The following is a 230686-nucleotide window of genomic DNA, read 5'->3' on the forward strand; positions in this document are numbered from 1 at the left end:
CCTCGATGCGGTCGTGGAACTGTGCGAGCACCTGGAGTGCGCCCAACGAACCGGCGACGGTGACTCGGACTTCTAGTACGCGGCCCACTGCCCCGGTTCACCCGCCTGGGCAGATAGAACGCTTACCGATTCCCCCACGAAGCCACTTTCCATCAATGCTTCTCGCGTTGATATATCGAAGTTGCCCTTCGTCGATTTTCCTCCATGGCAATCCAGGCAATGGTGGATGAGATCGGTTCTCACGTGCTGTCGAAATAGGGTCAGCCCCGCGTTATTTGCTTGAGGCGTCTCGTCGCTATTGGCAGTCGCCAAAAAGATGAACAGCGTCATCGAAGTCGTTACAAGACTCCCCAAACGCATCAACACTTCCGAGGGCAGTCGCTTTTTAGAATATCGAAACACTATGTTTTCCTGTCGGGTGCAGTGGATCGCCGTTTGGCTACAACAAAATGTCGCTGACCACGTTTCCGTGCACATCGGTCAGGCGAAAATCGCGTCCTTGAAAACGGTAAGTTAGTTTTTCGTGATCGATGCCCAAGCAGTGCAGCAAGGTTGCGTGGAAGTCGTGAACGTGAACGGGATTCTCCGTGATGTTGTAACAGTAATCATCTGTCTGGCCGTAACTGAGACCGGGCTTAATGCCCCCACCGGCCATCCAGATCGAAAAGCACCGTGGATGGTGGTCGCGACCGAACGTATCGGGGTTGCCCTGCGAATAGACGGTGCGACCAAATTCTCCCGCCCAAATCACCAATGTTTCATCGAGCATCCCGCGTTGCTTGAGATCCTGAATCAGCCCGGCCGAACCTTGGTCGGTTTCTTTGGCCAACGTCGGAAGGTATTTCTGCACATTGCTGTGATGATCCCAACCACGATGAAACACTTGAATGAACCGAACGCCGCGTTCGGCGAGTCGTCGGGCTAACAAACAGTTTGCCGCATGGGTACCAGGTTGCTTGGCATCTTCGCCATACAACTCAAACGTGCTGGCCGGTTCGTCGGACGTATCGGCCAGTTCGGGCACCGACGTCTGCATGCGGTAAGCCATCTCATATTGAGCAATGCGAGAAGCGATTTCTGGATCGCCAATGGAAGCTTCTTGGATCCGGTTGAGTTTCTCCAATCGATCCAGCATCGCGCGGCGATCATCTCTAGACCGACCCGTGGGATCATTCAAATACAATACCGGATCACCCTGGCTGCGAAACTTGACACCCTGGAATTTCGATGGCAAGAAGCCACTGCCCCACAAGCGATCATAAAGCGGCTGAGCCTGATGGAACGTGTTCTTGGTGAGCAGCACGACGAACGAAGGCAGGTCCTGGGTTTCACTGCCCAGACCATAGCTGAGCCAAGCACCGATGCTGGGGCGTCCGGGTTGCTGGTTTCCGGATTGAAAGAACGTAACCGCCGGATCGTGATTGATCGCTTCGGTGTGCATCGAACGAATGATACAGATATCATCGACCACGCTGGACATGTGCGGCAACAACTCACTGAGCCAAGTTCCCGATTCACCATGCTGTTCGAACTTCCACGGCGATTTGACCACGGTGAAGTTCTTCTGTCCCGCCGTCATGCCGGTCAGACGTTGCCCCTGCCGAATGCTGTCGGGTAATTCGGTGCGATCCAGCTTGTCCAGCGAAGGTTTGTAATCGAAAAGGTCCACCTGCGACGGAGCGCCTGATTGCAGCATGTAGATCACTCGCTTGGCTTTCGGTGCAATCTGCGAAAGCTGGTTCATTACATCCGATGCCGGATTCGCACCGGCACGTTCCGGCGTATTCAACAACGACGCTAATGCTGCGACACCAATGCCCGTGCTGGCACGACCGAAGAAGTGTCGCCGATTTTGCAGCAGCAATGATTCCTGGACTGGATTGTTCATGTTCTTCACTAACCCTTGGTAATCGCTTCGTTCAAATTCAAGTACAAACTAGCAATGCTGGCGAACGCGGCCAGTTGCGATTGATCAAGCGTTGAATCGAATTCGGATTCACCCACCTGCAGTATCTTCAACGCCATCTCTGGTGAACTGGCTAGTTTAAGTTGTTCGGACTCAAAGGCCTCGACGATGGTAGCCAGTTCGAGTTCGTTCGGTTCTCGAGCGGTTACAAGCCGAAAACCGTACGCTAGCTTGTCTTCGAGACTGGATGCCTTGTGTTTCATCATTCGTTCGCCCAGATGCCGAGCGGCTTCCACAAACTGCGGACTGTTCAATAACACCAAGGCTTGTGACGGTGTATTGGTGCGTGAACGACGAATCGTACAGAACTCGCGTTCGGGCGCATCGAGAATCTTCAGCATCGGCGACGGAACCGTTCGTTTCCAGAACGTGTAGAGGCTGCGCCGGTACAGATCGTCGCCGCTGCCTTGCGGATACTCTTTGGAATACCCGGGGCGATTGTTCAGTTCCATCCACAAACCGGCGGGCTGATACGGGTAGACGCTTTTGCCGCCCAGGCGATTTACCAAAAGGCCACTGGAAAGCAATGCGGCATCACGAATCTCTTCGCCATCAAGACGCATGCGAGGTCCGCGTGCAAGCCAACGGTTCTCCGGATCCGCTTGGTACGCGGCTGCCCCGACGTGCGAGGTTTGGCGATAGGTTGCCGACGTGATCATCAGCCGCTGGATATACTTCACGTCCCATCCGCTGTCGACGAATACGGTGGCTAGCCAGTCGAGCAATTCCGGATGACTCGGCAGCGATCCCTGGACTCCAAAGTCCTCCGATGTTTTCACCAGCCCGGTTCCGAACAGCCTTTGCCAATAACGATTGACGGCAACGCGAGCGGTCAGTGGATGCGATCGATCCACCAACCACTGGGCAAACCCTAACCGGTTGGCGGGGGCGTTCTTTGGCAGCGCCGGAAAGACGGCAGGAACGTTCGCCGTGACCTCGTCGGTAGGTTCGTTGTATTGGCCCCGGTTGAGCACACGTGTCGTGCGAGGTTGAGGCATTTCTTGCATGATCATCGTCGCCGGAAACGCGTTGGCCTGTTGCTGTTCAACTTCCGCAATACGTTTCTTCAGGTCTTCTCGAGGATCGTGGTGTGCCAGGAAGTAGTCTCGCAGTTGGTTGGCGTCCTCCACAGAACGATCCTGTTTCTTAGTGGCAGCGATACGGAGAATCTCGGCAGGGATTCCATGAAGACGGAGATTACTTTCCTGATCGGTGGTGACGGACAAGCGTGCCCTGCCGATCCCGTGGGTCGCGAACCCGGCCTCGTGCCGCAAACGAAATCGCAACTCCGTTCCGCCGGGAAAACCGAAAGGTGATTCTGCTACGAAGACCGCCGTTGCCGGCTTCTTCCGAGTGGGGCCATCGACCGCCCATCCGTCGTTGTTGGCAACGGTCCCGTTGATCGCTTTCGCTACTGCATAGTTCGCCTGTTCGTAATCCGAAATCGCTCGCACGAATTTCACGACCTGAGTCTTCGAATCATCCACCATCGAAACGGCGGTCAATTCAAATTCGCTGAGCACAAAGTTGGAATTGCTATGCCGTCCGGGACCACCACCGGGCAGTGATTCGTGAGTCAACGCCTCCAGTCGCACGGCCGTGATAGCGACCGCATCGGTATCGGTTCCGATGTCGTATATGTCTTGCTGAGGGTTGGTTTCGCCAGCGAGAATGGAATGGTCGTCAAGCTGCGTCAACGTCGAACCGCCCGACGACTTCAACGTTTTCGGAATAAGCACGCTCCAGCGGCCGACCGGCGATGCGGCAAGTTGATCGACCCATTCGTCCAAAGACGACTCAAGGTTGAGCGGTTCGTTCAACTCCGCACGCAGCTCCCCAAGCTTTGACTCAAAGGATTGCTGAAGCTCGATTGCGAGCGGTGACGGTATTTTCTCACTAGGCGCAAACCCATTCATGCCACGCTCGGGCACTTGATTGAAGAACGAGTACAGTTGGTAGAACTCACGCTGAGAAATGGGATCGTACTTATGGTCGTGACACCTCGCACAGCCGATCGTCATTCCCATCCAAACGGCACCCGTCGTGGTCACGCGATCCATGACATACTCAGTGCGGTATTCTTCATCAATGATTCCGCCTTCAATCGTAATGCCGTGATTGCGGTTGAAGCCTGTCGCAAGTCTCTGTTGAACGGTTGCGTCGGGAAGCAGGTCGCCGGCAAGCTGCTCAATCGTGAATTGATCAAACGGCATATTTTCATTGTAGGCGTTGATCACCCAGTCGCGCCAAACCCATTGTTCGCGTTCGGTATCGTACTGGTATCCATTGGTATCCGCGTAGCGAGCGAGATCGAGCCAGTGCCTCGCCATGTGCTCGCCGTATGCTGGTGATTTCAAAAATCGATCCACCATGTTTTCGTAAGCGCGATCCGATCGGTCCGCAAGAAACTCATCGATCTCATCAACGGTCGGTGGTAAGCCGGTCAGATCAAAGGCAACGCGTCGAATCAACGTTTCCCGAGTCGCTTCAGGGGCAGGCGTTGATTCTGTTTCAAGCAACTTGTCAAGGACAAAACGATCGATGTCATTGTGCGGCCAATCGCTGCCGACCGTTTCAGGCACCGTCGGTTGAGCCACGGTCACGAACGCCCAGTGAGATTGAAACGGAGCACCCTGGTCGATCCAGGTTTTCAAAGTGGAAATCTGCTGTGGACTGAGCGGCTCGGGACCGTCGACGGGAGGCATGCGAACATCGGGATCGGTCGACGTAACGCGTCGAATGATTTCACTTACACTCGAGCTACCGGGTACGATAGCCAGTTCGCCCGAATCACCCATGCCCGTCGCAGCGTCACGTTGATCAAGTCGCAGTCCACCTTCACGCGTCGCGGAATCTGGCCCATGGCAGGTGAAGCAATGATTCGAAAGAATCGGACGTACGTCACGGTTAAATTCAATATCGTCACCGAAGGCGAATCCGGCAAAAGAAACAAGAACAACGGTGAAACGGCTCAGCAATCCGGTAGAAATGGACATCGGCACCGGCGGATAAAAATGGGAGGGCGGGAATTGGCGGGCCCGTATTCTAGCCTCTCCGGGCCTTCATTTGCAGCACTAAAATCCAAGCGACGACTGCGGTTCGAAAAGGCGTCTCCTGAAACAGCTTAGCATCGCGTGAAAAACAAGTGGCATAGGCTTCCAGCTTTTTTATACCCCACAAGTCCTCGTGTATTGCTCCCCTGCCAGCTCGTCTGGCAGGAAGCCGAGGTTGGCAAGCTAGACACGAGCCGCAATTCCCCCAACCTTACGATCTTCACTTGTGCTCGCCGCTTGAAGCGGCGAGCACAAGTGAAGATCGCAAGGTTGGGAGGGCGTCGTTGTCTAGCTTGCGAACCGTATTCACCCACGAGACGAGCTCGTGGGGGTCAAAAAAGATGTGGGGTATAAAAAGGCTGGAGGCCTATGCGACTTTTATAATGCGATTTGACACACACCACTGGATCGACCAATGGATTAAGCTTTCAGATCTGACCTGCCAACTTCCCGCCGAGTGACCGTCGCATGTTCGAATCTACATCCTTCCGTTCGCTGCTTGCCGCTACGTCCGTTGCGATCTTTTTCCTCGTCCCCGATGCATCGCGCGGACTTGGTGAAGGCTCGTCGGCACCGCCGAACGCATCGAAGGTCGCGGCGTTTCCAGGACCCGCGACAGATTGGAACGGCTATTCTCGGTACCAATTCAATGTCGCCGGCCATCCGCTCAGTGTAGTTGCCCCCGAAACCGCTGCGGCCGGACGACCGTGGGTATGGCACGGCGAATTCTTCGGACACAAACCCGCACCCGATATCGAATTGCTGCGGCGTGGATTTCATATCGTCTACGCGAACATACCGAACCGTTTGGGAAGTCCCTCGGCGGTCGAACATTGGAATCGATGCTACGACGAATTGACGTCTCAATACCAACTTCATCACAAGGTTGCGCTCGTCGGTTTGAGTCGTGGTGGTTTGTATTGCTACAATTGGGCGATCGCAAATCCCGATCGCGTCGCATGCATCTACGGCGACGCGCCGGTTTGTGATTTTCGCAGTTGGCCCGGTGGTTTGGGAAGCGGTAAGGGCAGCCCGCGAGATTGGGCGATCGTGCTCCAGCAGTACGGTTTTGCAAACGACGCCGAGGCGGTTGCCTATTCCAAGAATCCAGTCGACTCACTTGCGCCCCTTGCTCGTGCCGGCGTGCCCTTGCTGCATGTCTTCGGGGACGCTGATGACGTGGTGCCTTGGGATGAAAACACAGGAAGGGTTGCCGAGACGTACCGTTCACTGGGCGGCAAGATCACTTTAATTCGAAAACCGGGGGTGGGTCATCATCCTCATGGACTCGAAGATCCCACGCCGATTGTTGATTTCATTGTCGATCACACTACCGCCGGTCCGCTATCAACTCAACGCAAGCCGCGTGATATCGTCGATAAGATGGCTCAGGAGTTGAGTCCCTCGCAATTGGTCGTCTACAAGTCCGTTACCAATCCCGATCGTGGGTCGCGTGAACTGTACTTGCATGTCTTCGAGCCCGAGGGGTTTGATCCGTCTGATCAACGGCCGTGTTGTGTGATCTACCACGGCGGCGGATGGACGGGCGGGCAACCGCAGCGAATGTATCCGTTCGCCGAACACTTTCGTCGTCTCGGGATGGTTAGCGTCAGCGTTGAGTATCGTTTGCATGATGCCGAACGCGGTGTGACGGTGTTTGATTGCGTCGCCGATGCCCGTTCGGCAATGCGTTTCTTGCGAGCGAACTCCGATCGTTTTGGAATCGACGCCGACAAAATGACAACCTGTGGAGGATCCGCCGGCGGGCACTTGGCGATCGCGACCGCGTTATGCGAGGGCGTGGACGATCCCAGCGACCCACGGGACGTGTCTCCCGTACCCCAGGCCTGTGTGCTGTTGTTCCCGGTCATCGATACATCGCCCGAGGGTTACGGTGCGGCGAAGATTGGCGAACGCTGGGAAGAACTATCACCCGTGGCTCAAGTCAGCGAATCAACACCACCCTCGATTTTATTTCACGGTTCGGCCGATACAGTCACACCGTTGGCGGGTGCGATCGCATTCGAATCGGCGATGAAGCAACGCAGCATCCGATGCGACCTGGTAGTTCATGAAGGCGGAAAGCACGGCTACCTGATGTCCGATCGCAAACTATTGAACGAAACTCTCGATCAGGCAACCGAGTTTTTGAAGGAAATGAACTTGGTCGGTTCACCTCCGGAAAAATAAAAAACGCTTCGGGAGAATTCTATTTGGTGCCGCTCACCAATCGATTGAAAAGGGCTTCGCCGGGATCAAGACAATTCAGCATCGACCAAACACCGTCCGGCGTCCCACCACGCTCGCCCTCAACCCTCAACCGACCGGGGGGGTGGTCGTCCAGTCCAACAGCAACGAGTAACTCGGAAAATTCCACTTTTATCCTCTGACTTGCCTCGGGTGAATGTTTGTTTACAGTTTCCGTGAGCTTACAATTCAGGAGTTCTAAACATCGCGTGAACAATAAGTGGCATAGGCTTTCAGCCTTTTTATACCCCACAAGTCCTCATGTATTGCTCCCCTGCCAGCTCGTCTGGCAGGAAGCCGAGGTTGGCAAGCTAGACACGAGCCGCAATTCGCCCAACCTTCCGATTTTCACTTGTGCTCGCCGCTTGAAGCGGCGAGCACAAGTGAAAATCGGAAGGTTGGGAGGGCGTCGTTGTCTAGCTTGCCAACCTTATTCACCCACGAGACGAGCTCGTGGGGGTCAAAAAAGATGTGGGGTATGAAAAGGCTTTCAGCCTATGCCACTTTTATAATGCGTCAGTTGATGATCCCGCGATGCTTAACTGGACGGCATGAACAACTTCCCCCGAACAGCGTTTGGGGGAAGTTAGAGCCGGTCCTTTTTGCTAGAAAGATTTTGTCCTGTTAAAAACTCATTCCCTTTGGAAGAGGGGCTTGAAAGCAGAGCATTTCGTTGGTCGTCGGATGTCGAAGCGATAAGCTAGAGGCGTGCAGGCACATGCGTCCGATTGGATTCGACGTGGCCCCGTACTTGGCATCACCGGCAACAGGATGCCCGATCGCGGACATCTGCGCGCGTATCTGGTTTTTCTTGCCGGTCTTTAACTTGATGCAAACAAGGGAATGAGCATCACGGGAACTCAACGTGTGGTATGACAGAGTTGCTTTGATCGCGTTGCGGCCCTCTGTTTTGTTGGCGTGGACGATCAGTCGATCATCTTCGTTGAGATAGTGTGTGAGCGTCGCCTGCAATGGTTCAGGAACGCCTTCGACGAGCGCGTGGTAAATTTTTTCTGACTCACCCCAGTTGTCTTTGATCCGCGTTTGAGCGAACTCAGTCTTGGCAAGCAGAAGAACGCCGGACGTATAGAGATCCAGACGCTGAACGATGTAACAGCGTTGTCGCTGCTCGGCGAGAGCCTGATTGACAATCGATTCGACGGTGCGTGTTTTCTCATGCCGGTTGCCGACCGTGAGTAGCCCGTTGGGTTTGTTGATCACGAGGATCGCTGCGTCTTCGAACAGAACTTCGAAGGGGAACGAGCGTTTGGCAGTCGCCCTTTCGGAACGAATCTCGATGGTGTCATCACCTCCGATCTGGGTATCGTGCTGGGTGATCGATGCTCCATTGACATGAACCAATCCGCTGCGCAAGATCGCCTTGACGCGAGTGCGTTTGGTGTCACTAAGTATTTCGAAAAGATAAACAAGCAAGCCGGTCGGCTGTCGGGGGCTTGGTAGTATGCGGTTGGCCATGAGGCTACTGATTAAGGGGGCTATTGGCGGGTACTAGATCCCCGTTTCGCTTGTGGAATCGGGCGCAAGTTGCGTGATGCACCACAGAGCCGCGTCGGTACGAATGATGACCTCATCGCCTGCCACGACTACCGAAGAGTTCGTCGATTCATTGAGTTCGTTTTCAGCGACTTCCTTCAAGCCATCGCGGTCGGGCCGAAAGACGGTCGTGGTTCCTGACTTGGTAAGCAGAAACATCAATCCGCTAGCGGTCTGAGTGATGCTGGACCAAGTGCCACCTCCGGCTCCGCGATCTTTCCACAGCTCATTGCCCGATTGGACGTCGAGGCAATGGATCACACCGCCGATGTCACAAATATAGATGGCCCCCTCGTCAACGACTCCCGTGCCCAGCCAGCCACCACCCTTGGACTTGTGCCACAATCGATGGGTTTCGGTAACGTCGCCTCGGCCGCCGGCCCGAACCGCGAGCGATCCGCCACTGTAACCTCCCAACGCTACGATCACACCGTCGGACTCCATCGGTGATGCGTACGCCAACGGACCACTGCCACCACAGGTCCAGAGCAGTTTGCCGGTCGCCGGATCGTAGCCGCTGACTCGGCGAGGCAACGTGGCGACCAATTCGGAATGTCCGTCGACTTCGACGATGATGGGTGTGCTCCACGATCCTCGAAGTCGTTCGTCGCGTGGTTTGTCGCTGTTAAAATCGTTCGCGTTGCCATCATTCTCAGGGCCGCTGAGTTCGCGTTCGGCGGAGTCATCGAGCGAGCTGACCTCCCACCGGGTTTCTCCAGTGGCCTTGTCAACGGCAAGTAGAAACTCGCGATTACCTGGACCGAAACTCAAGATGCAAAGATCTTCATGCAAGATCGGCGACGAGCCGTAACCCCACATATGCTCTTGTCGACCAAGGTCGCGTCGCCATAACTCCGTGCCATCGAGATCCCAACAAATCAAACCAGCTGAACCGAACCATGCGATCACTCGCTGCCCATCTGTCACCGGAGATGCCGAACAATATGGGTTCGTTTTATGACTTGCTTCGGTCTCGGAGTAGGAAACGGTTTTCCTCCATTGCTGCGTTCCGGTTTGCCGATCGATGCAGAGCAAAGCTCGCTGGTTCGATGTCGCCATCGGTTGGGTCAAGAATATCTGATTGCCCCAGACGACCGGCGTTGAATTGCCCGCCTCCGGCAACTCCGTTCGCCATTTCACATTCAGTTCCGGTCCCCACTGCGTCACGATGTCGTCGGCGGTCGTCTTGCCGGTTCCCGCCGGGCCGCGCCACTGTGGCCAGTTCGCGTCTTCACCGTAGCCTTGTAATGCGATCGAGCCTTGTAATGCGATCGCAAAGAAACACGGTATCAAGATAACTGCAGTTAGATTCTTCATCGCTAAACGATTCCACAATCGAAAAATGAGTACAACACCAACTCCAGCTTACCCGTTTCGTGTTGAGGCAACGACTGGTCGATCGAATGGCACTGGACCGAATGAACCCTCGTTCAGATGAGCTGGAGGGGAATCCCGAACGTGGCGGGGCGTCAGCAAAGTTCGCTTTATCTGCCAGGCTGTACCGCGACACGGACCGGTCGATGTTCGTCCGCGTATTCGAAGGCAAGTTGTGTTTCAGACAGCGGAAACGTTTTCGTGACCAAATCAGCGAAGGGGAATCGGTCGGCAGATCGTTCCAGGAATTGCAGAGCACTGATCAGGTCAACGGGAAGGTAATTGTGAAGGCCGCGAATGGTCAGCATTCGACGAACAATGGATTCTGGTGAGATCGATATATCAGAAACAGGAAATACGCTGCCCGCCAGAAGAACGCAGCCTCCGATTCGTACCGACGCGATGCAAGTATCGACAGCCGCACTCACGCCAGCAAAATCCATCGCGATATCTGCCCCACGTCCGTTCGTGATCGATTTCATTACCGACGTTATCTCCGACTGATCGCTTCGGTTCCGCAGGAGGAAATCGAGTATTGGGTTCCCGCCGGTGCCGAGAAGGCGGACGAATCCTCACCAGAATGGTTGAAGGGCTTGCCTCCAAAGGGTCAGACCCTTTTTCGGATAGGTTCTAAACAATGATTTATACAAAAACATCTAGATAAAGATCTTGAGTTTGGAAACCGTATCAGCGAACACTGGTCACGTCGAGCATCGGTAACAGAACGCTCAGCACGATCCCGGAGACCATCACCCCCATGGCGAGGATGATCACCGGTTCGACTGCGACGATGATGCGTTTGAGCAATCGACTGGCTTCCTCTTCGTAATACTTTCCCATGTCGTCGAGTACTTCGCCGATTCGTCCGGTACGCTGGCCGGTCGCCATCATTTGAGCCGCTTCGGCTGGTAACCACGTCGTGTGCCGGAGAACTTCACTGGGGTTTTTGCCTTCGATTAGGTTTTGCTCCATCTGGGCGAGCAATTCGTTCCAGTTCGGATCGACGGTGGCTCGGCGCGTCAGACGAACGGACTCGAGCAGCGGCACGCCACCCAAAATCATCGACGCAAGCGTTCGGTACGTCCGACCGGTGGTCAACGGACGATAGGCCGATCGGACGATGGGAAAGTGCATCAACATTCCAAAGAATGGCTCACGCAGGACGGAGTGGGATCGGAAATGCCAAACCAGTCCTACCGCTGCGACAATGCCGGACAAGATCAGCCACACATGTTCGCGGCAAAAGTCGCCGGTGCCCAACAGGTAGGCGGTCGAGGTGGGGATCGGTTTACCTAGCGAATCGAATACTTTTTGGAATTGAGGAAGCACACCTAGAATCAATGCCGCAAACACGAAAAACGAAGCACTGATCAAGATCACCGGATAGATCATCGCACCGATGACGGTGGCCCTCATCTGTAGTTGGGCTCTCATTTGCTCGACCACCCGACTGATCGCGGACGGGATGTCCCCGGTCGCTTCGGCGGCGGACAGGATCGCGGGCAACGACGCTGGAAAGAACTCTCGTTGCGACTCGATGGCGGCGGCGAACGTGCTACCACCGGAAACGGAGCGATGGATGCTTCGTAATGCTTCCGCCAAGCGAGGCTGCGTGCAATGCTCGGCGACCGATTCGAGTGCCTCGGCGATCTCGACGCCATTTTGGGTCATCACCGCAAGTTGGTTCAGCGTCAACAGGACCGCAGCGCCGGAAGGTTTGCGTGAACCGAACAGATCATTAACCGTGCGAGTCTTGCGGTTCGCCACAGCCGGCGGGTTGATGGCGGACGCATTCGTCGCAGAAAAGCCGTGATAGGTGTTTGCGTTGAACATGATTCAATCAGTTAGTGCGTTTCGCGACCGTGTGAGACTTCGCTCGTCGTTATCCACAATCGGCTACTCGGGCGACTTCTTCGATGCTGGTGATACCGTTGGCGGCCAACCGCATGCCTTCACTCAGTAAGCTCGGACCGCTGCGAGCTTGACGCAGGCTCGACAACGTGACCGAGTCGGTGATTTGCTCTCGCAACATCGCATCACACGGCATCAATTCGTAAATGCCGCTACGTCCTCGATAGCCATCAAAGCACTGTGAGCACCCACGACCGCGGACGAAGCGATCTCCCGTTGCGGATTCGTATTGCAGACTTTGTAAGACAGCGGACGGAGGGTAGTGAGCTTCGCTGCAGTTGGGACAAACGTTGCGCACGAGTCGTTGAGCGACGACACCGACCAAAGCGGCGGCGATCTTGAAAGGTTCGACGCCCATGTCCACCAGTCGCGTGATCGCGGACGCGGCGTCGTTGGTGTGTAACGTGCTCAGAACAAGGTGTCCCGTCAACGCGGCTTGAATGGCGGTTTCAGCGGTTTCGCGGTCTCGGATCTCACCGACCATGATCACGTCGGGGTCTTGCCGCAAGATGCTTCGCAAGGCTCCGGCAAACGACATCCCGGCCTCCGTGTTGACCTGCACTTGGTTGATCAGCTCGAGTTGATACTCGACCGGATCTTCGACCGTAACGACGTTTCGTTCGATTCCTTTGATCAATTCGATAGCGGAGTAAAGCGTGGTCGTTTTTCCGCTGCCGGTTGGGCCGGTGACGAGCACCAGTCCGTGCGGCCGGGCGAGCATTTGTTTCATGATCTGCAATGAATCGGGCGGCAGACCGAGCTTCCCCATGTCAAACGTGATATTGCCTCGATCGAGCACACGCATCACGACCTTTTCACCCAATACTGTCGGCAGCGTGCTGATCCGCAGATCGACGTCGCGTCGGGCGATCCGCACGTGCAATCGACCGTCTTGAGGTTGTCGGTGTTCGGCGATATCGAGTTTGGCCATCACCTTGATCCGTGATACCAAGGCGGCGTGCAGATCTTTCTTGGGTCGCATCGCTTCTCGCAGCGACCCGTCGATGCGAAAGCGAATGAACGTGAACTTTGGGCCCGGCTCGATATGAATGTCACTGGCACCTTGTCGAACCGCCTGAATGATCGCGTAGTTGACCAAGTTGATCACGGGACTGCCGTCGGCAAGTTGGTGTGCTCCTCCGCTGTCGAGATCAAGGGTTTGAGCATCCGATTCGACTTCGAGTTCATCAACATCGAGATCGGCGGTTACCGAGTCGACCGAGAAATCATCCTCGTAGCAACGCGGAAGCAATCGTTCGATGGCACTGGCCAAAGTCAGCACGGGACGGATTCGAAGACCTGTGAGATGACTGATTGCGTCGATCGTGGCGAGATCACGCGGATCCGCCATCGCGATCGTCAACTCATCGCGGACCTTCATCAACGGCAACACTCGCCATCGTTCGGCCTCGGACCGCGGGATCAAGCTAATCGCTTGCGGATCGATCAGACCTTCTCTTAGACGAACCCCCGGCACACCGAGTTGTTCACCTAAGAGCGGGATGAGATCGGTCTCGTCGACCAAACCGAGTTCGGTGACGACTTCGCCGAGCGGCTTCAGACGCCTAGGAGAATCAGGCTCCGCAGGATCGGAGCCTTGCGAATTCTTTCGAAACGCCAATCGTTGATGGTCTAACGCGTTCTCAAGTTGTTCGGCGGTCAGTAATCCAGCCGCAATCAAACGCTCGCCCAACGGTGCACCGCCTCCACGCCGAGCCGAAAACATACCGCCCGATGGTCTACTCGCTGACGTTTCCGCAGGCGGAACGATCAACAGCGGCGACGGCTTTGCGATTGCCGGGCCCGCAGAGCGAGGCTTCGTTTCCATACGACGGTTGGTGGGGATTTTCAGAAGAGACATTGCAAAGATCAGCGAACGAAACTCGCCATCGCGGCGGGCAAAGAGGGATAATGGTCCAACCGGTCACCGACGCCGGTCATTCGAAGAATGTCGATACACAGTTCGTTGGCGTTGCAAAGACGGACGCATCCACCCCGATCGGCGGCTTCCATGTCGAGATCGTCGAGCCATTGCAACCCCGCTCCGTCGATTAACGGCGTTTGCGATAGGTCCATTACCAAGTTGGGAATGCCATCTCGCATGGCATCGTCGATACGGGACGAGATTTCATCGACAGCTTCTTGCCTCAAGGGCTGATTCAGTGTGACAACGGTTACATGGCCTTGGCGGGTGATCAATGACATGGTCAGTGCCCCAAACCGCTACGAGCCACTCCAGTAGCGGGAAGTTCCAAAATGAAATGGCTTCCTTGGCCCGGCTGACTTTCAAGACGGATGTCACCGCCATGCAAGCGAGCGACTTCTTGGGCGAGCGACAACCCCAAGCCGTTACCACGTTGGCTCGCCGCAGAATCCTGACACCGATAAAACTTTTCGAAAATACGCGAGTGATCCTCCTCTGCAATTCCGGGCCCGTTGTCGATGATCTCGATGCAAACAAACGATCTTGAGGCCGATGTTTCACGCTCTGGTTTTGGGTCGGGATGATGACATCGAATGATAATGATGCCATGCTCAGGCGTGTACTTGACCGCGTTGCCGACCAAGTTATTGATCGCTGAACGAAGGTGATCGGCATCTCCAATGACGGTCGGCAATTTATCCGCGATCTCCATTTGAATCGTTTGGTGTTTTTCTTCGGCTTGCCCGAGAACCTGACTCTGCACATCACCCAATAGTTGATGCAGATCGACCTCCCGATTTTCGATCACCAACGATCCCGCTTCGATTTGTCCCATCGAGAGCAACTGATCAACTAATCGGCCCATGCGAACGGATTCCGACACAATGACGTTACAGAATTGCTTCTGGTCCTCGATCTCGACACCTTCTTCGGCCGCGAGTGCCTCGGCGTAGGCGCGCATGTTGGTAAGCGGCGTGCGAAGTTCATGAGTGGCCGCCATCAGGAAGTCATCACGGCTTCGGATCGCTTGGGTTTGTGCGGTTCGGTCTTCGATCAACCACGCCATACCTTCACAATCTCCGTCACGGCCTCGCAATCGAGAGCGAACCACATCGAGATGGGTCTCGCGTGTATTTAAGTTAATTTTCACCGAAATGCGGACGATACGCACCCGACTTAGGAGACGGTCGATCAGCTCCGGTTCATCGATTTGCAATAAATCAAACAAGGACGATTGAGTTTGTTCAACTAAGTTTAAGAGCCCTTTCGCCTTCGGGCTGTTGTATCGAATGACGCCACCTTCGTCGGTGATGACCCATGCCGTATCAAGTACTCGCATCGCACGTGCGTGAGTGATCGCGGCATCATCAAGTTGCGATACCGACCGATTGGCGACGGGATGACGTGATCGCTGAGTTGCTTGCAACAACGCGTTGTAGCCTCGAACGGCAGGATCGTTCCCGATAATGGGTGCCAGCACGATCTCTTCGCCGCCGACCGCGTCGACCTCGCCTGGATGCTGATTCGTCGTCGGTTTCGGTGAGACCGACGCTTGAATCAATTGCCGCTCAATGCAGGCAAGGCTGCTGAGCGAGTAGATCGACGCAATTCCGCCGATCGTAACGAGCCCAGACACCAACGCCCAAGGAATCATCGGAGATGAAAACGAGAACGATTGAGCCGGTCGAGGATCTTCGTCAATCGAATCAGGCGTCAACAAACTGGCCGCCCAAACCCCGACCGAAACGACGAGGAAGCAAAGCCCGACACGAAACGCAATCGATCCGTGATGACGCGTCGGATTAGTGGGTCGGACAGACATTCCAAACCGCCCTTGGGTTCGCGGTCAATGATGCACCGACAATCTTTGAATTGGCCGGAGCGGTTGGCGACTCCACTGGCATCGATTGGGTTGAGAAGAAATCCGTAATTGCCCGAGCGAGTTGCTTGGGACTGAACGGTTTCCCGATGACGTCCAACAACCCGAATTGATCCTTCAGTCGCTGACGATCAATCTCAAGTCCCTTGGCCGTGCAAAGAATCGCCGCTCGAACTAGTTCTCGTGAGGAAGTCGATTTGTCCGGCGAAGCGGCGATGCCTGCTCGATCATTCGCGATTCGCAGTAACAACTCGATACCGGTGCAATGGGGCATCTGCTGGTCAGTCACGAGCAAATCAATGTCACGTCCTTGGAGTCGTTGCCAAGCTTCCTCACCGTCGGCGGTAACGACGACGTTGTATCCGCATCGCTGGATCGTGAACTGAAGCAAACGACGAAACACAGGATCGTCTTCGGCAATCAGCACGACAGGCGAATTCGGCGAGGGAGGGTTGGTTGAAGACATGGCCGAGCAATGGGAAAGGATCGTTCTAACATGAGCTTGTCAACGTAACGCGCTCGACTACCAAGTCAGGTGCGTCGCGTCGTTGCTATTGAGCTTGAACGAACCGGTCGCGGGCTTATAAACCCAGCTTGCCGGATCTTCGTCATTGGGAACCGCTTCGAAGCCCGCGGAATCGTCTTCGACGACATCGGAGTTCGCATTAGGCAAACACGCCGGAGCAGGAATAGGAGCGTTCAGATAAGGACGCAAGGCATCCTTAAACTCAGCGCTGTTCGTGATCGGCGGATAGGTGGAATGCTTCACCCGATAAATTTCAATGGCGTTGCGGATGACGGCAAGCGTTTGTCGGGTGCTGTTGTCGGCGGCGTCATCCGCCGTGTCGAACATCCGTGGAGCGGCGACCGCAGCGATCACGCCCAAAATCAGGATCACGACGACCAACTCGATTAGCGAAAATCCGCGGCGACGTCGGTTGACGAATCGTCGTTTCAACGACGCTGGATTGGAAGATTCAGTGTTGGAAAACATGGTTTTACCCACAAGTCTCTTGTAACTAAGGTTGTTTCAGTACTGAGATCATGAAGATCTCGACTCGTTCAAACCTAGGGCGCGGTTCGTGTCACGATTGTCAAAAAAGAAAGACAATCGATACAAAAAAGCCGAGACTCACACGGCATCAACCGAATCAACCGTCATGTTCACCCCGGTTGTCACATCCCGCCAAACTCAACCAATCGTGGTTTTGCGCTAGCTTTTACTGCGTCCTTTCGTGTGCCTTGCTGATCTTTGCCATCCGAACAGGGAGTTAACCGAACCAAAACGATACTCTTGACCGAGTACGACGTCTGTCGTAAATTGATTTACGACAAGCGTAGCAAACGGGTGATCACCGCCATGGCCTGGTCCAATGCACCTTCGGGCAGACGATCGATTTTTCAGAAAAGCATGAATAAGCCGAGACGAACCAACCGATTCACCGCCGCAGAGATGGAGTTGTTTCGGTTGCTGTGGGACCATGACACCGTAACGCTCGCCGAAGCGCACCAAGCGATGCTCGCCTCGGGCGCAACGATCGGCTACACGACCGTGCAGACTCGTTTGGAGCGTTTGGTCGACAAAGGTGTGGTTGGCAAATCGGCGACGCGACCGGCTAGTTATCACGCGTTGGTCGGCCCTTCGGATGTCAGCGGTCCGCTGTTGGATTTGCTGAAAGAACGTGTCAGCGGCATTGTCCCATTAGTTGCCCATCTTTTGCAAAATTCGGTGCTGACCGAGCAAGAACTTCGGGAAATGAGACAACTGATCGCCGACGCGGAACAGCGATGTGGAAAAACCAAGAGTTCGAGTGATACCGATAAACCCGAAGCGATCCATAAAAGAAGACAAACGACTCCGCCGAAGGGATCGATATGATTCTGTTCAGCGAGAATCCATTGAGCATCAATGTCCTCGGCGCAAGTGGACTGGACGTGAAATGGTTCGGCTTGAATGAACACGGTTTCAACGGGGTCGTCGACTCGTGCGTGCCGATGCTCGTTCGCGGGTCGTTAGCAATGCTCATTGCGATGCTCGTGGTGCGTTTGCTTCGTCCCCGAAGTATGTTGTGTCGCCGGCTGACTTGTGTGGGTGTATTGATGCACGGTTGGTTACTCGCGCCGTGGACGATCGAGATTCCTTGGTATGATCCACCGGCTGATATTGCGGGATTGGAACCGATGCATGAATCACTCAGCGTGCCCGTCCCAACTATTTCCGTCGAAACGACTGTTGCGGCTGGCGACGAAAGGCTAACGCCGCATCGCCATGCAAACACTTCGTCCGAAGCTGGTTGCTCAAGAGGCGTTGCCGCCAATGTCGGTGGAGGGGGTCGAAGCCAAGGTGCGTGAGCTGGATCGGAAACTCGAGTCGCTCGCGGACATGGAAGAATCAATTAAAGAATACGCCGAGAAGCTCCGAGCATCCGTCGATGCAAAAGTCGCCCGTTTGAAAGATCTCCGCGATGCGCCGGAGAAACTATCCGCTGAGGCCCTTCGAAGGGGCGCGATGTTTCTAGGTGGAGATGAAGCCGCTCAGTTGAAATCGCTCGACGGAATCGTTAATCACCAGCCGAGTGATGAAGCAGTCTTGTTTTGCGGCCACGTTGCCCAACGCTCTGAGTATGAGAGCGTCCGACGCGAGGCACTTCGAGCGGCTTGTTCACTCGGCAAAACTGGCTACCCCGCGATCGCGATCGCATACCAAGACTTGAACACGACAGACAGATTTTTCTTGCTCGAACAGATTCGTTCATTGTCAAACGAAGATCGAGCCGTGTTGATGGCTTCTATGGCGAAAGACGCTAGCGAACCTCTCGTAGCCAAATTAATCGAAGAACCTTTCGACGATGACCGTCGATTTGTGTTACTGGGTAAATTGGCTGACGACTTCGGGGACCAAGCGATGACCAAGATCCTCGAGACGGCCCGTGAGACTCAAGGCTTGCAAGGTCTTGCCATGCTTTATGCAATCGCGAAATCTGGAGAGCCCAAGTACGTTTTACTAGCATTGAAGGCTGCTCGCGAACGCGGACCGTCGTCTTACGCGGTCATCGTTGCGGCGGGCAAATGCGACGACCCCGCCGTCCGCGCCGAACTCGTCCGCGCCGCCAAAGCTTGGGGCGGAGAGGCTGGCGAGCGAATCATCGACAAGGCGCTCGCCGATTCGAACGAATCACTTCGTCAAGCCGCTGCGGCAGTAATGGGCGAATAGCCATCATCCAAGACAGGTCATTCACCATGGAAACTCGCCATCGCTCAGAACGTGTTTTAAAAAGGGGTCTGACCCTCTCCGGCGAGGCCAAAAACCCAATGAAATCGACTCGCCTCCGAAGGGTCAGACCCCTTTTTAAAACACGTTCTCAGGAATGGAAACAGAGTACGCGGAAAAATTGATCTTCCGAAAAAGCGGCGTGTCCACAGCAAGGGAACGCAGAACGACTATTTCTCCGACAAAGACTCTTCCAATGCTTGAATTTGGAGCGTGATGGCCTCCAACCGTGGGTCGGTCGGATCGATCTCTCGGGCTTTTTCCAATTGATGACGGGCGTCGACTGGTCGTTGTTGCGAAACCAATGCCACGGCTAATCGGTATCGAGCCTCGAAGTTGACTGGTTCCGATTTGGTAAGGCGGGTGAGGGCTTCGATCGCGGCTTGCTGATCTCCTGCACCGGCGTAGGCTTCCGCTTTCAAAAACAACATGTCTGAATCATTCGCGTAAGCCGGGTCAAGTTGGTTGAAACATTCCAAGGCAAACTCGTATTCTTCGAGTGACAAATGTACGAGTGCCAACAGATACATCGCACGCTCCCGTCGTCGATGCCTCTCACGCAGTACCGCTGGAATCAAATACGACTTGGCTTCGTCGAGTCGTCCCGCCTCGAAGAGAAGTTCTGCATAGTTTACATACGCTCGCGGAAAGTCTCCGACATCAAACAGCTCGTCGTAAAGGCGCAGCGACTCTTCGTTGCGACCCTGACACAGTTCACAGTCGGCGAGTAGGAATCGGCTCTCCAGGTCATCCGGGATCAACTTCAATGCGTCGGCTGCGTGCTGGGCCGCTTCGGGGAACTTACCCGCCCAGTGCATGACCTTCGCAAGGTTTCGAAACGCGATCCCCCGCGTTTGATCGTCTACCAAGTCGAAGACTTTCTGTTGCACGTTCACTTTTTGCGTTTCGCTCGGCAACGATCCGCCGACGACTCGGGTGCGTTGGAGTTCTTCAAGAATCCACCACGCCAACTCTCCGTGAACCTCGATCGTGGGATGCACGTGATCGAGAAATAGCTCACGCCCGAAACAGGAGTGCCCGAACCGTTCTTGACTGTATTGTCGGAGCTTGGTCTCAAAATCGATCAACGGGATTTCATGGCGGCGTGCCACGCGTCGGACCGTCTCGGCGATGGCGGTTGTCGCTCGCAGCGGACAAACGTCTTCATCGATCGCACGGAGGAAGGCCACCTCCGCTTGATCAAACTCTTCCATTTGAAAGAGTGCTCGACCGTGAAAAAAATGAGCCTCGGCGCAACGTGGATCCGAATTGATGATCGCGTTTGTCTGGGTCACGAGAGCTGAATCGTCCGATTGCTCCCAAGATGCCTTTACCTTGTCAAGCTGACTAAGCCCACTGGGCGTCGTCGGTGACTGTGAATTTGATTCAGATTTGAAGGGCCAACAGTCTTTTAAATTGGAAGCGGGTGTGATGAAAGCAATCTGTGCACCGGATCGCTGAGCGATCGATACCATCCGTTCCAAGTTCCATTCGTAGTGCCGAATCACCTTCGTTTGCCACACATCATCGCGGTGATAGTCGCTCGGACCAACCGTATGGTTCAATCTCTCGTCAACCTCCTCGGATAAACGAGCTTTAGTGTTGGAGTTGATCGGTGAACTCGAAACGAATTGCTGAACGAGTGAGCCGACGCGAGTCTTCTGTAAGATCGCCGACGCGTTGCGGTTTAAAACCGAAGTTTCGAACAAGCCTTCATAGGTTCGTCGCTCCAAGAATTCGTTGTGGACGCTGTAGACTAGAAACAAGTCTGGTTCGTACTGGGACAGCTCTTGCATCACCTCCGCGACTCGGTAGCTGGCGTAGCTGACTCCGCCGGCATTGATGACTTCCCAGTTCGTATCAGGATCGGCAAGCGGCAATAGTTCTCGGAGCCACCCGCTGTAAGAAGTGCCATCGGCAAAGGGCCGACCGTAGGTAGTTGAACCGCCGACACAAAAAACGCGGCGGGTTCGGTCGGGTTTGATTGCAGGAAACGACTGATGATTGAACCATACCAACTTTCCGGCTGCGGTTTGGACTCTCTCGATTCCGTTTTCCGCCTGATACGATTCCAGGAGGGGAACTTGGCGTGAGAATCCGAGCAAAGGGTCCGTCGTCGTCGTGGTCGGCTCGAACCCGGCGATTGCCAACAGCGCTTCGGCGAGGAGCCAAAACCCCAACGTGGTAATCAGGCCGAACAGAAGCTTCTTGGGCCAAGACAATGGAGTATTCAATTTCGTAATGTGCCTTGCCGTCGGATCGGTACGATTACCTCATTCTTGATCGAAGTCAAACGATCAACAATGGGCGGGTTATCCGGTAGCCCGTTTCGGCAACCTTCATCCGCCATTGTGAATACACCTTTCGATATCGTCCGACGTTCACATGGCGACCACCAAATCGCTCTTTAAAGATTCCGGGACCATACTTTTCGCCCGCCCATCCGGCACCCGCGAAGTCGTAAACGCGATGTTGGTTTTGGATCGCCCATTGAATCGATTCCCAGACCAGCGAAGCCTGAGCCGCAATTCCGGGAATTCGATACGTACCGGCGTGTGACCAATACACCCGCCCGTTGAATATAAAATGACAGGCAGAAGCGATCGGCTGCCCGTTGAAGTCCGCCATCGTCAATCGAATATGATCTTTCGGAAAGCGAGCAAAGATCTGTTCGAAATAACCGATCTCAACCAAAGGGACTTTGGAACGAGCATGACTATGCAATAGATGCTCGTAGAAAATAGGCAAATCGCGTCCAGGATCCGCTTCGCGAACGGTCAACCCGCGACGTTGATTGGCGCGGATGTTGTTGCGTCGCTTGGGACTCATACGACGAAATATCTCGTCCGGTGAGACGGTTAAATCTAATTCATAGTTATTGTAATGGTATTGTTCGTAGCCGGCCTGAACGTATTCGTCCCCGCAAGGATCATCATTCGACAGAGGGCGAATTTCGCTGAAGACGACGTTTTCGGACATGTGGGCATCGTGTTCGGCCAACAGACACGCGATTGCTCGACGCCCCGCATCACCCTGGATCACGATCGGCTCGGCAAAAAAGATCGACCGCGACGTCATGGACTTGGGCCATATCCCGGCTAATGAAACCTTGACGGCGACTAACAGACCAACCATCTCGCCATCACGATTGATTGCCGCCAGAGCGAGCGGTTCATATCCGTCAGTGTCGCGAAACGCATGAATCATGGCGGTGGTGTGGTACAAGCTTCCGCCAGGATGGCGGGCGACAAACTCGTCCCATTGATGCGTCTCACAGGCGGTACGGACCGTGAAAGGTTTCGAAACGGTGATCATCAGGTTTCAAAAAAGTTGGCGGAAATCGATCCCCCCTACTTTATTTAATGATCGCTTGATCAGCACTGCTTCGTTTGAGCAACCCAACCTAACTTTGTTTGTCGATGCCGCGCAACCCGCACGACCTTCCATTCCGTTGTATTCCGGGTTTTCAGCAATATTCACTTCGAAAGAACGGAGCGATCGGTGGAGTTGGCGTCCTGATTTGGGTAGCATCGCAGGCAAATGGGCCTAGAATAGGGGCTTGCTGACGAACCAGCGAATTCCCACTTTCACTCCCTTGACCCTCGTCGCTGCCATGCTCCGATTGCTCGATTTTGCTTTCCGATCTCAATTCGCTATCACCGTCGGCTTGACGGTGGCCTGCTCGTTTTCATCCAATTCGGCTCTGGCAGACGCCACCGCGACGCTGCCCTTGGGGATCACCGCAAACCAGCCTGCCGAGGGGGCTTCGGTGGCGTTAGACAACGGAACGTTCATGGTTCCCTACACCCAGAAAATCCCCGGTACGGATATTGAGTTTGAGATGATTCCGGTACCCGGTGGGGAATTCACCATGGGAACTTCCGAGGATGCCGACGGATTTGTCGAGGACGAAGGCCCGACGGTGAAGGTCAAGGTCGCTCCGATGTGGGTCGCCAAGACGGAGACCCGCTGGGACATGTATAAGGAATACATGCGAATGTACAGCGTCTTCAAAGAGTTTGAGGCCCGCGGCATTCGTCCCGTCAGCGAAGACAATCAAGCCGACGCCGTGACCGCGCCGACGGAACTCTACGATCCCTCGTTCACGTTTGAATATGGTGAGGCAGCCGATCAGCCTGCGGTGACGATGACCCAGTACGCGGCTCAACAGTTCACGAAATGGTTGTCACGGATTTCGGACGTGCAGTATCGCTTGCCGACCGAGGCGGAATGGGAATACGCCGCCCGCGCTGGAACGACGACCGCCTACAGTTGGGGCGATGATGCCGGTGATATCGAAGAGTACGCGTGGTACTTCGATAATAGCCTCGAGGGTCCGGGAGTGGTCGGTACGAAGAAACCGAATCCGTTCGGACTTTATGACATGCACGGCAATGCGGCCGAATGGACCATCAATGAGTACACCGAGAACGGTTATCAGTGGATGGTCGACGAACAGCCCGTCGATGCCACCGCCGCTGCCCGGTTCCCGACCAATCCCTATCCTTGCGTCGCTCGTGGCGGAAGTTGGGAAATGGATCCCCCGGAACTTCGCAGCGCCGCTCGATTGGCATCTAATGATGAAGATTGGAAAGAAGAGGATCCGAACTTCCCTCGCAGTCCTTGGTGGTTCACCAGTGACCCGTCCCGCGGCGTTGGCTTTCGTCTGTTCCGGTCGTTGAAGGATCTTCCTCAAGAAACCATCGTTCAGTTTTGGGAGCCGCTTCCCGAGGAAACCAAGATGGACGTCGAAAGCCGTGTCACGGAAGGTCGTAGCGGCTACGGTTTGGTCGACGAAAACCTGCCCGGCGAAGCCGCCAAGTTGAAGGAATGATCGCCCCCGAACTGGCTTTTTTTTCGAGTTCGCGGTCGGGGCGTTTGGCGGTCCGGCGGTGGGCTCATGCGAATCCGAAAGCGGAGATCATTTTCCTGCACGGGATCATCAGCCACAGCGGCTGGTACGAGGCAAGCGGCTCGCACCTGAATGAAAACGGCTTTCAGGTGCATAGCCTGGACCGCCGCGGTTCGGGATTGAACTTCGCGCACCGCGGCGACGTCGATCAATGGACCACTTGGTTGTCCGACGTCGTGGAGTACGTCGAGAGCTTACCGACCGAGTTACCCAAGCTGCTCTTCGGAATCAGCTGGGGAGGCATCCTGGCGACATCATTGGTTCGCGTGCATCCGAAACTATTCCACGCGTACGGATTGATTTGTCCGGGGCTCTATTCGTCCAAATCGACAACAACGGTGCAGCAGTTCGGATTGAAGGTCGCTGAACTGGCCCGGTTGGATCGCGAGCGTGTCGAGGTGCCGTTGCGAGATCCAGCGTTGTTTACCAATTCACCGTCGCGTCGACGCTACATCGCTGAAGATCCCTTGACCTTACGAAAGATCACAATTCGGTTCGCCATTGAAAACTTGAAACTTTGGAACCACGCCGTCGATCAACCTGACCAGATCAAGATTCCCATGTTGTTGATGTTGGCCGACGCGGATCCGATCACGGACAACGAATCCACACGGGCGTTTGTTTCCAAGATGGGTAGCGAGGACAAATCCGTGATGGTCTATCACGATGCGTCTCACACACTTGAATTTGAACCCGATCCGTCAGGGTATTTGAACGATCTGACGCGGTGGTGCGTGCGTCAAAGCTCGGTCAAGAATTGATCGGATGTTCCCAAGAACGTGTGCTTGTATTGTTCCTGAGTGCCACCTCGCTCGGCGATCTTGCGTTCTCGCATTTTTTGCCACGAGCCGTTGGGAATGATCTTGGTTTCGATCGGTCGCAGACGATTGGTTTTGATCCGATCGTCGTATTCGCAGTTGACCGCCGCGAGCGAACGGTCGATCGATTTGGCGATGTTTTCGACGTCGTCGTTGAGGTGAGATTCGATCAACAAACGATAGCGGGGCGTGCTTCCCATGACGGGGACAAGCATCACGGTTTCGACACGCAAATTCAGTTGACCGAATCCCTCACGGACGGCTGTCGCGACTTGATACTCGGTCAGTTTTTCGCCCGTCATGCTGCTGCAATGAGCGCCTTTGTGTAGGAACGTCAGCATGGGGGTTTGGCCTCGAAATCCCACGCACTGAACCACGTCGTGGATGTTGTATCGGAACAAACCGCCGGAATTGGTTAAGAGGATGTAGTAGGATTGACCCTCGATCAATTCGTGTGCTTCGAGAACCGTGGGCGAGTCGCTTTCAAATTCCGATTCGGGGATGAACTCATAGAAATTCGATTCGTAGTCCAACAGACCGGCATTGGATTCGTCTTCGATCGGAATCGTCATCCGTCCTTCACTGGCCGACAAGCCGTGATCGCGAAACGCACATTCGCCGTAGAGCCGCCGTACCTCAGGAATGAAAGCGCTCACCGAACCTCCCATCCAAACGCCGATGACCGACAATTGCGGCCAAAAATCTTTCGGCAGCAACCGCCCGGTTTGCTCGATGATGTTTTCCAGTTCTTGAATGCGGCGTGATGAAACTCGCTTGATGCGCCGCTGTAACGTATTGCTCGTGGTGCTCGAACATCCCTCGGGCAAACGAAGCGTTCCGTCGCGCATGTCACGAATCAATGATTCCTTTTCGCGATCGGCTAGCTCGGCCAAGCCGACCAAGGTCAACGGATTGGCGGTCATGATCATGCCGACTTTCCGCGACGGCAGCGACAATCGCAGAGCCGTGTACTGGCGGGCCGTCCAATCGGAAATTTTTCCGACTTCGGGCGGTACGATGAACGTTCGACGGACAATGGCCGGACGCGTTTCGGCAGCCAGCCCACTGATGCTTCCGCACCAAACGCCACTCTCCGCTTGGCTTTGTTGCCAATCGCCGGCCAAGTGAACATATTCCTTTTTCGCCAAATCCATGTGGTCGGTGTGGGCCTTGAGTCCCCATATTTTCCAACCGCGTTTGTAGGTGCGTATGAACTCGTCGGTAACCGGAATGTGTTTGGGTTGTTCGGTCGTACCGGACGTCAAAGCGAACATTAACAACCGAACCGAGGGGCTGAAGAGCGCTCCGGGATCGCCTCTGCGAACGTCGTCGACGTAGGGACGGAAGGTTTCAAAATCAGTGATCGGGATATTTCGACGAAAGTCGTCGACGTTTCGAATCGAACGTAGGTGGTAATCACGGCCAAACCGACTGTCGGCGCATAAACGAACTTTCTCGAGCAAGACATCTCGTTGAATGTCACGCGAGTTCGCGGTTTGACGCAGCATCCTTGAGACGATCGCGTTTTGAAGCTTGATATAAGCCCAACGAGCATTCATTGAGCGACCTCCTAGCGATGGGATACAACGGAACCAGAACCGGGCCGGGATCCCGATGACAAAACTTTGGCAGCGTCTTTTCGAAGGACCTCGGAAATCTTTCCGGCGATCGCGTCGGCGTGCTGGCTCGTCATCATCGTAAAGTGGTGACCCGGAACATGATGCATTTCAATCGCACCGTAATCGCCCCATCCGAGATCTTCGGTGAGGGTGTGTCCGGTCACCCGCGACAACATTCCTTGTTCCTGTGGACACAGCAAGTGAACGGAAAGCTCGGACGGATCAGGCCGATAGTTCTGTAAAATTTCGACGTGTCGTTCACACAAATGAACCAATCGTCGCAAATACTCCTGCGTGGTACTGGTAGGCAAGACGTTGTGGTGGATGGCTAATTTGAGGACGTGTGCGATCGCATCTTCCTCGGAAAGACCCTGCAGCGATTCGTAGTTCAACTGCATGTTGGTATTGGCGAAATAGTTTGTGAACTCGATCAAATCGACCAGGAACTTGGCGTTGTCCTCGAGATCAACCGTGTCAAAAACCTGGGGCAAGGGAGTATCGATCATTACCAACGACTGCACCTGAGGATTAGCTTGCTGCAGTTTTCGAGCGATCTCATAGGCAAAGATCCCGCCGGTCGACCAACCGAGCAAACAGTACGGTCCATCAGGGAATGCCTCACGAATGATGTCGATGTAGTCCGTCGCCATCTGTTCCATCGAATGATGGGGTTGGGAACTGATTTGCAGACCCTTGGCTCGCAACCCGTAGACGGTACGATCGGTAATCTTCCGGGCGAGACTGTCATAACATCGCAGATCACCGCCGATCGGATGAAGACAAAACAGCGGTGGGTTCGATGACGTTGTGGCGTGCACCGCCGAACCACCCAATGGAACCAACCCGGCTCGACCGCGATTCTCAGAAGCTCGAGATAGGCTCGGTTGTTTTTCGTTCGAAGGTGACTTCGAGGCTTTGGTCGGCGACTCGGTTGATTTTGATTGCGATGATGATGGATCGGCTGAAGTCGATGAGTCTTCATAGGCCGCCGACGCGACTTCGGCCAACGACATCACACTGGGCTCATCGAAAAGAGCCGACATGGGAATTCCGACTCCCAGCTTGGATTCCAACTTGCTCCGCAATTCCATTCCCATCAACGAATCGAGTCCGAGCGAAACAAGCGGTTGGTCCACTTCGATCGAATCGGCATCGATTCCCATTACGTCTCCCAGGTTGGCCTGAATGATCGACTGTAGTTCGACCAATCGCGTTTTCCGATCGGCCGACTTCAACCGTTGATACAACGCTTCGTCACGTCCGGAGGAAGCCGATTGGTTGCCGGACGCTCCACTGGACGATTGATAATTTCGGAAGAGACTCGACCCACCATCGGGCAAACTTGCGACGACTCGGCGCCAATCAGCATCGACGATTGCAAAACTCGTGCTCGATGTTTCCGGATCGTTTTCGTGCTTCGCACTCAAGTCCTTTCTCAGAATTCGATCGAGCAAACCGATCCCGACTTCCGGCGCGATCGGGGTCATTCCCCGTTCGCCGAGTTGTCGTCGGATATCGGGATCGGCGGCCATGCCTTCGGAATCCCAAGGTCCCCAAGCGATCGAAGTCGCGGGCAATCCGCGACGACGACGGTAGCGCACCACCCCATCTAAAAACGCATTGCCGGCGGCATAGTTGGCTTGTCCGGGTGAACCGATGACGCCCGCAACGGACGAGAACAAGACGAAAAAATCCAACGGGCCGGTCAAGACACGGTGCAGGTTCCACGTGCCCTGCGTCTTGGGAGCCATCGCTTGATCGAGTTGGTCCAAATCCATTCGCAACATCAAACCATCGCGAAGGACGCCGGCGGCATGGAACACACCGCGAATCGGTGGGAACGATTCGGGCAAAAGACTCAAACCGTTGGTCAAACTGCGACGATCACAAACATCACCTCGCAAGATCGCGATCGAAACGCCTTCACCGCGAAGTTCATTCAACATGGCGTCGTCACTCGGCGGTTCGCGACGCGTCAAAATCGCCACGTGTTTGGCCCCTTCGCGGACGGCATAACGACAAACCTGACGACCCAAGGCACCCAAACCACCGGTGATCAAAATCGTGCCGGCGGCGGACGTCAATCCGGAACCGATGTCGCCGACAGAATTCGGATTCAACGCGGGCTCCGAAACATGTCGACCGTTGACGCTTGGTTTGCCGTTGGAGGCTGGCTTCCCGTTGGAACTCGGTGTCAGTGATTTCGTTGTAACACTTGACGGCTTCGATTGGGTAACCGGCATTGAGACGACGACTTTGCCGATGTTCTTGCGCGTCGACATGTAACGGAACGCATCGATCACCGATTCGGCGGGGAAGCAGGTCAGCGGCGTCGGCTGATACACCTTTTGCTCAAACAGCGGCATCATTTCATCATAAAGACGAACGATCTCTTGAGGCCGTTGTCGCAGGATGCGGTCTAAATCGATGGCGTGATACGACAAGTTGTCTTGGAACGGCCATAAACCGATTCGATGATTTTGATAGATATCGGTCTTGCCGATCTCCAAGAATCGACCGTAGGCGGCCAACACCGACAAACTCTTCGTAATCGCCTCGCCGGGCAGACTATTGAGAACGACATCGACGCCGTAGCCGGACGTTATCTCGATGATTTGGTCGGCAAAATCGAGCGAACGCGAGTCCATCACATGCTCGACGCCTTGAGAACGTAAGAAGTCACGCTTCTCGTCGCTGCCAGCGGTGGCGAAGATCTCCGCCCCGACCGATTGGGCGATCTGAATCGCGGCTTGGCCGACGCCACCGGCACCGGCATGAATGAGAACTTTTTCACCACTGGATAATCTTGCTAACGATCTCAACGCATAATGAGCCGTCAAGAAAGCGATCGGAATCGATGCGGCTTGTTCATCGGTTAAGTTTTCCGGCGTCCGAACAATCGCGTACTGAGCCGTCGTCGCGTGGGAGGCAAATCCATACGGAGCCACACCCATGACCCGTTGGCCGATCTGAAAGCGATCCACCGATTCGCCCACGCGGGTCACGACCCCAGCACACTCGATGCCTAGTGGCACGATTTCGTCCTGGATTCCGGGGTACAATCCGAGTGCTTTGAGCACGTCACTGAAGTTCAATCCGGTGCTGTGGACTTCGATCTCGACTTCTTCGGATTGCAGATTCGATTCACCGATCGCTACATAGTTCAAATCATCAAAACTCGATGCGTCTCCGACACGCAAGCTGAACCGCCCCCTGCGAGGCAAGCCGGTCGATGAACCGAGTTTCTTTAAGCGATCCGGAGCGGCCTGCAAACGGGCGACGAAGCGTTGCTCCCCTCGCAGGGCGAGTTGGTCATCGTTGTCGCTTTGCGAACTTGGTACCGAGGTGAGTTCGGCCAATAACTTCGGTGAATTCGTGGCTGGCGATTGCGATGGATCCAAATCAATCAAATGAATCATCAGATGTGGCATCTCGACCATGGCCGTCCGGGCCAATCCCCACAAAGACGTCTGGGACGGCGAAACCGAATCACGCGATGAAATTGCCATCGCGCCTTGGGTGACCATGAACGTTCGGTGAATTTTGACCGATGACGATTTCGCCAACGTGGTCAACATCAACAAAGCGTGCGAATTGATTTCCTTGGCGAGGTCATCATGAGGCGTTTCCATGTCTTCTTCGCGGGTCGAACGAATCCCCCAGAAATCGACGATCGTCCACGGAGTCGATTCATCCTCTGGCGAGGACTTGGATAATTCGTCAAACAATTGCTCGTAATGCGAGCGGTCCAGAGGATCGATCTGGACGATTCGCGACGCGAGTTCGCTGTCGACGTTTTGGGAATCGAAGGTGGTTCCCTGTTTGACGATACGAACGTGTCGGCCTTGGGAGCGAAGTTGTTTGGCGAGTCCGGATGCCAGCCCGATCGGATCGGCCAGCAGCAACCAGCACGGACCATTCGTCGTTGCGGTCGGCGAGTTTGTCGGAGCCGCTTCACGTGGAGCCTCGTTCCAAACCACCTCGTGCAAGAGGTCTTCGGGTTTACGAGTCTTGGTCGATCGTCGGTTACCAATCCGTTGCACCGTGGCTCCGATCAATTCGGCGATCAGAGTGCCCGTCTCGTCCGATAAGTGGATATCCGCTTGAATCTTGTCGTCGGTAGATTTTCCGTTTTTGCGGCGGACGTGAACCCACAACGGCCCCATAGGAACTTCGGCCAAAACACGAACCCGATCGATCCCGACAGGCAACACCAACTCGGCCTGTTCGTTTGAATTCGGGTCGGCGACCACACCGGCCATCGCTTGCAAACATCCATCGAGAACAGCCGGGTGCAAAGCGTAATCAACCAATTCGTTGCGGAGCACTTCGGGGAGGTTCATTCGTGCTAACGATTCCCCTTGGCCGACGTGCAATTCGTCAATCACTTGAAACGTCGTTCCGTAACGCAGTCCGCTCGCGGACATTCGTTCGTAGAACGCGTCGCGATTGATCTGCTGCGTCATTCGTTCTTGGATCGCGGATCGCTCGATCGCGTTGGCGACGTTCTCTTCACTGGAACCGCGGTGGATGGTACCCGAAGCGTGCAACGTCCAGGGCGGGGTCGCCTCTTTGGACGTCTCGGGTCGGCTGTGGACTTCGATCGAACGTTGGCCACGGAGATCCGGACCGACGTGAATTTGAACGATGCGGCGTTGATCGTCGGTCAACACGAGGGGTTGTTCGATCGAGAGATTTTCTAAGCGGTGGCAGCCATCGCCGTAGAGTTGCCGGGCTACCGCGATCGCTTGTTCCATATAAGCTGCGGCGGGAACCACCACGCTCTGGTCGACGCGGTGATCGGCGAGAAACGTCGGTGACTGCGAGGCCAATGCGACTTCAAAAACGGTTTCCTCTCCCGCCATCGGAATGTTCGCACCAACCAACGGATGGGCGTTGGCGCTGCTGGCGATGTGAGGAGCGGAATGCCCGGTGTGCCGCCTGGACATGTCGTACCAGAACGACGTTTTCGAAAACGGGTAGGTCGGCAATACGATCCGACGCCGATTCCAAGGTTCGTCGTAGGACTTCCAATCGATATTGAATCCGCGAATGTAAAGTTCCGACAGACTGTTGCTCAGCACGTCCCAATCGTCTTGGCCGGTTCGCATCGACGGCAACCATGAAATGGCCTCTTTGTTCCATACGCGGCTGGCGAGCCCGCACAGCGTCGTGCCGGGTCCGACTTCGATCGCCGCGTCGATGGCAAACGTTTGCAACGTTTCGGCTGCATCGACGAAACAAACGGTGTGGCGAAGATGTTCACGCCAATAAGACGGCTTGGCGATTCGTTGATCGATGCGTCGCCCGTCACGGCTGGAGATCAACGGGATCTCGGCCGGTTTGAATTCAACCTCCCCGACGTGATGTTCGAACTCATCCAGGATCGGATCGAGCAGAGGTGAGTGCATCGCGTGAGCGACTTCCAACATCCGTGACTTCACCCCCAAAGCGTCGAACTGAGAAATCAGCTCGTTGACGATTACGGCTCGTCCCGAGATGACGACGTTCTCGGGACCATTGTGGGCCGCGATGGCGACTTCATTGCCGTAGGGAAGGATCAAATCGGCAACCCGTTCGCGGTCGGCAAAGATCACTGCCATCATGCCGTCGCGCGGAAGGCTTTGAACCAAACGGCCGCGATGAGCGATTAACTTCAAACCATCCGCCAACGAGAACACACCGGCTTCGCAGGCCGCCACATAATCGCCGATGCTATGGCCCATCATGACCGCCGGCTCGATCCCGAACGATCGCCACAGCCGCGAGGTGGCAAGCTCGATCGCGAACAAAGCCGGTTGCGCGTATTGCGGCTGATGAACGAGCGGATTGTCGGAGTCGTCTTCGTACAAGACGTGCAACAAACGTTGTGGCATCAGATCGGCGAGGATTTCGTCACACTCTTGCAGGGCTTGCCGAAAGACCGGATGGGTCTGAAACAATTGCCGCCCCATTCCGGGCGATTGAGTGCCTTGGCCGGGAAACAAGAACGCGATCTTGCGTCGTCGATCCCCTCGCGTCGCGCCGAGCTTGATATTGCGGGTCGACGTTCCATCGACGAAAGCGGTCAACGCTTTCTTCAGTTCGTCGGCATTGGCCGCCGCGACCGCCAAGCGATGTCGCAGCGGTGATCGTCCGACCGCGACGGTATGACAGGCGTCGGCAAGCGGATAGGACGCCGGGTCGCTGAGCTGATCGCGATGAAGCGCGGCGAGTTCCTTGAGTTGATCTGGTGTCTTAGCGGATATCGCAAAAACGTGTTTCGAACGATCCGGACGCGTCAACGCTGCCGGCATTCGGCTTCCGGGACCCTCCAAGACAATGTGCGCGTTGGCACCACCGAACCCAAAACTGCTGATTCCCGCTTTGGGCGGCGTGGGTGTCGCCGACCAGGGCATCGTCGTAGCGGCCACCTTGAGGCGACTGCCGTCCAGGTCAACGTGTCGATTGAGGCGTTGAAAATTGAGTTGTCCCGGGATCGTTTGATGGCGGAACATGAGAATCGTTTTGAGCAACGATGCCATTCCAGCCGCCGTTTCGGTGTGACCGATATTGGCTTTGACCGAACCGACGTAACACGGCGCGGGTTCGGTTTTTGATTCCGGATGGGTACGTCGGCGAAAGACTTCCGCGAGCGCTCCCAATTCGATCGGATCGCCCAGCGGCGTCGCGGTCCCGTGGGCTTCGACATAGGAAATGTCATCGGGCTGGCAACCCGCATCGCGGAGGGCTTGGCGAATGACGTCGACCTGCGACGTCCCGCGAGGCGCGGTAATCCCCGATGTGGTGCCGTCCTGGTTGATCGCACTGCCGCGGATCGTCGCCAGGATCATGTCTCCGTTGCTGATCGCATCGGACAGACGTTTCAAGATCACGACGCCGCAACCTTCGCCACGGACGTATCCGTTAGCACCATCATCAAACGGCCGGCATTTTCCGTCAGGCGATAGCATCTGCGCTTGAGAAAATGCGAGCGTGGTCTCCGGGGTCAAGATCGCATTGACACCACCGACGATCGCGGCATCACATTCCTTGCTCCGCAAACTACGAACCGCCAAGTGCGCCGCGACCAAGGAGGAAGAACACGCCGTATCGACCGACAGACTCGGTCCACGAAGGTCCAGCGTATACGAGATCCGGTTCGCCGCGATGCTCAAGGCATTGCCGGTCCCCGAATACGCCGAAATCTGTTCGTAGTAATTATCTAATTGAACCGGGATACGGGAATAGTCGACTGCCCCGACGCCGACGAACACGCCCGTCGCGGTTTCACGTAGGTGCGCCGGAGAATTACCACCGAATTCGAGAGCTTCCCAAACGACTTGCAACAGCAACCGATGTTGCGGATCCATCTTCTCGGCCTCGCGGGGCGAGATGCCGAAGAACGCGGCGTCGAATTGATCGATATTTTCGATAAAGCCACCCCAGCGGGTTGGCATCTTACCGGGTTTGCTTCCCGATGCGTCATAGAACGCATCGACGTCCCACCGCGAGGCGGGAATCTCACCGGTCATGTCCGCACCGTTGCGGATCAGATTCCAATACTGTTGGATGTTCGACGCTCCGGCGAATCGACATCCCATTCCGACGACCGCAATCGGTTCGGAGATCGTTGTGGCGGACTTCGCCATCGCCTGTTTAAGCAATGCCAGCTTCTGAGGCGATAGGTTGGCCATCCTCTCGGACGCTGAACTCATTGAAGATGCTCCATTTGTTCTTGGGCGGCCAAGATTTCGGCGACCTCGTCGTCGGGCATTTCTTCCAACTTGGCGAGCAATTGGTTCAAGTCATCGTTCATTTCGTCGTCCATGTTTTCAGTCGTCCCTTGCGGTTCCGACGCAGCATCCATCGAGGGCACCGATTCGGATTCCCACTGCTGGCGATGAAGTTCCGCCAAATGCGACGCGAGCGACGAGGGGTTGGGATACGTCCAAGCGATCGTCGGCGAAAGCTTCAGTTTGAGGTTCTTTTCTAGCTGAGCGATCAATTCCATCGACGATAGCGAGTCCAGCCCGTACTCGGCAAACGGCCGGTCGGGATCGAAGTCTTGGTCATTGGTTCCCGACGTATAAATCAGCCACTGGGTTAAGAACATTTCGAGTTCCTCGGCAATCGCTTCTTGATCGCCCGGCGGAGTCGCGGCCAAACGTCGCATTAAATCATTCATCGAGGCCGCTTCAATATCCTCCGCCGATGGAACCGACGAGACACCATCGCGATCATGACGGTTTGCATCACCTGTCGCGGCATCTGCGAAGGCGGCGCTCGAATTGACCGATTGCCCGACCGACCATTGATGAACGATCGCCAGTTCGCCCTGCGTGTATTGTTGTTTGACTTCGGAGTATCGGACCTTACCACTCGTCGTTCTGGGAAGGGTTCCCATCCGGATCAAAATCACCTCATGAACAAATACATCGTGCTCTGCTGTGACGCTGCGACGAATCTCCGGAATGATCTGCTGCCAATCTTCTTGTTTCGAACCGCGATCGACTTCTTGAACGAGGACCAAATGGTCGTCGCCACCGCGATCGATCAAGAACGCACTGCCGCCTCCGGGAATCAAATGGGGTGAACCGCTTTGGACGGTGGCTTCCAGGTCGTGGGGATAGTGATTGCGTCCGCGGATGATGATCAGCTCGTTACGACGACCGGTTACAAACAATGATCCTTTTCGCAGAAATCCAAGATCACCCGTTCGCAGAAATGCGTCCGGTCGTCCGTCGGCCAAGCGAGCACTGAAAATGGCTTCATTGTCGACCGGTCGGTTGCGATAACCTTGTGCGACATTTCCGCCGCGGACCCAAATTTCGCCAACTTGGTTGTCATGACAGGGCAAGCAAGTTTCAGGGTCGACCACCAAGACTTCTTCATCCATCGGAGCGCGACCACAATCGACAAACTCGATGGAAGAAGCGGTCGACTCACTCGGCGGTTGCCCGTCACTCGAGTGAGTTGGCTTGGCATCGACCGCCCGGCCGTTCTTTTGCAATTCGACTGCGTCGACCGTGCAAGTCGCGATCTCGCCGGGACCATTTCCACCGGTCACCAACAAGGTTGCCTCGGCCAATCCATAGCAAGGGTAAAACGCCGATTTCGAAAATCCATAACGACCGTACGTTTGTGCAAACCGACGCATCGTCGTCGCCCGAATCGGCTCGGCACCGGAGAATGCGACTTCCCAGGAACTCAGGTCGACGCCTTCGAGTTCTTCCGGTTTGATTTTTCGCATACAAAGTTCGAAGGCGAAGTTCGGACCGCCACTCACCACAGCCCGATGGTCGCTGATGGCGCGTAACCATCGTGAAGGTCGCTGCAAGAACGCCAACGGTGACATCAAAACGGTGGTGCCGCCGATGTACAACGATTCCAAAATACCACCGATCAATCCCATGTCATGGTACGCGGGCAACCAACATACGCCGACTTGACCGACGTGATGGGAGAGTTGAAATCCTTGACGGATCATTTCCAAGTTCTGCAGGATATTGCCATGACTGACCATCACCCCTCGAGGATCCTTGGTCGATCCCGATGTGTACTGAAGGAAGGCCAAGTCCGACGGCTGAACGTTTTGTTTTTTCCAGTTCGAATGCGGATTCGCTTCGAGGTCGTCGCTGCTCAACCAAGTCGGATCGCCCAACTGATTCGATACCGCCGAATCACCGATTAAATCGACAACTCGACGTGTTGCCAAAACTGCCGAAGGACGTGCGTCTTCGACGATCGCCGATAACCTTGCCGAGGGACGTTTCGGCTTGGGGTAAGTTGCCGGAATCGCTAACACACCTGCGTACAAACATCCCAAGAACGACTTGATGAAGTCCAGGCCGGGCGGGAAAACCAACGCCACGCTCGATCCCGGTTCGACTTGCTGCTGCAATCCGGCCGCGATCCGACGCGCCGCACGATCGAGCGCGAAGTAGCTGATCGTCGTTGAATCCGATTCGTCTTCCAAAAATCGAAACGCGATGCGTTCGGGGCACGTCTCGCTTCGCGAGCTAAGGATATCGACCAACGTCGTGCCGTCACCCCAACGACCATCGGTCAGTTGCGATTGGCCTGCGTTTGATGAGCTTGAACGTGTCACCCCTGATCGCATCGAGTGAGATCTGTCCACCGGATCGGTATGGTCAGAAGAGGTGGTTCCATTGAATTGTGGATCTAAGTTCATCGCACGTACGTCTAGAGAGTTTTCGAGCGTCGGAATCAGTTATCCAAATACGACGCACAAGCGAATCGCTCTCCATAGCGAGCAGTAATGCCAATCCTACCTTTTTCATGCCAAACCGGGCGAATAAAGCCCTCATTTTATCTAGCCTACCGCTGAAAGCTAGTGCTACGGAGGGTACTTGCCACCCGCCCATGCCAGCTACCTATGATAGCGGCCCGTGGAGGGCTCCGCCGGAAAAGGGGGATCCCCCTCCTCGGACGCGGTCTACCGGCGACGAAGTTTTTCGCTCAGCAGTCGCGAAAGGAATGCCAAACGTCCGGAATTGGCCGATTGGGTTCCCTCGCGACGCTCCAGCATCACCCGTTTAAGATGCGCATCGAGTTTACCCGCCGTCAACTCGGTCGCTGCGGACTGATCGAACAATTCAAACGCCGGTTCGAATAAATACCGTGCATTGAGCATCATGAGGGCTTTGGCAACACTCCCACGCGACAATGAAGTTCGAGGAACGATCGTTTCGCTGTTGATATATCGAAACGAGGCCGCCACACGACGGGTTGAGGCGTCTTGGGTCCGGTGAATGATGTCCCCTCGAAGGACCAAGAGGTCTCCTGCACGCAATTGCGGTGTTTCCTCGATTTCGCTCGGATCGAACGGCAAACGACCAATCTTTCCGCCTTGGTCGTCGTCCTTAATAATCCAACTCTTGCCCGACGGTAACACCCTCGAGGCCCCGCGACCGATCATTTTGCGATGCAAATCAGGCACTCGTTGCTCAAATCGATCGAACGGGACGACCGTTAAGTTGGACTTTTCGACGACCGGTTTGACAATCGGAAGATAGAAATTCAGATAATTTCGCATGTCATTCCACAGCCAATACGTCTCGTGGTCCTGGTGCCACGGAAACTGCTGAGGTCCCGGTCGCAAGCTCGTCAAAGTCGACTTCTCAGAGTACGTCGCGAAATACACACCATCATTGAGTAAATCCACGCGAACACTCGACTCGGCCGCGATTCGCTGATTGACCGTGTCGAGTTGGCCTTGCAACGTTTCTTGTACGGCGGCCGAAATTCGCCGCACGCTATAGTTGGCGTTGACCTCCAAGGGAGCCGCCTCGAAGTCGGTTTGGAGCCTCTGAATCTGGTCTTCATTCAAAAACGAACGGATCAACAAGAATCCACGCGAATCGATCTCAGAGTAGTCCGTACGGTTTTCAACTTCACAAGTTGTGATCATTCAAGCAAGCTCCAGATGACGTGGAACGTCCTGATTCGACAGGTCGCCCAAAAGAGAAAAGGGCGATTCTCGATCAATATCGTTCATGGCCCCCCACTTTACTAATTCCCGAAAGTTCGATGTCAATCAATCTTCTTCACAGAATCGCCCTTTAGGGCTATCCATGCTGGTGCCCCCCCTTTCCAAATCGATGCCGTTGGGACACCCTCGAGGTCATCGACCTTACCCGTCCCCAACCTTGATTCCTGATGGAACTCGTCATGGTTCGCACCGCTTCGACAATGATGCCTCTGGGCACTTCGGCTCCCGACTTCACCCTTCCCGAAACCGACGGCGGGACCGTTTCACTGTCGGATTTCCGAGACCGGAAAGCTCTTTTAGTGATTTTCATGTGCAATCACTGTCCGTATGTCAAGCATGTCGCTGCGCAGTTGAAACTGCTCAGCGATGAATACATGCAGCACGGAGTGGGAATCGTCGCCATCAACAGCAACGACGTGGAGGCCTACCCGGACGACAATTTTGAGGCAATGAAAGCGGAAAAAGCGGCGAGAGTTTACGGATTCCCCTATGCCCTCGATGCCGATCAATCGGTCGCGATCGCCTACGGTGCCGCCTGCACGCCTGATTTTTTCCTGTTCGATGCCGATCAAAAGTTGGTGTACCGTGGGCAACTCGACGACAGTCGCCCGAAGACCGACTTGCCCGTCACGGGCGCGGACCTGCGTGCGGCGCTGGATGAGGCGATTGTCGGACGAACCCCGCCGACCGATCAAAAACCCGCCATCGGTTGCAACATCAAATGGAAACCCGGCAACGAACCGAGCTACTTCAACCCCTCGGGCATCAGCTAATCATCGATCAAACAAGGCGCGGATCCAGTCGCCTCGGGTGACGGCGGATTCGGGAATCGGCAAGTCGTGTCGTTTTGCGATTTCAGACCAACGCTTGCGTAACTCGTCATCGAGCGTTTCGTTGAGCTTAGCAGCGTGTCCCGGAAAGGCCTCGTAGTATTGGCTGGTGATGTGCTTTCCGCGCGCACCAGGTTTCGCGGGGCCGGGTTCTAATTGGTGCAACCCACCCAGTCCGCCCCACCACTGCACGGCGATGAAATCGGCATCGCTCGGCGGCACATCGCTGACGTGAATCGTCGCGCCGCCATGCGACCAAATCCTTCTCTGCAACGCGACGACGTCAATTTCTTGAACGGCAAGGTTGCCATCGCATGCCATACTTGCGGCGTGACCGGCCGCGCCGCCGAGCGCCATCCAAATGGGTTCCAATCGGATCGCACAAAACCCCACATGACTGGCACTGCACGCGGTCGGCACGATCAAGTTGCGAAGTCGCTTCGGAACGATGACGCCATAGGGAATCTGATACGGTGCCACACCTTTGTAAAATTCGCCGGTATGTCGCCCACCGATCATCGGTCCTTCGTGCCCGGTACCGTGACAGTTGTGACTGTACTCGCCGACCGCGATCGAATCGAGATGCAAGCGAGCTCGGGCGTCGCCCGGCGCGTACTCGGTGTCGACTTCGGTATAGATCTTCTGACCGACCATGCGGCGAGCTTCGCGAACATAGATCTGCTGCGGGATATGACCGGTGTCGGCAAACTCATCCCGGCAAAGACCCCACGTCGCAGCCTCCTTTCGAAACGCTTCAGGAAGTTCAGGATCGGTTTGAACAAAGTGAATCAATCCGAGTTGCCAGTCGAGGTGTTCGCGTTCAATCCGAAGCCGCGTTGGAAGGTCGCCTTCGGGATACTCGCGATTGTGACCGGGCATGGAAAGACGAACCAATCCATTGGAAACGTCATTGATGTCGCGTTTTCCGTTGGGCAAACTCGGCAGATGCGCTTTGAGAACAAACGGACTGCCCGGATAACCAAACGCCGAGCGAAATCGGCCCGATCGGACTAGCGGCACCAACGCCGTGTAATCCTTTCGATCATAGTTCTCGGGAACCGGTACGGGGATGCAGTTTTCCGGAACCTGGGTCATGCAGAGTCGATAGTTGTATCCTTGGACCTGATCATCAGCGTCTTGAGGCGCAAGCGATTCGCCGTACTCGGATCGGGCTTCGCGTCCGACGCGATAAGGCACTCCGGCCGCCGCGAGCAGATCGCCTTCGTACGTCGCGTCGATCATGATCCGGGAAGTGACCTCGATCGGATCGCCGTCGCGGTCCGAAAACGTCACGGCCGCAATGGATTGATCAGTGACGGTGACGCCGGCGAGACGATGGTCGGTCATGATCTGGATCGAAGACTTCTCAGCGAGCATCTGTTCCAAGACGAGCAGATTGACCGACGGCTCGCCATGCGTCCCCCGCCAACAAGCGCGAACTTGTTCGGAGTCCCGACCATAGGTCGTCTCGTAGTGTTTCAGCACGCGTTGGCTGAACGCAAGGAAAGGACCTTCGAGCGCCTCGAAACAATGGAAATCCGAGTGAGAAAGGCCGTGAGTGACCATCCCGCCGATCCGGCCGGTCGGTTCGATCAACATCACGCTACGGTCGTTCTCCGCTGCGGCGAGCGCGGCGGCGATGCCCGGCGGAGTTGCTCCATAGATTAGGACGTCGGCCGCAGGCACGAACCCTCGCGGCGCAAGCAACAAGACAGCAAAGAACGTCAATCGAAACATCATGGTGGTGGTACGCCTAACCCGCGAGCCTATTCAATGTATTGGATCTAAAATGGACAGTATCCCGATTGTCATGAACACACGCCTACTTTAGCACAAGAACTTCTTCTGCGACTCCTGTCGCTATCGGCGGTGCGTTTGAGTTTTTGAATCACGATCGATTCATTCAACCGATCAACCACCCTATTCCCCCGGTCAGCAACACGTAATAGCCAAATGCCACTATCGTACGACGCAGCACCAAGCCTTCGTGGCCAAGGAGCCCCACTACGGCACAGGCGGCGACTACGTTGTGGACGCAGATCATGTTGCCCGCCGCGCCGCCGACGGCTTGCAACGCGACGCCCCACGTCGGGTCCGTTCCGATTTGCTGAGCCACGGTGAACTGAAACTCCGAAAACATCATGTTGCTAAACGTATTCGATCCGGCGACGAACGCGCCGAGCCCGCCGATCAACGGGGCGATCAGCGGCCATGCCGACCCTAATAAGTCGCCCGCACTGGTTGCCAATACGATCGGCATCTTGGCCAACGAACCATCGCCACCATTATCCGAATGGATAAACACTTGCACCATCGGAACGGCAAACAGCAGCGGAACCGACGCCAACGAAATCACACGAAAGCTTCGCTGCCAAGCGGCCCGCGCGTCGGCGACCGATACGCGATGCATGAAAACCGTCACCACGGACACGAGAACAAAAATCGTTCCAGGTAGATAGAGTGGCTCGATTCGAACGCTGACGGAGTCGCATCCGAAAATTTGATCGAAATCAAAACCGACCGACCGCATCGCATCCGTCAATGGCATTACTAAACGCGTCGTCAATAAAAGAATCGCCACCATCAGATAGGGCGTCCAAGCCAACCAAGTCGGCAGGCGTCTCGAAACCTCTTGATTTTCGTTAAAGACCACTTTTCCCTTCCAAGAATCCGGCCAAGTGTTCGACCGGGCAAACGTCCAAGATGGCTCATCGACCGGCAACATCCAACCGCGTTTAGCCGCCGTCGTGACAATCGCAAGACCCACCATCGCACCGATCAGCGAAGGAAACTCGGGGCCTAAGTACACAGCCGTCAATACATACGGCACCGTCATCGACAACGAAGAGAAAAGAGCAAACCGCCAAACTCGTAAACCTTCGACGAGGCTACGATTGGTACCAAACGATTTCGTCAACACGCAGACAATGAATAGAGGAATCAACAATCCGGCCGCCGCATGTAGGATGGCAACCTTGATGGCGATGTGCTGTAACAGATGATCCCACGGCAACAGATCGTTCTGCGACGCAAAACGATTCACCGCTTCGGAACCCGATAAGCCTTTGTCCACACCGATCAAGATGGGTGTCCCCACCGCACCGAAAGACACCGGTGTACTTTGTATGATCATCCCGCACGTTACCGCTGCCAGCGGCGGGAAACCTAATCCGACCAGCAACGGCACGCACACCGCCGCCGGAGTCCCAAACCCGGCAGCCCCTTCAATGAATGATCCGAACAACCACGCGATGATGATGACCTGCACGCGTGCGTCGTCGCTCACGTTGCTAAACGACGATCGAATCGTTCCCATCGCTCCGCTGGCGTTGAGAGTTTCCAGTAGTAAAATCGCGCCGAAGACGATGAACAACAAACTGATCGCGATCAACACCCCCTTCGCCCCCGCCGCCGCCACCTGGATCGGCGGCACACTCCAAACGGCCAGTGACAACGCAATCGTGACAATCAGGGCGACGGGCATTGCCTTCGACGCGGGCCAGCGCAGCCCGACAAGCAACACGCCGACAAGGATGATCGGGGATAAAGCAACAAGAGCCAACAGCGTCACTCCTAGTTCAGCGGAATCGCGATTCGTTCGCGCATGTCGTACGAAAGCATGTCATTCGGAAGCTCGGCGAGCTTCCGTACCCGATCGATCGCATCAAGATAACCTCGACCCCGATAAAAAACATGAATGAAACCTCTTCAATGCTTCGATGCAATGCAACGTTCTGGCTTTGTCTGATAGCGGCCGGACCCGCCCAATGCCGATTCGCCCCCATCGTTGCCGAGGAAGCGACACCGCGAGCGAAGGAATTTCGCTCGTCACCCCTCGACGTGAAAATCGCCGCTCACCGAGGTGGTTATGAAACCGATAAGGCTGACGACGCGCCGGAAAACTCGGTCGCCAATATCCTAGTTTGTCAGCAGAAGGGATACGCCCTCTATGAAACCGATATTCAACGAACGCGAGACGGACACTTCGTGATCGTGCACGACGAGACCATCGACCGCGAGACCAACGGAAGCGGAGCGGCCAGCGAACAAGAACTATCCGACCTGAAGAAGTTACACAAACGATTCCATGACCAAAGCGTCTCGGAGCACCGGGTTGCGACTCTCGAAGAGTTTCTGATCGAGGGAAAGAACCGAGTCGTGTTCAAGGCAGACTTGAAGCCGGGGGTGACTCAGTTTTTCGATGAGATCATGAAGGTGGTCGCTCGCCACGACGCGTTGGATGGGATCATTTTCCGAGTCCCCTATCGCGATGCCAAACTTTATGCCGATTATCGATCCGGGGGCGTCCCCTACCACCGCGACTTGCTGATGTTCATGGTCTCCAACAAAAAACAGGTGGACGAAATACAAGAACAATTCGATCCCTCCACGATTCAGGTCAACGTCAGCAAAAAGGATCCCGCCGACGCAAGAACGCTCGAACTGATTCGATACGCGGTCGACAAAGGCATCACGGTCGAAACCCACGCCGAGGGAACCGAAGAAGATTGGAAAAAATTGATCGATGCGGGCGTCCGAATGTTTCACACCAGCAAGCCGAGTCGAGTAAAAACATTCCTCAAGCAATTGCGACACGACTGAAGACGGTGAGGCTAGTGTCAATCGAGTTACGGCTAAACCGGATCGGGAATGATCTTTCCGGTTCGGTGATCGACACGGTGCAGGCGAGTGATTTCTGCCGTGGCAACATCGCCGGATTTCAACGAGACCAACCAGTAAGGATCATCCGGTACGTTCGCGGAAACCATCGCTCGGAGGATTTCAAGATCATGCACGCCGTTCTCGCTGTACAACTTGGCGTAGAAATCCTTTTCCCGGCGGATTCGCTCCCTGTCGAAGAACACTGCCGAACACTTCGTGCCCGGTGCGACATTGCCGAAGTGTTCAATCACAATCATGATTGCGGTCTTTTGATCCAGTTCTCGTCTTCTCATCCAGTACGTCATCTTCCTGCCGTTAGCGCGGCAAACGAACGTCGGCTAGCCTTCGCAGTTCATTTTACGTCAATGCACGATCAAAAACCGCAACACCCTCGTTCCAACCCGAGAACAGCCGGCTCAGCGCATCGACGCGAACCTAAAACAGAATACTTTCGGTGTAGACGCGGTCGACCGATTCGGATGAAAACTCGTCTCGACGTGGTGGCTGCCCAAACGAGTTGACCACCGATGTCGGCTGGATCATCAAAGCAGCGGTTGCTTCCTCGAGAGGCTCCGAGTTTGCCGTTTGGTTTGAAGTCTGCGAATCGTCAATGGACGGAGAAACGAATGACTCCGATGTCGACAATGAAGTCATCTCGGAGCTGGACGAGACGACAGATGTCGAGAGTACAGAAAGCGAAGCAACCGCTGATTCATTAGCATCAACATGGATACGGTCTAGCGTCTCGATCCAACCTTGCGAGCCGACCGGTCGAACCAACGTTGTCAGTAGTCGACCGTAAACGTACTCGGGGCGAAGACCGAGTTCTCGAAAGTTCTGGTCGCCTAAGCTTGCCTCTGTGGAAACCGTTACGGTAACGGTGTTGGTGCCGCCATCGAGATACGCGGCAGGTTGTTGCTCTGTGAGTGTGTAGGTACCCGTTGCCAGGTCGACAAACTCGAAGCTTCCATCTGCTTCAGTCACGGTCTGACGCTGGGCACCGGAGGCCTGATCGACGAGCGTGATCATCACACCTGAAATTCCTTCCTGCGAATCCGGAAGGGAATTCGTATTCGTGTCTGCGTAAACGAATCCGCCTATGCGGTTGGTTCCGCTGGCGGTCGATACGGTGATTAACCCATCTGTCGGGTCGAGGCCCACAATCGGCGCGGGCGCAGTGGCAATCTGCCCCTCGTTCAGGACGACCTCCGTCAAATCAATCGCGGCAGTCGTACCGACATCCACACCGGCTCGGATCGTGAAATTCAGTTCGACCAAACTGCCAGAACCACTGCCCAACGGGTTCGATGCCGCTACGAAAATGATGGCGGTTCCCGAAGCGTCATCCACGTTGGCGGTCACCTGGGTATCAGACGAACCGCTCCAAATCGAACCGGCAATGACACCCGCAGAAGTCAAATCCAATCGGCTGGTGTCATAAGAGAGTCGAATCTCGACCCCCCGAACCCCGGCGGCGGTGTCAATGTTGATCGGCGCCACAACGACTTGCGCCGGCGACCCTGACAGATTATCGGGGATATCTACCGCAGCGAGTAAACGGCGGCCCTCAAGGTTCTCGAGGACAAGTCGGCGGTTAGAAAATCGCATGGAGTGATGATTTCGAGGCGAGGTATGACATTCTTACAATCCAATCTATCGGCACTTAGAAACCGATCGCTCTAGTTTGGTTCCCTTCCGATCCCTTACCCGATCGGCCAAAATCTCTATACCCCTGTTCATATTTCGTGGAAATTTGCCGAAAATAGGCAGTTCGGATGAACTGTTTTCTGAAACAAGCATCTGATCAATGTCCCGCGCGAAGAACCCATTGAGAGTCCATTTGAGAACTAGTCGGCCCGACAAGAAATAGAATCAATTCCCTCGCAATAGGGGCGGATTGCTCACAAACCGCACAATGGGTGCGTTTGTCCGTGATTGCGAGTCTTGAATATGACTTCGTTTCTTTTTGCTTGGTACTTGCGCGGACTCCGATTTAGATGAGTGTTCGACGAACTGTGATCGTCGTGATGGTTGCCCCCTAGGTATTGCTACATGTTTCTGCGTCTTGTTGATCGATTTCGTAAACGTTCCCGCTTCCTGTCCACCGCTGTTCGGTCGCCCAAACGAAAAGACCGAAAACTTCGATTGGAATCCCTCGAGGGCAGGCGTGTTTTGGCAACAGTAACCGGATTTGAGCCAACGCCAAGTGGATTCCGAGTCGAACTGAGCGAACAAATCGCTTCGGATAACTTGAACCTCTATGACGTGCAGTCAGGAGCATTCGGCCCAGCGGACGTCACGCTCTCCGGTGCAGCTGGCGGTACCGTAAAGGGATCCTTGGTAGTCAACGGAAATGAACTGACGTTTTTGGCAACCGGCGGGGTGCTGCCCGCAGACACCTACACGGTGACCTTGCGAAGTGCCAATAATGCGATCGTTGACGCAGCCGATGGCGGACTTCTCGACGGCGAATTTAGTGGTAATTTCCCATCGGGAAACGGGACGCCCGGCGGTAATTTCGTGACAACGTTCTCGGTCGCGGCAGGCAATCAGTTGGTCATCGGCTTGCCGGACTTCGCTCGCGGTCCCACCCAACCGATTCAAGCTCCGGTCTCTGGCAGTGGAACGACGCTTCCGGAAGGTTTGCCGATCCAACTGAGTAATGCCCAAGGGGTGACCTCGGTGACGATGGTGCTGAACTATGATCCCGCACTGATGAACTTGACTGCGGTAGAGCTAGGTAGTGACGCGCCCCAAGGTAGTCAGGTGCAAGCAAATCTCAGCACGCCCGGCGTCGTGACGATTAGCTTCTTTAGTCTCCAGCCCATGGCAGCGGGTGCTGCCGACATCATCAATCTTGTCGCAACCGTCCCCGAAGACGCACCCTACGGTCAGTCGCAAGTGCTCCGTCTAAGCTCGCTCGACGTCAATGGAGGTGCGCTGACCGCCAGAGCGGACGACGCACTTCATTTGGTTGCCTTCCCAGGGGATGCCAACGCGAACCGTCGATACGATGCCGAGGATGCTCGTTTAATAGCGAGAGTCGGTGCGGGACTCGACTCCGGACTTGTCCTTCGCGAACCGACCGCGGCCGCCTCATCGACGAACACCCGTCTGTATCCAACCATCGATCCTATGGTATTGGCGGACGTCACCGGCGTTGACGGAATCAGTCCGCTCGACGCGAGCGATATCCTGCGAAACGTCGTCGGACTCTCCACACCGAATCTCCCTGCTTTGCCGGACGCACAAGCCCCCACGGGCTTGACGCTTTCGAACAACTCGATTGCTGAAAATCAGCCCTCCGGGACGACCATTGGTACGTTCACGACAAATGATCCCGATGCCGGAGATACGTTCACCTACTCATTGGTCAACGGTGAAGGGTCGACGGACAACGCTTCATTCACAATCAGTGGAAATACACTTCGGACCGCTTCCGTATTCGACTTCGATACCAAATCCAGCTATCGCATTCGCGTCCAAACGACCGACTCGACCGGTCGAACGCTCCAAAGAAGCTTTACAATCTCAGTTACCGAGCTGAACACGGCCCCCACCGCGATCTCATTTTCGAATTCCTCGGTTGCCGAGAATGCCACAGTCGGAACCACCGTGGGAACGCTCACGTCAACAGACGCCAACGCGGGCGATACGTTCACCTACTCGTTGGTCTCCGGAACCGGTTCGACCGACAATGCGTCGTTCACGATCAGTGGCAATCAATTGCGAACCGCCACGACGTTGGATTTTGAAACCCAGCCGAGTTACTCCGTCCGAGTCCGCACCACCGATGCCGGTGGACTGACGTTCGAACGAACCTTCACGATCACCGTGACCAATGTCAACGAGTCACCTTCGGCGATCGCGCTGAGCAGCACGACGCTCGAAAACAACGCGGCCTCGGGTACCGCCGTCGGCACGCTGACCACCACCGACGCCGATGCAGGTGACACGTTCACTTACACCTTGGTCGATGGTCAGGGTTCAACCGACAATACGTCCTTCGCCATTGACGGCGGTACGCTGGAAGCCGCCACCACGATTAACTTCGCTAGCCAGTCGTCGTACTCGGTCCGCGTCCGCAGCACCGATGCCGCCGGTTTGTTCACCGAACAGACCTTCACGATCACGCAGAGTACCACGAACACGGCCCCGACCGACCTCAGTCTATCAAGCACTTCGATCGCCGAGAACGCCGCCGTCGGCACCACCGTGGGAACGTTGACATCGACCGACGCCAACGCGGGCGACACGTTCACCTACTCGTTGGTCTCCGGAACCGGTTCGACCGACAACGCGTCGTTCACGATCAGTGGCGATCAACTGCGAACCGCCACGACGTTGGATTTTGAAACCAAGTCGAGTTACTCCGTCCGAGTACGCACCACCGATGCGGGCAACTTGACGTTCGAACGAACCTTCACGATCACCGTGACCAATGTTAACGAAGCGCCATCGGCGATCGCCTTGAGCAGCACGACGCTCGACAACAACGCGGCTTCGGGTACCGCCGTCGGCACGCTGACCACCACCGACGCCGATGCAGGTGACACGTTCACTTACACCTTGGTCGATGGTCAGGGTTCAACCGACAATACGTCCTTCGCCATTGACGGCGGTACGCTTGAAGCCGCCACCACGATTAACTTCGCTAGCCAGTCGTCGTACTCGGTCCGTGTCCGCAGCACCGACGCCGCCGGGTTGTCCACCGAGCAGACCTTCACGATTACGCCAAGCAACCCCGCCCCGACCGACCTCAGTCTTTCAAGCACTTCCATCGCCGAGAACGCAGCCGTCGGCACCACCGTGGGAACGCTTACGTCAACTGACGCCAACGCGGGCGACACGTTCACCTACTCGTTGGTCTCCGGAACCGGTTCGACCGACAACGCGTCGTTCACGATCAGTGGCGATCAACTGCAAACCGCCACGACGTTGGATTTTGAAACCAAGCCGAGTTACTCCGTCCGAGTCCGCACCACCGACGCCGGTGGGCTGACGTTCGAAGAAACCTTCACGATCACCGTGACGAACGTCAACGAAGCGCCATCGGCGATCTCGCTGAGTAGCACGACGCTCGACAACAACGCGGCCTCGGGTACCGCCGTCGGCACGCTGACCACCACCGACGCCGATGCGGGAGACTCGTTCACTTACACCTTGGTCGATGGTCAGGGTTCAACCGACAACGGTTCTTTCACAATCAATGGAAGTGCGTTGGAAACCAACACCACGATCGACTTCGCTAGCCAGTCGTCGTACTCGGTCCGAGTCCGCAGCGCCGATGCCGCCGGGTTGTCCACCGAGCAGACCTTCACGATCACGCCAAGCAACCCCGCCCCGACCGACCTCAGTCTTTCAAGCACATCAATCGCCGAAGATGCCGCTGTCGGCACCACCGTGGGAACGTTGACATCGACCGACGCCAACGCGGGCGACACGTTTACCTACTCGTTGGTTTCCGGAACCGGTTCGACCGACAACGCGTCGTTCACGATCAGTGGCGATCAACTGCAAACCGCCACGACGTTGGATTTTGAAACAAAGCCGAGTTACTCCGTCCGAGTACGCACCACCGACGCCGGTGGGCTGACGTTCGAAGAAACCTTCACGATCACCGTGACGAACATCAACGAAGCGCCATCGGCGATCTCGCTGAGTAGCACGACGCTCGAAAACAACGCGGCCTCGGGTACCGCCGTCGGCACGCTGACCACCACCGACGCCGATGCGGGAGACTCGTTCACTTACACCTTGGTCGATGGTCAGGGTTCAACCGACAACGGTTCTTTCACAATCAATGGAAGTGCGTTGGAAACCAACACCACGATCGACTTCGCTAGCCAGTCGTCGTACTCGGTCCGTGTCCGCAGCACCGATGCCGCCGGTTTGTTCACCGAACAAACCTTCATGATCACGCCAAGCAACCCCGCCCCGACCGACCTCAGTCTTTCAAGCACTTCCATAGCCGAAGATGCCGCCGTCGGCACCACCGTGGGAACGTTGACATCGACCGACGCCAACGCGGGCGATATGTTCACCTACTCGTTGATTTCCGGAACCGGCTCGACCGACAACGCGTCGTTCACGATCAGTGGCGATCAACTGCAAACCGCCACGACGTTGGATTTTGAAACCCAGCCGAGTTACTCGATCCGAATCCGCACTACCGATGCAGGCGACTTGACCTTCGAGCAGACATTCACGATCACCGTGACCAACGTAAACGAGGCGCCGTCGGCGATCGCAGTCGCTCCGGCGAACATTGCTTCGGGTGAGTCGGCCGGCACCGTTGTTGGCAACCTAAGTAGTGTTGATCCCGATGCAAGTGACACATTTAGCTATGCATTCGCCACAGGCGACGGTTCGACCGATAATTCAGCATTCTCGATCAATAACAATCAATTGGTGTCCAATGAGGTATTCGATTCCGCGATCAAGGATTTGTATTCGGTGCGAGTTCAAGTGACTGATGCGGGAGGCTTGACGCACCAAGAAATCTTGAACATTTCTATCAATGCGGCGAACGTGGCACCGACCGATATTTCGCTTAGCAGCACATCAATCGCGAACAACGCGCCAAGCGGAACCGTCGTCGGGCAGTTTTCGACGACCGATGCCGACGGTACGGGAGAACATACCTATCAACTGGTCGAGGGAACGGGCTCGGACAACAACACCATGTTCGTGATTGTCGGCGACGAACTTCGGACAGCCTTCGACATGACTTCGGAATCGACGTTGAGGATCCGCGTGTTAAGCCAAGATCGTTACGGTGAGTCGGTAGAACGTGAATTTGTCATCGCGGTTAACAACAGTATTATTTGATCGGGCCTGTCACATCAAAAGTGCATTTGCAAACCGGCATTCAATCCGTGCAGGAACAGCCCGCTCGTTTCGAACTGGGCTCGGGGGCGAGCGGATCCGGTAATCGGTTCAGGAGGAATTTGAGAAAGACCGCGATCGATCTGGTCTCCGGATCTAGCGACTCCGCTCCAGTACAGCAGATTGTATCCGACTAACACTCGAACGCGTGGGTTCAAATGTCCCGTCAGATTGATACCGAATTCCGGCATCACGGCGAACTGCGAGTCCGAACGGGTTCCAATATTCGTTGCTTGCGCTAGCAGCCCTTCCGCGATCGTGGCCGATCCACCGCCGGGCACCGTCGTCACCGTTTGGCCATCGATCGTCACTTCAGTACGATTCCCGCCGAGACTGATTTTGGCTTGGGTCGAAATGGTCCAGTGATAGGTTCGGCGTCGATGTTCGACGCCCATCACCGCGCCGTGAAACTGGCTGTCGGTTTCGAACAGATCGAAAAGCGATCGGTTGGTTCCCGCAATGATCGGACCTTGCGGCACCACGAATGTCGATGATTGATCGATTCGCAATCGATCATCGAACTGTCCGTAGCGGTATCCGATCAGCCAGTCGGTTCTTGAAAAAGAGGTGCTCGAGAGGCATTGACGTCTTAACAATTCCGCGATCTGAAACTGATTCTCGAGGGTGACATTCACCGAGCCGGTCAAGACACCATCGACGGCAACCAGGAACGCTGCCTCGGTTCCACTTTCGAGATCAAGAAAGGGCCGCGCCAGGTTTGGTTGCGAATCGCTCGATGCTCGAAATGACTCGCTTTGATTTTCAAAGCCCGCATAGGAGGCTTGCCAACCTGCCGATTGATTGGGATCAAACCACGAGCCGATCGTCAAACGTCCACCCGAGTGCGGGTCGAGATCGAACGCGTCGCCGCCAAAGAGAGTCGTTGAGTTTCCTCCCAACACCCCGATATCAGAATCCGCCACGCCCAACGGGCTGCTCGTCACCAGGGCAGGCAAATCCGTTCCGTCCATGCCCCACAATAGATACTCGGCGCTTATCCAAAGATGGCTACGAGGATAAGGACGTACACACGATTGATCGCAAAATGCGGGCGAGAATGTCTCGTCGGTGTATTCACTCAGTGGCGGTAACTCGAATTCGGGAGCGGCTTCAAGAAGGCTCGTGCCGATATCGCCGTCATAGACGACCGGATCGATCGTCAGCTCTTCCGAATCGGGTTCGTCTTGTTCCGAACCGACAGAATCCGACTTGCCGCCGGCCGTCGTTTTCGCGACAGGACGCCAAGTCATCACCTCAGGTGCGATCTGCTCAGCCGCGTTTCGGGGCGGGACGTGACCGGCCGGAGGCGATGCATTGCCAGGCGCCGCCAAAACGACCATCGAGAGCAGCGTCAAAGCCCGCTTCGGGGTAGATCGGCATGGCAACTGCCAGAGTGAAACGGATCGTGAACTCATGAATAGGGTTGCGACTCGAATGCGGCATTGCTCGGACCAAGAGTCTCGAAACCAAGCGGAAAAGAGACGTCGATGGACTCGTTATGGCAAATTCGCAATGAAAGCGACAAGGTCGAAACCCGGCTAACAACAACACTCAACGGGCCAACACCGCAGCGGGGGGAGCTATTCGTAAGTGAACTGTGCCGTCGCGACGCAATCCCGATCGCTCACCAATCGCACCCAGTGCGCACTGAAACCCGGAGGGAAAACGTATCTGACTTCGTCGCCTTTACCAACCGCGATCGTCTCGACCGCGTGCCAGCCGGTTTGGTGATCGACGTCGACTTCAATGGTGAATTCGACGTCTCGGTCAGCGGACGCCGTCAACGTCTTATGGTCGTACCCGGTCATGAGATATCGATCCGATGGCCGGTTTGCCTGGACCTTCGACTCATACCACGGACCGCCGCGGCCGACCGGTTTACCGAGTTTCCACAAATCATCCACACCGCCGAACCACAGTCCGGCACCTAGATCGCGATCGATGAAGACATGATCATCAGGTCGGGCATCGCCGCGAACTCCGCTCAATACCAACAAACCGTTCCACGAACAAAAGTCTGTGATCTGTTTTGAGTGACTCGAGACCGGCCGCATTTGAAGCCATACCGGCGGTCGACCGTTGAGTTCCAAGGGCACCTCGTAGAACGTTCCGTGAATATTGGCGAGATGACGTTCGGATTCGACTTCGCGACTCGCCCGAGGCCATCCTGAATCGAAAGGATGATCAAATGACTCGGAACCTTTGGGAAGACGCAACACCTCACCGCGAGATTTCAATACAACCGAAGCCGCGTCGATGGTGAACTCGGGCTCCACCGCTAGTAGTTGATCCAGCTCCGTATCCGATTCGGCCGCCATCCATTCGAAATCAGACTTGGTGAACTCAAAATGCTTGCCGTTCTCGCCGACGACGCGCAAGTTCCGATTGCGTTTAGCGGGATAAACCCAGGCCGCCAGTCCGTTAGTAGAGCCCTGCTCATCGGTCGCGTCCACATCAGCTAAACCGGCAAACAGCTCTCGCCCCGACTCGGGATCGGCGAAACGAGTGGTCGTCTGATGAATCGAAGCGGTGGCGATGCAGTCACGATTGGCGGAAAGCCGCAACCACGTCGCATCCAGATCCTCCGGCAAGTGATATCCAACGTAGCCGCCGTCCGCGACTTCGACTCGGTCGAGTTCCGTCCACTCGTTCTTGCCATCGACGTCGATCTCAAGCGTGAATTGAACCGGGGCGTGCACCGGAGCATCTGGGGCCCGCGGATTGAGATTGGAGACGGTGACCGATGGAGGCGTTGTGATCGTCAGCGACTGATCACGTGATTGAACGAACGCGGCATGAGGCATGCCGAACGCCCCCGCTTTATGTTCATCGTGGTTGGCGGGAATCGAAATCCGGCCGGCGGGAAAGTCGCATTGATAAATCCTGTCGGAGGTTCCACCGTCCCATGAGAGCGATAATTCAGTGAGCGACCACGGCGACGCGAGTGACTTTTCGCCACGGCCATCGACCGCTAAATAAACGGTAACGGGGCGATCAACGGTGAACTCGAATCCGTCAGCCGGAATCCGCCAATTGCCTCGTTCGATCGTTACGCGGGGCAGACCCGCGAGCTGGTCGGACATGCTTAGAATCGCTTGCGAACCGGTGGCGCGATAAGCTTCGTTGTTTTTGCTAATCGTTGACCCCACGCTGAGGTGAACGATCCGCTGATCAAAACCGGCAATCAAAAACGGATCGGATGGGACATTCGCCTGCACCGGATCACCGATCCAAGGACCGCCATAACCGCTCGCCGGGCCCCAAGAACGAAGATCCTCGTACTGACCAAACCACAGATTTGATTGGGGTTGTCCGGCCAATCGGTTACCTTGGATGCTCGTTTCATCGGAGGCGAGCACCAATGTGTCACGCCAAGCACAAAAATCGGGCACATAACGCAGATGGCTGGCGACAGGCTTCAAACCCGCCGAATCACTCGCCGAAAAGGTCGGGGGGAAATCAAAAAACATGCCGTGCATATCCATCAGCCATCGTCCGTCGGTGATCTCTCGAATGCGTGGCCATTCGGTGTACCAACCATGAAAGGCGTCATTGCACATCGCCGCCTTGGGCAATAGATAGGTGTGCCATTTCCCGTTGTCGAGAACCTTCAGTCGAACGCTCCGCCGATCCCAACCCATCGTCCAAATGGGGTCTTGGCCGTCGCTGCCTCCGGCAATGCCGCGCGGCCCGGTCACTTCGGTGTATTGGCGACGCTCAATAATCGTCCAATTTTTACCATCGTATTCCGCCAGCACGCCTCTTTCCTCCGGCGTCTTGGCCGGTCCGCCGACGATCAAATCGTCATAAGTCCCGGCGTGCATTTCGCCGTTGTTGGAAACAACCAATCGTCCCTGGGACGTGTAACCACCTTTGCCGTGCCATCCGGGAACCGGCTTGCGGAAAAGTCGTTTGACGTCGAGCGTGTGAACGTTGGCTTCCCAGATGCTTCCTTCCATGTCGACGTAGTAGACCATGTTGGCAGGATCACTCAGGTGTCGAGCAATGGCCGTCACTCGAATCGGCATCTTCTCGATGGGAATCACACGCACCTTGCCGGCTTCGTCGATCAAGTAGTGAGCGATCAACAGCTGCTTGGATTCAGCATGAATCATCCGTCCCGCAGGCGTTCCACCGACGCTTTCAGGATGCACCGTCAAACTCAATTCGCCCTCGCCGGGATCACCGGAGACGGAGAAAATTTTGTGTTCGCTGCCGCGCGGTTGATGCGGGGCATAATTAACCATCCAGAGCTTGTCGGCCCACGGAACGATCGCACCGATGCCACACTCCTCGTGACCACCCTTATGATGACCTCCGTTTTGGCTGTAGATCCCGTACGTGGTCAGGTGCGGATAAACACCGCTGATTTTCAGATCCGTTCGCTCCCGGGAGCCGTCACCCGGTTGATCCCCAAACGCTATCGGTACGAAGACTCCCGCAACCAAAACGATCACCGCGAACCAACGCGATGATTGAATCCAAAAAGAGCTCGATGAAAACATCCGCAGCGATTGCGGACCAGCGACGTGGAAGTACATGAGTGAAGTAAAACAATGGTTCGTGAAGCGATCGACTAATATCGACGCCGGGAAAGCAACCGGTCCGCAAGTCTAATTTGACTTGAAGTCTAATTCAATTTTTCAGTCTGCAGGCTAGTGAGTTGATCCTTCGACGGACTGCGTTACGGCAAAATTGGTTCTATGAGAATCGTGTGCGAAACCGGCTGTCGAGCCGCTTCAATCGCTTGCACCAAAAGCATGCGTTCGGCTTCGGTCTCCCGCACGGTTTTCTCGATATCCGCCTGACCCTCTTTGCTGTGAAAACGCTTTTTGATCTGCTCGGTTTCATAAGCTTGCTTGGCCGCGACCGCTTGATCGACTCGCCCGAACGCTTCGCTGAATGGATTGACGTCGAACTTTTCGGCAAGGTTTACCCCGACGGCGAGTTCCTCTCGAGGAAAACGTTGACTGAAATCACCCCAATGAACCATCGCCATCGGTGCGTCGAGGCCGGTGACGCGTAACGTCCATCGGTTCAGCCTTTCGTTAAAGGGAACCATCGACATGCCCGAACGAATGTTGCCGTCGTCGTCGACCGGGCCGCTGGCACAGAACGGATATCGCGAACTCGTCAGCGTCCACTGGCGATCGGATTGACTCTCGAGTTGATGGCCGTCGCTGGCTGACAACTTATTTCGAGCCAAATCAATTTCAAATTTGGCAAGGTCTCCATCGAGACCCATCGCGATCAGAAACGCGTAGGCCATGATCGTGTGTCCCGACCATCCCGGGTGAATCCCGTCGCTACCGGCGACCTCATACGGATTCTCGGGCGTTGAGTATCGGGCGTCGCCTTCGACCTGGGCCATGTACATCGGCCAAAACACGTCGGCAAAACCCACCCGCTTCTCACCGGCAATCTCGATCGTCAGGTCACGCAACGCACACAAGTGTTGATTGTGTTCGTCGAGCGTTCCCGCTTTCGTTTTGGTCCATTTGGCGATCTTGCCCGCACACCCGGGCGAACCCAAGATCACGCGAGCGCCGGATTGTTGAAGCCGCTCGGCGATCGCGCCGTAATGACTGGCGAACCAAACACTATTATTGAAATCAAACGGACGATACTTCGCGTCGTTCATGCCATAACACAACGTCGCGATCGTCGGATCGAAACGCAAGCAGTCTTGGTCCATCCGTTTCAAAAAACGCTCCGCCGTCTCGCCGCTCCATCCGAGTTGACGGGTTTGAATTTCCAACTGCGGCAAGCAAACCGTCAGATAAGTCTCGATGATCCGCGAGTACATTTTCTGTTCGGTAATCGAGTCTCCGATGATGGCAAGCCGATCGCCTTTGCGTAGCAGTGACTGTTCCGGCATCGGTGGGCATTTTCGGGGATTGAGTTTTTCAAACGCGACCCCGTCCGGCTTGCTCTCATATAAAAACGGACCAAACGTCGGAATGGGCGCCAGATCCGATGCCGTTGAGACCGGATCGATGCCGACCGACTGCCCCGTGACGGTCCCTCCGGTCACAACGACAGCGAGCCACATCAAACCACAACAACCGAATCGACGAATCATAGCAACCTCGTGGGGAATCAAAGGAACAACGCGAAAGCAACAGTGTAGTTCAAGATCGGGTTCACCGATCGGACAGGCAAACGTATAAACCGGCGGCAATCAGGTCCGCTGTCGTGCCTGGATTGAACCGATGCCCCGGATCTCGAAGCTGACGATCGAGTTCGGCGATCGAATCAGGCCCGTAGTTGTCCAGACACCGTCGGGCCAAACCCTGGATTCGCCGTGATTGATCATCGCCGCACTTCCGCGCGATCAGGCTATCACCCGCCGCAGCGATCAAGCGGACATGGGCCAAGACGATCCCGTCGAGCCGATCACCCGTCTCGTCGATACTGCGCCGCAGCGTCGGAACGACGTTTTCGAACAGGTCTTCAAATCCCGTCGCGTATTGCAAGGCGATGCGGTCGCGAGATGCCGATCGTCGCATCGCATCCATCAAATCGTACGGCGCGGGCGTGGAATCGGTCGCCTCAACATTCAACAAATTCAACGGATCATCGTCATCCACTTCCGACGTGTCCATTCCACCGGCGCTTGCTTCGACGATCGCGGCGGCAACATATCCGCCATGTTCGGGCGTCAACCTCGCGAGAGCCTCGGCGACACCATGCCGCCACGGTCCGTCGCCGGCACACTCGGTGTCCGGCTGACCGAGCAACAACGGACCGAGCAACAGCACAATTCCCAAATTGACATTGGTCCCGGTGGCATGCCGCGTCGATCGAATCGCTTTCAGGATCGACGGCCCGAATTGATCGAGCGATCGAAGACCACCCATCGCCTCGGCTGTACAATCGGCGGCCTTTACGAAATCATCAAACGCCAAATCATCAAAACTCGCGCCCGGATGAACGTTGCCCACCTTGGCCGCGGTGGCCTCGAGAACACACGCGATGCGGATCGATTCCGCTCGCGAACGAAACGGTTCACCCGCCGCTAACACGTCGCCGGCGCTTGCAAAAAGCTGGCGATCGTAGCGAGCGTTTCTTCCGGTGAATCCTCCATCACATAGTGACCGGTCGTTGCCAACTCCTGCACCCGAGCGTTCGGCCAGATCTGTTCGAAACGCCACAAACATTCCGGGCGAAAGCACCAATCCTTCATCCCCCAGATCAATTGAATCGGAAGGTGATCGAAGTCTTTGAGGTTCAGTTCCAATTCCGATAGCGTGTCATACGTCGGGTGACTCGGTTTCAACGGGATGTCGCGCACGAAACGATCGATCGCGACGCGGTTGGCCCAACAATCATAAGGTGCCAAAAGACCTCGAGCAGCCTGTTCGGAAAGCTTGGTACGTGACATCGCCATCGTGATCGCCGCTTTGGCAAAAAGGTTCAAACCTCGAACCGCGGGCGTGCCCACGATCGGCCAACGGCAAGCAGCGATCCGCCGAGGCATGTACGGCGGTGGGAAAGCGGCAGTATTGAGCAATACGATTCCCGAAAGTCTGTCTCGTCGCCGATGCACCGCCGACAATCCGATCGCGCCACCCCAATCATGAGCCAACAGGACGATGTTCTTCAAATCGAGCCGGTCGATGACTTCGATCAAATTATCGCGATGCGCCGCCATCGTGTACGCGAAATGATCTTGGTCGGGTTTGTCGCTGCGACCGCACCCCAAATGATCGACCGCGACGACGCGATGATCGGCGGAAAATCGCTCGATCACCCGACGATAATAAAAACTCCATGTCGGATTCCCGTGGACACACAGAATCGTTCGAGTGGAATCCACCGCCGGATTCTGTCCCGGATTCTGTGCTGGGGTTTGCGTCGGTCCCTCGTCAAGATAGCGAAGGCGATGTGAACCGATGGTGATCGTCTTGCTGCGATACGGCATCGCGTCGGCCCCGATCGATTCAAAACCGTTTTGATCGTCTGGGGCGGGTCGCGTCGGCACGTCACTCGGCAGGGTGGGAACGTTCAATGTATTCGCGTGGATCGAGAAATGGAAACAAGAAACGGCTAGAATAATGGGCAACTGGTCGATCCTAGCCAAGAAACCATTTCGTGTCACTTACCTGGAACACAGGAAGCCCCCCATGTCGTTCACCCTTCCATCCATCAATACACTGTTTCGGTCTCGGCATCTTGTTTCGCTCGTCCTGATCGCATGGACGCTATCCGTTTTGCCATCGACGTCCGCCGACGAACCGACCGCGTCGGAAACCCCGAAAGTTGAAACGCCAAAAGTTGAAACCCCGAGCGACGATGGCAACACGGACGAATCTCGCCCCAAACGGATTGCCGAGTACTTGACCGGTGCCACATTCACCGGGCAGTTCACCGTTGCAGGAAAATCGGACACGAAACCGGAATCCTACACGATCAGTTCTTGTGAACCGCTCGGTCACGACGACCTGTATCGACTCAAGGTCAAGATTCGCTACGGGGACGTTGACGGTGAATTCCCGATGGATCTGAAGATTTTGTGGTCCGGCAACACCCCCGTCATCACAATGGATGCGATTTGGATCCCCGGACTGGGCACCTTTTCAGCCCGCGTGCTCATCCACCAAGACCGCTACGCCGGAACGTGGCAACACGACGACAAAGGTGGTCACCTGTTCGGAACGATCGAGAAAAACGCCCGTCCGAATGCCCGTCCGAATGATTGAAGGCGAGCGGCAAATGGCATTCACGTGGGCTGTTGATTTAGTCCGCATCGAAACCCGAAGCGTGAGCGAGGGATGAGTCAATATCAATTATCCCTCGCTTACGCAGCGGGTTACGAAAAAATCGCAACTTCAAAAAGCGTGAGCGAGGGATACATTGAGGACTGAATGGCGTTGAATCCCTCGCTCACGCTTCGGGTTACGATTAAATCAACACGCCGTGACGCTTCGGGTTACGATTAAATCAACGGCCCGCTAGTCCCGATTCGGACGCATCGCCTTGGTTAAAAGTCGATCGAACGTTGCAGCGAATGCTTTCTTGTCCTTAGGTCCGTAGGGTGCCGCTCCGCCGGTGATCATGCCGGCCCCTCGCATTTCATCCATGAAGTTTCGCATCGATAACCGTGAGGCGATGGTGGTCGACGAGTATTCCTCGCCTCGCGGGTCGACGACGTACAAGCCCTTTTCAACTAAGAGCGCCGCCAAAGGCAAGTCAGCGGTGACTGCTAAGTCTCCTGCTGCGGCATGATGGACGATGTAGCGATCCGCTTGATCGGCGCCTTCGCGTACCACGATTGAACGAACCGTCGTCGCGCTGGCGGGTGCCGAGACATGGGAGTTTGCCACCAGCAACGTTTCAACATCGAGTCGCTTGGCGGCTCGAAAGATAACTTCCTTGACGTCCGTCGGAGCCGCGTCGGCGTCGATCCAGATCTTCACGGTTCGAGGATTTTATTGCCTTGTTGAAATCCTTCGTCGGATTCTTGGAACATCTTCGGCAAGCTGTTAGGCAGTCGTGAGGGCGCGGTCGAGGGCAGTGGCGGGAAGTCTTCACCACGAATGGCTGAACCGAGTGGAGTGGTCAACGAATCATCGATCGTGCGGAGATAGGCTTGTAACTTCCAAGCTGGGATCACAGTGACACCGAGTTCTTTCGCCTTGGTTTTGATTTGGCCGATGGCTTGGACGGATTGCGAATCCACTTCTTCCCCTTGATCGTCGACTTCGCCGACAACTAAGAATCTCACCGCACTGGTCAAGTTATCCAGACCACTGAGGTCGGACTGGATCGTTGCGGACACTTCCGCACCGGCGGCTTGGACCATCGAAGCAACTTGTTCAACATCGGGACGTTCGTCGCCATCGACGTCGATGTTCCAAGCCAAGGCGATCTTCACACGACGACCAGGAGCCCAAAACGGTGAATAGATCTGGTCACCCGGGATGATCGGGTATCGCAACTCGGGCCGGGCGACCACGCGTGCTTCGGCGCGGTGCGTACCCAAGATCTTGGTGACTTGGATGGTGGCTTTGACCTTGGCGTCTTGCAATCGGGTTTCGTCACCGTCGATCACGCCAAACGTCACGCCGGGACGCAGCGCGTCACCGGACCCCAAGTTGATGGTCACGACGTTGCCATCGCGGACGACGTATTTCACCAACCCTTGGGTCGACTCGAAATTGTCGCTGCGGAATTTTTGCAGTTCGATGAGTTGCGTGTTGATTGTTGATAACAGTTCGTTTTCACGTTTCTGGAACGTGGCGAGATCCTGTTGAATCTTCTTGCGAACGTTGGTGAGGTCTTTGGATGTCTTCAGCAAACTGTCGCGGGTATCTTCGGCTTGTTTGTTCATCCGGGTGCGATCTTCGACGAACTTGGCCTGTTCCTCCTCGAGCTTCTTATTGGCCGCATCGCGTCCAGCTTCGGCGACTTCCATCGCCTTCCGCGCGACTTCGACGTCACTTTCGGCTTGGGTGCGAATTTGCGTTGCTTCGTCGCGGGCTTGGCCATACTGCACGTTTCGTGAACGGATCGCGTTGACCAAAAACTCGGGAAGGGCCGGATAATTTCGATTCTGCGGATCGACTTCGGGACCGAAGTACGACATATCTCGAGCAAAGTTCTGCTCGATCGCTTCGATGTCCGGGTCGCCACCGGTGCTCGACGTCAACTGGTCGAATTGCGCTTGGGTCAATCCGCCTACGCCGAGCATCGCTTTGAGTAGCGTGGATTGGCTTTGTAGCGATTGCAGTTCGCCTTGGGTTGTTTGCAAGCGTTCTTTCGCGCCCGCAGCGGTTTGAGATTCGACATCACCCCAACGGTACAGGAAAAAATTCAAGGCCAAAGACAGGACCAAGAAGATCAGGCAAGCGATCAAGCTGCCACGAATGACGGAATCGTCGCGTGCGGCCATGATGAAGTCGAATCGTTAAAGAGAAATGGGGAAAAGTTGCGAGACGAACGGGCGGGCGATCGTCTAAGAGTTACGTCGCAAAACGGTCGCCCGTTCGGTCGGCGGGCAATCCATCACCCTCGGATTGTATTCCATCACGACCAAAATCCTACACTTTCAGGGGCGATTTTGGCCCGAAAAAATCAGACTTGACCGGTTGTGCGGATTACTGGAGCTCGCGGCGCAAATTGCGAACCCGGTCCTGGACGAGGATCGGCAGCTTGCTACGCAACAAATTTCGCCCCGAAAACCAATCCTGCGGCTCATGCAGCACGAACCGAATCTGCACCAATGAGGCTTCCGGCGTCCCCGGCACGGGGGTGATTGCCACGTAACCGCCCAACCCCGCGTACGATCGTGGCGAACCGAGGTACTTTTCACCCGTCGACGAACGCTCGATCGGTCGCCATTGATTGGCAATCGAATCATCCGTCGGGGTATCGGAACGGAAACGAGAATCGATCAACCAAGTCAGGATCACCGGTGCGTCGACGTCGTCTTCGGACCACACCGAACGACGCGTCCGCGCCACACCGCGGACGACCACTTGGCTGAGGATCGGCAGTTGCAGGTAACCGAGCGTTTCAAACTCATCGTCAGCACTGACTCCGAACGTTTTCAACTCTTCCTCAGTCAACGCCCGCGTGCGATTCTTCTCAAAATCGTCCGCGTCCTTGTCGTCGCTCAATTCGATCGTTCGGGTGGGATCGTCCTGACGCTTGAAATCTTCTAAGGCTTCCGATTTGCGAATTTCTTCGATCGTCTGATGCACGACGAAAGCGACATCGATGAAATGGCCGATTCGTTCGCCCGCGTCATTGTTGATCGAATCGGTCTGCACCGAAATCGGAGCCACGACGGAGTCTTTGCTGAAGCGATCACCATGGCGTCCGGCGATTTCCGCAAAAGCTTTTTCGGCTTCTGTGGACGAAACGAGTTCTCCGTCGATCGAAACCAGATCCGGTCGAGGCAAAACGAATCGCTTGTCGGGCGTAAGCTGCACACCCTCAGTGACCATCATGGCAAGCAGGTCAGGACGATCCGACACGACCGATTTTTCTGCCGCAATGTTTGGCTCCTGAGCCATGATCGCATGATCCAACCCGATCACCCAGGAAAAAAGTGAAAGAACCGATCCCATCGTAATCATCATCCGTCGAGATCTTAGTTTCGGATTCACAGTCAAGACACTCATAAAACGATGGTCCAACAAAACAGGCGGTCTGAAAACGTTTCAACATCATAGCCGATCCACGTTCGATGTCGAACTTCCTCTGGTTTTGACCAAAGATGTCGATGCAGCCGACTGATCTTCTTTCGCTTATAATTGCTGCCTTGTAACCGAGTTCACCATTGATGAGTGTTTTGCGATCATGAAACGCATCGATTCACGTCGTCGCGCCTTCCTACGGGCGGCCGGCATTTCTGTCGCTCTGCCCGCATTGCCGTCGTCTGCCAAGATCGTCGCGGGGCAAACCGTTACCGAGGAAACTCGGTCGGACCGCGTCGCACCGCCTCGCCGGATGGTTTGCGTAGGCAATGAGTTCGGAATGTATCCGGGTGCGTTCTGGCCGACCGACGAACAGCTTCAGGATCGCTCGAGCCGGCTACTCGATCCACTCGCCCCCCATCGTGAACACTTCACGTTGTTTCGTCATCTCGATCATGGCGTGAAAGGAGGCCACTTCGCCGTTCATACTTTTTTGACCGGAGTGAAAGCGACTGAGGCCAAGGGGATGCCCGAGGCGGGAATGAGTCTGGACCAACGGGCCGCCGAGCATGTCGGTTCCCAAACGCGTTTTCCTTCGCTCACGATCGGCTCGGAAAGCGGATTGCACGGCGGTTGCCGAATGAGCTGGACACGTTCAGGAACACGTGTGCCGCCGATCGAAGGACCACGGGAGTTGTTCGCCAAATTGTTTGTTGATGGTGGCGAATCGGCGAAACAGCAAATGCTTGATCGCATCAGTTTTGAATCGTCGATCCTAGACACGGTTTTGGAAGATGCCAATGCATTATCACGACGACTCAATTCGAGCGATCGTGCCAAGCTAGACGAGTACTTATCGTCGATCCGTGACGTCGAGTTGAAGTTGACTCTCGATCGAAAATGGCAACATATCTCCAAACCGAACGCGCCGATCGATCCTCCCGTCGATGAAGGCCTCACCAAGGATCTCCCCAAGATTTATGATTTGGTCGCACTCGCGCTGCAAACCGATTCGACCCGGATCGCCACCATCGAAGTTGGTGGAAGCTTTGCCGCTTCGGATCTGGGGATCAAGAAAGGCTATCACGCCCTCTCGCATCACGGCCAAGTCCAAGAGAACATCGAACAACTCGTCGCGATCGAACTTTACCAAGTCGAACAGTTTGCTCGCTTCTTGGAACGACTTCGTTCGATCCGGGAGCCGAACACCGACGGCACCTTGCTCGATCACACCATGGCACTGTTCGGCAGCGGCATGGGGAACGCGAACTCACACACCAATCATGATTTGCCGGTGATTCTGGCCGGGGGTGGGTTTCGACATGGCCGCACGTTGTCGCTTCCTGAAGAAACGAACCAACGTGTTCCGCTGACGAATCTATTCGTGTCGATGTTGCAACAATTCGGCGTCGAGACCGATACCTTCGCGACAAGCACCGGGACGCTCCGCGGGCTGGAATCATCGCAGTCATGAGCAGCCGAACGAGGGCGAGAATTTGTCTCCTTCGCGTCGAAGGACGCATCCGTGGTGGCGACTTTGCGTCGCCAGTTCCTGAAACGTCAACTAATAGTCGACGCCACTGGAAGAATGCTTCCACAAATTATCGCGAGAAGCTTCGAAATCAAACGAACGGCATCCTACGGAATCGACCGTTCCTGCCGATCGCGCTGATACTGCTTGGGATGATGACATGGAGATCGCCCGGATACGCGGCCGATCCGTTCGCCGAGATCGTCGAACCTTTCCTTGCCCAGTACTGCGCCGAGTGCCACGCCGACGATCAATCCAAGGGGGATCGTAACTTTGATTCAATGGCATCGAGAATCGATAGCGACAACGACCTTGTCGACTTTCAAGACATCGTGGATCAGTTGAACCTTTCGGAGATGCCGCCGCCGGAAGCCGACCAACCTTCCGACGACGAACGTCGCAACGTGATCGCGACGCTCGGTGGTTTGATCAACGCGTATCACCAAACGCGAACGTCAACAACCGGCGATACGGTGTTGCGAAGATTGAACGCACGCGAGTACCACAACACGATCCGCGATCTGCTGCAAATCAATACCACCGTGTTCGATCCCACCGAAGGTTTCCCCGCCGATCAGTTGACCGAACACGTCGACACGGTGGGCGAATCCCTCGTGACTTCATCCCATCTTTTGACTCGTTATCTGCAGGCTGCACGCCGCAGCGTCGAGAAAGCGATCTATCCGGTCACACAACCGCCGGTGCAAGAATGGGAATTTGACGACAACTTCAAACAGCAACCCGAATTGGATTCGGCGCACAAGCTGGCAAACCAATGGAAGCACATCCGACTCTACGATGTTCGCGGAGCCGATAAACCCGAAGGCGCCTATGCGGCCGTCCATGACTTCAGGCAAGGCGTTCCAAACGACGGGATGTACGAAATCAAGATCGACGTCGAAGCACTCAATCGCAACCACCCGTTCGACGACACGCTAGTTGGGACAGACCGCGATCGACCGTTTCGATTGGGTATCGTTTCGGGAACGATCGATGCGGGAGACCTTCATCTGTCCCAACCCAACGAGGCGACGTTAGCCGAATTCGAATTGCGTGATGGACGGCAATCGATCACAGCCGAAGTATGGCTTGATGAGGGCTACACGCCGCGGTTCACATTTGAGAACGGAGTCATGGACGCCCGCAATTTATGGACCAAGATCGTTCGCAAGTATCCGGACCAGTTCCCCAAAGGAACCCAGGGAATTGTCGACGTTCGCAAAGCGGTCATCAAGCAAGCCAAAATCCCTCAAATTCGCGTTCATCGTGTCGAAATTCGCGGACCATTGTTTCCCCAATGGCCGAGGGCCAGCCAAACGGAGTTGTTTGGTGAATACTTTGGTTCGGTGGTCGAGGGGAAGTTGGATCCACCCGGACAACGTCGTATTCTCGAATCGTTTTTGTCTCGAGCATTCCGGCGAACGCCCGGAGCGAGCGAAGTGGAACGCTATCACCAATTCTTCCAAACTCGCCTGAAACAGACTGGAACCATGACCGAGGCCTTCGGTCAAACCTTTCAAGCGATTCTTTGTTCGCCGCACTTCTTGTACCTCGATGACCAACCCGCCGCGACGGAACGCGAGTCGCCTGCGGTGCTGACGAGCCCGGCGTTGGCGTCACGTTTGTCGTACTTTTTATGGTCGACGATGCCGGATGAGGATCTGTTGCGCTTAGCTCGCGACAAATCTCTTTCGGATCCGCAAAAACTGCATCAACAAGCACGGCGGATGCTCGACGATCCACGCTCGGACGCCTTCGTTGAAGATTTTCTGGATAGCTGGTTGACCCTTCGCGATCTTGGTTCGGCACCTCCAGATCGTGGACAGTTCAACGACTATTATCGATACGATCTCGAAACGGCGATGCGGCGTGAAACGTTTTTCTTTACGCGGCATATACTCGATCACAATCGCCCGATCACCGAGTTCATTCACGCCGATTACACGTACGTCAACGATGCACTCGCGAAGCTGTATCAAATTCCGTTTGATGGGTCCCACGAGTTCGAGCGAGTTCCGCTGGCGGATCGTCGGCGTGGTGGGTTACTCGGTCATGCGAGTGTCTTGACGGTGTCGGCAAATGGTTTTGATACGTCGCCGGTTGTTCGTGGTGTGTGGTTATTAGAAAACGTGTTGGGCACGCCGCCGACACCGCCCCCGCCGGATGTCGAGCCGCTCGATCCCGACACGCGTGGTGCCAAGACGATTCGCGATCAGCTCCGCAAGCATCGTGAAACGGCGTCGTGTTACGACTGCCACCGCAAGATCGATCCCCTCGGGTTTGCGTTGGAAAACTACGACGCGATCGGACGTTGGCGGAACCAGTACGATCGGAAAGCGAAAATCGATGCGTCGGGTGAGTTGCCCGACGGACAATCGTTCGAAAACGCGGCCGAGCTAAAACTCATCTTGGCCAACCGAGACCGACAGCTCACGCGAGCGCTCACCGAAAAGTTGTTGACCTACGCAACTGGCCGTCCGATGACGATCACCGACAGGCCGTGGCTGGACCGCATCGTCGAAGAAAACCTAGAGAGCGGAAACGGGATGAAGGATTTGGTCTTGGCGGTGATCTTGAGCGAGCCATTCGGTCGCGAGTAATCACCCACAAGCCGCTTGCGGCCCGATGATTTCGTCCTCATCAAAACCCGCTGCGTAAGCTCACTGTACCACACATCTCTCGTGTCTTGTGAGGACGACAAAACTGTGGGCAGGACATTCAGTTCGGCAGGCGAATGATGGTTCACCCAGTGCTCTGGTTCTCTAGGTGATTGACGAGTACCACGATTCCCATGAACCCCTCCCTCTGGGTGGCCTGACGAATCGGTGTTAAGACGGGTCAAAAAAGTGGTCGCATCGAGATAAGGTCATAGGAACGCGTTTCAATATTGACAGACCTCAATAACACCATCCGGTATACAAATTCTAAAAATCAGAAAGTCGAAAATGATGCGAAACAAGCGACCATTTTCGCGTTCCAAATCCTTACCGGCTTTACCCAGTTCCGCACCGATTCGTCAGGCCACCCTCTGGGAGGGGTCGAGCGAAGCGAGGGGGAGGGCCGGGCATCATTTTCCAACGCACTGATTTGAATTCGATGACGAACCGATCTCCGATTCAAGACGCACGAACACTACGTCAACGGCAAACCAAGGCGGAGGCACTTGCTTGTGTCCAGGCGAGACTCAGCGTTGAACTGGATGGCGAGTATCACGAAACGCAACTTCCAAAGGATGTAGCCCGCGAAGCGTTTTTAAAAAGCAAGGGATGGGCCATCATTCGTTTCTCGAATGAAGAAGTGCTGGCTGATCCCGAATCAGTGGCGAACGCGATCGCTCGTCGACTTGGTTTGCGGTATGAATTTCGTCAACGACGCGGCGGATCGTCGAGCGTTGCAACACGCCAGCGCATCGAGCTGGAAAAAAGAAACAGATCGTCGAAGTAGCGTGGGTCCCATACTCGCCCTCCCCCTCGCTTCGCTCGACCCCTCCCAAAGGGAGGGGTTCTTCTGCCTTGCTCCGCTGGGCAACTTGAATCGGACCACAAAACTGTCCATCTCGAAACCCAATCAAGGCTTCAAACGCAACGGCATCAATCTACGGACTTGTGTGGTACGACGAGCTTACGCAGCGGGTTACGAGAAAAGTTTAACGTCAAAACATTCGCGTCGGGCTTCTATCCATCGTGTTCCAACAGTACGAAACGAAGCGATAACTGATTTGGGCAACCCTCGATGCCAGTAAACCAGCCCGAAGCGTCCGATCGATCTGCCGATCGCAGACTTGTTTGGATCGGTGCCTTGGCGTTGATGCTCGGTTTATCGGTGACGGTCTACCGGATCGTCACCGACTACCAAACACCGGGGCCCTTCACGCCGGATCGACAAGGCCTGTGTGATTTTCACAACGGGATCTACTATCCGGCGCGGGCGACGATGGCGGGCGAGAGTCCGTACAGCGAAGCGTATGCGGCGAAGAACCCGGTCGCACGCCAAATCCCGTTCTTTTCGCCCGTGATTTTGTGGCTGCACGCTCCGTTCGCGATCCTGCCGTTGCGCGTCGCCGAAGTGCTGCATACGGTTTGGCAGATTGCGGTATTGATCGGGATCGCGATCGTCAGTTGCCGTGCCGCCGGATGGGGCCGACGGTTCGACGTGGTCTTGTTGGTGTCCGCCGCAATCGTCTGGACGCGGGCCGGTCATGTGACTTTGTTCAACGGCTACTTCACGTTCGAGTTAGTGCTGGCGACGTTCTTGGCATTACGTTGGGCCGATCAAAAACCGTGGGCGGCGGGTTGGATGTTGGTGATCGTGTCCGCGAAGCCGACTTATATCTTACCGCTCGGGTTCTTGATGCTCGCTCGCGGCAACGGGCGGGCGATCGTGATCGGAGCGGTGTTCAGCGTGATCGCGGCAGCCGCGTCGCTCGGATGGATCGCCTATCACGAAGGCAACGGTGACCTATCAACAGGATTCGGCTTGTTGGCCGATCAGGTTGTGCAAACCCAAGAAGTACATCGGGCGATGGAAGACGAGTCGCCGGTGCATTCGTGGACAAGACTGGACCTGTTCGCGATCATCGCCAAATGGGCCGGTCGCGATCCCGGTGACCTGCCGCATCTGTTTGTGATGTTCGCGGTGTTGGTGATGCCGATGTGGGTGTTATGGTGCCGTCGGCAACGAAGCATCGACGACGGCATCACCGGACTCACCGGTGGTTTGGTGATGACGACGATGTTGGTGAGTTTGTATCACCAGTCCTACGACGCGTTACTGGTCGTGCCGCCAATTTTGGGGCTGATCGGCGGGTTGGCCGCAGGCGACAAGCTTAAGGACCAACCAACTCTCGGTCGCCCCATCCGCATCGCTCTGATCGTGCTGATGGGATGGCCGTTGGTCAACTACCTTTCGACGCGGATGTTCCTGTTGCGTTGGGACTTGTCCGAAACGACGACTAAAATATTGGCCAGTCTGAACGGAATCAGTTTGGCGTTCGCATTGGTCGTATTAACCTATGTCGCGTACCGCGAAACGATCCGGCGACGTTAAAATGCGGCGTCAATCACACCTTCTTCATCGCGGCTTTGGCAACCGCGACGCACTGTCGGATATCTTCGATCGGGTCTTTCGGGTTTTCTTCGTACTCCAACGAGATCGCACCGTTGGCTGGGAATCCGGTCGCTTTCAATGCATTGAACACACCTTCGACATCGAGATGGCCTTTGCCCAAGATGACGCCTTCGGTTTTGTCCTTCATCTCGGCGAAATCTTTCAGGTGAATGCCCCAAAGTCGGCCTTCGAGCAACCGGATGACTTCGGTGGCACTTTGACCGGACCGGATGTAATGTCCCAAGTCCGCACAAGCGCCGATCCGTTCGTCTCGACCATCGATCGCATCGAGGACATCGATCGCTTTGTTGTAACGATGGCGTGGACCGTGGTTGTGAATCGCGATGCGAATATCGAACTCTTTGACAAGGTCGTCCAAGCTATCAAACGAATCCGGATCGGGGTCGGCGGTGATGGCGGGGACGCCGAGCATTTTGGCAAATTCAAAGATCTTTCGATTGGCGTCGGCGTTCTTGGTGAACCTGTTAACACCGTGAGCGGAGATCGACATGCCCAAATCGCTAACCTTCTTTTTGATCGCTACGACGTCCTCGGCGGTGGCATCGGTCGACAGCATGCCACTGTAGAACTCGACTTGCTCGAATCCTAAATCGGCGGCGTGTTTCAGGGCGACGTCGACGTCGAATCCTCGCAGCGAATAGAGTTGAATGCCCAACTGGTAGCCCGGTGCTTGGTCGGCCCAAGCGAGCCGGGGCATCGCTGCGGTGGCGATCGCGCCGGCCCCCATGAGCGATAGAAAATCACGGCGACGGAGGCTGCGGTGGCGAGAATGATTAAACGACATGGAACCACAATTTAGAGGGGAAAACGGAGTGGGATACGACGGTGTCGAGACGGACGCAGTATAACCGAACTGCATCGACTAAGCTTAAACGATATCTTGGTGCTTTATCCAAGTTTGACTTCAATGTGATCCCCACCCTTCCTACGACGATACCTTCCAGTGACACCACCAATATCCGAACCCACGATTCAACAACAAACGGCGACCTCGCCGATCGCAAGGCGGCAGTTTCTCGCTCAATCCACTGTTGCGGCGATAATCGCGACGATTTCGGACTCGGTCAGAGCCGATGAGGCTGATCGCCCGGCTAGGATTCTGCTGCGGTCGTCTTGGCAAGTGGTCAATATTGGTGACATTGCGCACACTCCCGGCGTGTTGGCTTTATTGGAAAAGCACTTACCTGAAGCGGAAGTCATTCTGTGGGCATCGGGCAACTTGAGTGACGAGGTCGCTGCGATGGAGCATCGCCGATTTCCGAAACTCAAAATCGTCAAAGGCTCGATCCGCAGCGATGGCACGGCCTCGAATCAAGCACTTCAAGACGCCGTCGAGTGGACCGACTTTCTGTTGCACGGTTCGGGTCCGTCGTTGGTCGCGGCCAAGGATGTGGCCGCATTCGTCGAGCACACGGGCAAGCCCTTTGGCGTCTACGGCATCACGCATGGCGGTTTCTTTTCGGACGGTTCCAATCAATTACTCAGCGAAGCCAAATTCGTTTTCTTTCGCGATTCGGTTTCCCTCGAATATGCCAAACAGCAGGGCGTGAACGCACCGATCATGCAGTTCGGACCCGACGGCGCGTTCGCTTGTGATCTTCGCGACGACGCCAAGGCGGAATCATTTCTGGCTGAGAATGGACTCGAAGACGGAAAGTTTTTGTGTTGTCTGTCGAGACTTCGCTACACGCCGTATTGGACAATCCCCGGTGATCGGCGAAAGAGAGACGCGACACGCGAGGCCCGCAACGAGGCGATGAAGGAACAGGATCATGCTCCCATTCGACAAGCGATCATCCGCGTGGTGCGTGAGACCGATTTGAAAGTCTTGCTGTGTCCCGAAGACATGACACAAATGGCCGTCGGCAAGGAAATGCTCTACGACCCACTGCCGGAGGACGTGAAAAAGCGAGTCGTGTGGCGGGAGAGTTTTTGGTTGACCGATGAAGCACTCAGTGTCTATGTGCGCAGTGCGGGGTTATTCGGCAGCGAAATGCATTCGCCGATCATGGCGGTTGGCAACGGCATCCCAGCCATCGTTTGCCGATTCGAAGAGCAAACGAGCAAGGGGATCATGTGGCGTGACATCGGTTTGGGTGACTGGTTGTTTAATCTGGACGAGCCATCCGAAGCCGCCCAGGTACCCGCCGCAGTCGTCGCCATGGCCAACGACCTCGACGCTGCCAATCGCAAGGCTGAAAAGGCTCGATCGTTCGTCCAAAAACTCCAACGCGAGACAATGGGCATCCTAAAAGATCAGTTGGTGACGCGGTGAAGCCCGTGCCGATTAAAATCTGCTAAGATTCTGGCCCTTTCCCCAAAGGACGATTCTTTCCCCCACGGCCCCGCGATGATGTCCCCACGTGTTTTGATGTTTCCATTGGTTCTCGCCATTGCTTTCACGATCGCCGCACCGATCGGCCTGCCGCTGCACGCGACCGATTGGGTGTCGACGCAATTGATCGGCCAAACCGATGTCACACCTACCGCGGCGGTCGACTGGACTCCGGCGTTGTTTGTGGTGATCGGGATTGTCAGTGTTTTGGCGATGATCATCGGGTTGAAACTCAACGCGTTTTTGGCGTTGATTCTTTCGGCACTCGTCGTCAGCCTGCTCGTCGGTTACGACCAGGGGACCGACGCCGGAGACCGAATGAATGCCGTCGTTTCGGCGTTCGGTGGTTCCGCCGCCGGTGTGGGGATCGTCATCGCAATGGCGGCCATCATTGGCAAGTGCATGCTCGACAGCGGTTCGGCCGATCGCGTCGTGCGAACGGCGGTCAACGCGACCGGCGAAAAAAATGCATCGTTGGGTTTGATGATCAGCGGTTTCATTCTGGCCGTTCCCGTTTTCTTCGATACCGTCTTTTATTTGCTCGTGCCTCTGGCACGAAGTTTGTATCGTCGCACTAACAAGAACTACCTGCGTTATTTGATGGCGATCGCGACGGGCGGTTGCATCACTCACACGCTCGTTCCGCCGACGCCGGGGCCTTTGTTGGTGGCCGCCATTTTGGGCGTCGACATCGGCATGATGATGTTGATCGGTGCGGCGGTGGCGATCCCGGCGGCGATCGTCGGTTTGCTGTTTTCGATTTTTGTCGACAAGAAGATGACGATCGAAATGCGTCCGCTTGGTGCCAACGAAGAACGGCATCAACCGCTCGAGGAATCGAAGTTGCCTGGGTTGTTCGCGTCGCTGTTGCCGGTGTTGTTGCCGGTCGCATTGATCGGTGCGGGAACGTTGGCGACGACGCTAGCGGATCGCGAAGACCGGGCTGCGTTGTTGGTTTCGGATGTCGAAAGCTTTGACTTGTTCGCCGATAAGTTTGCCTCGGCCACGCAGAGCTCACCCGCCGGACGGATCTTGGCAAGTGAGAACCTCAGCGACGACGACCGCGCTCGTTTGAAAACCACCGCAACCAGCGACGAGGAACAAAGCCGAGTGGTCGAGATCGTTAACACAGCCCTGTTGGATAAGGACTTCTACGAACCGTCGGCGTTCGCGGATGTGCCGATGCCGAAGGTGACGTCGGATTTGATGAAGACCGATCAGGTGCGAATGAAACCGGTCGATCGACGACGGATGAATCGGGCATTGCTCGACGCGGCCTATCCGGAACTCATCGCACCGCATCAATGGGACAGCCCGATGCGTCAAACGGCTCAGTCCCTGGGCCTGTGGTCGAATCCAAATTTCGCATTGATGTTGGCCGCATTAGCCGCGATGTTGACTTTCAAAATGGTCCGATCTTTGTCGTGGCGTGAACTCGGAATCGATGTCGAGGAAGCCCTGATGAGCGGTGGTTTGATTATCCTGATCACGGCCGCCGGCGGTGCCTTCGGAGCGATGCTCAGCCAAACCGGAATCAGCGACACGATTCAAAACTTCTTCGCCGGCAAACAAGCGGCCGGCGTCGCAGTCCTATTGTTGGCTTGGTCCATCGCCGCGGTTTTGAAAGTCGCCCAAGGCAGCAGCACGGTCGCAATGATCGTCGGAGCCGGGATGATGGCGGCAATTTTGGGCGGTACACAGCCCCCGTTCCACCTCGTCTACGTCGCGACGGCCGTCGGCAGCGGATCGCTGATGGGCAGTTGGATGAACGATAGTGGCTTTTGGGTGTTTACCAAAATGGGCGGCCTGACCGAAAGCGAGGGCTTGCGGTCCTGGACGCCGCTGTTGGCGACGCTTTCGCTGGTCAGCCTGGCCACGACGATCGTCTTGTCGTTCCTATTGCCCATGGCCGGATGACCGCTTGATCGGCTATCCTTGGCCGTATGCAAGTATCTCAAAATCTGACCGATCGTTTGCTTCGATGGGTCCACGCGGCGGAGTACCGCCCAAGCAAACCCAAACACATCGCCACCCACCTGAAGCTCGATCTGGATGAATATCGAGAGCTTCGCCGCGTGATCAAACAACTCGTCCTGGAGGGACGGTTGGTCTACGGCGGCAATCATTTGGTCATGGCGGCGGCCGCCGTGGGCGGGGCCAGTGACAGTATCCGAGGAAAATTCCGGCGTGCCATGGGCGGCGGATTCGGTTTCGTTCGGCCCTCGAGCGGGGGAACCGGGGTCAACGATGACGTCCCCGAAGACATCTTCATCCCACCCGGATCGACCGGCGGGGCAATGGAAGGCGACCTCGTCGAAGTCCAAATCAGTCCCGGCCGACGGGGCGGCGTCGAGGGCGTCGTGACCGCGGTCGTCCAGCGAGAACGCCGTCAATTCACCGGCACCTTTCGAACGACCGCTATGCCGTCCGAAGACGGTTCGGTGTGGGCATCAACCGTCGAGGGTCCGGTCGTTTACTTGGACGGCGTGCATTTCGATACGCCCGTCAGCGTCGGGGACGTTCGCGGCTTGCCGCTCGTCGACGACGACAAAGTGTTTGTCGAGATCGTCGACTTCCCCGATGACCGGGGGCACGGCGGCGAAGCGGTCATCTTGGAACGACTCGGCAGCAGCAAGAATCCGTCTATCGATACCCTGACGATCATGCGGCAGTACGGATTGCCGGACGAGTTCCCCGCTGCGGTTTTGGACGAGGCACGCGTGCGGGCGGATGAGTTCGACGAGGAAAACCCGCCCGTCGATCGCAAAGATCTGACCGAGCTCCTGACGATCACGATCGACCCCTTCGACGCCCGTGACTTCGACGACGCGATCTCGCTACAACGCGAAGAAACCGACGACGGCGGGGTCCGTTGGCGGTTGTGGGTCCACATCGCCGACGTCAGTCATTTCGTCCATCCCGGCGGCGCGATCGACGTGGAAGCCCGACAACGGGGCACGAGCGTTTACCTGCCCGACCGCGTCATCCCGATGATTCCCGAAATCATCTCGAATCATTTGGCGTCATTGCAGCCCGAACGCCATCGGTTAGTTAAAACCGTCGAGATCGAAATGCTCGACGATTTAACCGTCACGCACACCGAAGTTCACAACGCGGTAATCCGCAGTGACAAGCGATTCAATTACGAGCAAATCGACCAATACTTGGCCGCTCGTGAATCGTTCGTCGAAGACTGGGGCGTGGAAATCTGCACGCTGCTCGATCACATGCATGATCTCGCGATGCGGATTCGTAAACGCAGGTTCAAAAGCGGCTCGTTGTCGATGGACATGCCCGACATCAAGTTGGAGCTCGATCGCAACGGCAAGGTCAAAGGTGCCCACTTGGTCGAGCACACCGAGAGCCACCAGATCATCGAAGAGTTCATGTTGGCGGGCAACCAAGCGGTCGCGTACTGGCTCGATACTTTGGAGCTGAACTTCCTGCACCGGATTCACGCCCCGCCGGAACGACGCAAACTGCGAATGCTCAGCGCGTTCGTCAAAGACCTCGGGATCGGGATCGAGAACATCGAGAGTCGTTTCGAGATCCAAGCGGTGCTCGATAAGGTCGCCGGCACGCCGCTGGAGAACGCGGTCAATTTTTCCGTGCTCAAGAGCATGAACAAGGCCGTTTACGGACCACACCGCGAAGGCCACTACGCGCTCGACATGGAGCACTATTGCCACTTCACCAGCCCGATCCGACGCTACCCGGATCTCTCGGTGCACCGGTTGGTTCAAAAACTGATCGACAAGAAATCCACCCCGGATGATTCGTTCGCCGAATTGGTCAAATTAGGGCACGAATGCAGCGACGCCGAACGCAACGCCGCGCAAGCCGAACGCGAACTGATTGAACTGAAGCTCTTGCACTTCCTTAAAAAGAAAGTCGGCGAGACGCTCGAAGCGGTGATCAGCCGAGTGTTCTCCGACGGCATCCACGCGCGATGCATCAAACTGCCCGTCGACGGATTCGTCCCGGTCACGACGCTGCCCAAGGACCAGTATCGCTTCGAACGCAACGGCCAGATGCTGATCGGTTTCAAGGAAGGCAACCGATACCGTCTTGGTGACCAAGTCACCGTGAAGATCGACAAAGTCGACCTGCAAGACCGCCAGCTCTACCTATCGATCATCAAGAACCACTCCGCCGGTCGCCCGTTGGGGTTGGCCGCTCGTCCGCCGAAGAAAACCGGCGTGAATTACAAAGCGAAACGAAAGCACGAACGACGGGCCAAGAAGAAAAAACGTCGACGTTAGTGGTCTGTCACAGCCTATTCTTCGGGTAGCGAAACTCGCCAAGAGTTTCGGAAGCACCCCTCAATCCGCGAATCCAACTTGCGTCAACGGTACGTGTTTTGCTTTCGATTGGTTTTCGACTTGTTTTCGCTGAGTTCGCATTCAAGGCGTGTTCGATAGGGCAGTCCCAGCTTGCTGGTTGGCTGCCTTTTTATTTGGACTCGTCGCCGAAGCAGCGTTACTCGTCGAATGACCATTTTGCTTAGCAAGGATGACCCCCATGCCCACTATTCTTCTTGTGGACGACCACGATGACATTCGCGACATGTTGACCCGTCAACTCCAAAAGCACGGCTACACCGTCGTGACCGCCACCAATGGCCTCGAAGCCGTGCTTGCGACCGCTCACGCGGCGCCTTCGTTGATCCTGATGGATGTCAACATGCCGGAACTCGACGGCTATGAGGCAACGATCCAGATTCGTGAAGCCAATCCGGAGAATCGAATTCCCGTTATCGCTCTAACCGCCTACGCGTTGCCCGATGATCAAGCCAGAGCAATGGCGGCGGGGTGCGATCGATTTCAGCCCAAGCCAATCGACATGCCCAAGCTACTCGAACAGATTAGGGAATTGATCGCCAACAAGCCTCAAACTACCGATTCGCTTTCCTAGCGATAAAAGAATCCTTTGGTGCCGGCAGGAACTGTCGAAGGTGGTATGGAAAGTGCTTGACCGTTTCGTCAAGCGAGTACGTCTCGCGTCATCACCCAAGCATTCTGAATAATCACAGTGCTTTCCATGTCATCCAAACCTGATACACCATGGCAAAGAAATCTTCGTCGGCTCCACCGGTCGGCTCACATACCGGTAACGGTGGCGAGTTGCATCAAACCAACACTGGGCCCGGTCGTCTGACGACCAACCAAGGTTTGCCGGTCGCCGATGATCAAAACACTTTGACGGTCGGACCGCGCGGTCCGCAGTTGCTCGAAGACTTTATCCTTCGCGAAAAGATTACTCATTTCGACCATGAGCGCATTCCTGAACGAGTCGTCCACGCGCGAGGCTATGCCGCCCATGGCTACTTTCAAGCGTATGAGTCGCACACCGAACTGACAAAAGCCGGGTTCCTACAAGACCCCTCCGTCAAAACGCCGGTGTTTTGTCGTTTTTCCACCGTCGCGGGCAGTGCCGGTTCCCATGATACGGCTCGCGATGTTCGCGGATTCTCCGTGAAGTTTTACACCGACGAAGGCAACTACGATCTTGTCGGCAACAACATCCCCGTGTTCTTCATTCACGATGCGATCAAGTTCCCCGATTTGATTCACGCCGTCAAACCAGAGCCCGATCGCGGATTCCCTCAAGCTCAGTCAGCGCACGACACGTTTTGGGATTACGTATCGCTTAGCCCTGAATCGATGCACATGCTGATGTGGATCATGTCGGACCGAGCGATCCCACGATCATTCCGCATGATGGAAGGTTTTGGCGTTCATACCTTTCGTATGGTCAATGCGAAAGGCGAATCGAAGTTTGTCAAGTTTCATTGGCGGCCGATGCTCGGCACGTTCTCGCTAATCTGGGACGAGGCGGTCAAGATCGGTGGAGCCGACCCGGACTTTCATCGACGCGACTTGTTCAACTCGATCGCGATGAAGAGTTTCCCGGAGTGGGAGTTGTCCGTGCAAGTTTTCACTGAAGACCAAGCGAACGGATTCGATTTCGACGTGCTGGATCCGACCAAACTCGTGCCGGAAGAGATCGTACCTTTGACGCCGCTGGGCAAGATGGTGCTCGACCGAAACGTCGATAACTTTTTTGCCGAAACCGAGCAAGTTGCATTTTGCCCGTCGCATGTGGTTCCCGGTATCGACTTCTCCAACGACCCGTTGTTGCAAGGCCGGTTGTTTTCCTACTTGGATACCCAACTATCCCGATTAGGCAGTCCTAACTTTCATCAAATTCCCGTCAATAAGCCGAAATGTCCGTTCGCAAACTTCCAACGTGACGGACACATGCAAACGGAAGTGCCCACCGGTCGCGTCGCGAACGAACCAAACAGTCTCGACAACGGCGTCCTTCGCGAAGACCCGGCGCACGGATTCACCACTTATCCTGCCCAAGAGTCCGGTCAGAAACTTCGCATCCGCACGGAGAGTTTCGCCGATCATTATACGCAAGCACGATTGTTTTACGTTTCCATGACGGAACCAGAAAAACGTCACATCGCGGGCGGTTTTGCGTTCGAATTGGGTAAGTGTGTCGAGCCCAAAATACGCACCCGCATGTTGGGCCATTTGAACCTTATCGACCAAGATCTAGCGAACAAGGTCGCCGAGTCGCTCGGCATGACCGGCAAGGCGGACTCCATCGAACCGGTCGTCAAGGTCAGGGAACCGAATCCCTCCCCCGCGCTCTCCCAGTACACGAAAGCTCCCAATAGTCTCGCCGGTAAGAAAATCGGTCTGCTGACAACCGACGGCGTGGATGCCAAGCTTTACAAAGCTTTGATGAAATCGGCCAAAGCGGAGAAGGCCATCGTCGAAGTCATCACGCCAACCATTGGAAAAATTCAGACGGACAAAGGAGATGAGATAACGCCCGATCATTTCCTCAGTGGAGCTCCATCTTGTTTGTTCGATGTCGTCGTCATCGCTCCATCATCAGAAAATGCCGGCATGCTTTCGTCTCAATCCGCCGCGGTGGATTTCGTTCGCGACGCTTTTGGCCACTTGAAAATTATCGGATATATCCAGTCGGCAACGACCTTGTTCGATAAGGCCAGCGTGGCGACCGACGCGGATGAAGGTGTGATCGATGTCACGGGAGCCAAATTAAGCCAGATGATCGACGTCGCCAAACGGCATCGAATCTGGGATCGCGAGCCAAACGTTCGTGCGTTCTGATCGATCCTGTTAAGTCAGACGCCAGGGATTTAGCGCGTCGAGCTGGAAAGTGCAAGGGTGACGAACGAAGCAGATCCGAATCGGTTCTTCTCAGAATTGACTAGGATGCGACGAGAAATGAGTGAGTATGGTGTCCGCTGAGACGCCCCGAACTGTATTGAAAAGTTGTGCCCCAGTTCATTTCACCAACAACATTCTCTCAGTTCGGAGTGCTTCCCATGTCAACCGTCAGCCAGCCCCGCAATCGCTCAACGAATCCCTACCAAGTCTCATCGTCCCTTCCAGGGAAAGCAGACAGCGGCACGAAACAGGCGGTAGCCGACTTTGATGAACGGCATGTTTTCTTTGCCTCTTTTTTGGCGTCGCCATTCGCCGGAGCGATGCTGATTGCTCGAAACTATCAGCGTCGCGGTGATTCCAAATCGGCCACTACCGCCCTTCTTTTCGGACTCACTGCGTCGGTCGCCTTCACGAGCGTTTCGATGATGGTGGGAGACCGTCTTCCGCCCGTCTCCGGCATTTGGATCGCGTTGGGCTATGGCATGATCATGCAACAAGTCGCGATCAAACTTTTTGGCAAGCTCGAAGAGAAGGGCAACCGGAAACCGAACGGCAATTGGAAAGCTCTCGGAGCAGCCGCCGCCTCGTTAATGATCCTGATTCCCGGCATGATCGTTGTCTCTGCGGTTATGAACCTTTAGTACACGCACTTAAGGCGGCTACGCCGCAAACATACAAGCCCGACGCGCAAGCGAGTGGAGTCGCTGGTATTGCGAAGTTTGGAGTGGATTCCCTCGCTTGCGCGTCGGGCTTGTATCAATTGCCGTAAAAAAACACCGAATGCAGCGATAACTGATGGAGAAACGCTTGGTGCTGACGTCTCAGCACCAAATCGAGTGAATAATCTTGCTGCGAGGGACTCGTGAATCCACAGAACTGTCTCGGGTCACCCCGAACGGCCCGTTTTGTTAGAATTGACGAATGGATCGATCCAACCGCCTAGCACCAATCTGAGAGTGAATCATGAATTGTGGAGATCGCTACACATTAAGACTGCCATTGATTCTCTCGATCGCGATGCTAATTGTCCCAAGTGGTTTCACGGCGGCGCAAGAACGATATGAACTGTCAGTTCCGGGAACGGCCACGCGATCTACGGCCGAGTTGTCTGCGTCGACTCTTTCCATCACCCACCACGGTAACGTGAGTGTTTATTCACGTGACACGCGATACGATGCTTTGGGTTACCTCGGTTTTGCCAATACAACGCTGCGTCAGATCATCCGATGGCCGAGTACGGGGACGGGAACGATGCAGATCGCTGAGATTCCCCACCTGGGATCGGCTCAGTTTCGCCCGAGTCAAATGCAGATCACTCGGGTTGCGATGCCCGTCGGAGGACTAGCTGCGGCACTTGGCGGTGGACTGGTCGACACCACACAGAATTATCGTTTGACGAACGCGTTCCTGGGATCCAATCGCTCGTTCGCGACCAGTCCGCGTGGTGCGACATCAATGGATCCAAGTGGCGACTTCACTGCCCAGTCCTGGCGATTCGAAGCGGTTGCAACAGAAACGTATCGAATCAAGAACGTTGCCTTGGGCGACGGCTTCTCGCTCACCGTCCATACCCGCGACCCGCGACCAACCATGGAGCCGACTGACCTTCGATCCAGTGCCCAATTATGGAGGCTCACTGCGTTGGGACCTGAGATGCGAATCACCAATGAAGCGTTCGGGGCGGGTTCGTCGCTCGACAATGATGGAGGTGGACGGAACGAACCGATTCTTGCCGCAAGCAGTAACGTGACCGGCCAGTCGTGGACCTTTACCAAGTTGCCGACCGCCACGGGTAGTGAACTTGTGGGTAAATGGCAGGAATGCTTGATCGCCACGAATCAGCCAATGGGAATCACGGTCGAAATTCGTAACGATCTCACTTTCCGTCAAACCGAACCGGGTAAACCAGATCGTCTTGGAACAGTTCGATTGCTAGGCGATCAACTGTCCCTGAACCACACGGGGGCAGGCCCTGAACAGTTTCTGGTGACGCTGACAGCGAACCGAATCGATTTTCGAGAATTAAGCGGCGCGACGTCCGTTTTTTTTTGGCGTCGAATGGCAACGGGAATGCCTTCGCCTAAACCGGCCGGACCGCGCCGGATTTCGCAAGAAGTGGTTGCGAATCCGCCGCTCGAACCGGTCGCGATCGAGCTAACCAACTCGCACAGCGAAGAACTATGGGTTCTCGTAAGTGACCTGAGGGATGCCACGAAATCACGCCAACTGACGATCCCTTCCGGCAAGTCGATCTCGATGATGCTGGACCGGGATGCGGGATCGCAAGTCGTCGAAGTTTGGGAGATTCCGATCGCGGGGGGCCGGACCGTGAACGAGAATCGCGTTAGCGGTGAAACGCCACCGAAGCAACTGTACGACATCAGTGTCTATGAACTGTCCGTTCAGTCGATTTCCATTGATCGCACCGCGCGAGGTGGAGGGCGAGTCGACGATGTCAATCGGGCACCAAAGTCATTAGGGCTGATCAAGGTTCCTGCGGGAGATCGTTTCAAAGGAGGCAAGACCGACATCTACGCGGCCGCCAAACGACAGCAAAATCCTGGCGCGGTACGACGGATCGATCCCGCTCAGTGGCGCGGATCTTCAACGACTGATCCACTTCAAGACCTCATCTCTCCTAGCCGTTAGGGCTAGCATCGTCATGGCATCTTCTCAATGAGATAGTAGATGGTCTCAGGCAGTAGTTTGATTTCCTCGGCCCAGCCGAGTTTCTGACTTCGACGACCCGCGTGATCGAGGGCCGTTACCCGTAGTTTCGCAGCGTCAGGACGCAGGAAACGGACCGTCCCTTCGATCTCACGAACCTGCCATGGGTCCGTGCCGATCTCCTGGATCTGCAGGAGGTCATCTTGGACCGGCTTGGTTTCAAAACCGTTGGTTTGTTCCTCGGTCATGACTTGAAGCAGTATCTGACTCGAAGTTTCGAGCGGTTGGTCATCCCAAGCCACCGCGATCAGATGAATCAGGTCTTGGGGAGATGTCATTTCAACGTCTCGCAATCGCTGGACACCGTGCATCGACAAGTTGCCGCTAAGCCCTTGAGCTTTGGCGCTGTTGATCGTTAGTAACCCGGCGGCATAGTCCAAGCGAAGTTCATCGGTCGCGCTATGAACCATTTTCTCAGCGCGATCGATTCTCGAAATCGCTTCATCCAATCGGACCTTCCCCGGCGTATCGACAAACCGGACTTGGACCCGCCCGACGTAGTGCATCAACGGATCGAGGGGCTGTCCGGGCTCTGCGGTCAAACCAACGGGGACATCTTGGGCACGCAGTTCATCAAACGATGCCCCTTCGGGCAGCGGGGTTCCACGAAGTTGGCGTAAGTCGTCGACGCTCAAATCGATCTGAGCGACCACCGGCGCGGCACTTACCAGACCTCGCCGGTATAGTAACGCGGCTGCTGGAAATTGCCCCATCATGCTGGGCGATGCCAGCGTCCAGGGTTGCATCCAAAACCGCGGCTGAACCTGCCAGTGCATCCCATCGAACGCGAAGTGCACCAGACTGTCGCTATCTTGCAAGGCACCGTAGGCGGCGTAGTAAAGCGGCGCTTCACTGCGGTAGCGATTGGGACGAGTGAACGTCGTTTCGGAAATCATTGACGGCTTATCATTGTACTGGATGTCCATCACCGGATGCGTGAACTGCTTCGGCCCCCCCGGCGTGGAGTCGTCCAACCGCAAGGCACTTCGGTGTCCGAACGTGTGTCCGGCACGGATCGACCAAGCAGCATTCTCCCCGCGGTGGTTGCAACTGAAGTAGCCGTGTCGGTCAACAAAGTCGCCCTCCATGTAGCTGAGCTTTTCCAGCGGACCAAACCGCTCGGGACTGGCCGTATGCCAGTTCGACGCGGTGATCAATCCTTCAAATCCTTGGTCTCGTGCGAACTGAACCATCGAGCGATAAAAGCCCGTCTGCGTATCGAGTAGGAACGCCGCAGTGTCTTGGTCACGCGTCGTTCGCTCGTTGGCAATGTTCCACAGCGGACGTATACCCATTCGGCCATCGTCGGGCCGGTCACGCTCTAGCGGGCTGCTATTCCATCGCTTGGTCGCGTTGGCGATGCTGCCATATTTGGTAATCATCCAGTGGGCAAATTGTGACTCGATGAGTTGTCGTTGAGGTTCAGGCAGATTCTCCGGGCTAAAGGTCCAGAAGAAGAACGAGTCTTCGTTCTGCAGTTCGATTCCGAACACCGCCGGGTCGCTGGCAAGACTCACCCCCGTCGTCGCATCGGGCGTGTTCAACAGTGCCGCCAGCCAGTCACGATACTTATCCTGAAATTCCGGATTGAACATCAGCGTTGCGAACGGATGACTTGAACCGTCATAGCCGGGCAGCCAATCGAGATCCTTCGCGGGGTTGAACCAGAGCGGAAAGTAGAACGAAAAATGCACATAGATGCCCTCGGCCTTCATCACACGAACGATCTCGTGGTGGTGACGAATCGTCTCCTCATTCGGCTCACCATTGGGCAAGAAGATTGGCTTATGAACGCGCACCAAGTTCACGCCGTAACGTGCCAACTGACGGGCGCACCGCTGGAGTTCGACTCCGGTTAATTGTTCGGGCGGTCCATTGACGGCCCAAAAACGAACCGGCTGATCGGATCGGCCGTGCCAGAAACGCCCATCGCGTGCGACAATCCGGCCCCGCTCACCCGCTTGGGACTCATTGAGAAAACGCAAGTCGATCGCACTGGTTTGATTCGCATCGATACCGTCCGCATTGAGACCGTCCGCATCGGGGCGAAACGCGAACCAGCCCTCCGCCGACGGAGTAGCCGATTGCTCACCCGGCTTCCATTTTCCGTTGGGTTGAAACGTCGTTGTGGCGAACACCAGGCAATCGAGATAGCCGTGGTGGTGATTCTCACTATCCAAGCGAAACGTCACTTCATTGGAACCAGCATCAAGCGTGACCTCACCCACCCGGATCCAACTCAGAAAACGCAAGTCTGGCTTGCCGTCGGCGGCGATATTGACCGCGTCTCGTTGATTCGTCGCGGTCGAGATCGGCCGGGGTGGGGCATCGTTGAGTTGGTAGCTGAGTGTGCTCGCGATCGGGTTGGTCCGAATCCAAAAGACGTGCTTTCCAGCCTCGTTGACATTGAACTGATAACTGGCGGTACCGGCGGCTTGATCACTGAAATTGGAAATCAATTCACCGCCGGAGAGTTGCGATCGATCCACGTCGTCATACCACGGATGGCGATTCATCTGTTGGCGATTCGCATCCTCGCCTTCGATCCAGATCAGCTCGTCCGCCATCGCAACTGTGGAACGAACCAGCGAAAACGCGGCACCGAAAAGCAAAACGCACCGGAGGTAACTTAGGGCGAGCGATCTGTTCGGGCGACGTCTATACTTGGTCAAGGCAGTCCGGTTCATTGCAGTCAACTTCGTCATCGAGTCATCCGAGTGTTTGGTGGTTGGGTCTCATTGTAAACGGTTCCGAATCGGACAGAACAGCAACCTAGGATCCCCAAGCTATACCGGTCTCAATCGTCCCGTCAAAAAACGCGAAATAGCCCACACTTCTCCTTCTTCGACGGGCTCAAGAAACAAAGCATGAGTCCCTTACAAATTTGGAGTGATCAATGGTAATGCCAATCCCGACTTGGCTCGAATACGTCGTCATCGGAGTTACCGGGCTTGGATTCGCAACGTTTCTAATCCTGCTCGGATTTCTCATGAATTGGGCATGGGAAAAGTTCTTCAAATACCTAGGACGCAATGAGACACCGAATCACAACAAGGACTTGGATGAACCCATGTGACCGGCCCCTTGAAATCAGCAACCTTGGGCTGTCTGGCTTCGTCTTTGGTCTTAACTGCACCAGGGAATCGAACGCGAAGGTGGTGAGCCATCGAACAAGCTCCAAGGGGAATCCGAAGTGCGTCCTTCAGATTCTATCCAAGTCAAAACCGAAAACCTGACCCCGACGAGAGCTTCTCTCCATCTCGCTCCGGAGTCGGCCACCTGTGCGCGCTAGCCAACTGGTGAAACCCACTGCAACATGATGAGCTTGTCGGGTTTCGTCGGCTCACGGTGCCTTGCCCTATGCGGGCTCTCGCACGCTTGACTGCTTTTGAGTCCTGGAACCTTTTCTTCCTTAATGCGAAGCTAAATCTGCGCGGCCTCCCGCGGTGGCACCTTTTCCGGGACTACAAAGCGATCGAACCCACCGCCACCGACGATGAACTTCGCACCTTCATCGAAACCAAAGCCATCCCGCAGTGCGGACTGTGCCCTAGCAAACGCACCGCCTTCGTCCATCCCGATCCTCTTCAACGGAGTGCCGAGTGATGCCCGGACCTTATGAACCCCACATGCCACCGAACCCGTTCGTCCCTCCGTTCGATCCGCCGGGCGACAAACCTCCTTACGAACCCGAGGAACCCGACGGTCTGATTACCTTGACACCGCCGCCCCCACCACCGCCGCCGGTGTGGCCCGACGACAACCCACCCGGTATGCCCGATCCAGGCCCACGCCCGCCCTGGTGGCCCGATGACTACGACTGGCCGCCGCGTCCGGAAGAACCAGTCGTGATCGAATCCCCGTTGCCACCACATATATGTGGCCGCGACTGCCGCCGGACCATCCCTATCACCTGCCACCGGGTCACTCCTAACCCGACGACCTACCTTCCGGCCATCCAGGAGAAGCCTACCCCGGCATCCTCGACGATTGGCCATCGTCTTATGAACACGATGAAGAATAAACGTCCAAGTCAATTTGAACCTCGATAAGCCACCTTTCTGCTGGCTTTTTTCGTGCCGTATGGGTGATGATAGATCCAGCGATTCTTGAAACTACAACCCTGGTGGCGGAACGACTAGCTTGAAAGAGCGTCAAAGCCGGAGACGACGTCGAATAGTTCCTCGTCGATGCTGCCTTGTCGCTGGCGGTGGAATTGGGTGTGCAGGGTTTCAAGTAGCTCGTCGATGTTTTTATCGGCTCGCTGCATGGCGGCGAGTCGGCTGGCGTTCTCGCTGGCGAGCGACTCGGCACAGGCTCGGTACAATGTGATGAATAGGTATTCGTGGATCAACGATTGCAACGTCACCAGATGGCCTCCCAGGATTTCCGCGCGGCTGTGCGTCGGCCATTGAAGTTCGGTCAGGCGTTGTTTCCATTGCGAGTCGAGTGGTAGCAGTCGCTGCGAGACCGGTTCATAAAGGGATCCAGTCTGCGGGCGGTTGTGGAACACGAAAACGGAAGTCGATTCGTGGTCGAGTTGATCACTGATGCTTTCGATTTGCATTTGTCCCACCAGCGCTGCAATTCCCTTGACGGAATTGGGCACCGGGAACAGTCCGTGCAGCAGCAATCCGGAATCCGCGAGCCGCCCATGCACTCGTTCGCCTACAGCCCAAACCTTTAACTCGCCGGCAACATCCGACAGCTTCTCCACTGCAAAGTCGGTGATCACATCGTTGAATTGGCCAACCAAACCTTGGTCGGAGCCAAACACGATGGCTGAGATGACCTTGGGCTTTCCCGTTGTCGTCGTCGAATGCAGCGGAGTTGCAATGCCTTCTTTTTGAAAGCAAGCACTCAGCCCAAGTTCGATCGCTTGGTAGTAATCTTGCAAAGCGAGCACGGAACGTTCGTACTGCTCGACGCTGGACGCTGCTATCGCTTTCATGGTGCGAACCACCGACTGCAAGTCTTCGGCGGTGCCGATCTTGCGCCGCAGGTCCGCCATACTATTGCTCATGACGATCCTTTGACGACGGACGCAATGGCGCTGCGAGTCAACTTGACAATCGCTTGCTGATCTTCGTCGCTGAACTTCTTGGCTGTGTCCAACCGTTCGCGAATCGCCGCTGGCATGTTGGCCGCCGCGACTTTCACCAATTGTTCCGCCTCTGGCATCTTCTCGATCGGCACGTCGTCAAAGAGGCCCTCACTCAGCGCCAACAAGATTGCGATTTGTGAGGGAACCGACACCGGCGAAAACTCGGGCTGCTTCAGACAGGATCGGATTCGCTGACCATTGGCGATAATCGCGCGAGTGCTTTCGTCCAGCCGAGCACCAAAGCGCGCGAACGTCTCCAGCTCTTGAAACTGAGCGTAGGCAAGTTTCAAATCTCCAGCGACCGATCGGTAGGTCGCTCGCTGGGCTTTGCCACCGACACGCGAAACCGATTTCCCCACGTCCACCGCCGGCAGGACGCCTAGCTCGAACAGGGCCGGCGACAAATAGATTTGCCCGTCGGTTATGGAAATCAGGTTCGTGGGAATGTACGCGGAAATATCCTGAGCTTCCGTTTCGATGATCGGAAGGGCTGTCAGTGATCCGCCGCCCAAGTCCTCTCGCAGGTGCGTTGAGCGTTCCAGCAATCGTGAGTGAATGTAAAAAATGTCGCCCGGAAACGCTTCGCGCCCCGGTGGCCGACGCAGTAACAGGGACAGTTCGCGATAGGCTCGCGCGTGCTGAGTCAAGTCATCGTAGACGATCAGCACGTCGCGACCTTGCTCCATAAAGTACTCGGCAATGCTGGTTGCGGCGTACGGTGCAATGTAGGCCAAGCCGGGTGGATCGTTTCCTTCACTGACCACCACGACCGTGTATTCCATCGCGTCGTTCTCCTTCAGAACCGCGACAGCTTTGGCGACCGCGGAAGCCCGCTGACCGATCGCGCAATAAACGCAAACGGTATCCTGGCCGCGCTGGTTGATCATCGTGTCGAGTGCGATCGCGGTCTTCCCGGTCTGACGATCACCCAGAATCAACTCGCGTTGCCCTCGTCCGATGGGAATCAGAGCGTCGATGACTTTGATTCCCGTTTGCAGCGGCACGGTCACAGGAGCACGATCCATGATTGGTGGTGCGGGGCGCTCGATGGGAAGACGCTCATTGCAATGCACGACGCCGTTGCCATCGAGAGGTCGCCCGAGTGGATCGACCACGCGTCCCAGCAAACCTTCGCCGACAGCCACATCCATCACTCGGCCGGTACGCCAGACCTCGTCGCCTGCTTGCAACCGCGAGTAGTCGCCCAGCAACACGACGCCTATCTCGTGCTCGTCCACATTGAACGCAATCCCGTACACGTCGCCAGGAAAACGCACAAGTTCCTCAAATCCAACATTCGGAAGTCCCGACACCTTCGCGATCCCGGTTGCAACATTGGTGATCGTGCCAATCTCGCGAAGTGAAAGTTTTGGCCTGAAGGCTTCGCGGGTGTTTGTGAGTTGCGAAAAAGCGTTATCATAGATGGATCGTAGAGTGCTCATGGTGAACTAGTTATCCCCGCCTCCGCGTTTTCTAGATACCCGTTCACGCTCCACGCCATCTTTTTGCCGTTGACCGTTAACTCGATGCCGCTGATGAGGTTTGGTTCAGCATCGAACTGGATCGGAACGTCGGCTGACATCATTTCGTTCAATGCCGTTTGTATTTGCGATCGCTGCTCGGTTGGCAATGCAAATGCACTTCGCACTCGGGTCGATTGCTTTCCATTCTCGGTGGCGGCGGACAACTCTTGTCGGACTTCTCCGTCGAGCGATCGCAGGCGATCGGTGAAGACGTCACACATCCGCTTTTCCAAATCCACCGACGCCAAGTCGCTCAGCGTTTTTCGCGTCAAGGCGAACACTTCTTGGTGGGTTCGCCGCGATATCTCTTCGCTCAAGTCTTTCTGCTCGGTCTCCAACGCATCGCGGCGTTTGGTGGCAAGTTCGTCGGCGGCTTTCGTTGCATCATCGAGCAGTCGCGTACGTTCCGTCGCCGCCTCTTCGGTGGCTTTGCTCAACAATGCGGCACGTTGCTGGTCAAACTCATCGTTCTTGCGCTCGAATTCGTCGCGTTCCTGTTTTGCTTCCGCACGTTTCGCATCCGCGTCAGCCAATTCCGCCGCGATCTTCTTTTCGCGTTCATCAATGGCGTGCAAAATTGGGCGGTACAAGTAGCGATTCAATAACCACACAAGGATCAGGAAGTTGATGGCCTGTGCGGCGACGGTAAACCAATCGACCAGCATGAGCTAATTCCCTGTTGCTTGAGCGATGAAGTGATTCCAAAACGGATTGGCAAAAATCAGAATCATCGAAACGACAAAGCAGTAGATAGCGGTCGATTCGATCATTGCGAGGCCGACGAACAGGGTCCGCGTGATGGTGGAGGAGGCGTCGGGCTGTTGTGCCAGGGCACTCAACGCCGTCGCCACCGCTTTTCCTTCTGCAATGGCAGGCATCATGCAACCGATGCTGGTTGCGAATGTGGCACAGATCATCGAGGTCATTCCAATAATGGTCATGCTGTCCATGGTATTTCCTATGTTGGTTGTGGTTGGTGTTTCTTCGGTTTCGTCTCGCGGACTCTCGTGGCCGCCGCGATGTAGACGGCCGCCAAAATGCTAAAGATGTACGCTTGGACCATTCCGGTCAGCAGTCCAAGTGCCGTCATGACGATGGGGAACAGCAGTGGAGTGATCGTCAGTAGAATGGCCATGATCATCGCCCCGCTCATCATGTTTCCGAACAAACGCACTGCCAACGCTAGCGTCCGCGACGCTTCGCTGATGAGGTTGAAGGGAAGCATGATCACCGTCGGTTCAATGTAAGTACGCAAGTATCCGCCAATTCCCTGTGCCTCGATGCCAAACAGCGGTACTGCGACGAAGACGCACATTGCGAGTGCCATCGTGGTCGACAGCGAACCGGTCGGTGGTTCGTAGCCTGGAATGACGGTACATAGAGCGGAGACAGCGACGAATAGAAACAGGGTGCCTAGAAAGCCGATGTACTTGCGAGGTTGCTTGAGTCCGATGTCCTCGATTTGTTGCTGAATTCCGCAGATGACGATTTCGAGCAGGTTCTGCCAGCGACTCCGCTGGTGATCCGTCGATAGCTTTCGCGTGATCAGCTTGGCCCCGATCGCCATCACCAAAATGATCGCCCAGGTGAACACAATGGTGGCGTTTAACTTGAACCATCCGTATTGCCAAAAGACAAGTTCGTCGGGACTAAGTCGCATGATGGGTCTCCTGTGTCTTGGCCAGAACTTGAATCGCAGGTCGAGTTAAACGCGTGACGATCAATCTCGCCGCGATGAATCCGACCAAGCAAGCCAGTAGTGGTTTGAGTTGTCCAGCACTGACGAAGTAGAACCCGGCAAGCGTAATGCTCATTCGAGCGAGCGCACTGCCCAACATCCAGCGTGCTGGATACGGTGTCGCGACGCACTTGCGAATGGTCCACCAGAGACCGCCAAAGAACACACATCCCAGCAACATGCCGGCCGCGAACGCGAAAATCAAAGCCAGTCCGTCATTCATCATCGTCCTCCTGTTCGTCCCGCATTGCTTTGTCTTCCTTTGCCACCCATTGCCAAGCACTCCAACATCCGATCAGCAGTCCCGCGATCAAAAGCGTCAGCGTCCACGAGTGGCTGGCGGCGTGATTGCGATCCAACCACGCACCGATGGCCGCACCCAGCAGCGTGGGAACGACGATCGACCAGCCGATCAATCCCATCATGCCCAGTCCAAACCAGACGCCTTGATGCGCCGAACGCTGAGCCTTGAGTTTGCGTTTTGCCTTCGTGCGAACCTGCTGTTGAAAGCCGGTTTGTTTTTCGGACGGATTAGTCACGATGCAACTCCGCCAACCGATGAACGATATTCGATTCCAACTTGGCCATCGACTGGCGAACGGACTGTTGTTGTTCATCCAAATCCATAAACTCGTCGCGTACTGCGGATTGCAGATGGCCCAGGTCCGATCCCACGATGGCGTTACGAACGGACACCCGCACTTCCAGCCCAGTCTTGATCAGCACGCCTTCGTCGATCGCCGTATAGACCTGGCCTTCGTCTTCGGTCTCGTAGATCAAAATCCCCGGCATCAGCGACGCCACGCAATCGAGCCGGTGAGGCAAAAGCCCGAACGATCCGGCACGTGACTCGGCCACGATCCGCGTTACTCCTGTCTTGTCCGCAAAGACGCCAAAAGGCAACAGGATCTTAAGTCGCATGAGTTCCCGCGACATGCTGGCTCCTTTCGTCTGAGGTTGGTTCTGACGCTGGCTTCGTTTTGGCCTTCACCTTTGCTTCGTCGATCTTGCCGATCATGTACAGATCGCTCTCGTCGGCATCCTCAAATTCGTCGTTCAAAATTCGCTCACAACCATCGAGCGCGTCGTCCAGGCTGACCAGCTTTCCCTTCAAACTCGTGAACTGTTCCGTCGTAAAGAATGGTTGCGTCAAAAAACGTTCTAGACGCCTCGCACGGCCGACGATCTTTCGGTCTTTTGGCGACAGTTGTTCCAGGCCGAGCATCGCGATGATGTCTTTCAGGTCGGCGTACTGAGCCAGCGTTCGACGGATCTCCTGAGCCAGTTCGTAGTGTCGCCTGCCAACGACACTCGCCGTCGCCATCTTGGAACTCGATTGCAACGGGTCGATCGCGGGGAAAAGTCCCTCGCTGGCTCGTTTGCGTGAAAGCACGATCGACGCCGAGAGGTGTGAAAACGTATGAACGGCGGCCGGGTCGGTGAAGTCATCGGCGGGAACGTAAACGGCTTGAATCGACGTGATCGCGCCGGTGCTCGTGTTGGCGATGCGTTCCTCGAGGCTCGCAAGCTCGGTACCCATCGTGGGCTGATATCCCAGTCTCGATGGCATCTGTCCCATCAACCCGGACACTTCCATCCCGGCTTGGATGAAGCGAAAGATGTTGTCGATCAGCAACAACACGTCGCGTTGTTCGTCGTCTCGAAAGTACTCGGCCATCGTGAGTGCGACATGCCCGACGCGAAACCGAGCGCCAGGTGGTTCATTCATTTGACCGAACACCATCGCCATGTCTTTGAGCACGCCCGCGTCCTTCATTTCGCGGTACAGTTCCTCTCCTTCTCGGCAACGCTCGCCAATGCCGCAGAAAATACTGACGCCCTTTTGCTTGCCGACCATGTTGTGAATCAACTCGGTCAGCAACACCGTCTTTCCCACTCCGGCACCTCCAAACAGCCCGGCTTTTCCGCCGCGTTCGAGCGGCACAAGAACGTCGATCACCTTGATCCCCGTCTCGAAAACTTCCGACTTGGTCGACCTTCGCGACAGAGGCGGTGGGTCGCGGTGGACGCTCCGCCGCTCGACGCCTGTTAGTTCGTCACCAAGGTCAATCGTATTCCCGAAAACATCGAACATGCGGGACAACAAAGCTTTGCCGACCGGAGCCTCCAGTGGCCCGCCGGTATCTTGCACCGCCATCCCGCGAGCCAATCCTTGCGTCGGTGTGAGCGCGATGCCACGCACGCTATGTGCGTCTTGCTGCGATAACACTTCGAGGACGATCTGCTGTCGATCGCCGGTCCGTAAAATCGAATGGATCGGAGGCAGGTGTTGGTCAAAGCGAACGTCGACGACGCTCCCCCGCACCGACACGACGACACCCTGGTTTAGTGAATCAGCTTGTTGGGCTTTCAACCGGAACCTCCGAAAGCGTTGGGACGAGCGGTACAATGGAATTGGGAGGGTCGACGATTGGCCGTATTGTCGTTGGTAGTTGTGTCGGAACGTGCAGGGTCGCGACACCGATGCGTGAATCGGCCATGCCGTAGTAGACGTCGAACCGATCGGGTTGCCCGATGTCCGTTCGGCAATCAATGCCGGTTGGGAACACCACGTTCTCGACGACGCCATCGCGTTCGTGGGGATCAGTCGGCGTCAAGATTGGCTCAGCGGAACGATACAGAATCGTTCGCGGATGCTCTTTCGACAGGATCATGACACCGGCGGAATAACAGAGGCGTCGGTTCGCTGCGTCGTTGGATTCTTCCGCGTGAACACCGTGATAAAGCATCATCCAGCCATGCCGCGTCATCATCGGCGGGGTGCCGCCGCCGATTTTTAGTGACTCCCAAGGCTCGACGGGCGTCGCCAAGCGATGATGGGAATTGAATAGACCCAGATGCTTTGGCGCGATCCCATCCAGTTCCATCGGGCAATAGGAGATCCAAATGCTTTCGTGTTCGAGATCGACCATCCGCGAGCATTCATCACAGTCCGTTTCTTCCGGCAGTGATCCGGGAAACAGAGGCCGATGAATCATTGCAAGTTGCAGTTTGCCTCGGTGGTTCGGTATCGCGACTGGAAATAGACTTGCGTCTTTGTTGGCGACACCAACGAAGTCTGTACCGCGGAACGGTTCAAAGGTGGCGAGCCCTAAACGCCTCCAGTGAAACAAGTCGTCGGACACCGCCAAAGCGATGCGAGGACCACTCCTGGAAAACGCGGTGTAGGTCATCAAATAACGCTCGAAGCGTTCCACATAGGTGACGCGTGCGTCTTCACATCCACCGCGACCATTTGCCTGCAACTCGTAATCCGCTTCCGGTTCCAACGCGATCCCCAACCGCTCGACGCCGCACGGATCACCGGCATCGTCGAACTGGACTCGAGCAATGCCGATGCGGGAGAAGTTGTCATTGGCAACGAGTCGTGGAAAGAGATACAAGTTCCCATTCGGTCCGCGAACCGCCGCCGGATTCAGAACCCCGCCGACTTCATGCGGATTACCGGGTTCCGGTTCCATGAGTAAGCCAAGGCGTTTCAGTTGAAAATTGTTCATTGTTGTTTTGGGCAAAAGAATGGGTGGGCAAATAAATGTCGCGCGGTCGGCTCTTTTATTTTTTTGCCCCGGCATTTTTTTGCCCTTCAACACAAGCCACGATCGCCTCAACTACACGCTTTGTTTCCTCTGAATCTCGAACGCAGATCGACGTCACTCCCGCTTGCTTGGCCGGGTAATCGTTCCCGCCAGGGAAAATCGCGTCACCGATGAAGAGCATGTCGGAGATCGCGATACCCAATGTGTCGCGGAGCTTGCCAATCCCAAACGCTTTGTCGATTCCTGGCTTGGTGATATCAATCGACGTTGTGCCACCCAAGTTGACCGAGAACTCTGGAATCAAGTCATCAAGGATTGCTTGAATCTTCTTTCGCTTCGCAAAGTCAGGATCCCACTTACGCTTTGCTTCAATGGGAGCCAGCTGCCCCAAGCCGGAATACGTGACCTGACTGCCACGATCTTCGATCTGTTCGCCCCAGATTTGGGCATCGTGGGTTTCCAAGGTGCCAATTGCCTGAGTGATCGCAGTGGTAATTTTTGCCTTTTCAGACGCATCGAAATCGTCGGCGTAGATCGAATTCCACTTGGCATCAAACCGATAGAAGCGTGTCCCGCAGGTCGGCAAAATCGACAAACGCTCAATCTGCGCATGACGAGGCAGCTTGGCGAGCAATTGTTTTTCAAACTGCAGCCACGCACCACCCGAAATCACCGCGACCCTCGTGACGCGTAACAGCGATGTAAGCAGTTCCGCCATCTCACTGTCCACCGGCGATTTGCTCTGGGCGAGTGTGCCGTCCAAGTCGAATACAATCAGCTCTTTCATGGATCGGTCTCGACGAACTGCGATAGTGGAGCAGAGTTCCACAAGACGATGGTGGGCCGATCGTGCTCGTAGCCAAGAATGCTGAGAGACGCAGTGCTGAGCAACAACGACTGTGCGTGTTCCACCGCAAGTCCGATCCAACGTACGGCCAGGACGCGACCAAAATGACTGTGTGAGAATAGGGCGACGTTGCCATCCAATTTCGTAAGACGCTCAATCAGTCGATCGGCCCGCGTCGAAATCTCGTCTGGCATCTCACCGCCGAGACAACCGTCGCGAAACACATTCCACTCTGGTCGCGTCGCATGGATCTCAGCAGATGTTCGCCCTTCGTAATCGCCATCGTCCCACTCGATCAGGTCTTGTTCGACTTTGGTGTCTTGCGACAAACCAGCCAGTTCGCAAGTACGCCACGATCGTTGCAGCGGGCTGCTTAGTACGTGGTTGAAAGCATAGACACGAAGCCGTTCACCAAGTCGGCGAGCTTCGTCTTCACCGTTTGCCGTCAACGGAATATCCGCGCGTCCGGTGTGTTGCCCGCTGAGCGACCATTCCGTTTCGCCATGACGCATGAAGAACAAGCGGAGCGTCATTGGGAATCAGTTTGGCACAAAAAGATGGTGGGGCAGAGAGATGAAGTGCGACAGGAGTGTGCGAAAGAGCGAAAGTAGTCGCCGCTAGAATCTTTTTTCCCAATCATTTTCTTGCCTCTTTTAGCCAACTGAGCGCATCTTCGTATTCGGATTCCGAGAAATGCTTGACATCAGGATGCACCATATGTGCGGCAAACTTTGGCAAGGCGGTGAGCAGGCCGTTGTCACTTACAATCGCCAGTCGCTTAATATTTTGGTGATAGTTTTTGATGAGTTGCAAGTGACTAATGGCGGCTTCTAGATTCAGCCAACCAGGAAACGCTTTGGCGAAAATCATGACTCCGGCCAATGACTCATGTTCCGCGAGATAGGGATCTATGTCGTGAATCATCGCTTCGAAGTCGGCGGCCTCCAACGCGTCCGATGGTTCGAGGATGAGAATCCCCTCGCCGGTGAGTAGTGTGTGTTTCAGCATTGATTTGTTTCTTTCATGCGATTTGAATTGACAAGAATATGATCGAGCAAGAAAAGTCATTCTGTCGTCGAGCAGATTCGTCTCAATTTTTTCGTGCTGTCATTGTTTTGCCCCATTTCCAGTCCCGAATCTCCGGCATGTCTCGACCGTGCTTACGGATGTATTGCCCGTGTTCAATCAACTTTGCTTGAAGTCGCTGTTTAAGGCGAACGCCCGGTTGGCCGGTCTGTGGTAGCCGGTCAATCGTGTCCATCACTAAATGAAAACGATCTAGATCGTTCAGCACCGTCATGTCGAACGGCGTCGTGATCGTGCCTTCTTCCTTGTAGCCGCGGACGTGAAGGTTCTTATGGTTGGTACGGCGATAGGTGAGCTGATGAATCAGCGAAGGGTAAGCGTGAAAGGCGAAGATGATCGGCTTGTCGTCGGTGAACAACTTATCGAAGTCGCTGTCGCTCAACCCATGAGGATGCTCGCTTTGCGGTTGCAGCTTCATCAAGTCGACCACGTTGACCAAGCGAATCTTCAACTCCGGCAAATGCTCTCGCAGGATCGAAACGGCGGCTAAGGTTTCCAGCGTCGGCACATCGCCGCAGCAAGCCATCACCACATCTGGTTTGCCGTCTTGATCGCCACTTTGATCATTCGACGCCCACTGCCAGACACCAATGCCAGCAGTACAGTGTTCGATGGCCGCGTCCATCGGTAGCCACTGCGGAGCGGGATGCTTGCCGGCGATAACGACGTTCACGTAATGCCGACTGCGCAAACAATGGTCCATCACCGACAGCAGACAGTTTGCATCGGGCGGAAAGTAGACTCGCACCACCGACGCCTTCTTGTTCACAACATGATCGATGAAACCTGGGTCTTGATGCGTGAAGCCATTGTGGTCCTGACGCCAGACGTGTGAAGCAAGCAGATAGTTCAGGGAAGCAATCTTCCTTCGCCAAGGCAAACCCGATGTGACCTTCAACCACTTGGCGTGCTGGTTGAACATCGAGTCGATGATGTGAATGAATGCTTCGTAACAGTTAAATAGTCCATGTCTGCCCGTGAGCAGGTAGCCTTCCAGCCAGCCCTCGCATTGATGTTCGCTGAGCATCGAATCGAGCACGCGACCGTCCGACGCGAGAAACTCGTCATTGGGAATTGTTCGCGCGTCCCACTGCCGATTCGTGAAATCGAAGACAGCCTCCAAACCATTGGACGCCGTCTCATCAGGACCAAACACGCGAAAGTTTCGTTGCTCGGCGTTCCGCTTCATCACGTCCCGCACGAAAGGCCCCAGCACATGTGTGTCGCCGATGCCACGCACGCCCGGTTCAGGCACGTCCTCCGCATAGTCGCGGAAATCGGGCATTCGCAGATCCCGCAACAGCATGCCGCCGTTGGCATGCGGATTCGCGCCCATGCGACGATCGCCCTCGGGTGCAAGTTCGGCCAGTTCCGGCTTCAAGCGACCGTCTTCGTTGAACAATTCTTCGGGCCGATAGCTCCGCAGCCAGTCTTCCAGCAGTCCGAGGTGCTCGGGGTGTATGGCGGGGTTAGAAAGCGGAACTTGATGAGCGTGAAAGGTGCCTTCGATCGGCACGCCATCGACAACCTTTGGTCCGGTCCAACCCTTGGGCGACTTCAAAACGATCATTGGCCAACGCGGACGAGTCGAGTTTTCGTTCACTCGGGCGTCATGCCGAATGTGCTTGATCTGTTCGATCGCCCGATCCAACGTCGTCGCCATTGCTTCGTGCATCAATTCAGGATCGTCGCCCTCGACAAAGTAAGGAGTCCAACCGTATCCACGAAGCAGTTGCTCGAGTTCCTCACGTTCGATACGGGCCAACACGGTTGGGTTGGCGATCTTGTAACCATTGAGATGCAGTATCGGCAGCACCGCGCCGTCGGTGGCCGCATTGAGAAACTTGTTAGAATGCCAAGCCGTGGCCAGCGGACCAGTTTCCGCTTCGCCGTCGCCGACAACGCAAGCCACAATCAAATCGGGATTGTCAAAGACGGCCCCGAAAGAATGACTGAGCGAATAGCCCAGCTCGCCGCCTTCGTGGATCGAGCCGGGCGTTTCGGGCGAAGCATGGCTGGGGATGCCACCGGGAAACGAGAACTGAAGAAACAGCTTTTGCAACCCGGCCTCGTCTTGGCTGATGTCGGGATAAATTTCGCTGTACGTGCCTTCGAGATAGGTATTGGCAACCACCGCAGGGCCACCATGCCCCGGACCAGAGACGTAGATCATGTCGAGGTCGTATTTCTTGATGACTCGATTCAAGTGGACATAGATGAAACTCTGCCCCGGCGTCGTACCCCAATGACCAAGCAACATGTGCTTGATGTCGTCGATCCTCAGCGGCCGTTTGAGCAGCGGATTATCAAACAGATAAATCTGTCCCACCGACAAATAGTTGGCCGCCCGCCAATAGGCATCCATCCGATGCAGCATCTCAGGCGAGAGCGTTGCGGGTTCTAAAACGGCTGACATGATTCAGACCTTTTCGTTGGGTTGATGCGAAGAAGCGGAATGGGCGTATCGCACCAACCTTGCCAACAACCTGGAGCGTCCAGCCAAACGATACGATTTCAGATCAGCGCGCTCTATCGCGTGATCCTTGAATCGACCCTGGCGGATTCAACCACAGATTGATTCATCCATGCTGTCGTCGTTCGCGATCAGGTCTGCTACTTGATGATTCGATAGACCGAACGCGCGATCATTGGCTCTTCGTCCGTGCGAATGACTCGGACGGTGACTGGACTAGAGTCCGATGAGATGACCGCTTCCGACCTTGAATTGCGTGATTCAACCAACTCACGCCCCGGGATCAGTCCAACTCGTTGAACAAGTCTTGAAGCCGCTGGAAGTCAACGGGTTTAGTCAGATGACGATCAAATCCAGCCTTAAAGGCCAGCTCGCGGTCGGACGATTGTCCATAACCCGACAACGCTACCAAGCAGACGCTCTCCAGGTCTTTCCGTTGACGAATTCGACGAGCCAGTTCGTGACCGCCCATGACGGGCATTGTCAGATCCGAAAAAATGACGTCCGGATGGAACGAATCCAGAATCTCCAATGCAGTACGCCCATTCTCGGCGACTTGAACTTCGTGTCCTAATTTTTCCAGTAACTGTTGTGTAACAAATCGCATCGCTCGAACATCGTCCACGACCAACACACGAAAATGTCGCAAGGATTGATCCGAAACACCTTTGGAGACAACGTTATCAATAAGAATCCCTGTCGCGAGCGGCAATCTGACGGTGAACGTGCTACCGCAATCTAGGCCGTCACTTTCGGCATCCACGACTCCACCGTGCAGTTTTACCAAGCTTCTCACCAAGGCCAAACCGATCCCAAGTCCTGACGACCGAAGTCCGTCTGCGCTTTCGACCTGTTCGTACATCCCGAAAATATTCTCCAAGCGATCGGTGGCGATACCCATACCGTTGTCTCGGACTCGAATGAACACAAAGCCATCGCTCGCATCCAGGGTCAGCACTATTTGGCCTCCAAGGCTTCCATATTTGGCGGAGTTATTCAACAGATTACAGATCACCTGAGTCAATCGAGACAGATCACCGCAAACACAGGCCGCATCGCTATTGTCAATCACTTCCAGAGTCATGTTGTTTTCGGAAATCAAGATCGACGACTCCTCGATGGCCGCTTCGACCACTGCGATGAGTGAAAATACTTGCTTATCCAGCAGCACCTTGCCGCAACTGATCCTCGAAATGTCAACGAGATCGTCTACCAATCGGACAATCTGTTTCACCTGGCGAGCCATCATGGATCGGACTTTTTCCGCATCCTCGCCCAAATCCATCATGGCCAATAGCTGCAGTCCGTTTTTGATCGGTGCCAGTGGGTTGCGAAGTTCGTGTCCCAACGTCGCGAGCAGCTCGTTGTTGCGGTGGTCCATTTCAGAAATTGTTTCCAAACGAATGGCCGCATACTTTAAAGTCGATTCACACGTTTGGTCTTGGTTTATTGAATCATTCAAATTTCTATCCTTTTTAAGTCCATCTGAAACAGTCACTTGATCTGGATCGACACATTCTCGACCGATCCCGAGCCGCCGAAATCGAGCGGCCCCATCAAAATTTCATGGCGGATTCTGCCACCGTTCTTCGAGACTGGATCAAAGGTCGTGAATCACTCTGGGTGGAAGAGCTGCCCTCAACGCATTGAGAACCGCTGCGACATCAATGACTTCCTGGGTGATCGAGCCCATCACCGGACTTAAGTATCCCGTCGCCGCGAAGCCCATACCGATCATGCTCAGCGCCATACCACCGACGGCACTTTGCAACGCGATGGTTCGCATCCGCCGGCTGATGTGCATGAACTCGTCGACTTTTTCGAGCGAATTGTCCATCACCACGACCCCCGCAGCCTCCGCAGTCACGTCACTGTTCTGGCCGATCGACATCCCGACCGTGGCCGCCATCATCGCCGGTGCATCGTTGATACCATCGCCGACGTACAGTGTTTTCGCCTTCGCAGTTTCGGCGCGAACGAGAGCGAGTTTCTGTTCCGGGCTTTGCTCTGCGAAGATCTCGGTGATACCAACTTTTTCAGCGAGATAACGAACCTCCGAATCACGGTCTCCCGAGACGAGCATCACGCGAGTGAAGGCGTGCTTCGGCCCAAGATGTTTGACGAAGGAGCGACTTTCGGCACGCGGTGCGTCCCGGAATCGATACATTGCGGCATAGCTGCCGTCGATCACGACGACACACTCGAGACCTCCCGCGACAGCAGGAAGTTGATCTGAACCGACGACATCCGGCGCAAGCAACTTGTTACGGCTGGTGATTCGCACGGTACGGCCTGACACAGTTCCGACGAGTCCCTGACCTGGACGCTCGCCCACTTCGGTCGCTTCCGGCAAATGAATGGCATCGGCCGTAGCCGCGTCAAGGATGGCCCCTGCGAGCGGATGCTTGGAGTAACGTTCCAAACTTGCAACGAGAGTCAGCACTTCTTTTTGTTGAAATCCGGAAGCGATCACTTGTTCGGTCAACTTCGGTTCACCATAAGTCAGCGTTCCAGTCTTATCGAAAATGGCGGTACGGCATCCGGCGATCTGTTCCAGCACAACTGAACTCTTGACGATGATCGCTCGCCGTGCGCACAGCGAGATCGAGCCGATGATGGCAATTGGAATCGCTAGCAGCAGCGGACAGGGAGTAGCGATCACCAACACGGCCAGGAAACGAAGTGAGTCGCCACTGATAGCCCAGGCGAGAATCGCAACAACCAACGCGACCGGCGTGTAGAACGCGCCCAGTTGATCGCCAAGACGCTGCAACTGAGGACGTTTGCTTTCCGATTCTTGCATCACCCGCATGATCTTGGCGTAGCGTGAATCCGCAGCAACTTGAGTCGTGCGTATCGTCAACGCTGATTCGCCATTGATCGCACCCGATATCACCGTCGAACCGGCGGTCTTGGTGATCTGGAATGGCTCGCCCGTCAAGTAGGATTCATCCATCACGCCGTGACCCTCGATGACTTCGCCGTCGACGGGGCAGATGTCGTGCGGGTAGAGAACCAGCGTGTCGCCAACGACAACATCCGCCAGTTCCACATCGGCAATTTCGGAACCGCGTTTGAGGTGAGCGACCGACGGCATGCGTTTGGCAAGTGCCGCCAGCACCGAAGATGCACTGCGAAGCGCATACGACTCCAACGCTTCGCCGCCGGAGAGCATCAGCACGATGATCGAGCCAGCCAGATATTCTCCGAGCAGAACGGACGTGATGATCGAAATCCCACCCAACAGGTCCGACCCGAATTCTCGCTTGAGCAATTTCTTCGTCAGGTCGAACAGCAGTGGGAGACCACCGACAACCAGTGTCACCAACAATGGAATTTCGCCGAGCGGCGGCGTGGTTTGAATGCCAAACCGCATCAGCAGATGCAAAGCGATCGCCAAAATGGCGAAGGCCGCGATAACGAGCGACTTTCGGCTCCACCACTTGGAGAACCGATTTGCAACCGGCATGGGCGGGTTGGATTTCGGCGATCCCTTTTTACTTTGCTGTTCGGTTGGGGTGGTCAATTCGGTATTCAGTTCATCTGCCACAGTGTGAAGTTCAAGAACGCGGCAAAACTCACCCAGACCAGATAGGGAACAAGCAAAAACCCCGCTAGTCTGTTGACTTTCCAGAACGCAATCAGGGTTGCGTCGAGTACCAACCAGAGGAGTGTGATATCAACCAGTGCCATCCCAATCTGGTGCATCGCAAAGAAGACGGGTGTCCAGATCGCATTCAGGAACAATTGAAGCAGAAACAGTCCCAGCGACCAACGCCTGGATTTCCAGCCTCCTTCACGCCAGACCAGCCATGCCGCCGTGCCCATCATCAGATAGAGCACGGTCCAAACGGGACCGAAAAGCCACGCGGGTGGATTCCAAACGGGTTTGTTCAGTCCCGCATACCAGCCATCAACCGACACGACGAACCCAGTGCCGGCAGTTGCAAGACACAATGCACACCAGCCGACGAGCGCGAGTCCTTGGCGTAGATTAATCGCTGCTGGCTTGGTGGTGTCACTCATCAAAACGGCAAACGTCCCATCAGCAGCAACACAAGCAGGATCACGACGACCAACCCCAAGCCGCCGCTCGGGCCATATCCCCAACTGCGACTGTGCGGCCAAGCCGGGATCGCTCCAAGCAGCAACAGAATCAGCACGACGAGTAAGATTGTTCCTAGCATCTTCATTTTCCAAAAGGATTAGCATGTTCCGCATCTGATCCGTTGCTTTCAAGCCACTGGACGACAAGCAACCGAATCATCGCGATCGCAGAAACAGGCTCACGGCCACACCGGCAATCAGGCCGCAGCCTACGCAAACCATCAACGATTCGTTCGGATGTCGGCGAACCATTCTGTTGACTTCGGCATAGCCGTCACGCACGGCGGCTACAGCTTGATGGGACGCTTCTTGAGCGCAGCTGGCCGCTTGGCTGGCCGTCGCACGCACATTTTCACGGGTATGGTTCATCGCGGCTGACGCGTCACTGCTGAACTCGTCAAAGAACTGCTCGACGTTCTCCCTTGCTTCGCCCGTCTTTTTCTGGATGGTGCCCATCAGTTGATCGACATCGCCATTGAACGTCATGACATCGTCATCAGTGAGTTCACCCCACTTGCTCCGTAGTCGGCCCTTAATCTCGTTCCAGTTTCCCTGGAGTGTCTGTTGGCTAATCATTATTCTGTCAGTTCCATTTTTGATAAGATCTCAATCGTTTTCTCAACGAAGGGTACGCACCTTCGTTTCGTTGTTACTTCGCGGGAATCATTGCTTCATTGGCGATGGTTTCGTCGCTGGTCGCACCAGTTCATTGACTTCCTCTCTCGCTTCGCCCGCTAATTCCTGGACTTTGTTCTTCACAGCATTCTTAGCTCGCCAAAACAAGCCCTTCGTGAATCCATGACGACGCCTCGTTCGCTTCGGATTCGTCGAAGTAGCGAACGGTCGCGGTGGTGAAGGGCTTGCAGAACATCGCCATGCCCTCTTCCCATTTCCGGTCACCGACCAGTGCCAAACGTTCGATGTCGGCGAAATGACTAAAGTCAAACTTGATGTCTTCCCACAACGCTCCAAGCGTCCAACCGTGGAAGTCATACATCTCGACGAGGAAGCGGATCTTTCCGTGCACGGCGACCGCTCCCTCCACTTCCTTTGTGAAATGGGCGTAGTCGTCAGCACTGAGTTTGCCGCTGAGCGTTAGGATCAGAATCTTCCCGTCGGCTTCCTCGTTCAATAGCACGGTCATGAAATTGTCTCGCATGATGGCTGGGCATTGCTTGGCGTTTACTTCCGGATTGTATTTCGGGTCATTCATTGTCCCCATCGCGTGCCCCCTGAAAACAACATGGCGGATTCCGCCATTGCATTTGAAGGCGATTATGATTCTTCCTCGCGTTCTTGTTTCGCCTTTTTGCCGAAGTGATCTTCAACCGGGCGCAGAATGACAAGGACGAGGATCGTCATCACCGCGCTCGTAATGGCCAATGGATACTGACCGAGCCCGCAGGCGGTGCCGATGGCAGCCGACAGCCAGATCGTGCTTGCCGATGTCAAGCCGAGCACCTCATGTCCTTCATTCGTCTTCAGAATCGTTCCCGCGCCGATGAACCCGACCCCGGCCGCGATTCCCTGCACAACACGGGTCAAGTCGAGCGTCGACTCAGCCGACAACTCGCGGCAAGCCAGAACGAAGATGGCCGCCCCCAGGGAAACCAACATGTGTGTGCGCAAGCCAGCAAAGTGGCCGCTGATCTGGCGTTCAAATCCAATCACCCCGCCAAGCAGTACCGCGGACGCGGTCGGAATCAGTACTTCAAAGTAGTTCATTTTGATCGTCTTGATGATGTCCAGCTAAGCGAACCATTCGGGCAACAAGCCTCGCAAGCCAGCCGCCAGCATCCCCATTGCAATGCACGCGAGCAACATCCCCATTAGCCTTGTCACCACGGCCATTCCGTTAGTTCCCAAGACTTCCGCGATGCGTTTGGCAAGCGAAAACACGACGACAACGATGATTACGACCAGAAAACAAACGGCCGAGATCCAGGTGCGATCGCTGAAGGTTGGATGCTGCTGAGCCGTTGCCACAATCAATGCGATCGTGCCTGGACCAGCGACGATTGGAATTGCCAGCGGAACGATGGCGATGGACTCACGATCTGACGCGTCTTTGGCTTCTTCCTTCGTTTGTGCATGAGATTTGTCGTTGAAGAGCATACGCAAACCGATGATCAGTACGATAATGCCGCCTGCGGAAAGTAGCTCCGGGACATCGACGCCGGTCCAACGCAACACCTCTCCGCCAAACCATGTGGAGACGAGCATGATGATGAAGACCGCGATTGCGCAGGTCCTCGCCACGCGTATTGATTCGGAATTGCTGCGGGACTCCACCATGGTTGCAAATATGCCTGCGTTCCCAACCGGGTTCACGACCGACAACAACGCTGCCCCGAACGCGGCTAACCATGGTTCATCCATGATTCTCCCATGTCTGGTTGTCGTAGAGATTTCTCTTGCGAAGCAAAGCCGTGGCGTTTCATCGCTCCGTCCCTTCGCGTCGGATCAAATCAACCAAACCATCGACCGACGTGAATTTTCCAACGACGCTGGTTCGAGGAAACATTAATTTGGGAATCGCACCTTCGCCCACTCGTTTGTAGAGAGCCACGTGTCGCGAGATATATTGATCGGAAACTCCTGAAGCTAATTCAATATCCAATCTTTTTGGATCGACCAGCGTTCTTGCTTTTGCGATTGTTTCGGCGTAGGTGGGAGCGTGATCGTCTGCCAGCATCCACAAGTGCAGTGATTCAAAAGCTTTCGGATCGACTCGCCATGTCGCTACGGCAAGCTTCGACAGCACGCACGACTCTTTGTAGTGCGCACCGGTGACCTTGATCGTCGGATTGCAATCGGAATTGAGCGGGACTGGTAAAAGCACAATTGCCAAATCATCGCCAAGCTCGACCTGCGCGCTACGGACCGCCTGGAACGTCTCACGGCAAGGAGGACAGCAATAGTCGAACATCTCCACGACGACATACTTCGCATCGTTAGGCCCAATGTGGGGCCAATCTGCAACCTTCAGTTTGATTGCGCCTCCCTGAATAGATGCAAATCGTTCTGGCAAATCATCAGCTTGGGATGATTCGGCTTCGACGACACCAATGGCAACCAAGACGGGTAACGCCAATAGGTGAGCATATCCCTGAGGCGGTTTATAAATTTTGGCACTGGTCACCGGAGCGTCAAACAGATTGTCTTCCAGATTCTCGTTGCGACTGTTAGGCGGAAGAAATTCCAAAGCATCGTTCCCATCGACGCTTGGTGTGTCGAAAAGCTCAATCTCGAACGCCGCAGGCGGAGGTGTCAGGAGTTGGCCAGAAACCAAAATCATCAACCCGACGAAGCTCAGCGATGCGATCGTCATGGCGGACTTCGCTCGTAGCGGACCCGCGACCAGCAAGGTGATCGTTGCAACCAACCCGCACGTGTGAGCCAGCATGCAGTAGAGACAAATGTGTTGAAGGACCAAAAGCTGAACCACGATGAACCAGATCGCGCTCATTCCGGCTGCAAACACCGCAGCGGTCATGCCAATCCAAGCAATCTCGCGTCGAGGACGACTGAACCGATCCAAGCTTGCGACAACCAAAGACGCAGCCATAGCGACATAAATAGCGAGTGCCAATAGGCTGACTGGTACGCCGAACCATACTGACCATCGGCTTCTTGCCACACCTTCACAGTCAATCCACCCGTCACCACTCCCGCAGCCCGCAATGGGTGATGAGGTCAAATGGGTCCACAGCAAATAGCTGCTCGTTCCAATCGCCACACTGATACACGTCGCCAACAACGTGGTCACCGGCCAACGCGGCAACGATTTCATGTCTTGAACGAGCCAGTTCAGCGCTGAGGACGCACTCGATTTGGAGAGAACCTCTCCCTGATGTCTAGCGAGCAGAGTTGGGGTGGTCGTGTGATTCATGGTTTACACGTTGTGCAGATAGAGATGACATTTTGGAGAAGCGGCCATGCCACTTTCGACTGCAGATGCTTGTCGAACTGCATGAGACCTCGAGATGCGATGACGGGGTCTCTCACGACGTTTGGATAAACATCGGAGCATCGCAAGGCCTCGGCTAGCAATTCGTTAACGGTCCTCATTGGCCGGCAACCGGGTGGCCATACGCATCTCCGGTCAAACCTGAGACTTCAGGAATCGGATCGGCGTAGTGATCGGAACGTGTGAGCGGATCGACGTACTCCAACCGCCCAAACCGCTCGCTCGTAAACTCGACCGGCGGCCGGGATTGCTGGAATGCCATCAAAGAGTCGTGTGGACTTGTGTCGAGAAAGTGCGAGATCCCTTGCAGGATTTCTTGGATCGCGCCGGGGCCTTGGCGATAGATCTCCGAGGTCACCATCACAACGTCCGCACCTGCAATCATCGCTTTGAGCGCGTCCTCACCCGTACGCACGCCGCCACTCGCCGCAATGGAAAGATCCAACCCACCGCTTCGTGCGTGAACGATGCCTTCCAAAGTGGTGCCAAGAGAACCGGTCGGCGAAAGTTCCCAACGAATGGTCCAGTGCATGCGGTCGATGCTGACGTCCCACTGCGGGCGATGGGCGAATAACACCAAACCATCCACCCCGGTGGATTGCAGTCGGTGCGCGACTGAAGCCAAATTATTGAACCGTTGGCTCATCTTGACGGCGACTGGAATCGAAAGTCGATTGCAGAGACTGTCGGCCAAGGCGATCAACCGGCTTTCCACCGCTTCACACGACTCATGGGGATCAGGCATCCCGTCTTGCCAATTCAGCTCGATCGCGTCGGCACCCGCGGCTTGGATTTCCTCGGCGTATTCAAGCCACGATCCCTCGGTTGAACCATTGAGGCTTCCGATAATGGGAACCTGGCAAAGCTTCTTAAGATTCCGAATCGTCTCCCGATACTCCGTCGTGCCACCGTTGTATTGGTCTTGCTGTGGTTGAAAACCGCTCTCCGAAATGGCACCGAGCGGGTCGTGCCATTTCATCATCGAGTGCGTGATCTGTTCCTGAAGTATTGACGGAAGCACGATCGCGCCGGCTCCCGCGCAAACCATTTGCCGAACATGCTCGGGTTCAATCGTTAACGGACACGCGCCGACAACGATGGGCGACGACAACTCCATTCCCATATAGGCTGTTGTGAGCTCTTTCGACATTTTATTAAAAGCTTTTTAAGTTGATGGAAGATTGCAGCTTGAATGCATGACCGAGTCGGATGCTAGGATTTCGCGTCTGCGATTGAGATTCAACCACGGCTGTGATTCCGCTCGTGCTTCAGTTTGGCGAGCTCGTCGCGTTCAAATTCGCTGAAGTAGAGCGGGAGGAATGGGGTCTGGATCAGAATTGCAATCGACAGCAAGGCGGCCGCCGCCGCACCAACCACAGCCCAATCAAAGAGTGACGCCGCAACGATGAAGGTTCCTATCGCAAGAACACCAATCACTTTCACCACCGTGACGATGCCGACAGTTTCGATGTCCATTTCCAGCTCCTCGAGAGTAATCCTCTTTTGGTTCGGCGATCGTAGGTTTGATGCGCGAGAACGCAATTCAAGGTAATTCGTAAACGCCAGCACGGCGTACAGCACAGGAATGGGAATCGCCGCCAGGTACGCCGCGTCACGAAGGAAAAAGAGACAAACGATGGTCGCAATCAAGGATAACGCGAGCAATGCACGCGCGCCCGTTCGGAAATGCCGCGCGACGATATGCGCATCGGGTTCTTGCGACAGAGTTTGACTGTTGTTTTCAACGCGAGTGCTCATCAATTTGCCTTCCGAGTGATTGTTCCGTAACGGTACGTGTCATTGACCCGTCTTCCACACGCGAGAAATGTAGTCTTGAGCCTTCGCCAAATAGTCAGGCGATTTGAGTCCAACAGTCTTGGCTTCAGCTTCTGCGTCCGCCAACGACTTGCCATTGTCGAGCACTCGGTGGGCTAGCCAAATGGCTCCGACTCGGTTGGCGGATTTGCAGTGGAGGAGGAGTGGGTGGTTGTCTTTTTGGTTGAGTAGTTCGCGAGTTTGGCTGAAGACTTCGTCGGTTAGGGTCTCAGCGTCCGTGAAGGGAACGTTGTGGTATTCGAGCCCGGCGGATTGCACGATCTCTTTTTCATTCCAGTCGAGTTCGTCTTCTTGACGAATATTCAGCACCGTTTGGATTCCGCCGCATTTGGCTAGGCGGAAGTCGTCGGGGAACGGCTGGCTGGATAGATAGATGCCGTCAATGGTGTGCAACTTTTCAATCGAACCTACACTGACCGATTCAAGCTGCTGAGGGTTCAACATGGCAAGTGAATTGGCGGGGCAGGTGGTGTCGGCCAGAAAGTATTGGCGATAGGTTTGGACTTGTTCGGCAATATCTTCGGTGGATGGTTCGTCGCGCAGGGATACTGGTCGGACGCAGCGATCGAGGAAACCTCGTAGTCCATCGGTCATCATGAAGACGTTCGTGAATCCGTGCATGGCAAGGACGTCGCGGGCTTGTGCTGGATGCGTCATCCCGTTGGAGTACAAGACGATTGTGTCGAGGTCTCGGTAGGGTTCCAATGCGGTCAGCACTTCACTGATCGGAATATTCTCGGCACCACGGATGTGGAAGTGTTGGTATTCGTCGGCGGTGCGGACATCGACGAGCATCACGCCGGTGTCGCCGCGAAGTAGGCGGTCGGCGACCTGCTCGGGTTCAATGTGGTCGCTGGCGGCTTCGATTAACGCCAACAAACTCGAATCAGAAAGTGTTGGTGATCCGGCGTAATGGACCGATGTCGCCTGCGATTCGGTTGGCAGGATGAGTAACGCGGCTGCCAATCCGATGATTGCGATGCTGAAGGCTTTGAGGAATGAGCTATTCAGGTAACGGCTTTCTCCGTTGTTTCTTTGCTCGATCCATTCGCAGGCGTAAAACGCGGCGACTCCGACGATGCTGAACAGAAGGATAAAGAGCGTTCTGGGGATGCCGAAAGCGAATGATGGTTCGGCTTGCATTCCCCAGTTGTAGAGTGGTTTGATCCAGGCGAATGTCTCGTTGAAAGCGAACGCTCCCAGCATGATGCCGCCAAGGAAAACCAGTGCGTCCAGTTTGCCGCTGGCCAGTCCCACCGCTCCGGTTCCCGGACACCAACCGCTCATCACGAAGCCAATACCGAACAGCAGCCCGCCGATCGCGTGGGCACCGTAGACGGTCTCCATCAAATGCAATTGGCTCAGGTTCAGCCAACCAACGCCGACCAGCATCCCAATGCCGATCATTGTCGTCAGCATCGCAGTGAACATGACTTTGATGACGGCCATATCACGAAAGTAGAACACTCCGGCTAATCGACGTGAGCTGCCGAATCCTGCGCGTTCAAGCGCAAAACCAAAACCGACTCCGATCAACAGTGCTGCAAACCACGCCAGCGGACTGCCCAGTGATTCAGTTCCATAAAATGTTTCAATCATCCCACTGACTCCGGAATAGGAAAGCCGTGGCATAACCCGCGACAAACATACATGTGACAAAAATGAGGCTGCCGGTGAGCAGCAGCGCACCACCGCTGAGAGCTTGCCCCGACGTGCAGCCGCGGGCGATCCGACTGGCGTAGCCCGCTAGGATTCCCCCAACCAGTGCAAAGAGCAGTCTCTTGTTGACGCTGGCGGCACGGCCGCGCTCGATTTGCGGTTTGACGCGTCTGGCAAGCACCGCGGAAAACAGTCCGCCGAAAAAGGTGCCGACAAACATAAAGACCAAGTAGTACGCGAGCGGTTCGTCTCCCCATGGGCCGAAGTATTCGGATGCGGCTACGTGAGCCGGCGCAACCCATGACTCCATCTGCGCAGCCAAACGCGATGGAGCGGAGGATGCTCCGAGTCCTGTGCCGAGCACCACGTAGGATGTCAGTAGCACTAAACCGAGCAAAACGCCGCTCAGGTACGGATTCCAATACGGCTGTGGTGCCTGGTCAGCATCGTAGGTTTGCAACTCCCGTGTTCCTTGGTACCGGCGTTCAGAGACAGTGACCTGAGATCGCTCAATGATGCGTTCGCTGGTTCGCTTTCCGTTCGTTGTTGTACTCATCGTTAGCACCCCGCGCTCTTTCGTTTGGGTGTTGCCGTTGGTTGAGGCGTGGTAGAGGTTGACGGCACTGGTACGCGCGGACGCGGACTCGCTGAACTGGGACTCGCTGAACTTGGGCTCGCTGAACTTGGGCTCGCTGAACTTGGGCTCGCTGAAGTCGGCCCCACAACGGGCTGGGCAGAAGAGCCGACATCCGATTCGTTCCAATAAGCTTGCACGCCTCCGTAAAGCGCTTTCACGTTACGCGGAGTCTTCTGCGAAAGGATGCCTGCGACCATCATCGCGATCGAACCGTCGCGGTCGACGATCACCAATGGTCCGACGCCCGTTAGAAAACTGGGGTTTTCCAAGATGTCGGCCAAGTCAACATTCTCTGATCCCGAAACGCTGTAGTCCGCAAAGTGTTCGACCGGTCGCACGTCGACCAATTGAAACGCTTTGGGCGTGTCCATCATCATGCGTTTCAGTTCGGTCGCTGATATTCGGTCCGGTAAGTTGACTTCGCGTTTTGATTCCGTTGACGTGACGCCTTGCTGTGTCGCTTCATAGACCGGCAGACCCGCGTCGATCCAAGCCTGGCTTCCGCCTTTCATGTTACTGACGTTGACGAAGCCTTCTCGTTGCAGAACACCGACGGCCATGCTAGAGCGATACGCGCTGTTGCAGACCGTGACGATTTTGGCCTTGCGGTCGAGCGTGATGGATTTCTGTGCGAGTTCGTTGAGCGGTAGGTTCACCGTAGCACCGACGCGCAATGCCATCCACTCGGCCGGCAATCGCACATCGACGATCACTGGCGACTCGGTCGTCTGCATCGACGCATACAAGTCGCTCGGCTCAGTCATTTCGTTTTGGGCCAACGACTGGGAAGCTGACTTCCATGTGTCGATTTTGATGCACTCTGGTTTGTAGCCCACGCGATGAAGCCGATGAATGGCTTCTCGCAGTTCGTCATCGTTGTCGCCACAAATGACCAGCCGAGCATCCCAGGGAACCATGATGCCAATCCAAGTCTCGAATCGACCTCGGATGCCGATGTTGACCGAGTTTGGAATGTGTCCCGTTGAATAGGCATCGGCGTCACGAATGTCGGCGACGTAGTATTGTTCGATATCAGACAGCGCCTCGACGGGGTCCACGAAAGGCAGTTCTTTGGGATTCCACTCGACAAGCGGTGGACCTTTACGATTGAGTGCCGCGTTGTGTGCGAAGTACTGCGGGGCTTGCGGCAAGCCCTCCAGAATGCTGGCGATGAATTCGCCACGATCCTTGTAGCGGAAGTACGGATTCGCAGTGCGTTGTGCTCCGATGGTTGACGTTGGTTCGTCACTCAAATGTGCACCGCAGAGGGAACCCGCGCCATGTGCGGGCAGCAACTGGACATCGTCGGGTAGCTTTGACAACTTGTCGTACCACGTGTCGAACATCATGGATGCGAGAGTGGACGCAGCCATATCACCACCTAATAGGTCGGGTCGACCGACGCTGCCGATGAACAGCGTGTCACCGCTGAGCAATACGACGGGCTTCGCTGGTGCCTGCTTGCTTGAAATCAACGCGACCGTTCCGTCAGGTGTATGCCCAGGCGAATCCAGAAACTTGACGACCGCTTGGCCAATTTCGATGGTGTCGCCGTCCTTGATTAGTTCGTGCTCGTACTCAGCACCTGATTTGGCACTCACATAGATCGGAACCTTCAAGTGGCTGGCCAATTCGACATGACCAGCAACGAAGTCGGCGTGGGAGTGCGTGAGGTAGACGCCCTTGATCGTTACGCCCTGCTGTTTACTGGCGTCCAAGTAGACGTTCACATCTCGACCCGGATCAACGACCAAGCATTCTCCGTCGCTGATGAGCAAGTACGAGAAGTGCGAAAGGACCGATAGCTCGTACTGAACGACCTTGAAGCCTGGATACTGATACGTATCAATGATCTGATATTCAGCAGCCTCATCATCGTGCTTGGCTGACTCGGTGTCTTTCAAAACGATGTCGCCAGACGTCACGGATTCGACTGATTCAACGGCGGTGGCCGACAAGGCAAAGGTTGCCAGTGCGACCATCGCAAATATGATTCGGATCGACATGTTTAATTCCCTATTTGCTTTTCGCAGTAGCGGTTGAGATGACTCCGGCTGGTTGCCAAGCTTTCCAAACGTTGCCGACGAGTTCCGGTGAAGGCTTCAGCGTTGGCATGCCTGGCTTCCAACCCGCCGGTGTCGCTTCGCCGGTGGCTCGCACATGCTGGAACGCTTTCAGTTGCCGAATCAACTCGTCAACGTTGCGACCAACTGAAGGCGTGAGAATTTCGATTGCTTGAACAACACCATCGGGGTCGATAATGAACCGCCCTCGATTGTCAACGCTTGCTTCGTCGTCATAGACGCCATAAAACTGACCGATGCGACCTGCTGGATCGGTCAACATTGGGAACGGCAGTCCGCCCGGAATCATCTTTGACAACTCGCTCTCGTTCCAAATCTTGTGACTGAAACGACTGTCCGTGCTGAACGAGATGACTTGAACGCCAAGTTTGTCGATTTCATCGTAGCGAGCCGCCACAGCGGCCAGTTCGGTTGGACAGACATAAGTAAAGTTGCCGGGATAGAAACACATCACGACCCACTTTCCCTTGTAGTCAGACAGCATTACCGGTCGGAATCCTCCGTCAATGTAGGCATTTGCTTCAAAATTCGGTGCTGGCTTGCCAACGCGAGCCATCGGAGCCGACACAGTCCGCGCGGCGGTCGCCGTTTCTGCTTGCCCCGATTCGAGGGGACCGCGAGCTGGCTTGATGCACGAGTCAACCGATTTCGCCTTCGCGTCGGACCTGGCAACGGTCGCCTGTGCCATGACGGTCGTTGTCGACAATGCGCCGCACAGTACGACTAGGGCAGAGTGTGAGAGTAGTCTGTTCATCGTAGAATTCCTTATGAGTACATGATTCCGTTTTTTGCCGGTCAAGAATGAAAAATCTTGACACATTGCAACGCATTCGCACCCCTGTTAGCTCTTTAGGTCGCGTGCCTACTGGGATGCGATTCCACGGATAAGCGAGGGGCATCGCTCAACCGGTGAAATTAACAAGCACTTCAATGCGTTTTTAGTATCCGAAGCCACGGTAGCCAGGATTGGCGAAGCCACCGACCCCGATGCCGACGTTCAAGCCGCTTCGTGTTGGATAGTTGTAGCCACGATAGCCACTCTGATATCGATACTGATTTGGATAGCCATAACCGTATCCGTTAAAGCTTCCATAGCCAGCCGAGTAGGTCGGGTACGATCTGTAGTTTTCGACCTGATACCCTGGGCTGACGGTTATATATCCGCGGCTCGCGGGATAGTTCATGTACTGAGTCGTTTGTGCGTAGCCGTTGCCGGCATTCCCGCAGGGGTGACGTCCTTGAGCGTTGGCTTGGCTCGTGTCGAACAAGAGGCTCGAAGTCGCGACAATTGCAGCGACCATCCAAAGTTTCGTAGACATCTTCTAAATCTTTAAGTCTGAGTATTTACGGACCACAGCACCGGAGTTGGCCCTGCTCATTAAACATATGCCCGAGCTTGAAGCGTTGTCATCGCTCAAAGACTGAAAACGCCCTGGCGGATTCGACCAAGACGAATTCGACTGGTGTCGATGGGCAAAAAAATGGTTGGGCATAAAAATCCCGACCGATCAGATCTTCATTTTTTTGCCCAGTTCCGGTCCACGGCGTCAAAGGTGGTCGAATCCGCCATGTTGCTTTCGGCGTTGTCTCGATACTCGATGTCGTTGGGTTCTCGGACAATTAGCCAGATCAACGACTTCGCGATGTTGTGGCGAAAGCCCATCACGGAGCTGTACCATCTCACGAATAGGATTCAGGCAATGTCCACCAACAACTCAGCCGTCGCCATCTTTCACTCGCATCCCAAGGCCGAAGAAGCCGTACGCGAACTGCAAAAGAGCGGCTTCGACATGACGAAGCTTTCGATCGTCGGCAAGGACTACCACACCGACGAACATGTCGTCGGTTACTACAACGCTGGCGACCGAATGATGTATTGGGGCAAGGCGGGTGCGATCTGGGGCGGCTTTTGGTCGTTGTTATTCGGCTCGGCGTTCTTTGCCATTCCTGGACTTGGCCCGATCCTCGTTGCCGGCCCGTTGGTTGCGTGGATCGTTGGCGCGCTCGAAGGCGCGGCCGTCGTCGGTGGCGTCAGCGCTCTGGGTGCCGCCCTCATGAGTATTGGCATCCCCAACAACCGCGTGTTGCAGTACGAAACCGAACTCAAAAACGACCGACTGTTGCTGGTGGTTCATGGAACGGCCGATGAGATCGAAACTGCCAAGAGCGTCCTTTCTTCGCACGGCGTCGAAGTGAACGTTCACGATGCACTGGAAACTGTCGGTGTTTAATCAAACACCACGTTTGCCCCTTTACGATTACGTTTGAGAACCAAAGCCATGTCGTCTGCAACCTTCTCCGACGTCATTGGCGAGCGAGCATCCGCTCACCGGCTGGTCGATGAACAAGGGGCCATCGAACGCTGGGAGAACGAAGGCGGAATCGCACTCTCACCAACCCAAACCACCACCATCCATAACACCCTCACTTTTCAATTCATAGGAATCTTTATCATCATGAACGAAACCCAAGACTACGTTAGTCCCGCCACAGCAATCATGACTCGAAACGCCCGCAGCATTCAGGCGTACGGGCACTTGATCCCGATGCCGCTTGCCCTGCTCGAATCCGCTCGTCAACAGAGCGTTGACAACCTGAACCAATTACTTGCCGACACGATGACGCTGCGAGACTTGTACAAGAAGCATCACTGGCAAGTGTCGGGGCCGATGTTTTATCAGTTGCATCTGTTGTTCGACAAACACTACGCGACGCAGGCCGAACTAGTGGACACGATCGCCGAACGCATCATGATGCTCGGTGGAATCAGCATCGCGATGGCACAGGACGTTGTCGACAACACGACGATCCCTCAACCGCCGAAAGACCGCGAGTGTCCCGAATCGCAGTTGACGCGGCTTCTTCAGGCTCACGAGATCACGCTTCAAGCCGCCCGCTCGATGGCCCGCCAAGCGATCGAAGTCGGTGACGACGGCACCAATGACATGTTGGTCAGCGAAGTCATCCGCGGCAACGAACTGCAAGTCTGGTTCGTCTCGCAGCACCTCGTCGGTGCTCATGCCCACATTGAATGAAAAAACATCTATCACCACCCGAGTAAAGGATGCCTCTCATGGTCCGTTGGAACACAGCCCAACCTCAAAAGACTCGTTTAGCGAAGGAAACAATTCCGATTCAATCGCGAAAGCGACAAATTCAGAGCGGATGGAACAACCGAGATCGCGCCGATCGTCTTCACACCGGACGGTTGCGTCAGGCTTGGTTCGTAAACTGCTTTTGCCGTCAACTTTTTTCAACGTAGGAACGAGAATGTTTGGACATAACGCACGAGAAGCGAAGTCAATCTTCAATGCGGGACTCTTAAAGACGTTTGGGAAGTTAAGCGAGCCTGATATCGCCAGAATTGACGGGCGGCCCGAGCAACTCATCGTCGAACTCGTCGAGTTATATGATTGGAATGAAGAGTTTGCCAAACAGAAGACTGAGGCGTTCGAGCTGAAGCTTTCGATCGGCGAGAACTCCGCCACGAATGAGTTGCCCGTGGGAGCCGGATCATGAAGACAGTTCTTCGGTCACAACAGCTTGTCGTTGTCCTTGGCTGATCCCGAAGACGGATCGTGCTGTGCCGGAATATCTTCCAGCGGACTCAACCACAATCAAGGCGAGGACGCCACGCTCGCTTTCCTGTGAACCGAACTGCTCAGCGGGGAAATTGAATTGAATCGAAAGAATGAGCCTTCGGAAAACTGGCAATTGACGCGATCCAGTGTCGATTGAGATCAACCGAAGTCCATCGTCTTACTTTGCACCAAGACGCGATTGGTGATCTTTTCTACGCCAGGGACGGGACGAACCGTTTCCTGAGCCATCTGCTTCATGTAGTAGGTTGGCACCGTTCCACAAATAATAAGATGCCCTCGCCGAAATTCGCATGTCAAAATTCGAAGCACTCGATAGAGACTGGAGCGAAGGCGAATCATGACAGCCTGAGTGATGACACAGCACTCGATGACCGGCTCGCGCGAACGTCGTTGACTTTCATGCTTTTCGGTCGTTTGTTTGGCGGATTCGAATGCAATCATGCTAGCAGGCCGCCCCCTGTGAACGACGATAGCTCGTTTGCTGGTACGTGCGAGAGATTGTCGTTTCTGATCGCTTGCGAAGATGAAGTGCCACGCTGGATTGTGAGTCGCCATCAGAAGGATTCGCGATGAATACGCCTGAGCAATGGCTGCAGGATGCCTTGCTGCCCAAAAGTTTGATTGGAACGTGAAGTGGTCGACCGCAGATAGGACAGGGCTGCTTGAAATAGGATTTCATTGTTGGCACCTTAGTAATTCCATGAAGTGTGAAGCCGCACGAAAGCTACCGATCCCGTGTTTGACGACTCCGGCATCCGTGCTTGGGTTGGTTCAACTATTGTTTGCCGGCGGCGCTGGAGGAATCGCCCAGTCTCTGATTCTGGGGTGGCGGATTCAACCAATCGGAAAATCGGGGCGCTCTGTGGGATGGCGTGAACAGATACACTCAAGGATGCAGGCATGCCGAGATCTTCATGGAATCGTCGGGGAGCCGATCTCGCCAGAGATTGGACCTGAGTCAGCGGTAATCGTCCCAAGTCTGGCGACTTCGGTTATCGACGACCCGAATTCTTCGATGGGTTGATCTTGGAATGACGACGGAACTGCTCTCAAAACCGATTCTACCCGCTTTGCCGATGCGGTTCCCGATTGTCGGCGTCGTCACGTCTGCGGGCGGACTCACGGCACTGAAGCAACTGCTAGGTGCGGTCGCGGTCGATTGCGGCATGGCGTTCGTTTTGGTTCCGCACCTGGACCCCAAACAAGAAAGCCAAATGGTCGCGATCCTGTCGAGGGATTGCGTGCTGCCGGTGGTCGAGGCGACCGACGCAATGGTCCCCGAGCCCAATCACGTCTACGTGATTCCGTCGAAGTTTTATTTGACGATTCGCGACGGTGCGTTTCAATTGAGCGAACCGACAGAGCCGGAAGTTCGCGAAACCGCGATCGACATCTTTCTGCGGTCGCTGGCCAAAGACCAAGGCGAACACTCGATCGGCATCGTCTTGTCGGGAACGGGCAGCCACGGCACGCTCGGCATCCGTGACATCAAGCTCGCCGGTGGGATGGCCATCGCGCAAGAACCATCGACCGCCGAATTTGACAGTATGCCATCCAGCGTGATCCGCGAAGGCTTGAGTGATTGCGCGCTGCCTCCGGCTGAGATGCCCGGGGCGCTCGTGCGGTACATGCGGCAACCTTACCTCAGCTCCGCCACGTCGGCGACGACGGAGATCCAAGCCGAGGACGGACAGCTCGATGCGATACTTGAGATACTTCGTAAGCACACCCAATTCGATTTTCGCTGCTATCGCCAAAGCATGATGCTGCGGCGCGTTCAACGCCGGATGGGATTGCATCAGTTGGAAACATTCGAGCGATACCTTCAACGCTTGAAGAATGACCCAGCGGAAATCACAGCGCTCTATCGTGACCTGCTGATCAGCGTGACCGCTTTCTTTCGGGATCCGGAAGCCTACGAAGCGTTATCCGCAGAACTCCGAGCCAATCTTGTGATTCGTGACGCCGATCGTTTTCCTTTGCGGGTTTGGGTGCCTGGTTGTGCGACAGGCGAGGAAGCCTATTCGCTCGCGATTCTACTGATCGAATGTCTTGACGATCGCTCCGAAAGTCCGCTCGATCGACCGTCGATTAGCAAGCCAATCCACTTGTTTGCGAGCGACGTTGACGAGGCTGCAATCGCGATCGCTCGCACCGGCATCTACCCAACCAGCATCTCCACCGACGTCTCCGAAGACCGATTGGAGCGATTCTTCACGGAGGCCGCTGACGCGCACTACCAAATCGGCAAGCAACTGCGTGACGCGATCATTTTCTCCCGGCAACACGTGATCAGCGATCCGCCATTTTCGAAACTCGATCTGATCTCCTGCCGAAACCTGCTGATCTATCTTGAACCCGAGATGCAGCAACGAGTTCTCTCCATGTTTCATTTCGCCTTGGCCGATGACGGGCTGCTCATCTTGGGGCCGGCGGAATCGCTTGGCCACGCCAGCGACCTTTTCAAGCCCATCTCGAAGAAATGGCGGATCTTTCAAAAGTTGCCAACCAGTCGCCGCAAACAGCTTTCCTTTCCGATCGCTACAACGAACGCATCGCAAAGCCCCCAAACAAACCTGTCTACGAAAATCCCACCGCGTCAGGCATACAAGGCACTGGTCGAAAAGTCGCTCATCACCCACTACGCACCGGCAACGGCACTGATCAATCGCCGCTATGAAGTCCTCTACGTCACCGGCCCGATGACAGATTACCTTGAATTCCCCGCCGGTGAATTGACACCAAGCCTAATGGCGATGTGTCGTCCTGGCTTGCGAACCAAACTGCGATTCGCTTGCCAAAAATGCTTCGCGGAAGAAACCAATGTAAGCTTCGTCACGGCAATCGAGCGAGGTGAAGACTCAATCCAATGTCGGGTTAACATTCGTGTTGAGAAGCTTGCGGCAGACACTGAGACCCTCCTGCTGGTCAACTTTGTGGACAAGCCTTCAAGGGGCGGCGATCCAAGCAAACCCAAGCATCCGCAAGGATACCTCAGCAGGCTCATTCACCGACTCCGCTTCGGGCCGTCTAGTTTATGGCGGGATCAGCTTCGACAGGCGTCTGAATCCAACTACGTTCTAGAAATGGAGCTAGCGATTCAAGGCAATACCGAGGAACTGGGCGGCGTGATTGCCGAACTCGAAGGGGCCAACGAAGATTTGAAGTCTTCTAATGAAGAAATCATGTCAATGAACGAGGAACTTCAATCGGCTAATGAAGAACTCGAAACATCCAAAGAGGAACTGCAATCACTCAATGAAGAACTCAGTACGGTGAACATCGAACTGCTCGATAAAGTGAATGAATTGGACGTTGCCAACAATGACATCCTGAATCTGATCGCCAGCACCGAGATCGCGACACTGTTTCTGGACACCGATCTTCATATTCAGCGGTTCACGCCGCCGACCGTGGCTCTCTTCAATCTGCGTCTGACCGACTTGGGGCGTCCCTTGGGCGACATCACGCCGCGTTTTGACGATGCCGAACTTCGGAGCGATTGCCGAAAGGTGATCGAAGGTTCTGAACCCATTCAACACGAGATCGTCGGCCAGAATTCGCGACTTTACCTACGGCGAATTCTTCCCTACCGCTCCAAAGGCGATCATGTCTCCGGGGTGGTCATTACGTTCGTGGACCTGACCGATCAGCTGACGTTGGAGCGATCACTGAAAGAGAGCAAAGACCACATTCTCGAAATCGCCTCCAATGAACAGCAACGGATCGGTCAAGAATTGCATGACGGCACGCAACAGGAATTGACCGGATTGTCACTGATCGCTGGAACCATCGAAGACTTGTTTGCCCAGAAAGTGCAAGCAAAGGGCGACGATCACGATCCGATCTCGTTCAGCCATGAAGAAATGTCACGGTGCATGGAAACGTCGTCCAGGTTGGTGCGAGGGTTGAAAGAAGCCAACCAGCATGTCCAGTCGCTTTCGCACGGAATCATGCCGGTTCAGGTCGACGCCGAGGGACTGCAATCGGCACTGACCGAACTTGCCAGCACGACGACCGTGATCGGAAAGGTTGCCTGTAGTTTCGTCCAACATGGTACACCGTCCATTGAGAGCAACACGGTCGCAACGCACCTGTATCGAATCGCCCAAGAGGCGGTCAACAATGCTCAGCGGCACGGCAAGGCCACCGACATCCGCATCTCGCTATCGACAGGCGGCGACCAAACGGAACTGGAAGTTAGCGACAACGGAATCGGGGTCGACGAAGCCAACTTGCGACAACACCGCAGGGAAGGCATGGGTTTGCAGATTATGGAATACCGTGCCCTTGTGATCGGCGGCGTCTTGTCGATTTCGCCGGGAACCAACGACGGAACCATCGTTCAATGCACGATCACAACATAATGGAGAACAGGATGAACCAATTGGAAACACGGTGTCGAATTTTCTTGGTCGACGATCACCCGATGATGCGAGACGGATTGTCGATGCGGATCACAGCCCAACCCGGATGGGAGATCTGCGGTATGGCGGCAACCGAAGACGAAGGTGTCACGTTGATTACCGAGCAATGCCCCGATTTGGTGTTAGTTGACATCTCGCTGGGTTCCGGAAACGGTATCGACCTGATCAAACGAGTTCTGAGCAAAAACCCGACGGTCAAGTTCCTCGCGATCTCGGCGTACAAGGAATCACTTTACGCCGAACGCGCGATGCGAGCCGGGGCGCTTGGGTATCTGAACAAACAAGAAAGCAATGAAAAGTTGATCGAAGCGATCCGCACCGTTCTCAAAGGAGAACGATTCCTCAGCGATGCTCTGCAAGCCCGCTTGGTCGCATCTGCGCTTGGCAGGACGTCGGTCGAACACGAGCCAACGGAGCGTTTGAGCGATCGCGAGAAAGAAATCTTCCGCCTCATTGGCGAAGGCCTGACGACCGGTGCCATCGCCGATCAACTCCTGCTCAGCACGCACACGATCGACACCCACCGCGAACACCTCAAACGCAAACTCAACGTCGGCACAGCGGCCGAACTGAGCCGATTAGCTTTCCATTCGATGATCGAAAACACATGATTCATGTTCTTCGTTTCTCCAAATCCCATTACCCAGCGTTTCTCGGTTTAACCTCCGCAAAACGAGTCGGCGGCCACCCCCTCAGCTGAGAATCGCTCAAAAACCCAGCACTTTGCCGGGTGAATCCTTTCCGTATCCGGACCGTCTGGGAAAGTCGGACGACTCTTAACCCGAACGGACAGAGAAACGAAGAAACAGAGAAAACGGCCCAAAACGCCGAAATATTCCCGATCTCATAATCCAGGGTAATGACCGGCCCCAAGAAACAAAGAACCCGGCGGGCCGCCCATCTAAGCGAAAACACCGCAATTTACTGCGTAAAAACGAAGAAAGGCCGGCATGCTTGGCATGCCGACCTTTCGTTCACTTGTGGGTCTGAAAGCTTTTGGAACTTTCAGAGAAGTTGTGGGAATGGAATTCGAAGCGGAGACTGCGAGGTTATGAATGGCCCGGTCATTCGCCGCATCGATTAGGTCGACCGATGCGACTTAGGGGTTGATCTAAGTGCCGTCAGTTGGACCAACCTCAGCAGGTTGGGCGATCTCAATCTGCAGGAGGTGCAGGACACCGAAACGGGTTTTCACGATTCTGGTCGATGCTCCGGCGGCCGACGCCGGGGCTGGCTGGATTGCTGCTAGTTATCTCTCGCATTGATTGCGGCATGTTGACAGTGGCTATCACGGATCGAGGAATCATTATCAGGTGGTACGATCAGCAATTGGCTTGTATTCGTCTCGAATTCCCACGGTCGTCCGCCTGCGGAATTTGCTTTTGACGCCGGCTTCGAGAAGCAAGCAAGGGCGGTGAAAGCTTCACGAAATTATCCTGATGACATCATCGTTGGTCTCGTGAAGTCACTTGAAATGTTTCGTCACAACGTTCGATCTGAGTCAACGATTGTCCTACAGGACACTGAAGAAAGCCACCGACCAAGATGCGAAGCTCCCAAGCCTGGAAGTGGTTCCGGACACTTGGCCAACCTCACTGTTCGATGGCGGTTATCCAACGCAGGTCGCCATAGCCGCCGAACTGGATGTCGATGGGCGTGCCATCGCTGCTGACGGGAATGCTTACCTCGCTGGTTTCACTGCCGACGGTCAGTTCCCGCGCGATACCTCCGCTCAGAGTCACGGTCACCGGGGCCTGGTTGATGCCGCTGCCGGCGATTCGAAGTTCAAAATTACCGACCGGCAAGGCTAGGCGAAAACAGCTGCCGGTCGCCATTCGGACGGCATCTCGCTCCCGTTTGCTCTTCACCCAGTGGGCATCGATGAGTCGCTGGCCCGGTTGCACAAAGCCCCAGCCACGTTCCGAGTCCCAGGCTGTCTGGGCATCGACGGCCACGAAGTGCCGAGTCGGGCCATAACCTTGCATGCTGTCGACTTGCTCCGTGCTACCAAAATCAAGAAGCATGACTCGTCGTTTCGCCAGACGTTCGCGTTCGGCACTCGCATCCGCTTGAGCGGCTTCGGCCTTGGCAATCAGTCCCTTCAGGTTTTCAGCATCGACATCAATGTAGATCGGCAGGTCGGTCAGGACCATCTCGCGGCTGGCCACATCCCGGTATCGGGCCCCGAAGGCATCACGATACTCGACGTAGCCGAGGTCGAAGGGCATGGGCCCGTCCTCCTCGATCCGCCAGATCATCAATCGACAGCGATTATCGTCACGCCAAAGATAGGCCCAGACCCGCTCGTCTTCGCTTGGCAGACGCAGGGCCTTGCCGTCGAAGCCTTGGAGCTCGCGAACCATGTTCGCCATCGTGAACCACGAAGGGCGTCGACTCTCATCGTTGCGCAGCAGACCGGCACCGGCGTGTTGGGCTGGGGTCGAGCCTTTCTCGCGATAGATGAAGACCTTATCAACACCGGCACCGAGCGCCATGGCCAGGCAGCGTGGCAGCTTGGCCGCTTGGTGGCGTTCACTTAAACCGAGGGGGCCGCCGACGTCATTGCCGGTCTCGGTGATCCAGATCTCGGCCTCGGGCTTGACCCGCTCGCGAAAGTTCACCACCGCGTTGAGTTTCTCCTCGTAGGTCAGCGACGCCGGGTCACCCGGTCCGGAGCGTTCGACATTGGGATCCCAACCGCAACGCTCCGGATCGGCGGTGCCGCTGTAGAAGTGCACGTTGATGATGTCGGCGAAATCGATCGGTCGTTTGCCATCGGCGTAGCGATAGCGTTCCAGTCCCTCGTAGATCGCCGGATCGATGCCGGCGAATCCGGCCGCCGCAACCGGCATCGTGGGATCGGCCCTCTTGGCGGCCTCGGCGGCCAGACGGAACAGCTCGTAGTACTCGTCCAGGCTCCCAACGAAGAAACCCCAGCCAGGATCGTTGAGGTTGGGCTCGTTCCAAATCTCGACCGCATCGATACCACCGGTGGCACTGCGTCTGTCCGGAGTTAGCAACTCTTCGGCAGGGTGCTGCTTGGTTCCCATGCGGGCGACCAATTGAAAGATGGCCTCGGCATAGTCGGCGTTGTCTTTCGGCGGATAATGCGAGCGATTCTTCTTCACATCGGACCCGGCCCGGGTTGCCCAGGCCGGCGTTTCGAAGACGTAAGGAAGGACCTTAAAACCCAGCTCGTGATAGCGTTGGAAATAGCCATCCATGTCAACGTGCCAAGGTGCCACCGAGCCGTCGAAGGCCACCCGATCCGGCGCCGGCGCGAACATCTGCCACTTGCAGTTTTCAAATCGCACCCAGCCGAAACCGACGCGGCGCATCGACTCAGCATACTTAGGTTCCGAGACATTGATACCGAAGCGTTTGCCGGCCTCGGCATCAACCGTTCCCAAGGGGGCGACGAAATAATCAACAACCTGCAGTTCGCGCCGCTCGCCGTCAATCTCCAGGCCAATCAGATAAGCGCCGGTCTCCAGCGGTTCGCTCAGATCCAAGGAGCATTCGGCAAAGGACCGGGCTGGAATGTTGATACGCTGACTGCCAGCCACCACCTCCTCACCCACCTTGGGCATTGCGACCGCGTCGTTGGCCACGCCATCGTAAATCTTCAACGCCGTCGGCATCCGGATGACGCTCACTTGCTCGTTATTCTTATGGAAGTGCAGCCGTAGGTAGCGGGCCGGGAACGCAGCCTTAACGGGAAAACGATGATGACCCCAGCGATCGTGCAGGTCAAAGTCTTGGAGGCCGATCACCGGCTGCCAGTTCTCGCCGTCGACCGAAGCGGCGATATCGACCCGCCAAATCCAATTGGCATCGCCGGCGATCCAGTCCATACGGCTGATCATCCGTTGCTCACCGAGATCGACGATGGCATCGGCACCGGTGTACTGTTTCCAGGGCAGGTTGCAAGCGGTCTGGTCATCGCCGTCGCACAACGAAGCATCATCGATTCGCTTGCCATCCACTTCTACCCAACCGGCCGCACCGATCGCATGATCAAGACCGTCTATCGGATGCGGCACCATCACCGAGCGCAGATGGGGGTTGCGCTGAAGATGGTAAGTGATGTCGATACTGCGAGCCTCGGCGAAGCTGTTGTGCACGAGCAACCGCATGGCCGGCGCTTCGCCTGGCTCGCCCCATCCGGCAGCGTTGGTCTGTACTCGCAACACTCGCTCACCGGGTTCCCGACAGGCAATCAGAGCATCGCACGCTAGCCCACAATGCCCTTCGCGGTCGGTGAACGCGACGAGGTGGATGCTCTTGAGGCTCGCATCGACGACACCGTTGCGATCACGTTGTGGATAGGCTTGCTGAAAGGATTCGGTATCGGCCAGATCGCACTCGATCCACTGCCAGCCTGTCTTGGCCGGCCATGTGCGAATCAGGGCTTCGCCTTCGCCATCGGAGACCTGGAACCCAATCGTGGCGATGTTGCCGTCCTCAGCGACATGGACCCAACAACCAAAACCCAGAAGGTCTGGAAAGGGACCATCGGCAAGACGGGCATCGAGCTTGGCACCGCCCTGCTGAGCATCGCCCTCCAGACTCGTGGCACAGTTGCCGACCTTCGACGCGACGGTTGCCCGGCCGACACGGGGATTGCCCACTCGCCAAGCGCCGAAACCGGGCAGCGAACCGCCGTCGAGGATAGCCAGCAGCTCCTGCTGGTTGCCAACCGCGAGAGCAGCACAGCGGCTGTCCTTCGGCGCAACCCCGTTGGCCGCGAGGCCACCGCAAAGGCACCATCCCAGTAATGAAGCGGTCAGAAGTTTCCGCACGGCTTGCTCCTTGATTGTTTTTAGAGCCCATCTAGGGTGTCCGATTTCTCAGGGGCCGAATTGTACTAGGGGAAAATGGTTGCTCAAGCATGAGGCTCGCGCAGGGATCGGGCTGGGTTTTCGGTTTTGATTTGGGTGAAATTTGAAGGACTCACTTCGGGTTCACCTCGGAGCTTGTTCCATGGCGGGGAAGCTTCGCGATGAGTGTACGAAATGGCTCTGCGAACGCGTGAGTTTGTGGAGATTAAGTTGCCGAGAGACTTTTTCTTCGCTGCCGTTTCCGAGGCGGGGAACACTGTTCATCGATAAAGGTACGCTCATCTGCAGTTCTGGCAGGAAAATTGAGGGCAGGAAAATTGGTGCCGATCATCTTCTTGCCTCTAATCTTCCTGCCAGTGAACCGATGACGCAACAAACGAACCAATCCACGGAAATCGCGCATTAGTCCATTCCACAGACGACCATGCCGATGCTCAACGTTCGGGCGATGACAAAAGACTCTCAAGAACCAATTAGCACCGGCAGATTGTTTCGGGAGCGTTTCGCGAGAAAGAATTGGGAACGCTTATCAGCACTGATCGAACACTAATTCGTGTCTCCCGCCCATCGTGTTGTATATCCTGATTAGTGTGCGATCAGCGGAGATTAGCGTTCCAGTAACTTCCGTAGAGAGATTCGAGGTTGTTGATTTGATTGAGTCACGGTACACGGATCTTCGCAGATGACGGATTCGCGTTCGAATCTGTGGAATTCGGTGCAATCGGTGGCTGTCGAAGTACACTTGCGCCGTGGCCAGCAAAGACCTGCGCTCTTTGCGCCGAAGGCGTTGTTAGCCATTAGCCGGTGGTCGTGCGAGGCGAATACCACCGGACAACCAACCCTAGTGGTGCCGCATTTCCGACGTGAGTTTGGTAGAAAGGTGCCTGAAGCGACGTTCACTTTCAGAACCGCACTCGAGTACGTCACGCCCCTTCCCACTGGGCAGAAGTGAATCGCAGAATGCCCTTACTTGCTCCCTGAATCTTGCTCGTTATGAACGCACCCTACAAATTTGCACTGATTATCGTAAGTTGCTGCTGGCTCAACACGGCCTGTGGCCAGGACACCGATTGGCCGGAGTATCTTGGGGGAAAAGAGCGTGATCTCTATTCATCACTCGAACAGATTAATCGCGGAAATGTCTCTCAATTGAAAGTTGCCTGGACCTATGAGACGGGCAATGCAGCCGAGTATCAGGCGAACAACCTGATGGTGGGCGGCGTGCTTTACACGCCGACGGCAACTCGCAAGGTGATCGCGCTCGACGCGGCCACGGGCGCGGAACTCTGGCAATGGGATCCGGCGAACGAACACACGGGCGCTGGTAGCCCGAGGCAGCGAGGGCTGGTTCACTGGGGGAGTGAAACCGGTGGGGAGCAGCGATTGTTCACTGGGGTGAACGGTTTCCTATTCGCGATCGATCCGATGACTGGCAAAACCATTCGAGAGTTTGGGGAGAATGGTTCGATCAATCTTGGCTCGGGGTTGAACACTCCCGGCGTCACGTACAAAGACCTGTTGATCGTTGGCGGCCTGGGCGGCAAGGGGGCCGTCCGAGCGTTCGATGTCCGAACCGGTGAGCGCCGTTGGATTTTTCATTTGATTCCCCGACCCGGCGAGGTCGGATACGACACCTGGCCGGAAGACGCCTACAGAACGGCAACAGGTGCGATGCCCTGGTGCGGCCAGTCGCTTGATGAAGAACGAGGAATCGTTTACATCGCCACCAAGACTGCTGAGCCGGATTTCTATGGAGCCGACCGACATGGCAAGAACTTGTTCGCCAACTGCATCCTCGCGCTCAATGCCGTCACAGGGGAACGGATCTGGCATTTTCAAATCGTTCATCACGATCTGCTTGACAAAGACTTGCCCTGCCCGCCCGTGTTGCTCACCGTGAACCACGACGGCAAGAAGATCGATGCGGTTGCCCAGGGGACCAAACATGGTTTGCTGTTTGTGTTCGACCGCGTCACGGGTGAACCTCTTTGGCCGATCGAAGAGCGACCGGTTCCACAATCCGATTTGTTCGGCGAGCAGGCTTGGCCGACTCAGCCGTTCCCTACCAAGCCACCGCCGCTGATGCGTCAGCGATACACTGACGAAGATGCATCGAACATTTCACCTGCGACACATCAGAAGACATTGGATCGGATTCGTGCTGCAAAGAACTTTGGGCCTTTCCCGGCACCGAGCCTGAACGAGACGGTGATGTTTCCTGGGTTTGATGGCGGGATGGAGTGGGGCGGCGGCGCTGCGGATCCTGACGGGATCTACTACGTCAACGTCAATGAGATGCCGTGGTTGCTTCAAATGATTGAAACACGTCATACCGATGGCTCCAAGCTGATGCCGGGCGAACGTGATTACATGCTCTATTGCGGCGTGTGTCATGGATTGGATCTCAAAGGCAATCTTGAACTGCAGTTTCCGCCGTTGCTCGACATTGATAAACGAAAAACGCGAGCCGAGATCGAACTGCAGACGCGGCAAGGGAAGGGGCGGATGCCCGCTTACGGCGACATGCCGGAGGCGCAGCGTTCCGCCATTCTCGATTACGTACTCAACAAAGGCGCACCAAAGAACGCCGATCGCGACGAATCAAAGACGCCAGAGCCAGCAACTGTTGATCCTAACAACGAACGGCCGACCTATGCCTTTGGAGGATTTCGTCGCTGGTTGGACGACGAAGGTTACCCGGCGATCAAGCCACCGTGGGGGACTTTGAATGCGGTGGATCTCAACTCGGGCGAAATCAAGTGGAGTGTCGTGTTGGGCGAGTATCCCGAACTGACTGCCCGAGGAATCCCGCCGACTGGAACAGAAAACTACGGCGGTCCGTTGGTGACGGCCGGAGGCCTGATCTTTATCGGTGCCACTGCGGACGAAACGTTTCGCGCATTCAACAAGGACACCGGCGAACTTTTATGGAAAGCGAGGTTGCCGTTTAGCGGCAACGCCAGTCCGAGTACCTACATGGCGGATGGACGCCAGTTTGTGGTCATTTCTGCCGGAGGAGGCAAAAGCGGCCGACCGCGAGGCGGAACCATCGTGGCGTTTGCTTTGCCGGAGTGAACACGGACTGCGAGAGTTGCTGCCTAGGCGTTCCTGGTGAATCAGGAAACTCGGCGACGAACGCCGGATCGCACACGACGACCGGTGGCGTCCATGTGAGTACCAACGCGCCTAATGTCGACAAGCCCATCGAGAACGCGGCATACCAAGGAAGTTGCCCGTAGGCAAGCATCGTCAACTGCTTTTTCTTTGCTTGCGATAACTCTTGTTCGAGGCTGTACTGGCTGATCACATCTTCCCGCCGAAGCGGATTGCACAACGCCAGCATTTCTCCATAGCTAACTTCATTCGTTCGACATTGTTCGTGAGCTTTGAGTGCCATCAAGGCTGTTTTACGCCGTTCAAACTCAAGTTTTGCTTGGTAAGCATCAATGGCTTTTTGTCGACGTTGAATCGCTTTGCGGATCAAATAGCGGGGCAATGCGGTCAACCCGTTCCATGAAGTCGCGCTGGCTTGCTGGATCCGACGCGGAATGAATCTCATCCGATATTCAGAAAACACTTCGCTTTGGATTTTACGGATCGTCTTGGCGATCGAGTCGCCCGTGGTGAAGTACAGCTGGTCATCCAATTCAACACAGAGTGGTTTCAGATACATCACCTTCACTCCTTTTTTCTTTCCCGGTCCAGCCAAGAACTCTTCGAGTCGCGTTTGCACGCAAGCGGGGACGATGTCGGTGATTTTGTCGAAATTTTCTTCTTCGGTGATCTGCACAAATAGCTTTCCTTTGGGCAGTCGGATCGACGCTTTGGTTAACTCGATCTCACGAACCTGAGTGAATTGATTCCGGTGCGAATCGACTAGACGCTCCCATCGAGCTTCCGTTGATTTCAGCCAACCCTTTTGAGCAAGCATCAACTCAGCCAACTCGACGCTGCAATCTTTCGGTGGAACCCACACTGGATCGTCCGACCAATTTCCAAAAACCTTCAACTCCTGATCGAGAGAGAACGGTCGGGCCTTCGACGAATTCACGATCGACGGACGAATCGACTTGTTCTCCACCGGAGGAGGAGCGAGCGGGGTAACAATAGGGTTGGCGAAAGCAATCGACATCGCAAAACTCCACAGAACAGATGAAGGGACGAATCTGACGGACTTCTTTCAAGGCCGAAAAGATGGTCGCTCGGGGCGCTTCGTTCTATCCGACAATTCCATTCTAGCGGTCATTTCATCTCGAAAGTCAATTTCATCCGTCGTTATTCAGCCCTGCGGTCCCAGAATCTGTTTCGGTTGAACCGATCGCATTCAAAGCTTCTGGAAAGCCGCGATCAGGGATCATTCCTTCGGCAAATTATGTCAACACGCCAGTAGCTGGATTATTCACGTGAATGGTTGAATACACCGGAACTATCTTCCTAAGTACCCAAACATAAGTTTTTGGGTTAAACGCACGTAGCAGCGTCTCTCCGAGACGCTGAATGCTACGAGTCTCGGAAAGACTCGCCTACGTGTTCTGCGGATTTACTTGTGCATTGGTGCTTAGATAGCACCTAGTGAATCGTCCAGCCTCCGTCGACGACCAACGTGTGACCGGTGATCATCGACGCCGCTTCGGATGCCAGAAAAATCACGGGGGCCGAGATTTCCGAGGGTTCGGCGAGGTCTCCACGCAACAGGTTGTTTGCTTTCACCGCGTCGGCGAATGCCGGATTTTCTCTCATCGCTTGCTCCGCCATCGGCGATCTCGTGACGGTGGGTGCGACCGCGTTGACGCGGATGCCATGTGCCGCCCACTCGACCGCCATCGTCCGCGTGAGGTTGACGACGCCGCCTTTGGCCGCGCTGTAAGGACCACGCATCGGCGCGCCAATGACGCCGGCCTGGGACGAAAGGTTGACGATGCTTCCGCCTCCGCCTTGTTCGATCATGCGACGGGCGACGATTTGACTGCAGAAGAAAACACTCTTCAAGTTGGTGTCGACAATCTTGTCGTACAGCGTTTCATCGTAGTCCAGGATGCTCTTTTGTGAATTGAATCCCGCATTGTTGATCAACACGTTGATCGAACCATGGAATTCGGCGACGGCTTCAACGAACGATTCGATGGATTGATTGTCGGTAACATCGAGTCGATGGGTCGTGCAAACACCGCCTTCGTCTGAAATGGTTCGGGACAACGAATCCAATTCTTCCATGGTGCGGCTACCCGCAGCGATTCGCGCACCGGACCGGTGTGCATCCAAAGCAATGGTGCGACCGATGCCTCGCCCGGCCCCAGTCACCACCACCGTCTTTCCGTCAAGCCCGAAGCATGGCAAGCTAGACTTTTCGTCATTCCCGGGCATCTCTCGTGTCCTTCGTATCGTGAGTAAGTACAGGACTTGGCCCGCATTTGACTTGTGAGATCAGAGCGTCGAAACTGTGTTCTGACCATCCACTAGCATATTGACCTTTCAAGCAAGAATTTTCAACGTGATTCACCTCCCAGATATGATTACTCATCGCTCGGAATTCTTCGGTTATCGCCCGGTATCTCGACGCCCTTGGTTGCGTAAAGTTATGACCATCCTCATGACGGTTTGCGTAGTTTTGGTCGCCCAAGCGTTGACTCTCGATCAACTGCGAGCCGATTCCGCTGGTCGTCCGAATCTTGTCTTGATCCTCGCGGATGACTTGGGATACGGGGATGTCGGTTTTCATGGGTCGACCGAGGTGCGCACGCCGAACTTGGATCGGCTGGCGAGTGAAGGCCTGATGATGACCCAGATGCGAGCCAATTGCACGGTTTGCTCGCCGACCCGCGCCGCGATCTTGACTGGCATATACGCCGACCGCGCTGGGGTCCCCGGAGTGATTCGAACGAAGCCTGAAAATTCGTGGGGTTATTTGAAGCCCGGACTTCCGACGCTGGCCGATCGGCTCGGCGAAGCCGGTTATCACACCGGCATCGTCGGGAAATGGCACCTCGGGCTGACGGCCGAGAATCATCCATGCCGGCGTGGGTTTGATCATTTCCACGGTTTCCTCGGCGACATGATGGATGATTACTACACCCATCGTCGCGAGGGCTTCAATTACATGCGGCTTAATGAAACCGAGATCGAGCCGACCGGTCATGCGACGGAGTTGTTTACGCAATGGGCGATCGATTACATGAAAGAACAATCCGGCGCACCGGAGAAGCCGTTCTTTTTATACCTGGCGTACAATGCGCCGCATTTCCCGATTCAGCCGCCCGAGGAGTGGTTCCAGAAAGTTCGCAACCGTGATCCTGAATTGACGGAAGCACGGGCCAAGAATGTCGCATTCGTGGAACACTTGGATGACCAAATCGGCGTCCTGTTGAAACGAATGGATGAACTCGGATTGCGTGACAATACGCTCCTGGTGTTCACATCCGACAATGGCGGATCACTGCCACATTCGCAAAACAATGATCCTTGGCGGGACGGCAAACAAAGCCACTATGACGGCGGATTGAAAGTGCCATACGTTGTCCGGTATCCCGGTAAAGTGAAGGCGGGTAGTCAGAGCGATTATCAAGGACTGAACTTTGACTCGTTTGCCACTTTCCTTCAGTATGGCGGTGTTCGGACTCCTGACGATATCAACGCCGTCGGATTGAAAGAGCATTTCGAGGGTGGGCCGGCTCCGGATTCGGATCGCGAATTATACTTCGTCCGACGGGAGGGCGGGGCGGCCTATGTTGGGCACGCCTACCACGCACTGATTCGAGGCAAATGGAAGCTGATGCAGAACGACCCGTTCTCGCCGCTGCAATTGTTTGACCTCGAGAACGATCCACAGGAAACCACCAATGTGATCGACGGAAATCGTCAAGTTGCGATGTCGATGAAAAAAGCGTTGGCCGGTCACATTCAAATCGGCGGTCACACGGCTTGGCAGGGGCCTCGGGACGAATAGGTTCGGCTACTGCCGCAATCATACAAGGCCGACGCGGAACTACTCGTTGGTTTCATCAGCCGTACCGCGTTAGCGGCGGTTAACGGATCGCAAACCGGGGTTAACGCCGAATGGCAAATTGCTGTAATTAGTTCCCCGATTTAATCACATCAAGCGAGACGAGTTCGGATGCTGGTCGGCTTGTTAGCCGTTCGCGCCGATCCGGCCTCGCGGGCCGAGGCGGCCGAACATGCGGTCGAGTTCGTCGCGGCTGAAGAACAACGCGGTCGGTCGTCCGTGCGGACAGTGATGCGTATCTTGATACAAATCCTTTTGTTCGAGCAAACTCGTGATTTCTTCCGGTGACAAGGGATCGCCCGCCTTGACGGCGGCCTTGCATGCGACGGTGCTGAGCAAATGGTTCAGCAGATCCTTCGGGTTGGGATCGCGGCCCGCTCCCATCACGGACTCGAGGATCGTTCGCAACATTTCAGCCGGGCCGCGATTGGGCAGGATCGCTGGGTACGATTGAATCAGAATCGTCTCGCCGCCGAACTCTTCGATTTCCAAACCGATCCGCGCGAGCGTGTCTTTGACTTCCAACGCCGCCGATCGTTCCGCCGGCGTGAGTGAGACCGGTTCGGGGACCAGCAGTCTCTGTGATTCGAGCGATGAGTTCTCGCCGAGGACCTTCTTGCACACTCGTTCGTAAAGAACCCGCTCGTGCAAGGCGTGTTGGTCGATCACGACCATGCCCTTTTCGTCCTGGGTGACCAAGTATCGATTGTGGACTTGGAATCCGAGATAGCAGACACTCGGGCCGCGTGGCGCACCGTTTTCTGCACTGAGGTTTTCTACACTGGGGTTTTCTACACTGGGGTATTGCGGCGAAGACGGATTCCACGCCACACCTTCGGGCGGCGTCGACGAATCCGCGTCCCACGGAGCCATCTCCGGCGGACCGGGGCGTCCAACGTTGCCGCTGGTTGCCGCTGGGTTGGTTGCGAACGAAGAACCGCTCGACGGAAATGGCTGGAACTCGGGGGTACCGCCAAGGATGGAAGACGGCGACGGGTTGATCCGGTGTGTGGAGGCTAATGATTCCGATCGAGGTGATTCGGTGCCCGTTCTCGCCCAATCGATCACGGATTGGCGTTGGACATCGACGTCGTGTGAGCGCATCCCCATGACCGATTCGCTAGGTGTTCGCAGCGCATCGTTTTGGATCGGCTCGGGGGCCGGTGCCGGGCCGACGCGGTGGGTCATGTCGGTCGCGAGGAACCGTTGTCGAAGCGTCTGCAGCAATCGACTGTAGACGCGACCGCTGTCGGTGAACCGCACTTCCAACTTAGCCGGGTGGACGTTCACGTCGATCATCTCGGGCGGCATCGTCATCCGCAAGAAACACACCGGATGCCGACCGACCATCAATAGCCCGCGGTAAGCCTCACCGAGGGCATGTTGCAACGCACGATCACGGATGTGTCGACCGTTGAGAAATAGATACTGCATCCGGTTGTTGCCGCGATTGACCGACGGGTCGCAGGCGTATCCGCTAATCTTAACTTGCGCGTCGTCGTTTTCGATCTGGATCAATGATTCGGAGATTTCGGTACCAAAGAACGCTTCGATGCGATCGGCCCACCGAACCGTCGGTAGCAGGTCGAACATGTCCTTATCGCCGTTTCGCAAAACGAAGTGGACTTTCGGATTGGCCAGCGCCAACCGCGTGAACGCTTCAACGATGTGCCCTCGTTCGGTTTGCGGTGTTTTGAGAAACTTGCGTCGAACGGGTGTATTGAAGAACAGGTTGCGGACTTCGATCGTGGTGCCGACCGGGCAACCACACGGGCCGGGTGATTCGATCACGCCGCCGCGGATATCGATTTGGCTGCCGCTCGGTTCGCCTTCGGCGCGGCTGCGGATCGTCATTTGCGAAACGCTCGCGATCGACGCGAGCGCTTCGCCGCGAAATCCGAGGGTGCCGACATGGAACAGCGAGTCATCGTCGGGCAGTTTACTGGTCGCGTGGCTGGTTACGGCCAATGGCAATTGATCGGCGGTCATCCCGCAACCGTCGTCGCTGATCCGGATCATCTCGACGCCGCCACCGTCGATCGTCAATTCGATCCGCGACGAGCCCGCGTCGATGCTGTTTTCGAGCAACTCTTTGACGACCGAAGCGGGACGCTCGATTACCTCGCCCGCAGCAATCTGGTTGACCAATTGCGGCGGAAGCTGCCGGATGATTCGGGGCCCGGATACAACGCATGGAGGATGGTCGAGGGTCGAAGCGGCACCGTCGGAAGTTTGAGGATGGTTCATCCCTTTAATGTAACGCCGTGATGCGGTCGAACAATCGCTATTGATCGGGCAAGTTTTCCAAGTCCAGACGATCTTGCGGTCGACCGGCGGCCTGCTTCATTGCTCGAATCCACCTCAAACTCGCGAAAGGACGCCCGTTTCGGATGATCGCGGTGTCAAACAAAGCGTTCAAATTTTCGCCGGGCATTGACGGAATAAAATCGAACAAGTCCAAAAAGCCCAAGTCCGTGCCGAGCATCATCAGGTGCGTTTGGCGCACGTAGTCAAACGTTACCGGATAGGACGTCTCGATCCCCGTGGTGGGATCGATGTCATCTCCAATCCAATAAGCGTGAATTTGAATTAAAGCTTCAGCGAGTCGATGTTCGGACTCCGTGGTGCGTCGGAACACTACATCGACGTCTTCGGTGGCTCTCGCGAACCCATGAATGTTGACCGCGTGTCCTCCGATGATGACCATCGGGATATCGAATTTGAGCAGATGATCGGCCACCGCCAACGAGGACAGGTCATTCATGGCTGCTGGGCTCCGGCAACCCTAGCAGCCGCGTCTGCAAACGCTCGACCGCCTCACGTCGTCGTTTGTGATGATTCCTCGCCATGAACGCTTGGTAGGCGATCGCGTCGCTGCGGATCGCCCGCATCGCGTCGCGTTGCAACCGCTCGACGATTTGCAGGTGTTCTTCAGTGGATCGCGATTGTGCGATCCGGCGACGGTGCCGGGTCATCGCGGCGGTGCGTGCTGCGATATCGGGTCGATTCAGATCGGGTACGTTCATACGTCCTCCGTCGCGGCGATGATCCAGCCGCCGCCCAGGACTCGTTCGTCGTCGTACACCACGGCGGCTTGACCGGGTGAGATGGCTGATTGTCGGTTCTCGAATCGTACTTGGAATCGGGTGGGATCGTTTGGGTCAAGGTCCACGTGGGCGGCGTGAGGACGGCCGTTGTATCGAAATTGCACGCTGACCCGATCCGGCAAAGATTGCGGGTCGATCAACCAGTTCGCTTGATCGGCGGTAAGTCCGGGAGCCATCAGGTCATCGGCACTGCCGAGCACGACCCGTTTGGTTTCCGGTTCGATCCGCACGACAAAATGGGGCGTGCCCAACGCGACACCGAGACCCTTGCGTTGACCGATCGTGAAGGCTTCGAAACCCGCGTGAGTGCCGACGACTTTTCCGTCGGTCAAGACAATCTCGCCGGCCGTGGCACCGACCATTTCTGGACGGCGCGATTTGACGAAATCGCTGTGGTGGCCCTGGGTCACGAAACAAATCTCTTGGCTGTCTTTCTTTTCCGAGACACCTAGGCCGAGCGAAGTGGCAATTTCCCGGATACGGGTTTTCTCGAAATCGCCGACCGGCAACATCATCCGCGACAATCGGGACCGGCCGATGCCGAACAAAGCGTAGGACTGGTCCTTGTGCCCGTCCAAGCCGCGGTGCAGTTCGCGAGTGCCATTGCGTTCGACGATACGCGCATAATGCCCCGTCGCGACGAAGTCCGCTTCGACGCCGTCGGCGAAGTCGAACAGTCTGCCGAACTTGATCCAGTGGTTGCATTTGACGCATGGATTGGGCGTGCGGGCGGCCAAGTAATCGTCGACGAAATAATCCACGATTCGTCGAAAGTCTTCCTGCAAATCAAGCGAATAGAAGGGAATATCCATCGACATCGCTACTCGCCGGGCGTCGGCGGCGTCGGTCGCACTGCAGCACCCCTGCTTGTGGTCGGCACGCTTCCCCTCGGCCGCCGAACCGCCGAAATTGCCTAGTACGGGCAGGTTCAGCGGATTGACATTCGTTTCGCCGTCGGATTCGATTCGGCAGGCCGACGCGGAGGCTTCACCGTGGCGCATGAAGACGCCGATGACTTCGTGACCGGCTTGAATCAGCAGGTGGGCGGCGACGCTGGAATCAACGCCCCCACTCATCGCGAGAACGACGCGAGACATGTATAAACAATCCTAGTTAGATTTCGTACGTTTTCCCCATCATACCCTCGGAGCCCGATTCGTCATGGACGCAGAACTCGTAAATCGCAGCAAATCAATCCAAGCTCGCCTGAAACAACTGCAGGACTCTCTTTGACCACGCCGGCAAACTAACTGAAATCGAATCGATCGAAAACCGAATGTCCGCTCCGGACTTTTGGGATCATTCCGACGCCGCCCAAAAAGTCATCATGGAACTCAAATCGCTCAAAGCGGTGGTGGGGCCGATGGACGATTTGGTTCAGTCGGTCGAAGACCTCGAAGCACTTTTCGAAATGGCCGAGGAAGATGAATCCATCGTCGGCGAAGTTCGCAGTGAAATTGACAGGCTCGAAAAGGTGCTCGAGGATCTTGAACTGAAGGCATTGTTGTCCGGACCGAATGATGGGGCCGGCGCGATTTTGTCGATCTATGCGCGCGACGGCGGCACCGACGCGAACGATTGGGCTGAAATGCTGTTGCGGATGTACTCGGCATGGGCGGTCGCCCACGAATACAAAATCGAATTACTCGACCGTCAAGAAAACGAAGAAGCCGGAATCAACCGCGCCTCCATCGCGATCCGCGGTCCGATGGCGTACGGATATCTCAAAGGCGAAGAAGGCGACCACCGATTGGTGCGGATCAGCCCGTTCAACAGCGAAGGCAAACGGCAGACCAGCTTCGCGGCCGTCAGCGTGGCTCCCGAGATCGATGATTCGTTCGAAGTCGACGTCCAGAAAAAAGACGTCCGCGAGGACACCTTCCGCGCGTCCGGTGCCGGCGGCCAGCACGTCAACAAGACCGACAGCGCGATCCGCCTGACCCACATCCCGACCAACACCGTCGTGCAGTGTCAAAACCAACGCAGCCAACACCAAAACCGAGACACGGCTTGGAAGATGTTGCGTGCCAAGTTGGCCCGACTCGAAGAAGAACGTCGTGAAGCCGAAGACGCGAAGAAATACGAAACTCAAGCCCGCACCGGGTTCGGAAGTCAAATCCGCAACTATTTCCTGCATCCCGATCAACGGGTCAAGGACTCGCGGACGGGTCACTATGTTGGGAATTTCGAAAGCGTGCTTGACGGTAGTGAATTGCAGGGATTCTTTGAGGCGTTCTTGCGACTCAAGGCGGGCAAGACGCAAGCGGTGGCCGATGATGACGATTAGTTGGGCTACCGCAGGTGAGGGCTGACGAAACGCTGCTCGCGAAAAGAAATTTGCCCGGGCGCGAATCGCAACCTAGTCTTCTACGGACTTGAATCTCGCTCCCCGTGAACGCTTGCACGCTCGTGTTACTGATCCGCCGTTTTTGGGCTCCCGTCGTCATCCTCATCATGGTCGCTATCCACGCGGCGGTGATCGGGTATGTACGCAGCCGCGTTAACCGATTGAGCCATTTGCAGGTCAACTCGGTCGAGATCGGGCGTTTGCGTTTTCAAAATGTCAGCGAACCGAACTTTATCTATCAACTCCAACTTCATGCCGTCGTCGATCCCAGCCATTTATTTCGTGGCGAACAATCGTTGACCCAGTCTCGCATGGAAATCATCGAGTCGTCCGAGCAAATGCTCCGCCAAGTCGATGCGAATTGGCTCGCCGACCCGCTGCACAAAGAGATCCGTGAACGGTTGATGGATGCCGTCTTGCAAAACCTCAACGAACCGCTCGTCCAGAGAGTCTTGATTACCGATTGGCTAAAAATCCCCGCCAATACGGCAGCGGCACCGATGCTGTAACAAGCAAATTGATTTAGAATCGCGGGATGCCTGAATCCATCGAAGACCGCGTCATCCGCCTGGAAATCCAACTCGCTCACACCGAGCGGATTTGCGAACAGCTCAACGAGGTCGTCACGTCGTTGTCACGTGGTGCCGACGAACGCGATCGACTTATCAAGCGACTCGTCGAGCAAGTTAAAGACCTCAAGGGCAAGGTCGAAGATCCGGGCGGTGCCGAAGACGAGAAACCACCGCACTACTGAGGATCCGGGCTTGCGGGCTCCGAATAGTGGCTTATTTGCCTTAGGCGGCTACGCCGCAAGCATACAAGCCCGACGCACAACGGCGTGTTGATTTAGTTCTCATCGAAACCCGAAGCGTGAGCGAGGGATACTTAAAAGAGAATTAATGGCGATCAATCCCTCGCTGACGCATCGGGTTACGATTAAACCAACACGCCGACAAGCGAGTGGACTCGTTGACTACGAGATCTTAAACAAGACCGGATTCGTTTCGGGTTCGGTCGTCCAGGTTCTGTCCTTCGTCAAATTTCCGGAGCCGAAGACGGAAGCCCAGCGTAAAATTCGAACGACTGTGATCCGTCCGATCCGACGTCGACTGAACTTACGATGGACATGGATCGATGCCTTGTTCCACGGTTGAACCACGACATAGATGCGGTGATAACCTTGTTGATTGAGGTGCTTGACCGCAAACGCCAGCAATCGTTGATAGGTTCCCTTTCCGCGAACAGACGGATCGATGTAGGCGCAATAGATCCAAGCTTGGTCGGCATCAAATAGAAGGCGAAATCCAAGGTTCGATTCGATAAAGCTTTCCACCCCACCCCACACGCCACCTTGAAAGTCAGTGGGAGCATCAGCGGCCCCGACGGCGAAGCCGTAATCATTTTGCGTCGTTTCGATCGGCACCGAATTCCAAGTCTTCTCGCGCAGTCGTTGGCGATCATCGCAGTCCATCACGACTTGATAAACCAGATCATCGTTGGCCGATTGATCGGCGAGTTGCCGCAATGAATCAACATCCAATTCAAATACGTCACCCATTGAGAATCGGAACAACCAAACCGGTACGATTCGGTTGAACTGGATTTCGAGGAGGTTCACCAATCCTCGTCGACGAATCTTTTGGATCAGTGCCATCATCCCAGTTCACGTTCCAGTTCGTCACCATGCGTTTCGGCGTATTCCAAGCTGGCTTGCACTTCCTTGCCGGCAGTCCAATAGAAAATGGTCCCCATGATCGCCAAGACGACCTTGACCAATTCAAACACCAACGCGACCAACGTTCCCGATGCGTCGGTCACTCGGGCGGGCACGAGGTGATAGAGCGTTTCAATGGTCGCTTCGAGGACACCCACGCCGGCGGGAGTAATCGGCAACGCCGAGGCGAGCATCCCGATCGGAACGATCACAAAATGTTCCGCGAAAGTGGGAGGAGACGCGTACATCGCATTGGCGATCAAGCACAAACTCACGACCAATAATCCTTGAACGCCGACGCTCATCAAAAGCGACAATCCGAACGCCCATGGATGTACATGGAACGTCCGCAGAGGCGGGCCGATCTTGACGATCGCTGGTCCGATCAAGGCAACGTTTGACAAACGCTTGATCATCCGATCGACCACCCGTCCGCCGAACACCAAAAACGCCAGTACGAACGTGCCTACCGTTGCCAGAATACCGACCAGCCACTTGATGTCGTTGATCCCGATCCCGTTGAACTCGAAAGTGTCCGATGATTCTCGCATCATTAAGCCGAGGACGACAAGCAACAACAGTCCGTACAACCCGCTGCCTCGGTCCACAACCACCGAAGCAACCGCCTCGACGCGTTGTCCTGGGCTGCGTCGGGCCAGAAAAACCGCTTTGAAAAGATCGCCACCGACGCTGCCGACGGAAACGAAACTCAACAGAAAACAAATCGAACTCAACCGCAGCGATTCGATCAGGCTCAACGCGATCCCTTGGCACCGCACCAAGACCCACCAACGAACGAAGGACAGGATGATGGCGATCAGTGCGACGCCCCAAGCGGCCGCCAAGACCGGGTAACTGATCGACCGCTCGCGGAGTCTTTCCCAATCTTCCGGATCCATCCGCCATAACAGATATCCGATGATGACCATCGGCACCATGAATTTGGCCAGATTCAACAGAATCGTCTTGAGTCGTTGCGACATGAATGACTTGCCTACCGTATCAACCAATCGCGAAAACCATCGACCATCCTCGAGGGTTCCTCCGCAGCATATTGGATGAGCCAAAACAGCATCACGACCGCCAGTCCCATCGCCGCCCAGCCTCGCCGTGGATAAGGCGGTGATGTCAATCGAATCTCTTTTTTGAGATGGATCCGCAAAGACCGCCAAAAAGCGTCCGAAAGAGCCGGTTCGAAAGCAAGGACGCTGATGCAATCGTGACCGGGCGTGGCATCGAGTCGCAAGTGAGCGTTAACTTGAGGCAGGTAAACTTGATGCTGTTCATGATCCACTACGGCGGTCGTGTCGATCGCGTTGGTCGCACGGACCAAGGCGCTGAATAACGCGTCGGAAGTTCGTCCGTAGACCACTAACTTGGAACGACTGTTGATGATCAACAAACAGCCAAACAAAAAATACAACAGCAACAGCGGCACCCAAACCCAAGGTCCGAGCAAGTAGGCCGTCGCTTTGGGAAAGAACAGCTCCATCGGTCCCACGACGACCAGTCCGCAGATCGCGGACAAGACCGCTGCGGTGTCTCGACCGCCCGTTGTGACCCATGCTTTGCCGCTGACACGAATCGCCGCAAGACAGATCAGATATAAAATCAAGGGCGTGAACGCAACTGCCGCTTCAAAGGGTTCAAACATTCGTCGATGCCTCGCTGTCAGAGGCGTTGGAGGTACTGGCGTCCGATGGAGTCTTCTCGGGGTGAGTCTTCTCGGGGTGAGTCGGGTCGGGGTGAGTCGGGTCGGCGTCACGAACAGCGTGCCCGTCAGGGACCGGTGTCACACTAACCATGGCGATGATCGTTTGCCCCGCTTTGGGAATGAGCGGACTGTCGATCGTGTTGATCGTCAAGCTACGGTCCGGATTCAAGGCGCACATCACGACGGCTTCGTCCCCATATTTGTCCAGGAAATCTTCGTAGGTGTAGTTCGCCGTGAGGTTCGTCGATTTCATGGAGGCTCCGGCCGCGTGCATTTCACTCAGTCGCGTGTAAGTGAGGCCTTCGCCGAATAACTCGCGGCCCATCAGGTTCTTGGTGAGTCCGCGTCGACCCGACATGTGTTTCGTTTTGAATGTTAGTTGATACAACTGGGACGAATCGAATCGTATTTTGCATTCCCGCAACGCAAGCGAATTGACTTCGTCGTTGGGCGTCATCGCCAAGAACCGTCCGATGCCGGCTAAATCGAGTTCGTCGCGAACATGCTCGTTGAGAATGTTGACGCATTCGGCGCGAATCCCTTCCATCCTGGCTTTGGAAATCTTGTTGAAGTTGGTGTCGACGAGCAATATCGGTACATTCCCATTTCGAAGTTCCAAGGCGAAATCGCGTACCCAAGCGTCGGCACCGGCGATCAACACTCCGTGGCTTGTTTCATCGGCCAAACGTAAGAATTTGGCGAGCGGCCCCGCAGCCATTCCATAAACCGCGACCGTCCCGATGATCACTAAAAAGGTGACCGTGGCGAGTTGGTCCGATCCGGGGATGTTGAGGTCGGTACGGCTCTCCATCCCGAGGGCAAACACGCTACTGACGGCGGCGGCCACAATCCCGCGGGGAGCCAAGCCGGCAATGAAGGTCTGTTCGCGGTAATTCAGCGGGCTGCCCAAGAGCGATAGGTAGACCGACAGCGGGCGAACGACAAAGACCAATGCCAACACCAATCCGATACCAGGCAATCCGATCGCGCCGATGTCCGCCAAGTTGACCCGGGAACCCAGCACAATAAATAGGCAACCGATCAGCAACGTTCGTAAGTTTTCCTTCAGCTCGATGATATGTTCGACATCGAAATGCTTTTGATTCGTTAGCCAGATTCCCAGCACCGTAACGGTGATCAGGCCCGATTCGTGGGCCAAACGATCGCTGATGGCGAACAGCAACAGCGCCAATGACAGCGCGGTCACTCCGTGTAAATGATCGGGCACCCAAAAACGTCGCAGGGCCTGAGTCAACAAAGCCCCGCCTGAACACCCCAGTGCCAACCCCACGATTGCGGTCCAAGTCAACGACATGAGCACCGACGTAAATTCCGGCCGAGAATGCTGTAGCAACACCTCTTCGTAAACCAACACCGCCAAAACCGCGCCGATCGGGTCGATGACGATTCCTTCCCACTTCAACGTCGACGCCACTCGGCGACTCGGCCGAACCTGACGCAATAACGGACCGATCACCGTCGGCCCGGTGACGACCAGAATCGCGCCCAGCAACGCGGAGAGTTGCCAACCGAAATCCAAAATATAGTGAGCCGCGACGGAATTCCCTACAAACGACAAGAGAGCGCCGACGGTGACCAATCGCAATGACGCCGAACCCGACTCGGTCAATTCACCGATCTTCAGGCTCAATCCGCCCTCGAACATGATCACGGCGACCGACAACGCCACCAGCGGAAACAGTAAATCCGATCCGGCGGTTTGGTCGCCGTGAGTCAACTCGGCAAGAAACGCATCCGGTTGAACGAACAACCCCAACATCACGCCGAACAGCAACAGCACCAAAATGCTCGGAAAACCTGTTCGCCAAGCGAGCCACTGGGCGGACACACCCAAGGCAGGCACCAAAGCAAGGTAGAGTAGGAATTCCATGCTCGGGCAAAAGGAGGTTGAAAGGAGCTGAAAAAAATTCAAAGGCTGACGATAGCGTACTATCCATGGCAGGCCATTCCCATCCCACCGTAGACATTGAAGCTGCGGTTTTCAGATCCAAGGGGTCGCGAACTCGCATTGATTTGGCTTATCGTGCTCGTACTTAGCCGTTGGCGGTGCTCGTGCTCGCTTTCATATTCGGCAGTGCTTTTCGAGTACGAGCACGAGCACCACTTCATTGGGCAAGAGCACGGTCAACCGATCGATGGCACCACCCTCAAACTGATCAGTCGCGTTATGATGAAGGCAACGTGTTCGCCCCCCAACTTCCGTCCTCTAACCGCCTTTGGAGAGTCTCGTGTCGATCCTGCTTCTGATCGACGGGTACAACCTGATCGCTCCGATGGCGGCACCGTCACAGAGGCGTTCGATACGAGCCGAGCTAACGCGGGAGGGTTCGAAGCCGTGGTTATTGACCGAACGTGAAAAATTGCTTGCCCGCTTAGCCGAGCATTTAGACGAGCCGGTTCGGACGCGAACTTGTGTCGTATTCGATGCCAAAAATGCTCCAGCGGGTCAGCCTTCTTCGTTGACCCACGCGGGCATCGAAGTGCGTTTCGCCGTGGACCATCCCGAGGCGGACGATCTGCTCGAAGAACTCATCCGCCGACACCATCATCCCAAGCAGTTGACGGTGGTTTCATCGGACCACCGGATCCAAGCAGCCGCGAAACGAAAGCGAGCTTCATTCATCGATTCAGAACCTTGGTATGACGCGCTGGAAGAAGGCGTCGTGTTGCTGGGTTGGACCCCATCGAAACGTCGCGAGAAACCTCCGACCGACCGATCTGACGCTAAGGCGATCGAACCGCCGTCATTACCTGATTTGGATATTTCCGACGAAGATTTACAGGGGTGGATCGACGGCTCACCCTTCCGATTCGATTCTTAAACTTACCTCACCCAATTCAGGCCAATCGCCGTCACGTCGCAAGACGATTCGCAATTCGTTATGGTCTCGGATCGCCGCCCGTACGTCGATACGAATTGGTTCTGCGGATGTGTCCGATTGGAGCGATTGTTCGTTCAACTCGATCAAGACAATCTGGCCGACATGTCCCAACATTTCAACGTCCAAACGATCCGTAGTGGTTAAGCCCGTCGGTCGATTGAAGCGACGAGTGAACGCCACGCGATGATCATCAACGGTGCATGCTTCACGCGTCCACGGATGGCGAAGCCGAATGCGATGAACCATAACTTGAACTTGCAAAAACAAACTTAGAAGAGTCTTACCTTTGAAAGGTTCCACCAATCTTTCGTTCGAGTCAACCATTGTTGAGCCGATGAAGTCACCGCGGACGTTTGCGTTGACGGTCGCCTACGACGGAACGGAGTATTCGGGTTGGCAAGTTCAACCCGGACGCAAGACCATTCAAGACGAACTCGAAAAGGCGGCGCGACCGTTGGCCGGATGTCGGCCGGATGAACCGTCATTTCGAATCCTCGGTAGCGGACGTACCGACGCAGGAGTTCATGCGCTCGGTCAGGTGGCGCGATGCATGATGCCGCGCTGGCCTGCGAGTCCTCAGTCGCTGTTGTTGGGGATCAACTCGAAGCTTCCCGAGGACATACGTGTTGTATCGATTCGCGAGGCGGTCGATCGATTTCATCCCATCGCCGATGCGATCGGGAAGCGATATCAATATCAGATTCAATTCGGCGGCGACCGTAGTCCATTCGACTATCGAACGTGGCATCGCGTCGTCAAGCCGCACGATACGGGTCAGTTGCAGCGAGCCGCCGAGCGTTTGATCGGGACTCACGACTTCGCCGCGTTCCAGGCCGCCGGAGCCCCCCGCACGAGCACGGTGCGGACGATTTCGTGGAGCCGATGGCGTTTGGCGGACCAGCATTCGGCGGAGAAATGGATCTATGAAGTCGAGGGCAACGGATTTCTCTATAACATGGTGCGGAATTTGGTCGGCACGATGTTGGAGGTGGCTCGCGGCCGACGGCCGGTCGAGTGGATCGACGAGGTGATCGCGTCGCGCGACCGGAAACAAGCCGGACCCACCGCGCCACCGCACGGGTTGTTTTTATGCCGCGTGGACTATCCAGACGAGCTGTTTCTTTCCTCAAACTGAATGTTCATCGAAACTTAACGCACGGGATCGCAAAACCGTGTGAAATAGACTCTTTCGATCTCCGCGTGTTGGTTCGCGGGATTGTTTGCCGATTGGTAAAATTGAGAGTCTGTTCGTTTCATCCAACCCAAGCACACCATGTCTGGTGAGAGCCCCCATCCTGCATCGCTCAAGTCGGGATCCCTGAAATCAGGCGATTTGACCTCGCCTGGTTCGCCCGATGCGCCTCGGCCGATTCTCGATGAAGAGACTCGTGCTCTGGTGAAGCGTTCCTTGGCCTCGGGCGTATTGACACTTGCGGAAATCAAAACGGTCGTCGCGTCACTGATGGCTGACGACGTTTCGATCGATTGCAAACGATTGACCGAAGGTCTGCAGAACGCGGGATTGCTGACCCGATGGCAGGCCAGCAAACTGTTGGCCGGCAAGAGCAAAGGCTTCTACCTCGGCGCGTACAAACTGCTCCGCCCGCTCGGCAAGGGTGGTATGGGTATGGTCTACCTTGGTGAACACCATGTGATGAAACGCCAGATGGCGTTAAAGGTGTTACCACCGGACGCACTGAAAGACGCTCGGCGGATCGAACGCTTTAAAGAAGAGGCCCGCGCCTCGGCACAATTGGATCATCCCAACATCGTTCGTGCTTACGACTTCAACGAAGCGGGCAGCAAGCTTTATATCGTGATGGAATTTGTCGACGGCATCGACTTGCATCAAGTTGTCGCCCGCGACGGGGTGATGTCGATCGACGCTGCGATCGATGCGATTACTCAGGCCTGTCAGGGTTTAGCTCACGCGCACGAACGAGGCGTCATCCACCGAGACATCAAACCCTCAAACTTGATGCTTCGTAGTGATGGCGTGGTGAAAGTCAGTGACATGGGGTTGGCTCGCATCGGATGGTCCGACGCGGAGGATTCGAACGATTCCAAGCGGTTACTCGGAACTGCCGACTTTGTGGCACCCGAACAGGCGCTCAACAGCAAGACCGTCGACGCTCGCGCCGACATCTATTCACTCGGTTGCACGCTGTATTTCTTATTGACGGCTCGGTCCCCGTTTCGAGGTGAGAATCTGGCGCAGCGACTCGCCAAGCATCAGACCGCACCGATTCCTAACGTCCGTGAACTGCGAGAAGACTGTCCGCCGGCGCTGGCTAATTTGCTCGTTCGAATGATGGCCAAGAAGCCCGCCGATCGCCCTTCGTCGGCCGCAGATCTGCTGACTCAGCTCGAACGTTTGCGGGGTGGCCCGTCAGCCTCCCATGCGAAGCATGAACACCTTGCCGCGATGGTGAGCGGATCGGACACGGCGATCGATGATAAGCTCTACCAAGCAACGATGGACGACAGTTCGATCGATCAGACCACGGCGGTGGAAGTGATCGAGGCCGTCGAGGTGCTTGACGATTTTGATTTCGCATCATTGCCGCCACTCGAAGCCGGGGGCGGATTCCCTGACCCGCTGTCGAACTCAAACGCCCCCGGAAATGGCCTCGCGGTTCACCCATCGATACCCTCACAGCAGGGCCGCCCGATCGGACAGCCCGGATATCGCAACACTCCCGCGACGATGCAAGCGGCTCGATCCTCGAGCGATGGCCAAATGGTGATCCTGGGGGTAGGGCTGGCGATCGCCGTGTTAGCGTTGGTTCTCGTCGTCGGTGTGGCCGCTTACATGGTTTCGCAACCGCTGCCGGATCCCAAGACTCCATACAAAGCAACCGAACCAGGCAAACGAGTTATCGTGGTAACTGACTGAGAGGATTGTTGGTAAGCTATCCCGGCCTTGCTCTCCCCTTCTTTTGCCCAACTTCACCCGATAGACGGTTTCGACATTGGCCTCGACTGCTTCCCAAACGGCTCAGCTTGTCCTGTCGACCGGAAGTCGCGCCGGATTGATTGCTCCCGTTCATTTGGGTTACTACTTGATCGGACGCGATCGTGAGTGCCAAATTCGCCCGAAAACACGATCAGTTTCGCGGCTTCATTGTTTGGTCTATTTCGGTGGCAAGCCGCCCGAGCCGTTGTCGAATTTGCGACCCGACGCGCCCGGCGATGATACCATCGGCGAGTCGCAGCTTAGTTTTCACGTGCTCGATCTCAATAGCACCTCCGGAACCAAACTCAATGGCGAAAAAATTCCGCCTCGAAAATGGCACCGGGTCGACAGTGGGACCGAACTGAGATGCGGCAAGATCGCTTGGCAAGTCCTCGTGCCAAAACCCGATTCAGCGCCCAGTTCACTGGCGATACCCTCCTCGGCGACGTCTTCGTCAGTAACGCCAGAGGAATCATCAGAGCATTCGGTCGTCGCATCAAACTCGTCTCCCTCGGCCAAGTCTTCCGATTCGCGAGCGAATCCGGTTCCCCCCGCCGATGAGGCCAAGCCGCAAGCCGATTCGGCCCGGTTGACGCCCGCCACACCTAGTTCTGATCCGGCTAAAAAGGATCGGCGGGTGGTGGCGAAGGTGGACGATGGGATGCTCAGCGGAGGCGCATGGCAGGAAGCGGACGTGGCGGCGTTCTTGGCCGCTCACGACGACGCTGATCGGGAAAATCGGTACGAATCGATCCGATCCAACGCAAAACTTTACGCCGATGATGATTCTCATGTGTTTGACGACGACGACCTGCTCGACTCCGAAGGGAGCTATTGCGACGAGTCGGTTTCCGATATCGAATTGTCCGAAGCACAGACTGAAGTTGAATTCAGCACTGAATCCGCTGAGGTCAAATCGACCGCTGGACCCAAGTTGACGCCCCAGGAGCAACGAAAGAAAGACGCCCGGGACAAGGCGGAAGCGGCCCGCAAGGCAAAAACAGAAAAGAAGAAAAAAGCGGACGCCAAGCGAGCGGCGAGGATGGCGGGTGATGGCACGAACCCCTTGATCGAAAAGATCAAATTCATCGCTACGGTGGCTTTGGCGGTTTGTGTGCTCGGTTTAGCCATTTATCAGGCGATTCAATTCGGTTCTGGGCCGCCGCCGAAGGTCGTCGAAGGAATTGATTAGTTTTGATCGCGATGGGAGGAAACCTTGCCGGATCCAATCGTGCCAAGTTTTCCAAGGCGAACTATACTTTTGCTGTAATGCCCATCAATCCTTCCTCCGCCGCGATCACAACCAGTCCCGAGACCAATCGCGGTGCGGAGACTGACGCGACGACCGACATCCGATCGAACACAGCATCATCGGGTTCGGCGAACGCGGGGGGGCGGAGTGAACATTTCGCCGGCGAGAATCGTGTAACCGACGAAAGGCAGGGGATCGACTGGACGCGAGACGACTGGTCCGTCGATGCTCCCCCCCCGCCGATCACGCCGGCGATCCCTGGTGGCCTTTTTCAACGCTTCGGTTCGTTCATCCAAACGGTCGGTTTCGCGTTCGCGATCGTCGGGTTGCAGATGGCTCAGGGCATTCTGTTGGCCCGGTTGCTTGGTCCGGAAGGTCGCGGTCAATACGCGACCGCCGTTCTCTACGTCCAAATCCTGCTCTACATCGGTCTGTTCGGCGGGTTGGAAGTGATCTGTCGTTATGCCGCCGAAGGCAACAGCGACATCGTACGTTTGCGACGGGCGGCGATGTGGTTGGGGATCACGACGGGCGCGATCACGACAGTCGGTGTGCTCGCCTGCAATGTGTTCGCCTTGCCGGCCGACAAACAATTTCTGATGCCTCTCGGGTGCCTTTGTGGCTTGAGCATGATCGGCCAACACGTGATGCTGATCATGACAGCGATCGATCGAGGTTCGGGGCACTACACCGCTTACAACGTTCGCCGCTTCATCGCGGCGGCGGCGTTTCCTGCGCTGTTATTGATCGCGGCGGTGGTCTCTGAAGTAACGTTGGCGATGGCGTGCGTGCTGTTTGTTGCCGCTTCGTTGATTTCGATCGCGACCTGCTTGATTGGTTTACCGCGACCGCTCGTGGGGCCGAGCGAACCGCCGGTCGGACGCTTACTTTCGGAGAGTCGGCCTTATGGATTTTCCATGTTGGTCACGGATCTATTCGATCGGATGGACTTGTTATTAGTGATGTGGTTGGTGCCGCTGATCACGCAAGGCTTTTATGCCGCCATGGTCCCGGTCGTGTACCCGCTGACGGTGATTCCTAATACGCTCGGGATTTTTCTCTTCAACGCCGGAGCCGACCAGCGCCGGAGCTTAACGACGCAGGATGTGCATCGGGTTCTAGGCGGCTCGATCGCGATTCAAACCCTCTCAACGATTGCCTTCATGATGGTCATCGGACCCTTAGTCCGATTCATCTACGGTGAGGAATTCACGCCGGCGGTGGAGTTCGCGATTTGGTTGGCTCCCGTGTCGGCGATCAAAGGCATCTTGCAAGGGCTCGATAGTTACGTCAAAGGGCGAGGTCGTCCGCTGGCACCGATTCGATGCCGGATCGCTGCCGCTATTTTGATGCTCGCGATCACCGGCTGGTTGTTACCCACCGAAGGCGCAATCGCGATCGCCAAAGCAGCATTGGTCGGTCAAGTGGTCTGTTTGATTTGGTTGTCAGCGATCATTTACGGCGACGTTTCGGCGTCGAAGAATTCAAGCGGCTGATCCTCATTTAAGTCGGCGACCCGAATCGCCAACTTGCCATCGAGAATCTTTTTAAAACTGGTGCCGACGATGTCGCCCCGCCAACCTTCCAATAGGTTAGGCAAAGGCGTTCCACGTCGCGGATTTAATTCGTATGCCAGCAAGTCCTTGACATCGTCTGAATTGCCGACGATCGCGGGTGAGAGTTTGTGCTGTCGGCTGATGCACGCGATCGCAGTGGACAAGAATTGGCTGAGCATCGGCGATGCAGTCCGGACGCGGCCTCGGGCGCGACGCGGCAGATCTTCGTCGGGTGTCTCCAGTCCGACGCGGATGGCTTCGGCGATGGCATCGTATTGTTCTTGATAGTTGCGACGTTCGAGGCCGCGGATACTGCGGATTTTGCGGACATCGGACGAGCCTCGTTTGGCCAATTCCACGATCAAGTCGTCCCGCATCACGCGGCGTGGCAATCGATCTCGGGTTTGAGCCTGATCCTCCCGCCAACGCCAAAGTTGGCGAACGATCTCCAGTTGACGAGGTTTCAATCCGGAGCTGCCGCTGACCCGCTGCCAGTTTTCCGAATTTTCCGCGTCGATGACTTTCTCTTGAAGACGTTGGGTTTCCTCTTCGACCCACGCCATGCGATCAAATTCGTGGATTTGGGTGGTGATTTTAGTGTGCATCTCGGCCAAGTTGGTCACGTCTTGAAGTGCGTACGTGAGTTGATCGGTGGTCAACGGACGACGTCTCCAATCGGTCCTCGTCTCGCCTTTGGGCAGGGTCACGCCGACGAGCCGTTGGACGAGCGTCCCCAACGACGCGGGGTACTCGATTCCGACGAACCCGGCGGCCAATTGGGTATCGAATAAACCGGCGATCGGACGACCGGTGAACCGATACGCGAAGCGAATCTCTTCTCGCGCCGCATGGGCGACGACGGTGCGCCCGGGAGTGCAGAGCAAGTCCCAAAAGGCTTGAGTGTCCCCAACCGGGTAGGGATCGATGATCGCCAAATGTTCCCCGGCGGCGACCTGGATCAGGCACAATTCAGGGCGATATCGGTCTTCGGAGACGAACTCGGTGTCGAAGCCGATCACCGGCTCGGAGGCGATCCGTTGGCAAAACTCGGCGAGGTGAGTTTGGGTTTCGATCGATTCGTACGACACGATGGTTTCCTGGCAAGATGAAATTCCGTTGGCTTGCAAGAAGCCGGTTAGCGATCAAAAAGCCGATTTGCTCGCAAACGCCATGGCGTGACTTTACCCGCCATCGCATCGTCGGTCGATAAGGAGTTAAAATCCGAAAATGAACCACAATCGATCCACGCATTTTTCGACGTTCTTGGCACCTGCCGCTCGCCGTCGGTCCCATTCTTGCGATCTCCTCGTCAGTGTCCGCAGTCTCGCCGAAGCGGAGATCGCGATCGCCGGGGGGGCCGACATCATCGATTTCAAAGAACCGCTCGAAGGAGCGCTCGCACCGGTTGAGCCCGAAATTTGGCGGCAAGCCGCCGCCGCTTTTCCAGGACGTACGTTGTCAGCCGCCCTGGGCGAATCGCCATCGGCAACGCGATTGGCCGCGTTCGTTCCGAAAACCTTTCGGTACGCCAAAGCCGGACCGAGTCAAATACAAACGACCTCGCGATTGGGCCAATTTTGGAACGACCTCGATCTGCCATCGGGTGTCGAATTGGTCGCCGTGGCCTACGCCGATTACGAGGCGGCGGGCTGTCCCCGGGTCGACGAGATTCTGGAACTTGCGATTTCTCAAGGCCGCCGCAGGATACTCATTGACACGTTTGTCAAAGACGGCTCGTGTTTGACCGATCATCTCGCTCTGGATGAACTCGCTACATTGATCGACCACGCTCGCAACGCGAACGGGTGGATCGCCTTGGCCGGTTCTCTTCGGCTCGACGACGTGAGTGAGTTGCTTGCACATGACATTACACCCGATTGCTGGGGCGTGCGCGGCGACGTTTGTATGGAAACGTCAAGTGTCACCGCGTTGGATCGACGTACCGGATCGCTCGATCCACGGCGGATCGAACGCTGGACGCGACTTTGTGATCAGGCTTCTTCGTCGGGATCAGCAGATTGAAACTCGACGTTCTGATAAACGTCTTCGAGCGCCAATTCGCATCCGATTTCGGGTAACAAGATGACCGATCGGGCACCTTGAATTACCTCGCGATCGAAACCACTGTCGGCCCGTCGGTACACTAGCGCGAGCGCAGCATTTTGTTCAATGAGCACGTAGACGCACAGCGAATCGATCGAAAGATAGGCTTCTCGTTTTTCGTATTCGTCCGTCCGCCGGGTCGAGTCGGAGACGACCTCGATGATCACGACGGGGGCGTCCTGAAAGGTCTCGCTCGGCGGATTGGGCTGACAAACCACCGAAACGTCCGGATAGTAAAAACGAGTTCCACTGCTCAAACGTACCCGGACCTTCATATCCGAATTAAAGACTTGGCACCGCTGACCACGCAACTGGGCAAATAATGCTCCGGTCGCGTTGGATGCAATTCGGTTGTGTTGCACCGTACCGCCGGCCATCGCGTAGATGTCACCGGCGACATATTCGTGCTTTCGTTTGGCTTGTTGTTCGCCGTCGAGATAATCGCGAACCGAGATCGGCTGGAAGTGGGAAGCGGTGCTCATAGGGACAAGTCTAGCGATTGACCGGAGGGCTCGCAATTCGCAAGGCATGAGGATTGCGTCGCCTCGCCCGCCACCGATCGAAATGGATACAATGAAGCGATGACTAGCGAACCCACCATCATCTTGTCGGGCACCGACCCTGATCTTCCCAAATCCGTGCCACCGGGGCTCAAACGCTACACCGGGCTGCGAGAGATGGCCCGTGGTGCGACCGCTCAATTGCAGTCCGCGTTTGATCCCGTCACCGGGCGGACGGTCGCGATTAAAAAACTCCTTCCCGAAACGCGGTTCGATCGGCGCGAACGTCGTCGGTTGTTACGCGAGGCCCGAGTGACCGCGCAGTTGCAACATCCCAACACGGTACCCGTTTACGATATCGGTGAGGATGACCTCGAAGGCGTCTACTTCATCATGAAACGGATTTCAGGAGAGAACCTGTTTGAAGTTCTTAAACGGATCGCTCGTGGCGATGAACAAGCGATTCACGACTTCCCGATTGCCAGACGATTGAGCATCGTCGTCGACGCCTGCCAAGCACTCGCGTACGCGCACGCCCGAGGTGTTATTCACCGTGATGTCAAACCTGAGAATATTTGGGTTGGCAACTTCGGCGAGGTCATTCTGCTTGATTGGGGCGTCGCCAAAGTTTGGGGACATGCCGACGATAACGAGCCTATCCGAGAAAGTACGCTCGCGGTTCGCCCCGAGATCGACTCGGCGCAATTGCAAACTTTGACCGGTGGCGGCCAACGACCCGGTACGCCACTCTACATGTCACCCGAACAGATCGTCGGCAATCGTACTATCGATGAACGCTCCGACGTGTTCAGCGTGGGCGTGGTGCTATACGAAGTGATGGCGATCCGCGAACCGTTTCGCGGACGAACGATCGACGAGACGTTCGAGAACATTCGTCATAAAGAAATTCAACCGCCGAGCGAACGGTCACCGCAATACGGTATTCCCAAAGCGATCGACGCGATCGTCGCCAAGGCTTTGCAAAAGCGTCCCGAAAAACGCTACCAATCGATGCGAGACTTGATCGCTGCGATCGACGACCTGTGAGACTCAACCAGTACTCACGTCCGCCGGTTCACTACCCTTGTGCCGAATCAGATTCCGTTTCCGATTCAAGTGCAGCGGAGTGTTTTTTTGTCGAGGGCGACAGTGCCGCGAAAACCGTCGATCAGGTTCGCGATCGACGTTTGCAAGCTATTTTGGCGTTGCAAGGGAAACCACTGAATGCCAATCGGGCGAGTAAACGAGTTGCCGGCACGAATGAAGTTTTCTTGCGGATCGCCGAAGCGTTGATCGTCGCGAACGACCACAACCTGGATCCACCCAACGCCTCGCATCAACGTGAGTTTTTGGATCGCCTCGACGATGTCGAGGCGATTCGGTATCACCGGGTGGTGTTGCTGATGGATCCGGACGCCGACGGGATTCATTGCGGCGTGTTGATGATGGCGTTCTTTCGCCGATTCTCGCCCGCGTTCATTGAAGCGGGGCGATTATGGCTGGTCCGCCCGCCGATGTTTTTGTTTCGATTCCCGGTCGGTACGTTACCACTTGCCGAAAGTCCGGTCGCTTACAGTCCCGAACACGCCGACGCGATCGAACACGTCCTGCGAAGCCGCAAGATGACGGGTTTCAAGAAAATCAAACACCGTGGCCTGGGGAGCATCGACGCGGCCGTTTTGCAATTAACTTGTATCGACCCGCAAACGCGCCACTGCGAACGATTGTCACTGAGCGATGTCGATCATGCGATCGGCATGTTCGGAAACTAGTGCTAAATCATCGGTGGAGGAGGTGGCGGCGGGGGCGGTGAACTCGGAGGCGGCGGACTCGAGGGAGGTGGACTTGATGGCGGCGGACTCGAGGGAGGTGGATTGGGTGTGGGAGGCGGCGGCGGTGGAGGCGGTGTCGGCATCGACTCGTTCATGATCATGGCGGATCGTTCGGTCAATAACGTGCTGCGGCCTTGAATGGATCCCAAGAACTGGGATGGGCTGATCCAACTGTTGGATGCGGCGGGGATCGCGACCTGGACCCTGACCTGATCCGTTGCATCGGTGATCACAGGCGGATCGACCACGACGGATGCGTTTTGAATTCCCAACTTCGCCAAATGAGCTTGGACGGCACCTTCGACGCCGGCGGCGCTGGCACCGGTGATGATTCCCACACGTGCGCCGACATAGGCTGCGTAATCTGCGGAGTGACGCAGCATCGTGACTCGCATCAACTCGATACCTGCCAGAACTACCGTGAACAACACTACCGAGACGAGAGCCATCTCAACGGCCGCCGCGCCGAGCCGCTGGGTTCGACCCACGATCAATCGAGATGGCGTCCATGGCTTTTGGCGGTCAAGTGTGTTCATGAGGATCGTGTTCATCGGGTTTACAAAGAATGTTTAGAGTGTCATCAAGGACGGCAATCGATTGGCAATCTCTTCAAAAGCACTCGCAAGTTGAGCCGCGTCGGTGGCATGGAAATGTTCGCCGCCGCAAGATTGGGCGAGGTTTCGCATCCGATTTTGATCGGCTTCGTCGCTGAACGTGATCGTGAACAAGGTGACCCCATTGTTTCGCAACGTACCGGCGGCTGATTCAGGGCTTGTTCCGTAATTGTGAATCCCGTCGGTCAACAGGACCATCACTTTAACCGCGTAATCGCGATTCACGCTCGTATCATTCAACGCCGCGTTGCCCTCGAGCAACCCGTTGCCGATTGCCGTTCCACCGCCTTGAAATACCAGCGAGGTAAAGTTCAAGCCGTTGATAACACTGCTGTAATCGAATGTGAGTACTTGATCGGTCGAGGTGGTGGTTGAATAGGTCGACAAAGCGAGTTTTTCTTGTTGCGGCGAATCGATCAAGCTTTGATTGAACGCTTGAACCGAGGCAACCAAATCGAGCCAACGTGAATTGGGAGGAACCGGATCCCCGAACACCCATCCTGGCGGAGCTGCCGCCGGGTTGACGCCTTCGGCTGCCACTTCATCCGAGGCGAACGCCATCGAGCCGCTTCGGTCGATGACCAAGGCCACGTCCATCGTGCTTTGCGTGCTAATCGCTCGGCATTGCGGACGGATCTCAACATTCACGCCCATCGTCGGAAAGATCGGGCTGATCACGGGGGTGGATGACTGGTTCAACGTGCGAGTCGTCAATCGGACCGCGTTCGCTTCGGCACCAAACGTCACGGGCGTGAAAGTGTACGCGGCGTTACTGGAGGTGCGAAGACTGACGCCAAACTCCAAGTCGTTCATTTCGATCGGCATCACTGCGCCGGAAATCGGATTACGGCTCGCCGCATCCTTCGCTGCGAGCAAGGCCGCATTTCGATCGCCGGTGCGATTGAATTCGCGCCCGGCGGTTTGTGTCGCAACGTCCGTGACGATCTGAACGTCCGCTTGGACCGCTTCAATATAAGTGATGTTGATCGCATAGGATGCCAATGCCAACAGCACGGGAATCAAAATCGCCAACAGTACCAAAACGGAACCGCAGCGTGCACGTTTTCGCAATGGCTTAAGAGGTGAATGCAGTAGGATCGAATGATTCATGTTGTACGCCGCATTACGGCTTTTGCATCGAGACGGACTCGGTTAACGAAAATGCCGAACTCATCCAAGTGCCAGTCAGTGAATTGGCATTGAAGGGTGCGGTGGCTTCGACTTTCAGCCAATCGCCGGAACTGAGAGTGGTCGGATCAGCCGGCTCGGTTGCAATATCAACGAGTGCCAACGACTGATCTTGGCTGAGCAACTGGCATTGGTACTGCACATTGACGATCCCCGCCTCAGGAAGGACGCCCACGCGGGCACCCTCGTAAGCGATGATCTTCAGTTTTTGTCGCAACCGGATCATCGTGCAGGCTTCCATCGTTCCCATCGCTACGACCAGCACAACCGGCAAGCCGATAGCCAGCTCCGTGACCGCCAATGCGGCTCGCAATGATCGGGAAGGCGTCTTCAATGGACGCAAGCGAGAATGACGAAACATCACACAGGCAACAAACGAATGAGGAAAACAGGAGACTGTCTTTACCCTAGGTCACAAAATCATTCGAGGCGCTGGAATCCATCGTTCCGTTGAAATCTCGACTATTTTGCCTGTTGCCACGCCGCGTAACGACGCATCACTTCGTCCAGCATGACACTGGACAACAAGGCGCCGCCGATGATCACCATCTCCCATTGCTGGTCAATCCCTAAAACGACGATCGCTTTGTAAAGACATCGCATCACCGCCGCGCCCGCGATGACTCCCAAGACTGCACCACGCCCGCCTCGCAACGAGCAGCCACCCAAAACGGCGGCGGCGATCGCATAGAGTTCATAAAAGTTTCCGCTCGAACCGGGTTGTACCGAATTCCATTCCAACAAGAACAGAATGCCCGTCAGCGCGGCCAAGAATCCACTGGCAACATAGGCCGCAGTGATCAAACGATTGGTACGCACACCGCTATAGCGAGCCGCCTGTTCGTTCTCGCCACTGGCAAGCAAATGGCGACCGGCGACGCTGTGTTGTAAAAACAGCCAAGCAAGCGTGGCGACTATCACCAGTAACAACCCGGTGAACGGAAACTCGATCCATGTCCACTGCGTCCAAGAGTCCGAAGCGCCTGACAAGCGGCTGACCAGCGGCAACGGAAATTCGAACACATTGCCGGTCACGACGGACTTGAAATCCGCCAACGCACTGCCCAGTCCCACCTGATCGTCGCCCGTCCAAACACGGGCCAAACCGCGATAGATCAGCAACCCACACAATGTTACGACAAACGGTTGCAAATGAGCACGTGTGACCAATAGACCGTGGATCAGGCCCAGCAAAGAACCTGCCAACAAGACGATTCCGCAAGCGATTAACGGAGGTGTGTAGGTGATTCGCTCGATTTGTACACTCATGCCTACTCGGATCGACCGCGCCGGGTCCGAACTCGCAACCCATACCGACGATGCTCGGTCGGTGATCTCCCCCATCGCGATTCCAGAAAGGTAAAGTTTGGATTCACCAAGAACGCCTCGGTAAATCAAACGGTCGCCGCTGCGCACACGGCCGATCGATTCATCAAGTCGGATCCAAGTTTCCGCATCCGGCGTTTGTTGGCTCAATGTTTCGATCGGTACTTGGGCCGCTTCGTCGTTTCGTCGAATGATCTCGATGATGGGATACTTTGATTCATCTCGTTCATAGCGAACATCGATGACTTGGACCATCATCACACCACATAGTGCGATCAAAGAACCGATCGAAAGATCGATGCCTCCGGTGATAATCACCATCGCAACACCGATCGAAATCAATCCGTACAAACTCGTATCACGAATCAGTGTTTTTAAGTTGGCGGCCGCGACGAAATTGCCCTCGATCATCGTGGCGATCACAATAATCAAAACTAACAACGCAAAGATTCCAACGTTCTTCAACTGCATCTTTGGTCTCAAGGAATGGCGAGCGATCGGATCTTGGTCCGAACGCTTTAAGCGGAAAGAGATGGTGATAAGCAGGTGATCAAAATACCATGGCTTATGAATGAATACACCCAACCCAAACAGTGGCCGCGTTACTTTTGCTCAAGCACGCACGAGCCATAATCAATCGGCCGCCACGATGTCAAAACCAGCTCGCCTGGCGTTTTCAAACAGAGGCGGAGGTGGGTCACCGACTCTCGCAACCACAACTCGCGTGTCCGGTGGCAGGTCGGCCGATTGATACACACGTCCAGTAGCGTCTTCGACCAAGACGGGTCGACCATTCATGACCTCCTGGTGTTCATCTGTCAAGATACCGGTGCGAGCGCTGTCGACGTTGGTCCGCGCCGCGTCCTCGTTAGTACGGATTCCCGCGTCGCGGGAAAAAGCTTCGTGTCGCCAGTGACAAGTCATCGTGGGCATCGGAAAGGGCTCCAATCAGGGACAAAGAAACGTAAATCTTGAACAGAGGGCATCGGCAAAACCCATGCCTTCCCAAAAAACCGGAGCGTATTCGTCGAACCAAGGCCGCGCATTCAAATTGACGAAAGTCCTTGCCATCGACGTCCGATAGCATCACGTAGGGGCAACATCGAATTGATTAATCAACCATTCCAAGATGCACGTGGCCGGTCTCGGGCGCGGGCTGAATCTAGGTGAGTCGACCATGGCAACCCCTTCTTCACCCGGAAACGCTATGAAAAGCCGTTCGTCCCAAACCGACATGCGAGTCGATCCGAAGCCAGACGTTTCGCCGTTTGAGATCGCCAAGCAGGCGCTCGGCCATGTCGGACGTTTTCAAACGCCACCCACGCCGAGCGTTTACGAAGTCTGGTATCGTTACGTCGAAGGTGTCGACGATATCATTGCGAACCTTTCGCACGCCGTCGAAGATGTCAATTCGGTCACCGTCGACATGCTCGACCAACTGCACAAGCAGTACTGCGTTCCGAGTGAGACCTCCAACCAGATGATGGCGGAAGAACTCATCGGCGAGATGTCTTCGCTACAAGCGGTCGTTGACGATCAGATTCAAGCCGGCCAAACGTTCGGCGATTCCATCAACGAAGCGTGCGACTCCCTCAACCAGGACAACCCATCGCTTGAGATCGTCGCCGCCTGCGCAAAAACGATGTTGGTCAGTAATGCTGCGATGCAGCAACAAATCAAACAACTCAACCAACAATTGCAGGCGTCCCAAGAAAAAGTCCAAGCGCTCCAACATGAGTTGATCGATTCCCAACGCGCGACCATGACCGATCCGTTGACCGGGCTGGGGAATCGTCGCCACTTTGAAATAGGCGTTCGCAAATCGCTTGTGGCGAACGATCGTGATCAACGAAACACTTTTTTGTTTGTCATCGACGTCGATCATTTCAAAACGATCAACGATACTTATGGTCACGAATGTGGCGATAAGGTCATTAAGTATGTAGCCTCACAAATCTCTCGACATTGTACGCAGGGTTCGATCTCCCGAATCGGTGGAGACGAATTCGCGATCATCGTCGATGTCGCCGATCATCAAGAGGCAAGCGAGATCGCTACCGAACTTCGCAAGTTTTTTGCGTCGACGCCGTTGAAACTCAATGCCAGCGGAGATGATCTCGGTACGATCAAGCTATCAATCGGCGCGGCCTGCTTGCGAGAAGACGATGATGAAAAGTCATGGTTTGTGCGGGCTGATAAATTGCTCTATCAAGCCAAAGACGGCGGACGAAATAACGCCGTCGTCGAGCATTTTCGCTGACGCGAACCGGCATTTTCGCTGACGCAAGCTGGCATTTTCGCTGACGCGAACTGGCATTTTAGCTGACGTGAACCGGCATTTTCGTTAGGCCAAGCCGGCCAATTCGGCGGCACGCTTGACCCGCGTGATGCCGATCATGTATGCCGCCGTGCGTAACGAGACGTTGTGTTGTCCGGCCATCTGCCAAACATCTTCGAACGCTTCGTTCATCGTGTGATCGAGTTCTTGACGAACTCGGTCGAGCGACCAGCGGTAATGTTGACGGTTCTGAACCCATTCGAAATAGCTGACCGTCACCCCACCCGCGTTGGCCAGAATATCGGGCAACACCGTCACTCCGCGTTCGTGCAAGATTGTGTCCGCACCAGGATGTACCGGTCCATTGGCCGCTTCGATGATCACTTTGGCATGCACCGACTCCACATTGTCTTCGTGAATCACGCCGCCCAACGCCGCCGGTATCAACACGTCGACGTGATCTAATTTCAAGAGTGCTTCCAGCGGTAATCGCTCGGCATGCTCGTAACCTTCGAGCAACCCTTGCGGATGCGAAATCTTGTGCCGGAGCAATTCTGGAATGTTCAGCCCGTTCTCGGCGTAGTAGGTGCCGCTAATGTCCGAGACCGCCACAATCGGGAACTGGGCCTCGTGCAAGAACTTCGCCGCGTGCGAGCCCACATTACCGAAACCCTGGATAGCCACCTTGGATTGATCCGCTTTCATGCCCAGTCGTTTGATCAATTTCACCGTCAACGTGCCAACACCTCGACCGGTGGCCTCTTCACGTCCCTTGGCACCGTACTCTTCGACGGGTTTTCCGGTAATCACCGCTGGGTGAAAGCCGTGGTACTTTTCCCATTGATTGCGAAACCAACTCATCACCTGGTGATCTGTCCCCATGTCCGGGGCGGGAATGTCCGTGTCCGGGCCGACGATATCATGGATTTGGTCGACGAACGCGCGTGTTAAACGTTCCAGTTCAGCGACCGATAGGTCACGGGGGTTCACGCCGATCCCTCCTTTGGCACCACCGTAAGGCAGATTGACGACGGCGGTTTTCCACGTCATCAGACTCGCTAACGCTCGCGTCTCATCCAAGTCGACTTCGGGATGAAATCGCAAACCGCCCTTCATGGGGCCGCGACTGTGATCATGTTGCACGCGGAAACCCACGAAGTTCGCTAACTTGCCGTTGTCCCGCCGAATCGTGACCTGAACCTGGACCTCACGGTCGGGCATCAACAACGCTTCACGGAGTTCCTCGGGAAGATCCAGTTGATCGGCCGCTTGATTAAAAAACAGACGCGTCGCTTCAAAGGCTTTCATAGTCGTTGGTCTTTCGTTTGAGTGAGAAGCAATGATCGGCAAACCTGGTCCGACGTCGTTAACCTTCCGGTTCGGTCTCGACCCGGACCCATCGATACAGAAATCCGCCGATCAACGCACCGGCGATCGGGGCCGTCAAGTAAAGCCAAAGGCCATCAAAATAGCCGGCACCGATGGCCGGACCGAGACTGCGAGCCGGATTCATCGATGCCTTTGTTAACGGCCCTGCCACAAATGCCTCCATCGCGATCGTTGCTCCCACAGCCAATCCCGCCGTGATCGATTTTTCTTTGGCACCCGTTGAAACCCCCATCACGATCCACATCAAGATCGCGGACATCATCGCCTCGACCCCCCACGCTGACGCCGCAGGCAAAAGCGTCATCGTGGCACCAAGCTTTTCCTCGCCCACTCCCAAAACGGCACGTAATGACAACGCGGCCAAGGTCGCCCCGAGGGATTGAGCGACGCTGTAAGCCATCGCATCGCGAAACGGAAGACGCCCCAACGCGGCAAACGCGATCGATACGGCCGGGTTCAAATGAGCACCACTTAGGTCGCCGATCGAGTAAATCATGGTCAGCACGATTAGTCCCCAAACCGTGGCGACGCCCACGTGGGTCAACGCCCCCGTTTGTGCCTCGACGACCATCGCTCCGCAACCCAGCAAGACCAAACAATAGGTGCCGACAATTTCACAAACGCAGCGACGGGGCAGTGATAGAAACATTAGTTCAAACAACCCAGTAGATAACTCTGTAACCCGACCAACGTTTTCGAATCGCGGATGGCGTGGCTGCGAACGAGCTTTTCGATTTCGTCGCGGTGGATTAAGCGAGTGACGATGCGTTCGGTCGCTTCGAGTTTTTGCTCGCCGGGCGTTAGGTCGTGGGCGACGATCAGATGCATCTTCTCGTTACCCAGTCCAGGAGCCGAGTAGAACTCGCAAATCACTCGCAAGTCCCCCGCCGTGTAGCCGGTCTCTTCGGTCAGTTCGCGAGCGGCGGTTTCCAGTTCGCTCTCACCCGGATCGCGCGTGCCCGCAGGTAACTCGAGCAACGTTTCGCCCACCCCGGTTCGCTGGTTCTCGATCAGCACGACGGTGTCGTCATCAAGTAGCGGCAGTAGGACGACCGCCCCAGGATGTCGGATGTACGCCCGGTGATGGACCTGCCCGTCGTGAGAGGGGAGTTGCATCTCGACGACGTCGAAACGGCTCGTTCGCAACAAAGTCTTGTAGTCGGACATCAGGTTGGCTCAATGAGGCGTCTAGCAAAAAGCTTCCACAGGTACCGGGGCGATCGCGGACGACTCGCTTTCGGATGCAGTTTGGTGAAGTCGGAGGACAAGTTTAGCGGTGGGGAATGCCAGATAGAACCGGCCTCAGAAGGGTTTGTTCACCGCGACGCCGCTATTTCGGATGGGCTCTAAATTCCATTTTCCGGCCCCGAATCGACCGAAACCCTCTAGGATCTGATCGCCCGGCTGCCTAAACTGGTTTTAACGAGAATCATTCTCAACTAGATTTGCTTTTGCCCCACCTTGCCCCAGCGTCCCGGCCCCGGCCTTACTCGCTGTCTCGGCCTTGATTCGGAAACGTATTCATCATGATCGATACCTTGCCCGCCGAAATCACGCTGGATCATTTTACCGGCCGCGATGGTGAGATTGTCCGCTTGGATCTGCCCGAAGCCTGCGCCACCCGGTTGAAATCGCTCGGATTGTTCGAAGGTCAACGCGTTGAATTGGCTCGCGGGGGAAATCCGATGATCTTGAAAGCGGCCGGCGGACGCATCGCCGTCGCGGGTGAGATCGCCAAAGGCATTTTCTTGCGAGCGGCTCATTCATGAGCACCTCGGTCGACCCGACCGAATCCTCTCGCCCCACCGACCACAAGCTTTCCCAACCACCGATGACGGGCGAGCCCGGTGGTGAGGGCGAGGTCCGCGATCGTGCCACCGGCAAAGTTGTGGCGATGTTGGGCAATCCCAATGTCGGAAAGACGTCGATCTTCAATCGGTTGACGAATCTGCTTGCCAAGACGTCGAACTTCCCCGGTACGACGATCGATCGGCGGATCGGGAAGGTCGAGCTTCGGCAAGGTCGTTCGATCACCTTGGTTGATTTGCCGGGACTGTACTCACTCGACGCTTCGTCCCCCGAGGAGACCGTCACCCGCGATTTTATCCTAGGCAATCCTGGGCCGGCACCCGATGCGGTGTTGATTGTCGTTGACGCGACGAATTTGCAGCGGACTCTGTTTGTTGCTCGACAAGCCTTACAACATGGTTGTCCGACGTTGATCGCGGTCAATATGATCGAGTCGGCTCGCAAACGAGGCATTGAAATCGACTTGACGGTTCTAGCCCGAAAAATCGGCTGCCCCGTCGTCGGCATCTCAGCCCGTACCGGCGAAGGGTTCGATCGTCTGAAGTCGCAGCTCGACGTGCTGTTGGCGGGCCCGCCGATGCCGGTGTTGATACCATGCGATGCACCGGATAACACTCCGTGTGTCGCCGAAAACGCGTTGACCGTCATCAGCGACGAGGAAGCCTGCGGGTCGTGCCGGGTTTGCCCGTATGCCGACGGACACCTGTGGGCGTCGGCGTTGGCCCGCGAAAGCACCCGAAACGGTTTTGTCGCGTCTGACGAAACGACCGACCGGGTCGACTCGTTCTTGACACATACCGTCTTCGGACCGATGGTGTTCGCCGCCATCATGCTGGCGGCCTTTTCATTGGTCTTTTATTTCGCACAGTTCCCGATGGAAATGCTCGACGGCGGCTTCGCATCGCTGTCGGCTTGGATCAGTCAGTGGTTACCCGAAGGCGATTTTCAAAGCTTGATCACCGACGGGATCATCGGTGGGGTCGGCGGCGTGATGGTGTTCTTGCCGCAAATTTGCATTTTGTTCTTCATGCTCGCGATTCTGGAAGATTCCGGCTACTTGGCCCGCGCCGTCGTCGTGGTCGATCGCTGGATGCGACGGGTGGGATTGCCCGGCCAAGCGTTCGTGCCATTGCTCGCCGCTCACGCGTGCGCCATTCCGGCGATCATGTCGACCAAGGTGATCGAGAACCGGCGTGATCGCTTGGCGGCGATCATGGTCATTCCGTTGATGACGTGTTCGGCCCGCTTGCCGGTCTATTCGATCGTCGCGGCGATGCTGTTCCCCAGCCAACCGCTGCTCGCGGCGGTGTTGTTCGCGTCGGCCTACGCTCTCGGCATGGTGGCCGCGTTCCTCGTCGCGTTCGTCTTAAAGATGACGATACTTCCCGGCGCGCCTTCGCCCTTGATCTTGGATCTTCCGCCTTACCGCACCCCCTCGCTCCGCAATGCGTTGCGGTACGCGTATGAACGGGGCTGGATGTTCTTGCGAGATGCGGGAACGATCATCCTGTTGATCTCGATTGCAATTTGGTTCCTTTCGACATATCCCAAATTGTCCGACGAGCAATTTGCGCAAGACTTGGCGTCCCGCAACGTCGTCGCCGAGACGCTCGACGAAGCCGAACTGGAAAACTTGCGGGCGTCGGCGGATCAAGAGCACGCGATCATCGGTCGGATGGGACGTTTCGTCGCTCCGGTCTTTGAGCCTTTGGGATTCGATTGGAAAATCAGCGTCGGCGTCATGACCAGTTTCGCCGCCCGCGAAGTCGTCGTTTCGACGCTATCGATCCTTTACGGACTCGGCCCCGAACCCGAAGACGAATCGACATTACAACAGCGACTCTCATCGGCGACCGATGCCCAAGGCAATCCCGTCTTCACCACCGCCACCTGCGTCAGCTTGCTGGTGTTCTTCGTCTTGGCGATGCAGTGCTTGCCCACCCAAGCGGTCACCAAAAAAGAAACCGGCTCGTGGGGATGGGCGGCTTTTCAATTCGGTTACATGACCGTGCTCGCCTACGTCGCCGCCTGGGCTGCCTACAACATCGTCTCCTCTTTCGTGTCGTAAGACTTGTTCGCTAATCAACCAGCTAAGCATCGCGTGAACATTAAGTGGTGGCGACTTTCAGTCGCCAAACCCTGAAACGTCGACTGAAAGTCGACGCCACGTTGAGAATCCATCACTTATTGTTCACGCGTTGCGGCTGATTACGATCCAGGTAGGTTATTTCCGCGCGAGCACCGAAAGATTCTGTCAAGCGTTGTCATTCGTCTTGACCGGCCCGAACGCTCGAATCAAGGTCTGACCCTGACGAGATACCGCCCAAGTCCGCACGCTCGGCGCCATGTCGCTTGTCAAGGATCGCGATGGTTTGCTCAATGACCTTCGAAAGCTCTTGCGAAGGGTTCGAGGCGACGCTCCAGTTGTCTGGTCCGAGCGGATAGTTCGGGTTCGGATCGTTGCTAGGTGGTGGGACGCTTTCGAGCAGGTCTTCCAACACTTGCGGCTGGGTGGTTTCCCTTGCGATCGACGGAAGCGAAATAATCCACAGAGGTTCATCGAGAACGAGTTGCCTCAAGATCGATTGCTGCCCGCTAGCTACCTGGCTCGGTTTGGAGTTTTGGTTGACAAGCCATAAAACGGTTTGGTCGGCGACGGCTTGAGAATTTCGTTCAAATTGTCGTTTCCATTCGGTCAGTCGGACTTCAGCACCAGGCAGCGATCTATCTCCAAACCAAAGCCCTGAATTCAGCAAGGTGAGCGTAAAAATTTCAGGAGCGAATTCAATCTTCAGTTGGATAGCGGCGATCAATTCAAGTGGTTCGAGCTTCGGCTCACGATTCGGATCGAACTCGTAGGTGGATGCGCGCTGTGATTCCAACACGGCTCGCAATCGCTCAGTTGGATCAGGGGTTGGTTGATTGAGATGCTGTTGATGAAAATCTCGCAGAAAGTCCTCTAAACCGGTTTCTTGGTCCAGTGGTAAATCGAGCGTTAGTGCGATCACCAGCGAACTGTATCGTCTCTGGGTTCGATAGAGATCTTTCATGTCTCCGTCAAGCAACGAATCAGGAATCGATTGCAAGGCATCGTGAAGCCGGATGGCCGCATCCCGGTTGGCCGGCTCGCCCGCCCATTCGGCAAGATTCGTCTGGCTTTGATAGCCGCCGCGAAAGTGCTGGAGCGTCCAAAGGCAAGCCGCTACACTCCGGTCGTTGGCAATCGAAAGCTCGCGTGTAATCGCGGCAATGCCAGGTTGGGGCATCAAACTCCCAAAAGGATCGAGGAACTCGCTCATGAATTTGCCCGACGGAGTGTCGCTCCCGGATACCCACCCGCCGAAGCGCCGGGCGGCGATCAGGATCGCATGAGCCGCATCGACGTCTTGTGGTTCAGCCAAGATGGAGATCGCTTGCATTCCATCCTTTAACGTTGCCGTGTCTCGTTCGACTTTCATCAGACCACACCAATAGGAAAACGTTTTTCCTTTGTATTGTTCTTCATCGCCACTCGCTTCGGCCATCAATGCACCCGCCGTGTTGGTCACCGCGCCAGTCGATTGATCGATCGTCACGGTAGGTTCGCCACCATCGCGTGTTTCAATCCGAGTTTGGTTTCCGCGACTGTCGATGAAGATGATGATGACCGCGAGCGCCGCCGGGAAACCGCCGAGCATCAACCACCGTCGCCACGAGCTGGGAACGGGAGGGAGATCGCCGGCAAACTGGTGCGAGTGATGAACCGATGGGGCAATCGTTGCAACCGACCCGATGGATTCGTCCGAGTTGTCATGAATCCTCAACGCCCGCCGAGCCAACGATCTTAGCGAGACCTTCGATGTAAACGGTTCGAGTCGTCGAGCCACCTCCGACGCGGAACTTGGTCGATCATCGGCGTTTCGTTGAAGCAGTTCGGCAACTAGATCGGCCAATCCACTAGGCACATCGGCGACCACGCTTTGGATCGATGGCGCTGCCGCACTCGTTTTCTCAATAACCAGAGGTCCGATGCCTTGATCACAAGGATGAGCTGGACGACCGGCAATCAACTGGAACAAGGTTGCCCCGACTCCATAGAGATCGGCACGCGCATCGATCACAGCTCGATTAGAGAGCTGCTCGGGGGCAGCGAAGGCCAGCGTTCCGAGAACGTGTCCGACCGTGGTCAGCCGCAAGTTCTCCATCAACTGATCGTCCAAAACCAATCCCAGGTCGAGCAGTTTGACTTGGCCATCACGCGTCAGCATGACATTGGACGGCTTGATATCGCGGTGGACCAAACCGGCGTCATGCAATGCCGACAACGCCAGACAAACGTCTCGCATGATCGTGCTTGCCGTTTGGATGTCAAGCGATCCGAGCCGACGACCGACGGCCGAGAGATCCAATCCGTCGAGATACTCCATCACCAAGAAATGCCAACCGTCCGCCTCGCCGCCGTCGGTGGCGGCCACGATATTGGGATGGGTGAGCGATGCGATGGCTTGCATCTCTCGTTCGAAACGTTGTCGCCAATCGGAATCGAGTCCACGCTCCTTGGGCAGCAACTTGATTGCACACTGACGTCGTAGTCGTTGATGTTCGGCCAAGTAGACGGCCCCCATGCCCCCGTGACCAAGTGGTCGGATCAACCGGTACGGACCCAAGTTCTCAATCGGCGGCAATACACGATCGAGCGATTTGGATGTTCGAGTGGCCGCGTGATACAACGCTGCCTGGCAATCGGCCTCGACCAAAAACGGATCGATTTCCAATTGGGGATGCTGAGCCAAGACCGCGATTACTTTGTCGGTATCGTTTTGGACCGTTGGCACGCGGTCTTGGCAGGAATCGCAAGTGTCGAGATGCTCGAGAAGGCTCCCGAAACGGTCGTCAGGCAAACGGCCGCACAAGAAGTCTTGAAAATCGCGATCAGACGGGCACTCGGTCGAAGGGAGGGCAATCATGGATAGTCTCACTCAGGAAAGTTGACGATTTGGACCGGTCGATTGACTCGCCATAGTCCACCGTCAGTACATCGCAGACCGTTGGACACTTCCTTCCAAAAAACTAATCCGAATCAATCAGTCCTGCCAATTCGGTCCTCAGGCGTTGCAAGATGCGAGCCCGCGCCTTGTAGACACTCCAGCGATTCATTCCCAATGATTCGGCGACCTCGTCTGCTTGGCGTCCTTCAACGACCGTCGCCCAGAACGCCTGCCAGGTTTTTGGATCAAACCGATCTCGATAGATTGCCACCGCGCGTCGAAGCAACGTGGCCTGGTCGGTTTCCGCATCGGTCGGCGGATCGAGAGATTCCGACCAGACTGCGAGGTCCGCCATGGCCGAACCCAGCAAGATTTCTTCTTGTCGACTTCGCACTGAATCGGCAATCCGTCGTCGGGTGATCGTCCATAGCCAACCGCGGAATTTGGCATCGGGTCGCGAGGGATCAAACTTGGCGAGATCCTTTGATACCGAGAGCAGGACGTCCTGGGTCACATCCGACGCATCGCTACTTTGCATCCCCGACCGACGGACCCAGCGATAGATTAGCGGTCCATACAGATGGACGAATCGACTCCATCCGTCAGCCGAACCTTGGCGGGCCGATCTCAGTAGGGATGACGCGGTCGACGGTTCAATCACAGACGCCAACGGATAGCCTTGCATAGAATAGAATCGGAAAAACGCCTATTCTACCCGATCAGTTTTCGGTCTGGGGCGGCGACTCGGTTTGGTTTTCGAATCCCCCGAAACGCGGATCATCAATCTCACAGGATTTTCAATTGTTCGACCTCACGCAGCCTCCCGCCAGCGACCCGTCGGTCATCTTGCGGTATCGTGATCGCCAATACGCGGCCGATCTGATCGCGGCGGCGATTTTGGAGTTCGATCTGTTCACTTGGATCGACCAGCATTCTGGTGTGACGCTGGCGAACCTATGTGAGCACTTTGGATGGCAGTCTCGGCCTGCTGATGTTTTGATGACGCTTTGTCGGGCCAGCGGATTTGTTCGCACCGATCCGAGCGGTCACTGCGAACTGACCGAAGTGGGGCGTGAGTATTTGGTCGCCGATAGCCCCTGGTTTCTCGGGCCGTATTATCAACCGATCGCCGATTCGCCCAAGTTGCACGACTACGTTCAGATTCTGAAGACAGGCAAACCGGCCAATTGGCAAGCGAAAGCTGACGGGGCTGATTGGCACGAATCGATGAAGGATCCCGCATTTGCAAAAAGTTTCACGGAGTTGATGAATTGCCGCGGGATCGCGTTCGGACAAAAATTGGCGGAGTCACTCGCCGCTGAGATGCACGACCGCAAGCATCTGCTGGATGTCGGCGGGGGATCGGGGATCTACAGTGCGACGATGGTGTCTCGTTACCCGCAATTGCGGGCGACGGTTTTGGAGCAACCGCCCGTCGACGTCATCACAAGATCGGAAGTCGAACGTTGGGGCTTGTCCGATCGCATTGCGATTCATTCGGCCGACATGTTCACCGACCCGTGGAGTTCTGACACGCAGCACACTGGCATCGATACGATCTTGCTGTCGAACGTGCTGCATGATTGGGATTGGTCGGAAGCGAACGAAATTATTCGTCGCACGGCTGAGACGTTGCCTTCGGGCGGATTGTTGATCATTCATGACGCGATCATCAATGCTGACAAGACCGGTCCCCTGCCCGTGGCCGAATATTCCTCATTGCTGATGAACATCACCCAAGGCAAATGCTACAGCGTCACAGAATACGCCGAAATGGTCGCTATGTACGGGCTTGAAGTCACTCGCAATGCCGACACGACCGGAGACCGCGGGTTCGTGATCGCGGTCAAAAGTTAATCGACAGCACCGGCATTTGCGAACACACAAAAAAAAACCAGCCTGGGTGTCTCAAGAAGGGGCAATTTCCGAGACGAGCGAGTTTCCTCAGCTCCCAGACTGGCAGCACGATTTTAGTCCTCAGCTTGGGCAGTGACCAGATGTTTTCGCGATCAATTCGCTGACCAATCAAGGATCTGCGGGACATCATGGGGACATAAAACAAAAAAACGTCAAAAATGACAAAAATTTCTTAAGTCACCCATGTCCGGAAACCGGAACATTTTCGAGGTTCTCCCAATGCATGGTGCTTTCTAGTCTCCATGTGGGGGAGCAGGTCCCGTTGGTGTCTCGGCATGTCGCTCGCGTCTCAGGTTAGAGACCGATTTGTCAACGACTTGAACCGATCGACCTGCATGGATGCAAGCGAATGTTTACTGAAGAAATTGTTGTTAGCGATTCGATTCCCTATCGTTCGTTTGGCGCTTCTACGCTGGAGGTGCCTCGATCGAAATCGGGTGGTCGTGTCGTTCGTAACCGAGACCACCAAACCATCTATTCGAACTTAGCCGATGGGGTGTCGATCGAGCGTTTCTACGGAAGTGATGATTCGTCATTTGAACACATTCAGCAGATCCGCAGTCAACGCGGCGGACATCAACTGTACTTCGACTTCGACGCTTACAGTTTTCACTATTGTCTATCGGTCGATCGCGAGCGAATCGGAACGCTCACGGCGACGATGGCCGATGAGGGGCAACTTGATTGCCAGGATTACTATCCGCCGAAACTGATACAAGAGTACGCAGACATCATTTTTTCGCCGTGTAAGTTTGCGATCCAACGTAGTCGTTATTCGTCGATGCGGCTAATGCGATTGATGGTTCGTGAAACTTGGCGTGATTTGCTGTCACAAGGTTGCCGATTGTCGCTCATGAACGCACGACGGGAGATGGTGCCATTTTATCGTCGGATGGGTTTTCACATCATTGCGGGTTCGGACTTCGTACATCCGACTTGCGGTACTGATAGCCAAGTGATGTACATGACGGCCGATCCACAGCAGCGTTCTTATTTTGCGGACCTGTTTGAATTCATCGACGACGCCCCCACGATCGAGGTCTGAATCGATGGCACCCCGACTTCAGGTTTTTCGGTCAGGTGTTTCGCCCGTGCGAGCAGATACGCCGTCAAGGCCCGATACTTTATCGATCGTTGGAACGGAACAACTTTCCTACGCGGCCGGTTCGACCTCGTTGGAACCGGACGGATATCGGCGGATCGGCAAACTCGATGGGCAACGTCTCGGTCAACTTGTATCGGTGTTTCCCGAACTGGAGCAATGGATTCGGCCGGACTGTTTAATCATCAACGCCTATCCGGCCGCACTCGGTCTGCAAGGATTTGCCCCTTTGGTCGATACGTACTTGCATGGACCGACGTTGATTCGTTCGTTGCGATTGGCGGCAAGGGAACAGCGGTCGGTTATCTTTGCGGCCCAACCGTTGGTGGGTGCGAATATGCTGATCGAGGCGATCGCAGCTGGTTTTGAATTTCCGAGCCGGTTGCTTTGGGCCGGTGGCGGCTATTATTTCCCTCGCTCGCTTGAAAAGTACATGGAACAGCTGCTCCACTCGATCGGTTGTCAGGTTCGATTCCTGCACTGTTATGGCGTGGCGGAAGTGGCCCACACTTGTTTTGCCGCGACGGAACGGTTTGACGACGGTTTGCCTCGCTTCCGCAAAGTCGTCGAGCAGCTTGAGATTGAGATCCAATCCGATGGTTGCTTGATCTTGCGTTTGGGCGACCGTCAAACCGCTACCAAAGAACGGATCGAAGCGATCGACAATCACTGGCGAATTCAAAACGGCCCTGATCGTTTGAGCGTGTTGGTATTCGACGAGTTAGAGTCTTGGGGAGAGCCGGAGTGGACGTGTCGAACGGGTTACTTCGGCGAACATCAAAGGGAACTTCAGTTCCAGCTCAGGCAAGGTGTTCAACCGCGTTCAAACCGAGAACATCGGTTCCATATTTTTTGGGATCGATTCGGCGGTTCGATTCAATCGAAGCCGCAATGGGGCGATCGATCGGTCAAGCGACATACCGATGGTCAGCGACATCGATTCGCGCGGGTGGCTTGACCAATTTTTGAAGTGTTTTCAAGCCCGCTCGGATGATTCGTTTCGTCATCGCGGATTTGGCAACGGACGGCTTGAATGGTCGCAGAAGTCGGGCGAAATGGATGGTCGTCGATGCGTTTGCGTAATTATCATCGAGTTCTTGGCGGCCGTTCAAGCTGAATTCGCAAATCGGGAAATCGAATTCCGGCATGCTCGTTTGGCAGTCTTCGAAACCTAACGAAATCAAACGCTGCAGATTCAGACGACTGGCACCGAAGGACAACATCCGAAAGTCGTCTGCCGAAGGGTCTCGGGACAACATCGCGATTCGGTGGAACAACGCGTAGGCCAACGAATCAGTCATACGACGCCAGGGAACCTTCCCGGATCCGGGGAAATCCGTGGCCGAATCCAGCACGATGAACTGGCTTTCTTGTTGAATATCGTGCGCTGAAATTTCCATGAACGAAATCTCACCGTTGCGAAATCGTTGATAGGCCGTTTGGGTGACCGGCAACACGACCGTTAATCCACTGCAAACGCCGCCACATCGCGCCAGTTGAAAGCACGCAGGGTTCTTTTTCCAGATGGCAAGATAGCGTTGCTCATACAAGCTTAAGCTCTCGTCGAGCAATCGGTCTCCGCGTTCAAACAACTCGGTGGCGGGATCATCGGCGTCGCGATCAAGATGCCATTTCCAGTTGTCACGCATACGACGGACGACAGCGAGGACCGCTTCTTCGTCATGCAGAAACGCTTCGGCCGGCGGGGCCGCTCGGGTCTGAATGAACCGAGATAACGACCATGGTAAGCGAGCGAGTTCATCGTCCTCGACTCGGTCCTCGACACAACAGGCTTGTTCGTAGGACAGGTCGAGCCAATTCGCGATTTGCTCTAACTTATTTGCCGAGACGCTGACTTGACCGCCTTCAGCGAACTGAAGTGTTCGGACGGACACCCCGGCGCGGACGGCTAATTGTAATTGCGTAAGTCCCCGCGCCTGTCTAGCTTCGCGAATCTGATCGCTACCTCGTGGCATTCCTGTCCCCGTTTGATCAAAACGATACGGTTTTCTGCTTCGTTTGCGCGATTTTTGCGCACAACGATATGATGTTAACAGTAGCCTTGGTACTTGAGGAGCCTGCTAGCAAGAGCCGAACACGAAACGCATATTCGTGTCCAAGGGGCAACGGCTCTCGCGGTAGGCTCCTCTATTTTGATCATTGCCCAAATTCTAAGGAGGGAATTCATGGCCGCGTTACTCGGTAAGACTTTTTGTTCAAGTGTCGAGCCGAATTGTCTTTCGGTTGGGCATCTGGAGTTTGCTTTTGATCGTTGGAAGCAAGCATGGCAAACCGATCCTGCGTCCGTCGATCTACCCGATTGTTCCCCAGGCTTCCCTGCGGTCTCGATACAGGATGGTTATCAGCCGATCGAAGTCCTCGTTTCCGGCGATTTAATGGGCGACGACTGTCTAGGCAATGAACGCTCGATCGCGTTTGCCGATGCTCTTGAGTCGTTTCGACCGCTGTCGATCCTCATCGGTGAGCCGGGAACGGGCAAGACGAGCACGGTGCGATGGCTCGTTCGATCGATACTTCGAGGCGAATGGGATCAATGGGAGTTCCCGATTCCAATCCGAGGCCAGGACTATGGCGATGCCTTGGCCGACGATCCTAGTATTTCGCCGCTCGAGTTTTTTCTATCGAATTGGCTTCCGCCGAATGTAAACTCGCTCTCCATTTTTGAACCGGATAGCCGTTGTTGCCCAAGCCAAGCCGTGAAAGATTTGGCACGTTTGGCTCGTTCAAATCCGGCTGATGGCCTCACAATACTCAACCGAACGCTGTTGATCGTCGACGATTGGGATCGCATTCCGCAGCGATGGAGACGTCATGCCGAGCGGAACTTAGACCGTGACTCCGATGTGATGACAACGCTGTTGACGTCACGCTCGCAATCGTCGGTTTCCGCTCGGGCCGATGTCCGCCAGTTGACAATCTTTACTCCAAAGTGGCCGTTTGTTCGGTCCGATCGGGAGCCTATTGAGTGGACCGAAGACCGAACCGCGAACGACAGCCCGATTAGCGAGCTGAGTCAAAACCCGGCTTGGCGGAGAATGATTGACGCCTTTTTTGCCGCCCATTCCAGTTCGCCGCAAGCGGACATCCATGGCGTTTCAATGTCGGGATCGGTCCGTTTGATGGAGCAGCTCGTTCGATGGGAACGACAACGAGGCCAAGTTGATTCGAACCTTCCCATCCATCTCAATCACCTCCGAGCGCTTGAGCGGATTGCCTATCGACTTGTCACTCTTCCGACCGGTCAGACGCAACGTTTTTCGATCGACGACCTGGAACGCGTCTGTGGTTGTTGTCAATCTGACGTCGAGACGTTGTTGCGAAGTCGATGGTTGACTCATGATTCGACGTTCATCGAAGATTGTCGCTTCTCAAGCAAGGCGTTCCTGAATCACTTTGCCGCTCGTCACGTTGCCGATGAGCTACCGCCCCAGGAACAACGCGGTTTCTTGGATATGGCGATCGTTTGTTCGCAACGGCTTGCCGTCGCTCGTCAAGCGTTGACATGGGAGGCCGGCTCATTGACGGCAAAACTGGACGGCACCACCTTTCGATCTGTTCTCCACGATTGGCTTCCCAAATGGTTGGCTCAATCAGACAGTTACGATATCACAACGGATCGAATCGCAGAGCTCTTGATTGCGGCCTCGACGGAACCGAGCGATATCGATGGACCGGTTCCGCAAACTTGCCATCGGTTATGGAGCAGTCTGGCCGATTGTTCATGTGAACAAGTCATTCGATATCGCCTTGAGCTGCTCGCGAAATTAAACCGTCGGTTTCTTGTGCAGAAATTATCCGCGATGCGACAAGACCGAGACGATCGATTCAGACGCTGGTTACCCAGTATTCCAACACACATTCTCGAGATCATGGGGGTCGTGTGCACACAAGACTTGATGCATCGCAATGCACAACATCGCTCCCTAGTGAATGTTGTTGATGCCGATAACGACGCCGACGATTTGCCCGATTGTCAAACGTTGAGCAATCTCGTTCATGTTGCGTTTTGTGATCGGGATCACCGACGTTTAGATGACTTATGGTGCCAACTACTTTCTAAATCGCAAGCACAGATCGGGAATCATCTTCGATCCAAATATCGGCTCGCTGCCGACGTTCGATCGGCGATTGTTTTTCAATTGATTCATTTCGTCTCTTCCGAGACGACCAACACGGTGGACTCCGACGACACATTATTGATGACGATTGCGGCAAGCCGATTTGCGATGCTCGCGAGTTGCGAAACGGATGCGATCTACTTACGTGAATCCCTCGAAAAAGCGGCGTCCGTGATCGCTACGGTCGATCGTCCTGGCTCGGTTCGTTTCGTGGCGCTTTATAAAACGCTTGTTGAATCGTTGATGCACGCGCTGGCCGAAATTGCGCCGAATGCGATGCTCGTCGCGCAGCGCGATAATCCGGTTGTTCGCCGTGTCATCGAACCGGTCGTTCATCAATTGCAGTGGCTGGTTTATCGCGATCGAATCGTCGATTCACGTGGCGTGGTCATTGCGCGATCGACCGAGGATCCACTCGGGAACATTCGTTACTCGACTCCCGACGTCGTTCAAGAGATTGCCGAGACGTTGTCGCCGCGGCAACGTAATGATTTTTTAAGCTATTGGCATATGGTCTCCGAAGGCGACGAGGACTACCGCATGACTGATCGCGAGACGATTCACCGTTCGATGATCATGATTTTGGACTCGGATGCCAACGGTCCCTTGGCCGAGCGACTTGCCGCTTGCTACCAGGATGGAACACCGCCTCAGTTCGGTACATGGAAGAAGAATCTCAATCGGGTCGTCAGGCGATGTTCGCATCATCCCGAATGGGTTGCCCACTTGCGCGAAATCGGATTGGTCACGGCTGGTTTTGCTAAAGAATGAGACGACGATTCATGGTGCCTGTACTCGGTTCTGCGACGCTTAGATTTCCTCATCGACGAAGATAATGTGGCGAAAGTAATGTTGTGATTCGAAACTCGCCCCCAAAGCGCCGATCAACAACCCCAAGGACGCGACAAAGACGGCCATGTGGGGACGATCGGTCCAATCGAGCATTCGGGTATCGGTGACCGTCGATGCGGCCCAAGTTGCAACCAATTTCGAGGGAAACAAGAAATGCGTTAACGTTAATCCCACGACGAACAAGGTCAGCCACGTGCTCAACATGCCTGCAAAGACGATTCCGAAAGCCGAAAGAGACGTCACCACGTATTGCTCGCTGCGTCGACGACCCCGCCGCACCAATAATTGTTGCCGAGCGACGACGTAGGCCGTCGTCACCAACAATGACGCACCGATCAGTCCGAACACACGGAGGTGCGATTGAGCGAGCGCGAGATCCCATGCCTCGGCGGTCATCAATAGAATTGCCAACGTCGAAAACGCCGCGATCGTCAGTCGGCTCAACCGGGCAGGGAATTCCCACGGGCGGGCCGCCATGATCGCTTCGTAAACTTCGTAACGGTTGATCCACGCCGCTCGAACTGAAAAGTTCACGTATCCGAGCGTTCGTCCTTCGCCTTCTTCGAGTCGCAGGTCGGCGATGTCGAGTAGATGTTGCCGCGCCCGCTCGACGTCTTCGGGTTGCAGCGCCGCCATGTGATCGAGCGCCGATGCGTTGGGAGGATGGAACAGCAAATCGTTGGGATGGTCGCTGCGAGGCAGTCCGGATAAATGCCCGATGCTGTGCAACATCAAACGACTGAGTCGTCGGGCGATGCGTTGCACCCGAGAATCTTGATCGACTTCGATCCCGAGCGCCTGAGGGTCGATCAACGACATGGAGATCACCGCCGCGTCGAGCGGTCGGCTGAGCGCCGCGAAACAATAGGGCGAGTAGTTGCCGATCAATTCCGAAGCGGTCAAGACGAAGGCGAAGTCCCAATGTTTCGAATCGCGTTCCTCCATCGCCTGTCGCAACAGCAAGCTAGGTTCGATGCGACCGCCGCCCATCATCTCGGGACGTTTGATCTCGAAGAAATCAAACTTCAATCCGGGAAATAGTTCGCAGAGGCGTTCGTCGGTTTGTTCGACAGCCAATTTGGTTGCCCGCGCATCCACACGGTCCAATGGACCTGCCACGATCACGCCGATCTCGATCAGATTTTCTTGATTCGGGGCCATGCTCGAGACGGAAGATCAAAGAAGGTGTGGACGGAAAAAGGGAGAACAAACCGACCTGCCTCAAAGGTACCAGATAATCCATCACGCCCCAATCACACCAAACGCGGCGACAACTAACGTAGGCTGGGTCGGAGTCGCTTCGGCGTAGACCCGGCAGGATGTGAGTGTTCAACGAAGTCCATCAAGCCAATGCCGGGTGTTCGTCGCAAAGCCTCCTCCACCCAGCCTACCCGGGGCAACATGGGAATAAGAGCCGGACCCAACGTGTTGCCCGCCGACCAGAAACCGCTACGATGCGATGGTCAACGGAACATTGCCCCCATCGATGGACGGAGCTGCTGAATCTTGGAGACCAGGACAAAAAAATCTTATTCCAAGCGTCGCCCCCCGGTGGTCGAACGAGTCTTTTGCGGTTGGTCGGAGCCGCTGCTTTCTCATGCCGCCGAATGGTTGCTGCGATACCGACCGGCGTCCCCATCGACGGATCAGCCGTTGTTTGACGGGATCGACACCGGTGAATCCGATGGCGTCGACGCTTCCGCCGGAGCGGTGGATTTAAGTGGGTTCGATGTGGTCTTGCCTTCCAGTCGCGCCGTCGACCGATTGCGTGAAAAACTGGTGACTATCGCATCGGAATCCAATCAAGCTTACCTTCCGCCCCGTTTTTATCTTGTCGGACGATTGCCTAGTCTGCTGTATCGACGCCCGGCCGAGTGGGCGACCGATTTCGAGCAAACGCTTGCATGGGCCCGCGTCTTGGCAAATTCCGATCCAGAGCGATTGCAAACGCTCGTCCCCACGCCGCCTGATGCCGACGCGACGGCAGGTTGGTTGGACTTGGCCGCGACGGCTCGCCGATTGCAATCGTCGCTCGCCGCTGAAAATGTCTCCTTTCATCAAGTCCTGCGGCGGACCGAGGGGACCGCCGAACGCAACCGATGGGAGTTGCTGGTTGAAGCACAAGCCAACTACCTCGCCGAATTAGATAACGCAGAACGGTGTGATCCGAACCTCGCGGCGATGCAGGCCATCACCGAAAAACGCTGCCGTGCGTTACGGCCGATCGTGCTGATCGGGACGGCTGACTTGAGCGAACTGGTCAAAGCGATGATGCGAGATGTGAAGATGCCGGTCACGTCACTTGTCGCAGCTCCCGACGAGGAATCGCATCGATTCGATGAGTTTGGTTGTTTGATTCCCGATGCTTGGAAAGATCATGTCTTGCCGATCAGCGACGATCAATTGATTGCCGCCGACTCGGTCGATGATCAATCGCAAGCCGTCACGGAAATGCTCGCCGATTACGGAACCGACCACTCGACCGATCAAATCACCATCGGGGTAACGGATGAGTCCCAAGTCGCCCCGATCGAGAACCGTTGCCGTTTACTCGGCGTTGCCACCTATCGGCATCTCGGCTACACGGCCTCCCAAACGGCGATCGGTCGCTTGATGGACTTGGTCGTTGCGTATCAAAACCGTCGAACATGGCGTTCCTTGGCGGCTTTGGTTCGTCACGCCGACGTCTACCAAATGATTGATCGTGAGTTTGCGAAGAATGCAGAAGACGGCAATCACCATGTCGATTGGTTGACCCGCTTGGATCAATTACTTTCGGAGGCCTTTCCACAAAGTGTCGATGCCGATTTGCCCGGCGAACGAAAGGAATCGGGATCGGCCGATCAAGTGCTCGGAATCGTCGAAGCGTGGCTAACGCCGCTGAACCAAAAACGCAGACGCATCGGCAAATGGAGTCGCATTCTCGCCGACGTCCTGCAGGCGCTCTATCAAGACGTTCCCGTTTGTGCTGACGAAACCGGCGCAACACGAACTCGACTTGCTACCAAGGCGACCTGCGAACTATTGCACCAGTACGAAAAGCTGAGCACGAAACTCGACACGCCTGTCGATTCACTGACCGCGTTGGAAATGCTCGCCACACGGATCGCGGTCGTTCCTCTGCCCGGTGATCCGTCGCCCGACAAGGTCAACATCCTCGGTTGGCTCGACTTGACCCTCGACGATGCACCGGCGTTGGTCGTTTGTGGGTTGAACCATCCCTTCGTCCCGGAGGCCGCCTCGGGAGACCCGTTCTTGCCCGCCTCGCTGCAGTCCAAACTAAGCCAACGCAACAACGAGCGGCGTTACGCGCGCGACGTTCACGCGATGCATCAAATGCTGACGACGCGATCGGCCGTGCACTTCATTGTCGGCAAGCGGAGTGCGGACGAATCGCCGACCCCGCCGAGCCGCCTGCTCGCCGCCGCGATTGCGGATGATGCGGCGCGCCGCGTGTGTCGGTTGTTAACGACGAGTCGGCCGCGAATCGAGGTCGTGTCCGGCGATGCGATCGACGTCGCCGGCTCGGCAACGACTACAGTGTCACCGTTGCCAGGTTATTTCAATTCGCCTCCGCCGCCTGAACCCGGACGCACCGTCGATGTCTTGAGTGTGACCGCGTTTTCGGCTTACCTGGCGTGCCCGTATCGTTTTTACCTTCGTCACGTTTTGAAACTTCGACCGCTCGATGATGCCGCGTTGGAACTCGCCGCCAACCAGTTTGGTGACTTGGTCCACGGCGCGCTGGAGAATTTCGGCGACGGACCTGACAAAGACGAGCCCGATCCAGACAAGATCGCTAAAGCGTTGATCGAGAACCTGCATCGTTATGCCAAGAAGCACTACGGCGACAACACGCAAGCGGCGATCGCGATCCAAGTCCGACAAGCCGAACGACGTTTGAAAGTCGTCGCTCAGCGGCAAGCCGAACGGATCGCCCAGGGGTGGCGGATTCACGCGGTCGAGGATTCAGTCGACGAACTCGACTACGACCGGAAAAAGAAGAAGCCCAAAAAGCCGACCGGGATTCTGCTCGATGGCAAGTTCACGGGGCTGCGCGGACGATTCGATCGCATCGACCATCACCCCGAAACGGGCCGCTGGGCGATTCTCGATTACAAGACACACGGTCACTCTCCCGAGAAAAAACATTTGAAAACCGCACCTGATGGGTCGACCCGATGGATCGACTTGCAACTGCCGCTGTATCGTCGGTTCATCCCCGATCTGGGAATTTCCGCCGATCCGCAAGACGTTGAATTGGGCTATTTCAACGTCGCCGAAAAAGACACCGAAACGAAAATCAATCTGGCATCGTTCACCGAATCGCAATTCGAAGCCGCCGACGAATTAATTCATTGGTGCGTTCGCCAGATTCGGGAGTGTCGATTTGAACCGAATCCGGACGGTGTGCAGTACGACGACTACGACATGATGTTCAACGACGCCGGCTACGGCGGGAGCGTCGTCCCCGATGAAGAGATGGAGGTGATGTCGTGATGTCCCACGAAAGCATCCAGTACGAACTCGCCACATCCGAGGACGATATTTCTGCCGCACTCGATGAGCTCGAACGCAGCGAACTCGGACGCAGCGAGATCGATCGCAATGAGATCGATTCGAGTGACGCCAACGACGAGTTGTTATTGGACCGCCAACTGATCACGCCGGAATTACTTCGCGGCGCGTTCGAACCGACGTTGGTGCGAGCCTCCGCAGGAACGGGAAAGACGTACCAACTCACCGCGCGGTTGCTGAAGATCATGCTCACCGGCGCACCGCCGGAAACCGTATTGGCGACCACGTTCACCCGCAAAGCCGCCGGAGAAATCTTGACCCGGGTGTTGACCACGTTGGGTTCCGCAGCCGACGCGAGTCAACCTAAGGCCCTCGCCGAGCTTCAGCAGCAAGTCGGTTTGCCCGGACTGCCGAGGCATGTTTGCGGCCAACTGTTTCACCGTTTGCTTAAAAACATTCACCGCATCCGAATTTGCACACTCGATAGTTTGTTCTCGCAACTCGCTCGGGCGTTGCCGTTCGAACTCGATCTGCCGCCGGGGTGGCGACTGACCGACGAGATCGAGGAAATTTGGCTTCGCCAACTCGCGATCACGAACATGATCGACGCGTTGCAATCCTCGGAGATCGAATCGTTGGTCTCGATGCTCGGTCGCGGTGATGTCAAACGAAACGTCGCCCGCGAATTGATCCAGGTCGTTGAGAACACTTACGGCCTGTCCCGACAAGCAACTCAGGAAGCTTGGGATCAACTCGACGTGCCCACCCGCCCCGAATCGGCCGAGATCACACGAACGGCCGGATCGTTCCGCATGGCCGAGCCGAAACAAAAAACGATCCTCGCGCTATTACAAAAAATGGCCGACCATCTCGACGCCCGCGATTTGTCGCCACTGATCGAAGAAACCTTGTTGGCGAACATCCACAAAGCCCACTTGAGCGGCGATGAAGTTAAGTTCGGACGCAGCAAGTTTCCGCCCGGTCTGGAGGCCGATCTGGAAATTTTGTACGAGTGCGTTAAGTCGGAATCCTTGTCCTTACTGCGCAGCCAAAATCATGCGACCGGATCTTTAGCGGCGCACTACAACGACGCGATCACGAGCGTCAAACAAGCACAGGCTTCGTTCGCTTTCGACGATATTGCCGTGCGATTGGCGAGCGTGTTCACGACGCTCGACGTCGCCACGATTCAAAACAAATTGGACTCGCGAATCGATCACTTGCTGTTGGACGAGTTCCAAGACACTTCTCCAGTGCAGTGGCAGGTTCTTAAGGTCATCGCCCAATCGGTTGTGCCTGCGAGCGCATCGAAAGGAACATCGAGCGATTCCGTAACGATGATCGATCCCCGGCGAACCCAATCTTTCTTTTGCGTTGGTGATACCAAACAAGCGATCTACGGATGGCGCGGTGGTGTTGCCGAGATTTTTGATGCGGTCGACCAACAGATCGCCGGCATCGCGAGCATCCCTCAAGACGAAAGTTATCGCAGCAGTCGAGTGGTCTTGGACGCGGTCACCGAAGCGTTTCAAAATTTGACTCGACATCCGCTCGCCGAGATGCCTTGTCCGGCCGACCCGGCCGACAAAGCGGTTTACGAAGCCGAGGCGTTGCAGGAATTCGCGACGAAGTTTCCTCCGCAAACCGCAGCGAAGGACTTGCCCGGCTACGTCCGTTTCATGACCGGGCCGATCGTCCCGCCGCAACCCAACCCCGCCGACCCGGACGGCAAACCGGTCAAAGCCTCGGCGGCGGACGTGCAGGCGGCGCTGGTCGAAGAGGTTGCCACGCAAATCGCGCAGCTCAGCGCCGCGGCACCGGGGTTAAGCATCGGGGTGCTCACGCGGACCAACGCGACGGTGCGCTACCTGATCAACGCACTCGAGTCCCGTGGCGTTGATGTCAGTGCTGAGGGTGGCAATCCCCTCGATGATTCGGTCGCGGTACGTTGGATCTTGTCGGCGTTGATGATGGTCGAGCATCCCGGTGACGGACGTTGGCGACATCACATCGCGTTCTCGCCATTGGCCGATCATTTACCACTGGGGCGAGACGACGCGCGGGCGGCAGCGGCCGACGAACTGCGTCGTCGGATCGAAGACCAAGGCCTTCCCGAAGTGGTGTTGTTCCTCGCATCGGCCCTGATGCCCCATTGTGATTCTCGCGAGCGTGTTCGATTGCAACAGCTCATCGAACTGACCACGCAGTTTCATCACATCGGACGAACACGCTTGCGAGACTTTGTCGACCTGGTTCGGATCAAACGTGTGCAACGTCCCAAGGCTGCGGCAGTACGCGTGATGACGGTTCACCAGTCCAAGGGGCTGGAGTTCGATGCGGTGTTCTTGCCCGAGATTCACAAAGAGTTGCTCGGCCGACCGCCCCAGTGCATCGCCGACCTTCCCGACTTGAGCAAGCCGCCGGTGGGTTTAACCCGCAGCGTCGGCGAGAAACAATGGCACTACCTACCGCCACGTTGGCAACGCGTGATCGGCGGCAACGTCAAGGCGAGAATGACCGAAGCGATGTGTCTGTTGTACGTCGCCATGACCCGCGCCCGACAGGGTTTGTACTTGTTCACGCCCCCGAGCACGAACGCCGAATTCGCCAACAAGAACGCGGCGTCCTTATTGTTCCACGCCTGGAACGGACCAGCCGATCCAGACGCCGACCCGACCGACGGCAACTGCGTGCTCTTCGAATCCGGCACACCGAATTGGTGGAGTGAAGCCAAGGCTGAATCGCCAACCGCCGGTAAACGAGGTACCCATCCGAAAAGGGCGTGAAGCTTTGCAGGAACACTTTGTGGTGGCGACTTTCAGTCGCCAAGCAGTCAAACGGCGACTGAAAGTCGCCGCCACGTGCAGAATGCCTTACTCGGTTTAAATCACTCACCCGCTTCTTCAGGTGAAGAAGCGTCTTTCTCCTTTGATTCCGACTCCGAGCCCGATTCTGATTTTTCCGCCAAGTACTTCTCTAGCGTTGCTTCGATCTCGGCATTGCCTTGATTATGTTCAACCGCAAGCCGTTGCCACTTGATCGCTTCATCCAGGTTCGCGAGTTCGTAATAGCATCGAGCGACGGTATCCAAGACGGCAGGGTCTTCATCGTTCCTCAGTTCCGACGCCCGTCGAGCGGCCTTCAATGCAAGTTCCAGATCTGGCGAGTCGGGAAGGGTCGCCGCCGACCAAGCAATTTGATTGAGCATATTGGCGTCGTCCCAGGCTGCTTCGACGATTTCGGCACGGACGGCTGACATTTCATCGGTACGACCGGCCAACTGAAGAACTCTTAATCGCAACGACATGAGCTGGATCGAGTTCTCGTCCTCTTGTTGAGCTTGGTTGAGCATTTCGAGAGCCCCGTCCCAATCTTTCGCTCGTGCGAATGAACTGAGCTTGGCGGACATTTCTTGAAGGCGTTGTTGTTTTTCGTGCGCAACAATCGCTGCGGCACGATCCCATTGGCCTTCGACAATTTGCTTCAACGGCTCGTCGATCGAACCGGGATGGCCGATCCATTCAATGACTCCATCGCGACCAACGACGAAAGCACACGGGATACCGTTTTGGCCGGCCGCCCGCATGTAGGCGGTGTTCGTCCAATCGCGATCATCGATCGCGAGTCGATACTGAATCGTTTCGTCCCATGTCTTGCCGTCACTTGCCGGGGCTTCAAGGAAGGTAGCCACCTTTTCTTGCGTCTCTCGTGTGACTCCGACGAACGCGACTTCATCGCCGTACTCTTGTTGAAGCGAACTGATATGCGGCATGCCGACTCGACACGGGCCGCACCACGTCGCCCAGAACTCCACCACATGGACTTTGCCGGTCAACGTTTGATCGACCGGTTCGCCTTTAACCCAAGTTGCGACGTGCAAACCAGGATTGGGGTCACCGATGCCGAGTTCTTGTGGAGGTGTGGGCAATGGGGCAAGCGTTTGCGCGGGTGATTCGAGTGTCCCGTCGGCAGCGTTCTCTGCACTGCCTGGCATGTTCGCGGCGTCTTCTGCGATCATTGCCGTGTCATTTTCTAACGGTCGAGACGCCAGATCGGGTTCGGCCGTAGAATCGCATCCGATCAAGCAGATCAATGCGGGGATCACCCAAGAAACGATTGCCGAGGGATATTGAAATCGGCTCGCGGCTCGATGGTGACTAGAAGTTGTAGAGCCCATAGCACTGATTAGTCCATAAGTTGTGATGATTTGGAAGCCGCCGGAATCGTTATGCTATCGTCTCGACATTCGTGAGGCAACGAAGTTTCCATCGTGTCGGCCTGATGAGAGAGGCTCGACTTCTCCAGCGAGACATGGCTCGCCGAGGCGACATTGATGCCGACCGCCGGTTGCATCGCGTTGCCAGGGGCGTCACGATGGTGCCCGGGGCGACTCGGATGCGATCGGCCTGGGGGACTATTTAAGAGAGGAATGATGCAATGCTGGCACGTCTGAAGACATTCACGTTGCTCGGGATCGAAGCGATGCCGGTTGATGTCGAAGTTGATATTTCACCGGCAGCGATGCCCAAAACGATCCTGGTCGGCTTGCCCGACACGGCCGTCAAGGAGTCCACGCACCGGGTCGAGCGGGCCATCGTCAACAGCGGTTTCATTCGGCCTCAAGATCGGATCGTGGTCAACTTGGCACCCGGCGATTTACCCAAGCAAGCGCCTTCATTCGATCTGCCAGTTGCGTTGGGCGTTCTCGCGGGCAGCGGGCAACTTGATACGGCAAGGTTGGAAGATTACGCCGTGGTCGGGGAACTCGCCCTCGAAGGCATCACCCGTCCGATCAAAGGAGCTTTATCGATCGCGATCGAAGCGGCCAAAGATGCATCACTGAAGGGTCTCGTTGTGCCGTCGGCCAATGCCCCCGAAGCGGCCGTTGTTGAAGACCTCGAAGTGATCGCGGTGGATTCTCTAGCGCAGTGCGTGGCATTCTTTGCGGGAGAACTCGACATCCCGCCTGTTCCCAGCCGAGTGGATGAAATTTTTCAGGCCTTCAGTGAATACGACGTCGACTTCGCCGACGTGCGAGGCCAAGAGATGGCTAAGCGAGCGATGACGCTCAGTGCGGCAGGTCGACACAATTTACTGATGATCGGACCTCCCGGTTCTGGCAAGACGATGCTCGCAAAACGGATTCCGACGATCTTGCCTCGATTGGTTCCCGGCGAATCGATTGAGACCACTCGGATTTACAGTGCGGTCGGACAACTTCCCCCCGGGCAACCGTTGCTCGCCACTCGCCCGTTTCGCAGCCCACATCATACGATCAGCGATGCCGGATTGGTCGGTGGAGGCAGCCCGCCCTCGCCGGGAGAAATCAGCAAGGCACATAACGGGATATTGTTTCTTGATGAATTACCCGAATTCAATCGCAAGACCCTCGAAGTCATGCGGCAACCGCTTGAAGACGGCGTCGTCACGATCTCGCGAGCATTGCGAAGTACCACCTTCCCCGCCGATTTCATGTTGATCGCGGCGGCTAATCCGTGCCCGTGTGGTTATCGCAGCGATCCCAGACGAAGTTGTCATTGCACACCGCCCCAGATCGAACGTTACATGTCGAAGATCTCGGGGCCACTGCTCGATCGTATCGACATTCACATCGAAGTACCTGCGGTTCCATTTGACGAACTATCGGCACGTACGACAACGTCGGAATCCAGCGAGATGATGCGGGTTCATGTGGTGAAGGCCCGTGAAGCTCAAGCAGATCGTTTTCGTAATAGCCCGGTTCGCTACAACGCACAAATGACCAGTCGTCAAGTCCGACAATACTGCGAACTCGAGCCCGCAGGAAAACAAATGTTGCGAGCCGGGGTCGAATCGCTCGGGCTGTCCGCTCGAGCCCACGATAAAATCCTTCGCGTCGCCCGCACGATCGCCGACATCGCCGGTAGCGACGCGATCGGCGAAGAACACCTCGCCGAAGCCATCAGCTACCGAAACCTCGACGCGGATATTTGGGTCTAATGCATCAACGTTCAACCAATGGATTCCCGTGACGTGGTTCGGCTCAAACTCGTTTGCGAACGATTCGGTTTCGAATCCGGTGATCGAGTTCACCATCGACCGTCACCGGGCATGACAAGCGAGTCGAGGAAATTGCAAGAGAAATTCTAGAGGCTGGGGGACAAGTCGTCGGGCAATTGCAACCCTTTGCTTGAGTCAGGCCCGGTGGTGGAAGACGCCGATGGTTCCAAGGGCACCTCGTCGGGAAGCGTCATTCCGTTCTTGAGTTCTTTGGCTGGAACGTCAGACGACGATTCCGAAACGCCTGAGTCGGGAGCGGTCGTTGTCGTCGGGGCCATCCCGGTGGTGGGGGCGACGGAGGGTTCCGAACCGCCGCAACCGACCACGGTGATCCATGCCAATCCCATGAAGACACGGGCCAATCCCATGTAGACACGGCCGAATTGAAGAAAACGATCCATCGTTGCACTCGTTTGAAAAGGTGTAAGGAAGCGGAGGAGTGCGGGATTGTAACGCGCCTCCCTAGCGTTTGCGAAGAATGAAAACCGCGTCGGTGAGGTCTTCGTCGATTTTGCGTGGTTCGCTCAGGTCGTAATCGAAGTCGTAGACGCCGGCGAGCTCCCAAACGTCGTCGACTCGGGCCAGCAACGCTTTGGCCTGTTTGGGCGTGTAGAGCCGCAGCGGAAATTCGCTGCGGACCCGCTCGACTCGCCCGTCGCGTTTGGTCGCTTTGATCGAAACCCGCAACGTCTCGCGGCGTTGACGACGTTCAAACCCCACCACTTTCAAGGTGACACTGACTTTCGTCCCGCCGTGGGTGGCCGTCCAGCGTTCGGTACATTCCGGATCGGCGTCCAGGGGGATGCAGTGGAACCCCAAAATGTAAATCCCGCCGGTTCGCAATGATTCGGCGACGCAGCGAAGGTGTTCGAGGGCGGATTCTTCGTCAAGCAAGTGGCGAAACGTGTTGAACGTGCAAAAGGCGGCGTCGACCACAGGTCGGCAAACGTGCCGGGTCATGTCGCCGTTGATCAATTCGCACCCGTGGAGCTCGGGCGTTTTCCGCCGCGCCGACGTCGCCGATTTCACCGAGGCGGTGCGACGTTTCAGACGCTTCGACAGATACGCAAGCATTGATTCATTGTTGTCCAACCCGACGACTTGGTAGCCTTTGGCCGCCAAGGCCGCGACCAATCGTCCGCTTCCACACCCGGGTTCATAAAGTCGCTCGACCGGCCCGTCAACGAATCGCTCGAACGCCTCGCCAAAGAATCGAACCTCGGCGGCCGTTTCGTCACGAAAGACCATGTCAAAGTATTGAGGTCGATCGTACCAGTCGATGGTGGGCTTCATGGAAAACGAGATGGAGCAATTAACGGAGATGGCCGCGAAGAAGGCGGGTGCGATTCGTGCAGTGAGAACGATACCGCAAAACAACCGCGGCGTGACGGGGGGCGTTTTCCACTCAACGCCACAGATCACACTAGTGCTTCGTCAAACCCTAAAAATAGGGTTAGTGAAGTGAGCCGACGGCGCTAGCGGGCTGTTGATTGAGTGCACGATTGGGCGTTTTCGTTTAACGGCAAGCCGCAGGCGTCTGCGTTCTCAAGCTCTGTCGCCTGCGGCTTGCCGTTAAACGATTAAATCAAAAACGCGCTAACCGCGGGCATTGCTCAACGCCCGACGTTAGCGCGTTCGGCTCACCCTAAAATTAGATTTTGACGAAGCACTCGGCGGATCTATTCTGCTTCGGCCAACAACGTTCGGATGGACTCTCGCATTTGTTGTTCACCGGGAGTTCCCTTCCAGTTCATTTCGCCCTGCCACCAGCGTCGAATGAATCCCTTCTTATCGATCAGATAGGTCGTCGGCCACATCGTGTTTCCCCACGTCCGCCAATTGTTAGATGCTTGATCGAACAAGACCGGGAACTTGAATCCGTCCGTTCGAGTCGCTGATGTCACTCGCTCGAGGCTTCGTTCAGCGGAAGTCTCCGGCGTCTGGATGCCGATCACAACCAGGCCGTCATCGGCGAGGTCTTCATGCCAACTCTTGTAGTGAGGAAAGTTGCGTTGGCAGTTGATGCACTCAAACGCATAGAAGTAAACCGCGACGACTTTGCCGCGAAGGTCCGACATGCGGATCGGTTGGCTCGATAAAACAACTCCGTCTTGGATCCAAGTCGCCCCATCGGAAACAAACTCGGGGGCTCGTGGGTAGGTTCGTTTGACACCGGCGAAGTCAAACGACTTGCCGACGAGCGGACCGATTCCGGATTGTTGCTCGCTGGTGAAAATGTCGAGCATTCCTTGTCGCTCGTTTTTTTGCGCGTTGGCAATCTCCGTGGCCGCTTGTTCGGGCGTGATCGCCTGGTCGCTTAATTGCTTTTCCAACGACGCAACGGTGGCATCGGTCTTCGAAAAAAGCGCTTCAAACCGGGGCTGTTGCGATGCCGTGATGTCCAACGCTTGAATGACCTCGGGAAGCCGAACCATGCGAGTACCGTGGGCTTGTCGTTCGAGTTGTTCCAACCGGGTCCATTGGTCGGCGCTCAGGATGCCTTTCAGGCGTCCTTTCAGGATCGCGATCAGCTCTTTGATTTCGGTCGATTGTCGTTCGGCTGGCAAAATGCGGCTGACCCACCAACGAGGATCGACTTCACCGATCGCCTCGTCGACTTGGGTGATTTGCTCCTCAGTTAGCCGTAACTCACGATGCACCGAGTCGTCGCGGATCATTTGCAAAAGAAAAGGTTGAGCCGCGACGGCATCAACACTCTCTTGAGCACTGATCGAACTGGCGATTGCAACGAGTCCGAACACGAGAAGAAGGGGAAAGGCGCGAACAATGGCGAGTGAAGATGTCATAACAGCTTTCCGATGAAAAGAATCTTTCTGTAATCCGTGAATGTCCAACGAACTCGCCCGCCCGCCAAGAAATTCATTCGGCAGACGCATCGGAATTCGATCAACGCAACCACCAAGCGGTGGCAAAACCGGCCGCACCGCTGACGAGGATCGCAACGAAGACCGCAATAAATAATGTGCTCCGTGATACCATTTTGGCTCCGGTGGCGACCGGTGGCGGAACGGTTGAAAGCTTGGGTGGATGGCCATAGGCGTCGATCGGCGAGGCGTGTTCGCCCACGGCGGCGGGGAGTGGCGGGATCACGACGTCTTCGGGACCGGCGTTTGCGCCGGAGGCCTGACTGCCTTCGTCGACGTCGGAGATACCCGACGCACTTTCGCTTTGACCGCTGGAGGTCGTCTTCCATTTGGTCGCCGATGTGGATCCGGCCGGCACCATTCGCGTTTTCATGCCTGCGGATCCGAGCAATCGATCTTGCGAGCGATCGGGCACTTTGGGCACGTTCAATTCCAACCCCAATTCAGCCAACCACTCGTCGCCCTCGTCTTGGGTTGTCGCGGCAAACACACTGAGCCGCTGAACCACCTCGGTGGCCGACTGGACACGTTTGCGAGTGTCCTTTTCCATCATGTCGGCGAGTATATCGACGAACTCGGTCGGCAAGTCGGGCGTGAACTTGCGTGGGTCCCAAGGTGCTTGACTGAGGTGGCGTCGGCATTTGCTTCGTGAATCGCCACCGGGGAAGGGAACCTTGCCGGTGATGCAGTAATACAGCGTGCAACCGAGTGAATACAAATCGCTTTGCGGCCCGACCAGATGCGGCGTGCGAATTTGTTCGGGCGAAAGGTAGTCTGCCGTTCCGACGACCTTGCCGGCTCGCGGGTCGTCGTCGCCACCGAACGCCAGTGCGGCCAAGCCGACGTCAGCGACTTTGGCGTGACCTTCGGGAGTGACCAAGATGTTTGCGGGTTTGATGTCGCGGTGGATCAAACCGGATTCGTGAGCGTATGCCAAGCCGGCGGCGGCCTGCGCGATGATCGACGCGGCCTGTTGAACCGACAGCGGACCGTTCTCTTTAACCAACCGTCGCAGGTCCGTTCCCGGGACGTATTCGGTCACAAGAAAATGAACGCTGCCTTCGCGACCGGCGTCGAACGCGCGAACCAAGTAAGGGCAATCCAATGACGCCTGCAGGCGGATCTCACGGTGAAAGCTTTCGCGGGCCAGGTCATCCGATTTTTCCAACGGCAAGACCTTGATCGCGCAGTGACGTCCCATGATTTCGTGAACGCCGCCGAAGACCTGGCCCATGCCTCCTTGGCCGAGGAATTCGGTCACGATATAGGGGCCCAGCGTCAACTTCGTTCGTCCGGCCCGCAGTTGTTGAGCCTGGTATTCGGTCAACACCTTGTCGCGGATCAGGATCTTCGCGATTTGGCCGATCACTTCTTCCCGCTCGGCGATCTCGACGGGGGCCGATAGCCCGGCCTCTTTGCGTGCTTCCTTGACTTCCATCGCCGCCCGACGCCACTGCTTTTCGCTGACGAGTTTGCTCGCCATCGCCGCTTCGCGGAACATGAGATCGACGGGCAACGGCTCGCTCATTCGGGACCGCCATCTTCGGCGAGTTCGCCCGCCTGAAACAGCACGATCAAATGCACTACACCGTGGGCGGCTTGCGACCACGTCACACGATCGGCTTCGGATTGAACGCTTTGCGAAATCGCGAGGCTTTCCAAATCCTTCAATTCCAAGACCGAGTCCGGTGCGTCACTTCGCAGCGGCCGGCTCGTCGACGACACTTCGATGACCGCGTGAACGCCACGGCAAAAACGCAGTGACGCTTTGGCGGCGCGGCCGGCGGTTTGAATGATTCGAAAATGGATCGCCAGATGGTCGCCTCGATCGCGGACCATCGCCACGTCGACGACTTGAGCTTCCACACTCGCCGGTGCGACATGCATTAACCAACCTTGTTGAGCGAACGAGCCGATCGGTTTGGTCGGCAACAACGGCACGCCAAGCGAAGTCGTTGCATTAGAACCGGGCTGATCTTGCAACGCATCGCAATCGCGAACGAACGACTTCGCCGACGCCATCGGATGAGGCACATCAAAACCAAACTCGAACGATAGCCATCGACCATCCTCGGTCGGCGACAGCAAGCTGTCGATGAATCGTTCTTCGACACGTCGGTGCAGGGTCGCACGATTGGACGCGATCAAGGTTTGTCGCTCTTCGCCTTCTTCGATCATGAACCCCATGGATGAACTGAACGATCTCGCGCTGGTCCGCTGCAATCGTTCACCGACCAATGAGCGGACGATCGGCGTGGCGTCGGCGATCGCGATTCTCAGCGACGGAAGATGTTGCCACACGACGGGCAACTGAGATTGCTCACTCGAAAGTGACTGATCACTGGAATCGATGCGGATTTGATATCGTAGTCGTCGGCTACCGCGATCGAGTCGATATCGAGCCGTCCACAAGACCCGGCGGGTCGAATCGCCTTGAGCCGCGTTTTCATCAGAGGTGACGAAGTATCCCGTCAATTCGATCACGGCCGAAATGCGGCTGTTTTCGATCTCGCGGACGCTTTCGCAAACCGATGCGATCGTCTTGCTCGGCGAGTGCGGCGTCATGACCAAACGGGTTGAAAAACGGTTTCCTCGCCCGCGACCGCTATAGATGCCGTTGATGCCACCATGTTCGGGGCTAATGGCGACTTCCATGAATTCATTGCTCAGGCGATGACCGTCGAGGATTTTGCCGGCCGGTCGACGCAGGGATCGTCCCAGTTTTTGAATCCAATTGAGCGAACCAGGGCCGCGTTCGGTCGTGGCGTTTCCAGAGTCTTGACCGACGATGCAAAATCCCCATGCGGGTACGTCCGCGACGATCCGGCTGCGTCCGCCTTCGGATGCGACGTAGAAAACCGAATCAGCAGCCTTGGCGATCTTACCACTGATCGGAACGATTTCGCGGGTAGCCGGATGGTGCGGATTGACCAAGGCGACACTGGGGCTCGGTTGACCGTTTTGCTGGGATGCACGATCGACCGATAGCCCCATCGCTTCGACGATCCGCCGGCGCAGTTCGATCGCGTCGGCCGAACCGAGTTCCGATTCGGCGACCGTGGATGGATCGATCAAGGCCAACAAGCCGCGAAGGTTCCAGCGGGTTTGCTGTTGAAGGTGTTCGGCCAATGCGAACGATCGCGATACTGCGTCGTGAACGTTGGCCGAGGTGTCCGCTGACGACGTCGCCACCGGATTTTGGCCGTGATGGTAGGGTCGTTCTCCTTCGGTGAAGTATTCGTCGATCTTCCAAAATTTACCCAAGGCGAGCGTCCAGGTCGCGGCCCGTCGGACATCTTGAAAACTATCGCATCCTTGACCCGGCCAATGCGCCATCAGCGCGGTCGCAATCTCGCCGCCGTCGATCGCTTCGCCCAAACGCGTCGCCAAGGTCAAGAACGAAGCATCGTCGTCGGCATCGAGTGGCTTGGCAGTTAAGGCTTCGATCTCGCACGATCCTTCACCCAAGATCACTTTCGACTCATTGTCGAAGCCTCGACCGTTGATGAAGTCGATCGGAACGACACCTTGGAAGCCGCTCGCCACGATCGACGGCAACCACTGAGCCGCCACGCCACCGCCCAAGCGAGCGTAGACCGCAGGTAAATTGCCGGTCAGTCGCCCGACGATCGACATCGCATCGGCGAGCCGCTGTTCGACTTGATCGATCGAATTGGTTTCCAAATGAAATTCCGACGACGGTCCGCCGCCGCACCATCCGATTTGGTCGCCGGACAATCGTTCGAGGAACCGCGCGGATGTTTCGTCGGTTTGTTTCAAAACCGCTTCAGCGACGTCTTCATCGACGAGCACGTTTTGCGGCGTGGCCAAGACCGAAGCGATTGGTCGTGATGCATCGGTCGATGAGTGAATCCATTTAGAAATCGTGCCCGGCGTCAACAACGTCAAGTCGATGATCGAGGGGTCCGACGAGAAATAATGGTCGCGTTCTTCCGCAAGGGCGTCAAAACAATCGTGGATCGCTTCGCAAGCCGCCGTCGCCTGAGCGTCGATCAATGCCCGGGCCGCCGCCGTCAGGCGGTTTTCAAAGTGGATTTGATCGAGGTTGCTGGTGTATCGCAGTTTTCGAGTCAGTACCTGAATCTGCCACCAAGTGTATCCGAGGGCAAAAAAATCGTTTTCGTCGATCGTCCGCCCATCGGTTTCTTCGCAACCTTCGCTGCGAACCTTCCAATCGATCGATCCGTTATATCCATCAGGAAGCGACTCGATGGCCGCGTTGATTTGCTCGATCGCGTCGGCGCGACTGTTGACCCGCACGATCAATTCCGACACAAACTCAGGCGAATCAGGTTCGATGATCGCGAAAGATTGGTCCGTGACGGCTTCGCTGAATCTTGCCGGAAGTACTGAAAAACACGCTTCGGGTATTAAAATCAGGCGATTTTGCTTGGTCGGGCTACCGCCCGTGTCCGATTTTTTGGGGCGGATCGGCGAGGGCATCTCGTCGGCCCGGTGCCAGGTCGGAGTCCGACCGGTGGCGGCGATTAAACGAGGATGCCAGGCGGCCGTGAGTCCGCCGAGCAGACTTCGGGCGTCGTTGGAATCCAACCGGGAGGGGAAATCTTCGATGGTGTTGCACGGAATAACCACGCAACACTCGGCAAAAGGCGGCATGAGCGACTAAAATTTGACGTGGAGGGAGGAAAACGAGATACTAATCGCTAGAACAGTCTCGGGGCACCTCCCGCAACCAACTTATCTCTCTTCTCAACTCGATCGTTTGAAAGACCACCATGGCAGGCTCCGCCGGCATTTGGGGAATCGAAATCGGCCAAAGTGCCCTTAAAGCACTTCACTGCATCAAAAAAGGTGACGAAGTCATCGCCGATGCTTTCGATTTTATCGAGTATCCCAAAATTCTTAGTCAACCTGACGCGAATCCTGACGAGTTGATCGCCGAAGCTCTGACGCAGCTGATGGAACGCAACGACGCGATCCGTGACCGCGTGTGCATCAGTGTGCCGGGACAAAGCGGTCTGGCCAAATTCTTCAAGCCACCGCCGGTCGATTTGAAGAAAATCGCCGACATCGTTCGTTATGAAGCCAAACAGCAAATTCCGTTCGAGTTGTCCGATGTCATTTGGGATTACCAAATGATGCCCGGTGCGATGTTGCAAGAAGGTTATGCCCTCGAGAGTGAAGTCGGTTTGTTCGCGATGAAGCGAGAACAAGCCTACCGTCAATTGGCACCCTTCGACGAAGCAGACATCGAAGTCGATATCGTTCAACTCGCACCGATCGCGCTTTACAACGCGATCGCGTACGATCGCATGAACGAGCGGATCGACAATGAAGAATTCGACGCCGACAACCCACCTACCTCGACCGTGGTGCTTTCGATCGGAACCGATTCGAGTGATTTGATCATCACCAACGGTTTTCGGATTTGGCAACGTAGTATGCCGATCGGCGGTAACCACTTCACGCGACAATTAACGAAAGACTTGAAGCTGACCTTCGCCAAGGCCGAGCATCTCAAACGCAATGCGAGAGAAGCGGTCGATCCGAAACTCGTTTTCCAAACGATGCGCCCGGTCTTCAATGACTTGGTAACGGAGGTCCAACGATCGATCGGCTTCTTCCGCAGCATGGACAAGAAGGCCGAGATCACCGAACTGTTGGTCACCGGCAACACCGTCAAGATGCCCGGCTTGGCCGCGTATCTCGGCAAGAACCTCGGTTACGAAGTCCACGTGATGGACCGATTCAACCGGCTCGGCGGCGAAGACGTGCTCTCGATCCCGACCTTCCGCGATAACGCACCGACGTTTGCGGTCTGCTACGGGTTGTGCTTGCAAGGCCTCGGTATAGGGCAGGTGCACACGTCACTGGTGCCACGCGAGATCATGACCCAGCGGATGATCCGCGCCAAGAAACCATGGGCTCTTCTGGGAATTAGCGCCTTGATGTTGGGGGCGACCGTGCAGTACGCCTTGACGCAGCGTTCCTGGGCGACGACACACGAGGACTTGTGGAAAGGGGCCGCAACGGCGGTTTCTCAAATGAGTACTTATAGTAGCGAAGAAAAGTCCAAAGACTCGACCTTGGAAAGTCGCTTGTTGTTTCTCAATAGCCTCGGCGACGAGGTGTCCGGGAACGCCGAAGATCGATTGATTTGGCTGGAGGTTATCAAGGCGGTCAATGCGCTGATCCCGCGGCAAGATTATCCCGACGGTGAGATTCCCTCACCGACCGAATTGCCACTCGAGGATCGCATCGACATTCACGTTACCGAAATCGATACGAAGCGTTTCGAAGACCTTGCGACTTGGTACACGCCCATCGTCGACCAACGCTACAAAGAAGAAATGCGAAACTGGGCTCGAACCATGAAGCGAACTCTGCCTGATGAGTTCGCCACCGACACCGGACCGACCGGGCCAGGATGGGTAATCCAGTTGAGAGCCTATCATTACTACAACAGCACGGCGCTTGATCGAAAGGGGTTCGAAGGCACCAACCACGTGCGGAAATACATGACCACGAATTTCCTCGAAAAACCGATCACGCTGGTCAACGCGGCGGGCGAGAAGATGACATTCACACCGCAAGAAATGGGATTCTCGTACCCGTTGCAGCTCGATGAAAAAGAACCCGTCGAAACGCTCGTGCCCAATCCCGACTACGATCCGACCAGTCCTGCAGCCATGTTGGCTCCGGCCAACGGCCAAGCACCGCCTAAAGAAATCATCGGACCCGATGGCGAGAAAATTGTGTACGTGCCGCCGAATCTGCGAGTCAAACGTCTCGATTTCACGTTCCAATTCGTTTGGACGCCGACCCCACTGTCCGAACGAATCAAGAAGAAACTCGAAGCCGAAGAAGCCGCCGCAGCCGAGGAAGCGGCCGCGACCGAAGGCACCGATGTTGCGATGAATTAAAACGATTGATGGCACTGCCGGGTCTCCGCCAAAGCGGCTACGACCCAGCCTACTCTCCACTCTCCACTCTCCACTCTTCACTCTTCACTCTTCACTCTTCACTCACCCGGCCAGACCGATGGAACAACTCAAACCCGCGATCGAATTCCTCAAGCAATATGGCTTTTGGATCGGGATCGCTTTGATCCTGCTCGGCGCCTTGGGCGTTTGGCATATGGTGACTTCCGAACTCGTTGCCGAGAATGAAAGTCGGGCGAGTAAAATTCGCGGCGACGTGTCCACGGTGACACGGGTACGCGGGGAGGTCCCCAATCACCCCAATCCGCTTTCACACGAAAAGATGGAAGCGCTGATCGAAGATCGCGAAGCCGAAGTGCTCAAAGCTTGGCAGACGGTCTATGACGCCCAACGTGATATTCTGGTTTGGCCCGAGAAAGAACTGACCCAGGAACTGATCGACGAGTACCGAGACTTGATTCCGATCGAGGAACACATCTCATTTCCTATTCTTGAAGAAGAGAAGAAAGAGACCGCGTTACTGAACCAATACCGTTACTACATCGCCAACGTCTTACCGGATATCGCCAAAATCGCCAAAGCCGAATGGACGGCGAAGTTCGACAGCGCTTCCGCAGCAGGAGGGATGGGCATGGATGCAGGAATGGGGATGGATTCGGGTGGTTACAGCTCCTCGGCAACCACCAAGATTGAGATCACTGGTATCCAGTCTGGACCGCTGGTTAAGTGGCCCGAATCCGCACAGTCCGCGCTGATTTCTGAACTGTTTCCATGGAAAGGTCGACGCCCCAACACATTAGAAGTCTACTACAGCCAAGAAAACCTATGGATTTTGCGGCAATTGCTCGCCATCATCGCCGAGGTCAACGGCAAGGCTCAACAGCCGTTCGAAGCCAAGATTCGACAGATCAATCAACTCTCCATGGGCCGAAAAGTTCGTTTCACCGCTGGAGCCCTGTCTAGTCCCGGAATCGCGTCGATGGGTGGAATGGGGATGGACATGGGAATGGGGATGGATTCGGGAATGGGCATGGATATGGGGATGGACATGGGCATGGACATGGGGTCAGGTATGGATGGCGGCATGGGAACGGGCATGGCGGAGGTGGATCCCGCTGACAATCGTTACGTCGATACTAAGCTCCAACCGATCACGGGTTCTCAACTTCGCGGAGCTTTAGCCAGTGAATCGCCTTCGGACGCACCCCTGAAAGTCGCCAAACGGGTTCCCGTGATGATGTCGTTGCAGATCGATCAGCGAGCAGTTCCTGAATTGTTGGCCGCCTGTGGTAGTGCACCTCTGATGGTCCAAGTCATGCAAACTCGCATTCTTCCACTGTCCGGTTCTTCTACTGGTGGGTCCGGCGGAGGCGGAATGGAAATGGATATGGGGATGGGAATGGACATGGGAATGTCACAACCCGCACAGGCAGGCGATGATCAATTCCCGTTGGACGTGAGAGTCGAAGTCTATGGTTTGATTCACATCTACAACCCGCCACAAAAGGACAAACTCGGTGTTGATCAAATCACCGCCGAAACGGTAATCGACGGCGAAACGATGGCCGAGAAGATCGAAAACGAAAAGGCAGGAGCGGACATCGCCGCGCCCGACGCGAGCTTGCCCGCCCCCGGGACTGATACCGCGCCGGACGCCTCCGCCGCGCCGGCTTCCGCCTCCGCGCCGGCAACGGCACCCGCTGCGACCGCCCAACCGGCGCCTGCGCCTCAACCGGCGCCTGCACAACCGAACGCTCCGGCTGTCGTTCCGCCCGACCCCAATGCGGCTGGCGGTGCCAATCCGCCAACAAGCACCCCGGAACCACCAGCGGGTGCTGCCCCAGCCGCCGCAGTGCCGGCCGCCGCGGGTGCAAGTTGGTCGCCAACTAAGCACCAATTCACAAGTCAATTCGCAAAACACGTAGGCGAGTCTCTCCGAGACTCGCAGCATTCAGCGTCTCGGAGAGACGCTGCTAAGTGCGTTTAGCCCAGTGACTTATGTTTGGGTGCTTAGGATGCCACGCCAGTAAACTCGAAGAAGTTCGCCACCGCGAACGTCGCTAAAATTGCCGACACCCAACACCCACATCACTTTCGCCACCCCTTCCATTTTGACCCTCAATCGTCCCTCCGACGGAGATAGCCATGGACGCTGATAAACTGAAAAACTTCTTCATCTACCACGGCGAAAAATTCGTCGTCGCGATTGTCATCGCGGCGTCGGCTTGGATGATCTACGGCGGTTTGCAAATGCCCGATATGCGGGATGAACAACAGCCCGAACAGCTCAGCGCCGAAGCCAATCGAGTCCGCGCCAGCATTGACGACGATCACACCGAGATCATTCTGCAACCTCGGACGACCAATTTGTCCGATATCGTCGCCGAAACGTTGAAGAAACAATCACCAGTGGATCCGAGCCCTTACAAGCTACCGAACTTACTTGAGCGTCAAGAAATTGACTCGTCATTGCGCCGTGGAGATCCGGTTTTGTTCGCCCCCTTGGAGTTGCGAATCAGCGGACACATCGAAACGATCGCCGTTCTCGGCGGCCGCAACCTTGTCGAAGGTTTGGAGAACGCCGAAGCACTCGAGGTCGTCGAGCAAGCCCAACCCAAACCGACAAAATCCCCGCGCCGGCGCGGTCGCAACGCCATGGGCATGGATGAAATGGAAATGGGCATGGGCATGGATATGGAAATGAGCATGGGAATGGACATGGGAATGGGAATGGACATGGGCATGGGCATGGAGGGTGCACCCATGGCTGCGGGTGCCGTTCGCAAACTCAATCCGAAGTACGATTTCGGATACAAAGTCACCCCGAGTACTTCGACCGCTACCAAGGGGCCGGCCCCCCAGAGCGCCTGGTTCATTGCCGGCACCGCTTTGTTGCCTCACAAACAAATCGCCGAAGCCTACCAAACGGCTCTCGCCGATGCCGACGGATACATTCCGACACGCGACCAACCGCTGTATTTCAATTACGAAATTCAGCGTGCCGACGTCACCCAGAAGACAGTCGCGCAACTGCAAGAAGCCGATTGGGTGTTAGTTGGAAATCGTGAAAGCGATCTCAAACGTGCCGCCTACGTCTGGGCCGGCTTTGCTCCGGAACTCGTGCCGGCGGATTATCGAGACGTGAACCTGACCGGCTACATCCCGCCGGTTCTGTTGGGCGATTATTCCACGTTCGCGTTGCATCCAAAGATTCCGATGATCTCCAAGTCCGAACGGCAGATGAAGGAACTGCTCGAATCGCAAGCGCCCGAGGAAGAGATCAATCCCGACGACCTCGAACTTGCTGGTCCCGGGGCGGGCGGCAATGCGGCGATGGGCGACATGGGGACCGACTACGGAATGATGGACATGGATATGGACATGGGAGCGGGCATGGGCATGACGATGGGGATGGGCATGACATCCTCGATGATGATGGTCGAGAAGGATCCCGTCGAGTTTAAGATCATGCGGTTCTACGACTTCGCCCGAGGTGGCGATCCCAAGAGTCCAATGCCCGGTCGGAAGTATGTTTATCGTTTGCGATTTGCGGTCCAAGATCCGAACTTCCCGGCCAATCCGTTGCAGCAGCCCAAAAGCTCGACGCTGTTGGGTGACGTCTATGCTCGGGTTCAGGAACTGATGAAGAACGCCGAAGAAACCAAGAAACGCGACTTTCAACGTTGGAGCCCTTGGAGCGAACCGAGTCCATCCGCCTCGCTTCCTAATCTGAACAACTATTTTGCCGGACCAGTTGAACAACCACGCGGTCGTTCGTATGTATTGGCGGGCAAAGAAGTCGAATACGCCAAATCACCGCCCACTGGCAAGGTGCTGAACTTTAGCCACAGTGTGCCTTACGCAACCGTGATGCCGATCTGGATGGATAAAATCACCGAAGGCTCGGCTCTTGCATTCAAGGGTGAAGCCGAAGTCATCGATCCGATCTCGTTGACTATTAAGAAAGCCCCTGAGGCCCAAGTGCTTTCGGGGACCACCGTCATCGATTTGGAAGGAGGCCAATCGCTTGAAATCGCGGACAAGGATTCGTTGACCCGTCCAGGTATGATGTTGATCTTTGATGAAATGGGTGGTCTTCGGGTCAACTCGGAAGTGGACGATCAAGAGAAGTACCGTATTTACTCGTTCTCCGAGGAACGAGGGCTTTAATGCCGCGGCAGCACGCGTTCGAGTACATCTCTGAAGCCTCGCCGACGACGGCGGGCGAGCGGGTCGCCATCCTCTATGGCAACGACTCGACGCTCCGCCGATGGTCGATGGATACCCTGATCGGTCAATCGGACTGGTCTCAGTTCGACGGTGAGACGACTAAATGGTCGGATCTGCGAGACGACCTCGCGACAGCGTCTCTGTTCGACTTCGATGCCGGTGACAAACGAACCCTCGTGATTCGTTCGGCCGATAAGTTCGTTTCGAATCATCGACCGGAGATAGAGAAGTATGTTGCTGCGCCAGGCGATTCGGCTCGTTTGGTCTTGGAACTCGATTCCCTCGCCACCAATACCCGCTTGTACAAGGCTGCCGATAAAGACCATTTGCTGGTCGCGTGCGGAAATGCGACCGACGCCAAACTCGGCGTTTCGGCGGCCACTCGTCGGAAGTTCTTAACCGGTTATGTTGCCAAACGCCATCAAACGAACCTAACCGCCGGTGCCGCCGACGCGCTCGTCGAATTGCTCGACGAAGACATTGGCATGTTGGATACCGAGATCGCCAAACTTGCCCTTTATGTCGACGTCGGTGGAAAGATTGATGAGACGTTGGTTCGCAACATCGTCGAGGGCTGGAAAGGCAAGACGGTTTGGCAAATCACCGACGCGATCGCCAACGGAGACGCCGCCGAAGCGATCCGCCAATTGGACAAATTGTTCACCGGCGGCGATAAAGCCATCGCCTTGCTGCCTCAGATCGCTTGGTCGCTCCGGCGTCTGGCGATGACGACGGTCGTGATCGAACATCGCGAACGAACCGGCCGATCTTGGCAATTCGAAGACGCATTGTCCGCCGCCGGAATCCGTCGTCCCGCTGAAGCGCAGTCCGCCAAGGCACAGCTCAAAACGATGGGACGGCCCCGTGCCAAAGAGTTGCTCGGTTGGCTCCTCGATGCGGATCTACGACTCAAAGGCACCCACAGCGCCGAAGGCCGTGACCGATTTCTACTAGAACAACTCGTCTTGCGTCTGGCACGTGGAGTATAAAACCGATCCCCAAAAGGATCAGGGGCGGCCCGCCGCGAGCCGGTTACTTCGTCGCGTCCGGTGATCAGGGTTTGATCCATACGACGGGTTTTTTGCGTTTCGGAAACAGTTCACGGCACAAGCCGCACTTCGTTCCATCGCACCCACGTGCGGTACAGTGTTCGCGACCGTAGAAGATGATTTGCAAATGCAGGTCGTTCCAAGACAATTTCGGAAATAGTTTCTTTAAATCGTTTTCCGTTTGCACCACGTTCTTCCCTGACGAAAACCCCCAACGTTGGGCCAGACGATGGATGTGTGTATCGACGGGAAACGCGGGCACGCCGAACGCCTGAGCCATCACGACGCTGGCGGTCTTATGCCCGACGCCCGGCAACGCTTCTAATTCGGGGAACGTTCGCGGCACCTCACCTGCGTGAACATCGATCAGCAACCCCGACAGCTTCGCCAGCGCAGCGGCTTTCTGCTTTGATAAACCGAGGGGTCGGATGATTTCCAAAATGCCTGCTTCGCCCAACGCCCGCATCGACTGGGGATCGCCGGCGACATCAAAAAGTGCGGGCGTGACTTCATTGACTTTTTTGTCGGTGCATTGGGCGCTGAGCAAGACCGCGACGAGCAGCGTGAACTCGTCGCGATGGTCTAGCGGAATCGGCGGATCGGGGTAGATCTCGGCGAGTCGTGATAAGACTACCGCAGCCCGCTCAGCTTTCTTCACGTTCGATCTTCCGCCTGTTGGATTGGAAACGGCTAGATTTGATAGTTGAGTTCAGGTGCCAGTTCGTCGCGAGCGTCGTCGCTACCCCGCACGCGCAGTTGCGGTTTTTCGAGCAACACGGTGGTTCCCGGCGAGACGCTGCGGGTGATCCAAACACTCGACCCGATCACCGAATCGCGACCGATCGTCGTGCGTCCACCGAGGATGGTGGCGTTGGCGTAAACGACGACGTGATCTTCGATCGTCGGATGCCGCTTTTGTCCACGGATGATTTGCCCATCCGCATCGGTCGGAAAACTCAACGCGCCTAGCGTCACGCCTTGATACAACTTGACATGTTCGCCGATCTCGCAGGTCTCCCCGATCACAACACCGGTGCCGTGATCGATGAAGAAATAATCACCAATCGTTGCGCCGGGGTGAATGTCGATTCCGGTTTGTTGGTGCGCCCACTCGGTCATCATTCTCGGGATGAAGGGCACATCAAGTCGTACCAATTGGTGCGCGATTCGGTACACCGTGATGGCTTCGAAACCTGGATAGCAAAATACGATTTCGTCGGTCGTCTGGCACGCCGGATCTCCGTCAAAGGCCGCCTGGACGTCCGTCGCGAGCGTTCGCCGCATCGGCACGATTCGTTTGAGCAATTCGATCGCCATCGCTTGCCCTTTGGCTTCGAAGTCGACGTCCTCGACGCAATCGTTGTGCTTGCTCTTGACGCGAGCTTCGTGACGCAGTGCACGGGCGATTTGGGTCGTTAGTTTATCGTGAAGCGAGTCGATCAATCCGCCGACGTGGTAGCGAATGTTCCCGGCGTGCAGATTGGTGTGCCGACGATAGCCGGGATACAAAATGTCCTTCAAATCAATCAGGATACTGACGATCGCGTCGTAGCTCGGCAGCGGGCAATGCCCCAGATGATTGATCGAATCATCCGCCGTGTAGGTCGCGAGAATCTGCTCGGTAAGTTCGGGCAGCGATTCTTTCAAACGAAAATCAGAAGCCACTTGCTTGTACCTGATTGAATCTTTAGGAAGCGAACGAATCTACAAAAAACGTCAACGAACCGTCGGGGTGCTTAAAGTCGAACGCGCCACCTTTCGCACTCACGGGCCGATCGAAGGCGGATTGTCGAGCAAAAAGTCACGCGGGCCGCGGTGTGTGTAGTAAGGATAGGCGACTTGAGCGGTCGGGGCACCCGCCTGGAATGGTTGCCCGGCGACCGCCTGACCGGCGTTGTGCCCGAGGAAACCCGGGTTCAGGTGCGAACTGTAGTCCAATCCACCCTGTTGCCAACCCAGCGGTCCGGCTTGGCATCCGGTTCGACAACCGGCCAAGCGACCGCGTCCTTTCCCGATCAAACCGCATCCCGACTTGCCGCAGTTGCCACTCGAGCACTCACCCGTCGAGCAGGTTCCGTCGGGGCAACTCGCCATCTGATAGTCGCCGCCACAGTTTCCGGATTGACATCCGCCACAGCTTCCACAGCCCGTCGTGACCGTTTCATTGGAACAGCTCGAACAACCGCTGCGTGTGTTATGGTGCAAACAGCCCGTCGTCATTGCCAACAAGCCACTCATTGATGCGATTAAAAGCCAACGATTCATTTCGAATCCTATCACCGGGAGAACCGATTTTGCGAGATTACTACCTTCCGTCGTAATGCGTTTCGGCTCAAATGGGGCGAGCGATGCACATAATCGCTTCAACCTGCCCCGAACTTCGTCGATCCCGACGGTAAAGTTTTCCCAAACCCCCATTTTCAATGCAGTCAGGAGCTAGGACCGAATGAGTGAGGCGGATGTTCGGAGCATCGAATCGTTGGAGGATTTGCACCGAGCGGTCGACCATTTGGCCGAGCGGATGCTGCTGCAGGGGTATCAGTTGCAAGCGATCACGATGAACGTCGAGCGACATTTCGGGCAGGACTATCCGGCCTATTGGCGTCGGCAGTTGCAGATCGCCGAACGAGAGTTTGTCGAAGCTCGCGAGCGGCTTAGCCGGAAGCAGTTCGCCTTGCGACCTGGAGAGCACCATCCGGCGACGGAGGAACGTAAACAAGTCGCCCGGTGGAAAAACCGAATCCGGCTCTGTCAGCAAAAAATCGAGAAATCCCGAACGTTGGCCGTCGAGATGGAGCAACAGTGCGAAAAATTCAAAGGCCCGGTCGCCGAACTGATCGAACTCGCCGAGGTCCGCTTACCGAACGCGGCGGCCCGGCTAGGTGGTCTGATCGCTAGGCTGCGGGATTACCAGCAGGGCCAATCCCCCTAGTGTTTCGTCAAAATTTAATTTTAGGGTGAGCCGAACGCGATAGCGTCGGGCGTCGAGCAATGCCCGCAGCGAGCGGGCTGTTGATTTAGTTTGCACCGTAACCCGAAGCGTGAGCGAGGGATACCTACAAAGTATTTAATCACACATCTATTTGGTGCCACCCACGAATAGCCGACCGTTTCACGAATCCGTTTGGTGCCACCCACTGAATCCGTTTAGTGCTAAACACCGCTAAAGGAGGGGTGTTGTCCGTGGAGTGGGTGAGGTTGGGTCAATCGTGCGATCGGCTCCGGATGGTTGATTTTGCTTCCCAGCGGGAATCTGTGTTAGAATGGGGGGGAATTGGCGCCGATTTGAGTACATCCTTGGATGTTACCCGTTTCAACTGAGAACGGCCGAATCAGGCTGGCGTCTTCTGACCTTTGCTCTTCCTCCTCCATAGAAGTTGGCTTCGATGCGTGCTTACCGCTGGCAAATCGATATCACTGCCCTTACCCGGTCCCTGGCCTGTGCGCTGCTGGTTGCAACTTGGTTGGTCAGCGGTGTGACGATTCGCTCCGCCGTCGCCGAGACATCCGTACCGCCGCAGGTCGCGATGATTAACGACGCGATCGAACAGGTTTGGCGTGATTTTGAAGTACGTCCGGTCGGCGACGTGGACGACGCAGTATGGTGCCGTCGCGTTTTCCTGGATGTGATCGGACGAATTCCCAAGTACGAGGAACTCAGCGAGTTCGTGTCCGACCGTTCGTCGGACAAACGAGCCGCTCTGGTCGATCGGCTTCTCAACGATGACCGCTACACCGAAGAATATGCCGGTCACTGGGCAACCGTTTGGACGAATCTGTTGATCGGGCGCAGCGGTGGGACGGATCGTCGCGACTTGACCAATCGGGACGGCATGCAGAAGTATTTGCGTGATTGTTTTGCTCGCAACAAGACCTACGACCGGATGGTTTACGAACTGGTGTCCGCCGAAGGTTCCACCAAACCGGGCACGAGCAACTTCAACGGGGCGGTCAATTTCTTGGTCGGTAAGGTCAACGAAGAGAAGGCCACGTTAGCAACCAGCAGTGTGTCGCGGATCTTTTTGGGGCAACAGGTGCAGTGCACCCAATGTCACAACCACCCGTTCAACCAGTGGAAACAACAAAAATTCTGGGAGTTCAATGCGTTCTTCCGTCAAACCAGAGCGCTACGCCGGTTTGTCGATGGAACGAACGACGTCGAATCGGCTGAATTGGTCAGCGAGGACTTCGCCGGTGAGGCTGGAAATCCCGAAGACGCGTTGTTGTTTTATGAGCTGCGAAACGGATTGCAGAAGGTCGCCTACCCGGTCTTCACCGACGGCACCGAGATTCCACGTAGCGGTTACCTCGAAGACGTCAATCGTCGGGCCGAGTTGGCATCGTTGATGTTGCAAAGCGAATACCTCGACAAGATGATCGTCAACCGAATGTGGTCGTTGTTTTTGGGATATGGGTTCACGCGGCCGATCGATGACCTCGGTCCCCATAACGCATCTTCGCATCCCGAGTTGCTTGATAGTCTTGGTAAGGAGTTTCGGAAAGCGAGTTACGATCTGAAACGATTGATTACTTGGATCACGCTGAGCAAACCTTACCAACTCGAAGCGGTGTTGGGGCGAGCTAATGAAATGGACGATCCTTCGGTCGGTGAATCACCGAAGTTTTCGCGGTTCTATTTGCGTCAAATGAGCGCCGAGCAACTTTACGGATCGCTGGTTACGGCGACCGATGCCAAGACCGGCGGCAGTTACGAAGAACAAGAAGCCCAACGACGCCGATGGTTGGAACAGTTTGTTGTGGCGTTCGGAACCGACGAAGGCGATGAAGCGACCACGTTCAATGGTTCGATCCCTCAAGCGTTGATGCTCTTTAACGGAGACCTCAGCCGAACGGCGACGGAAACTAAGCCAGGGTCATTCATCGATCAAATCTCCAAATCCGGCAAGTCGCCACGTGATCGGCTGACGCAGCTGTTCTTGACCGGACTGGCCCGTCGCCCCACCAAGACCGAAACGTCCATCGCCGGAAAACTACTTGTGGCTCGAAAAGGCGACGAGAAGGAAATGTTGCAGGACATGTGGTGGGCGATCATCAATAGCAACGAGTTCATCATGCAGCACTAGAATCTCGTAACTTCCGACAGTCACCGTCGTGACGTCATTTTTTACTTCTTGAATCTTCACTCCTCAATCGCAGACGAAATTCCATGGACCTATCAACTCCTCGCGGCATGACCCGCCGCCACTTCATGAATCACTTGGCCGGATCGTCAGCCGCCGCAGCGGCTGCCTATTCCTTAGGGAATGCGATTCAAGCCAACGCCGCCGAAATGAAAAAGAATCGCAAGTCGGCGATTTTGCTATGGATGAGCGGTGGACCACCAACGATCGACCTTTGGGACTTGAAGCCAGGTGCGCCCACCGGAGGACCGTTCCAACCGATCTCGACCACCGGCAACATGCAGATCTGCGAACATTTGCCGATGATGGCCAAGCAGATGAAAAACATGTCGATCGTCCGTAGCATGTCGACCCGCGAAGCCGACCATGCACGCGGTCGTTATTACATGCACACCGGGTTCGTTCCCAACCCGAACATCGAACATCCAAGTTACGGTAGCGTGATCGCTCACGAGTTGATCGATCAACGCCCGGAATTGGAAATTCCACCCTTCGTTTCCATCGGCGGTGGCGGTGCCGGCCCCGGATTCCTCGGGATGGCGTGGTCGCCGTTCGCCGTATCGAGCAACGGTCGGGTCCGTAACTTGCAAATGAAGCTGGACGATCAACGCTTGATGCAGCGCATGGCGGCGTTGCAAATGATCGAATCCGGATTTGCCAAAAAGACCAATGACACACCGGCTGCCGAACATGCCAAGGTGCTCGACAAGACGCTCGCGCTGATGACGAGTGACCAGATGAAAGCGTTCAAGGTGGACGAAGAGCCGACCGAAGTGAAAGAACGCTACGGCACGGATAACTTCGGCCAAGGTTGCCTGCTCGCTCGCCGATTGGTTGAAGCTGGCGTGCCCTTCGTCGAAGTCGATTTGGGCGGTTGGGATTTGCACAACAACGTTCACATGACACTCAAGGACCAAAAACTGCCAGTCGTCGACCGGGCGATGAGCGCCTTGGTCGAAGACCTCGAACAACGCGGCCTGTTGCAAGACACCGTTGTGATGTGGATGGGTGAGTTTGGACGCACGCCGCGGATCAATCAAACCGCCGGACGCGATCACTTCGCCCGAGCTTGGTCGTGCGTCGTCGGTGGCGGCAGTCTCAAGGGCGGGCTTGCCGTCGGTGCGACGAGCAGCGACGGAACCGCTGTCGAAACCGAACCGTACAGCAGCGAAGACCTCATGACCACGGTTTGTCACGGGCTCGGAATTTCGACCGAAACGACGTACACGAGCAAGAACGGTCGTCCGATGAAGATCGCCGGGGGGGGCAAGTTGATTAGTGAACTGATTGCGTGAGTGATCTATCGCCCGCGGAGCTGATCCAGCGACACCAGAACGGAGTTTGGCGTTACCTGAGAGTGCTCGGGTGCGATCCCGCAACCGCGGACGATTTGACGCAGGAAACCTTTCTTCGGGTACTTCGCCGGGAAACGTTCGTTCAACATTCAGAACAGGCAACGTCAGAATACCTTCGACGAACCGCGTACAACTTGCTGGTGTCCAGTCACCGCAAGTTGGGCCGGATACAGGTCAGTGACTCGCCATCGTTGCTCGACGAAAGTTGGCAACGCTGGGCGGGGAAGGACTTGACCGGAGACGATGCCGTCGATGCGCTGCGAGCTTGTCTGGAATTGTTGACTGACCGTGCTCGCGATGCGTTGCGGATGCGGTTCGTCGAAAACTTGCCGCGTGTGCAAATCGGCGAAAATCTAGGCATCACGGACCATGGTGCCCGAAACCTAATGCAACGGGCCAAAACGCAGCTCCGGGAATGCGTTGCCGAACGTTTGAAAACACCCGGTGTGAAAACGCCCGGTGCCGTCTCTTGAATCCAACTGAATCTCATGACCCCCTCCGACTTCAATCCGACCCACGGCGAGCCTGAACTCCGCGGCGAGCATCAGCTCGAGGGCGAGAATCATCGTTCGGTCGATGATGCGTTCTGGGAGGTCTTCCTTACCGAAGCATTTGGCCGAACCGAAGCGACGGAGGAGCCAAAACAGCGGTCCGGACCGCCTGATCAAACGCAACTCATTTTGCATCGATGGCACCAGACCCGCGACGAGTCGACACTACTCCGCCCCTCCCGGGTGCCTTCAATATCTACAAAAGCAAAGTCGAATCCATTCTCGAATTGGATCGGCGGTTTTGCCACTGTCGCTGGCTTGCTGATTGTCGCCGGTCTCGCTTGGGGTGTTCAAAACCGCATGAAGGTCGACGCTTTGGCGAAGCAGGAAGGTACTTCTGGGAAAGTTCCCGCCGGCTTGCCGGCCACGTCGGTCCCGCAGCGAGTTGATTCCACTTCCATTCCGAAAACTGAGCGAGCCGATTCGGGGAGGACGGACGAACCCGAACTCGACAATTCGCTTCCCGCTCGCGTGATCGAATTGGCCGGAGCTCCCCCATCGCCTCCGACCGATTCGGATCCGTCGACGGACAACCCGAAACATGGCTTACCGATGGGCGCCGCAGACCATCGAAGTCGTCTGTCCGATCCACAAGAACGAACCGCGATGCGGCCGATCGAACCGATTCGTCTTGTTTCGCGTTCGATCGACGCGCACTTAAAAACCTACTGGCAACGTGTTGAGGTCAATGCCACCGCATTGATTTCAAAAGAACAGACGGTGGCGCGGTTGAAAGACCGGTATGGCATTCAACTCTCACCCGATAGCGTCGGAGATCCCGAAGCGATCCTGGCGGAATTACAAGGCCCCGATAATCTCAACGCTCTGGCACTTCGTTTTGTAGAAACGATCTCTGCAACAGCCGCCGTTGCTCCGAGTGTCGCGACCGACTCGCCTTGGATGGTGCAGCTTCGTCAAACATGGAAACAACGTTCGGGCATGGACCGTCTCGTCGCATCTTGGTTCGAACCAACCAAGGTCGAACATGCTGGTACCGATCAAACCAACAACAATCAAGCCGACCAAGCAGCGCAGCAACCCGAACCGCTCCAGTGGCTCTTTGGGACCACTCAACCCCATGAACGATTGGTCAAAGCAGCATCCTTGACGCACAACGCGGACCTGCGTTGCCAGCGATGCCATGACATGCCCGCCCTGGCAAAAGATCTCAATCGGCAAACGGAGTATTGGGCATTTGCCGCGACGATGATTCCTTTTATCAGTGACAATGTGTCGAAAGACCAACGGATATTTTACGACACCGTCGATGGTCGTCGGAAGTTGGCCGAGGTTCGGCCGGAACTTACGCCGACGGCTGAAAACTTGATCGGTTCATCAAAGCTAGCCAGTGGACTGGTCGATTGGGTTTGGCGGGCGATCCATGGCCGACCATTGGTTACCAATCCGTACGACCTATCGGGCACAACGGACGAGGAAATTCGAGGGCTTCATCAAGAGCTGGCCGATGACTTGATGGCAAGTGACTTTGATCTGTTGCGAACGATCTCATTGGTGATGACTGAGTCGATTTTGGGACGCAGCGTCCCCGAAGCCATGACGCCCGAAGGGATCCTCGCATCCAACGATGAGAAATGGACTCAAGCCGTCGCCGCCATCGATTCCTTCGCCGCCGCCGCTCCGGCGAGCCGGACGACGTCGGTGAAGCAACGAATGCAATTGGTCGCCGAAGTCGGCACGCCCAAGATCCACCAGCTAGGTGGGATCAATGCCGTTTTGGCTCAACCGTTGGGTAGCGAAGACATCGAGGGGGCCGACAGCGTAGCGAGTAAACGAAATCGGGATAAAGTCTTGGGGCCGGCTCAGACTGCCGCCATCGCGGGACTTCCGATGCGATCGACCTGGGTGATGCCGGGGTGGCTCGACCGTCTCGAAAACTCTCAAAGCCGCCAGGAACACTTGGCGCACCTGGCAGGAAAGCTGGAATTACCCGCTTCGGTCGGGGAATTGGCCGACAAGATGCGTGCGGCGGGCGTGGACGAAGACTTGATCCTGCAGCGAATTTGGTGGATCATCGGTCCGCAGGGTTAGTGCAGACCGGCCTTTCGCAAAAAGGTCTCTTCCACGACACTTGGCGTCTCGACCAAACTCCACTGATCGCGGACTCCTTGCCCATGAAATATGTCATCATCATTCCCGACGGCTGCGCCGACGAATCCCTCGAATCCCTGGGCGGAAAAACGCCGCTGCAAGCTGCCCGATTGCCCAACATGGACGCGATCGCCACGGCCGGTCGCGTCGGCGTGACGGACAACACGCCGATCGACTTTCCCGCCGGTAGCGAAGTCGCGAATCTGTGTTTGCTCGGTTATGACCCCAGCCGTTTCTTCACCGGACGTGCTCCTTTGGAGGCCGCTGCCACCGGCATCCAATTGGGGCCCTACGATTGTGCGGTAAGGTGCAACTTGGTCACCGTCGAAGACCAAATCATGATTGACTTCACCGCCGACCATGTCACCACCGAAGATTCGACGGCGTTCCTTTCGGAACTGAACGACAGGTTGTTGCGAAGCGACCGACCGGCCGTCGCCCCGGAAATCGCCGCTCGTTTGGAATTTGTTCCTGGCGTGAGTTATCGCAATTTGTTGATCTATCGCGGCGACGCCGAACATCCCTCCCCGTTCACGCCGGCAACGCGAAGTTCGGCACCGCATGACCTTACTGATCTCTCGATCGCCGATGACTTTCCCCGAGGTCCCGGCAGTGATTTGTTGGTCGCGTTGATGTCCGCGTCGGCGGAGGTCTTGGCCGACCATCCGATCAACGTCGCCCGCCGCCAAGCCGGTAAGAAACTGGCCACAAACGTTTGGCTGTGGGGCAGCGGCGGAGCCCCGGGTCTGCCCACGTTCGAGGAACGCTACGGACTTAAGGGCGTCATGATCACGGCAGTCGATTTGCTTCGCGGAATCGGGGCGCTGGCCGGTTGGCCGCGGATCGAGGTCGAAGGTGCCACCGGCTACCTCGACACCAACTACGCAGGCAAAGGTGCCGCCGGCGTGGAGGCACTTCAGCAATACGACATCGTTTGCGTCCACATCGAAGCCCCCGATGAAGCGTCTCATGAAGGTCGTGCCGAGGCGAAGGTCGAAGCGCTCGAACAAATCGATCGCCATATTGTCGGACCGTTATGGACCGCCGTTCAGAATCACGGCAACGCCCGGATCTTGGTTTTGCCCGACCATCCGACGTTTTGCCGAACCAAGAAGCACACGCATGGTCCGGTGCCCTTAGCCATCGCCGGAACCGGGGTGCAAACCGATCAAGCGACCACCTACGACGAAATCTCTGCCGCTCAAACGGGACTGGTATTCGATCCCGGATGGACGATGATGGACGCGTTCATCAGCGGCTAGCGTGCGGTTTCTGCAACAACCGCAATTGATTGCGTTGCGGCCGTTTACCAACTAGGCAGGTTGTTTCCGAACGAACACTGAGCGGTGCCGGGTCTTCGCCGAAGCAGCTTCGACCCAGCCTACTTTCTTCAATCTTCAAACTTCAATCTTCAATCCCCATGTCACTCATTGTTCAAAAATTCGGCGGTACCTCGGTCGCGGACACTGAAAAAATTCGTGCAGCGGCCCGGCGAGCCATCCGCGCCCAACAACAAGGCCACCGCGTCGTGATGGTCGTCAGCGCGATGGGCAAGCAAACCGATGTCTTATTGGAATTGGCAGCCGGGGTGTGCGAGCGACCGCCCGCCCGGGAGATGGACATGCTGCTCAGCACGGGCGAACAAACCAGCGTCGCGTTGGTCGCCATGGCCATTCATGACCTCGGTGCCAAAGCGATCAGCTTGACCGGCGGCCAGATCGGCATGAAAACCGACAACAGTTTTTCCAAAGCACGCATTCGTTCGATCGACACGGTCCGGATCGAACGACTGCTCGACGAAGGCAACATCGTCGTCGCCGCAGGATTCCAAGGCATCGACGACGACCTGAACATCACGACGCTCGGACGCGGCGGCAGTGACACGACGGCCGTGGCGCTCGCGGCGGTGTTGGGCGCGGACGCGTGTGAGATCAACACCGACGTCGACGGCGTCTACACGACCGATCCTCGGATTTTACCCGAGGCCCGACGCGTGGACGTGATCAGCTACGACGAAATGCTGGAACTCGCGTCACTCGGAGCCGGTGTGATGCACTCGCGATCGATCGAGTTTGCCAAAAAGTTTTCGGTGCCGATTCACGTTCGTAGCAGTTTCGGTGATCGCGACGGAACGATGATAGTCGCCCAAGCGGAATCCGAAAGCGCGGCGGTCAGTGGAGCGGCGCTAACCAAAGACGAAGCCCGCGTGACGGTTTTGGGTGTGCCGGATGTTCCGGGTATCAGCCGAACGATCTTTGCCGCCATTGCCGCTCAAAAAATAGCCGTCGACATGGTCGTCCAAAATGTCGGAGAAGAAGGCAAGGCGGACGTCTCATTCACCGTTGCCGGAAACGAATTAGCCTCAACCCTGGCCGCAGTCCAATCGATCGTGGACCAAGTCGGCGCATCAGGTGTGACGCACGATTCCAAAGTATCCAAAGTCAGCGTAGTGGGATTGGGCATGGCCAAACAAAAAGCCGTCGCCGCCAAAATGTTCCGGGCACTCGCCGACGCAGGGGTGAACATTCATATGATCACGACTAGCGAAATCAAAATATCGGCGCTCGTGCCTCGTGATCAGGCCACTCAAGCTCTCCGCGCCGTTCACGAAGGGTTTGCATTGCACGAACGTCCCGCCGATGCCAAAACGTGGAACGAAATCAAAGCCGAAACGAACGTCGAGGCGGACGTCAACGACGTCGTCTCCCGTTTGCAAAACGATGCACTGGAGGCGTTGACTCTGACAGATATCGCGGTCGTCGGCGGTCAAGCCCGCGTGACCCTCGACGGCGTTCCCGACCGCGTTGGAGTCGCCGCTGACATGTTCGATGAAATCGGGCGAGCGGGTATTTTTGTCGACATGATCGTGCAAGGTTACGACGGTGAACATGGTAGCACGAGCGTCAGCTTCACGATCGATGAAGCGGAACTGGAGGACGCCCTGAAAGTGGCTAAAGAGATCTGCGATAAGCACGCGATGCGAAACGTACGCAGTGCCAAGGGAATCACCAAACTCAGTGTCAGCGGTATCGGACTACGCAGCCACACCCAAGTCGGCACGGTATTGTTCGACCAACTCGCCACCGCCGACATCAACGTCGAAATGATCGCAACGAGTGAATTGCAAGTCAACGTCGTGATCGATTCGACCAAAGCAAACCAAGCCACCGAGCGGCTCAAAACAGCCTTCGCCGACGCGCTATCGTGAATGAACGTGTCCGGTATCGTTTAGCCGTTCGGATTCCTTTATTCGCGTGCCGCCTTCATTTGCATGAGCAATGATAACGTTAGGTTGGGAGCTTTGCGGGCGATGTTGACAGTTTCGTGAGGATCGTTCTCGTGATCAAATAGCTCAATGTCAACCGGCGATGCATCGGGCCGACGACGGTCACGCCACACGACCAGACGATAGCGATCGGTGCGCATCGTGTAACCCATCAAATGATTCTCGAATAGCTCACGGTCCCATTGGTCGCCCTGTTGATCAATGATGCGAGATTCGACTTCTTGGATCAGTGGCCCGAACCAGGTTTCTCGCATCTCTTTCGACAACGGGTTGGCCGCCCATTCTCGCATCGCAGGATTGGGATATTGACTGAATGCAGCCTCTTTCCATGGCTGGTGCGGGTTATCCAACAGGGGTTTGAAGCTGCGGCCTTCTAAGTGCGTCGGCACGTTCACGCCCGCAAGCTCACACAACGTTGGAAAGATGTCAACAAGCTCGACGAGAGCATCCGTTTTTACTCCCCGCGCCTTCATGTCGGGCGTCCAAATCATCAGCGGGACCCGGGTGGCAATCTCATAGTTGGTCGCCTTTCCCCAAACTCCCATGTCACCGAGGTGCCAGCCGTGGTCACCCCATAAGATGATGATCGTGTTGTCGCGCAACTTGGCGTCGTCGAGTGCCGAGATTAGCTTGCCGACTTGGGCGTCGACGTAACTGGTCGATGCCAAGTAGGCGTGCTTGAGAGTTCGTGAAAGCTCATCGCCGATCGGTCCCGATTTGGGAATGCCCGCTCGAGTGCGCAGTTCGAATGAGGCGTGCAGTCCCATCGTGGCACCATCGGCGGGAGGATCGGTGTGTGACGCCATCGGGATCTGATCACGGTCGTAAAGGTCCCAGTATTTTTTCGGCGCGCACCAATTCAGGTGGGGCAACTTAAATCCCATTGCCATGAAAAATGGCTTGTCCGCTTGAGCCATCTCTTTCATTGTCTCGATGGCCGCTAGGGTGTTGTAGCCGTCGGCGTAAGCCGTGTCGGGAACGTCGGCGGATTCATAAGCCGGACCGTTGGCCAGTCCGCGTTTGGCCGCTTCCCCGTACTTTGCCGTCATGTCTTGGAAATTCTGGTTCCGCAATCGGATGTTTTCCGGCAAGGCATAACCCCCGGAAGGTCTTTTCAAACCCGCGATCTGTTTGACCGGATCGCGACTCCACGAGCGTCCTTCGTCGGTGTCGCCCACATGGAATATTTTGCCGCAATAAGCCGCCTCGTAGCCGTTGGCGATCAGGTGTTCGGGAAGGGTCAAGATATCCGGTTGCAACTCACGCAACCCGACATAGTTGTGAAACAACCCGGTACTTTCGGGCCGCTGTCCGGTCATCAAACTGGCACGAGAAGGACGACAGATCGCTTGTTGGCAGTAGGCGCGATTGAACAACAATCCGTCCGCAGCGAGTGCGTCCAAGTTCGGTGTGACCGCGATCGGTGAACCGTAACAACCCAACTCCGGCCGCAGATCGTCCACGGTAATGAACAATATGTTGGGTGGTTCCGCGGCAAAGCCGGTGTTGGTATTCGTTGCAAGGCAGAGGCAGAACGAAAGCAGTAGCGAAATTTTCATAAGGTCGTGGGGAAAGAAGGAATGAAAGTCGTCGTTGTTGCCAGGTCATGCGGCTATACCGCAAACGTACAAGCCCGACGCGCAACGGCGTGTTGATTTAGTGAGCCGACGGCGATAGCGGGCTGTTGATTTAGTGCACGATTGGGCGTTTTCGTTTAACGGCAAGCCGCAGGCGTCTGCGTTCTCAAGCTCTGTCGCCTGCGGCTTGCCGTTAAACGATTAAATCAACAGCCCGTTGCGCGTCGGGTTTGTATGGTAAAATCACTCGCTCGCGCTTCCGGCTTGCATGCGGAATGAGATACGCTTAGCTTGCCAACACATCCTTGATCACATGGCCATGCACGTTCGTTAGCCGGCGCTGGAAACCATTGTGGTAGTAGGTGAGTCGTTCGTGATCGAGTCCCATGAGGTGTAACAACGTCGCGTTGAAATCGTAGACGCTGGTTTCATTCACAGCGGCCTTGAAACCAAACTCATCGCTTTCGCCGTAGCTGAAGCCTTTCTTGACCCCCGCTCCGGCGAGGAAGCAAGTGAACGCATCGGGGTTGTGGTCGCGGCCGGTTCCGTTGGCTTGCAAGAACGGCATCCGACCGAACTCGGTACACCACACGACGAGCGTGTGTTCCAACATGCCGCGTTGCTTCAAGTCGGCGATCAAGGCGGCGGTCGGTTGATCCATGATCTCCGCTTGCATCGCATGTGTCCGCTTGATATCGCTGTGAGAGTCCCAGTTGGTGATGCCGTTGCCACCGGACGGGTCACTACCGTTGAATAGTTGAACCACCCGGACTCCCTTTTCGAGTAAACGTCGCGCGAGGATGCAGTTGTTCGCGTAGGCTTTTTTGAGCTGCGAACCGGACTGCGTTCCATAAGCGTCATGAACGTGCTGTGGTTCGTTGGCGATGTCCATCACCGAGGGGACTGACGTTTGCATGCGGCCGGCGAGTTCGTAACTGGCGATTCGCGCGGCGAGGTCGGCATCGCCCGGGTATTGCCGCATGTGCTCGGCGTTGAGCCGTTGCAATAAGGAAACGCTCGATCGATCGGAGGATGAGTCGTAACCGGCGGGACGGTTGAGGTTGGCCGGCGGGTTGGCGGCGGTGAAGTCGGTGCCTTGGAATGCGGCGGGTAGAAAGCCGGAACCGAAGTTGTTCTTGCCGCTGCGGGCAAGTCCGCGTGGGTCGTTGATCGCCACAAATGCGGGGAGTTCATCGGTCTCGCATCCGAGCGCGTATGTCACCCAAGCTCCGAACGAGGGAAAGCCTTCCATCGTAAAACCGGTGTTGAAAAAATTCTCGCCCTGCGGGTGCGCACTCGTTTGCGTGCTGAGCGAATGAATGAAGCTGAAGTCATCGACCAGTTCGGCCAGATGTGGCAAGAGATCCGAAACCATCTTGCCGGATTGGCCTCGTGGTTTGAAATCCCAGAACGGTTTGGCGATGTTGCCGGTCGGTCCTTCGAACGTTACCTCCGGAATTCCGGGTGGTTTTTGACCGTGCAATTTGGTCAGTTCCGGCTTGTAATCGAACGTATCGAGATGACTGACCGCGCCGGGGCAGTAGACAACCAAAACCTGCTTGGCCGGCATTTCAAAATGAGGTTTCCGTGCGGCGTAGGGTTTTTGGTCGTTGATCAAGGGACGGATCGGTCCGACGGCTGTATTGACATCCGACGCCAGCAATTGATCCCGCGATAATAAATCAGACAGCGCGATCGCGCCCAACGACATGCCGGACTGACCGAGGAATGATCGGCGGTCCAACAAGGAGCGTCCGATCGGAGAAATGTATTCAGCGTTCATGAGATTCCCATCGTCAGTGATTGTCGTGTTTCATTGTGTATTGACGTATCTGATCTAGAAGCCCGATGCGCAAGCGGCTGTTGATTGAGTGGATTAGGCAATTCTTGTGAGCCGATGGCGCTAGCGGGCTGTTGATTTAGTGCACGATTGGGCGTTTTCGTTTAACGGCAAGCCGCAGGCGTCTGCGTTCTCAAGCTCTGTCGCCTGCGGCTTGCCGTTAAACGATTAAATCAACAGCTCCGCAAGCGAGGGGACCTGTTCTGTATTGTTGGGGCATCGCTTTCTTAAGGCAAATACGCCATCTCATTGGTGTTGATCAGGGTCCGGCAGAGCAGTTCGAGTCCTTGTTCTTGGGCAAACTCGGTGGCGATCTTACGCTCCGCCCTGGTCGGAACGCGGCAGAGCAACAGCTCAAAACAACGAACGACCTGATCGGCCAATTGCTCGCCCGCTTCGGCGGTGGCCCGTTGTGCCAAGAGTTCCGATTGTGTGACAACGAAGTCACTGTTCATCAAATTCAAGGCCTGCAGCGGTGTGGTCGACACGGGACGCTTGGCCTTGATTTGCCCGCAATCGGGAAAGTCAAAGGCCGTAAAGATTTGGTCGTCGACGCGGCGCATGCGTTCTTGATACAGCATCCGACGCCAAGTTTCGCGACCGTGATTGTCGATGACTTCCCATTGGGCATAACGTTTCTTGACGTTGTGAATTCGATAACTCGGACCACCGATCGAAACGTCAAGCGAGCCGGACGCTTGCAGGATCGAATCGCGGATGACCTCGGCTTCGACCCGTCGAGGCGGAAAACGCCACAGCAACTGAGCCGAACCATCCCTGGCAAGTCCAGTTTCGTGGGGCAGGCTTGATTGCCGGAACGACTTCGACAGGACGAGTCGTCGGATGAGCTGTTTGGTCGACCAACCCGAATCGATCATTCCCTTGGCCAACCAATCAAGTAATTCCGGATGCGTCGGCTCGGCACCGGCTTCGCCGAAATCACTCGGTGTCGCCACAATACCACTACCAAAGACGTGATGCCAAACCCGATTGGCAATGACCCGAGCGGTCAACGGATTTCGCGGGTGAACCAACCAATCGGCGAACGCCCTGCGGCGCGCCGGCCCAGGTGCATCGGGTGGAACCGCCAACTCGCCATCGAAGCGAGACGGCGCTGCGGCAAAAACTTGATCCCGTGGACTCTCCGGACTGCCACGCGACAGAACAAACGTATTAACGGGATCGATGAACCGAGCCACAAAAGCGGGTTGCGGCCCTTCGGTCTGCATCGCCGAGATGATGGTATCGATCGTCTCCATCGCGGCTTGAAGCTCTTGATCCTCTTGGACGCGTTTCTTGATCGCTGACGTGCTCGCGAACGGCTTCCATTGGCCTGATTCGTCTCGTGTTTCGAGACGAAACTCTCCGTATTGGATTCGGTGGAGCCCCTCGACGAAATCGGTCTCCAGGTAGTCTTCACGATTGGAACTGATACGAATCCGATCGATCGAGACGGATTTTGGAAAATGGAATTCCACCCAAGGTCGTTCAAGAGAATCCGGGGGCGCGGTCGCTTTGAATTCTTTGGCACCGAAAGCGTTGTTGACCAAGTTCATTGCTGACATGCCTTGGTTTATCGTCGCGGGATTCTCAACGATCGTGGTTCCCAATGACGCGAGTGCGACGTTTCGCGAGGAGGCGTTGTCGTTACCAGCGGTTTCGATGATTTCAAGCTCATCGGCAAAGACGTTTCGACTCGCAAACGCAATTCGCAATCGTTCCACGCGGCGAGTCGGAAAATGAACTTCCTGGTAGCCTGTCCAATCTTCGAGCCATGCCCCGCCGGCATTTCGCAAGGATTGACGTTGGTGATCCAATTGCGATTTGAGTTCGCGTTGACGAATCACTCGAGGATCGCTCGGTGGAAGCTCCGGGAAACGGCTTCCAAACTCGACGTCCTGGAAAACGGCTGACATCGCGTAGTAGTCTTGGATCGAGATCGGATCAAACTTGTGGTTATGGCAGCGGGCGCACCCCACGGTCATTCCCATCACCGACGCACCAACGGTTTGTAAAATTTCGTCCATTCGGTCGGCCCGCGCTTGGCGACGTGCCGAGGGTTCGGCACCCACGGTTGCCGATGGAACGTGTGGTCCGGCTACCAGGAATCCGGTCGCCTCACCGCTTGCCGACAAGTCACCGGCGAGTTGTTCGCGTACGAACTGGTCGTAAGGCTTGTCTTCGTTGAAAGATTGAACCACGTAATCGCGGTACATCCACGCGTTCTTGCGATACAGATTGCTTTCGCTGCCGTTGGTTTCGGCCCACCGGATCACGTCGAGCCAATGCTGCGCCCAACGTTCCCCGAAATGAGGCGAGCCGAGCAGTTCTTCGACCAACTCTGTGTAGGCACGTCCGGGCTCGCGGTCGTATTCATCAATGAATGCGGCGGTTCGTTGGGGCGTGGGAGCCAAACCGGTCAAGACGATCGAGACTCGCCGGATCAACGCACGGGGATCAGCCGGTTCGCTCAAGGACAAGTCCGCGGCGGTCAAACGTTCTCGCAGAAAACCATCCACGCTATCTTGGGCGAAATGCTCCCGCAGCGGTTGAAAGGACCAATGATTCAGTTCCTCTTCAACGACCTGATCCATTTGCCCGGGCCACTGGGCACCCTGCTCGATCCATCGTTTCAAGAGTGAGATTTTTTCATCCGGCAATCTCTCTTCATCCGGCGGCATTTCCATGCCGGGATCCGAATGAGTGACGACGTCGATGAGATAGCTTTTATCGACTTTCCCTGGAACGACCGCCGGTTGCCCGTAGTCGCCGCCGCGCAGGAGGCTGACTCGTCGGTCGAGCCGCAAGCCGGACTCCTGTTCGTCTTTGCCGTGGCAATACGAACAATGTTCCTCGAAAATCGGCGCAATGTCACGTTGGAAATCAATCGCATCGGATGACCGACCGACCGTTGCAAACGAGAAGATTGCGAACAAGAAGATCGAGAACGAAATAATTAGTCTAATAGCCATCCGGCTTTCCCGCTGTGTAGATGGTTTGAATTTCGTCGGGTTCAAACGCCGCGTTATAAATCGCGAGTTCATCGATCACGCCGTTCAAGTTGCGAACCGCGAACCAGGGTGTGGGCCGAAAGGGTTGACCCCAATTACCGATTTCGGAACGTCCGATTCGAAGGCGATCGATTGCGAACTCATCGGTGATGGCTTCGGAAGCGACTTCCTCGGCATTGACGTATTGTCGTACAACCCGCTTTACCGGATCGTAGACGGCGACCAAGAAAAACCATTGGCCCGATTGGGATGGTTCCCAAATCGGTGGAGTGAAATAAACCCGGTGTTTGCCGGCGTCTCGAACGATTTGATTGTCGTATCGATTACGAACACGCACGTCTTGCGTGTCATCGACCATCACCGAAAACATCATTTTGCCGTCGTTACGAATCTGCCAGTGGGGTTCACCGTTCTCATATCCGTCACCCATGAATAAAGCGTTAAAACGGTGTTCCAAATCATCGATCCGCACCCAACACATCATCGTGAAGGCCTCGAACTCGCCGTCGATTCGAACGCGGACTCGTGATCCCGGCTGATCGAACTTGAAACCCGTCGACCGTCGACCGAAGCGCCCTTCGGTTCGCTCGACACCACCGACCAGGACGCCGTCTTGATCGCGGCGAGAACCGGTGAGGTTAGGCACTTGTCGACCGGGCGGCATTTCAATGATCGGATAATAGGCGATCAATCGCGGATCGTTTCGATACTGTTGGGACGCCTCGGTCCAGACTGCGAGGCGTTCTTGTTGCTCGGCCTCGTTTCGACGATGCACGTCCGCGATCGTGCTGACTTCCGAAAGGGAACTGTCGCTAGAAAACTCACCCGCGAGCGATTGGCGATCACCGGTCAAAAGATGTTTTCCGTCGTGCCGGCCACCACTCAGTTCGACTTCCCCGTCGATGACTTCGACACGCGCCGCGTCGGCACCGACTTCGACCGCGAACTCGGTTCCCAAGTCAATGATCTCCGAATCGGCCGCTTTGACCACAAATCCCCTCGCCGCCGGGGGAACGGTCGCTCGCAGGCGGCCTGAATGCAAACGCATGGACCAATCCGATTCCAATTCCAGCGTGGCGGGCCCCTCCACGACGACCGAGGCCCCACAAAAGAAATCGACTTCCATCACACCGGCGAGAAACTCCACCGGGCCCACCGACAACAAGTCCCCTTCGAGCAGTCGCATTGCCGGTTCGGGCCAGCGAACTCCCGCAACACGGCGAAGCGTCGCACAGCCGGCCAATTCGGTCTCTTCGATTAAGTGGCTGGCGACGGCAAGCTCCTCAACGGCCGGTGGGTTCTGTCGTCGTCCGACCTGATAGGCACCCCATGCACAGGCAAGCGCCAACGATGCGGCAATGGCGTATCGAAGCCAACGCTTTGTCTCCGGTAAGGTTGTCTTCGAATCGGACACAAGACTTCCACGCGAGTTTGACTCCGCCTCCGCGATATCTCGCAAGGCGGCATCCAGCCGCACCAATTCTTGATAACGCTGACGTGCCTCCGGTGATTCGATTAATTTCGCCTGCAAGGCATCCGAATCCGCGCGGCTGATTCGGTTCTCCAACCACATACCGATCCATTGATCGAGCAAGGGATCATTTGATTTCGAACGCGACATTCAAACACCCTCCGCTGCGATGGCTTTGGCGACACATTCCGCGATGGCGGCCCGAAGCCTTTGAACCAGTTTATAAAACGCCGACTCCGTCTTACCCGAGTGCGCTGCGATCTCTCGCATCACGGCCCCCGGCGAATGAACTCGCAACAGAATGTCCTGCCGTTGCGGAGACAGCTTTCGGATGCAACGATCGACGGCTTGGCGATAATCGATCGCGTTCGAACGTGACTGATGTTCGTAGCTTTCCGACGCGATCAACTCCCACAATTCATCATTGAAGACTTGTGGCGACTTCTGAATCCGTCGTCGATGGTTGAGCGCTTGATACCGAGCAATCGTCAGGAACCATCCGCCGAAAGCGGTACCTTGTTCAAACTCATCAAACTTTCGCCAGGCTACCAAACTGGCTTCCTGAATCACATCATCGACGTCATTCCAACTAGGTAGCAAGCTGCGCAGGAACGCACGAACTTGAGGCTCGTGCTGGATCAACAAACGCACGAAATCCTCACCATTTTCACGCGGGTGAACGCCCTGATCAATCGGAGGCGTCTCACCAGTGTCGGGGGGCGGGCGGTCGTGGATTGTTTCGTCCATATTAGTTCATGTCTGGGATTGCCCGAGTTGGACAGCTAAACTGGAAGAAAAATAGTCCTCGCATCTGGCCGTGGCTGATCGCTGCATTGACTCAGGTTCCATTGCTTCGCTTCTTCAACTTGATTGATTCTGATGATTCATCGTTTTCTAACGCTCATCGTGCTCGTTGCCCTGGGCATGCCCCTGAACGTTTGTGTTCGTGCCTACGCTGACGGTGCCCCCCATCGCGATGATCGCCCCAACGTTGTTTGGATCATTCCCGATGACATGTCCGCCAACTTCGGATGTTATGGCGAGAATGCGGTGGAAACTCCTAACGTCGATCGTTTGGCGGCGCGAGGGGTGAAGTTTACCGACGCACACGTGACCGCACCGGTTTGCTCGACGTGCCGCAGTGCGTTCATCACCGGAATGTACCAGACCACGATCGGGGCTCACCATCATCGCAGCGGTCGAGGCGAGCTCAAGATTCAATTGCCCGAACCGGTTCGAATGGTCCCCGAGCTATTCCAAGACGCCGGGTATTACACCTCCATTTCCGGTTGGCCCGCCGGCAAGCCGAAGAAAGGAAAACGAGGACTCGGTAAAACGGATTACAACTTCGAGTGGGACGAATCGGTTTACGATTCGAATGATTGGTCCGGTCGAGCACCCGGGCAGCCGTTCTTTGCCCAAATTCAAACCCCCGGAGGCAAACTGCGTGGGAAAGATTCCAATGGATGGGCCAAGGTTCGACAGTCGGCACGAGAACAATTTGGTGATGTCACACCCCTCGATGCCGTGAAGCTGCCCCCGTATTATCCCAATCATCCTGATGTGATCGAGGATTGGGCCGCATACTTGGATTCCGTTCGGCTGACCGACGCGATGGTCGGTGAGGTGATCGCGCGTCTTGAATCGGAAGGCGTTTCGGACAATACGATCGTCCTGTTCATGACCGACCACGGGATCAGTCATGCACGCGGCAAACAGTTCCTTTACGACGAAGGGACGCATGTGCCATTGGTCATCGCCGGGCCGGGCATCACCTCAGGCACGGTCCGAGACGATGTCGTCGAACATATTGACATCGCGGCGTTGTCACTCGCGGCTGCAGGAATCGATGTTCCCGGATGGATGCAAGCTCGGGACATCTTGGCGGACGACTACAAACCACGCCAAGCGGTATTCTCCGCCCGGGACCGATGCGACGAAACCGTCGACCATATTCGCAGCGTTCGGACGAAGGATTACCGATACATTCGCAACTTCCTTCCGCAGCGACCGTATTTGCAACCGTGTGCCTATAAAGATGCCAAAGCGATTCTGATCGCGATGCGGCAGTGGCATGACGCGGGCAAATTGAATCCCGTGCAAGAGGCGTGGTTCGCCGACCATCGTCCCGAGGAAGAACTTTACGACGTTCAAGCCGATCCACATCAGATTCACAACTTGGCCGACGATCCGGCGCATGCTCAAACGCTTAACGAAATGCGAGAACGATTGAATCAATGGATGGTCCAAACGAATGATCAAGGTCGTACACCGGAGTCATCGGAAATGTACGACAGCGACATGAAGGTCTACGTCGACGGATTGCGTGGCAAACAGGGCCAGTCCGAGCATCTTGAAACGATTGAAGAGAATATCGCGTTGATGAAACGTTGGGCGGCAGAAGGAAAGTGAGCCGTCGTTGAAATCGAGCGGGCCGACACGTGTGGGCTGGGCCCGCTGAAGTTTCGAGAAGTCGCAGTCGGAAGATTTGGTGTTCGTGGGGAAACGGCTGAACTCTTGCGAGTCCAGCTACCGGAATGAAACGGCTGAACTCTTGCGAGTCCAGCTACCGGGGCGCGAGTCCTGCTACCACGAACGCTATGACTTCACCGATCGGCTTAAGATTTGATTGAGTAACGCCGGAACAATGCGGTCGGTATACACGAGAGACTTGCCACCCAGACTCAAGATCGTTTCATTGTCACGACGCTTGATCGCCCGCAGGGTCGCTTGAGCGACCCGCTCCGGCGGCCAACTTCCGATGCTCCGGGAGACTTGGTTCGCATCCGTTCCGACTAACGAGTCAAAGAACTCGCTTCGCGTCGTGCTGGGGCTGACCAGCGTGACGGCGATGCCATCGCCGGCCAGTTCCGTCCGCAACGAATCGCTCAGTCCGTGCAGGGCAAACTTGCTGGCGCAGTACTCGCTCTTGAGCGGCACGGCGCAGTGCCCGAGGACGCTGCCGATGTTGCAGATCACGGGATGCCGGTCTCGGTTGGATCGCATCAAAGGGATCACTCGCCGACACCACATCGCGGGGGCGAAAAAGTTGACTTCCATGATCTGACGCAACCGAGATTCGTCGGCGGCGTCGAATCGTCCGATGCCGCCGATGCCCGCGTTGTTGACCAACAGATCCAATCGTCCTTCGCCGGACCGCTCGATGATGGCGATGGCTTCGTCGACGGAGCGAGGGTCGGTAACGTCGCCGACGAGCAAAACAACTCGATCGCCGAACTGATCGGTCAATGCGGCTAACCGCTCGGCACGTCGTGCCACGGCGATCACGCGGCATCCATCGGCGATCAGTAACGCGACGAGTTCACGGCCGATCCCGCTGCTGGCACCGGTCACGATCGCGAGACTGCCGCTCGGGTTCCAACGTTTTCGCCACGACAGACCGAACACGTCAAGCCACTTCGCTCGATGGCGTCGTTTTGTCGGACGCAAACGACGTGTTGCTCAAATCGACATCGATCGGGAGGCCGAAATCGTTTTCGCTTTTGGCATCGTTTTGCACGCCCGATTCCGAATCGCTTTCGTCGGCCTCGGCCAGCGTCAATTTGGTCGGGGCGACGCGGAGCGCCGAACGATGAACCGGCCCCATCGCTCCAGAAGGCATTCGCACTCGAACGGTGACGTGGGCATTGTTGAACTCCCGAGACTCGATCTTGCCTTTGGCAGAAAGGTATGACAACAGCTTGCCGTCCTGGTGAGCGACATCAACTTCGACGTCCAAGAACCCTCGCGAGAGTGCTTCGCCAACGACTTCTTGCAAAGGTCCGAAACCCTTTCCCGATTTGGCGCTGACGGGGATCGCCTGCGGGTATCGGTCCAAGACACGGTTAAGGATTCGTGGGCTTTCGATGGCATCGATCTTATTCAAAACCAAGAGCGTGTTTTTAGCTTCGATGCCAAGTTCCTCGAGGACCTGATAGACCGCCGTGATCTGTTCAAAAACATTCGGACTGCTGGCGTCGGCGACGTGCATCAAGAGATCGGCTTGACGAGTTTCTTCGAGAGTCGACTTGAAACTAGCAACCAACGAGTGCGGCAGGTCGCGGATGAAACCGACCGTGTCACTGAGCAAGACGTGTCCCCAGTTGGGTAAGTTCCACCGACGAGTCCTCGTGTCCAACGTCGCAAATAGTTTGTCTTCGGCCAACACACCCGCGTTTGTCAGCGCGTTCATCAGCGTGCTCTTGCCTGCGTTGGTATATCCGACCAATGAGACCGTCGGGACTTCGTTTCGGGCGGCGACTTGACGTTCACGGCGGCTCTCCACGCGGCTGAGTTCTTCCTTCAAATCGTGGATGCGTTTTTGAGCCAAACGACGGTCGACTTCCAACTGTTTCTCACCGGGCCCCCGCATCCCGACGCCCATGGATTGACGCGAAAGGTGCGTCCACATGCGTTTGAGCCGGGGAAGTGAATATTCGAGCTGAGCGAGTTCGACGGCCAGACGTGATTCATGTGTTCGCGCGCCGGCGGCGAAGATATCTAGAATCAATTCGGTCCGGTCGATCACTTTGGCTTTGGTCGCCTTCTCCAGATTGCGAACTTGGGCCGGCGTCAAATCGTTATCAAAGAAAATGACATCGGCTTGGTACTTTTCAACCATCAATCGCAATTCTTCGACTTTGCCCTTCCCCATGTAGGTTGAATAATCGGGTGTGCCGCGTTTCTGCGTTAGCTCATCGACGACGTGGGTTCCGGCGGTCGACGCGAGCCCATGAAGTTCTTCGAGCGGATCGTCTTCGACGATTGTGCCGGGCAAAATAAGCCGAGCGAGGATACTGCGTTCGGGGCCGTCGTCGCCAAGCGAAATCATTTTGCCTGCGGAATTGTGTGGATCAGACACGAGGTGGTGGGGGTCTCCGGTGAAAAGGTTTGACGATCATTAGGACCAGTGTAGTCCATAGAAGGTTCAACGTTCGAGTGTGGATTTTGAACGCAAGATGTGATGGTAATGCTGTGCGAAACGATGCGATTCGTCCCGCACGTACTGTAAAAGCCGCAACGCAAACGCATTCTTGGTTAGTCTTAATGGTTCGGAAATACCCGGGCGAAAAATCTCTTCGTCGCGTTTTGCTAGTGAAATCACGGTCGGGGGTGTGATTTCTTGGTCACGAAACGCGGCCATCGCGGCGTTGAGCTGACCTTTGCCTCCATCGATCAACAGGATATCCGGGAATGTGTCTCCTCGATCGCTCAGGCCTCGAAATCGCCGTGAAACGACTTCATAAATGCTTCGAAAGTCGTCGATTCCTTTGACGTCTTGGATTCGGAAACGTCGGTATCCGGGTTTAAACGGCAACCCGTCGATGAACTGGACGAGACTCGCGACCGTTTCGTTACCGCCCAAGTGGGCGATGTCGACACCTTCGATGACGCGGGGCGTTTCGGAAAGCCCCAAAACTTTCTTCAATCCGGCGAGACCTTTCTGCGGATCGATGTAAAAGACTTCCGGTTGGGCGTGCGTATCGAGTTCGCCGCGATCTTCGAGTTTTTCAAGCATCTTGATCTCGTCGCGAAGAACCGCCGCCCGCTCGAAATCAAGCGTCTTGCTCGCTTCGGCCATTTCCTGCTTCATGTCTTTGAGGAGTTTCTTCTTGCCGCCATCGAGGAAGGTTTGCAACCGCTTGATGTCGCGGCGGTAGTCTTCTTTGCTGATCCGGAAATTGCATGGTGCGGTGCATTGATTGATGCTTGCCAACAAGCACGGCCGAAACCATTTCCACTTCTCGTCCGACTCGGTGATATCGAGGGTGCAGGTGCGGAACTTGAAGATTCGTTGCATGACTTGGATCGCCCCACGCAATGAGCCGGCACTGGTGAATGGTCCGTACAGCTTCACGCCTGATGTCTTCGGCTCACGGGTGACTTCAACACGGGGAAATTCATCCCTCGTCGTGATCATCAAGTAGGGGAACGATTTATCGTCTTTGAGGTCTTTGTTGTTGCGCGGTTGGATGTCCTTGATCAACCGCGATTCCATTAACAAAGCATCGACTTCACTTTCGCAGGAGATATAGTCGATGTCCGTAATGTCGCCGATCCAGCCGGCCGTTCGGGCGTCCTCTGCGGCCGCCTTAAGGAAATAGCTCGACGCGCGGGCACGCAAGTTCTTGGCCTTGCCAATGTAAATCACCACCCCGGCAGCGTCCTTCATCAAGTACACGCCGGGTTCTTGCGGGAATGTTTTCACCTTGGCGGCCGCATGCGCGAGGCCTTTGAGTTCAAACGTGCCCGGCTCGAGAGCTTCCTCGCTGTTTCCATCGACGGTGGAGATTACTGGAAGTTCGACGGGGGGTATTTCGGGGTCGATGGAAATCCGTCCTATCCAACATGGTGATGGTTTTAGAAAACAATCCGTTTTCGCGGAGATGCGTTGAATCATCATAGCAATCCGACCAGGCACCATCCAAGTCGCGATCGTGCCGGTAGGGGACCATCAAGAGGGCAAATCCGGTACCAGCGATACGACCGAATGGGGCAGCTGGATCGAAAAAACCGTTACGACCCCTTCATTTCGATACGACGCACTCCGCTATCGCCTCGGATTGCGAAGGTTAACGACGGATCGGGTGCATTCACTTAATTGTAACCAAGAGTTGACGGAGCGATTCCAAAGGTGGAATTGCGCCGCTCGATCCGTCCTGATCGAGCCGAAAGTTACGTGCCCCCGTTTGTTTCGGCATTCCTCTTTGTTCAAAGCAATCTTCGCATCGTTCAGGCTGGCATTCGCACTCGTTTGCGTTGGTCTTGGTCTGATCTTGGGTGCCCAATGGTTCGGTTTGATCCCGGACTCGCGGGTTCAGATCGAACGTGCGCGCCAATCGACCTGCCAAAACATCGCGATCGGCGTGTTGGATGACATCCGACACGAACGATGGTTGAAGATCGATGGCATGTTGCAGGCAATCGTCAAGCGAGACGAGCACCTTTTGTCGGTTGGCCTGCGAACCGACCTCGGGCAATTGCGTGTCGCTACGGAGAATCACGAACAGTGCTGGCAGACCATCGATCATGAAAGCAAGCTTGTCGATGATCCCGTCGATGACGTTCCGGAATGGGCACGTCCCTCCGCTTCGCCGAATCACCGTGATCGGCGGACTACGACTTGGGTTACACCGCCGGAAGCATCCGACGGTGCCCGTGGCGATGCATCGATCACGTCGGCGACTTCACTGGATAGGCATGTTTGCTTAGAGGTTCCGATCATCGTCCGAGACCTTCCTTGGGGAAATCTGGAGTTTTGTTTCCGAGACACTTCCTCAGGGTTGTTCGGCAATTCACTGGACGCGGGAATCACCGGATTCATCTTGTTCTTTTCCGTTTGTGGATTGGGATCCTATACGCTATTGATGATGCGAATTATGGGCGTGTTCTCACGAACCCAAGTCGTTCCCGATCGCGTCCGTCAAGCGCTCGACACGCTTGCCGAAGGCTTGTTGGTGCTCGACGGGGACGGAAAGATCGTGCTGGCGAATGAAAACTTCCTGCAGATCAATGGGTTCGAAAGCGACGAACTGATTGACCGGTTGGCCGCCGATTTACCTTGGTTCTTTCCTTCGACGGACCCTCGTAAGGCGGATGCTCGCGATGCGTTCCCTTGGACCCGAGCGATCAAGCAACGACAAAGCGTCACGGCAGAGATTCTGCGGATGACCGGTCGCGATGGAGTTCATCGCGTCTTCAGCGTCAACGCAGGACCGATCGGCGACGACTCGCAACAAAAGGGGGCCTTGGTTACGTTTCAAGACGTCACCCACGTCGAGAAACACCGCGTTGAACTCGAGAACATGTTGACGATGTTGCGTCGCAGCAAAGACGAGATCCAAAAGAAGAATCAAGAACTCGAGATACTCGCGACACGCGATGCGCTCACCGGATGTCTCAACCGTCGTGCCTTCTTTGAACGAATGCAACCGCTGCTCGAACAGTACCGCAAAGACGCTCGGCCGGTTTCGTGCTTCATGGTCGACGTCGACCATTTCAAGAGTGTTAACGACACGTACGGCCACCACACCGGCGACGAAGTTCTGCGTGCCGTATCCAAGCAATTGCGAGAAATATTCGAAGAACGGCACATCGTCTGTCGATACGGTGGCGAGGAATTTTGCGTCGTCCTGCCGGGACTGGACCTTGACGAGGCCCACGAGGAAGCCGAACGGACACGGCTTGCGATCATGAATATCCGCTTGGAAGATCCAGCGGAATTGCGATTGACCGCGTCGATCGGCGTCAGTGAAACGCGGTTCGGTGCCACCGAGACTCAAGACCTCATCAACCAAGCTGACGAATGTTTGTACGTGGCCAAACGGGGTGGACGGAATCAAAGTGTCCTGTTTGATCCTGATCGCGTTTCTGTTTTGGGCGAAGAAGAACCCAAAACGGAGTCAATCGCTGATCCCGATTTGGTAAAGCTTCCCTTCAACGCGGTCAATGCGTTGGTATCCGCGTTGGCGTACCGAGACCCGACCACTGCCGAACACAGCCGCCGCGTTGCCAACATGTGTGTCAAGGCAGCAAAAGGATTGTTGTGTCAGCGTGATACCTATGTGCTTGAGATCGCCGCCTTGTTGCATGACATCGGCAAGATTGGTATTCCCGATACGGTGCTGCACAAACCCGGACCGCTCGACGAAAACGAATGGAAAATCATGCGTCGGCACAATTCGGTCGGCATCGACATGATCGCCGGGACTTTCCACTGTGCCGAACTCGAAAACATCATCCGTACTCACCATTCGATGTCCGCTGAACGTCAGTCGTCACGCAAATTCGACTTTGAAAGTACGCCGATAGCGTCGCGTCTGTTGAACATTGCGGATGCCTATGATTCGATGATAAGCGATCAGGCCTACCGCCGAGGATGCTCGCCCGAAGAGGCGATCGACGAACTTCGTCGAAACAGCGGAACACAGTTTGATCCTGAATTGGTGGAAGTGTTTATCCGCGAGACGATCACTGATCGACGCGAATCGCGGATGGGGTTTGCCACCAGTCGCGGGATCGCATTTGTCGTTTCCAGGCCGGTCGCATTCCAAATCGGTCAACAGATCGAACAGCTTGCCGACGCCATCGACAAACAGGATATCGAAACACTCAAGCGATTAGCGACCGAACTGAATCACATCGCCGAAGCAAATTTCTTGATGCCAAT

171 protein-coding genes (1 of these 171 cut by a window edge) are annotated in these 230686 nt (G+C 55.8%); 64 read left to right on the top strand and 107 right to left on the bottom strand.

Going from position 1 to position 230686, the window contains the following annotated elements; all coding sequences use genetic code 11:
* Window positions 1–72 precede the first annotated feature (72 nt).
* Genes Pla100_RS08985 through Pla100_RS08995 form a run of 3 tightly spaced genes read right to left on the bottom strand, consistent with a single transcriptional unit; the run spans window position 73 to window position 4962 of the window.
* On the bottom strand, window positions 73–402 hold the full coding sequence (locus Pla100_RS08985) for a c-type cytochrome domain-containing protein (protein ID WP_197167803.1): 330 nt from the start codon (window positions 400–402) through the stop codon (window positions 73–75).
* 37 nt (window positions 403–439) lie between these two features.
* Complete coding sequence (locus Pla100_RS08990; RefSeq protein WP_146577395.1) at window positions 440–1888, bottom strand: DUF1501 domain-containing protein; 1449 nt, start codon at window positions 1886–1888, stop codon at window positions 440–442.
* 8 nt (window positions 1889–1896) lie between these two features.
* Window positions 1897–4962, bottom strand: coding sequence for a PSD1 and planctomycete cytochrome C domain-containing protein (locus Pla100_RS08995; RefSeq protein ID WP_146577396.1), 3066 nt, complete (start codon window positions 4960–4962; stop codon window positions 1897–1899).
* A 525-nt stretch (window positions 4963–5487) separates the two neighbouring features.
* Between Pla100_RS08995 and Pla100_RS09000 the strand changes: the two genes are divergently transcribed.
* A complete protein-coding gene (locus Pla100_RS09000; protein ID WP_146577397.1) occupies window positions 5488–7209 on the top strand; it encodes a prolyl oligopeptidase family serine peptidase in 1722 nt (573 codons plus the stop codon).
* Between the two features lie 681 nt (window positions 7210–7890).
* On the opposite strand, the gene Pla100_RS09005 is transcribed toward Pla100_RS09000, so the two are convergent.
* The 9 genes from Pla100_RS09005 to Pla100_RS09045 all read right to left on the bottom strand — a co-directional run bounded on the left by Pla100_RS09005 (window position 7891) and on the right by Pla100_RS09045 (window position 16902).
* Window positions 7891–8742, bottom strand: coding sequence for an RluA family pseudouridine synthase (locus tag Pla100_RS09005; RefSeq protein ID WP_146577398.1), 852 nt, complete (start codon window positions 8740–8742; stop codon window positions 7891–7893).
* A gap of 33 nt (window positions 8743–8775) precedes the next feature.
* Window positions 8776–10137 (bottom strand): outer membrane protein assembly factor BamB family protein, encoded by a 1362-nt coding sequence (locus Pla100_RS09010; RefSeq protein WP_146577399.1) that lies wholly within the window; start codon window positions 10135–10137, stop codon window positions 8776–8778.
* A 167-nt stretch (window positions 10138–10304) separates the two neighbouring features.
* Window positions 10305–10730 carry a zinc-binding dehydrogenase gene (locus Pla100_RS09015; RefSeq protein WP_315853462.1) on the bottom strand — a complete coding sequence of 142 codons (426 nt, stop codon included), beginning with the start codon at window positions 10728–10730 and terminating at the stop codon, window positions 10305–10307.
* 151 nt (window positions 10731–10881) lie between these two features.
* Window positions 10882–12027 (bottom strand): type II secretion system F family protein, encoded by a 1146-nt coding sequence (locus Pla100_RS09020; protein WP_146577401.1) that lies wholly within the window; start codon window positions 12025–12027, stop codon window positions 10882–10884.
* Between the two features lie 49 nt (window positions 12028–12076).
* Window positions 12077–13966 (bottom strand): GspE/PulE family protein, encoded by a 1890-nt coding sequence (locus Pla100_RS09025; protein WP_146577402.1) that lies wholly within the window; start codon window positions 13964–13966, stop codon window positions 12077–12079.
* 8 nt (window positions 13967–13974) lie between these two features.
* Window positions 13975–14310: an STAS domain-containing protein gene (locus tag Pla100_RS09030; RefSeq protein ID WP_146577403.1), complete on the bottom strand. Its 336-nt coding sequence runs from the start codon at window positions 14308–14310 to the stop codon at window positions 13975–13977.
* A gap of 2 nt (window positions 14311–14312) precedes the next feature.
* Window positions 14313–15851, bottom strand: a complete 1539-nt coding sequence (locus Pla100_RS09035; RefSeq protein ID WP_146577404.1) for a sensor histidine kinase — start codon at window positions 15849–15851, stop codon at window positions 14313–14315.
* Entirely contained in the window at window positions 15832–16374 is a 543-nt protein-coding gene (locus tag Pla100_RS09040) for a response regulator (RefSeq protein WP_146577405.1), read from the bottom strand. The genes Pla100_RS09035 and Pla100_RS09040 overlap by 20 nt, the downstream gene beginning before the upstream one ends.
* 57 nt (window positions 16375–16431) lie before the next feature.
* On the bottom strand, window positions 16432–16902 hold the full coding sequence (locus tag Pla100_RS09045) for a type II secretion system protein (RefSeq protein ID WP_146577406.1): 471 nt from the start codon (window positions 16900–16902) through the stop codon (window positions 16432–16434).
* Between the two features lie 417 nt (window positions 16903–17319).
* On the opposite strand from Pla100_RS09045, the gene Pla100_RS09050 reads away from it, so the two are divergent.
* From Pla100_RS09050 to Pla100_RS09060, 3 genes are read left to right on the top strand one after another with little or no spacing between them, the layout of a single operon-like run.
* On the top strand, window positions 17320–17787 hold the full coding sequence (locus tag Pla100_RS09050) for a BlaI/MecI/CopY family transcriptional regulator (RefSeq protein ID WP_231602881.1): 468 nt from the start codon (window positions 17320–17322) through the stop codon (window positions 17785–17787).
* On the top strand, window positions 17784–18260 hold the full coding sequence (locus Pla100_RS09055) for a hypothetical protein (protein WP_146577408.1): 477 nt from the start codon (window positions 17784–17786) through the stop codon (window positions 18258–18260). Before Pla100_RS09050 ends, Pla100_RS09055 begins: the two co-directional genes overlap by 4 nt.
* Window positions 18178–19122 carry a hypothetical protein gene (locus Pla100_RS09060; protein ID WP_146577409.1) on the top strand — a complete coding sequence of 315 codons (945 nt, stop codon included), beginning with the start codon at window positions 18178–18180 and terminating at the stop codon, window positions 19120–19122. The genes Pla100_RS09055 and Pla100_RS09060 overlap by 83 nt, the downstream gene beginning before the upstream one ends.
* Window positions 19123–19349: 227 nt before the next feature.
* Here the strand turns inward: Pla100_RS09060 and Pla100_RS09065 are convergent, their stop codons facing one another.
* Window positions 19350–21401 (bottom strand): tetratricopeptide repeat protein, encoded by a 2052-nt coding sequence (locus tag Pla100_RS09065; RefSeq protein WP_146577410.1) that lies wholly within the window; start codon window positions 21399–21401, stop codon window positions 19350–19352.
* 67 nt (window positions 21402–21468) lie between these two features.
* Window positions 21469–22494 (bottom strand): lipid II:glycine glycyltransferase FemX, encoded by a 1026-nt coding sequence (locus tag Pla100_RS09070; protein WP_146577411.1) that lies wholly within the window; start codon window positions 22492–22494, stop codon window positions 21469–21471.
* A 244-nt stretch (window positions 22495–22738) separates the two neighbouring features.
* On the opposite strand from Pla100_RS09070, the gene Pla100_RS09075 reads away from it, so the two are divergent.
* Together Pla100_RS09075 and Pla100_RS09080 are read left to right on the top strand one after the other, a co-directional pair.
* Window positions 22739–24013: a formylglycine-generating enzyme family protein gene (locus Pla100_RS09075; RefSeq protein WP_390620585.1), complete on the top strand. Its 1275-nt coding sequence runs from the start codon at window positions 22739–22741 to the stop codon at window positions 24011–24013.
* The gene (locus Pla100_RS09080) at window positions 24010–24852 is read left to right on the top strand and encodes an alpha/beta fold hydrolase (RefSeq protein ID WP_146577412.1); all 843 of its coding nucleotides are present in this window, start codon (window positions 24010–24012) and stop codon (window positions 24850–24852) included. The genes Pla100_RS09075 and Pla100_RS09080 overlap by 4 nt, the downstream gene beginning before the upstream one ends.
* Here Pla100_RS09080 and Pla100_RS09085 read toward each other — a convergent pair.
* From Pla100_RS09085 to Pla100_RS09100, 4 genes are all read right to left on the bottom strand, one after another.
* On the bottom strand, window positions 24831–26468 hold the full coding sequence (locus tag Pla100_RS09085; protein WP_146577413.1) for a GH3 auxin-responsive promoter family protein: 1638 nt from the start codon (window positions 26466–26468) through the stop codon (window positions 24831–24833). The two genes, Pla100_RS09080 and Pla100_RS09085, sit on opposite strands and share 22 nt — an antisense overlap.
* Window positions 26469–26479: 11 nt before the next feature.
* Complete coding sequence (locus tag Pla100_RS09090; RefSeq protein ID WP_146577414.1) at window positions 26480–34225, bottom strand: type I polyketide synthase; 7746 nt, start codon at window positions 34223–34225, stop codon at window positions 26480–26482.
* A complete protein-coding gene (locus Pla100_RS09095) occupies window positions 34222–36618 on the bottom strand; it encodes an AMP-binding protein (protein ID WP_231602882.1) in 2397 nt (798 codons plus the stop codon). Before Pla100_RS09095 ends, Pla100_RS09090 begins: the two co-directional genes overlap by 4 nt.
* Window positions 36619–36966: 348 nt before the next feature.
* Window positions 36967–37941, bottom strand: coding sequence for a phytanoyl-CoA dioxygenase family protein (locus tag Pla100_RS09100; protein ID WP_231602883.1), 975 nt, complete (start codon window positions 37939–37941; stop codon window positions 36967–36969).
* A gap of 260 nt (window positions 37942–38201) precedes the next feature.
* Between Pla100_RS09100 and Pla100_RS09105 the strand changes: the two genes are divergently transcribed.
* Window positions 38202–38795 (top strand): thioredoxin family protein, encoded by a 594-nt coding sequence (locus Pla100_RS09105; RefSeq protein ID WP_146577416.1) that lies wholly within the window; start codon window positions 38202–38204, stop codon window positions 38793–38795.
* Here the strand turns inward: Pla100_RS09105 and Pla100_RS09110 are convergent, their stop codons facing one another.
* Both Pla100_RS09110 and Pla100_RS09115 read right to left on the bottom strand, forming a co-directional pair.
* The gene (locus tag Pla100_RS09110; protein ID WP_231602884.1) at window positions 38796–40592 is read right to left on the bottom strand and encodes an FAD-dependent oxidoreductase; all 1797 of its coding nucleotides are present in this window, start codon (window positions 40590–40592) and stop codon (window positions 38796–38798) included.
* A gap of 163 nt (window positions 40593–40755) precedes the next feature.
* Window positions 40756–42423, bottom strand: a complete 1668-nt coding sequence (locus Pla100_RS09115) for an L-lactate permease (protein WP_231602885.1) — start codon at window positions 42421–42423, stop codon at window positions 40756–40758.
* Window positions 42424–42545: 122 nt separating this feature from the next.
* On the opposite strand from Pla100_RS09115, the gene Pla100_RS09120 reads away from it, so the two are divergent.
* Window positions 42546–43454, top strand: a complete 909-nt coding sequence (locus Pla100_RS09120; RefSeq protein WP_146577417.1) for a glycerophosphodiester phosphodiesterase family protein — start codon at window positions 42546–42548, stop codon at window positions 43452–43454.
* A gap of 32 nt (window positions 43455–43486) precedes the next feature.
* Here Pla100_RS09120 and Pla100_RS09125 read toward each other — a convergent pair whose 3' ends face one another.
* Together Pla100_RS09125 and Pla100_RS09130 are read right to left on the bottom strand one after the other, a co-directional pair.
* On the bottom strand, window positions 43487–43807 hold the full coding sequence (locus Pla100_RS09125) for a hypothetical protein (protein WP_231602886.1): 321 nt from the start codon (window positions 43805–43807) through the stop codon (window positions 43487–43489).
* Window positions 43808–43949: 142 nt separating this feature from the next.
* Window positions 43950–45122 (bottom strand): SdrD B-like domain-containing protein, encoded by a 1173-nt coding sequence (locus Pla100_RS09130; protein ID WP_146577419.1) that lies wholly within the window; start codon window positions 45120–45122, stop codon window positions 43950–43952.
* A gap of 537 nt (window positions 45123–45659) precedes the next feature.
* On the opposite strand from Pla100_RS09130, the gene Pla100_RS31520 reads away from it, so the two are divergent.
* A complete protein-coding gene (locus Pla100_RS31520; RefSeq protein WP_231602887.1) occupies window positions 45660–50345 on the top strand; it encodes a beta strand repeat-containing protein in 4686 nt (1561 codons plus the stop codon).
* Between the two features lie 14 nt (window positions 50346–50359).
* On the opposite strand, the gene Pla100_RS09145 is transcribed toward Pla100_RS31520, so the two are convergent.
* The 5 genes from Pla100_RS09145 to Pla100_RS09165 all read right to left on the bottom strand — a co-directional run bounded on the left by Pla100_RS09145 (window position 50360) and on the right by Pla100_RS09165 (window position 58326).
* Window positions 50360–51757, bottom strand: coding sequence for a BBP7 family outer membrane beta-barrel protein (locus tag Pla100_RS09145; RefSeq protein WP_231602888.1), 1398 nt, complete (start codon window positions 51755–51757; stop codon window positions 50360–50362).
* 225 nt (window positions 51758–51982) lie between these two features.
* Window positions 51983–54907, bottom strand: a complete 2925-nt coding sequence (locus Pla100_RS09150; RefSeq protein ID WP_231602889.1) for a hypothetical protein — start codon at window positions 54905–54907, stop codon at window positions 51983–51985.
* 179 nt (window positions 54908–55086) lie between these two features.
* A complete protein-coding gene (locus Pla100_RS09155; protein ID WP_231602890.1) occupies window positions 55087–56484 on the bottom strand; it encodes an SGNH/GDSL hydrolase family protein in 1398 nt (465 codons plus the stop codon).
* A 61-nt stretch (window positions 56485–56545) separates the two neighbouring features.
* Window positions 56546–57427: a triphosphoribosyl-dephospho-CoA synthase gene (locus Pla100_RS09160; protein WP_146577421.1), complete on the bottom strand. Its 882-nt coding sequence runs from the start codon at window positions 57425–57427 to the stop codon at window positions 56546–56548.
* A complete protein-coding gene (locus tag Pla100_RS09165; protein WP_146577698.1) occupies window positions 57421–58326 on the bottom strand; it encodes an alpha/beta fold hydrolase in 906 nt (301 codons plus the stop codon). Before Pla100_RS09165 ends, Pla100_RS09160 begins: the two co-directional genes overlap by 7 nt.
* A 202-nt stretch (window positions 58327–58528) precedes the next feature.
* Between Pla100_RS09165 and Pla100_RS09170 the strand changes: the two genes are divergently transcribed.
* On the top strand, window positions 58529–59104 hold the full coding sequence (locus tag Pla100_RS09170) for a hypothetical protein (protein WP_146577422.1): 576 nt from the start codon (window positions 58529–58531) through the stop codon (window positions 59102–59104).
* Between the two features lie 252 nt (window positions 59105–59356).
* Here Pla100_RS09170 and Pla100_RS09175 read toward each other — a convergent pair whose 3' ends face one another.
* From Pla100_RS09175 to Pla100_RS09185, 3 genes are all read right to left on the bottom strand, one after another.
* Window positions 59357–59821, bottom strand: coding sequence for a YaiI/YqxD family protein (locus Pla100_RS09175; RefSeq protein ID WP_146577423.1), 465 nt, complete (start codon window positions 59819–59821; stop codon window positions 59357–59359).
* Complete coding sequence (locus Pla100_RS09180) at window positions 59818–61296, bottom strand: BAR domain-containing protein (protein ID WP_146577424.1); 1479 nt, start codon at window positions 61294–61296, stop codon at window positions 59818–59820. Before Pla100_RS09180 ends, Pla100_RS09175 begins: the two co-directional genes overlap by 4 nt.
* Window positions 61297–61501: 205 nt before the next feature.
* Window positions 61502–62530, bottom strand: coding sequence for a hypothetical protein (locus Pla100_RS09185; protein ID WP_231602892.1), 1029 nt, complete (start codon window positions 62528–62530; stop codon window positions 61502–61504).
* Between the two features lie 178 nt (window positions 62531–62708).
* On the opposite strand from Pla100_RS09185, the gene Pla100_RS09190 reads away from it, so the two are divergent.
* The 4 genes from Pla100_RS09190 to Pla100_RS09205 all read left to right on the top strand — a co-directional run bounded on the left by Pla100_RS09190 (window position 62709) and on the right by Pla100_RS09205 (window position 69122).
* Complete coding sequence (locus Pla100_RS09190) at window positions 62709–64019, top strand: DUF1552 domain-containing protein (RefSeq protein WP_146577425.1); 1311 nt, start codon at window positions 62709–62711, stop codon at window positions 64017–64019.
* Window positions 64016–66676 carry a DUF1592 domain-containing protein gene (locus tag Pla100_RS09195; RefSeq protein WP_146577426.1) on the top strand — a complete coding sequence of 887 codons (2661 nt, stop codon included), beginning with the start codon at window positions 64016–64018 and terminating at the stop codon, window positions 66674–66676. Before Pla100_RS09190 ends, Pla100_RS09195 begins: the two co-directional genes overlap by 4 nt.
* A gap of 496 nt (window positions 66677–67172) precedes the next feature.
* A complete protein-coding gene (locus Pla100_RS09200) occupies window positions 67173–67520 on the top strand; it encodes an endonuclease domain-containing protein (protein ID WP_146577427.1) in 348 nt (115 codons plus the stop codon).
* Window positions 67521–67808: 288 nt separating this feature from the next.
* On the top strand, window positions 67809–69122 hold the full coding sequence (locus Pla100_RS09205) for a glycosyltransferase family 87 protein (RefSeq protein ID WP_146577428.1): 1314 nt from the start codon (window positions 67809–67811) through the stop codon (window positions 69120–69122).
* A 13-nt stretch (window positions 69123–69135) separates the two neighbouring features.
* On the opposite strand, the gene Pla100_RS09210 is transcribed toward Pla100_RS09205, so the two are convergent.
* On the bottom strand, window positions 69136–69987 hold the full coding sequence (locus tag Pla100_RS09210) for a sugar phosphate isomerase/epimerase family protein (RefSeq protein ID WP_231602893.1): 852 nt from the start codon (window positions 69985–69987) through the stop codon (window positions 69136–69138).
* Window positions 69988–70146: 159 nt separating this feature from the next.
* Here Pla100_RS09210 and Pla100_RS09215 point away from each other — a divergent pair, with 159 nt between their 5' ends.
* The 7 genes from Pla100_RS09215 (at window position 70147) to Pla100_RS09245 (ending at window position 81398) form a co-directional block, all read left to right on the top strand.
* Window positions 70147–71478 carry a polysaccharide pyruvyl transferase family protein gene (locus Pla100_RS09215; protein ID WP_231602894.1) on the top strand — a complete coding sequence of 444 codons (1332 nt, stop codon included), beginning with the start codon at window positions 70147–70149 and terminating at the stop codon, window positions 71476–71478.
* Between the two features lie 75 nt (window positions 71479–71553).
* The gene (locus tag Pla100_RS09220) at window positions 71554–73455 is read left to right on the top strand and encodes a GntP family permease (RefSeq protein ID WP_231602895.1); all 1902 of its coding nucleotides are present in this window, start codon (window positions 71554–71556) and stop codon (window positions 73453–73455) included.
* A gap of 26 nt (window positions 73456–73481) precedes the next feature.
* Window positions 73482–75800, top strand: coding sequence for a ribonuclease R family protein (locus Pla100_RS09225; RefSeq protein WP_146577429.1), 2319 nt, complete (start codon window positions 73482–73484; stop codon window positions 75798–75800).
* 259 nt (window positions 75801–76059) lie between these two features.
* The gene (locus Pla100_RS09230; protein WP_146577430.1) at window positions 76060–76452 is read left to right on the top strand and encodes a response regulator; all 393 of its coding nucleotides are present in this window, start codon (window positions 76060–76062) and stop codon (window positions 76450–76452) included.
* A gap of 149 nt (window positions 76453–76601) precedes the next feature.
* Window positions 76602–78689: a catalase gene (locus Pla100_RS09235; RefSeq protein ID WP_146577431.1), complete on the top strand. Its 2088-nt coding sequence runs from the start codon at window positions 76602–76604 to the stop codon at window positions 78687–78689.
* A gap of 218 nt (window positions 78690–78907) precedes the next feature.
* Window positions 78908–79390, top strand: a complete 483-nt coding sequence (locus Pla100_RS09240; protein WP_146577432.1) for a hypothetical protein — start codon at window positions 78908–78910, stop codon at window positions 79388–79390.
* A gap of 322 nt (window positions 79391–79712) precedes the next feature.
* On the top strand, window positions 79713–81398 hold the full coding sequence (locus Pla100_RS09245; protein ID WP_146577433.1) for an RICIN domain-containing protein: 1686 nt from the start codon (window positions 79713–79715) through the stop codon (window positions 81396–81398).
* An 11-nt stretch (window positions 81399–81409) separates the two neighbouring features.
* Here Pla100_RS09245 and Pla100_RS09250 read toward each other — a convergent pair whose 3' ends face one another.
* On the bottom strand, window positions 81410–84181 hold the full coding sequence (locus tag Pla100_RS09250; RefSeq protein WP_146577434.1) for a hypothetical protein: 2772 nt from the start codon (window positions 84179–84181) through the stop codon (window positions 81410–81412).
* 191 nt (window positions 84182–84372) lie between these two features.
* Between Pla100_RS09250 and Pla100_RS09255 the strand changes: the two genes are divergently transcribed.
* Both Pla100_RS09255 and Pla100_RS09265 read left to right on the top strand, forming a co-directional pair.
* Window positions 84373–84552: a hypothetical protein gene (locus Pla100_RS09255; RefSeq protein WP_146577435.1), complete on the top strand. Its 180-nt coding sequence runs from the start codon at window positions 84373–84375 to the stop codon at window positions 84550–84552.
* A 529-nt stretch (window positions 84553–85081) separates the two neighbouring features.
* Complete coding sequence (locus tag Pla100_RS09265) at window positions 85082–85528, top strand: hypothetical protein (RefSeq protein WP_231602896.1); 447 nt, start codon at window positions 85082–85084, stop codon at window positions 85526–85528.
* Window positions 85529–85614: 86 nt separating this feature from the next.
* Here Pla100_RS09265 and Pla100_RS09270 read toward each other — a convergent pair whose 3' ends face one another.
* The 31 genes from Pla100_RS09270 to Pla100_RS30455 form a co-directional block, all read right to left on the bottom strand.
* Entirely contained in the window at window positions 85615–86499 is an 885-nt protein-coding gene (locus tag Pla100_RS09270) for a F0F1 ATP synthase subunit gamma (protein ID WP_146577436.1), read from the bottom strand.
* Window positions 86496–88022, bottom strand: coding sequence for an alternate F1F0 ATPase, F1 subunit alpha (locus Pla100_RS09275; RefSeq protein WP_146577437.1), 1527 nt, complete (start codon window positions 88020–88022; stop codon window positions 86496–86498). The genes Pla100_RS09270 and Pla100_RS09275 overlap by 4 nt, the downstream gene beginning before the upstream one ends.
* Entirely contained in the window at window positions 88019–88768 is a 750-nt protein-coding gene (locus Pla100_RS09280; RefSeq protein WP_146577438.1) for a F0F1 ATP synthase subunit delta, read from the bottom strand. The genes Pla100_RS09275 and Pla100_RS09280 overlap by 4 nt, the downstream gene beginning before the upstream one ends.
* 3 nt (window positions 88769–88771) lie before the next feature.
* Complete coding sequence (locus Pla100_RS09285) at window positions 88772–89053, bottom strand: F0F1 ATP synthase subunit C (protein WP_146577439.1); 282 nt, start codon at window positions 89051–89053, stop codon at window positions 88772–88774.
* Window positions 89054–89061: 8 nt separating this feature from the next.
* Complete coding sequence (locus Pla100_RS09290; RefSeq protein WP_146577440.1) at window positions 89062–89763, bottom strand: F0F1 ATP synthase subunit A; 702 nt, start codon at window positions 89761–89763, stop codon at window positions 89062–89064.
* Window positions 89753–90067, bottom strand: coding sequence for an ATP synthase subunit I (locus Pla100_RS09295; protein WP_231602897.1), 315 nt, complete (start codon window positions 90065–90067; stop codon window positions 89753–89755). The genes Pla100_RS09290 and Pla100_RS09295 overlap by 11 nt, the downstream gene beginning before the upstream one ends.
* Window positions 90057–90380, bottom strand: coding sequence for an AtpZ/AtpI family protein (locus Pla100_RS09300; RefSeq protein ID WP_231602898.1), 324 nt, complete (start codon window positions 90378–90380; stop codon window positions 90057–90059). The genes Pla100_RS09295 and Pla100_RS09300 overlap by 11 nt, the downstream gene beginning before the upstream one ends.
* Window positions 90373–90777 (bottom strand): F0F1 ATP synthase subunit epsilon, encoded by a 405-nt coding sequence (locus Pla100_RS09305; protein WP_231602899.1) that lies wholly within the window; start codon window positions 90775–90777, stop codon window positions 90373–90375. The genes Pla100_RS09300 and Pla100_RS09305 overlap by 8 nt, the downstream gene beginning before the upstream one ends.
* Complete coding sequence (atpD, locus tag Pla100_RS09310; protein ID WP_146577442.1) at window positions 90752–92215, bottom strand: F0F1 ATP synthase subunit beta; 1464 nt, start codon at window positions 92213–92215, stop codon at window positions 90752–90754. Before atpD ends, Pla100_RS09305 begins: the two co-directional genes overlap by 26 nt.
* Window positions 92196–93359 carry a glycoside hydrolase family 130 protein gene (locus Pla100_RS09315; RefSeq protein WP_146577443.1) on the bottom strand — a complete coding sequence of 388 codons (1164 nt, stop codon included), beginning with the start codon at window positions 93357–93359 and terminating at the stop codon, window positions 92196–92198. Before Pla100_RS09315 ends, atpD begins: the two co-directional genes overlap by 20 nt.
* 55 nt (window positions 93360–93414) lie before the next feature.
* The gene (locus Pla100_RS09320) at window positions 93415–94185 is read right to left on the bottom strand and encodes an HAD-IIB family hydrolase (RefSeq protein ID WP_146577444.1); all 771 of its coding nucleotides are present in this window, start codon (window positions 94183–94185) and stop codon (window positions 93415–93417) included.
* The gene (locus tag Pla100_RS09325) at window positions 94182–94778 is read right to left on the bottom strand and encodes a histidine phosphatase family protein (RefSeq protein ID WP_146577445.1); all 597 of its coding nucleotides are present in this window, start codon (window positions 94776–94778) and stop codon (window positions 94182–94184) included. Before Pla100_RS09325 ends, Pla100_RS09320 begins: the two co-directional genes overlap by 4 nt.
* A 103-nt stretch (window positions 94779–94881) precedes the next feature.
* Entirely contained in the window at window positions 94882–95253 is a 372-nt protein-coding gene (locus tag Pla100_RS09330) for a SpoIIAA family protein (protein ID WP_231602900.1), read from the bottom strand.
* Window positions 95254–95335: 82 nt separating this feature from the next.
* The gene (locus tag Pla100_RS09335; RefSeq protein WP_146577446.1) at window positions 95336–97747 is read right to left on the bottom strand and encodes a phosphoketolase family protein; all 2412 of its coding nucleotides are present in this window, start codon (window positions 97745–97747) and stop codon (window positions 95336–95338) included.
* Window positions 97748–98087: 340 nt separating this feature from the next.
* Window positions 98088–99266 carry a hybrid sensor histidine kinase/response regulator gene (locus Pla100_RS09340; RefSeq protein WP_146577447.1) on the bottom strand — a complete coding sequence of 393 codons (1179 nt, stop codon included), beginning with the start codon at window positions 99264–99266 and terminating at the stop codon, window positions 98088–98090.
* 138 nt (window positions 99267–99404) lie between these two features.
* Window positions 99405–101273: a heavy metal translocating P-type ATPase gene (locus Pla100_RS09345; protein WP_231602942.1), complete on the bottom strand. Its 1869-nt coding sequence runs from the start codon at window positions 101271–101273 to the stop codon at window positions 99405–99407.
* Between the two features lie 65 nt (window positions 101274–101338).
* Complete coding sequence (locus Pla100_RS09350; RefSeq protein WP_146577449.1) at window positions 101339–101830, bottom strand: TspO/MBR family protein; 492 nt, start codon at window positions 101828–101830, stop codon at window positions 101339–101341.
* Window positions 101830–101991: a DUF3309 family protein gene (locus Pla100_RS09355; protein WP_146577450.1), complete on the bottom strand. Its 162-nt coding sequence runs from the start codon at window positions 101989–101991 to the stop codon at window positions 101830–101832. Before Pla100_RS09355 ends, Pla100_RS09350 begins: the two co-directional genes overlap by 1 nt.
* A gap of 76 nt (window positions 101992–102067) precedes the next feature.
* Window positions 102068–102487 carry a CsbD family protein gene (locus Pla100_RS09360; RefSeq protein WP_146577451.1) on the bottom strand — a complete coding sequence of 140 codons (420 nt, stop codon included), beginning with the start codon at window positions 102485–102487 and terminating at the stop codon, window positions 102068–102070.
* A 190-nt stretch (window positions 102488–102677) separates the two neighbouring features.
* On the bottom strand, window positions 102678–103055 hold the full coding sequence (locus Pla100_RS09365; RefSeq protein WP_146577706.1) for a SpoIIAA family protein: 378 nt from the start codon (window positions 103053–103055) through the stop codon (window positions 102678–102680).
* Between the two features lie 131 nt (window positions 103056–103186).
* Window positions 103187–103636 (bottom strand): MgtC/SapB family protein, encoded by a 450-nt coding sequence (locus Pla100_RS09370; RefSeq protein ID WP_146577452.1) that lies wholly within the window; start codon window positions 103634–103636, stop codon window positions 103187–103189.
* A 24-nt stretch (window positions 103637–103660) separates the two neighbouring features.
* Window positions 103661–104290 carry a MarC family protein gene (locus tag Pla100_RS09375; RefSeq protein WP_146577453.1) on the bottom strand — a complete coding sequence of 210 codons (630 nt, stop codon included), beginning with the start codon at window positions 104288–104290 and terminating at the stop codon, window positions 103661–103663.
* Window positions 104291–104348: 58 nt separating this feature from the next.
* Window positions 104349–105803, bottom strand: coding sequence for a vitamin K epoxide reductase family protein (locus tag Pla100_RS09380; protein WP_146577454.1), 1455 nt, complete (start codon window positions 105801–105803; stop codon window positions 104349–104351).
* Between the two features lie 175 nt (window positions 105804–105978).
* Window positions 105979–107031: a dihydroorotate dehydrogenase-like protein gene (locus tag Pla100_RS09385; protein WP_146577455.1), complete on the bottom strand. Its 1053-nt coding sequence runs from the start codon at window positions 107029–107031 to the stop codon at window positions 105979–105981.
* Between the two features lie 89 nt (window positions 107032–107120).
* Window positions 107121–107639 (bottom strand): hypothetical protein, encoded by a 519-nt coding sequence (locus Pla100_RS09390; protein ID WP_231602901.1) that lies wholly within the window; start codon window positions 107637–107639, stop codon window positions 107121–107123.
* A 39-nt stretch (window positions 107640–107678) separates the two neighbouring features.
* Window positions 107679–109316: a YeeE/YedE thiosulfate transporter family protein gene (locus Pla100_RS09395; protein WP_197167806.1), complete on the bottom strand. Its 1638-nt coding sequence runs from the start codon at window positions 109314–109316 to the stop codon at window positions 107679–107681.
* Window positions 109309–109932, bottom strand: coding sequence for a YeeE/YedE thiosulfate transporter family protein (locus Pla100_RS09400; protein ID WP_146577457.1), 624 nt, complete (start codon window positions 109930–109932; stop codon window positions 109309–109311). The genes Pla100_RS09395 and Pla100_RS09400 overlap by 8 nt, the downstream gene beginning before the upstream one ends.
* A gap of 2 nt (window positions 109933–109934) precedes the next feature.
* Window positions 109935–112019, bottom strand: a complete 2085-nt coding sequence (locus Pla100_RS09405) for an MBL fold metallo-hydrolase (protein WP_146577458.1) — start codon at window positions 112017–112019, stop codon at window positions 109935–109937.
* A 10-nt stretch (window positions 112020–112029) separates the two neighbouring features.
* Window positions 112030–112785, bottom strand: a complete 756-nt coding sequence (prxU, locus tag Pla100_RS09410; RefSeq protein WP_146577708.1) for a thioredoxin-dependent peroxiredoxin — start codon at window positions 112783–112785, stop codon at window positions 112030–112032.
* Between the two features lie 250 nt (window positions 112786–113035).
* On the bottom strand, window positions 113036–113416 hold the full coding sequence (locus Pla100_RS09415) for a hypothetical protein (protein WP_146577459.1): 381 nt from the start codon (window positions 113414–113416) through the stop codon (window positions 113036–113038).
* Window positions 113417–113613: 197 nt separating this feature from the next.
* A complete protein-coding gene (locus tag Pla100_RS30455) occupies window positions 113614–113781 on the bottom strand; it encodes a hypothetical protein (protein ID WP_197167808.1) in 168 nt (55 codons plus the stop codon).
* A gap of 16 nt (window positions 113782–113797) precedes the next feature.
* On the opposite strand from Pla100_RS30455, the gene Pla100_RS09420 reads away from it, so the two are divergent.
* From Pla100_RS09420 to Pla100_RS09430, 3 genes are all read left to right on the top strand, one after another.
* Complete coding sequence (locus Pla100_RS09420) at window positions 113798–114328, top strand: general stress protein (RefSeq protein WP_146577460.1); 531 nt, start codon at window positions 113798–113800, stop codon at window positions 114326–114328.
* A gap of 48 nt (window positions 114329–114376) precedes the next feature.
* Entirely contained in the window at window positions 114377–115132 is a 756-nt protein-coding gene (locus tag Pla100_RS09425; RefSeq protein ID WP_197167809.1) for a Dps family protein, read from the top strand.
* A gap of 235 nt (window positions 115133–115367) precedes the next feature.
* Entirely contained in the window at window positions 115368–115616 is a 249-nt protein-coding gene (locus tag Pla100_RS09430) for a hypothetical protein (RefSeq protein ID WP_146577461.1), read from the top strand.
* A gap of 221 nt (window positions 115617–115837) precedes the next feature.
* Here the strand turns inward: Pla100_RS09430 and Pla100_RS09435 are convergent, their stop codons facing one another.
* Window positions 115838–116140 carry a BON domain-containing protein gene (locus Pla100_RS09435; RefSeq protein WP_146577462.1) on the bottom strand — a complete coding sequence of 101 codons (303 nt, stop codon included), beginning with the start codon at window positions 116138–116140 and terminating at the stop codon, window positions 115838–115840.
* Between the two features lie 590 nt (window positions 116141–116730).
* Between Pla100_RS09435 and Pla100_RS09440 the strand changes: the two genes are divergently transcribed.
* Window positions 116731–120066: a chemotaxis protein CheB gene (locus Pla100_RS09440; RefSeq protein ID WP_146577463.1), complete on the top strand. Its 3336-nt coding sequence runs from the start codon at window positions 116731–116733 to the stop codon at window positions 120064–120066.
* Window positions 120067–120077: 11 nt separating this feature from the next.
* The gene (locus Pla100_RS09445; protein WP_197167810.1) at window positions 120078–120737 is read left to right on the top strand and encodes a response regulator; all 660 of its coding nucleotides are present in this window, start codon (window positions 120078–120080) and stop codon (window positions 120735–120737) included.
* Between the two features lie 981 nt (window positions 120738–121718).
* On the opposite strand, the gene Pla100_RS09450 is transcribed toward Pla100_RS09445, so the two are convergent.
* Entirely contained in the window at window positions 121719–124928 is a 3210-nt protein-coding gene (locus Pla100_RS09450) for a discoidin domain-containing protein (RefSeq protein WP_146577465.1), read from the bottom strand.
* Between the two features lie 1032 nt (window positions 124929–125960).
* On the opposite strand from Pla100_RS09450, the gene Pla100_RS09455 reads away from it, so the two are divergent.
* Window positions 125961–128042: an outer membrane protein assembly factor BamB family protein gene (locus Pla100_RS09455; protein WP_146577466.1), complete on the top strand. Its 2082-nt coding sequence runs from the start codon at window positions 125961–125963 to the stop codon at window positions 128040–128042.
* Here Pla100_RS09455 and Pla100_RS09460 read toward each other — a convergent pair.
* Window positions 127969–129099 (bottom strand): hypothetical protein, encoded by a 1131-nt coding sequence (locus Pla100_RS09460; protein WP_146577467.1) that lies wholly within the window; start codon window positions 129097–129099, stop codon window positions 127969–127971. The genes Pla100_RS09455 and Pla100_RS09460 overlap by 74 nt on opposite strands.
* Window positions 129100–129536: 437 nt before the next feature.
* Window positions 129537–130331: an SDR family NAD(P)-dependent oxidoreductase gene (locus Pla100_RS09465; protein WP_146577468.1), complete on the bottom strand. Its 795-nt coding sequence runs from the start codon at window positions 130329–130331 to the stop codon at window positions 129537–129539.
* A gap of 226 nt (window positions 130332–130557) precedes the next feature.
* On the opposite strand from Pla100_RS09465, the gene Pla100_RS09470 reads away from it, so the two are divergent.
* Window positions 130558–131910 carry a sulfatase family protein gene (locus Pla100_RS09470; protein WP_146577469.1) on the top strand — a complete coding sequence of 451 codons (1353 nt, stop codon included), beginning with the start codon at window positions 130558–130560 and terminating at the stop codon, window positions 131908–131910.
* Window positions 131911–132093: 183 nt separating this feature from the next.
* Here the strand turns inward: Pla100_RS09470 and mutL are convergent, their stop codons facing one another.
* The 4 genes from mutL to mnmA are packed head-to-tail and all read right to left on the bottom strand — an operon-like array spanning window position 132094 to window position 136171.
* Window positions 132094–134214 carry a DNA mismatch repair endonuclease MutL gene (gene mutL / locus Pla100_RS09480; RefSeq protein ID WP_146577470.1) on the bottom strand — a complete coding sequence of 707 codons (2121 nt, stop codon included), beginning with the start codon at window positions 134212–134214 and terminating at the stop codon, window positions 132094–132096.
* Window positions 134215–134251: 37 nt separating this feature from the next.
* Complete coding sequence (locus tag Pla100_RS09485) at window positions 134252–134731, bottom strand: hypothetical protein (RefSeq protein ID WP_146577471.1); 480 nt, start codon at window positions 134729–134731, stop codon at window positions 134252–134254.
* Window positions 134724–134993 carry a hypothetical protein gene (locus tag Pla100_RS09490; protein WP_146577472.1) on the bottom strand — a complete coding sequence of 90 codons (270 nt, stop codon included), beginning with the start codon at window positions 134991–134993 and terminating at the stop codon, window positions 134724–134726. The genes Pla100_RS09485 and Pla100_RS09490 overlap by 8 nt, the downstream gene beginning before the upstream one ends.
* Entirely contained in the window at window positions 134990–136171 is a 1182-nt protein-coding gene (mnmA, locus tag Pla100_RS09495; RefSeq protein ID WP_146577473.1) for a tRNA 2-thiouridine(34) synthase MnmA, read from the bottom strand. The genes Pla100_RS09490 and mnmA overlap by 4 nt, the downstream gene beginning before the upstream one ends.
* Before the next feature lie 64 nt (window positions 136172–136235).
* Between mnmA and prfB the strand changes: the two genes are divergently transcribed.
* The 3 genes from prfB (at window position 136236) to Pla100_RS09510 (ending at window position 138175) form a co-directional block, all read left to right on the top strand.
* A protein-coding gene (prfB, locus tag Pla100_RS09500) for a peptide chain release factor 2 (RefSeq protein ID WP_390620586.1) occupies window positions 136236–137361 on the top strand; the annotation gives its coding sequence in 2 pieces (ribosomal slippage) (window positions 136236–136304 and window positions 136306–137361; 1125 coding nt in all).
* 104 nt (window positions 137362–137465) lie between these two features.
* Entirely contained in the window at window positions 137466–137930 is a 465-nt protein-coding gene (locus Pla100_RS09505; RefSeq protein WP_231602902.1) for a hypothetical protein, read from the top strand.
* 26 nt (window positions 137931–137956) lie between these two features.
* Window positions 137957–138175 (top strand): SlyX family protein, encoded by a 219-nt coding sequence (locus Pla100_RS09510; RefSeq protein WP_146577474.1) that lies wholly within the window; start codon window positions 137957–137959, stop codon window positions 138173–138175.
* 219 nt (window positions 138176–138394) lie between these two features.
* On the opposite strand, the gene Pla100_RS09515 is transcribed toward Pla100_RS09510, so the two are convergent.
* The 4 genes from Pla100_RS09515 to Pla100_RS09530 are packed head-to-tail and all read right to left on the bottom strand — an operon-like array spanning window position 138395 to window position 142740.
* Entirely contained in the window at window positions 138395–139078 is a 684-nt protein-coding gene (locus Pla100_RS09515; protein WP_146577475.1) for a GNAT family N-acetyltransferase, read from the bottom strand.
* Complete coding sequence (locus Pla100_RS09520) at window positions 139075–140118, bottom strand: lysylphosphatidylglycerol synthase transmembrane domain-containing protein (RefSeq protein WP_146577476.1); 1044 nt, start codon at window positions 140116–140118, stop codon at window positions 139075–139077. Before Pla100_RS09520 ends, Pla100_RS09515 begins: the two co-directional genes overlap by 4 nt.
* Before the next feature lie 11 nt (window positions 140119–140129).
* The gene (locus Pla100_RS09525) at window positions 140130–140789 is read right to left on the bottom strand and encodes a hypothetical protein (protein ID WP_146577477.1); all 660 of its coding nucleotides are present in this window, start codon (window positions 140787–140789) and stop codon (window positions 140130–140132) included.
* Complete coding sequence (locus Pla100_RS09530) at window positions 140782–142740, bottom strand: cation:proton antiporter (protein WP_146577478.1); 1959 nt, start codon at window positions 142738–142740, stop codon at window positions 140782–140784. The genes Pla100_RS09525 and Pla100_RS09530 overlap by 8 nt, the downstream gene beginning before the upstream one ends.
* Window positions 142741–143098: 358 nt before the next feature.
* On the opposite strand from Pla100_RS09530, the gene Pla100_RS09535 reads away from it, so the two are divergent.
* Complete coding sequence (locus tag Pla100_RS09535) at window positions 143099–143692, top strand: NYN domain-containing protein (RefSeq protein ID WP_146577479.1); 594 nt, start codon at window positions 143099–143101, stop codon at window positions 143690–143692.
* On the opposite strand, the gene Pla100_RS09540 is transcribed toward Pla100_RS09535, so the two are convergent.
* Window positions 143669–144052, bottom strand: coding sequence for a hypothetical protein (locus tag Pla100_RS09540; protein ID WP_231602903.1), 384 nt, complete (start codon window positions 144050–144052; stop codon window positions 143669–143671). The genes Pla100_RS09535 and Pla100_RS09540 overlap by 24 nt on opposite strands.
* Before the next feature lie 34 nt (window positions 144053–144086).
* Between Pla100_RS09540 and truA the strand changes: the two genes are divergently transcribed.
* The 4 genes from truA to Pla100_RS09560 all read left to right on the top strand — a co-directional run bounded on the left by truA (window position 144087) and on the right by Pla100_RS09560 (window position 149456).
* Window positions 144087–144887: a tRNA pseudouridine(38-40) synthase TruA gene (gene truA / locus Pla100_RS09545; RefSeq protein WP_146577712.1), complete on the top strand. Its 801-nt coding sequence runs from the start codon at window positions 144087–144089 to the stop codon at window positions 144885–144887.
* Between the two features lie 261 nt (window positions 144888–145148).
* On the top strand, window positions 145149–146648 hold the full coding sequence (locus Pla100_RS09550) for a serine/threonine-protein kinase (protein ID WP_146577713.1): 1500 nt from the start codon (window positions 145149–145151) through the stop codon (window positions 146646–146648).
* Window positions 146649–146724: 76 nt separating this feature from the next.
* Window positions 146725–147900, top strand: coding sequence for an FHA domain-containing protein (locus Pla100_RS09555; RefSeq protein ID WP_146577481.1), 1176 nt, complete (start codon window positions 146725–146727; stop codon window positions 147898–147900).
* 77 nt (window positions 147901–147977) lie between these two features.
* Window positions 147978–149456, top strand: a complete 1479-nt coding sequence (locus Pla100_RS09560) for a lipopolysaccharide biosynthesis protein (RefSeq protein WP_146577482.1) — start codon at window positions 147978–147980, stop codon at window positions 149454–149456.
* Here Pla100_RS09560 and Pla100_RS09565 read toward each other — a convergent pair.
* Window positions 149417–150604, bottom strand: coding sequence for a ribonuclease D (locus Pla100_RS09565; protein WP_146577483.1), 1188 nt, complete (start codon window positions 150602–150604; stop codon window positions 149417–149419). The genes Pla100_RS09560 and Pla100_RS09565 overlap by 40 nt on opposite strands.
* Before the next feature lie 139 nt (window positions 150605–150743).
* Between Pla100_RS09565 and Pla100_RS09570 the strand changes: the two genes are divergently transcribed.
* Entirely contained in the window at window positions 150744–151538 is a 795-nt protein-coding gene (locus Pla100_RS09570) for a (5-formylfuran-3-yl)methyl phosphate synthase (protein ID WP_146577484.1), read from the top strand.
* Here the strand turns inward: Pla100_RS09570 and Pla100_RS09575 are convergent.
* Window positions 151508–152101, bottom strand: a complete 594-nt coding sequence (locus tag Pla100_RS09575; protein ID WP_146577485.1) for a Uma2 family endonuclease — start codon at window positions 152099–152101, stop codon at window positions 151508–151510. The two genes, Pla100_RS09570 and Pla100_RS09575, sit on opposite strands and share 31 nt — an antisense overlap.
* A 99-nt stretch (window positions 152102–152200) precedes the next feature.
* Here Pla100_RS09575 and Pla100_RS09580 point away from each other — a divergent pair, with 99 nt between their 5' ends.
* Together Pla100_RS09580 and Pla100_RS09585 are read left to right on the top strand one after the other, a co-directional pair.
* Window positions 152201–153166, top strand: coding sequence for a serine/threonine-protein kinase (locus tag Pla100_RS09580; RefSeq protein WP_146577486.1), 966 nt, complete (start codon window positions 152201–152203; stop codon window positions 153164–153166).
* Window positions 153163–153891 (top strand): toprim domain-containing protein, encoded by a 729-nt coding sequence (locus Pla100_RS09585; RefSeq protein ID WP_197167811.1) that lies wholly within the window; start codon window positions 153163–153165, stop codon window positions 153889–153891. Before Pla100_RS09580 ends, Pla100_RS09585 begins: the two co-directional genes overlap by 4 nt.
* Window positions 153892–153893: 2 nt before the next feature.
* Here the strand turns inward: Pla100_RS09585 and Pla100_RS09590 are convergent, their stop codons facing one another.
* The 5 genes from Pla100_RS09590 to Pla100_RS09610 all read right to left on the bottom strand — a co-directional run bounded on the left by Pla100_RS09590 (window position 153894) and on the right by Pla100_RS09610 (window position 158012).
* Window positions 153894–154487, bottom strand: a complete 594-nt coding sequence (locus Pla100_RS09590) for a TadE/TadG family type IV pilus assembly protein (protein WP_146577488.1) — start codon at window positions 154485–154487, stop codon at window positions 153894–153896.
* A gap of 33 nt (window positions 154488–154520) precedes the next feature.
* Window positions 154521–155675: a vWA domain-containing protein gene (locus tag Pla100_RS09595; protein WP_146577489.1), complete on the bottom strand. Its 1155-nt coding sequence runs from the start codon at window positions 155673–155675 to the stop codon at window positions 154521–154523.
* A gap of 13 nt (window positions 155676–155688) precedes the next feature.
* Window positions 155689–156114, bottom strand: coding sequence for a TadE/TadG family type IV pilus assembly protein (locus Pla100_RS09600; protein ID WP_197167812.1), 426 nt, complete (start codon window positions 156112–156114; stop codon window positions 155689–155691).
* Between the two features lie 101 nt (window positions 156115–156215).
* Complete coding sequence (locus tag Pla100_RS09605) at window positions 156216–157550, bottom strand: ABC transporter permease (protein ID WP_146577490.1); 1335 nt, start codon at window positions 157548–157550, stop codon at window positions 156216–156218.
* A 162-nt stretch (window positions 157551–157712) separates the two neighbouring features.
* Window positions 157713–158012, bottom strand: a complete 300-nt coding sequence (locus Pla100_RS09610) for a hypothetical protein (protein WP_146577491.1) — start codon at window positions 158010–158012, stop codon at window positions 157713–157715.
* Window positions 158013–158286: 274 nt separating this feature from the next.
* Between Pla100_RS09610 and Pla100_RS09615 the strand changes: the two genes are divergently transcribed.
* On the top strand, window positions 158287–159339 hold the full coding sequence (locus Pla100_RS09615) for a GGDEF domain-containing protein (protein ID WP_231602906.1): 1053 nt from the start codon (window positions 158287–158289) through the stop codon (window positions 159337–159339).
* Window positions 159340–159423: 84 nt separating this feature from the next.
* Here the strand turns inward: Pla100_RS09615 and Pla100_RS09620 are convergent, their stop codons facing one another.
* Genes Pla100_RS09620 through Pla100_RS09630 form a run of 3 tightly spaced genes read right to left on the bottom strand, consistent with a single transcriptional unit; the run spans window position 159424 to window position 161913 of the window.
* Complete coding sequence (locus Pla100_RS09620) at window positions 159424–160665, bottom strand: Glu/Leu/Phe/Val family dehydrogenase (protein WP_146577492.1); 1242 nt, start codon at window positions 160663–160665, stop codon at window positions 159424–159426.
* Window positions 160666–160723: 58 nt separating this feature from the next.
* Entirely contained in the window at window positions 160724–161395 is a 672-nt protein-coding gene (locus Pla100_RS09625) for an MIP/aquaporin family protein (protein ID WP_146577493.1), read from the bottom strand.
* Window positions 161395–161913: an NUDIX hydrolase gene (locus Pla100_RS09630; protein ID WP_146577494.1), complete on the bottom strand. Its 519-nt coding sequence runs from the start codon at window positions 161911–161913 to the stop codon at window positions 161395–161397. Before Pla100_RS09630 ends, Pla100_RS09625 begins: the two co-directional genes overlap by 1 nt.
* A 359-nt stretch (window positions 161914–162272) precedes the next feature.
* On the opposite strand from Pla100_RS09630, the gene Pla100_RS09635 reads away from it, so the two are divergent.
* Window positions 162273–162515: a FeoA family protein gene (locus Pla100_RS09635; RefSeq protein ID WP_146577495.1), complete on the top strand. Its 243-nt coding sequence runs from the start codon at window positions 162273–162275 to the stop codon at window positions 162513–162515.
* The gene (gene feoB, locus Pla100_RS09640) at window positions 162512–164623 is read left to right on the top strand and encodes a ferrous iron transporter B (RefSeq protein ID WP_231602907.1); all 2112 of its coding nucleotides are present in this window, start codon (window positions 162512–162514) and stop codon (window positions 164621–164623) included. The genes Pla100_RS09635 and feoB overlap by 4 nt, the downstream gene beginning before the upstream one ends.
* A 196-nt stretch (window positions 164624–164819) precedes the next feature.
* Here feoB and Pla100_RS09645 read toward each other — a convergent pair whose 3' ends face one another.
* On the bottom strand, window positions 164820–167501 hold the full coding sequence (locus Pla100_RS09645) for a serine/threonine-protein kinase (RefSeq protein ID WP_146577496.1): 2682 nt from the start codon (window positions 167499–167501) through the stop codon (window positions 164820–164822).
* 103 nt (window positions 167502–167604) lie between these two features.
* The gene (locus Pla100_RS09650) at window positions 167605–168207 is read right to left on the bottom strand and encodes an RNA polymerase sigma factor (RefSeq protein ID WP_146577497.1); all 603 of its coding nucleotides are present in this window, start codon (window positions 168205–168207) and stop codon (window positions 167605–167607) included.
* Window positions 168208–168323: 116 nt separating this feature from the next.
* Here Pla100_RS09650 and Pla100_RS09655 point away from each other — a divergent pair, with 116 nt between their 5' ends.
* The 3 genes from Pla100_RS09655 (at window position 168324) to Pla100_RS09665 (ending at window position 171499) form a co-directional block, all read left to right on the top strand.
* The gene (locus Pla100_RS09655) at window positions 168324–169379 is read left to right on the top strand and encodes a methyltransferase (RefSeq protein ID WP_146577498.1); all 1056 of its coding nucleotides are present in this window, start codon (window positions 168324–168326) and stop codon (window positions 169377–169379) included.
* 409 nt (window positions 169380–169788) lie between these two features.
* Window positions 169789–170484 carry an N-acyl amino acid synthase FeeM domain-containing protein gene (locus tag Pla100_RS09660; protein ID WP_146577499.1) on the top strand — a complete coding sequence of 232 codons (696 nt, stop codon included), beginning with the start codon at window positions 169789–169791 and terminating at the stop codon, window positions 170482–170484.
* Between the two features lie 4 nt (window positions 170485–170488).
* Window positions 170489–171499 (top strand): hypothetical protein, encoded by a 1011-nt coding sequence (locus tag Pla100_RS09665; RefSeq protein WP_146577500.1) that lies wholly within the window; start codon window positions 170489–170491, stop codon window positions 171497–171499.
* Here the strand turns inward: Pla100_RS09665 and Pla100_RS09670 are convergent.
* Entirely contained in the window at window positions 171450–172517 is a 1068-nt protein-coding gene (locus Pla100_RS09670; RefSeq protein WP_146577501.1) for a helix-turn-helix domain-containing protein, read from the bottom strand. The two genes, Pla100_RS09665 and Pla100_RS09670, sit on opposite strands and share 50 nt — an antisense overlap.
* A gap of 210 nt (window positions 172518–172727) precedes the next feature.
* Between Pla100_RS09670 and Pla100_RS09675 the strand changes: the two genes are divergently transcribed.
* A complete protein-coding gene (locus Pla100_RS09675; RefSeq protein ID WP_146577502.1) occupies window positions 172728–175451 on the top strand; it encodes an NACHT domain-containing protein in 2724 nt (907 codons plus the stop codon).
* A 39-nt stretch (window positions 175452–175490) separates the two neighbouring features.
* Here Pla100_RS09675 and Pla100_RS09680 read toward each other — a convergent pair whose 3' ends face one another.
* Window positions 175491–176693, bottom strand: coding sequence for a hypothetical protein (locus Pla100_RS09680; RefSeq protein WP_146577503.1), 1203 nt, complete (start codon window positions 176691–176693; stop codon window positions 175491–175493).
* Between the two features lie 390 nt (window positions 176694–177083).
* Between Pla100_RS09680 and Pla100_RS09685 the strand changes: the two genes are divergently transcribed.
* Window positions 177084–180032 (top strand): PD-(D/E)XK nuclease family protein, encoded by a 2949-nt coding sequence (locus tag Pla100_RS09685; protein WP_146577504.1) that lies wholly within the window; start codon window positions 177084–177086, stop codon window positions 180030–180032.
* Window positions 180032–182836, top strand: a complete 2805-nt coding sequence (locus tag Pla100_RS09690; protein WP_146577717.1) for a UvrD-helicase domain-containing protein — start codon at window positions 180032–180034, stop codon at window positions 182834–182836. The genes Pla100_RS09685 and Pla100_RS09690 overlap by 1 nt, the downstream gene beginning before the upstream one ends.
* A gap of 101 nt (window positions 182837–182937) precedes the next feature.
* On the opposite strand, the gene Pla100_RS09695 is transcribed toward Pla100_RS09690, so the two are convergent.
* Window positions 182938–184068 (bottom strand): TlpA disulfide reductase family protein, encoded by a 1131-nt coding sequence (locus Pla100_RS09695; RefSeq protein ID WP_197167813.1) that lies wholly within the window; start codon window positions 184066–184068, stop codon window positions 182938–182940.
* 419 nt (window positions 184069–184487) lie between these two features.
* Here Pla100_RS09695 and Pla100_RS09700 point away from each other — a divergent pair, with 419 nt between their 5' ends.
* Window positions 184488–186029 carry a YifB family Mg chelatase-like AAA ATPase gene (locus Pla100_RS09700; RefSeq protein WP_146577506.1) on the top strand — a complete coding sequence of 514 codons (1542 nt, stop codon included), beginning with the start codon at window positions 184488–184490 and terminating at the stop codon, window positions 186027–186029.
* 146 nt (window positions 186030–186175) lie between these two features.
* On the opposite strand, the gene Pla100_RS09705 is transcribed toward Pla100_RS09700, so the two are convergent.
* The 5 genes from Pla100_RS09705 to Pla100_RS09725 form a co-directional block, all read right to left on the bottom strand.
* Window positions 186176–186490, bottom strand: a complete 315-nt coding sequence (locus Pla100_RS09705; protein WP_146577507.1) for a hypothetical protein — start codon at window positions 186488–186490, stop codon at window positions 186176–186178.
* Between the two features lie 61 nt (window positions 186491–186551).
* Window positions 186552–187382, bottom strand: coding sequence for a class I SAM-dependent methyltransferase (locus Pla100_RS09710; RefSeq protein WP_146577508.1), 831 nt, complete (start codon window positions 187380–187382; stop codon window positions 186552–186554).
* Between the two features lie 386 nt (window positions 187383–187768).
* The gene (locus Pla100_RS09715; protein WP_146577509.1) at window positions 187769–188896 is read right to left on the bottom strand and encodes a redoxin domain-containing protein; all 1128 of its coding nucleotides are present in this window, start codon (window positions 188894–188896) and stop codon (window positions 187769–187771) included.
* Between the two features lie 100 nt (window positions 188897–188996).
* Window positions 188997–190502: a serine/threonine protein kinase gene (locus Pla100_RS09720; RefSeq protein WP_146577510.1), complete on the bottom strand. Its 1506-nt coding sequence runs from the start codon at window positions 190500–190502 to the stop codon at window positions 188997–188999.
* Window positions 190499–193588, bottom strand: coding sequence for a hypothetical protein (locus Pla100_RS09725; RefSeq protein WP_146577511.1), 3090 nt, complete (start codon window positions 193586–193588; stop codon window positions 190499–190501). The genes Pla100_RS09720 and Pla100_RS09725 overlap by 4 nt, the downstream gene beginning before the upstream one ends.
* A gap of 143 nt (window positions 193589–193731) precedes the next feature.
* On the opposite strand from Pla100_RS09725, the gene pilM reads away from it, so the two are divergent.
* From pilM to holA, 4 genes are all read left to right on the top strand, one after another.
* Window positions 193732–195879 carry a type IV pilus assembly protein PilM gene (gene pilM / locus Pla100_RS09730; protein WP_146577512.1) on the top strand — a complete coding sequence of 716 codons (2148 nt, stop codon included), beginning with the start codon at window positions 193732–193734 and terminating at the stop codon, window positions 195877–195879.
* A gap of 118 nt (window positions 195880–195997) precedes the next feature.
* The gene (locus Pla100_RS30460) at window positions 195998–197884 is read left to right on the top strand and encodes a hypothetical protein (RefSeq protein WP_197167814.1); all 1887 of its coding nucleotides are present in this window, start codon (window positions 195998–196000) and stop codon (window positions 197882–197884) included.
* Between the two features lie 158 nt (window positions 197885–198042).
* Entirely contained in the window at window positions 198043–200067 is a 2025-nt protein-coding gene (locus Pla100_RS09740; protein ID WP_146577513.1) for a hypothetical protein, read from the top strand.
* The gene (gene holA / locus Pla100_RS09745) at window positions 200067–201116 is read left to right on the top strand and encodes a DNA polymerase III subunit delta (RefSeq protein WP_146577514.1); all 1050 of its coding nucleotides are present in this window, start codon (window positions 200067–200069) and stop codon (window positions 201114–201116) included. Before Pla100_RS09740 ends, holA begins: the two co-directional genes overlap by 1 nt.
* 64 nt (window positions 201117–201180) lie before the next feature.
* On the opposite strand, the gene nth is transcribed toward holA, so the two are convergent.
* The 3 genes from nth to Pla100_RS09760 all read right to left on the bottom strand — a co-directional run bounded on the left by nth (window position 201181) and on the right by Pla100_RS09760 (window position 203441).
* Entirely contained in the window at window positions 201181–201834 is a 654-nt protein-coding gene (gene nth / locus Pla100_RS09750) for an endonuclease III (protein WP_146577515.1), read from the bottom strand.
* A gap of 32 nt (window positions 201835–201866) precedes the next feature.
* A complete protein-coding gene (locus Pla100_RS09755) occupies window positions 201867–202841 on the bottom strand; it encodes a serine O-acetyltransferase (protein ID WP_146577516.1) in 975 nt (324 codons plus the stop codon).
* Window positions 202842–202940: 99 nt separating this feature from the next.
* Window positions 202941–203441, bottom strand: a complete 501-nt coding sequence (locus Pla100_RS09760) for a hypothetical protein (RefSeq protein WP_197167815.1) — start codon at window positions 203439–203441, stop codon at window positions 202941–202943.
* 181 nt (window positions 203442–203622) lie between these two features.
* On the opposite strand from Pla100_RS09760, the gene Pla100_RS09765 reads away from it, so the two are divergent.
* The 7 genes from Pla100_RS09765 to Pla100_RS09795 all read left to right on the top strand — a co-directional run bounded on the left by Pla100_RS09765 (window position 203623) and on the right by Pla100_RS09795 (window position 213540).
* Window positions 203623–204108 (top strand): hypothetical protein, encoded by a 486-nt coding sequence (locus Pla100_RS09765; RefSeq protein WP_146577518.1) that lies wholly within the window; start codon window positions 203623–203625, stop codon window positions 204106–204108.
* Window positions 204109–204703: 595 nt separating this feature from the next.
* Window positions 204704–206260, top strand: coding sequence for a DUF1549 domain-containing protein (locus Pla100_RS09770; protein WP_231602944.1), 1557 nt, complete (start codon window positions 204704–204706; stop codon window positions 206258–206260).
* Between the two features lie 83 nt (window positions 206261–206343).
* A complete protein-coding gene (locus Pla100_RS09775; protein ID WP_146577520.1) occupies window positions 206344–207612 on the top strand; it encodes a DUF1501 domain-containing protein in 1269 nt (422 codons plus the stop codon).
* Entirely contained in the window at window positions 207609–208145 is a 537-nt protein-coding gene (locus Pla100_RS09780; RefSeq protein ID WP_146577521.1) for an RNA polymerase sigma factor, read from the top strand. Before Pla100_RS09775 ends, Pla100_RS09780 begins: the two co-directional genes overlap by 4 nt.
* Before the next feature lie 15 nt (window positions 208146–208160).
* A complete protein-coding gene (locus tag Pla100_RS09785; RefSeq protein WP_146577522.1) occupies window positions 208161–210272 on the top strand; it encodes a hypothetical protein in 2112 nt (703 codons plus the stop codon).
* Window positions 210273–210355: 83 nt separating this feature from the next.
* On the top strand, window positions 210356–211594 hold the full coding sequence (locus tag Pla100_RS09790) for a cofactor-independent phosphoglycerate mutase (protein WP_146577523.1): 1239 nt from the start codon (window positions 210356–210358) through the stop codon (window positions 211592–211594).
* A gap of 158 nt (window positions 211595–211752) precedes the next feature.
* Complete coding sequence (locus Pla100_RS09795; RefSeq protein ID WP_146577524.1) at window positions 211753–213540, top strand: aspartate kinase; 1788 nt, start codon at window positions 211753–211755, stop codon at window positions 213538–213540.
* Between the two features lie 38 nt (window positions 213541–213578).
* Here Pla100_RS09795 and Pla100_RS09800 read toward each other — a convergent pair whose 3' ends face one another.
* The 5 genes from Pla100_RS09800 to Pla100_RS09820 all read right to left on the bottom strand — a co-directional run bounded on the left by Pla100_RS09800 (window position 213579) and on the right by Pla100_RS09820 (window position 222264).
* Window positions 213579–215177, bottom strand: a complete 1599-nt coding sequence (locus Pla100_RS09800) for a sulfatase (protein WP_146577525.1) — start codon at window positions 215175–215177, stop codon at window positions 213579–213581.
* Window positions 215178–215481: 304 nt separating this feature from the next.
* Window positions 215482–216978, bottom strand: a complete 1497-nt coding sequence (locus Pla100_RS09805) for a DUF1501 domain-containing protein (RefSeq protein WP_146577526.1) — start codon at window positions 216976–216978, stop codon at window positions 215482–215484.
* A 284-nt stretch (window positions 216979–217262) separates the two neighbouring features.
* The gene (locus tag Pla100_RS09810; protein WP_146577527.1) at window positions 217263–220007 is read right to left on the bottom strand and encodes a PSD1 and planctomycete cytochrome C domain-containing protein; all 2745 of its coding nucleotides are present in this window, start codon (window positions 220005–220007) and stop codon (window positions 217263–217265) included.
* A complete protein-coding gene (locus Pla100_RS09815) occupies window positions 219997–221667 on the bottom strand; it encodes a LamG-like jellyroll fold domain-containing protein (protein ID WP_231602908.1) in 1671 nt (556 codons plus the stop codon). The genes Pla100_RS09810 and Pla100_RS09815 overlap by 11 nt, the downstream gene beginning before the upstream one ends.
* On the bottom strand, window positions 221668–222264 hold the full coding sequence (locus Pla100_RS09820) for a sigma-70 family RNA polymerase sigma factor (RefSeq protein WP_231602909.1): 597 nt from the start codon (window positions 222262–222264) through the stop codon (window positions 221668–221670).
* A gap of 177 nt (window positions 222265–222441) precedes the next feature.
* Between Pla100_RS09820 and Pla100_RS09825 the strand changes: the two genes are divergently transcribed.
* On the top strand, window positions 222442–223929 hold the full coding sequence (locus tag Pla100_RS09825; protein WP_197167839.1) for a sulfatase family protein: 1488 nt from the start codon (window positions 222442–222444) through the stop codon (window positions 223927–223929).
* 186 nt (window positions 223930–224115) lie between these two features.
* On the opposite strand, the gene Pla100_RS09830 is transcribed toward Pla100_RS09825, so the two are convergent.
* The 3 genes from Pla100_RS09830 to Pla100_RS09840 form a co-directional block, all read right to left on the bottom strand.
* Window positions 224116–224925 carry an SDR family NAD(P)-dependent oxidoreductase gene (locus Pla100_RS09830; protein WP_231602910.1) on the bottom strand — a complete coding sequence of 270 codons (810 nt, stop codon included), beginning with the start codon at window positions 224923–224925 and terminating at the stop codon, window positions 224116–224118.
* Between the two features lies 1 nt (window position 224926).
* Window positions 224927–226348: a GTPase HflX gene (gene hflX / locus Pla100_RS09835; RefSeq protein WP_146577721.1), complete on the bottom strand. Its 1422-nt coding sequence runs from the start codon at window positions 226346–226348 to the stop codon at window positions 224927–224929.
* Between the two features lie 96 nt (window positions 226349–226444).
* A complete protein-coding gene (locus Pla100_RS09840; protein ID WP_231602911.1) occupies window positions 226445–227920 on the bottom strand; it encodes an excinuclease ABC subunit UvrC in 1476 nt (491 codons plus the stop codon).
* A 304-nt stretch (window positions 227921–228224) separates the two neighbouring features.
* Between Pla100_RS09840 and Pla100_RS09845 the strand changes: the two genes are divergently transcribed.
* On the top strand, window positions 228225–230686 hold the 5' portion of the coding sequence (locus Pla100_RS09845) for a sensor domain-containing diguanylate cyclase/phosphohydrolase (protein WP_146577529.1). It continues 154 nt past the right edge of the window; 2462 of the gene's 2616 nt are visible here — the first part of the coding sequence; the start codon lies at window positions 228225–228227; its stop codon lies beyond the right edge, outside the window.

Origin of the sequence: Neorhodopirellula pilleata, assembly GCF_007859915.1 — a bacterium.
Taxonomy (GTDB): domain Bacteria; phylum Planctomycetota; class Planctomycetia; order Pirellulales; family Pirellulaceae; genus Rhodopirellula; species Rhodopirellula pilleata.

Excerpts from the sequence above, each read along its gene's own strand:
- Pla100_RS08990 (WP_146577395.1), bottom strand. The coding sequence starts at position 1,888 with ATGAACAATCCAGTCCAGGAATCATTGCTGCTGCAAAATCGGCGACAC.
- Pla100_RS08995 (WP_146577396.1), bottom strand. The coding sequence starts at position 4,962 with ATGTCCATTTCTACCGGATTGCTGAGCCGTTTCACCGTTGTTCTTGTT.
- Pla100_RS09000 (WP_146577397.1), top strand. The coding sequence starts at position 5,488 with ATGTTCGAATCTACATCCTTCCGTTCGCTGCTTGCCGCTACGTCCGTT.
- Pla100_RS09005 (WP_146577398.1), bottom strand. The coding sequence starts at position 8,742 with ATGGCCAACCGCATACTACCAAGCCCCCGACAGCCGACCGGCTTGCTT.
- Pla100_RS09010 (WP_146577399.1), bottom strand. The coding sequence starts at position 10,137 with ATGAAGAATCTAACTGCAGTTATCTTGATACCGTGTTTCTTTGCGATC.
- Pla100_RS09020 (WP_146577401.1), bottom strand. The coding sequence starts at position 12,027 with ATGTTCAACGCAAACACCTATCACGGCTTTTCTGCGACGAATGCGTCC.
- Pla100_RS09025 (WP_146577402.1), bottom strand. The coding sequence starts at position 13,966 with ATGTCTCTTCTGAAAATCCCCACCAACCGTCGTATGGAAACGAAGCCT.
- Pla100_RS09030 (WP_146577403.1), bottom strand. The coding sequence starts at position 14,310 with ATGTCATTGATCACCCGCCAAGGCCATGTAACCGTTGTCACACTGAAT.
- Pla100_RS09035 (WP_146577404.1), bottom strand. The coding sequence starts at position 15,851 with ATGTCTGTCCGACCCACTAATCCGACGCGTCATCACGGATCGATTGCG.
- Pla100_RS09040 (WP_146577405.1), bottom strand. The coding sequence starts at position 16,374 with ATGTCTTCAACCAACCCTCCCTCGCCGAATTCGCCTGTCGTGCTGATT.
- Pla100_RS09045 (WP_146577406.1), bottom strand. The coding sequence starts at position 16,902 with ATGTTTTCCAACACTGAATCTTCCAATCCAGCGTCGTTGAAACGACGA.
- Pla100_RS09050 (WP_231602881.1), top strand. The coding sequence starts at position 17,320 with ATGAATAAGCCGAGACGAACCAACCGATTCACCGCCGCAGAGATGGAG.
- Pla100_RS09055 (WP_146577408.1), top strand. The coding sequence starts at position 17,784 with ATGATTCTGTTCAGCGAGAATCCATTGAGCATCAATGTCCTCGGCGCA.
- Pla100_RS09060 (WP_146577409.1), top strand. The coding sequence starts at position 18,178 with ATGCAAACACTTCGTCCGAAGCTGGTTGCTCAAGAGGCGTTGCCGCCA.
- Pla100_RS09070 (WP_146577411.1), bottom strand. The coding sequence starts at position 22,494 with ATGATCACCGTTTCGAAACCTTTCACGGTCCGTACCGCCTGTGAGACG.
- Pla100_RS09080 (WP_146577412.1), top strand. The coding sequence starts at position 24,010 with ATGATCGCCCCCGAACTGGCTTTTTTTTCGAGTTCGCGGTCGGGGCGT.
- Pla100_RS09085 (WP_146577413.1), bottom strand. The coding sequence starts at position 26,468 with ATGAATGCTCGTTGGGCTTATATCAAGCTTCAAAACGCGATCGTCTCA.
- Pla100_RS09090 (WP_146577414.1), bottom strand. The coding sequence starts at position 34,225 with ATGAGTTCAGCGTCCGAGAGGATGGCCAACCTATCGCCTCAGAAGCTG.
- Pla100_RS09100 (WP_231602883.1), bottom strand. The coding sequence starts at position 37,941 with ATGATCACAACTTGTGAAGTTGAAAACCGTACGGACTACTCTGAGATC.
- Pla100_RS09105 (WP_146577416.1), top strand. The coding sequence starts at position 38,202 with ATGGTTCGCACCGCTTCGACAATGATGCCTCTGGGCACTTCGGCTCCC.
- Pla100_RS09110 (WP_231602884.1), bottom strand. The coding sequence starts at position 40,592 with ATGATGTTTCGATTGACGTTCTTTGCTGTCTTGTTGCTTGCGCCGCGA.
- Pla100_RS09120 (WP_146577417.1), top strand. The coding sequence starts at position 42,546 with ATGAATGAAACCTCTTCAATGCTTCGATGCAATGCAACGTTCTGGCTT.
- Pla100_RS09125 (WP_231602886.1), bottom strand. The coding sequence starts at position 43,807 with ATGAGAAGACGAGAACTGGATCAAAAGACCGCAATCATGATTGTGATT.
- Pla100_RS09130 (WP_146577419.1), bottom strand. The coding sequence starts at position 45,122 with ATGCGATTTTCTAACCGCCGACTTGTCCTCGAGAACCTTGAGGGCCGC.
- Pla100_RS09150 (WP_231602889.1), bottom strand. The coding sequence starts at position 54,907 with ATGTTTTCATCGAGCTCTTTTTGGATTCAATCATCGCGTTGGTTCGCG.
- Pla100_RS09155 (WP_231602890.1), bottom strand. The coding sequence starts at position 56,484 with ATGATTCGTCGATTCGGTTGTTGTGGTTTGATGTGGCTCGCTGTCGTT.
- Pla100_RS09165 (WP_146577698.1), bottom strand. The coding sequence starts at position 58,326 with ATGCCGTATCGCAGCAAGACGATCACCATCGGTTCACATCGCCTTCGC.
- Pla100_RS09170 (WP_146577422.1), top strand. The coding sequence starts at position 58,529 with ATGTCGTTCACCCTTCCATCCATCAATACACTGTTTCGGTCTCGGCAT.
- Pla100_RS09180 (WP_146577424.1), bottom strand. The coding sequence starts at position 61,296 with ATGGCCGCACGCGACGATTCCGTCATTCGTGGCAGCTTGATCGCTTGC.
- Pla100_RS09185 (WP_231602892.1), bottom strand. The coding sequence starts at position 62,530 with ATGAGTGTCTTGACTGTGAATCCGAAACTAAGATCTCGACGGATGATG.
- Pla100_RS09190 (WP_146577425.1), top strand. The coding sequence starts at position 62,709 with ATGAAACGCATCGATTCACGTCGTCGCGCCTTCCTACGGGCGGCCGGC.
- Pla100_RS09195 (WP_146577426.1), top strand. The coding sequence starts at position 64,016 with ATGAGCAGCCGAACGAGGGCGAGAATTTGTCTCCTTCGCGTCGAAGGA.
- Pla100_RS09200 (WP_146577427.1), top strand. The coding sequence starts at position 67,173 with ATGACGAACCGATCTCCGATTCAAGACGCACGAACACTACGTCAACGG.
- Pla100_RS09205 (WP_146577428.1), top strand. The coding sequence starts at position 67,809 with ATGCCAGTAAACCAGCCCGAAGCGTCCGATCGATCTGCCGATCGCAGA.
- Pla100_RS09210 (WP_231602893.1), bottom strand. The coding sequence starts at position 69,987 with ATGTCGTTTAATCATTCTCGCCACCGCAGCCTCCGTCGCCGTGATTTT.
- Pla100_RS09220 (WP_231602895.1), top strand. The coding sequence starts at position 71,554 with ATGATGTCCCCACGTGTTTTGATGTTTCCATTGGTTCTCGCCATTGCT.
- Pla100_RS09225 (WP_146577429.1), top strand. The coding sequence starts at position 73,482 with ATGCAAGTATCTCAAAATCTGACCGATCGTTTGCTTCGATGGGTCCAC.
- Pla100_RS09230 (WP_146577430.1), top strand. The coding sequence starts at position 76,060 with ATGCCCACTATTCTTCTTGTGGACGACCACGATGACATTCGCGACATG.
- Pla100_RS09235 (WP_146577431.1), top strand. The coding sequence starts at position 76,602 with ATGGCAAAGAAATCTTCGTCGGCTCCACCGGTCGGCTCACATACCGGT.
- Pla100_RS09240 (WP_146577432.1), top strand. The coding sequence starts at position 78,908 with ATGTCAACCGTCAGCCAGCCCCGCAATCGCTCAACGAATCCCTACCAA.
- Pla100_RS09245 (WP_146577433.1), top strand. The coding sequence starts at position 79,713 with ATGAATTGTGGAGATCGCTACACATTAAGACTGCCATTGATTCTCTCG.
- Pla100_RS09250 (WP_146577434.1), bottom strand. The coding sequence starts at position 84,181 with ATGACGAAGTTGACTGCAATGAACCGGACTGCCTTGACCAAGTATAGA.
- Pla100_RS09255 (WP_146577435.1), top strand. The coding sequence starts at position 84,373 with ATGGTAATGCCAATCCCGACTTGGCTCGAATACGTCGTCATCGGAGTT.
- Pla100_RS09265 (WP_231602896.1), top strand. The coding sequence starts at position 85,082 with ATGCCCGGACCTTATGAACCCCACATGCCACCGAACCCGTTCGTCCCT.
- Pla100_RS09270 (WP_146577436.1), bottom strand. The coding sequence starts at position 86,499 with ATGAGCAATAGTATGGCGGACCTGCGGCGCAAGATCGGCACCGCCGAA.
- Pla100_RS09275 (WP_146577437.1), bottom strand. The coding sequence starts at position 88,022 with ATGAGCACTCTACGATCCATCTATGATAACGCTTTTTCGCAACTCACA.
- Pla100_RS09280 (WP_146577438.1), bottom strand. The coding sequence starts at position 88,768 with ATGCTGGTCGATTGGTTTACCGTCGCCGCACAGGCCATCAACTTCCTG.
- Pla100_RS09285 (WP_146577439.1), bottom strand. The coding sequence starts at position 89,053 with ATGGACAGCATGACCATTATTGGAATGACCTCGATGATCTGTGCCACA.
- Pla100_RS09290 (WP_146577440.1), bottom strand. The coding sequence starts at position 89,763 with ATGCGACTTAGTCCCGACGAACTTGTCTTTTGGCAATACGGATGGTTC.
- Pla100_RS09295 (WP_231602897.1), bottom strand. The coding sequence starts at position 90,067 with ATGATGAATGACGGACTGGCTTTGATTTTCGCGTTCGCGGCCGGCATG.
- Pla100_RS09305 (WP_231602899.1), bottom strand. The coding sequence starts at position 90,777 with ATGTCGCGGGAACTCATGCGACTTAAGATCCTGTTGCCTTTTGGCGTC.
- Pla100_RS09315 (WP_146577443.1), bottom strand. The coding sequence starts at position 93,359 with ATGAACAATTTTCAACTGAAACGCCTTGGCTTACTCATGGAACCGGAA.
- Pla100_RS09320 (WP_146577444.1), bottom strand. The coding sequence starts at position 94,185 with ATGAAAGAGCTGATTGTATTCGACTTGGACGGCACACTCGCCCAGAGC.
- Pla100_RS09325 (WP_146577445.1), bottom strand. The coding sequence starts at position 94,778 with ATGACGCTCCGCTTGTTCTTCATGCGTCATGGCGAAACGGAATGGTCG.
- Pla100_RS09330 (WP_231602900.1), bottom strand. The coding sequence starts at position 95,253 with ATGCTGAAACACACACTACTCACCGGCGAGGGGATTCTCATCCTCGAA.
- Pla100_RS09335 (WP_146577446.1), bottom strand. The coding sequence starts at position 97,747 with ATGTCAGCCGTTTTAGAACCCGCAACGCTCTCGCCTGAGATGCTGCAT.
- Pla100_RS09345 (WP_231602942.1), bottom strand. The coding sequence starts at position 101,273 with ATGCCGGTTGCAAATCGGTTCTCCAAGTGGTGGAGCCGAAAGTCGCTC.
- Pla100_RS09350 (WP_146577449.1), bottom strand. The coding sequence starts at position 101,830 with ATGAGTGACACCACCAAGCCAGCAGCGATTAATCTACGCCAAGGACTC.
- Pla100_RS09355 (WP_146577450.1), bottom strand. The coding sequence starts at position 101,991 with ATGCTAGGAACAATCTTACTCGTCGTGCTGATTCTGTTGCTGCTTGGA.
- Pla100_RS09360 (WP_146577451.1), bottom strand. The coding sequence starts at position 102,487 with ATGATTAGCCAACAGACACTCCAGGGAAACTGGAACGAGATTAAGGGC.
- Pla100_RS09365 (WP_146577706.1), bottom strand. The coding sequence starts at position 103,055 with ATGACCGTGCTATTGAACGAGGAAGCCGACGGGAAGATTCTGATCCTA.
- Pla100_RS09370 (WP_146577452.1), bottom strand. The coding sequence starts at position 103,636 with ATGAACTACTTTGAAGTACTGATTCCGACCGCGTCCGCGGTACTGCTT.
- Pla100_RS09375 (WP_146577453.1), bottom strand. The coding sequence starts at position 104,290 with ATGGATGAACCATGGTTAGCCGCGTTCGGGGCAGCGTTGTTGTCGGTC.
- Pla100_RS09380 (WP_146577454.1), bottom strand. The coding sequence starts at position 105,803 with ATGAATCACACGACCACCCCAACTCTGCTCGCTAGACATCAGGGAGAG.
- Pla100_RS09385 (WP_146577455.1), bottom strand. The coding sequence starts at position 107,031 with ATGTCGAAAGAGCTCACAACAGCCTATATGGGAATGGAGTTGTCGTCG.
- Pla100_RS09390 (WP_231602901.1), bottom strand. The coding sequence starts at position 107,639 with ATGAGCACTCGCGTTGAAAACAACAGTCAAACTCTGTCGCAAGAACCC.
- Pla100_RS09395 (WP_197167806.1), bottom strand. The coding sequence starts at position 109,316 with ATGATTGAAACATTTTATGGAACTGAATCACTGGGCAGTCCGCTGGCG.
- Pla100_RS09400 (WP_146577457.1), bottom strand. The coding sequence starts at position 109,932 with ATGAGTACAACAACGAACGGAAAGCGAACCAGCGAACGCATCATTGAG.
- Pla100_RS09405 (WP_146577458.1), bottom strand. The coding sequence starts at position 112,019 with ATGTCGATCCGAATCATATTTGCGATGGTCGCACTGGCAACCTTTGCC.
- prxU (WP_146577708.1), bottom strand. The coding sequence starts at position 112,785 with ATGGCACAGGCGACCGTTGCCAGGTCCGACGCGAAGGCGAAATCGGTT.
- Pla100_RS09415 (WP_146577459.1), bottom strand. The coding sequence starts at position 113,416 with ATGTCTACGAAACTTTGGATGGTCGCTGCAATTGTCGCGACTTCGAGC.
- Pla100_RS09420 (WP_146577460.1), top strand. The coding sequence starts at position 113,798 with ATGTCCACCAACAACTCAGCCGTCGCCATCTTTCACTCGCATCCCAAG.
- Pla100_RS09425 (WP_197167809.1), top strand. The coding sequence starts at position 114,377 with ATGTCGTCTGCAACCTTCTCCGACGTCATTGGCGAGCGAGCATCCGCT.
- Pla100_RS09430 (WP_146577461.1), top strand. The coding sequence starts at position 115,368 with ATGTTTGGACATAACGCACGAGAAGCGAAGTCAATCTTCAATGCGGGA.
- Pla100_RS09435 (WP_146577462.1), bottom strand. The coding sequence starts at position 116,140 with ATGATTGCATTCGAATCCGCCAAACAAACGACCGAAAAGCATGAAAGT.
- Pla100_RS09440 (WP_146577463.1), top strand. The coding sequence starts at position 116,731 with ATGACGACGGAACTGCTCTCAAAACCGATTCTACCCGCTTTGCCGATG.
- Pla100_RS09445 (WP_197167810.1), top strand. The coding sequence starts at position 120,078 with ATGAACCAATTGGAAACACGGTGTCGAATTTTCTTGGTCGACGATCAC.
- Pla100_RS09455 (WP_146577466.1), top strand. The coding sequence starts at position 125,961 with ATGAACGCACCCTACAAATTTGCACTGATTATCGTAAGTTGCTGCTGG.
- Pla100_RS09460 (WP_146577467.1), bottom strand. The coding sequence starts at position 129,099 with ATGTCGATTGCTTTCGCCAACCCTATTGTTACCCCGCTCGCTCCTCCT.
- Pla100_RS09465 (WP_146577468.1), bottom strand. The coding sequence starts at position 130,331 with ATGCCCGGGAATGACGAAAAGTCTAGCTTGCCATGCTTCGGGCTTGAC.
- Pla100_RS09470 (WP_146577469.1), top strand. The coding sequence starts at position 130,558 with ATGACGGTTTGCGTAGTTTTGGTCGCCCAAGCGTTGACTCTCGATCAA.
- mutL (WP_146577470.1), bottom strand. The coding sequence starts at position 134,214 with ATGAACCATCCTCAAACTTCCGACGGTGCCGCTTCGACCCTCGACCAT.
- Pla100_RS09485 (WP_146577471.1), bottom strand. The coding sequence starts at position 134,731 with ATGAATGACCTGTCCTCGTTGGCGGTGGCCGATCATCTGCTCAAATTC.
- Pla100_RS09490 (WP_146577472.1), bottom strand. The coding sequence starts at position 134,993 with ATGAACGTACCCGATCTGAATCGACCCGATATCGCAGCACGCACCGCC.
- mnmA (WP_146577473.1), bottom strand. The coding sequence starts at position 136,171 with ATGTCTCGCGTCGTTCTCGCGATGAGTGGGGGCGTTGATTCCAGCGTC.
- Pla100_RS09510 (WP_146577474.1), top strand. The coding sequence starts at position 137,957 with ATGCCTGAATCCATCGAAGACCGCGTCATCCGCCTGGAAATCCAACTC.
- Pla100_RS09515 (WP_146577475.1), bottom strand. The coding sequence starts at position 139,078 with ATGATGGCACTGATCCAAAAGATTCGTCGACGAGGATTGGTGAACCTC.
- Pla100_RS09520 (WP_146577476.1), bottom strand. The coding sequence starts at position 140,118 with ATGTCGCAACGACTCAAGACGATTCTGTTGAATCTGGCCAAATTCATG.
- Pla100_RS09525 (WP_146577477.1), bottom strand. The coding sequence starts at position 140,789 with ATGTTTGAACCCTTTGAAGCGGCAGTTGCGTTCACGCCCTTGATTTTA.
- Pla100_RS09530 (WP_146577478.1), bottom strand. The coding sequence starts at position 142,740 with ATGGAATTCCTACTCTACCTTGCTTTGGTGCCTGCCTTGGGTGTGTCC.
- truA (WP_146577712.1), top strand. The coding sequence starts at position 144,087 with ATGAAGTCACCGCGGACGTTTGCGTTGACGGTCGCCTACGACGGAACG.
- Pla100_RS09560 (WP_146577482.1), top strand. The coding sequence starts at position 147,978 with ATGCCCATCAATCCTTCCTCCGCCGCGATCACAACCAGTCCCGAGACC.
- Pla100_RS09570 (WP_146577484.1), top strand. The coding sequence starts at position 150,744 with ATGAACCACAATCGATCCACGCATTTTTCGACGTTCTTGGCACCTGCC.
- Pla100_RS09575 (WP_146577485.1), bottom strand. The coding sequence starts at position 152,101 with ATGAGCACCGCTTCCCACTTCCAGCCGATCTCGGTTCGCGATTATCTC.
- Pla100_RS09580 (WP_146577486.1), top strand. The coding sequence starts at position 152,201 with ATGACTAGCGAACCCACCATCATCTTGTCGGGCACCGACCCTGATCTT.
- Pla100_RS09590 (WP_146577488.1), bottom strand. The coding sequence starts at position 154,487 with ATGAACACACTTGACCGCCAAAAGCCATGGACGCCATCTCGATTGATC.
- Pla100_RS09595 (WP_146577489.1), bottom strand. The coding sequence starts at position 155,675 with ATGAATCATTCGATCCTACTGCATTCACCTCTTAAGCCATTGCGAAAA.
- Pla100_RS09600 (WP_197167812.1), bottom strand. The coding sequence starts at position 156,114 with ATGTTTCGTCATTCTCGCTTGCGTCCATTGAAGACGCCTTCCCGATCA.
- Pla100_RS09605 (WP_146577490.1), bottom strand. The coding sequence starts at position 157,550 with ATGCAGTTGAAGAACGTTGGAATCTTTGCGTTGTTAGTTTTGATTATT.
- Pla100_RS09610 (WP_146577491.1), bottom strand. The coding sequence starts at position 158,012 with ATGCCCACGATGACTTGTCACTGGCGACACGAAGCTTTTTCCCGCGAC.
- Pla100_RS09615 (WP_231602906.1), top strand. The coding sequence starts at position 158,287 with ATGAAAAGCCGTTCGTCCCAAACCGACATGCGAGTCGATCCGAAGCCA.
- Pla100_RS09620 (WP_146577492.1), bottom strand. The coding sequence starts at position 160,665 with ATGAAAGCCTTTGAAGCGACGCGTCTGTTTTTTAATCAAGCGGCCGAT.
- Pla100_RS09625 (WP_146577493.1), bottom strand. The coding sequence starts at position 161,395 with ATGTTTCTATCACTGCCCCGTCGCTGCGTTTGTGAAATTGTCGGCACC.
- Pla100_RS09630 (WP_146577494.1), bottom strand. The coding sequence starts at position 161,913 with ATGTCCGACTACAAGACTTTGTTGCGAACGAGCCGTTTCGACGTCGTC.
- Pla100_RS09635 (WP_146577495.1), top strand. The coding sequence starts at position 162,273 with ATGATCGATACCTTGCCCGCCGAAATCACGCTGGATCATTTTACCGGC.
- feoB (WP_231602907.1), top strand. The coding sequence starts at position 162,512 with ATGAGCACCTCGGTCGACCCGACCGAATCCTCTCGCCCCACCGACCAC.
- Pla100_RS09645 (WP_146577496.1), bottom strand. The coding sequence starts at position 167,501 with ATGATTGCCCTCCCTTCGACCGAGTGCCCGTCTGATCGCGATTTTCAA.
- Pla100_RS09650 (WP_146577497.1), bottom strand. The coding sequence starts at position 168,207 with ATGCAAGGCTATCCGTTGGCGTCTGTGATTGAACCGTCGACCGCGTCA.
- Pla100_RS09660 (WP_146577499.1), top strand. The coding sequence starts at position 169,789 with ATGTTTACTGAAGAAATTGTTGTTAGCGATTCGATTCCCTATCGTTCG.
- Pla100_RS09665 (WP_146577500.1), top strand. The coding sequence starts at position 170,489 with ATGGCACCCCGACTTCAGGTTTTTCGGTCAGGTGTTTCGCCCGTGCGA.
- Pla100_RS09670 (WP_146577501.1), bottom strand. The coding sequence starts at position 172,517 with ATGCCACGAGGTAGCGATCAGATTCGCGAAGCTAGACAGGCGCGGGGA.
- Pla100_RS09675 (WP_146577502.1), top strand. The coding sequence starts at position 172,728 with ATGGCCGCGTTACTCGGTAAGACTTTTTGTTCAAGTGTCGAGCCGAAT.
- Pla100_RS09680 (WP_146577503.1), bottom strand. The coding sequence starts at position 176,693 with ATGGCCCCGAATCAAGAAAATCTGATCGAGATCGGCGTGATCGTGGCA.
- Pla100_RS09690 (WP_146577717.1), top strand. The coding sequence starts at position 180,032 with ATGTCCCACGAAAGCATCCAGTACGAACTCGCCACATCCGAGGACGAT.
- Pla100_RS09695 (WP_197167813.1), bottom strand. The coding sequence starts at position 184,068 with ATGATCGCAGAAGACGCCGCGAACATGCCAGGCAGTGCAGAGAACGCT.
- Pla100_RS09700 (WP_146577506.1), top strand. The coding sequence starts at position 184,488 with ATGCTGGCACGTCTGAAGACATTCACGTTGCTCGGGATCGAAGCGATG.
- Pla100_RS09705 (WP_146577507.1), bottom strand. The coding sequence starts at position 186,490 with ATGGATCGTTTTCTTCAATTCGGCCGTGTCTACATGGGATTGGCCCGT.
- Pla100_RS09710 (WP_146577508.1), bottom strand. The coding sequence starts at position 187,382 with ATGAAGCCCACCATCGACTGGTACGATCGACCTCAATACTTTGACATG.
- Pla100_RS09715 (WP_146577509.1), bottom strand. The coding sequence starts at position 188,896 with ATGACATCTTCACTCGCCATTGTTCGCGCCTTTCCCCTTCTTCTCGTG.
- Pla100_RS09720 (WP_146577510.1), bottom strand. The coding sequence starts at position 190,502 with ATGAGCGAGCCGTTGCCCGTCGATCTCATGTTCCGCGAAGCGGCGATG.
- pilM (WP_146577512.1), top strand. The coding sequence starts at position 193,732 with ATGGCAGGCTCCGCCGGCATTTGGGGAATCGAAATCGGCCAAAGTGCC.
- Pla100_RS30460 (WP_197167814.1), top strand. The coding sequence starts at position 195,998 with ATGGAACAACTCAAACCCGCGATCGAATTCCTCAAGCAATATGGCTTT.
- Pla100_RS09740 (WP_146577513.1), top strand. The coding sequence starts at position 198,043 with ATGGACGCTGATAAACTGAAAAACTTCTTCATCTACCACGGCGAAAAA.
- holA (WP_146577514.1), top strand. The coding sequence starts at position 200,067 with ATGCCGCGGCAGCACGCGTTCGAGTACATCTCTGAAGCCTCGCCGACG.
- Pla100_RS09760 (WP_197167815.1), bottom strand. The coding sequence starts at position 203,441 with ATGAATCGTTGGCTTTTAATCGCATCAATGAGTGGCTTGTTGGCAATG.
- Pla100_RS09765 (WP_146577518.1), top strand. The coding sequence starts at position 203,623 with ATGAGTGAGGCGGATGTTCGGAGCATCGAATCGTTGGAGGATTTGCAC.
- Pla100_RS09770 (WP_231602944.1), top strand. The coding sequence starts at position 204,704 with ATGATTAACGACGCGATCGAACAGGTTTGGCGTGATTTTGAAGTACGT.
- Pla100_RS09775 (WP_146577520.1), top strand. The coding sequence starts at position 206,344 with ATGGACCTATCAACTCCTCGCGGCATGACCCGCCGCCACTTCATGAAT.
- Pla100_RS09785 (WP_146577522.1), top strand. The coding sequence starts at position 208,161 with ATGACCCCCTCCGACTTCAATCCGACCCACGGCGAGCCTGAACTCCGC.
- Pla100_RS09790 (WP_146577523.1), top strand. The coding sequence starts at position 210,356 with ATGAAATATGTCATCATCATTCCCGACGGCTGCGCCGACGAATCCCTC.
- Pla100_RS09795 (WP_146577524.1), top strand. The coding sequence starts at position 211,753 with ATGTCACTCATTGTTCAAAAATTCGGCGGTACCTCGGTCGCGGACACT.
- Pla100_RS09800 (WP_146577525.1), bottom strand. The coding sequence starts at position 215,177 with ATGAAAATTTCGCTACTGCTTTCGTTCTGCCTCTGCCTTGCAACGAAT.
- Pla100_RS09805 (WP_146577526.1), bottom strand. The coding sequence starts at position 216,978 with ATGAACGCTGAATACATTTCTCCGATCGGACGCTCCTTGTTGGACCGC.
- Pla100_RS09810 (WP_146577527.1), bottom strand. The coding sequence starts at position 220,007 with ATGGCTATTAGACTAATTATTTCGTTCTCGATCTTCTTGTTCGCAATC.
- Pla100_RS09815 (WP_231602908.1), bottom strand. The coding sequence starts at position 221,667 with ATGTCGCGTTCGAAATCAAATGATCCCTTGCTCGATCAATGGATCGGT.
- Pla100_RS09820 (WP_231602909.1), bottom strand. The coding sequence starts at position 222,264 with ATGGACGAAACAATCCACGACCGCCCGCCCCCCGACACTGGTGAGACG.
- Pla100_RS09825 (WP_197167839.1), top strand. The coding sequence starts at position 222,442 with ATGCCCCTGAACGTTTGTGTTCGTGCCTACGCTGACGGTGCCCCCCAT.
- hflX (WP_146577721.1), bottom strand. The coding sequence starts at position 226,348 with ATGATTTCGCTTGGCGACGACGGCCCCGAACGCAGTATCCTCGCTCGG.
- Pla100_RS09840 (WP_231602911.1), bottom strand. The coding sequence starts at position 227,920 with ATGATGATTCAACGCATCTCCGCGAAAACGGATTGTTTTCTAAAACCA.